245 protein-coding genes, 1 tRNA gene, 1 other RNA gene, 2 riboswitches and 2 other annotated features (2 of these 251 running past the window's edge) are annotated in these 230,686 nt (G+C 46.0%); of the genes, 19 read left to right on the top strand and 228 right to left on the bottom strand.

Going from position 1 to position 230,686, the window contains the following annotated elements:
* From SATMO3_RS17040 to SATMO3_RS16910, 27 genes are all read right to left on the bottom strand, one after another.
* Positions 1-1,141: the 5' portion of a bifunctional 3,4-dihydroxy-2-butanone-4-phosphate synthase/GTP cyclohydrolase II gene (locus tag SATMO3_RS17040; protein WP_371370937.1), read on the bottom strand. The gene continues 74 nt to the left of window position 1, outside the view; 1,141 of the gene's 1,215 nt are visible here — the first part of the coding sequence; its start codon is at positions 1,139-1,141; its stop codon lies off the left edge, out of view.
* Positions 1,142-1,188: 47 nt separating this feature from the next.
* Positions 1,189-1,842, bottom strand: a complete 654-nt coding sequence (locus SATMO3_RS17035; RefSeq protein WP_371370936.1) for a riboflavin synthase — start codon at positions 1,840-1,842, stop codon at positions 1,189-1,191.
* A complete protein-coding gene (gene ribD, locus SATMO3_RS17030) occupies positions 1,805-2,941 on the bottom strand; it encodes a bifunctional diaminohydroxyphosphoribosylaminopyrimidine deaminase/5-amino-6-(5-phosphoribosylamino)uracil reductase RibD (protein WP_371370935.1) in 1,137 nt (378 codons plus the stop codon). The genes SATMO3_RS17035 and ribD overlap by 38 nt, the downstream gene beginning before the upstream one ends.
* Positions 2,942-3,143: 202 nt before the next feature.
* Positions 3,144-3,276: riboswitch (FMN riboswitch) on the bottom strand.
* 66 nt (positions 3,277-3,342) lie between these two features.
* Positions 3,343-3,996, bottom strand: a complete 654-nt coding sequence (gene rpe, locus SATMO3_RS17025; protein WP_371370934.1) for a ribulose-phosphate 3-epimerase — start codon at positions 3,994-3,996, stop codon at positions 3,343-3,345.
* Positions 3,997-4,872, bottom strand: coding sequence for a ribosome small subunit-dependent GTPase A (rsgA, locus tag SATMO3_RS17020; protein WP_371370933.1), 876 nt, complete (start codon positions 4,870-4,872; stop codon positions 3,997-3,999).
* A gap of 25 nt (positions 4,873-4,897) precedes the next feature.
* Positions 4,898-6,784 (bottom strand): Stk1 family PASTA domain-containing Ser/Thr kinase, encoded by a 1,887-nt coding sequence (pknB, locus tag SATMO3_RS17015; protein ID WP_371370932.1) that lies wholly within the window; start codon positions 6,782-6,784, stop codon positions 4,898-4,900.
* Positions 6,785-6,796: 12 nt separating this feature from the next.
* Positions 6,797-8,221 carry a peptidoglycan D,D-transpeptidase FtsI family protein gene (locus tag SATMO3_RS17010; protein WP_371370931.1) on the bottom strand — a complete coding sequence of 475 codons (1,425 nt, stop codon included), beginning with the start codon at positions 8,219-8,221 and terminating at the stop codon, positions 6,797-6,799.
* Entirely contained in the window at positions 8,214-9,476 is a 1,263-nt protein-coding gene (locus SATMO3_RS17005) for an FtsW/RodA/SpoVE family cell cycle protein (RefSeq protein WP_371370930.1), read from the bottom strand. The genes SATMO3_RS17010 and SATMO3_RS17005 overlap by 8 nt, the downstream gene beginning before the upstream one ends.
* A 2-nt stretch (positions 9,477-9,478) precedes the next feature.
* A complete protein-coding gene (locus SATMO3_RS17000) occupies positions 9,479-10,192 on the bottom strand; it encodes a Stp1/IreP family PP2C-type Ser/Thr phosphatase (RefSeq protein WP_371370929.1) in 714 nt (237 codons plus the stop codon).
* Positions 10,193-10,198: 6 nt separating this feature from the next.
* Entirely contained in the window at positions 10,199-10,669 is a 471-nt protein-coding gene (locus tag SATMO3_RS16995; RefSeq protein WP_371370928.1) for an FHA domain-containing protein, read from the bottom strand.
* Between the two features lies 1 nt (position 10,670).
* On the bottom strand, positions 10,671-11,441 hold the full coding sequence (locus SATMO3_RS16990) for an FhaA domain-containing protein (RefSeq protein WP_371370927.1): 771 nt from the start codon (positions 11,439-11,441) through the stop codon (positions 10,671-10,673).
* Between the two features lie 70 nt (positions 11,442-11,511).
* Positions 11,512-12,567, bottom strand: a complete 1,056-nt coding sequence (rlmN, locus tag SATMO3_RS16985) for a 23S rRNA (adenine(2503)-C(2))-methyltransferase RlmN (RefSeq protein WP_371370926.1) — start codon at positions 12,565-12,567, stop codon at positions 11,512-11,514.
* An 11-nt stretch (positions 12,568-12,578) separates the two neighbouring features.
* Positions 12,579-13,922, bottom strand: a complete 1,344-nt coding sequence (gene rsmB, locus SATMO3_RS16980) for a 16S rRNA (cytosine(967)-C(5))-methyltransferase RsmB (protein ID WP_371381734.1) — start codon at positions 13,920-13,922, stop codon at positions 12,579-12,581.
* A gap of 11 nt (positions 13,923-13,933) precedes the next feature.
* Positions 13,934-14,743: a DUF116 domain-containing protein gene (locus SATMO3_RS16975; protein WP_371370925.1), complete on the bottom strand. Its 810-nt coding sequence runs from the start codon at positions 14,741-14,743 to the stop codon at positions 13,934-13,936.
* 11 nt (positions 14,744-14,754) lie between these two features.
* The gene (fmt, locus tag SATMO3_RS16970; protein ID WP_371370924.1) at positions 14,755-15,696 is read right to left on the bottom strand and encodes a methionyl-tRNA formyltransferase; all 942 of its coding nucleotides are present in this window, start codon (positions 15,694-15,696) and stop codon (positions 14,755-14,757) included.
* Between the two features lie 5 nt (positions 15,697-15,701).
* Positions 15,702-16,154: a peptide deformylase gene (gene def, locus SATMO3_RS16965; RefSeq protein WP_371370923.1), complete on the bottom strand. Its 453-nt coding sequence runs from the start codon at positions 16,152-16,154 to the stop codon at positions 15,702-15,704.
* 192 nt (positions 16,155-16,346) lie between these two features.
* Positions 16,347-18,767 (bottom strand): primosomal protein N', encoded by a 2,421-nt coding sequence (gene priA / locus SATMO3_RS16960; protein WP_371370922.1) that lies wholly within the window; start codon positions 18,765-18,767, stop codon positions 16,347-16,349.
* A 222-nt stretch (positions 18,768-18,989) separates the two neighbouring features.
* Positions 18,990-19,217, bottom strand: a complete 228-nt coding sequence (locus SATMO3_RS16955) for a heavy-metal-associated domain-containing protein (protein ID WP_371370921.1) — start codon at positions 19,215-19,217, stop codon at positions 18,990-18,992.
* Between the two features lie 78 nt (positions 19,218-19,295).
* Positions 19,296-20,486 carry a methionine adenosyltransferase gene (metK, locus tag SATMO3_RS16950; RefSeq protein WP_371370920.1) on the bottom strand — a complete coding sequence of 397 codons (1,191 nt, stop codon included), beginning with the start codon at positions 20,484-20,486 and terminating at the stop codon, positions 19,296-19,298.
* 68 nt (positions 20,487-20,554) lie between these two features.
* Positions 20,555-20,658: riboswitch (SAM riboswitch) on the bottom strand.
* Between the two features lie 53 nt (positions 20,659-20,711).
* Entirely contained in the window at positions 20,712-21,914 is a 1,203-nt protein-coding gene (gene coaBC / locus SATMO3_RS16945) for a bifunctional phosphopantothenoylcysteine decarboxylase/phosphopantothenate--cysteine ligase CoaBC (RefSeq protein ID WP_371370919.1), read from the bottom strand.
* 9 nt (positions 21,915-21,923) lie between these two features.
* Positions 21,924-22,130, bottom strand: coding sequence for a DNA-directed RNA polymerase subunit omega (gene rpoZ, locus SATMO3_RS16940; RefSeq protein WP_371369257.1), 207 nt, complete (start codon positions 22,128-22,130; stop codon positions 21,924-21,926).
* A 44-nt stretch (positions 22,131-22,174) separates the two neighbouring features.
* The gene (gmk, locus tag SATMO3_RS16935) at positions 22,175-22,792 is read right to left on the bottom strand and encodes a guanylate kinase (protein ID WP_371370918.1); all 618 of its coding nucleotides are present in this window, start codon (positions 22,790-22,792) and stop codon (positions 22,175-22,177) included.
* Between the two features lie 20 nt (positions 22,793-22,812).
* Positions 22,813-23,079, bottom strand: a complete 267-nt coding sequence (gene remA, locus SATMO3_RS16930) for an extracellular matrix/biofilm regulator RemA (protein WP_371370917.1) — start codon at positions 23,077-23,079, stop codon at positions 22,813-22,815.
* A 50-nt stretch (positions 23,080-23,129) separates the two neighbouring features.
* Positions 23,130-24,014, bottom strand: a complete 885-nt coding sequence (locus tag SATMO3_RS16925) for a YicC/YloC family endoribonuclease (RefSeq protein WP_371370916.1) — start codon at positions 24,012-24,014, stop codon at positions 23,130-23,132.
* Between the two features lie 142 nt (positions 24,015-24,156).
* Complete coding sequence (locus SATMO3_RS16920; protein ID WP_371370915.1) at positions 24,157-24,759, bottom strand: hypothetical protein; 603 nt, start codon at positions 24,757-24,759, stop codon at positions 24,157-24,159.
* Positions 24,760-24,965: 206 nt separating this feature from the next.
* Positions 24,966-25,799, bottom strand: a complete 834-nt coding sequence (dapF, locus tag SATMO3_RS16915; RefSeq protein ID WP_371370914.1) for a diaminopimelate epimerase — start codon at positions 25,797-25,799, stop codon at positions 24,966-24,968.
* Between the two features lie 23 nt (positions 25,800-25,822).
* Positions 25,823-28,579 (bottom strand): calcium-transporting P-type ATPase, PMR1-type, encoded by a 2,757-nt coding sequence (locus SATMO3_RS16910; protein ID WP_371370913.1) that lies wholly within the window; start codon positions 28,577-28,579, stop codon positions 25,823-25,825.
* Positions 28,580-28,727: 148 nt separating this feature from the next.
* Between SATMO3_RS16910 and SATMO3_RS16905 the strand changes: the two genes are divergently transcribed.
* Positions 28,728-30,482, top strand: a complete 1,755-nt coding sequence (locus tag SATMO3_RS16905) for an NFACT family protein (RefSeq protein WP_371370912.1) — start codon at positions 28,728-28,730, stop codon at positions 30,480-30,482.
* Here the strand turns inward: SATMO3_RS16905 and pyrR are convergent.
* The 33 genes from pyrR to SATMO3_RS16740 all read right to left on the bottom strand — a co-directional run bounded on the left by pyrR (position 30,469) and on the right by SATMO3_RS16740 (position 59,098).
* The gene (gene pyrR / locus SATMO3_RS16900; RefSeq protein ID WP_371370911.1) at positions 30,469-31,032 is read right to left on the bottom strand and encodes a bifunctional pyr operon transcriptional regulator/uracil phosphoribosyltransferase PyrR; all 564 of its coding nucleotides are present in this window, start codon (positions 31,030-31,032) and stop codon (positions 30,469-30,471) included. The two genes, SATMO3_RS16905 and pyrR, sit on opposite strands and share 14 nt — an antisense overlap.
* 1 nt (position 31,033) lies before the next feature.
* Positions 31,034-31,978 carry an RluA family pseudouridine synthase gene (locus tag SATMO3_RS16895; RefSeq protein ID WP_371381733.1) on the bottom strand — a complete coding sequence of 315 codons (945 nt, stop codon included), beginning with the start codon at positions 31,976-31,978 and terminating at the stop codon, positions 31,034-31,036.
* 25 nt (positions 31,979-32,003) lie between these two features.
* Positions 32,004-32,468, bottom strand: a complete 465-nt coding sequence (gene lspA / locus SATMO3_RS16890; protein WP_371370910.1) for a signal peptidase II — start codon at positions 32,466-32,468, stop codon at positions 32,004-32,006.
* A 129-nt stretch (positions 32,469-32,597) separates the two neighbouring features.
* Positions 32,598-33,398, bottom strand: a complete 801-nt coding sequence (locus SATMO3_RS16885; RefSeq protein WP_371370909.1) for an IS3 family transposase — start codon at positions 33,396-33,398, stop codon at positions 32,598-32,600.
* Between the two features lie 41 nt (positions 33,399-33,439).
* Positions 33,440-33,763 (bottom strand): hypothetical protein, encoded by a 324-nt coding sequence (locus tag SATMO3_RS16880; RefSeq protein WP_371370908.1) that lies wholly within the window; start codon positions 33,761-33,763, stop codon positions 33,440-33,442.
* A 103-nt stretch (positions 33,764-33,866) separates the two neighbouring features.
* Positions 33,867-34,571, bottom strand: coding sequence for a TVP38/TMEM64 family protein (locus SATMO3_RS16875; RefSeq protein ID WP_371370907.1), 705 nt, complete (start codon positions 34,569-34,571; stop codon positions 33,867-33,869).
* A 158-nt stretch (positions 34,572-34,729) separates the two neighbouring features.
* On the bottom strand, positions 34,730-35,404 hold the full coding sequence (locus SATMO3_RS16870; protein WP_371370906.1) for a TraR/DksA C4-type zinc finger protein: 675 nt from the start codon (positions 35,402-35,404) through the stop codon (positions 34,730-34,732).
* Positions 35,405-35,418: 14 nt separating this feature from the next.
* Positions 35,419-35,946, bottom strand: a complete 528-nt coding sequence (locus SATMO3_RS16865) for a nitroreductase family protein (RefSeq protein ID WP_371370905.1) — start codon at positions 35,944-35,946, stop codon at positions 35,419-35,421.
* 22 nt (positions 35,947-35,968) lie between these two features.
* Entirely contained in the window at positions 35,969-36,295 is a 327-nt protein-coding gene (locus SATMO3_RS16860; RefSeq protein WP_371370904.1) for a DUF5665 domain-containing protein, read from the bottom strand.
* A 76-nt stretch (positions 36,296-36,371) separates the two neighbouring features.
* The gene (gene ileS, locus SATMO3_RS16855; protein ID WP_371370903.1) at positions 36,372-39,164 is read right to left on the bottom strand and encodes an isoleucine--tRNA ligase; all 2,793 of its coding nucleotides are present in this window, start codon (positions 39,162-39,164) and stop codon (positions 36,372-36,374) included.
* A 301-nt stretch (positions 39,165-39,465) separates the two neighbouring features.
* Complete coding sequence (locus tag SATMO3_RS16850; RefSeq protein WP_371370902.1) at positions 39,466-39,789, bottom strand: DUF167 domain-containing protein; 324 nt, start codon at positions 39,787-39,789, stop codon at positions 39,466-39,468.
* Positions 39,779-40,231 carry a DivIVA domain-containing protein gene (locus tag SATMO3_RS16845; RefSeq protein ID WP_371370901.1) on the bottom strand — a complete coding sequence of 151 codons (453 nt, stop codon included), beginning with the start codon at positions 40,229-40,231 and terminating at the stop codon, positions 39,779-39,781. The genes SATMO3_RS16850 and SATMO3_RS16845 overlap by 11 nt, the downstream gene beginning before the upstream one ends.
* 22 nt (positions 40,232-40,253) lie before the next feature.
* Positions 40,254-41,048, bottom strand: a complete 795-nt coding sequence (locus SATMO3_RS16840) for an RNA-binding protein (RefSeq protein ID WP_371370900.1) — start codon at positions 41,046-41,048, stop codon at positions 40,254-40,256.
* Positions 41,048-41,860 carry a pyrroline-5-carboxylate reductase gene (proC, locus tag SATMO3_RS16835; RefSeq protein ID WP_371370899.1) on the bottom strand — a complete coding sequence of 271 codons (813 nt, stop codon included), beginning with the start codon at positions 41,858-41,860 and terminating at the stop codon, positions 41,048-41,050. The genes SATMO3_RS16840 and proC overlap by 1 nt, the downstream gene beginning before the upstream one ends.
* Positions 41,861-41,897: 37 nt before the next feature.
* The gene (locus SATMO3_RS16830; RefSeq protein WP_371370897.1) at positions 41,898-42,347 is read right to left on the bottom strand and encodes a cell division protein SepF; all 450 of its coding nucleotides are present in this window, start codon (positions 42,345-42,347) and stop codon (positions 41,898-41,900) included.
* A 16-nt stretch (positions 42,348-42,363) separates the two neighbouring features.
* On the bottom strand, positions 42,364-43,035 hold the full coding sequence (locus SATMO3_RS16825; RefSeq protein WP_371370896.1) for a YggS family pyridoxal phosphate-dependent enzyme: 672 nt from the start codon (positions 43,033-43,035) through the stop codon (positions 42,364-42,366).
* Positions 43,036-43,194: 159 nt separating this feature from the next.
* Complete coding sequence (locus SATMO3_RS16820) at positions 43,195-44,361, bottom strand: ABC transporter substrate-binding protein (protein ID WP_371370895.1); 1,167 nt, start codon at positions 44,359-44,361, stop codon at positions 43,195-43,197.
* Positions 44,362-44,706: 345 nt separating this feature from the next.
* Complete coding sequence (locus SATMO3_RS16815) at positions 44,707-45,855, bottom strand: NAD(P)/FAD-dependent oxidoreductase (RefSeq protein WP_371370894.1); 1,149 nt, start codon at positions 45,853-45,855, stop codon at positions 44,707-44,709.
* The gene (locus SATMO3_RS16810) at positions 45,848-46,123 is read right to left on the bottom strand and encodes a (2Fe-2S)-binding protein (RefSeq protein ID WP_371370893.1); all 276 of its coding nucleotides are present in this window, start codon (positions 46,121-46,123) and stop codon (positions 45,848-45,850) included. The genes SATMO3_RS16815 and SATMO3_RS16810 overlap by 8 nt, the downstream gene beginning before the upstream one ends.
* The gene (locus SATMO3_RS16805; RefSeq protein WP_371370892.1) at positions 46,116-46,616 is read right to left on the bottom strand and encodes a 4Fe-4S dicluster domain-containing protein; all 501 of its coding nucleotides are present in this window, start codon (positions 46,614-46,616) and stop codon (positions 46,116-46,118) included. Before SATMO3_RS16805 ends, SATMO3_RS16810 begins: the two co-directional genes overlap by 8 nt.
* Positions 46,617-47,726 carry an NAD(P)/FAD-dependent oxidoreductase gene (locus SATMO3_RS16800; protein ID WP_371370891.1) on the bottom strand — a complete coding sequence of 370 codons (1,110 nt, stop codon included), beginning with the start codon at positions 47,724-47,726 and terminating at the stop codon, positions 46,617-46,619.
* A complete protein-coding gene (locus SATMO3_RS16795; protein WP_371370890.1) occupies positions 47,723-48,028 on the bottom strand; it encodes a (2Fe-2S)-binding protein in 306 nt (101 codons plus the stop codon). Before SATMO3_RS16795 ends, SATMO3_RS16800 begins: the two co-directional genes overlap by 4 nt.
* A 219-nt stretch (positions 48,029-48,247) precedes the next feature.
* Entirely contained in the window at positions 48,248-50,011 is a 1,764-nt protein-coding gene (locus SATMO3_RS16790) for a sigma-54 interaction domain-containing protein (RefSeq protein ID WP_371370889.1), read from the bottom strand.
* Positions 50,012-50,180: 169 nt separating this feature from the next.
* The gene (pgeF, locus tag SATMO3_RS16785) at positions 50,181-50,993 is read right to left on the bottom strand and encodes a peptidoglycan editing factor PgeF (RefSeq protein WP_371370888.1); all 813 of its coding nucleotides are present in this window, start codon (positions 50,991-50,993) and stop codon (positions 50,181-50,183) included.
* A gap of 135 nt (positions 50,994-51,128) precedes the next feature.
* Positions 51,129-53,210: an elongation factor G gene (fusA, locus tag SATMO3_RS16780; protein WP_371370887.1), complete on the bottom strand. Its 2,082-nt coding sequence runs from the start codon at positions 53,208-53,210 to the stop codon at positions 51,129-51,131.
* Positions 53,211-53,697: 487 nt separating this feature from the next.
* Positions 53,698-53,907 (bottom strand): zinc ribbon domain-containing protein, encoded by a 210-nt coding sequence (locus SATMO3_RS16775; RefSeq protein ID WP_371370886.1) that lies wholly within the window; start codon positions 53,905-53,907, stop codon positions 53,698-53,700.
* 23 nt (positions 53,908-53,930) lie between these two features.
* Positions 53,931-54,449, bottom strand: coding sequence for a cob(I)yrinic acid a,c-diamide adenosyltransferase (locus SATMO3_RS16770; RefSeq protein ID WP_371370885.1), 519 nt, complete (start codon positions 54,447-54,449; stop codon positions 53,931-53,933).
* Between the two features lie 16 nt (positions 54,450-54,465).
* The gene (gene ndk, locus SATMO3_RS16765) at positions 54,466-54,882 is read right to left on the bottom strand and encodes a nucleoside-diphosphate kinase (RefSeq protein ID WP_371381732.1); all 417 of its coding nucleotides are present in this window, start codon (positions 54,880-54,882) and stop codon (positions 54,466-54,468) included.
* A 31-nt stretch (positions 54,883-54,913) separates the two neighbouring features.
* Complete coding sequence (locus tag SATMO3_RS16760) at positions 54,914-55,423, bottom strand: gamma carbonic anhydrase family protein (protein ID WP_371370884.1); 510 nt, start codon at positions 55,421-55,423, stop codon at positions 54,914-54,916.
* A gap of 20 nt (positions 55,424-55,443) precedes the next feature.
* Complete coding sequence (locus SATMO3_RS16755; RefSeq protein ID WP_371370883.1) at positions 55,444-56,208, bottom strand: fumarylacetoacetate hydrolase family protein; 765 nt, start codon at positions 56,206-56,208, stop codon at positions 55,444-55,446.
* A gap of 134 nt (positions 56,209-56,342) precedes the next feature.
* On the bottom strand, positions 56,343-57,212 hold the full coding sequence (locus SATMO3_RS16750) for a zinc metalloprotease HtpX (RefSeq protein ID WP_371370882.1): 870 nt from the start codon (positions 57,210-57,212) through the stop codon (positions 56,343-56,345).
* 152 nt (positions 57,213-57,364) lie between these two features.
* On the bottom strand, positions 57,365-57,805 hold the full coding sequence (locus SATMO3_RS16745; protein ID WP_371370881.1) for a type II toxin-antitoxin system RatA family toxin: 441 nt from the start codon (positions 57,803-57,805) through the stop codon (positions 57,365-57,367).
* Positions 57,806-57,841: 36 nt separating this feature from the next.
* Positions 57,842-59,098: an aminotransferase class III-fold pyridoxal phosphate-dependent enzyme gene (locus SATMO3_RS16740; protein WP_371370880.1), complete on the bottom strand. Its 1,257-nt coding sequence runs from the start codon at positions 59,096-59,098 to the stop codon at positions 57,842-57,844.
* Positions 59,099-59,286: 188 nt separating this feature from the next.
* Here SATMO3_RS16740 and SATMO3_RS16735 point away from each other — a divergent pair, with 188 nt between their 5' ends.
* Positions 59,287-60,564: a DNA recombination protein RmuC gene (locus tag SATMO3_RS16735; protein ID WP_371370879.1), complete on the top strand. Its 1,278-nt coding sequence runs from the start codon at positions 59,287-59,289 to the stop codon at positions 60,562-60,564.
* Positions 60,565-60,781: 217 nt separating this feature from the next.
* On the opposite strand, the gene SATMO3_RS16730 is transcribed toward SATMO3_RS16735, so the two are convergent.
* Complete coding sequence (locus SATMO3_RS16730) at positions 60,782-61,477, bottom strand: TerC family protein (protein ID WP_371370877.1); 696 nt, start codon at positions 61,475-61,477, stop codon at positions 60,782-60,784.
* A gap of 500 nt (positions 61,478-61,977) precedes the next feature.
* On the opposite strand from SATMO3_RS16730, the gene htpG reads away from it, so the two are divergent.
* Complete coding sequence (gene htpG / locus SATMO3_RS16725; RefSeq protein WP_371370876.1) at positions 61,978-63,936, top strand: molecular chaperone HtpG; 1,959 nt, start codon at positions 61,978-61,980, stop codon at positions 63,934-63,936.
* 179 nt (positions 63,937-64,115) lie between these two features.
* On the opposite strand, the gene SATMO3_RS16720 is transcribed toward htpG, so the two are convergent.
* Positions 64,116-64,256 (bottom strand): hypothetical protein, encoded by a 141-nt coding sequence (locus SATMO3_RS16720; protein ID WP_371370875.1) that lies wholly within the window; start codon positions 64,254-64,256, stop codon positions 64,116-64,118.
* A 337-nt stretch (positions 64,257-64,593) separates the two neighbouring features.
* Positions 64,594-65,577: a P1 family peptidase gene (locus tag SATMO3_RS16715; RefSeq protein WP_371370874.1), complete on the bottom strand. Its 984-nt coding sequence runs from the start codon at positions 65,575-65,577 to the stop codon at positions 64,594-64,596.
* Positions 65,578-65,813: 236 nt separating this feature from the next.
* Between SATMO3_RS16715 and SATMO3_RS16710 the strand changes: the two genes are divergently transcribed.
* On the top strand, positions 65,814-66,350 hold the full coding sequence (locus SATMO3_RS16710; protein ID WP_371370873.1) for a hypothetical protein: 537 nt from the start codon (positions 65,814-65,816) through the stop codon (positions 66,348-66,350).
* A gap of 79 nt (positions 66,351-66,429) precedes the next feature.
* On the opposite strand, the gene SATMO3_RS16705 is transcribed toward SATMO3_RS16710, so the two are convergent.
* Both SATMO3_RS16705 and SATMO3_RS16700 read right to left on the bottom strand, forming a co-directional pair.
* Positions 66,430-66,582, bottom strand: a complete 153-nt coding sequence (locus SATMO3_RS16705) for a hypothetical protein (protein ID WP_371370872.1) — start codon at positions 66,580-66,582, stop codon at positions 66,430-66,432.
* An 85-nt stretch (positions 66,583-66,667) separates the two neighbouring features.
* On the bottom strand, positions 66,668-67,189 hold the full coding sequence (locus SATMO3_RS16700) for a hypothetical protein (protein ID WP_371370871.1): 522 nt from the start codon (positions 67,187-67,189) through the stop codon (positions 66,668-66,670).
* A gap of 205 nt (positions 67,190-67,394) precedes the next feature.
* On the opposite strand from SATMO3_RS16700, the gene SATMO3_RS16695 reads away from it, so the two are divergent.
* Together SATMO3_RS16695 and SATMO3_RS16690 are read left to right on the top strand one after the other, a co-directional pair.
* Positions 67,395-67,604: a hypothetical protein gene (locus SATMO3_RS16695; protein WP_371370870.1), complete on the top strand. Its 210-nt coding sequence runs from the start codon at positions 67,395-67,397 to the stop codon at positions 67,602-67,604.
* Between the two features lie 201 nt (positions 67,605-67,805).
* Positions 67,806-68,618 carry an alpha/beta fold hydrolase gene (locus SATMO3_RS16690; RefSeq protein WP_371370869.1) on the top strand — a complete coding sequence of 271 codons (813 nt, stop codon included), beginning with the start codon at positions 67,806-67,808 and terminating at the stop codon, positions 68,616-68,618.
* A 118-nt stretch (positions 68,619-68,736) separates the two neighbouring features.
* Here the strand turns inward: SATMO3_RS16690 and SATMO3_RS16685 are convergent, their stop codons facing one another.
* The 4 genes from SATMO3_RS16685 to SATMO3_RS16670 all read right to left on the bottom strand — a co-directional run bounded on the left by SATMO3_RS16685 (position 68,737) and on the right by SATMO3_RS16670 (position 72,283).
* Positions 68,737-69,024, bottom strand: a complete 288-nt coding sequence (locus tag SATMO3_RS16685) for a LysM peptidoglycan-binding domain-containing protein (protein ID WP_371370868.1) — start codon at positions 69,022-69,024, stop codon at positions 68,737-68,739.
* A gap of 527 nt (positions 69,025-69,551) precedes the next feature.
* Positions 69,552-70,805, bottom strand: a complete 1,254-nt coding sequence (locus SATMO3_RS16680; RefSeq protein ID WP_371370866.1) for an Nramp family divalent metal transporter — start codon at positions 70,803-70,805, stop codon at positions 69,552-69,554.
* 801 nt (positions 70,806-71,606) lie between these two features.
* Positions 71,607-71,792 carry a Spo0E family sporulation regulatory protein-aspartic acid phosphatase gene (locus SATMO3_RS16675; protein WP_371370865.1) on the bottom strand — a complete coding sequence of 62 codons (186 nt, stop codon included), beginning with the start codon at positions 71,790-71,792 and terminating at the stop codon, positions 71,607-71,609.
* Positions 71,793-72,148: 356 nt separating this feature from the next.
* Entirely contained in the window at positions 72,149-72,283 is a 135-nt protein-coding gene (locus SATMO3_RS16670; RefSeq protein ID WP_371370864.1) for a hypothetical protein, read from the bottom strand.
* A 288-nt stretch (positions 72,284-72,571) separates the two neighbouring features.
* Here SATMO3_RS16670 and SATMO3_RS16665 point away from each other — a divergent pair, with 288 nt between their 5' ends.
* The 4 genes from SATMO3_RS16665 to SATMO3_RS16650 all read left to right on the top strand — a co-directional run bounded on the left by SATMO3_RS16665 (position 72,572) and on the right by SATMO3_RS16650 (position 74,696).
* Positions 72,572-73,054, top strand: a complete 483-nt coding sequence (locus SATMO3_RS16665; protein WP_371370863.1) for a hypothetical protein — start codon at positions 72,572-72,574, stop codon at positions 73,052-73,054.
* A gap of 489 nt (positions 73,055-73,543) precedes the next feature.
* Entirely contained in the window at positions 73,544-73,927 is a 384-nt protein-coding gene (locus SATMO3_RS16660) for a PepSY domain-containing protein (protein ID WP_371370862.1), read from the top strand.
* A 117-nt stretch (positions 73,928-74,044) separates the two neighbouring features.
* Positions 74,045-74,251, top strand: coding sequence for a hypothetical protein (locus SATMO3_RS16655; RefSeq protein ID WP_371370861.1), 207 nt, complete (start codon positions 74,045-74,047; stop codon positions 74,249-74,251).
* Positions 74,252-74,435: 184 nt separating this feature from the next.
* Positions 74,436-74,696: a hypothetical protein gene (locus SATMO3_RS16650; RefSeq protein WP_371370860.1), complete on the top strand. Its 261-nt coding sequence runs from the start codon at positions 74,436-74,438 to the stop codon at positions 74,694-74,696.
* 195 nt (positions 74,697-74,891) lie between these two features.
* Here SATMO3_RS16650 and SATMO3_RS16645 read toward each other — a convergent pair whose 3' ends face one another.
* The 31 genes from SATMO3_RS16645 to SATMO3_RS16495 all read right to left on the bottom strand — a co-directional run bounded on the left by SATMO3_RS16645 (position 74,892) and on the right by SATMO3_RS16495 (position 108,889).
* Positions 74,892-75,440: a hypothetical protein gene (locus SATMO3_RS16645; RefSeq protein ID WP_371370859.1), complete on the bottom strand. Its 549-nt coding sequence runs from the start codon at positions 75,438-75,440 to the stop codon at positions 74,892-74,894.
* Between the two features lie 403 nt (positions 75,441-75,843).
* Positions 75,844-75,920 (bottom strand) — tRNA-Pro (locus tag SATMO3_RS16640).
* Between the two features lie 272 nt (positions 75,921-76,192).
* Positions 76,193-77,470: an FAD-dependent oxidoreductase gene (locus SATMO3_RS16635; protein ID WP_371370858.1), complete on the bottom strand. Its 1,278-nt coding sequence runs from the start codon at positions 77,468-77,470 to the stop codon at positions 76,193-76,195.
* A gap of 556 nt (positions 77,471-78,026) precedes the next feature.
* Entirely contained in the window at positions 78,027-78,488 is a 462-nt protein-coding gene (locus SATMO3_RS16630) for a RidA family protein (protein WP_371370857.1), read from the bottom strand.
* Positions 78,489-78,705: 217 nt separating this feature from the next.
* Positions 78,706-79,611 (bottom strand): homoserine kinase, encoded by a 906-nt coding sequence (thrB, locus tag SATMO3_RS16625; protein WP_371370856.1) that lies wholly within the window; start codon positions 79,609-79,611, stop codon positions 78,706-78,708.
* A gap of 19 nt (positions 79,612-79,630) precedes the next feature.
* The gene (locus SATMO3_RS16620) at positions 79,631-80,923 is read right to left on the bottom strand and encodes a homoserine dehydrogenase (RefSeq protein WP_371370855.1); all 1,293 of its coding nucleotides are present in this window, start codon (positions 80,921-80,923) and stop codon (positions 79,631-79,633) included.
* A gap of 11 nt (positions 80,924-80,934) precedes the next feature.
* Entirely contained in the window at positions 80,935-81,384 is a 450-nt protein-coding gene (locus SATMO3_RS16615) for an ACT domain-containing protein (protein WP_371370854.1), read from the bottom strand.
* 152 nt (positions 81,385-81,536) lie between these two features.
* Complete coding sequence (spoIVA, locus tag SATMO3_RS16610) at positions 81,537-83,015, bottom strand: stage IV sporulation protein A (protein ID WP_371370853.1); 1,479 nt, start codon at positions 83,013-83,015, stop codon at positions 81,537-81,539.
* A gap of 148 nt (positions 83,016-83,163) precedes the next feature.
* Positions 83,164-84,192, bottom strand: a complete 1,029-nt coding sequence (locus tag SATMO3_RS16605; RefSeq protein ID WP_371370852.1) for an NAD(P)H-dependent glycerol-3-phosphate dehydrogenase — start codon at positions 84,190-84,192, stop codon at positions 83,164-83,166.
* Between the two features lie 9 nt (positions 84,193-84,201).
* Positions 84,202-84,822, bottom strand: a complete 621-nt coding sequence (plsY, locus tag SATMO3_RS16600) for a glycerol-3-phosphate 1-O-acyltransferase PlsY (protein ID WP_371370851.1) — start codon at positions 84,820-84,822, stop codon at positions 84,202-84,204.
* 20 nt (positions 84,823-84,842) lie between these two features.
* Complete coding sequence (gene der / locus SATMO3_RS16595) at positions 84,843-86,168, bottom strand: ribosome biogenesis GTPase Der (RefSeq protein WP_371370850.1); 1,326 nt, start codon at positions 86,166-86,168, stop codon at positions 84,843-84,845.
* Between the two features lie 162 nt (positions 86,169-86,330).
* Positions 86,331-87,638 (bottom strand): DUF512 domain-containing protein, encoded by a 1,308-nt coding sequence (locus tag SATMO3_RS16590; RefSeq protein WP_371370849.1) that lies wholly within the window; start codon positions 87,636-87,638, stop codon positions 86,331-86,333.
* Between the two features lie 157 nt (positions 87,639-87,795).
* Entirely contained in the window at positions 87,796-89,004 is a 1,209-nt protein-coding gene (gene spoIIP, locus SATMO3_RS16585) for a stage II sporulation protein P (RefSeq protein WP_371370848.1), read from the bottom strand.
* Complete coding sequence (locus tag SATMO3_RS16580; RefSeq protein WP_371370847.1) at positions 88,994-89,764, bottom strand: DUF1614 domain-containing protein; 771 nt, start codon at positions 89,762-89,764, stop codon at positions 88,994-88,996. The genes spoIIP and SATMO3_RS16580 overlap by 11 nt, the downstream gene beginning before the upstream one ends.
* A gap of 84 nt (positions 89,765-89,848) precedes the next feature.
* The gene (gene fni / locus SATMO3_RS16575) at positions 89,849-90,928 is read right to left on the bottom strand and encodes a type 2 isopentenyl-diphosphate Delta-isomerase (RefSeq protein ID WP_371370846.1); all 1,080 of its coding nucleotides are present in this window, start codon (positions 90,926-90,928) and stop codon (positions 89,849-89,851) included.
* A gap of 8 nt (positions 90,929-90,936) precedes the next feature.
* Positions 90,937-92,898: a bifunctional 4-hydroxy-3-methylbut-2-enyl diphosphate reductase/30S ribosomal protein S1 gene (locus SATMO3_RS16570; RefSeq protein WP_371370845.1), complete on the bottom strand. Its 1,962-nt coding sequence runs from the start codon at positions 92,896-92,898 to the stop codon at positions 90,937-90,939.
* A gap of 160 nt (positions 92,899-93,058) precedes the next feature.
* On the bottom strand, positions 93,059-94,915 hold the full coding sequence (locus SATMO3_RS16565; protein WP_371370844.1) for a carbon starvation protein A: 1,857 nt from the start codon (positions 94,913-94,915) through the stop codon (positions 93,059-93,061).
* A 225-nt stretch (positions 94,916-95,140) separates the two neighbouring features.
* Positions 95,141-95,905 (bottom strand): LytR/AlgR family response regulator transcription factor, encoded by a 765-nt coding sequence (locus tag SATMO3_RS16560; RefSeq protein WP_371370843.1) that lies wholly within the window; start codon positions 95,903-95,905, stop codon positions 95,141-95,143.
* Entirely contained in the window at positions 95,898-97,622 is a 1,725-nt protein-coding gene (locus SATMO3_RS16555; RefSeq protein WP_371370842.1) for a LytS/YhcK type 5TM receptor domain-containing protein, read from the bottom strand. Before SATMO3_RS16555 ends, SATMO3_RS16560 begins: the two co-directional genes overlap by 8 nt.
* Before the next feature lie 7 nt (positions 97,623-97,629).
* On the bottom strand, positions 97,630-98,241 hold the full coding sequence (locus SATMO3_RS16550; protein ID WP_371370841.1) for a lysophospholipid acyltransferase family protein: 612 nt from the start codon (positions 98,239-98,241) through the stop codon (positions 97,630-97,632).
* On the bottom strand, positions 98,234-98,908 hold the full coding sequence (gene cmk / locus SATMO3_RS16545; RefSeq protein ID WP_371370840.1) for a (d)CMP kinase: 675 nt from the start codon (positions 98,906-98,908) through the stop codon (positions 98,234-98,236). The genes SATMO3_RS16550 and cmk overlap by 8 nt, the downstream gene beginning before the upstream one ends.
* 14 nt (positions 98,909-98,922) lie before the next feature.
* On the bottom strand, positions 98,923-100,221 hold the full coding sequence (gene aroA, locus SATMO3_RS16540) for a 3-phosphoshikimate 1-carboxyvinyltransferase (protein ID WP_371370839.1): 1,299 nt from the start codon (positions 100,219-100,221) through the stop codon (positions 98,923-98,925).
* Positions 100,222-100,246: 25 nt separating this feature from the next.
* The gene (aroF, locus tag SATMO3_RS16535; protein WP_371370838.1) at positions 100,247-101,263 is read right to left on the bottom strand and encodes a 3-deoxy-7-phosphoheptulonate synthase; all 1,017 of its coding nucleotides are present in this window, start codon (positions 101,261-101,263) and stop codon (positions 100,247-100,249) included.
* Between the two features lie 128 nt (positions 101,264-101,391).
* On the bottom strand, positions 101,392-101,949 hold the full coding sequence (locus SATMO3_RS16530) for a hypothetical protein (protein WP_371370837.1): 558 nt from the start codon (positions 101,947-101,949) through the stop codon (positions 101,392-101,394).
* Positions 101,950-101,974: 25 nt separating this feature from the next.
* Complete coding sequence (locus tag SATMO3_RS16525) at positions 101,975-103,219, bottom strand: NAD(P)/FAD-dependent oxidoreductase (protein ID WP_371370836.1); 1,245 nt, start codon at positions 103,217-103,219, stop codon at positions 101,975-101,977.
* An 81-nt stretch (positions 103,220-103,300) separates the two neighbouring features.
* Complete coding sequence (locus SATMO3_RS16520) at positions 103,301-104,035, bottom strand: pseudouridine synthase (protein WP_371370835.1); 735 nt, start codon at positions 104,033-104,035, stop codon at positions 103,301-103,303.
* Between the two features lie 29 nt (positions 104,036-104,064).
* The gene (locus SATMO3_RS16515) at positions 104,065-105,048 is read right to left on the bottom strand and encodes a hypothetical protein (RefSeq protein ID WP_371370834.1); all 984 of its coding nucleotides are present in this window, start codon (positions 105,046-105,048) and stop codon (positions 104,065-104,067) included.
* 14 nt (positions 105,049-105,062) lie between these two features.
* Entirely contained in the window at positions 105,063-106,343 is a 1,281-nt protein-coding gene (locus SATMO3_RS16510) for an FAD-dependent oxidoreductase (RefSeq protein ID WP_371370833.1), read from the bottom strand.
* A gap of 108 nt (positions 106,344-106,451) precedes the next feature.
* Complete coding sequence (locus SATMO3_RS16505) at positions 106,452-106,988, bottom strand: spore maturation protein (protein WP_371370832.1); 537 nt, start codon at positions 106,986-106,988, stop codon at positions 106,452-106,454.
* Positions 106,989-107,091: 103 nt separating this feature from the next.
* Positions 107,092-107,670 carry a nucleoside recognition domain-containing protein gene (locus SATMO3_RS16500; protein ID WP_371370831.1) on the bottom strand — a complete coding sequence of 193 codons (579 nt, stop codon included), beginning with the start codon at positions 107,668-107,670 and terminating at the stop codon, positions 107,092-107,094.
* Between the two features lie 73 nt (positions 107,671-107,743).
* Positions 107,744-108,889, bottom strand: coding sequence for a D-alanyl-D-alanine carboxypeptidase family protein (locus SATMO3_RS16495; RefSeq protein WP_371370830.1), 1,146 nt, complete (start codon positions 108,887-108,889; stop codon positions 107,744-107,746).
* A gap of 181 nt (positions 108,890-109,070) precedes the next feature.
* Between SATMO3_RS16495 and SATMO3_RS16490 the strand changes: the two genes are divergently transcribed.
* Complete coding sequence (locus tag SATMO3_RS16490; RefSeq protein WP_371381731.1) at positions 109,071-109,253, top strand: rubrerythrin family protein; 183 nt, start codon at positions 109,071-109,073, stop codon at positions 109,251-109,253.
* 72 nt (positions 109,254-109,325) lie between these two features.
* On the opposite strand, the gene ytfJ is transcribed toward SATMO3_RS16490, so the two are convergent.
* From ytfJ to SATMO3_RS16460, 6 genes are all read right to left on the bottom strand, one after another.
* Positions 109,326-109,766: a GerW family sporulation protein gene (gene ytfJ / locus SATMO3_RS16485; protein ID WP_371370829.1), complete on the bottom strand. Its 441-nt coding sequence runs from the start codon at positions 109,764-109,766 to the stop codon at positions 109,326-109,328.
* Positions 109,739-110,434, bottom strand: a complete 696-nt coding sequence (locus tag SATMO3_RS16480) for a DUF2953 domain-containing protein (RefSeq protein ID WP_371370828.1) — start codon at positions 110,432-110,434, stop codon at positions 109,739-109,741. The genes ytfJ and SATMO3_RS16480 overlap by 28 nt, the downstream gene beginning before the upstream one ends.
* Positions 110,435-110,531: 97 nt before the next feature.
* The gene (gene scpB, locus SATMO3_RS16475; RefSeq protein ID WP_371370827.1) at positions 110,532-111,089 is read right to left on the bottom strand and encodes an SMC-Scp complex subunit ScpB; all 558 of its coding nucleotides are present in this window, start codon (positions 111,087-111,089) and stop codon (positions 110,532-110,534) included.
* Between the two features lie 11 nt (positions 111,090-111,100).
* Positions 111,101-111,808, bottom strand: a complete 708-nt coding sequence (locus SATMO3_RS16470) for a ScpA family protein (protein WP_371370826.1) — start codon at positions 111,806-111,808, stop codon at positions 111,101-111,103.
* Between the two features lie 7 nt (positions 111,809-111,815).
* On the bottom strand, positions 111,816-112,793 hold the full coding sequence (trpS, locus tag SATMO3_RS16465; protein ID WP_371370825.1) for a tryptophan--tRNA ligase: 978 nt from the start codon (positions 112,791-112,793) through the stop codon (positions 111,816-111,818).
* Positions 112,794-112,808: 15 nt separating this feature from the next.
* Entirely contained in the window at positions 112,809-113,429 is a 621-nt protein-coding gene (locus tag SATMO3_RS16460) for a site-2 protease family protein (RefSeq protein WP_371370824.1), read from the bottom strand.
* A gap of 177 nt (positions 113,430-113,606) precedes the next feature.
* On the opposite strand from SATMO3_RS16460, the gene SATMO3_RS16455 reads away from it, so the two are divergent.
* Positions 113,607-114,353 carry a hypothetical protein gene (locus tag SATMO3_RS16455; protein ID WP_371370823.1) on the top strand — a complete coding sequence of 249 codons (747 nt, stop codon included), beginning with the start codon at positions 113,607-113,609 and terminating at the stop codon, positions 114,351-114,353.
* A 43-nt stretch (positions 114,354-114,396) separates the two neighbouring features.
* On the opposite strand, the gene SATMO3_RS16450 is transcribed toward SATMO3_RS16455, so the two are convergent.
* The 70 genes from SATMO3_RS16450 to SATMO3_RS16105 all read right to left on the bottom strand — a co-directional run bounded on the left by SATMO3_RS16450 (position 114,397) and on the right by SATMO3_RS16105 (position 171,820).
* The gene (locus tag SATMO3_RS16450) at positions 114,397-115,911 is read right to left on the bottom strand and encodes a spore germination protein (protein ID WP_371370822.1); all 1,515 of its coding nucleotides are present in this window, start codon (positions 115,909-115,911) and stop codon (positions 114,397-114,399) included.
* Positions 115,901-116,509: a stage V sporulation protein AE gene (locus SATMO3_RS16445; protein WP_371370821.1), complete on the bottom strand. Its 609-nt coding sequence runs from the start codon at positions 116,507-116,509 to the stop codon at positions 115,901-115,903. Before SATMO3_RS16445 ends, SATMO3_RS16450 begins: the two co-directional genes overlap by 11 nt.
* Positions 116,510-116,522: 13 nt before the next feature.
* Entirely contained in the window at positions 116,523-117,200 is a 678-nt protein-coding gene (locus SATMO3_RS16440; protein ID WP_371370820.1) for a hypothetical protein, read from the bottom strand.
* Positions 117,201-117,217: 17 nt separating this feature from the next.
* The gene (locus SATMO3_RS16435; protein ID WP_371370819.1) at positions 117,218-117,604 is read right to left on the bottom strand and encodes a hypothetical protein; all 387 of its coding nucleotides are present in this window, start codon (positions 117,602-117,604) and stop codon (positions 117,218-117,220) included.
* 9 nt (positions 117,605-117,613) lie between these two features.
* The gene (spoVAE, locus tag SATMO3_RS16430) at positions 117,614-117,952 is read right to left on the bottom strand and encodes a stage V sporulation protein AE (RefSeq protein WP_371381730.1); all 339 of its coding nucleotides are present in this window, start codon (positions 117,950-117,952) and stop codon (positions 117,614-117,616) included.
* A 29-nt stretch (positions 117,953-117,981) separates the two neighbouring features.
* Positions 117,982-118,986 carry a stage V sporulation protein AD gene (gene spoVAD / locus SATMO3_RS16425; protein WP_371370818.1) on the bottom strand — a complete coding sequence of 335 codons (1,005 nt, stop codon included), beginning with the start codon at positions 118,984-118,986 and terminating at the stop codon, positions 117,982-117,984.
* 16 nt (positions 118,987-119,002) lie between these two features.
* Positions 119,003-119,458: a stage V sporulation protein AC gene (gene spoVAC, locus SATMO3_RS16420; RefSeq protein WP_371370816.1), complete on the bottom strand. Its 456-nt coding sequence runs from the start codon at positions 119,456-119,458 to the stop codon at positions 119,003-119,005.
* Between the two features lie 237 nt (positions 119,459-119,695).
* Positions 119,696-119,896: a dodecin family protein gene (locus tag SATMO3_RS16415; RefSeq protein WP_371370815.1), complete on the bottom strand. Its 201-nt coding sequence runs from the start codon at positions 119,894-119,896 to the stop codon at positions 119,696-119,698.
* Positions 119,897-119,959: 63 nt separating this feature from the next.
* Positions 119,960-120,190 carry a hypothetical protein gene (locus SATMO3_RS16410; RefSeq protein ID WP_371370814.1) on the bottom strand — a complete coding sequence of 77 codons (231 nt, stop codon included), beginning with the start codon at positions 120,188-120,190 and terminating at the stop codon, positions 119,960-119,962.
* Positions 120,191-120,249: 59 nt separating this feature from the next.
* Positions 120,250-121,002 (bottom strand): SigB/SigF/SigG family RNA polymerase sigma factor, encoded by a 753-nt coding sequence (locus SATMO3_RS16405; RefSeq protein ID WP_371370813.1) that lies wholly within the window; start codon positions 121,000-121,002, stop codon positions 120,250-120,252.
* 8 nt (positions 121,003-121,010) lie between these two features.
* Positions 121,011-121,457, bottom strand: coding sequence for an anti-sigma F factor (gene spoIIAB, locus SATMO3_RS16400; RefSeq protein ID WP_371370812.1), 447 nt, complete (start codon positions 121,455-121,457; stop codon positions 121,011-121,013).
* 13 nt (positions 121,458-121,470) lie between these two features.
* Positions 121,471-121,806, bottom strand: coding sequence for an anti-sigma factor antagonist (locus SATMO3_RS16395; protein WP_371370811.1), 336 nt, complete (start codon positions 121,804-121,806; stop codon positions 121,471-121,473).
* Between the two features lie 118 nt (positions 121,807-121,924).
* A complete protein-coding gene (locus SATMO3_RS16390) occupies positions 121,925-123,091 on the bottom strand; it encodes a D-alanyl-D-alanine carboxypeptidase family protein (RefSeq protein WP_371370810.1) in 1,167 nt (388 codons plus the stop codon).
* Between the two features lie 82 nt (positions 123,092-123,173).
* Positions 123,174-124,505 (bottom strand): pyrimidine-nucleoside phosphorylase, encoded by a 1,332-nt coding sequence (locus tag SATMO3_RS16385; protein ID WP_371370809.1) that lies wholly within the window; start codon positions 124,503-124,505, stop codon positions 123,174-123,176.
* Positions 124,506-124,514: 9 nt separating this feature from the next.
* Entirely contained in the window at positions 124,515-125,702 is a 1,188-nt protein-coding gene (locus SATMO3_RS16380; protein ID WP_371370808.1) for a phosphopentomutase, read from the bottom strand.
* Positions 125,703-125,741: 39 nt separating this feature from the next.
* On the bottom strand, positions 125,742-126,629 hold the full coding sequence (xerD, locus tag SATMO3_RS16375) for a site-specific tyrosine recombinase XerD (RefSeq protein WP_371370807.1): 888 nt from the start codon (positions 126,627-126,629) through the stop codon (positions 125,742-125,744).
* A 106-nt stretch (positions 126,630-126,735) separates the two neighbouring features.
* Positions 126,736-127,002 carry a hypothetical protein gene (locus SATMO3_RS16370; protein ID WP_371370806.1) on the bottom strand — a complete coding sequence of 89 codons (267 nt, stop codon included), beginning with the start codon at positions 127,000-127,002 and terminating at the stop codon, positions 126,736-126,738.
* 176 nt (positions 127,003-127,178) lie between these two features.
* Positions 127,179-127,820 carry a stage II sporulation protein M gene (spoIIM, locus tag SATMO3_RS16365; protein ID WP_371370805.1) on the bottom strand — a complete coding sequence of 214 codons (642 nt, stop codon included), beginning with the start codon at positions 127,818-127,820 and terminating at the stop codon, positions 127,179-127,181.
* A 70-nt stretch (positions 127,821-127,890) separates the two neighbouring features.
* Positions 127,891-129,117: an endonuclease Q family protein gene (locus SATMO3_RS16360; protein WP_371370804.1), complete on the bottom strand. Its 1,227-nt coding sequence runs from the start codon at positions 129,115-129,117 to the stop codon at positions 127,891-127,893.
* Entirely contained in the window at positions 129,077-129,616 is a 540-nt protein-coding gene (locus tag SATMO3_RS16355) for an NUDIX hydrolase (protein ID WP_371370803.1), read from the bottom strand. The genes SATMO3_RS16360 and SATMO3_RS16355 overlap by 41 nt, the downstream gene beginning before the upstream one ends.
* Positions 129,617-129,855: 239 nt before the next feature.
* Positions 129,856-130,518, bottom strand: a complete 663-nt coding sequence (locus SATMO3_RS16350; RefSeq protein WP_371370802.1) for a hypothetical protein — start codon at positions 130,516-130,518, stop codon at positions 129,856-129,858.
* 16 nt (positions 130,519-130,534) lie between these two features.
* Positions 130,535-131,608 (bottom strand): butyrate kinase, encoded by a 1,074-nt coding sequence (gene buk / locus SATMO3_RS16345; RefSeq protein WP_371370801.1) that lies wholly within the window; start codon positions 131,606-131,608, stop codon positions 130,535-130,537.
* A gap of 124 nt (positions 131,609-131,732) precedes the next feature.
* Positions 131,733-132,521, bottom strand: a complete 789-nt coding sequence (gene spo0A, locus SATMO3_RS16340; protein WP_371370800.1) for a sporulation transcription factor Spo0A — start codon at positions 132,519-132,521, stop codon at positions 131,733-131,735.
* Positions 132,522-132,755: 234 nt separating this feature from the next.
* Positions 132,756-134,081: a SpoIVB peptidase gene (gene spoIVB / locus SATMO3_RS16335; protein WP_371370799.1), complete on the bottom strand. Its 1,326-nt coding sequence runs from the start codon at positions 134,079-134,081 to the stop codon at positions 132,756-132,758.
* Positions 134,082-134,325: 244 nt separating this feature from the next.
* Positions 134,326-136,020, bottom strand: a complete 1,695-nt coding sequence (gene recN / locus SATMO3_RS16330) for a DNA repair protein RecN (protein ID WP_371370798.1) — start codon at positions 136,018-136,020, stop codon at positions 134,326-134,328.
* 24 nt (positions 136,021-136,044) lie between these two features.
* Positions 136,045-136,506, bottom strand: coding sequence for an arginine repressor (gene argR, locus SATMO3_RS16325; RefSeq protein ID WP_371370797.1), 462 nt, complete (start codon positions 136,504-136,506; stop codon positions 136,045-136,047).
* Entirely contained in the window at positions 136,478-137,077 is a 600-nt protein-coding gene (locus SATMO3_RS16320) for a class I SAM-dependent methyltransferase (RefSeq protein WP_371370796.1), read from the bottom strand. The genes argR and SATMO3_RS16320 overlap by 29 nt, the downstream gene beginning before the upstream one ends.
* The gene (locus tag SATMO3_RS16315; RefSeq protein ID WP_371370795.1) at positions 137,064-137,933 is read right to left on the bottom strand and encodes an NAD(+)/NADH kinase; all 870 of its coding nucleotides are present in this window, start codon (positions 137,931-137,933) and stop codon (positions 137,064-137,066) included. Before SATMO3_RS16315 ends, SATMO3_RS16320 begins: the two co-directional genes overlap by 14 nt.
* A gap of 14 nt (positions 137,934-137,947) precedes the next feature.
* Entirely contained in the window at positions 137,948-138,766 is an 819-nt protein-coding gene (locus SATMO3_RS16310) for a TlyA family RNA methyltransferase (RefSeq protein ID WP_371370794.1), read from the bottom strand.
* Positions 138,763-140,655 carry a 1-deoxy-D-xylulose-5-phosphate synthase gene (gene dxs, locus SATMO3_RS16305; protein WP_371370793.1) on the bottom strand — a complete coding sequence of 631 codons (1,893 nt, stop codon included), beginning with the start codon at positions 140,653-140,655 and terminating at the stop codon, positions 138,763-138,765. The genes SATMO3_RS16310 and dxs overlap by 4 nt, the downstream gene beginning before the upstream one ends.
* Positions 140,656-140,759: 104 nt before the next feature.
* Positions 140,760-141,218, bottom strand: a complete 459-nt coding sequence (locus tag SATMO3_RS16300) for a divergent PAP2 family protein (RefSeq protein ID WP_371370792.1) — start codon at positions 141,216-141,218, stop codon at positions 140,760-140,762.
* 10 nt (positions 141,219-141,228) lie between these two features.
* Entirely contained in the window at positions 141,229-142,116 is an 888-nt protein-coding gene (locus SATMO3_RS16295) for a polyprenyl synthetase family protein (protein WP_371370791.1), read from the bottom strand.
* On the bottom strand, positions 142,117-142,374 hold the full coding sequence (gene xseB / locus SATMO3_RS16290) for an exodeoxyribonuclease VII small subunit (RefSeq protein WP_371370790.1): 258 nt from the start codon (positions 142,372-142,374) through the stop codon (positions 142,117-142,119). It lies immediately after the preceding gene.
* Positions 142,364-143,578 carry an exodeoxyribonuclease VII large subunit gene (xseA, locus tag SATMO3_RS16285; RefSeq protein ID WP_371370789.1) on the bottom strand — a complete coding sequence of 405 codons (1,215 nt, stop codon included), beginning with the start codon at positions 143,576-143,578 and terminating at the stop codon, positions 142,364-142,366. The genes xseB and xseA overlap by 11 nt, the downstream gene beginning before the upstream one ends.
* Before the next feature lie 151 nt (positions 143,579-143,729).
* Entirely contained in the window at positions 143,730-143,867 is a 138-nt protein-coding gene (locus tag SATMO3_RS16280) for a hypothetical protein (protein ID WP_371370788.1), read from the bottom strand.
* Between the two features lie 74 nt (positions 143,868-143,941).
* A complete protein-coding gene (locus SATMO3_RS16275; RefSeq protein WP_371370787.1) occupies positions 143,942-144,892 on the bottom strand; it encodes an O-sialoglycoprotein endopeptidase in 951 nt (316 codons plus the stop codon).
* On the bottom strand, positions 144,889-145,308 hold the full coding sequence (gene nusB / locus SATMO3_RS16270; protein ID WP_371370786.1) for a transcription antitermination factor NusB: 420 nt from the start codon (positions 145,306-145,308) through the stop codon (positions 144,889-144,891). Before nusB ends, SATMO3_RS16275 begins: the two co-directional genes overlap by 4 nt.
* Positions 145,309-145,402: 94 nt before the next feature.
* Positions 145,403-145,630 carry a DUF2273 domain-containing protein gene (locus SATMO3_RS16265; protein WP_371370785.1) on the bottom strand — a complete coding sequence of 76 codons (228 nt, stop codon included), beginning with the start codon at positions 145,628-145,630 and terminating at the stop codon, positions 145,403-145,405.
* Positions 145,631-145,640: 10 nt separating this feature from the next.
* Positions 145,641-146,180, bottom strand: coding sequence for an alkaline shock response membrane anchor protein AmaP (gene amaP, locus SATMO3_RS16260; protein ID WP_371370784.1), 540 nt, complete (start codon positions 146,178-146,180; stop codon positions 145,641-145,643).
* A gap of 28 nt (positions 146,181-146,208) precedes the next feature.
* Positions 146,209-146,592 carry an Asp23/Gls24 family envelope stress response protein gene (locus SATMO3_RS16255; protein WP_371381729.1) on the bottom strand — a complete coding sequence of 128 codons (384 nt, stop codon included), beginning with the start codon at positions 146,590-146,592 and terminating at the stop codon, positions 146,209-146,211.
* Positions 146,593-146,832: 240 nt separating this feature from the next.
* On the bottom strand, positions 146,833-147,375 hold the full coding sequence (locus SATMO3_RS16250) for a SpoIIIAH-like family protein (protein ID WP_371370783.1): 543 nt from the start codon (positions 147,373-147,375) through the stop codon (positions 146,833-146,835).
* 11 nt (positions 147,376-147,386) lie between these two features.
* Entirely contained in the window at positions 147,387-148,004 is a 618-nt protein-coding gene (locus SATMO3_RS16245) for a hypothetical protein (RefSeq protein ID WP_371370781.1), read from the bottom strand.
* 14 nt (positions 148,005-148,018) lie between these two features.
* Positions 148,019-148,636, bottom strand: coding sequence for a stage III sporulation protein AF (spoIIIAF, locus tag SATMO3_RS16240; protein ID WP_371370780.1), 618 nt, complete (start codon positions 148,634-148,636; stop codon positions 148,019-148,021).
* Positions 148,637-148,656: 20 nt separating this feature from the next.
* Positions 148,657-149,814, bottom strand: a complete 1,158-nt coding sequence (gene spoIIIAE, locus SATMO3_RS16235; protein ID WP_371370778.1) for a stage III sporulation protein AE — start codon at positions 149,812-149,814, stop codon at positions 148,657-148,659.
* Positions 149,815-149,826: 12 nt separating this feature from the next.
* Positions 149,827-150,213 carry a stage III sporulation protein AD gene (gene spoIIIAD, locus SATMO3_RS16230; RefSeq protein WP_371370777.1) on the bottom strand — a complete coding sequence of 129 codons (387 nt, stop codon included), beginning with the start codon at positions 150,211-150,213 and terminating at the stop codon, positions 149,827-149,829.
* 12 nt (positions 150,214-150,225) lie between these two features.
* Positions 150,226-150,423 (bottom strand): stage III sporulation protein AC, encoded by a 198-nt coding sequence (gene spoIIIAC, locus SATMO3_RS16225; protein ID WP_371370776.1) that lies wholly within the window; start codon positions 150,421-150,423, stop codon positions 150,226-150,228.
* Between the two features lie 42 nt (positions 150,424-150,465).
* Entirely contained in the window at positions 150,466-150,984 is a 519-nt protein-coding gene (spoIIIAB, locus tag SATMO3_RS16220) for a stage III sporulation protein SpoIIIAB (protein WP_371370775.1), read from the bottom strand.
* Positions 150,975-151,979 carry a stage III sporulation protein AA gene (spoIIIAA, locus tag SATMO3_RS16215; protein WP_371370774.1) on the bottom strand — a complete coding sequence of 335 codons (1,005 nt, stop codon included), beginning with the start codon at positions 151,977-151,979 and terminating at the stop codon, positions 150,975-150,977. Before spoIIIAA ends, spoIIIAB begins: the two co-directional genes overlap by 10 nt.
* A 162-nt stretch (positions 151,980-152,141) precedes the next feature.
* Entirely contained in the window at positions 152,142-152,618 is a 477-nt protein-coding gene (locus tag SATMO3_RS16210) for a CD1247 N-terminal domain-containing protein (RefSeq protein WP_371370773.1), read from the bottom strand.
* Positions 152,619-152,722: 104 nt separating this feature from the next.
* The gene (gene efp, locus SATMO3_RS16205) at positions 152,723-153,280 is read right to left on the bottom strand and encodes an elongation factor P (protein ID WP_371370772.1); all 558 of its coding nucleotides are present in this window, start codon (positions 153,278-153,280) and stop codon (positions 152,723-152,725) included.
* A gap of 27 nt (positions 153,281-153,307) precedes the next feature.
* The gene (locus tag SATMO3_RS16200) at positions 153,308-154,375 is read right to left on the bottom strand and encodes an aminopeptidase P family protein (RefSeq protein WP_371370771.1); all 1,068 of its coding nucleotides are present in this window, start codon (positions 154,373-154,375) and stop codon (positions 153,308-153,310) included.
* Positions 154,376-154,881: 506 nt separating this feature from the next.
* Positions 154,882-156,552: a peptidoglycan D,D-transpeptidase FtsI family protein gene (locus SATMO3_RS16195; RefSeq protein WP_371370770.1), complete on the bottom strand. Its 1,671-nt coding sequence runs from the start codon at positions 156,550-156,552 to the stop codon at positions 154,882-154,884.
* Between the two features lie 57 nt (positions 156,553-156,609).
* On the bottom strand, positions 156,610-156,834 hold the full coding sequence (locus SATMO3_RS16190) for a DUF4911 domain-containing protein (protein WP_371370769.1): 225 nt from the start codon (positions 156,832-156,834) through the stop codon (positions 156,610-156,612).
* Positions 156,831-158,066, bottom strand: a complete 1,236-nt coding sequence (locus SATMO3_RS16185) for a U32 family peptidase (RefSeq protein WP_371370768.1) — start codon at positions 158,064-158,066, stop codon at positions 156,831-156,833. Before SATMO3_RS16185 ends, SATMO3_RS16190 begins: the two co-directional genes overlap by 4 nt.
* Positions 158,063-158,677 (bottom strand): O-methyltransferase, encoded by a 615-nt coding sequence (locus SATMO3_RS16180; protein WP_371370767.1) that lies wholly within the window; start codon positions 158,675-158,677, stop codon positions 158,063-158,065. The genes SATMO3_RS16185 and SATMO3_RS16180 overlap by 4 nt, the downstream gene beginning before the upstream one ends.
* A gap of 1 nt (position 158,678) precedes the next feature.
* A complete protein-coding gene (gene mltG / locus SATMO3_RS16175; RefSeq protein WP_371370766.1) occupies positions 158,679-159,692 on the bottom strand; it encodes an endolytic transglycosylase MltG in 1,014 nt (337 codons plus the stop codon).
* Between the two features lie 213 nt (positions 159,693-159,905).
* Positions 159,906-160,247 (bottom strand): DUF1292 domain-containing protein, encoded by a 342-nt coding sequence (locus SATMO3_RS16170; protein WP_371370765.1) that lies wholly within the window; start codon positions 160,245-160,247, stop codon positions 159,906-159,908.
* 81 nt (positions 160,248-160,328) lie between these two features.
* Positions 160,329-160,748 carry a Holliday junction resolvase RuvX gene (gene ruvX / locus SATMO3_RS16165; protein WP_371370764.1) on the bottom strand — a complete coding sequence of 140 codons (420 nt, stop codon included), beginning with the start codon at positions 160,746-160,748 and terminating at the stop codon, positions 160,329-160,331.
* 39 nt (positions 160,749-160,787) lie between these two features.
* Entirely contained in the window at positions 160,788-161,735 is a 948-nt protein-coding gene (locus SATMO3_RS16160) for an aldo/keto reductase (protein ID WP_371370763.1), read from the bottom strand.
* On the bottom strand, positions 161,736-161,993 hold the full coding sequence (locus tag SATMO3_RS16155) for an IreB family regulatory phosphoprotein (protein WP_371370762.1): 258 nt from the start codon (positions 161,991-161,993) through the stop codon (positions 161,736-161,738).
* 129 nt (positions 161,994-162,122) lie between these two features.
* Positions 162,123-164,741, bottom strand: coding sequence for an alanine--tRNA ligase (gene alaS, locus SATMO3_RS16150; RefSeq protein ID WP_371370761.1), 2,619 nt, complete (start codon positions 164,739-164,741; stop codon positions 162,123-162,125).
* A gap of 95 nt (positions 164,742-164,836) precedes the next feature.
* Entirely contained in the window at positions 164,837-165,862 is a 1,026-nt protein-coding gene (locus SATMO3_RS16145; RefSeq protein WP_371370760.1) for an AI-2E family transporter, read from the bottom strand.
* Positions 165,863-166,077: 215 nt separating this feature from the next.
* Entirely contained in the window at positions 166,078-166,278 is a 201-nt protein-coding gene (locus tag SATMO3_RS16140; RefSeq protein WP_371370759.1) for a hypothetical protein, read from the bottom strand.
* Position 166,279: 1 nt separating this feature from the next.
* Positions 166,280-166,477, bottom strand: a complete 198-nt coding sequence (locus SATMO3_RS16135; RefSeq protein WP_371370758.1) for a hypothetical protein — start codon at positions 166,475-166,477, stop codon at positions 166,280-166,282.
* A 13-nt stretch (positions 166,478-166,490) separates the two neighbouring features.
* Positions 166,491-167,003, bottom strand: a complete 513-nt coding sequence (locus SATMO3_RS16130) for a PRC-barrel domain-containing protein (protein ID WP_371370757.1) — start codon at positions 167,001-167,003, stop codon at positions 166,491-166,493.
* A 218-nt stretch (positions 167,004-167,221) separates the two neighbouring features.
* Positions 167,222-168,316, bottom strand: a complete 1,095-nt coding sequence (mnmA, locus tag SATMO3_RS16125; RefSeq protein WP_371370756.1) for a tRNA 2-thiouridine(34) synthase MnmA — start codon at positions 168,314-168,316, stop codon at positions 167,222-167,224.
* A gap of 7 nt (positions 168,317-168,323) precedes the next feature.
* Positions 168,324-168,695, bottom strand: a complete 372-nt coding sequence (gene nifU, locus SATMO3_RS16120) for a Fe-S cluster assembly scaffold protein NifU (protein ID WP_371370755.1) — start codon at positions 168,693-168,695, stop codon at positions 168,324-168,326.
* Between the two features lie 25 nt (positions 168,696-168,720).
* Positions 168,721-169,932 (bottom strand): cysteine desulfurase NifS, encoded by a 1,212-nt coding sequence (gene nifS, locus SATMO3_RS16115; protein WP_371370754.1) that lies wholly within the window; start codon positions 169,930-169,932, stop codon positions 168,721-168,723.
* A gap of 1 nt (position 169,933) precedes the next feature.
* Positions 169,934-170,368, bottom strand: a complete 435-nt coding sequence (locus SATMO3_RS16110; RefSeq protein ID WP_371370753.1) for an Rrf2 family transcriptional regulator — start codon at positions 170,366-170,368, stop codon at positions 169,934-169,936.
* Positions 170,369-170,497: 129 nt separating this feature from the next.
* On the bottom strand, positions 170,498-171,820 hold the full coding sequence (locus SATMO3_RS16105; RefSeq protein ID WP_371370752.1) for a replication-associated recombination protein A: 1,323 nt from the start codon (positions 171,818-171,820) through the stop codon (positions 170,498-170,500).
* A 106-nt stretch (positions 171,821-171,926) separates the two neighbouring features.
* Between SATMO3_RS16105 and SATMO3_RS16100 the strand changes: the two genes are divergently transcribed.
* Positions 171,927-172,121, top strand: a complete 195-nt coding sequence (locus tag SATMO3_RS16100) for a hypothetical protein (protein WP_371370751.1) — start codon at positions 171,927-171,929, stop codon at positions 172,119-172,121.
* Positions 172,122-172,130: 9 nt separating this feature from the next.
* Here the strand turns inward: SATMO3_RS16100 and SATMO3_RS16095 are convergent, their stop codons facing one another.
* From SATMO3_RS16095 to tyrS, 34 genes are all read right to left on the bottom strand, one after another.
* Positions 172,131-172,751, bottom strand: coding sequence for an acetate uptake transporter (locus SATMO3_RS16095; RefSeq protein WP_371370750.1), 621 nt, complete (start codon positions 172,749-172,751; stop codon positions 172,131-172,133).
* Positions 172,752-172,909: 158 nt separating this feature from the next.
* A non-coding RNA gene (ssrS, locus tag SATMO3_RS16090) (6S RNA) lies at positions 172,910-173,088 on the bottom strand.
* A 90-nt stretch (positions 173,089-173,178) separates the two neighbouring features.
* Positions 173,179-175,005 carry an aspartate--tRNA ligase gene (gene aspS, locus SATMO3_RS16085; RefSeq protein WP_371370749.1) on the bottom strand — a complete coding sequence of 609 codons (1,827 nt, stop codon included), beginning with the start codon at positions 175,003-175,005 and terminating at the stop codon, positions 173,179-173,181.
* Entirely contained in the window at positions 175,005-176,270 is a 1,266-nt protein-coding gene (gene hisS / locus SATMO3_RS16080; protein ID WP_371370748.1) for a histidine--tRNA ligase, read from the bottom strand. The genes aspS and hisS overlap by 1 nt, the downstream gene beginning before the upstream one ends.
* Position 176,271: 1 nt before the next feature.
* Positions 176,272-177,864, bottom strand: coding sequence for a coproporphyrinogen dehydrogenase HemZ (gene hemZ, locus SATMO3_RS16075; protein ID WP_371370747.1), 1,593 nt, complete (start codon positions 177,862-177,864; stop codon positions 176,272-176,274).
* Complete coding sequence (locus tag SATMO3_RS16070; RefSeq protein WP_371370746.1) at positions 177,854-178,303, bottom strand: Fur family transcriptional regulator; 450 nt, start codon at positions 178,301-178,303, stop codon at positions 177,854-177,856. Before SATMO3_RS16070 ends, hemZ begins: the two co-directional genes overlap by 11 nt.
* Before the next feature lie 8 nt (positions 178,304-178,311).
* A complete protein-coding gene (locus SATMO3_RS16065) occupies positions 178,312-179,364 on the bottom strand; it encodes an AI-2E family transporter (protein WP_371370745.1) in 1,053 nt (350 codons plus the stop codon).
* Between the two features lie 19 nt (positions 179,365-179,383).
* On the bottom strand, positions 179,384-180,004 hold the full coding sequence (locus tag SATMO3_RS16060; protein ID WP_371370744.1) for an MBL fold metallo-hydrolase: 621 nt from the start codon (positions 180,002-180,004) through the stop codon (positions 179,384-179,386).
* Between the two features lie 13 nt (positions 180,005-180,017).
* Complete coding sequence (dtd, locus tag SATMO3_RS16055) at positions 180,018-180,467, bottom strand: D-aminoacyl-tRNA deacylase (RefSeq protein WP_371370743.1); 450 nt, start codon at positions 180,465-180,467, stop codon at positions 180,018-180,020.
* The gene (locus SATMO3_RS16050; protein ID WP_371370742.1) at positions 180,467-182,692 is read right to left on the bottom strand and encodes a bifunctional (p)ppGpp synthetase/guanosine-3',5'-bis(diphosphate) 3'-pyrophosphohydrolase; all 2,226 of its coding nucleotides are present in this window, start codon (positions 182,690-182,692) and stop codon (positions 180,467-180,469) included. The genes dtd and SATMO3_RS16050 overlap by 1 nt, the downstream gene beginning before the upstream one ends.
* 55 nt (positions 182,693-182,747) lie before the next feature.
* The gene (locus SATMO3_RS16045; protein ID WP_371370741.1) at positions 182,748-183,260 is read right to left on the bottom strand and encodes an adenine phosphoribosyltransferase; all 513 of its coding nucleotides are present in this window, start codon (positions 183,258-183,260) and stop codon (positions 182,748-182,750) included.
* 17 nt (positions 183,261-183,277) lie between these two features.
* On the bottom strand, positions 183,278-185,332 hold the full coding sequence (gene recJ / locus SATMO3_RS16040) for a single-stranded-DNA-specific exonuclease RecJ (protein ID WP_371370740.1): 2,055 nt from the start codon (positions 185,330-185,332) through the stop codon (positions 183,278-183,280).
* 264 nt (positions 185,333-185,596) lie between these two features.
* Positions 185,597-186,034, bottom strand: a complete 438-nt coding sequence (locus SATMO3_RS16035; protein WP_371370739.1) for a DUF456 family protein — start codon at positions 186,032-186,034, stop codon at positions 185,597-185,599.
* Between the two features lie 72 nt (positions 186,035-186,106).
* Entirely contained in the window at positions 186,107-187,135 is a 1,029-nt protein-coding gene (locus SATMO3_RS16030; protein ID WP_371370738.1) for a hypothetical protein, read from the bottom strand.
* A gap of 147 nt (positions 187,136-187,282) precedes the next feature.
* Entirely contained in the window at positions 187,283-188,191 is a 909-nt protein-coding gene (gene secF / locus SATMO3_RS16025) for a protein translocase subunit SecF (RefSeq protein ID WP_371370737.1), read from the bottom strand.
* A gap of 12 nt (positions 188,192-188,203) precedes the next feature.
* Positions 188,204-189,409 (bottom strand): protein translocase subunit SecD, encoded by a 1,206-nt coding sequence (secD, locus tag SATMO3_RS16020; protein ID WP_371370736.1) that lies wholly within the window; start codon positions 189,407-189,409, stop codon positions 188,204-188,206.
* Between the two features lie 47 nt (positions 189,410-189,456).
* Positions 189,457-190,140: a phosphohydrolase gene (locus tag SATMO3_RS16015; protein ID WP_371370735.1), complete on the bottom strand. Its 684-nt coding sequence runs from the start codon at positions 190,138-190,140 to the stop codon at positions 189,457-189,459.
* Positions 190,141-190,231: 91 nt separating this feature from the next.
* Entirely contained in the window at positions 190,232-190,822 is a 591-nt protein-coding gene (locus SATMO3_RS16010; RefSeq protein ID WP_371370734.1) for a 5-formyltetrahydrofolate cyclo-ligase, read from the bottom strand.
* A gap of 72 nt (positions 190,823-190,894) precedes the next feature.
* Positions 190,895-191,188 carry a preprotein translocase subunit YajC gene (gene yajC / locus SATMO3_RS16005; RefSeq protein WP_371370732.1) on the bottom strand — a complete coding sequence of 98 codons (294 nt, stop codon included), beginning with the start codon at positions 191,186-191,188 and terminating at the stop codon, positions 190,895-190,897.
* Positions 191,189-191,251: 63 nt separating this feature from the next.
* A complete protein-coding gene (tgt, locus tag SATMO3_RS16000) occupies positions 191,252-192,361 on the bottom strand; it encodes a tRNA guanosine(34) transglycosylase Tgt (RefSeq protein WP_371370731.1) in 1,110 nt (369 codons plus the stop codon).
* A 19-nt stretch (positions 192,362-192,380) separates the two neighbouring features.
* The gene (gene queA / locus SATMO3_RS15995) at positions 192,381-193,400 is read right to left on the bottom strand and encodes a tRNA preQ1(34) S-adenosylmethionine ribosyltransferase-isomerase QueA (protein ID WP_371370730.1); all 1,020 of its coding nucleotides are present in this window, start codon (positions 193,398-193,400) and stop codon (positions 192,381-192,383) included.
* A gap of 22 nt (positions 193,401-193,422) precedes the next feature.
* Positions 193,423-194,778, bottom strand: coding sequence for a SpoIID/LytB domain-containing protein (locus SATMO3_RS15990; protein WP_371370729.1), 1,356 nt, complete (start codon positions 194,776-194,778; stop codon positions 193,423-193,425).
* Between the two features lie 16 nt (positions 194,779-194,794).
* Positions 194,795-195,019: a DUF2905 domain-containing protein gene (locus SATMO3_RS15985; protein WP_371370728.1), complete on the bottom strand. Its 225-nt coding sequence runs from the start codon at positions 195,017-195,019 to the stop codon at positions 194,795-194,797.
* On the bottom strand, positions 195,019-195,573 hold the full coding sequence (locus SATMO3_RS15980; protein WP_371370727.1) for an epoxyqueuosine reductase QueH: 555 nt from the start codon (positions 195,571-195,573) through the stop codon (positions 195,019-195,021). The genes SATMO3_RS15985 and SATMO3_RS15980 overlap by 1 nt, the downstream gene beginning before the upstream one ends.
* A 9-nt stretch (positions 195,574-195,582) precedes the next feature.
* Complete coding sequence (gene ruvB, locus SATMO3_RS15975) at positions 195,583-196,605, bottom strand: Holliday junction branch migration DNA helicase RuvB (RefSeq protein ID WP_371370726.1); 1,023 nt, start codon at positions 196,603-196,605, stop codon at positions 195,583-195,585.
* A gap of 19 nt (positions 196,606-196,624) precedes the next feature.
* Positions 196,625-197,248, bottom strand: coding sequence for a Holliday junction branch migration protein RuvA (gene ruvA / locus SATMO3_RS15970; RefSeq protein ID WP_371370725.1), 624 nt, complete (start codon positions 197,246-197,248; stop codon positions 196,625-196,627).
* On the bottom strand, positions 197,232-197,738 hold the full coding sequence (gene ruvC / locus SATMO3_RS15965; protein WP_371370724.1) for a crossover junction endodeoxyribonuclease RuvC: 507 nt from the start codon (positions 197,736-197,738) through the stop codon (positions 197,232-197,234). Before ruvC ends, ruvA begins: the two co-directional genes overlap by 17 nt.
* A gap of 86 nt (positions 197,739-197,824) precedes the next feature.
* Positions 197,825-198,436 (bottom strand): BofC C-terminal domain-containing protein, encoded by a 612-nt coding sequence (locus SATMO3_RS15960; protein WP_371370723.1) that lies wholly within the window; start codon positions 198,434-198,436, stop codon positions 197,825-197,827.
* Positions 198,437-198,750: 314 nt separating this feature from the next.
* The gene (locus SATMO3_RS15955; RefSeq protein ID WP_371370722.1) at positions 198,751-199,491 is read right to left on the bottom strand and encodes a YebC/PmpR family DNA-binding transcriptional regulator; all 741 of its coding nucleotides are present in this window, start codon (positions 199,489-199,491) and stop codon (positions 198,751-198,753) included.
* Positions 199,492-199,567: 76 nt separating this feature from the next.
* Positions 199,568-200,719: a SpoIIE family protein phosphatase gene (locus tag SATMO3_RS15950; protein ID WP_371370721.1), complete on the bottom strand. Its 1,152-nt coding sequence runs from the start codon at positions 200,717-200,719 to the stop codon at positions 199,568-199,570.
* A complete protein-coding gene (locus SATMO3_RS15945; protein WP_371381728.1) occupies positions 200,719-202,434 on the bottom strand; it encodes a [Fe-Fe] hydrogenase large subunit C-terminal domain-containing protein in 1,716 nt (571 codons plus the stop codon). The genes SATMO3_RS15950 and SATMO3_RS15945 overlap by 1 nt, the downstream gene beginning before the upstream one ends.
* Positions 202,435-202,438: 4 nt before the next feature.
* Positions 202,439-202,690 carry a (2Fe-2S) ferredoxin domain-containing protein gene (locus SATMO3_RS15940; protein WP_371370720.1) on the bottom strand — a complete coding sequence of 84 codons (252 nt, stop codon included), beginning with the start codon at positions 202,688-202,690 and terminating at the stop codon, positions 202,439-202,441.
* A 203-nt stretch (positions 202,691-202,893) separates the two neighbouring features.
* Entirely contained in the window at positions 202,894-203,604 is a 711-nt protein-coding gene (yunB, locus tag SATMO3_RS15935) for a sporulation protein YunB (protein WP_371370719.1), read from the bottom strand.
* 280 nt (positions 203,605-203,884) lie between these two features.
* Positions 203,885-205,102 carry a tyrosine--tRNA ligase gene (tyrS, locus tag SATMO3_RS15930; RefSeq protein ID WP_371370718.1) on the bottom strand — a complete coding sequence of 406 codons (1,218 nt, stop codon included), beginning with the start codon at positions 205,100-205,102 and terminating at the stop codon, positions 203,885-203,887.
* Between the two features lie 196 nt (positions 205,103-205,298).
* Positions 205,299-205,533, bottom strand: a binding site (T-box leader).
* A 268-nt stretch (positions 205,534-205,801) separates the two neighbouring features.
* On the opposite strand from tyrS, the gene SATMO3_RS15925 reads away from it, so the two are divergent.
* On the top strand, positions 205,802-207,997 hold the full coding sequence (locus SATMO3_RS15925; protein ID WP_371370717.1) for a transglycosylase domain-containing protein: 2,196 nt from the start codon (positions 205,802-205,804) through the stop codon (positions 207,995-207,997).
* Between the two features lie 562 nt (positions 207,998-208,559).
* Here SATMO3_RS15925 and SATMO3_RS15920 read toward each other — a convergent pair.
* Positions 208,560-208,958 (bottom strand): hypothetical protein, encoded by a 399-nt coding sequence (locus SATMO3_RS15920; RefSeq protein WP_371370716.1) that lies wholly within the window; start codon positions 208,956-208,958, stop codon positions 208,560-208,562.
* Positions 208,959-209,095: 137 nt separating this feature from the next.
* Between SATMO3_RS15920 and SATMO3_RS15915 the strand changes: the two genes are divergently transcribed.
* From SATMO3_RS15915 to SATMO3_RS15905, 3 genes are all read left to right on the top strand, one after another.
* The gene (locus SATMO3_RS15915) at positions 209,096-209,416 is read left to right on the top strand and encodes a YbaB/EbfC family nucleoid-associated protein (protein ID WP_371370715.1); all 321 of its coding nucleotides are present in this window, start codon (positions 209,096-209,098) and stop codon (positions 209,414-209,416) included.
* 12 nt (positions 209,417-209,428) lie between these two features.
* Positions 209,429-210,028 carry a hypothetical protein gene (locus tag SATMO3_RS15910; protein WP_371370714.1) on the top strand — a complete coding sequence of 200 codons (600 nt, stop codon included), beginning with the start codon at positions 209,429-209,431 and terminating at the stop codon, positions 210,026-210,028.
* A gap of 374 nt (positions 210,029-210,402) precedes the next feature.
* Entirely contained in the window at positions 210,403-210,600 is a 198-nt protein-coding gene (locus SATMO3_RS15905) for a hypothetical protein (RefSeq protein ID WP_371370713.1), read from the top strand.
* Between the two features lie 194 nt (positions 210,601-210,794).
* Here the strand turns inward: SATMO3_RS15905 and SATMO3_RS15900 are convergent, their stop codons facing one another.
* From SATMO3_RS15900 to SATMO3_RS15845, 12 genes are all read right to left on the bottom strand, one after another.
* A complete protein-coding gene (locus SATMO3_RS15900) occupies positions 210,795-211,325 on the bottom strand; it encodes a ferredoxin domain-containing protein (protein ID WP_371370712.1) in 531 nt (176 codons plus the stop codon).
* A 47-nt stretch (positions 211,326-211,372) separates the two neighbouring features.
* Positions 211,373-213,730: an endonuclease MutS2 gene (locus SATMO3_RS15895; RefSeq protein ID WP_371370711.1), complete on the bottom strand. Its 2,358-nt coding sequence runs from the start codon at positions 213,728-213,730 to the stop codon at positions 211,373-211,375.
* 22 nt (positions 213,731-213,752) lie between these two features.
* Positions 213,753-216,257, bottom strand: a complete 2,505-nt coding sequence (locus SATMO3_RS15890; RefSeq protein WP_371370710.1) for a DUF3656 domain-containing protein — start codon at positions 216,255-216,257, stop codon at positions 213,753-213,755.
* A 6-nt stretch (positions 216,258-216,263) separates the two neighbouring features.
* Entirely contained in the window at positions 216,264-217,169 is a 906-nt protein-coding gene (locus tag SATMO3_RS15885) for a metalloenzyme (RefSeq protein WP_371370709.1), read from the bottom strand.
* Between the two features lie 105 nt (positions 217,170-217,274).
* Positions 217,275-217,949: a DUF421 domain-containing protein gene (locus SATMO3_RS15880; RefSeq protein WP_371370708.1), complete on the bottom strand. Its 675-nt coding sequence runs from the start codon at positions 217,947-217,949 to the stop codon at positions 217,275-217,277.
* A gap of 72 nt (positions 217,950-218,021) precedes the next feature.
* Entirely contained in the window at positions 218,022-218,276 is a 255-nt protein-coding gene (locus SATMO3_RS15875; protein ID WP_371370707.1) for a cell division protein ZapA, read from the bottom strand.
* Positions 218,277-218,379: 103 nt separating this feature from the next.
* Positions 218,380-219,774, bottom strand: coding sequence for an amino acid permease (locus SATMO3_RS15870; protein ID WP_371370706.1), 1,395 nt, complete (start codon positions 219,772-219,774; stop codon positions 218,380-218,382).
* Between the two features lie 419 nt (positions 219,775-220,193).
* A complete protein-coding gene (pheT, locus tag SATMO3_RS15865; RefSeq protein ID WP_371370705.1) occupies positions 220,194-222,623 on the bottom strand; it encodes a phenylalanine--tRNA ligase subunit beta in 2,430 nt (809 codons plus the stop codon).
* 21 nt (positions 222,624-222,644) lie between these two features.
* Entirely contained in the window at positions 222,645-223,667 is a 1,023-nt protein-coding gene (pheS, locus tag SATMO3_RS15860; RefSeq protein ID WP_371370704.1) for a phenylalanine--tRNA ligase subunit alpha, read from the bottom strand.
* Between the two features lie 437 nt (positions 223,668-224,104).
* The gene (locus SATMO3_RS15855; RefSeq protein WP_371370703.1) at positions 224,105-224,923 is read right to left on the bottom strand and encodes a TrmH family RNA methyltransferase; all 819 of its coding nucleotides are present in this window, start codon (positions 224,921-224,923) and stop codon (positions 224,105-224,107) included.
* The gene (locus tag SATMO3_RS15850) at positions 224,920-225,582 is read right to left on the bottom strand and encodes a TrkA family potassium uptake protein (RefSeq protein ID WP_371370702.1); all 663 of its coding nucleotides are present in this window, start codon (positions 225,580-225,582) and stop codon (positions 224,920-224,922) included. The genes SATMO3_RS15855 and SATMO3_RS15850 overlap by 4 nt, the downstream gene beginning before the upstream one ends.
* A gap of 13 nt (positions 225,583-225,595) precedes the next feature.
* Complete coding sequence (locus tag SATMO3_RS15845; RefSeq protein ID WP_371370701.1) at positions 225,596-226,966, bottom strand: TrkH family potassium uptake protein; 1,371 nt, start codon at positions 226,964-226,966, stop codon at positions 225,596-225,598.
* A 92-nt stretch (positions 226,967-227,058) separates the two neighbouring features.
* Between SATMO3_RS15845 and SATMO3_RS15840 the strand changes: the two genes are divergently transcribed.
* Positions 227,059-227,235, top strand: a complete 177-nt coding sequence (locus SATMO3_RS15840; protein ID WP_371370700.1) for a hypothetical protein — start codon at positions 227,059-227,061, stop codon at positions 227,233-227,235.
* A 41-nt stretch (positions 227,236-227,276) separates the two neighbouring features.
* The gene (locus tag SATMO3_RS15835; RefSeq protein WP_371370699.1) at positions 227,277-227,666 is read left to right on the top strand and encodes a hypothetical protein; all 390 of its coding nucleotides are present in this window, start codon (positions 227,277-227,279) and stop codon (positions 227,664-227,666) included.
* A 64-nt stretch (positions 227,667-227,730) separates the two neighbouring features.
* Here the strand turns inward: SATMO3_RS15835 and SATMO3_RS15830 are convergent, their stop codons facing one another.
* The 5 genes from SATMO3_RS15830 to thrS form a co-directional block, all read right to left on the bottom strand.
* A complete protein-coding gene (locus tag SATMO3_RS15830; protein WP_371370698.1) occupies positions 227,731-228,579 on the bottom strand; it encodes a ketose-bisphosphate aldolase in 849 nt (282 codons plus the stop codon).
* Positions 228,580-228,820: 241 nt separating this feature from the next.
* Positions 228,821-229,174, bottom strand: coding sequence for a 50S ribosomal protein L20 (gene rplT / locus SATMO3_RS15825; protein ID WP_371370697.1), 354 nt, complete (start codon positions 229,172-229,174; stop codon positions 228,821-228,823).
* A 39-nt stretch (positions 229,175-229,213) separates the two neighbouring features.
* Positions 229,214-229,411 carry a 50S ribosomal protein L35 gene (gene rpmI / locus SATMO3_RS15820; RefSeq protein ID WP_371370696.1) on the bottom strand — a complete coding sequence of 66 codons (198 nt, stop codon included), beginning with the start codon at positions 229,409-229,411 and terminating at the stop codon, positions 229,214-229,216.
* Between the two features lie 20 nt (positions 229,412-229,431).
* A complete protein-coding gene (gene infC, locus SATMO3_RS15815; protein WP_371381727.1) occupies positions 229,432-229,965 on the bottom strand; it encodes a translation initiation factor IF-3 in 534 nt (177 codons plus the stop codon).
* Positions 229,966-229,988: 23 nt separating this feature from the next.
* Positions 229,989-230,122, bottom strand: a sequence feature (ribosomal protein L20 leader region).
* A 57-nt stretch (positions 230,123-230,179) separates the two neighbouring features.
* Positions 230,180-230,686, bottom strand: partial view of a threonine--tRNA ligase gene (gene thrS / locus SATMO3_RS15810; protein WP_371370695.1) — the end only. 1,404 nt of this gene lie beyond the right edge of the window; 507 of the gene's 1,911 nt are visible here — the last part of the coding sequence; its start codon lies off the right edge, out of view; it ends in the stop codon at positions 230,180-230,182.

Genomic DNA, 230,686 nt, shown 5'->3' with positions numbered 1-230,686 from the left:
TGAATTTGTTGGCGATTATCTCCAGTGGAACCCTTTCGGAAATAGTCAGGCCATAGCCTTCCAGTGCCACGCGTTTGCGCGGGTTATTGGTAAGCAGCCGGATACTGGTTAACCCGAGATCGGCCAATATCTGTGCGCCAATGCCGTAATCTCTAAGATCAGGGGCAAAGCCCAAGAGTTCATTGGCTTCAACTGTATCCTTGCCTTTATCCTGGAGGGCATAAGCACGGATTTTATTAGCTAAACCAATACCTCTGCCTTCTTGCCGCATGTACAGCAGGACGCCGCTGCCTTCTTTTTCTATACGCTTTAAAGCTGTTGCCAATTGATCGCCGCAATCGCATCTGAGGGAACCAAGCACATCCCCTGTCAGGCATTCGGAATGCACACGGACTAAGACATCAGGCTTGTTGGCTACATCTCCTTTTACCAATGCGACATGGCATTGGTTGTCAAGCTGGCTTTCATAGGCAATAAGCTTAAACTCGCCATATTTCGTCGGCAGATTGGTTTCAGCAGCTCTGGTAATAAACCGTTCATGCTTCTTGCGATATTTAATCAGATCTGCGATTGTAATGAGTTTAAGGTCATGTTTTTTGACAAATTCCATCAGCTCTGGTGTCCGGGCCATGGTACCATCTTCATTCATAATTTCGCAGATTACACCTGCCGGATAAAGGCCGGACAGTTTGGCCAGGTCGACAGCAGCTTCAGTATGGCCGGCACGTCTTAGCACACCACCTTCGCAGTAGCGTAACGGGAAGATATGCCCTGGGCGCCGAAGGTCACTCGCTACTGTTTTCGGGTCAAGTACCGTTTGAACCGTCGTGGCCCGTTCATGAGCCGATATGCCGGTAGTAGTCTCTTTGGCATCAATGGACACGGTAAATGCCGTACAATGATTATCTGTGTTTTCGCTTACCATCGCGCCGACATTTAGTTCATCCAGCCTGCTGCCGATAACGGGCATGCATATGAGTCCGCGTCCGTAAGTCGCCATAAAATTAATGGCTTCCGGGGTCGCCTTCTCAGCGGCCATTAAAAGATCACCCTCGTTTTCACGATCCTCATCGTCAATGACAACAACAATTTTGCCATTACGATACTCTTCAATAGCTTCTTCAATAGTGTTGAATTTCACGTAAACTCCTCCGTTTGCACTGGCTTGATTTTAGTATTTAAAACACATTACAATGTAAAACCATGTTGTTCGAGAAACCCAAATGTTATTTTCTCAGCCGGTTTGGCAGCATCTCTTAATCCCAGAAGCTTTTCGACATATTTGCCAATAATGTCTGCCTCAAGATTAACCGGTTCGCCGATTGCCTTAAGACCCACAGTGGTTTTGCCTGCCGTATGGGGAATGAGTGATACCGTAAACCAGTCATTCCCGTAATCGACAACAGTGAGACTTGTACCATCTATAGCAATGGAGCCCTTATGGATAATATAGCGCATGACTTCCGGAGCAGCACCAACGCGGACAATAACCGCATTATCATTTTGTTCTTTGGCCAGAATTCTGCCTACACCGTCAATATGGCCGCTCACAATATGGCCGCCCAGCCTGTCACCCACACGAAGTGTACGTTCCAGGTTGACGGTATCGCCTGGCTTGAGCCCGGACAAAGCAGTACGGTCCACAGTTTCCGGCATGACATCGGCCGTAAACCAATCATGGCTAAAGTCCACAACTGTCAGACAGGTGCCATTTACGGCAATACTGTCTCCGAGCTTGACGTCTGCCAGTACCGTTTTGCCGGCAACAGTCAGGCGAACAGATTTAGCGCCGCGGGCTATATTTTTAACCTTTCCCAATTCTTCCACAAGTCCGGTAAACATCTCGTCCCTCCCGTCTGGTGATATACCCGCTGATTAACATATCATTGCCGATATTTTTAGTAGTAACGTCTTCTAAAGAAATGGCCTGATCAACCGAAGGTATGCCCTCGCCCCCCACCGGGCTTGGCGCGGTTTGGCCGCCAATTATCTTTGGGGCAATAAATGCGTATACTTTATCGATTAGGTTGGCATTGAGAACAGCGGCATTAATTCTGGTGCCGCCTTCAATAAATATGCTGGAAATCCGGCGTTCACCCAAAACCGTAAAAAGCTGACGCAAATTAATACCTGATTGCATCGAATCAATTTCGAGAACTTCTACACCCCGGTTTCTCAGCGCAGCAATACGCTCTACAGGCGCCGCCTGACTTACCGCAATAATGGTTGGCGCCTCTTTATCCGCTACAACATTGGCGGTCAGCGGTGTACGGGCCAGGCTATCTATAATGATTCTTACCGGATTCTTGCCGCCTTGCGGTAACCGTGCGGTCAATTGCGGGTTGTCAGCCAGTACGGTACCGATACCTACTAAGATGGCGTCATGCGTATCACGCAGTTTATGAACTTGTTCTCTGGCCGCAGGCCCTGTTATCCATTGAGAGTGACCCGTATAGGCAGCGATTTTTCCATCCAGCGACATCGCCGTTTTTAAAATACCGAACGGCAACCCTGTACTTATCCATTTGATAAAAACTTCATTCTGCTTTGCTGCCTCGGCTGCCAGTACACCTTCCACCACTTCGATTCCGGCTGCCTTCAGCTTTTTGAGGCCATTGCCGGCAACCAGCGGATTAGGATCAGTCATGGCTACAACAGTTTTTTTTATCCCGGCAGCAATCAAAGCGTCGGCGCAGGGACCTGTACGTCCATGATGGGAGCATGGCTCTAACGTTACATAGATCGTCGCGTCTTTAGCCAAATCGCCTGCTTGCGTCAGAGCATGAATTTCAGCATGCGGTGTGCCGGCCTGACGATGCCACCCTTGGCCGACGATGCGTCCGTCTTTGACAATTACCGCTCCTACCAGTGGATTGGGGCTGGTGCGGCCTGTAGCATACTCTGAGATGGCTAATGCCTGACGCATATAATATTCGTCCATGAAACCCCCCCAGTTAGCGATAAAGTGGTAATTTGATCTTCAGGTGGGTTTTAACCCCGCTGAAGGTTCACCCTTTATCCTCTTTCTTAACTCATCGCTGATAAGCGGAATAGTCACAGGAAAATTAAAAAAACTGCTGATAAGCTTTTGGGGCTATCAACAGTTAATATAGGCAGTTTCGAAAATGCCGCACACGGCAGAATTACGCCTTTTACCATCCAGACTATACTGTCGGCTTCGGAATTTCACCGAATCAGCCGTATTACGGCTCGCGGGCTATACCGCCGGTCAGGAATTAAAAGATTGCTCTTTTTCACCTTGCCCCAAAGGCTTACTATGTAATTTTTTTTAACCATAATAACTCTATCTACTGTATATGTTACCATTAAGCGGCATTTTAATCAAGCCCCGCGAATGTCTTTTATTGCCTGAGCGATATCCGGAGCGCCATATACGGCCGAGCCGGCAACCAGGATATTAGCGCCGGCGGCTATTACCTGGCGGGCGGTTGCGGCGTTAATGCCGCCGTCGACCTCTATGTCTACCGTGAGGTTACGTTCATTAAGCATTGTTTTTAAGCGGGAAATCTTGTTAACCGCTCCCGGAATGAACTGTTGACCGCCAAAGCCGGGATTCACACTCATGATCAGGATCATATCAACGTCCGCCAGCACTTCCTCGACTACCGGCAAAGGTGTTGACGGATTGAGAGAAACTCCGGCTTTTTTGCCTTGCTCCTTGATATTTTGAACCAGGCGGTGCAAATGCGGTGCTGTTTCAGCATGTACGGTTATGATGTCGGCACCTGCCTTGGCGAAAGGCTCAATGAAGTCCTGGGGATTAGTTACCATCAAATGAACATCAAACGGTAGTTTAGTTACTTTGCGGATAGCAGCTACGACTGGCGCGCCAAAGGTAAGATTGGGTACAAAATGGCCATCCATGACATCAATGTGTACAAGGTCAGCTCCTGCCTTGTCTATTTTAATAATCTCCTCAGCCAGGCAGGAAAAATCAGACGATAAAATCGAAGGAGCAATCTTAATTGTATTCATTTAATATCCTTTCTTGCTATCTTTTATTTCTGCAAGTATTTCCAGGTAAGACTCATATCTTTCAGGATGGATGAGATTATCGGCAACAGCTTGCTTAACAGCGCATTGCGGTTCTTTAAAATGCAGGCAGGTACTAAATTTGCATTTAGCCGCTATGTGCGAGATTTCAGGAAAGTAATCCATAAGATGGGACTCTGCCAAATCGGTAAAGTCTGTAAAACTAAACCCGGGCGTATCCACCACGAAACCGCCGCCGGCCATGGGCAGAAGCTCAGCAAAACGGGTGGTGTGTTTACCACGGCCGATTTTCTGGCTGACCTCGCCGGTTATAAGTTCCAGCCCAGGTTGAAGAGCATTTAGCAATGTTGATTTGCCGGCCCCGGACGGACCGGCAAAAACCGTTATTTTGTCATGCAGCAGGGTCCGCAATTCCTCGATGCCCAGCCCAAATTTAGCGGCCACAGTAAGCACTTTATAGCCGATTCGTTCATAACGCTCGGTTAGTTTCGCGATTACTCCGGTATCGGCCAGATCGATTTTGTTAATACAGAGAACAATCTCCAGTTCCGAGAATTCGGCTACAACCAGAAACCTGTCCACCAAAGCCGGATTAATATCAGGATTAACTGCGGCAAAAGTTAGAACGACCTGATCAACATTTGCGGCCAAGGGACGCTTAAGCAGGCTTCGGCGCGGCAGTATATCTTCTATCACACCTTTATCCTGACTGGTTAATGTGTAAGTTACCTCATCACCAACCGTAAGTGAAAACCGTTCTTTCTTAAACCGGCCGCGAAGCTTGCAAGTAACAATCTTGCTGCCGGTTTGTATATAGTAGAAACTGTTATACGCTTTTACTACAATACCATTCAGCACATGGCGCCTCCTAATTCAAGCGTATTTAAATAGTTTGCTCTTGCAGCAGCTTGTCGTTGATATATACCTGCACGCGGATTTGACCTATCCCCTCGACCGTCTTTTCAATTCGTTCGCCTGGTTTGTGTGTCCCTTCATAGACAATACGGCGTCCGTTAGTATCTGTTACTACGATTTGCAGCGGTTGACGGGATGGACCGTCAGGCACGGTTACCTGAACTACAGCCCGTTTAACAGCACTTGGCACACCCTTGGCGACAGAAAAGTCAATACTGGTTCCCTCAGCCACTTCGGTAGCTGGAGGCGGATTCTGGCTGACGATGGTGCCGGGAGGATATTTGTCGTTAGCCGTTTCTGTTACTTTTCCCTGTTTTAATTTAAGACTCTCCAACTGGGTAGCTACTGTCGTCATAAGCGATCCTTGAAAATCAGGCAGTACAACTTTTTTCGGACCAGTTCCCTTACTGATGACAATATCGATAGCTGTTCCTTTGGTTACCTGGGCTGGTGGCCGCGGATTCTGGCTGACAACCGTATCCTGCGGTGCATCCTCGGTAAACTGCTCGTCAACCCGGCCCAGTTTAAGTCCTGAATTTTTTATTTGTAGCTCAGCATCACGTCGATTCAGCCCGCGCAGGTCTGGAACAACAGTCACTTCTCCGCCTTTGCTGACAATGACAGTTATCATTCGCTGTTCTTTAACCGTTGTGCCGGCCTCAGGCTGCTGGGAAATAACGTGGCCGGCCGGAACTTTGTCGCTAAACGCATCTGACACTGAAACACGCAGGTTATTACTAATAAGAATGTTACGGGCGGTATCTACCTGTTTGCCGACAACATCGGGGACAGTAATTTCATTTAGGCTCCAAAACTTACCAAAACCAAGAAATGCAGCCAGTGCCGAAGCAATCAACAGAAATAACATACTCCCCAACAGCCAGGGCTTGGTTATCTTTGTGCCGTTGGCTTGCGCGCCGGCAGCTGTGGAGCGCAAAGGTGTATGAGGCGCTTTTTGGTCAGCCGGAGATGTAATCGGTGGAAGTACTTGTGTTGGAAAATCCGTATGCGAGAGTCTGCGGGTGCGGTCATCCTGTAAATAATTCTGAGACATTCTAAGGTCTGTAATCATTTCGCCGATGTCACTAAAACGGGCTGCAGGATCTTTATGCATAGCCTTGAGTACAATGGCCTCAATCAAGGGCGGAATTTCATTATTTACCTCTCGCGGCGGTTTCGGTTCTTCCTGCAGGTGTTTGAGAGCAATACTGATGGGCGATTCACCGGTAAATGGCACCTGGCCTGTCAGCATTTCGTACAAAACAACACCAAGAGAATAAATGTCGGATTTAGCCCCAACTGCTGTTCCCTTGGCCTGTTCAGGAGAAAAATAATGAACAGAACCGATAATTGTACCCGAATTGGTCATGGTAGAAGAGGTAACTGCACGGGCAATACCAAAGTCTGTAACTTTAATGCGTCCGGAGCGGGTAACAAGAATATTATGAGGCTTAATATCGCAGTGCACTAAATTGTTTTGGTGGGCATGCTCCAGCGCCTCGGCAATTTCGATAGCAATACGCACCGCTGTTTCCACAGGCAATGGCGCTTCCCTGTCGATCTTGTCCTTAAGGGTTTCGCCGGAGATATATTCCATGATTATATAATAGGCCTGGTCATCGAGACCAACATCGTAGATATTAACGATATTAGGGTGCGAAAGCTTCGCAGCTGCCTGCGCTTCGCGCCTGAACCGGCTGACAAATTCCTCATCATCGGTGAACTGAGAACGCAGTACCTTAACAGCTACCGAACGATCCAAAAGCTTGTCATGAGCACGGTATACGTCGGCCATACCGCCGCCGCCAATGCGTTCTAATATTGTATAACGATCATCAAGTGTTCGATTGAGCATCGATTCACCCCCTTAACGTAATGCCTGGGCTAATACTTGCCGGGCTACCGGTGCGGCAACACCGCCGCCTGAACCGGCATTTTCAATGATTACTGCTATTGCTATTTGCGGATCGTCAGCAGGTGCAAAGCCTATAAACCAGGCATGTGGCGCACCATGCGGGTTTTCAGCGGTTCCAGTTTTGCCGGCAACCTGGATACCCCGTAAAGCGGCCGCCGAGCCTGTACCCTCGTTGACTACACTGACCATCATCCCGGCTACCAGCTGCGCTAATTTTTCATCTACCGGCGACAGCCAGACTGACGGTGACGTTTCTTTAAGAATACTACCGTCAGGCCCTGTAATTTTTTGCACTACATAAGGTTTCATTATGATTCCCTTGTTGGCGAAGGTTGATGCCAGCATGGCCATTCTGAGCGGTGTCACAAGCAGACTTCCCTGGCCAATGCCGGTCTGAGCCAAATCGCCGTCACTTAGCTTGGCAAAGTCAGGCAAGCGGGATGCATTTTCCTGAATGTCACTGCTAAGTGACTGGTTTAAGCCGTACCTTTCAAAGTTTTTGGCCATTTTACTCCTGCCTAAATCCAGTGCCAGCTGACCGAAAGTAACATTGCAGGAAACGGCCAAAGCCTGCTCTAGATTCAGTTTGCCATGGGCCCTGTTGTTGGCTTCCGGCAATGTATAATCAGGACCGATGGCAAGCTGCCCGGAACATATAAACTGACGGTCGACCGTAGCCTTTTGTTCGGCTAATGCGGTTTCCGCTACCAGAACTTTGATAATGGAACCAGGAGGATATAGACCTTGCGATGCACGATTAAGCAAAGGGCTGCTTGCTGCTTGGGAGACGCTGCTCCAGTCGTCCTCCAAGGTATTGGGGTTAAAACTGGGCTTACTAACCATAGCTAATATGGCTCCGGTTTTGGGCGAAAGAGCGACAATGGCTCCCCGGTTGCTGCCCAGTGCCTGTGCTGCAGTCTGCTGCAGCCGGGCATCGATTGTCAACGTAACTTTATTGCCTGCCTTGTTTGCAAATAACTGGCCGATGGCTCCCAAGCGGTGTTCGGGGTTGATTTGTCCGGAAAGAAAACCGTCAAATGTACTCTCTACACCAGTTTTGCCATATTTCGGATTGTCATAGCCTACGATATGAGCAAACAAGACCCCATATGGATATTCACGCTTATATTCGTTTTGATCCGATAGTTTGCTTTCAGCCAGTACCTTGCCGTTGCTGTCAATGATTTGACCTCGTTCCACCCGCTTCGATGCCTCGGCTGACCGCCTATTGAGCGGGTGAAAAGCAAGGGTATCGCTTTGGAAAATCTGTATATAGGAAACATAACCAAGCAGCACGATTAACAGACTAAGGGAAAAAATTGCTGTTTTGTAAATGTTGCGGCGGATGGAGTTGTTAGGCTTATCATAATTACTCATTGGGCGCTGTCGCCTCCGATACGGCATATAACATACCCAGCAGGATAAAGCTTGAGACCATTGAACTGCCGCCGTAGCTAATAAGCGGCAGGGTTATGCCTGTCAGTGGCAGGAATTTGGTAACTCCGCCGATAATAACGAAGACCTGCAGCGCAGTTAATACTCCTAAGCCGCTGGCCAACAGCATGGTAAAGGGGGTCGGCGCGGACAGAGCCGTGCGGAAGGCGCGATATACCAATAAAATGTAAGCGACAATAACGGCTGCTGTGCCGGCAAGCCCCAATTCTTCCCCAATAGCGGCAAAGATAAAGTCAGTATGAACTTCCGGAATAATTGTAGGATAACCGTACGTCAACCCGGTTCCGAGAAGTCCGCCGGAGCCAAAAGCAAATAATGACTGAACAATTTGATATGCCCTTCCGCTGGGATCAGCCCAGGGATTAAGCCAGATGTCTATTCTTATTTGTACATGAGGAAACACAAAGTAACAAACAGCAGAACCTGCGACAAACAATCCCAGCGCCAAAGCGACATAGCTTAATCTGCCGCTGGCCATATAGGTCATAATTACTGTTGTACCAAAATAAAGTAAAGCTGAGCCTAAATCACGCTGAACAATCAGCATTGCCATGGTTAAACCCCACAGCGCTAAAAGCGGGGCGATAAAACGCGGGTGCGGCAGGGTCAGCGGTCCATACTGTTTGGTAGTGTAACTCAATAACTGCCGTCGTTCGCTTAGGTAAGCCGCCAAAAAAATGATAATCAACAATTTGGCAAACTCGGAAGGCTGGAATCTTACCGGACCCAATATCACCCAGTTTTTGTTACCGCCTATGTCAACACCAAAAACAATCGTGATAATCAGAAGAATTAAGCCGGCAATGCCGCAAAGATACTTATAATTAGCAATCAGCTCGGCTTGACGGAAAACAAATACTGATATGACAAAAGCAATTAAGCCTGCTACTAGCCACATCGCTTGCGGGATAAATAAATCCGGACGCAGTCTCAGGATAAGTGTTAACCCGATAGAGGCTAAAAATACAGCCAGCGGCAAAAAGAACATGTCTCTGGCAGAGGAGAAACGACGTATAACAAGAGGTGTAACGATCCAGGCAAGAATCAGACCCAGAACAATACCAAGGCCCTGGGAGGAAAAATGATGACTGGTCAGGGTAACTGTAAGGTAGCCATTGATCAAAATGAGACCGGCTAATGCGAGTAGGCCAAACTCAGATAGTTTTGTGTTTCGCATGGCTAATCCTTATATTGTACAAGGACGGCAGTAATATTATCATAGCCGCCGGCTTGTCTCGCCTGGTCTACAAGCGTGTTGACAATTGCCTGGGGACTGCTGTATTGAGAACAAATCTTGAGTATGGTATCTTCACTGAGCATATTTGTTAACCCATCTGTGCACAACAACAAACTATCACCGCTCTGCCAGGAGAACTTGCCTGAGTCAACAGTGAGCATTTCACTGGTTCCTACCGCGCGTGTTAGAATATTGCGGTGAGGATGCACTTGCGCTTCCTCAATGGTGATGCTGCCACTTTGCATAAGCTCCCAAACTAGGGAATGGTCGCTAGTTACCTGCTGCAACACATTTTCCTTGATAAGGTAGAGTCTGCTGTCACCAACATGCCCCCAGTATACTTCAGAGTCATCGGCATAGATTGCGGTAACTGTGGTACCCATTCCGGAGCATTCGCTTTTGGACTGAGACATCTGATAAATAATGCTGTTGGCCTTGATAATAGCATCTTTAAGAAGCTCTTCCCAGTCGGAGTGCTGGGCAAATTTTTTTATGTATTCCTCAATTGTGGAGACTCCCATATTACTGGCAATTTCTCCGGCAACATGTCCGCCCATGCCATCGGCAACGACAAATAAGTGCGGTGGTAAAAATACATAACTGTCTTCATTCGTTTTTCGTACCATGCCAATATCTGACTGTGCAAACGCCAGCATGAAAGTTCACCTCTCAAACTTAAAAGTAACTGCCCCGATTTGAATGGTATCCTCGTTTACCAGGGCAGTTTCTTCTTCTATCCGTCGGCCGTTTAACAGCGTGCCGTTGGTACTGTTCAAATCAGCCAGCAGGTAGTTGTGTCTAGATCTTGATATACAGGCATGTTCATGGGAAATAAAGCTATCATTGATAGTTATGTCATTGTGCTCGCTGCGGCCAATTATTAAGCTGTCAACAATGGCAAAAACCGTTTGGGATAATAGCGCCTGCTTATCATCAATGACAACCAGCCTGGCGGGCTTAAGAGCAGCGGGATTTTCTGAAACACATCGCTGTGGTGGCCTGTTAGTAGCCAGAACCGCCAAATCGCGGGTAGCGAGTTTTACTACCCTATATAAAAAGTAATAGAGCAGTAATACCAGACTGTACTGCAAGGCTACTACCACAATATTCAGCACTTGCATTTTTCCGGGCAATCTACTTCACCTCATACAAAATAACGGTATTGCCTACTTTGATTTTATCACCGCTATTTAGCTGTTTATGAGTAATACGGTGGTCGCCGACATAAGTGCCATTAAGGCTTCTGGCATCATGGATGACATGGTTGTTGTCTTCATAGACAATATAGGCATGCAGCCTTGAGGTATTCATATCTGACAAAGGCAATTCATTAGTATTGCGGCGGCCAATATTAACCCGGTTTGTCGAGCATTCTACCTTTAAGCCGGCATCCAGACCATCGATAACAGTCAAAAGAGCATGCAATAATTTTTGCGGCGGATGAATTAATAAGGCCGGTTGATCCAGTTTGTTAAAAATCCGGGTGTCACCGGGATTGGATGCGTCAGTGGCGGTTTGGTCCGGTTCTTCATAAGGCGCTTCGGTAAAACTGGAGATAATGCGAAACGTCTGCCCGGTTAATTTATCATCGGAAAAAAGTTCAATCTTCGGGCTGCCTGCCATAGTATAACCTTTACTGCGGCTCTCTTCACTAAGATATGCCGATAAGTCGCCGCAAACAGCCGCAGCATATGGTTCCAGCCGCTCAAAGTCTTGAGCGTTGATGTAAACGGTATAGTGATTCGGCACATAAACATGTGATACACCAACAGTACGTTCATTCTCCATTTCCCTGGCCAACTGCCTGGCTATTTCAGCCGGTTGCAGGCTGCTGGAAAACTGCCTGTTGAAAAAACCTTCGATATATTTTTCAAAAAAAATTTCAATATTGCGGACAAACTTCAACTTATAACAACTCCCGCTAAATTAAACCAATCTGTTTTAATTATACGCGATAAAGGCAATCTAGTCAAAATTAACCATTGCTCCGACCTACTTTGTGACGCAATTGCCCACAGGCTGCGTCAATATCTGTTCCCATTTCCCGCCTGATCGTGACACTTATGCGCTCCGTCTTTAGATATTGTTCAAATCTGGCGATCTCTTTGGCTTTTGGCCGTAGCAAGCCACGTTCGGGCACCGGATTAATGGGAATTAAATTTATGTTAGCCAAACGTCCTTTAAGCAGAAAAGCAAGTTCGCGGGCATGAGAAGGTTGATCGTTAACACCGGCTATCAGCGTGTATTCATAGGTAATACGCCGGCCTGTTTTGGCGGCATATCTGTCGCCGGCCGCGATGATTTGTTCGATCGGGTACCGTTTATTAATAGGCATCAATCTGGTTCGTAACTGGTTATCAGGTGCATGCAGGGAAATAGAGAGCGTAATGGGTAATCCCTCACCGGCCAAACGGTCTATTTCGGGAACTAAGCCGGAAGTTGACAATGTGATGTTGCGATAACTTAAGTTAAGGCAATAAGGTTCATGTATAAGCCGGAGGAAACGCAGCACATTGTCGTAATTGGCCAGAGGTTCGCCTGAACCCATAATTACAATGGAATCTACCTTCTGCCCGGTCTGTTTTAATAATTCATTAACATATAAAACCTGCGCCAGTATCTCGCCGCCTGTCAGGTTTCGCTCCAGGCCGCCGAGAGTTGAGGCGCAGAATGCGCAGCCCATAGCACAGCCAACCTGGGTGGAGATACAGATACTGTTGCCATAGGGTTGTCGCATTAAGACGGTTTCAACAGCCACTTCATCCGGAAAAGAAAGCAAAAACTTGCTTGTCCGGCCATCTCCCGAGTATTGAGCTGCTTTCTGGCCAAGGTTAAGAACGATACATTTTCCGGCAAGCTCTTCACGTTGGCCTTTACTTAGATTGGTCATGGCATCAAACTGGCGTACGCCGTGTTTATACATCCACTCGGCTATTTGTTTTGCGCGGTATTTTTCCAGGCCGAGCGGTTTTACTACTTCGAAAATTTCGCTGGCAAATAGCCCGAAAAGTTCCGTTCTTAAATTGTTCATAATCTACCGCCTTAAGCCTGTCGTTCCATGCGGGCAATAAAGAAACCGTCAACACCATCGGTGTGCGGCCATAGTTGCAGCATATCATCCGGGCGTTGTTGACCAGGCAGGTATTGACCTGTCTGGGTGAGAGAAAATTCAGGATGGCTATGAAGAAATGCGCTTACTACCTCCTGGTTTTCTTCCGGCTCGGTTGTACAAGTGCTGTATACTAAAATACCACCGGCTTTTACACACTCGGCTGCACTGTTCAAAATGGAGGACTGGAGCTTGGGGAGATCCTTAAGCATGGCGGCCGACTTGCGCCAGCGCGAATCAGGCTTACGTCTGAGTACGCCCAGTCCGGAGCAAGGCGCATCTACCAGTACTCGATCGGCTTTGCGCGGAAACATGCCGCCTAAATTAACGGCATCAAGCGCCTGCGTAGTAATATTGGTCAGACCTAGGCGGGCAGCATTTTCCCGGGTGATAATCAGCTTGTGCTCATAGATGTCGGTTGACAAAACCTGCCCCGTATTGCCCATTAGAGCAGCAATATGCGTCGTTTTACCTCCCGGTGCGCCACAAGCGTCTATAATAAATTCTCCAGGCTGGGGTCCGAGGATATGCGCCACCAGCATCGAACTTTCATCCTGAACCTGGAATAAGCCTTCCTGGAGTGATTTTAGAGTGCCGAGGCCTGGATGCCCGGAGCAGACGATGCCTTCCGGCGTCCAGACGGAAGGTTCGCAGGTAACCCCTTCCTCTGCCAGTTGTTTGAGCAACAGGTTCCGATTGGTTTTTACAGTATTGGTGCGCAGCGCAAGCGGCGGTGTAGAATTATTGCATTGGCATAGAGCCTCACAGGCGGTTAGCCCCAGACGCCCTAGCCACCGCTCAATGAGCCATTCGGGATGGAAATATTTTAAGGCGAGATACTTTACCGGTTCATTATTCCGGTCAGGATAAGCAATTTTTTCCGGGCTACGGGCTGCATTCCTGAGGATACCGTTAACAAACTTGACAGTGCCGGCATGGCCGTATTTTTTTGCTAGTTCGACAGCCTGATTACAGGCCGCAGAAGCCGGGATTCTTTCCAGAAAAAACAGTTGATAGATACCCATGCGCAAGATGTTTCTGATTACTGGCGCCACTTTTGCAAGGGGACGGCTCAAATACTGATTAAGCATCCAGTCGAGCGTATTGCCTGCTTTGACAGTGCCATATACCAATTCAGTAATCAGCCGCCGGTCCTGGTCTGAAAGCTGACCGTGCGACATCCGGCGGTTGATTTCTTTGGCTAGGGCAATGTTAGCGTATGCTCCATTGACTTCAACCTCATTGATTACATTTAGTGCGACTTCTCGGGCATTGATTTTTTTTGCCGTCATTTGCTGCCACCATCTTTATCTTCTTTATCTTGTGTCAAATCTGTATCGACTATAAAGTTTTTGATCGCTTGTTCAACCTTTTTGAGATCAACCCGGGTATTGCAGCAGGGACCAAAAGGCCGATCATTGAGAACCCCGATAACCGGGAGCGGGAAAACGTCTTGTATGCCGCTCGTCAGATCCCGTTCGCAGGCAATGGCCAACACAGCATGCGGGCGAAGGGTCTTTATTACCTTGCGGGCCAAGGTGCCGCCGGTAACGACTGCGAGGTGCACGCCGTACGCGGCAGCCAGCGATGACAGGTCGCCAATCTGGCACTGGCCGCATTGGCGGCAATTAGAGACGTCGCGGGTAATCTTGTACGGGCAGGTATCATTCTGCAGGCAATGCGGCGTCATAATGAGCAGTTTGTCGGGATTTACAGTAACATGCTTTTGTTTAATTAGATGATTACTTACTTCAATAAAAGAACGTTCGACACGTTCTTTATCAACATCGAACAATTTTCCAAGGCAGATAGCCATAGGAAACAGCAGATTAATGGCTGACCAGGCTAATCCCTGAAAAATTCCCAGGGTTCGAAATCCCAGGATGGCCAAGATAATGCCGATTACGCCACTGGCTGCCGCCAACAGGACAGCAGCCAGGAGTACGCCTAAGAGCATCGGCAAATAACTGCTAATGTTGCTTAAACCCGGCAGGCTCACGATCCATAAGCCATAACTGGATAGTGTCGCCACCAGTAAACTGATAAGTATAAGTATTAAAAAGAGACGTTTGCGGGGCCGGTGTACTACTTCAATCATTATTGCACCTTCTATTCAAACAAATTGCCAACTGTCAGGCAATAGCCGCAAACACAGTCACTGGCTTTCATCCGTCGTTTGGATTCGGGCTGGACTTCAAGTATTTCAATTGTTCCCTTGCCTGTCTCCACGACAAGGCCGTCTTTGGTTAATTTTGCAATGCGGCCGGGTTCTGAGCATGGTACAGTCTCATCATACACTTTAGTCTGCCATATTTTTAATGATTTATTTTGATATTTACAGTAGGCTACAGGCCAGGGATTGAGTCCTCGCACCAAATTATGAATGGCAGTTGCCGGCTGACGCCAGTCGATACGTTCGGTATCGCGGCACAGCATCCTGGCATAAGTGGCTTGTGCCTCATTCTGGGGTAAGCGCGGCGCCTTTTCAGCAGCAATTTCCCTGAGCGTGTCCGATAAAACGGTTGCACCTAATTCTTTTAGCCTGTCATGCAGGGTACCGGTTGTATCTGACGCCAAAATTGGCGTCTCCGCTGTTAAAATCATATCCCCGGTATCCATGCCTATATCCATGTACATAGTGGTGATACCTGTTGAGGTTTCACCATTGATAATGGCCCAATGGATAGGCGCAGAGCCGCGATATTTGGGCAGCAGCGACGCGTGGACGTTAATGCAGCCGAAGGACGGCAACTCCAATATTTTTTTAGGCAAAATTTGTCCGAAAGCGACAACAACGATAATATCAGGCTGTAGAGCGGCTAACTGTTCATAACATGCGTCATCTTTAATGCTGGCTGGCTGTAAAACCGGAAGATTATAGGCCAGGGCTGCCTCTTTAACGGGTGAATAGGCTAGTTTCTGCCCGCGGCCTTTTGGCCGGTCCGGTTGAGTCACAACGGCTGCCACCGGATAACCTTCTTTAACAAGGATATCCAGGCAAGGCACCGCAAAATCCGGCGTCCCCATAAATACAGTACGTAAATTTCCCATAAAAACTACCCCTTGTGTATGGTTTTGGCTAATTCAATAAAAAGAATACCATTTAAGTGGTCAATTTCATGCTGAAGAGCCCGGGCCAAAAGTCCTGTACCGGTAATCCGGAACTTTTTGCCGGCGCGGTTCAATGCTTCAACAGTCACTTTAGAGTACCGCTCTACCTCACCGTACATGCCGGGAACACTAAGGCAGCCCTCTGAGCCGCTTTCGCAGCCTTCCCGGGATATAAACTCCGGGTTAATAAGTTCAATAAGGCCTTCGCCGACATCAATAACAACAATACGCACCGAAATGCCCACCTGTGGAGACGCCAAGCCTACTCCGTCGGCAGCATACATAGTTTCAGCCATATCATCAAGTAATTGTTTGATTTTACGGTCAATCTTTTCTACAGGCGCAGCTACTTCTTTGAGTACCTTATCGCCTGCCTTTTTTATCTCCATAACCGGCATTTTTTGTACCTCCTCTTACCGATATATGCTACGTATATCATCAGGCCGAACGCACGCAGTGATATATCAGGCATAAAAAATTTTACCACAACATGTCAGGATATGAAATATATACAGGACAAAAAATCAAACAGTACTCAACCACGTATTAAACTTTGAACAACTACCTGGTAAGCTTTGTTTAGTTGTCGATTAAAGAACATTGATGGGGTCGATATCGATGATAACGTCCTTACGACAGGCTATGTTTAAATTGGCAAGATGCCCGGTAACTTCTGCCATATCCTTGGTTTTAATAAGAATATTGACGCGGAAAATATCTTTTACTTTAGCGACAGATGCAGGAAAAGGTCCAATAACGGTTGTAGCGGCATTGGCAGAAACCGGGGATAATTCAGCGGCAAGCTGATTGGCATTGCGGTGAACCTGTATTTCGTCACCGGCTTGTACAGTTATTTTTATTAAATTGGAATAGGGTGGATAGTTAAGTTGGCGGCGAAAAATAATTTCGTTTTCATAAAATCCCTGATAATTATGCATGCCTCCGTTTACTATGGCATAATGATCCGGATTATAGGTTTGCATGACCACCCTGCCTGCCTTATTTCCTCTTCCGGCCCGTCCGGCTGCCTGCGTAAGCAAGGCAAAAGTTCTTTCCGCAGCTCTAAAATCCGGCAAATTAAGAGCAGTGTCAGCCGAGATAATACCAACGGCTGTTACATTGGGAATATCATGTCCCTTAGCCACCATTTGCGTACCTAACAGGATATCATATGTACCTGCGGCAAAAGCGGCCAATATTTTATCATGTGCCATTTTTTTAGTTGTCGTGTCCTGATCCATACGGATAATTTTGGCGGTTGGAAATAATGCATTGAGAGCCTCTTCCACTTTTTGCGTACCTGCGCCAAAATACCGTATATACCGGCTGCCGCATTCGGGACAGGTGTCAGGTACGGTGTGACGTTCCTGACAATAATGGCAGCGCAGACTGTGGCCGGGCGTATGGTATACCAGTGCGATATCACAGTGGCGGCATTTGAGGACATGGCCGCACTCGCGACAGAGGACGAAAGTGGAATAGCCACGGCGGTTAAGCAGGATGACTGCCTGTTCCTTGCGGAATAAGGCTTCTGCCAGCATTTCTGTGAGTGCCGGCGAGATGACACTCCGCCGGCCTTTTAAAAGTTCTTCCCTCATATCGACAACTGTAACAGGCGGCAGCGGCACGTTGTCCACACGCTTATCCATGGTTATCAGTGTATGTTCTCCGCTGAGCGCCTGGTGATAGGTTTCCACAGACGGTGTGGCGCTGCCCAGTATAACCGCAGCACCCGCTATTCTGGCTCTAAACAAAGCAACTTGCCGGGCATGATAACGGGGAGAATCTTCTTGTTTATAAGTAAACTCATGTTCTTCATCCAGAATGATGACGCCCAGATTATCAACAGGTGCAAACAAAGCCGAGCGAGCACCGATAACTATGCCGGCCTGACCGGAATGCAGCCGTCGCCACGCGTCATGCCGCTCACCGACTGACAATTTACTGTGCATAACTACGACATCCTGGCCAAAAGCTGCTTGAAAACGGGCAACAATTTGGCTTGTCAGTGCAATTTCCGGTACCAGCACAATTGCCTGGCGGTTGAGTCCGCGTGCTTCAGCCACTGCTTTAATATAGACCTGAGTTTTTCCACTGCCTGTGACCCCGTGTATCAGAAAAGATTTGTGAATGCCGGCCTTAAGTACAGGTCCGATTTGTTGCAGGGCTTGCTGCTGGGCTGTTGTTAGCGTTATTTCGTCAACCTTATGTATGATAGTATTATAACTGTTACGAAATATTTGTACTTCGCGGCTGGCGACAAGCCCTTGCGATGTCAGCTTTCGTACAGTATCTGCCGAGATATGAAGGTTTCTTAATTCAGTCGGGGAAAGTTCACCTGTTTGGATTAACGCGTGCAGAAGACGTCGCTGAGCTGACTTGCTTGGCGGCAGCGCTTGTTCAGCCTGTGCGGCTGATTCTTTGCTGACTGTAAGATTAATCAGCCTGATTGTGCTGGCCTTACCACGCTTAAGCACTGTATCGGTATGGATAATTAATTTATGCTGTAAAAGAAATTTTAGAATAGTCTCTATGCTGCCTGGCAGTTTAGCTAAATCGGCTTGCGAAACCGGCCCGTGATCCAAAATGTAGCTGAGTACGGTGCGGTATTCAGCCGGTTTGGCAGCGAGAAGAATACTGGCCTGCTCACAATCAATTGCATGCGCAGCCTGGTAAGCTTTAGTACTTTTTATACCTGACAGTCCAGGGACAAACAGACGCATGGCCTCTGCCGGAGAGCACAGATAATACCGGCTCAGCCATTCGGCTGTCTTGAGCATATTATCATTAAACCAGGGATAGTCATCAAGCACAGCCAGAATCGATTTTAGGCCGTCTGTCGGTTCGTCTTCCAGGCTGATAACAAACCCTTCTACCTTTCTGCTGCCAAACGGTACCAGTACACGCCAGCCAATGTCTATTGCCGGCAACTGCTCCGGGATTAGATAGGAAAATGGTTTATCGATACTGCGGGCAGGAATATTTACAATTACTTGAGCGATATTTGACATTTTTTCACCTAAATATTTCATTATAAAGAGAAGGGGACTTGATAAGTCCCCTTTTATCTAAGAGTTTATATTCGCTTCTAAGTGGTAAATACCTGCTACTGGTTTTTCGGATAATAAGCGGCTAGTTCCCAATCTAGACCTGTGTCCATGGGCAATCGTTTGAAATAACGTTTTATTCGCTTTCTTAGCGGTGAAAAATGGAGCTTCATTACATCTGCTCCTTTAACCCTGGATGGAGTAGCCGAGTGATTGCAAGGTTTCTTCGATATATCCGCTGGAAGTTACCGATTCGTCATGGCTAACGGCAACCTGCTTGGCAGCCAGATCCACTTTAACAGAGGAAACACCATGCAAATGTGAAAGCGTATGTTCAATACGATCGCGGCAATGGTCGCCTTTAAGGCCTCCCACCCGGTAAACGGATTGTTTGGTTTTTGTTTGTGTAGCCAATGGAATACCTCCTTTGTACTGAATAGAGTGTCCAGCAATGTTAGTATTACCATTAGCCATTAATTCATTAATAAATATCTATAGATTGGCTTCTTTGCGTAACAGGTCGGCTTTATCGGTACGCTCCCAGGGCAGGTCGATATCAGTGCGGCCAAAGTGACCATAGGCGGCGGTTTGACGGTAAATAGGGCGTCTGAGGTCAAGGGATTTAATAATGCCTGCTGGCCGGAGATCAAAATGTTTGTTAATAAGCTCAACAATCTGCGTTTCACTGATTTTAGCCGTGCCGAACGTCTCAACCATGACCGAAACAGGACGGGCGATACCGATCGCGTAGGCCAACTGTATTTCGCACTTGTCGGCGAGGCCGGCCGCCACCACATTTTTAGCAACATAGCGGGCGGCGTAAGCGGCAGAACGGTCAACTTTTGTGGGATCTTTACCCGAGAAGGCGCCACCGCCATGACGGGCCATGCCGCCATACGTATCAACGATAATTTTGCGCCCGGTTAAGCCGGCATCACCCTGTGGACCGCCAACTACAAAGCGGCCGGTTGGATTAATATAATATTTTGTTTTTGCATCAAGCAGTTCACCAGGTACAATAGGACTAATAACTTTAGCGATCAGATCTTTTTCGATTGTATCGCGGTCAACATCCGGGCTGTGCTGCGTTGATATTACAATGGTATCGATACGTAGCGGTTTGCCATCTTCATATTCTACGGTTACCTGTGTTTTTCCGTCCGGACGGAGATAAGTCAGGTCGCCGTTTTTACGCACCTCAGACAGCCTGCGAGACAGTTTATGCGCTAAAGCAATTGGCAGCGGCATATATTCAGGTGTTTCATTGGTGGCATAGCCAAACATCATTCCCTGATCACCGGCGCCGATGGCTTCAATTGTGTCCATATCTCCCTGTTTGGCTTCCAGTGCCTTATCAACACCCATGGCAATATCGGCCGATTGTTCGTCAATTGAGGTTAAGACACCGCAGGTTTCGCTGTCAAAGCCGTATTTCGCCCGGGTGTAGCCAATACTTTTGATAGTTTCCCGGACAATTTTAGGGATATCTACATAGCAGTTGGTGGTGATTTCACCTACAACATGCACAATACCTGTTGTAACCAGCGTTTCGCAGGCCACCCTTGCTTCAGGGTCCTGAGCCAGAATAGCGTCAAGAACGCTGTCGGAAATCTGGTCGGCAATTTTGTCAGGATGACCTTCCGTTACCGATTCGGATGTAAAGAGTACACGCTTTTTTTCCATAATGTCCCTCCTAATTTAGCTACTGAAAAAGAAAAGCCTCCGCAAAGGGAGGCGTGATTTTGTTTTCACTCCCATCTTGCGGTTATCCGCCGGAATTGGCACCGTTTTAGACATTGCTAAATGGTTGCCGCGGTTTCATCGGGCCAGTCCCTCCACCAACTCTTGATGAGTATAGCATATGCAATTTTCATAACAAAAAAATTTTAATACAAATAGAGAAAAAAATCAAGTAGATTTTGTCAGCATTGCACAAATTTTGTCTATAACAATAGTGGCAATCTGTTGTTTGCTTAACTGGGGCAGTTCCTCCACATGGCCGCTTTTGTCAATTAGTTTTACTATATTCGTGTCAACATTAAACCCGGCCCCCGGTAAAGTTACATCATTGGCAATAATTAGATCAAGATTCTTTTTAATTAATTTATCACGGGCATGTAGCAAAAGCTCCTGGGTTTCCGCAGCAAAACCGACTAAGATCTGCTGCTTCTTCTTCTGGCCCAGCTCAAGCAGAATATCCGGATTCTTAATCAGACTTACTGTTAATGTTTCGCCGTCTTTTTTTATTTTATGATCAGCCGCTAATTCCGGCCGGTAGTCGGCGACGGCGGCGGCTTTAATAACAGCGTCTACCGTATCGAATTCAGCTAAAACGGCATCTCGCATCTGCAATGCCGTTTCCACTCGTCTGACACTTACTCCCGGCGGAGTTGGCAAGCCGGACGGACCTGATACCAAGATTACTTCGGCGCCTCGTTCGGCTGCTGCCTGGGCGATAGCATAGCCCATCTTGCCACTGGAGCGGTTGCCAATATATCGTACCGGATCTATAGGCTCACGAGTACCCGCTGCTGTAACCAATATCCGTTTACCGGACAGTTGCTTGCTCATTTGTAACAAAGCAACTACTTTTTCAACAATAAAGGCCGGTTCAGGCAACCGGCCTGGTCCTTCCACCCCGCAGGCGAGCAGACCGGCGGCCGGTTCCAGGATGTGATAGCCTATTTCCGCTAACCTGGCCAGATTTTGTCTGGTAACGGGATTTAAGTACATGTTGGTATTCATAGCCGGAGCAAGTAGTACCGGGGCTGTTGTGGCCATAACCGTTGTACTGAGCATATCATCGGCAATGCCGTTTGCGATCTTACCAATGATATTGGCTGTTGCCGGGGCAATTAAAAACAGGTCGGCACTGCTGGCCAATGCAATATGTTGTACATTCCAGGTTTTGGGTTCTTCCCACATATCGGTTACCACCGGGTTACCGCTCATCTCGCGAAAAGTCAGCGGGGTTACAAACTGGGTGGCCGATTTTGTCATAATGACATGGACAGTATAACCTGCCTTTTTTAGGCGACTGACGACTTCTACAGCTTTGTAAGCGGCAATGCCGCCGGTAACACCCATAACAATAGTTTGACCTGCAGACATTATCGACTCCTATTTAATACCTGTTTTTGTGCGCTCATAGGTAATTTTGCCTTGTGCTACTTCTTCCAGGGCAATTGTAACCGGTTTATTGGATTTTGATTCTGCCAGAGGCTGCTGACCGTCCATAATTTCTCTTGCCCTTTTGGCAGCCAATACTACCAGGGTATATTTGCTATCCACTTTTTCCACTAATACATCTAAAGACGGATTAATCATAACGTCTCCCCTTGCCTAAGTTTTTGAAAGTGCCAAATGCCTTGTTATGAACACCTGGTACGATATAGGTTCTGAATAAGATCTGTGTTGCGTTCGGCCCGAAACTTCTCAGCTGTAATGATGATTTCAACTTTTTGCACAGCAGCCGCAACTTGATCATTAACGACAACATAATGATAATTCTGGGCTTGCGCAAGTTCAACACTTGCGCAATTTAAACGGGTTTTGATAGATTCAAGACTATCAGTGCCGCGCTTATATATCCTGTCGGCAAGCTCATCAAGTGAAGGCGGAATTATATAGATAAAAACGCCTTCAGGAAAGGTTTCTTTAACTTTCATGGCACCTTGGGTATCAATTTCTAAAACGACATCGTAGCCGTTTTGGAGTTGCTCCAATACATACTGACGTGGCGTTCCGTAATAATTTCCATAGACCTCAGCCCATTCCAAGAGTTCATTATTATGAATCATGGCCTGGAACTGGTCTCTGGCAACAAATATATAATTCACTCCGTCAACTTCGCCAGTTCTGGGCTTACGGGTAGTAGCCGATATCGAGTATTTCAAGCGGGGATTGCTACGCAGCAACTCGCGGCAAATGGTACCTTTTCCGGTGCCTGAGGGCCCGGAAATAACTATTAAAATTCCTTGCTGCGCCATTAGACTGTCTCCTTCCAATCCTATTCGGCAGTGTCATCACTGGTTTCTTTGCTGGTAAGCCGGTGAGCTACCGTTTCGGGCTGCACGGCTGACAAAATGACATGATCACTGTCAGTAATAATTACGGCACGGGTACGGCGGCCATATGTAGCGTCAATAAGCATGCCGCGGTCACGCGCTTCCTGAATAATCCGCTTAATGGGGGCTGACTCGGGACTGACTATGGAAATGATACGGTTGGCCGATACAATATTGCCAAACCCAATATTTATTAATTTTATGTCCATAAGACACCTCCTATAATTTTATAGGGCTTTTAAGACGCAAACATCCTATATTACTCTATGTTTTGGATTTGCTCTCTGACCTTCTCAATTTCACTTTTAATTTCGACGACAATATTGGCAATTGAAGAATCGTTGGCTTTAGAGGCAATTGTATTGGTTTCCCTGTTGATTTCCTGTACAATAAAATCCAATTTGCGTCCAACGGCGTCCGGCGATTTTACAGCCGACTGGAACTGTGCCAGGTGGCTCTTGAGCCTGACGATTTCTTCTGTGAAATTAGTCCTGTCAGCGAAAATAGCTGTTTCCTGAAGAAGTCTGGTTTCATCAGGCTCTGCGGATACGGCGGTCAGTAATTCCCTCATACGCTGTAAAAGCTTTTCGCGGTATTCGACAAGAATATGCGGTGCTCTTTCTTCAATAGCCCCGATATATGTATGGAGCTTGTCCACTCGCTGTAAGAGGTCTGACTCGATATTATTGCCTTCGGTTTCGCGCATTTTCATAAGATTCTTAATGGCAATTTCAATAGCAGAAGCCAGTTTGGGCCATAACTCTTCCACATCTTCGGCAATCTCTTCCACTTTCAAAACCTCAGGATATTTTGATAGGTGGTAAATGTTATCAGTGGCCGGTATTGCCAGTAAGCCAGCTAGTTCTCTCATTGCATTATGGTAAGCCATCGCTAATTCTTTGTCAACCCTTACCGTTCTTCTCTTTTCACCGTATTCATCCACTGTAATAAAGGCATCCACCCGGCCGCGCAAAATAGTATTCGCGATACAGCGACGGATTTTGTCCTCCAGGCTGCCAAGGTTTTTAGGCATGCGTATCACAATTTCGTTATACCTATGATTGACCGCTTTGATTTCCACAACAATACGGTGATTCGAATCAATGTATTCGCCCCGGCCGAAACCGGTCATACTTTTGAGCACGAAAACTGCACCTTCCTTTGCGTATGTTATTATGGACTGATAATACAATTTTAACCGTAGTTTTTTACTTTTACTTCGCTTTTCTCATCCTAAATCCCTTTTTCTAAAAAATAAAAATGGAGATATCCTCCATTTATCACAATTATTTAAAATTAGCCAGGTTAAAGTTAAACCGGTGTTCATATTTGTCTTTAGTAGTCGCAACGAGGATAATCGGTTTGGTCAAGATTAAATCCTGGTCACGAAAATAAAAGTAGGAATGAGCGGCGTACTGCGGCTGGTCAGGGAACCAGGGCGTTTTTAGTGCTGGATTGATTACTGAGTGATAGGGTTTAATTAATTTTTTATCTTGCTTAATTACTACCTGCATGCCATCAGCAAATTTTTCACTATTACCATTCAGGGTGATACTGAAAACAAGACAACCAGCGTAATCGGACAGAATTTTTTCACTATCGGCAAGTTGTACAGTCTGTTTGCTTCTGGCTTTGTCACGGGCGTCATTTGCCAGGAGCAGGTAAGGCGTATACAGGTAAGCGCGTTCAGTCGTTTCATTCAGAATAGTAGCCTGTTCCTCATAAACAAGCCATGGCTGCAGAAAGTCCGTGAGCGCCATTTGCTTATTCTTGATGCCATACTCTTGTGCATCAAGGATAACCTCTCTTTTTACCAAAGCGATTGCGTAGGTTGACAATGGAACAGCCAGACAGATGATTAAGCTAAGAATACCGGCGACTAGCTTCACTCTAACACCTCCGAAGACAAAATATCCCGGGTATAAATATTATACTTAAGAACAAAGAATTCCTTTTTTTCTGAATTAAAACTGTAAAGAAAACACGGCTTGCGTCGAGCCTTTGGCGAAAGCGGAAGCCGATGTTGCCCTTATCCAGGCGAAAGTTATACTTTCTATCAGGATTAAAAAACCGGCTCAACCGAGCCGGTTAACTGCTACAACAGGTATTTTCCCCGGAACACTTCAACGGCTGGTCCCGATTTATAGATATGATTATTACTGGCCCATTCGATGAATAGGTCACCTCCATCCAGTTTGACGGTAGCCTGCCGGTCGGTATAACCATTTAGAACAGAAGCAACAAGGGCGGCGCTGGCGCCGGTGCCGCAAGCCTTGGTTATGCCGGCGCCACGTTCCCAGACTCGCATTCTTATAGTATGCCTGTCAACAATTTGCAGGAATTCAACATTGGTTTTTTTGGGGAATAGGATATGTGTCTCAATTTTTGGCCCGATAACCGGCAAGTTAACAGTCCTAATGTCGTCAACAAAAATAATGCAATGCGGATTACCCATGGACAAACTGGTTATGTGATAGGTTTCTCCCTCCACCAGGAAGGGGATATTTATCGCCTGTTCCTGAGGATCGCCGGCCAAAGGAATTGCGCCGCGCTTAAGCTTAGGCTCGCCCATGTCGACTTTGACAGTCACCAGCCTGCCATTTTCAAATATAAGTTCTGGTGTAATAATTCCTGCCAGCGTATCCAGAGTGATGACTGTTTTGTCAGTAAGCTGATTTTCATAAAGGTAACGGGCTACACAGCGGGTTGCATTGCCGCACATGTCTGCCTCGCTGCCGTCTGAATTAAAAATGCGCATCTTAAAATCAGCAATTTCAGAGGGTAATAATACGACAAGTCCGTCGGCCCCAATACCGAAATTTCGGTCACAGACCGCCAAGGCCTGTTTGTGGTAATCACCGACCACTTCTTTCATTCCATTTACAATTACAAAGTCATTGCCTAAGCCATGCCATTTAGCAAACTGCATAATAATCCTCCTACGGTAACATGTTACTTATTCTGTGGTAAAGCGGCGCGGCGTACCGGACGACGTCTGAAGATATGTTTGCAGGCATTAAGTATGAGAGTCCAGCCGGAAACTGTCAGAACAAGCGCCCAGTTGCTCAAGGAAAGCGGTACCGTGGCAAAAATGGAGCTTAAAAAGGGAATATACATTACCGACAACTGCATTATTGTTGAGAAAGTTACTGCCGCCAGTAAATATTTGTTAGTCGTGAATTTAAGCTCGAAAATTGTGGTCGTCTCTGAGCGGCAATCAAACACATGAAACATCTGGCAGTATACCAGCGTGGCAAATGCGGCCGTCCGTGCCAGCGCCAAATCATCCTGCAAATAGTATACCACACTGAAAACAAAAAGTGTGCTAAGACCGATCTGAACGCCGCGCCCGATAATTTTCCGGATCAGACCGCGGGAAAAAACGCTTTCCGCCGGATGTCGCGGCGGCCGCCGCATGATATTGGGATCATTGGGGTCAATACCCAGTGCCATAGCAGGCAGACCGTCAGTTACCAGATTGACCCAGAGGATTTGTACCGGCATTAGCGGCATGGGCAATCCCAGCAAAGCGGCAAGAAACATGGTAAGTACTTCGCCAATATTGCAGGACAATAGATACCTGATGAATTTTCTGATATTTTCATATATGCCCCTGCCTTCCTCTACGGCGGCAACTATAGTGGCAAAATTGTCATCGGCCAGAACCATAGCCGATGCTTCTTTGGTGACATCGGTACCAGTAAGGCCCATAGCCACACCGATATCGGCTTCCTTTATTGCCGGCGCATCATTTACGCCATCTCCCGTCATAGCGACAATATGCCCCTGCCGTTTAAGCGCCCGGACAATTCTGAGTTTATGGGCCGGTGATACCCGGGCATATACGGTGACACTGTTGACTATAGCATCTAACTGGTTTTCGCTCATGGCGTCGAGTTCTTTGCCGGTCAGGGCCTTATGGTGGCTCTCCTTAAAAATGTTTAACTCCTGGGCAATAGCAATCGCAGTGTTTTTATGATCACCGGTTATCATAACGGTTTTAATACCTGCTTCCCGGCACAGGACAATGGAAGCTTTGACTTCTTCCCGCGGTGGATCAATCATCCCGATCAGACCGGTGAAAACTAACTCCTTTTCAGCCGATTCATCTAAATTATTAGCCTGGGCAGGGGTCAGCCGGCGATAAGCAACTGCCAGCACCCTAAGTGCCTGGGACGCCATCTGCTCATTCTGGGCGTTAATTTTCCCAATATGGTCGGCCGTAAGCGAGGTTGGCCCTGCTGCCGTATGGTAATACCGGCACAAATCCAGAATTGTGTCCGGTGCGCCTTTGCAATAGAGAATATTATTATTATTGGCATCCCGGTATACAACTGACATACGGCGGCGTTCTGATTCAAACGGATTCTCGCCCACACGTCTGAGTTTTTTCTCGATTTCAGCCTGCCAGATATCTACCTTGGCCGCAGCCACAATAATAGCGCCTTCGGTGGGATCCCCGTCTATTGACCAGCTGGTTTCCGTTTTATCGCGCCAGATGCCTGTAATTGTAATATTATTTTGCTTTAAAGCACTATTATTGCAGAGCGCGCCGACAGTCAGACACTGTTCCAGCGATTTATCCTTACTTATATCTACTTGCTGCTGATTCAGCAGGATATTTCCTTTAATATCATATCCCGTTCCGGTCACTTCATAATGATTATTATCAGCAAAAATCTGCCGGACAGTCATAGCATTTTGCGTAAGAGTACCGGTTTTGTCCGAGCAGATTACCGTGGTGCAGCCCAAAGTTTCCACAGCCGGCAGCTTTCGAATGATAGCACGCTGTTTAATCATACGTTGCACACCTAAGGCCAGGGCAACAGTGACAATAGCCGGCAGGCCTTCCGGAATGGCGGCAACGGCCAGACTGATTCCGGCCATGCACATCAAAAATAGCGACTCACCTTTTGCTACACCGGTAATGACGACAATCAGGCAGATAGCCAGGCAACCCCATACCAGCCATTTTCCCAGGTGCTCTAACCGTTTCTCAAGCGGTGTGGCCTCTTCAACCGATGTCTGAATCATACCGGCAATCTGCCCCACCTCGGTTGCCATACCTGAGGCGCAAACAACTGCCCGCCCACGGCCGCGAACAATGCTGGTACCGGCATACACCATGTTTTTACGATCACCCAGTGACACATCTTCACTGAACCTGCGGTCAGCTACCTTACGGACAGGCAGTGATTCCCCGGTCAAGGCAGCTTCTTCTACCTCCATATTATGTACATCGATTAGTCGCCCGTCTGCCGCCAGTTTATCTCCTGCCTCCAGGATAAGAATATCACCAGGGACCAGTTCCCTGGCCGGTATTTGTTGAACCATACCGTTTCTAACAACCCTGGCTGTCGGTGAAGCTAACTTTTTTAGGGCTGCTAACGATTGTTCCGCCCTGTATTCCTGTACAAACCCCAATAAGGCATTCATCAGGACAATTGTCAGGATGGTTATCGCATCAGCGTATTCGCCTAATAGGGCCGAAATTAAGGTGGCGCCCAAGAGCACCAGCACCATGAAGTCCTGAAACTGAGCTAAAAAACGACGCCACCAGGCAACTTTTTCTTTTTCAGCCAGCTCATTAAATCCAAATTTATCTAACCTGGTTTTTACCTCAGTTGATGTCAAGCCGTCGTTAAAACTTGTTTGCCAGAATTGAACCACTTCATCCGGCGTACGTGCATACCATTTTTCCCTGTCCATGCAGCCACCTCGCTAACATGCGTTTTAAATTTGCCTATTAACCATGTTATTCCGGCACGGGGGGAATTAGACCGGGTTTGACCGATAAATGCCAGGAGTGTTATACTATTGGCACATTATTTCAGTGTTTAGCTTATGGAGGTACACCATGAATATCGATGGACTGTCGCTTGCCCCTTTGGTGCACGAACTTAATAGAGCTTTAACCGGCGGGCGGATTGATAAAGTGTTTCAACCTGATTCGTACTCCCTTTTACTATGGGTACGCCAGCCGGGAGAAAATTTGCGGCTCTACATTTCTGCCAATCCGGAGCGGCCCAAATTGCTGCTGACAATAGATACACCCGAGAATCCGGCCGTGGCGCCAAATTTTTGTATGCTGCTTAGAAAACACCTGGAGGACGGGCGGATTGCCGGTATTGAACAGCATAGTCTGGACCGGATTGTAAATATTAATATCGATGTTCGCGGTGAGCGTGGCATCATTATAACCAAACGGCTGATTATCGAGATTATGGGTAAACACAGCAACATTATCCTCACTCAGGATAACGTAATTACTGACGCCATCCGCCGGGTGGGTTTTCAGTTAAGCCGCCACCGGCAGGTATTGCCTGGCAAAGAATATATCTATCCGCCCGGACAGGACCGCATTAATATTTTATCTGCTAAACCGGCCGCTTTTGCAGAACAACTGCTGGCATCGCCGCCGGATATGCCCCTGCTTAAAGCTATTATTGCCGCCGGCATCGGTCTTGGACCGTTATCGGCAAAAGAAATAATCTGGCGAGCCGGCTTTTCGCCGGATATCCTGCTAGGTAACCTTGACATTACTGATTTTGACGCACTGGCAGAGGCGGTGGCAAGCATCTCCCAGCCGCTAGTAGACGGCCAGGTGGTAGCTACCGTCGTTGTGGAAGGTGCAGATCGCCCGCTGGCTTTGGCTGCATTTAAGCCCGAACATTTAGGACACCATACCTTTCAGTTCTTTCCTACTATGAGCGCTGCCGTAGCCTTTTTTGACAGTTTTAAGGGCCGACCGCCGTTGCCGGAAAAAGAATTACTTACAAAACTGGTGGCTGCCGAATTAAGTAAACTGACTCGTAAAGAGACCGTCCTGACAGAAGAATTAAGCCAGGCGGAAAACGCCGACCTGCTGCGTAAATATGGCGATATTCTGATGGCCAATCTATATAACTTGGCCCCGGGTAGTTCTGAAGAGGTATTAGCCGACATATTTAGTGAGCAACCGGGTGCGCTGGTTGCTATCCGGCTCGAACCGCTGCTGTCACCACTTGAGAATGCGCAGCAGTATTATGCCAAATATAATAAGGCCAAGCGCGCGGCGGAGCATTTGGCCTGTCAACTGGCGGAGTGCCAGCAGGGTATTACTTATCTTGAAAGTATTGCAGTAGCTCTATACCATGCAGAGACTGGCGCGGACGTGAATGAAATCAAACAGGAATTAATTGACGCCGGCTACATAAAGGCAGCAGGCAAACGTCGGTTGCCTGCTGCGCAGTCGGCTCCTCTGTCGTTTAAAACGACGGATGGTTTTATAATAAGTATTGGCAGGAATAACCGCCAGAATGACTGGGTTACTTTCAAACAGGCCGGGCCGGATGACCTATGGCTGCACACCAAGGATATACCGGGTTCGCATGTTATAATCAGACGGGACAACCGGGATATTTCCGAGCAGGCTATACATGAGGCCGCTCAACTGGCGGCTCATTTTAGTAAAGCCCGGCAGTCTGCCAATGTGCCGGTCGATTATACCAGACGCCGTCACGTACGCAAACCTTCCGGCGCAAAACCAGGGTTTGTCATTTATGATCACCAGAACACTGTATATGTAACGCCTGATACCGGTATGGTCGCCAACTTGCTTACTCTCCGGTAAATTCCTTTATTACAACTTGTTCGGATTCGTCGGTCAAAGTCAGCTGAACGCTGACTATTTCTTTGCCTGATGTGGGTACATTTTTGCCTACATAGTCAGCCCGGATTGGCAGTTCTCGATGCCCGCGGTCTATCAAAACAGCCAGCTGGATGGCCGAAGGCCGGCCGATATCCATAATAGCATCAAGGGCTGCCCTGACCGTGCGGCCGGTAAATAATACATCATCTACCAGCACTACTTTTTTATCATTGATAGAAAACGGAATTTGTGTTTCATGGACTATCGGCTGATAGGCCAGTGTCGACAAGTCATCACGATACAAGGTAATATCCAGAACTCCTACAGGCAATTCAACCCCTTCAATACGTTTTATTTCTTCGGCAATGCGTTGTGCCAAAGGAACACCGCGGGTTCTTATGCCGACAAGGACCACATCGCCAACGCCCTTGTTGCGTTCAACGATCTCGTGCGCTACGCGGGTAAGGGCCCTTTTAATTGCCTGGTCATCCATAATTATAGCTTTATCGATCATATTAACATGTCTTGCCATACTATTTCTCCTCTCTTTTTGACGCCGCTAATTGTTCTATAATAGCCGCCATATCAGGCGGCAATGGCGCAATGAACAATAAATCCTCGCCCGTTACCGGATGCTTAAGGGACAGTTCGGCAGAATGCAGCGCCTGGCCTTTTATAGTAAACCTTTTTTTCTCAGGTCCGTACTTTGGGTCGCCTACGACCGGGTGGCCAATATACTGCATGTGGACTCTGATTTGATGAGTACGGCCTGTTTGCAGCCTGCATTCAACCAGAGTATAGTTGACGAAGCGTTCTAAAACCCGGAAGCGGGTGATGGCTTCCTTACTGTTACTAAAAGTAACGGCCATTTTTTTTCGATCGGAAGCATGGCGGCCGATTGGTGCATTAATAATCCCCTGCTCTTCGGCAATAATGCCGTGAACTATCGCCAGATACTTGCGGCTGGCCGTGCGGGCTTTAATTTGCTCAGCCAAATTAAGGTGAGCACGGTCGTTTTTTGCGGCTACCATGACCCCTGAGGTATCTTTGTCCAGCCGGTGAACAATACCGGGGCGAATTTCCCCGTTGATGCCGGACAAATCCCGGCAATGTTCTAAAAGCGCGTTGACCAGTGTGCCGGCGTAATTGCCTGCCGCCGGGTGAACCACCATACCACGAGGTTTATTAATGACAATAATATCGGCGTCTTCGTAAAGTATGTCAAGCGGAATATCTTCAGCACATATTTCCACAGGCTTGGCCTCCGGAAATATGATGTTGATTGTTTCGTTCGCCTGAGCTTTATAGTTGGCCTTTACTTGTCTGCCATTTACTGCAACCAGACCTTCAGCAATGATTTTTTGTAAATGAGAGCGGGAAAGTTCGGGAAAGCGTCCGGTTAACAGCACATCCAGCCTCATACCCTGCTCCTCACCCGTAGTCTCAAAAATTACAGAAGAATTTGGTTTCTTTTTCATTTGTTCCACGATATCATCCTATCATTCATTTTGTTTGATGCTCCTGGGGAAATGGCAGAAATAAAAGACTGTAAACAACACAGCCAACCCCGGTAACAATGGCAATATCGGCTATGTTAAACACCGGCCAGACCCGAAAATCAAAAAAATCCACTACATAGCCGGTCTGAACGCGGTCAATGACATTGCCAATGGCTCCGCCGGCCAAAAGACTGATGCCCAGGCGCAGGAGACGGAAAGTTGCGCTGATGCGGTAAAAAAAGTAACCGCTTAACGCCAGCATAAAGAGAGCAATGACAATAAAAAACATTCGCTGGTTCTCCAATATTCCAAAAGCGGCGCCCGGGTTCAGCACATATGTGATGTGAAACACATTGCTAATTACCGGTAGCGACATGCCAGGCAACATATGAGCCTGAATATACTGTTTTGACCATTGATCAATAACGATTACAGCAATAGTTACGGCTGCTAGTAATAATATCGGCACCAATCTTCTCTCCTATCCGCAAATCCAATATATGAGCTATGATAACATGATACCGGATTTTTTTCCAAACGTAAAGAAGCGCAGCTATTTTAGTCTGAACCCCCAAAGTGGGAATCCTTAAAAGAAGCCTTATGCCGTATGTAGCTGCTCTCGATATTTAATCGGGGGCAGCTTATTTAATTTTAATTGCAGCCGTTCATTGTTATAATAATAGATGTATTCTTCCACTATCTCAATGATTTGTTCGTTGGTCGCGTCGAAATCTTGAGAGTAGAGGGCTTCTGTCTTCAAATGTGAGAAGAATGACTCGATGAGAACATTGTCATAGCATACACCCACTTGGGACATGCTTTGGATAATGTTCTTTTCTTTTACAAACTCCTGAAACCTTGGAGATGTATATAATCCACCTTGATCTGAATGAAGAATAACTTTGTCTATAGTTCGGCCTTGGACAGCCTGATTTACCGTTTCAAAAGCAAGCTCCAAATTAGGTGATGAGCCAATTACGCTACTAATTATCTCATTATTAAGCCCATCAATAATGGCCGAAAGATACAAATTGGTTTCGCCGTCGGTAATTGTTGAAACATCGGTATACCATTTTCTATTTGGCTCATCTGCTTTAAACTGTCGTTGGACTAAGTCCGCTTTCTTAACGATCACAGCCGGCTTGAAGTGAATGAATTTTTTACGACGGATTTTAGCTTGAAGATTGTTTTTTGCCATAATACGTCTTACACGCTTATGGTTAACGTTTAGATGAAACTCAGTTCTTAACACTGCAGTAACTCGCCGATATCCGTAGCGCCTTTTATGCTTACTACAAATTTCTTCAATCCGATCTATCAATTTACACTCATATTCATCATCAGGTTTATTCTTCCAGCGGTAGTAGTTACTTTTGGGGATCTCAAGAAAGGTTAGCACATCTCGAATCGGGTATTTACTTTTGAACGATTCAATAATCTCTACGAGTTGCTTTCTTGTGATTTTCCTAAGATCCCATTCAACTTTCCCAGAAGTTCATTGTGCATTTCAAGCTGCGCAACTCTAAGTTTTAGGCGTTCAACTTCTGATAATTCCTCAATCCCCTTATTGTACGTGTATTGCTTTCCTACAGGTTGGTGAAAACGATGAGTTTCACCATTTCGATACCATCCCATCCACCTTTCTATCTGTGTATCATTCTTAATTCCTAAAACCCTCATAATCTCACATTTACTGCAACCAGCTAGTTTCATGTTAATTGCATTCCATTTTACTTCAGGTGGATAATGGACCTTTTTTGCCATAAATAATACACCTCTCATGTAATATAGTTTTACTATACGACATAAGAGGTGCTTCTTTCTCTTTTGTCCCAACTCATGGGTTCAGACTATTTTGCTGCGCTTCTTACTTTTCTTTCGCCGGAATAAAATAGCGTTCAATATCCTCACGGTAGTAATACACCAATGAGCCGGCGACAATGAGTATGGATGTGATGGCGGCCACCGATTTGAAATTATGAAACAAATTCTGGCCTAATACTGAGTACAGTAAAATAGCCGGTGTTTGACCGATGGCAGTGGCGATGGCAAATTGACAGAGGGTTAGTTTGGTCAGCCCGGCGCCATAGCTAATCACTTTAAAAGGAATAATTGGCGTCAGTCTTGTAATGAAGATGGCCATCACGCCATGCCGTTTAAAAAAAGCATCAGTGAGATTTAAGTATCTTATACTGACAAAACGCTCCACTACCGGCCTGCCGTACCAGCGGGCAATGCCAAAATCCAAAGCGGCGCCTAAAAGAGCTCCGGTCCAGGAATAGAAAGCTCCGTACTTCCAGCCAAAGATCCAGGCATTGGTAATCGTGATGATGACGCCGGGTACCAGCGGCACCAGGGATTGCAGTGTCATAAGGGCAATGCTTGTCAAAGGCGCCCAAAAACCGTAAGCAAGAATGAACTGGCGCAAGCCTTCGAAATCTCGACTTCGCAAATAGGAAAAACCATCGTAAGCAAATTGCTGCACTCCCGGTAAGCAGAAATAAGCGGCGATGATAAAGCCTAAAAAAACAGTTTTGGCCCAAAAAATGTTTTTGGATTCCGAACTGGGCATTGAGCCACCTCCTGCTACCAATTACTCAATACATAGTATTCACCTGTCGTTATGACAGTCAGTGGTTTACAGCAACCTGATTAGTATACCCAGTTTTTGTCTGATTACTAGTTTGACATGATAGAGATAAAATCCTGCAAATAGAACAAACCGGACGATTAACGCCCGGTTTGTTCTGCCTGCTTTCTTCGGTTTTTTGCATGGCGGCTGGTACTGCCAGGCTGGTTGGGAATGGTGTCGGCAAGGTCAACAATACCCTGGTGCTCGTTACTGTTAGGAAACAAGGCTTTATAATCATAAGAGCCTGGAATATCCTGAGGCGAGTCGGAACTGCCGTAGCGCAATGCGTCCTGCAAGGCATCTTCGCCATCATAACCTACAAACTCAAAGCTGGCCGAATCCAAAAAACTTCTGTGAAACGGCGGTTCCAATGTCTCTTCTTCCAGGGGGCGGGGCGTAACATCGGTTTGCTCTGATCCCTGCTGGCATTTGATACATTCAGTAGCCCACGGTAAAGCGTCAAGCCGCTCAAAGGATATTTCGCCGCCGCAGCGGTCACAGCGGCCATAAGACCCATGATGAATTTTCTCCAGGGCGCGCTCGACACTGCTCAAAAGTACGCGTTCGTTATCTTTTAGACCAAGATCTTTACTGCGTTCAAAGGTTTCACTGCCCATGTCAGCAGGATGGTTGTCATAGGTGCTTAATTCGCCTGTGGTATTGGCTACGGCTGAGCGGAGACCATTATCCTCAAGCTGCAGGATTGTTTTCACCAAATCACTTTTTTTGGCTTCAAGCCGGGCTTTAAAATTTCGTATTTGTTTTGCGTGCAAGCTAAGCCCTCCTGTCAGTGAATAAATTTGGTGACTTCACTTAGGCGCAGACGTTCTTTATATTGTTTGGGCTGTTCATCACTGTAGCCAAGGCAGATCATAGCCACTGCCCTAAGACGAGGAGGAGCTTTAACTGCTTCTGCCACTTTTACTTCATCAAAAGCTCCTACCCAGCATGCGCCGATACCCAGGCCTTCCGCTGCCAGCAAAATATTCTGTGTGGCTGCGGCTGTATCCTGGAGGCAATATAGCTGAGCGCCCCGTTCGCCATAACGTTCATTGGAGCGGGCGGGATCGGCTGCAACTACAATCACGGTGGGTGAGTCTGTGATTTGCTCTTGTTCAAAGGCCGCAGCTGCCAATTTTTCTTTCACGGCTGAATCTTGTACCACATAGAAATACCAGGGCTGCAGGTTACCCGCGCTTGGCGCCATGTTACCGGCCTCAAGAATTCGGGTTAAGGTTGGTTCGGGAATTTGTTCGGATTTAAAGTTGCGGATACTATGGCTTTCACGAATACAATCAAAGATGTCTTTAGTCATATACCGGCCTCCCAGATTGTGATTAGAAAGTACCTCTTTTGGTTTCAACAAACCGGACAATATCAGCAATAAAACCGCCTATTCCCGGAATGTTGAGCAGGATTAGCTGTTTGAGAAAAGCAAGTACCAATGCAAATACCAAGCTGGCGCCAATCGCAATACCCAGACCGCGGGCAATTCCTGCGACAAAATTTGTAAAAATCAACCTAGCCGGTCGCTCCAAGAGCTCCATATATTCGGCAACCCGCATGGCCTCTAAACGGTTCACCAGCCTTTCCAACTGCTTGGCAGCAAATTCCGGCTGGTGCTCGTCAGTTTTTGTAGTATTAGCAGGATTTTTATTGTCCATTCAAACAGTCCTCCACCCCTATTATTCTTCCTGAATAATAAAAATAAACCGGGAAATTACTCCCGGTTTATTGTGCTTACATGTTTTTTACTACAGTAGCGCACCGTTGGCACAGAGCAGGATGCTCAGAGTCCTGGTTCACTGTCGGGCTATAAATCCAGCAACGTTCACATTTTACGCCGTGTGCCGGAGCAACCGCAACAGCCAGCTGCATGTTCTCGGCACGGTAGGCATCACCGGGAGCTTGTGCAAATTGATCTGATAGAACTGCGTCAGACACAATGAGTATTGTGGCTAAATCATTTTTGACTGCCGAAAGTGAGGCTAATTCCTCGCCGGCGGCGTACAGGGTAACAGCCGCATCCAGCGAGTGACCGATTACCTTGTTGCGGCGGGCAGTTTCCAATGCTTTTGTGATTTCGCTGCGCAGCGCCAAAATTTTATCCCATTTTGCTTCCAGGGCCGCATCCAGGTATTCCGGTTTGGCTTGCGGCCAGTCCGCTAATTGTACGCTTTCCGGCCGGCCCTCTTCCTGCGGCATGTATTGCCATACTTCTTCAGAGGTAAAGGTCAGTACCGGTGCAACCACCGCAACCAGCGTATTTAAAATTTCAAACATGGCTGTTTGCGCGGCCCGGCGTTCTGTTGAAGCCGGCAGCGCCGTATATACCCGGTCTTTGAGGATATCCAGGTAAATGGCGCTTAGATCGACGGCGCAGAAGTTGTGTACTGTATGGTAAAGCAAATGAAACTCATAGTCTTCATAGGCCTGTGTTACTTTAGCCCGGACTTGCTCCAGCCGCATGAGAGCCCAACGGTCAATTTCCAGCAACTGATCATACGGTACTTTATCGGTCGCCGGGTTAAAATCATGCAGATTACCCAGAATGTAGCGGAATGTATTACGAATTTTTCGGTATACTTCCGCCAGTTGTTTTAGAATATCATTGGAAATGCGGATATCGGCCTTGTAATCGGCTGACGCCACCCACAAGCGCAGGATATCGGCCCCGTATTGTTTTATAACTTCCTGTGGATAAATTGTATTGCCAATGGATTTGGACATTTTACGGCCTTCACCGTCAACTACAAAACCATGGGTTAACACTGCCTTATAAGGGGCCTTGCCGCGCGTGGCGATGGAAGTTAAAAGCGAGGACTGGAACCAGCCGCGATGCTGGTCACTGCCTTCCAGATAGAGTTCAGCCGGCCAGTGGAGTTCCGCGCGCTGTTCAAGCACGGCTGCGTGACTGGACCCACTGTCGAACCAGACATCCATAATGTCAGTTTCCTTGCGGAATTCGCCGTGACCGCAATGCGGGCAACTGAAGCCCTGCGGAAGAATTTCCTCTGCCTTTTTAGCCCACCAGGCATTGGAACCTTCGCGGTGGAAAAGGTCGGCAACCGCGGAAATAGTTGTGTCATTAATTATATGCTCGTTGCATTTGGTGCAGTAGAAAATCGGAATAGGCACGCCCCATACCCGCTGCCTGGAAATGCACCAATCCTGGCGGTCGGCTACCATATTATGAATCCGGTCCTCACCCCAGCTGGGTATCCATTGGACTTCCTCAGCAATAGCTTTCAGAGCTTCGGCCCTAAAGCCGTCGACCGAAGCAAACCACTGTTCGGTGGCACGGTAAATAATAGGGTTTTTGCAGCGCCAGCAGTGAGCATACTGGTGTTTGATCGAACTTTTACCCAGTAAGAGACCGAGAGCCGCTAATTCTTTGATGACCGGTACGTTGCCGTCGGCTACGTTTAGACCTTCAAATTTGCCAGCCTCAGCTGTGAATTTACCACTGGGGTCTACCGGATTAATAACCGGCAAACCGTACTTCATGCCAACCTCAAAGTCCTCCTGGCCATGCCCGGGGGCTGTATGAACGCAACCGGTACCGGCCTCCAGCGTAACATGATCGCCTAGAATAATGGGCGATTCGCGTTCAAAGAACGGGTGGTTAAAGACAATGCCTTCAATGGCGGCGCCTTTCATGGTCGATAATATAGTAAATTCACCTAATTTATTGGCAGTCACGACAGATTCTATCAGTTCGGTAGCCATAAGGTAAATTTCATCACCTATTTCCACCCAGGCGTACTCAATTTCCGGATGCACACAGATAGCAACATTGGCAGGAATCGTCCAGGGTGTAGTCGTCCAAATAACGGCATACACCTTTTCACGGTCAACGCCTACCGGCAGGTTACCTTTGTCGTCGGTTAACGGAAACTTGACAAAAATGGAGTGAGATTTTTTTTCGGCGTATTCAATTTCGGCTTCCGCCAGCGCCGTCTCACAGGAAGTACACCAGTAAACTGATTTTAAACCTTTATAAATATGGCCTTTTTTGGCCATATTGCCAAAAACCTCAATCTGTTTGGCTTCATATTCCGGGTACAGTGTTACATATGGATTTTCCCAGTCGCCGGCAACACCGAGACGTTTAAAATCTTCCCTTTGCATATCTAAACATTTGAGGGCATATTGTTTGCACTCCCGGCGTAAATCCAGGGGATCAAGCTCATGACGGTTAAGGCCAAGAATTTTAATGGCCGCGTGCTCAATCGGCAGGCCGTGGGTATCCCAACCCGGTACATATGGTGCGTCAAAGCCGCGCAGCGACTTGTATTTCACAATGATATCCTTGAGAATCTTATTTAAGGCTGTACCAATATGAATATTGCCGTTGGCATAGGGCGGTCCGTCATGCAATATAAATTTAGTTTTGCCTTTGCTTTGGGCGAGCTTTTTGGCGTAAATCTGTTGTTCTTGCCAGTATTCAAGCATTTTTGGTTCCCTGTCAGGGAGATTAGCGCGCATCGGAAAATCAGTCTGCGGCAAATTAAGTGTTTTACTATAATCCAAAATCAGCACCTCCATAAAAATAAAAAACTCTCATCCCCGCAAGGGACGAGAGACTTGTTTCCCGTGGTACCACCCTATTGACTTTAAAAGTCACTTACAACGCGATAACGGGCGTTAAACGGCGGGGCTTACTCTTTTTTCAGTCCGCAGTTCGGGAGCGATGAATAGCCTTGAGTTTGGTTACCAGGCTTCCACCATATCCTGGTTCGCTGTAAACTGCCGCCAAGGCCAGTCTCCGTCATTACCGATACAATATTCTCATGTATGTACGCAATATATTATACATGATTGCCGACTAAAGTCAAATATAGGCAGATAAATGAGTCAAAAAAATATTTTTGTCCAGGCCTGTGAGCTTGATGACCTTCTGACGGTTGGTTTGACCACTGGTAATACTGACGGCGCTTTTGGGCAAATGCATTAGCCCGGCTATAAAGGCCAGGCAAGCGGCATTTGCTTCACCATCCACCGGTGGAGAAGTCAGATTGATCTTGAGGCAGTTGCCCATGATTCCGGCGACTGCATTTTTGCTTGCGCGCGGCTGAACGCGCACACGGACAGAAATCCCGTCCGGCAAAACTTTAATATCAAGAGTGCTCAGGCGTTCGCCAGGACTAGTTTCCATCTTCTTCGGCAGTATTTAGCATCTCCATCTGTGCTTGCAGTAATGTGCGCAGCCGGGTGCGAAATACTTGGGACTGTTTTTGCAGTTCTTCGTATTCACCAGTTAGTTTGCGCACTTTGGCCAGCGCTTCCTCAATCAGTTTCTGGGCACGGATCTCAGCTTCCTTCATAATTAGCTCAGTTTCTTTTTTTGCGTTGAGCTTGACCTCTTCCGCTGTTTCCTGGGCTATAACCAGTGTGCTGTGCAGCGTGTTTTCCATATGCTGATAATGCTCAAGCTTACTGTTAAGACGTTCAATGGTTTCTTTTAAATCCATGTTTTCCCGGTATAGAGTTTCATAATCTTTAATGACCCTGTCGAGAAACTCATCGACCTCTTCTTCATTGTAGCCGCGAAAGCTGCGTTTAAATTCTTTGTTGTGAATTTCTAACGGTGTAAGCATATAACTCCCCACCCTCATATTTTTATATAAATCGTCTGAGTAGAATACTATAGCGTCCTTTTTTCGTCTGGCCGGGAATTTCAATAATCTCTACCCGGCCGCGGCCGCGCATGGAGATGACATCCCCCGCTTTTACGGCCTGCGAGGAGCTTTTGGCTTCCTGCCAGTTTATCTTAACTTTGGCGGCGGCAATGTCCTCGGCCATTCTGGTGCGGGACATGCCAAAGCCGGAGGCGGCTACGGCATCCAGCCGCAGTGACGCCACAGTTGCACGGATTTCCTTGACTTTTTCTTCTTTTGCCGGTATTGCGTCGAGTTCAGCCTGGGATACTGAAACAGATGCCTGACCGACTTCCGTCATATTTTGAGCAAGATATGACGCTATACTTGCGTCAGCGACAACATAACACTGCTCGCCAGCTATAATAATGTCACCGAGGACTTCACGCTTAATTCCCTGGCCCATAAGGGCGCCCAGCACATCTCGATGCGACAGGCGATAATAACGGCTGTCCCAACTTAAAAGAACCGCCGCCAGACTAAAATCGAGTGAGCCGGCATAGTCGAGAAAGTCCTTGTCAATAAAAGCTGCCTTGCTTCTTTCCGCACCGGTAAAACCACCGTTGGTTTCAAGCGCCAAACTGTCATAATGGGCAACAATGGTTTCTGCTATACTTAATCCGTAAGGATCGAGAAATTCACTTACTTTATACTTGCGGCTCCTGAGAGCCATTTCGGCCAGATCCAGTAGTTTCGCCGCAAGTTCAGCATCGCCTGACGAACGGTAGTAGCGCAGAATTTTTTCCCTTTCGCTCATTATCGTCTCCCCATCTCCCGGGATCGGTTAGTGGCAGCAACAACGGCATCTATCAACGCCGCTCTCACGCCATTTTGCTCCAGGACATGGACACCGGTAATGGCTGTGCCGCCAGGGGAAGTTACCATATCCCGGAGCTGGGCCGGATGCTGGCCTGTTTCCAGTACCATCTTAGCTGCGCCCAGAAGAGTTTGAGCGGCTAACAGAACTGCGGTTTGGCGGGAAAAGCCAACACGAACGCCGGCGTCAGTTAAGGCGTCAATTAAAACAAAGGCATAGGCCGGTCCACTGCCGGACAGGCCGGTAACGGCATCCATAGCCTCTTCACTGACCGTGACTACTTGACCGACTGAGGCAAACACCTGTGCCACCGGTTCACTTACGGCACTGGTAGCATATTTGCCCAGGGCCATAGCCGACATACCCTCACCTACCGCAACAGGTGTGTTGGGCATTACGCGGATGATGGGAACCCCGGGCATTTTTCCCTGAAAAGTCGCAATGGTAACACCGGCGGCTACCGAAACCAGCACCGTTGTTTTACCAACCACCGGTGCAATCGTATCAATAACAGACCCAATAACCTGGGGTTTTACTGTCAGGAATAAAATATCGGATTGCTTGGCTATCTCTTGGCTGTCGGTGGTTGTTGACACACCAAAAGTGCTGTGCAGATAGTCAAGACGCTTTGCAGTAAGATCACTTACGGTTAACTGGGACGGTACAACCAGGCCTGCATTCAGCATGCCCCGCATGAGAGCTTCTGCCATGGCGCCGCCGCCAATAAAGCCAATTTTTTTGTTTGTTAGCATAATTCCTCCGTCAGGTAAGCCACGCTATTTTTTGAAACTATTTATTAATCCAGGGCAGTAATGTCTTGTCACTGACATCTTCGCGCGGACTATAAGCTACATCAACATTGTTGGGTGCGCATAGAAAAATATTGTTGCCAACCTTTTGAATTTGACCGTTCAGGGCATAAGTTGTCCCGCTAATGAAATCAATCATGCGCTTGGCAATCTCAGGTTCCGTACTTTCCAGATTAACGACAACAGGCTTCCGGCTCTTGAGATAATCGGCGACATGCTGGGCGTCATCGAATGAAAAAGGCTCAACCACCATAACTTTTACTTGTTTGGACTGTGATTGTTGGTTATGGGGGGCTGTCGGCAAGGAAACAACGTTATTATTATTTTTAGGTTTGTTTTTAAAATCTTCTTCTATTTTTGGACGCTCGTCCTCTTGTTCAGATGGCTCGAACAAACCTATGCTGCCCCACACTTTGTCCATGAACTTCATACTAATTTCTCCTCCTTTAATATTGACGCGAACCAAATATTCCTGTGCCTATACGAACCATGTTGGCGCCTTCTTCAACGGCAACCAGATAATCATTTGTCATGCCCATGGATAACCAGCGAATATCAGTATTTGCCAGCTGTAGTGACTTAAGTTCTCCAAACAACTGATAAAATTCCCTGAATACTGGGCGAGCAGTCTCGGGATCTTCCGCATAAGGAGCAATTGTCATAAGTCCACATAACCGAACATGCTCAAGCTGGCTGAGCTGTTTTGCCAGCTGCAGGGCTTGTCCCGGTTCTATGCCAAACTTGCTTTCTTCGTCGGCAACATTGACTTGCAGCAATACATCCTGACGCTTACCCAGCTTGCCTGCCGCCTTATTTATTTCGACTGCCAAACGCTCGCTGTCAACCGAGTGAATAAGATCGGCAAGCGGTACGGCCTGGCGAACTTTGTTGGTCTGCAGGTGGCCGATAAGATGCCATTCAACCTGTTTGCCGGCAGCCAGTATTTCCGGATGTTTTAGCAGCATTTCCTGGACCCGGTTTTCGCCAACTGACGTGACTCCGGCGGCAATTGCCTCCAGCATGGCGGTAGCGCTATGATTCTTGGTGACAGCAACCAGCTTCACCTTGTTGATATCTATTTTTTTTTTGATTTCCGCGATATTTTGAACTATAGACATGGCACATCCTCCATTCTAATAGTTTATTCGCCCAGAAACATAATTTTCCTCCAAAAATTCTATATTATTCTATCTTTTTAACATAAAAACTATTAGCGACAGAACGAAAAAAATCGCCGTCTGATTAAAGCAAACGGCGATTTTTCTACTTTAGTGTTTTTATGGTTTTACAGTTTCTTTATAAACTTGCTTACCGTCTTTCATTTCGAGGATAACAGCACCCTTGATAGCGTCATGGGTATTGTTAAGTGTCAGGTCGCCGGATGCGCCTTTAAAGTCTTTGGTAGCTGCCAGGGCTTCGCGGATTTTAGCCGCTTCAGTGCTGTTGGCGCGTTTGATGGCATCAACAAGAACATAAGCTGCATCATAGCCAAGTACGGCCATGGCATCAGGCATTTGACCATATTCTTTTTTGTAGTTCTCAACAAATGACTTGGACAATGGGCTGGTATCTTCTACCGAGTAGTGGTTGGTAAAGAAGGTATTGTTAAGAGCTTGCGGACCACCGATTTCAACTAGCTTAGGGGAATCCCAGCCGTCGCCGCCGACAATCGGCATAGTCATACCCATTTCACGGGCTTGTTTGGCAATTTTACCAACTTCCTCATAATAGCCAGGTACGTAAAGAATTTCGGGATTGGTAGCTTTAATCTTAGTCAGGATAGTTTTAAAATCCTGATCTTTTTGTAAGTAAGCCTCTTCTGCTAAGATTTGGCCGCCGCCTTTTGTGAAGGCTTCTTTAAAGAATTGGGACAACCCTTTACTGTAGTCACTGGAATTGTCAATCATAATAGCTGCTTTTTTTGTCTTAAGGCTGTTTAACGCGAAGTTGGCGCCAACAGTGCCTTGGAACGGGTCAATGAAGCATACCCGGAAAGTGTAATCTTTGGCTTTACCTGTTTTTTCATCCAAAGTTACTTTGGGGTTGGTAGTGGCGGCTGCAACAAACGGAATTTTATTGGCTTCCGCTACGGTCGAGCCGGCAATACCGTTGGAACTGGTGGTAAAACCGGTTACGGCAACAACCTTGTCCTGGGTGATTACTTTGGTCATGGCATTGGAAGATTCGGAAGGCTCGCCTTTGTTATCGGCCACAACGATTTGAATTTGTTTGCCGAGAACGCCGCCTTTAGCGTTGATTTCCTTAAAGGCCATTTTAGCGCCGTTAGCTGCAGAAGTACCGAAGGAAGCCGTGTTGCCGGTAAGTTCGTATACTACACCGATTTTGATGTCTTTGCTGGCTGTGTCACCACAACCGGTTACCAGTCCGGCCAGCATAACAAGTACTGTTACTAAGCTGGCCATTTTTAATCCGAGTTTACTCATAGTCTCCTCCCCTATTCGTGCAAAATTTATCAGAACCCTAAAACTGTAAGCAGCATCACCTCCACAACAAATATTGCTAAAAAGCATATTGGGTTAAAAAATAGCTTTTTGGAAAGGAGAAAATAATGTCTCCTTCCAAAAAGCATCTTTGCTTAGTGTTACGAAATATGCTGATACTTTTGTATCCTATGATTATACATTGTAGTACGAAATAGTTTATTTTGCAAGCAGTATTTTTAATTAAGTGCTGATATTTTACACTTTTTTTCACATCGTCTTGGTTTAATGGCAGCGTGTTAGGTATTTACTGCCCGGGTTTGATGTCAGTTCCCTGGATAATGTTTTTTAGACAACGGAAGGTTCAACGTACAGCTGCCCGCGAGCGAAACGGTCGGCACTGAACATATCAATTGGTATATCTGTCGGGGAGCCGGTAATGGTCTGGGCCATAAGTTTACCCACAATGGGTGAGATCATAAAGCCGTGACCGCTGAAGCCGGCTGCTGTATAAAAGCCCTGCACAGCGGCATCCTGACCTAGAATAGGTGTACGGTCAGGGCACATATCATACAGGCCGGCCCATTGCCGGATGACATTAAGATTGGCTAGCGGCGGCAGAATTTTGGTAATGCGCGCAGCCATTTCAGTTAGAAATTGCCAGCTGGAGTTGATATTGAAAGTTTCCGGCTCGTCCGGATGGCCGATGCCCATGATAAAACTGCCATGAGGTGTCTGTTGACAATACAGATTGTGATAAAAACACATAACCATGGGCGTTTGCATCCGTTCAACCGGCTCGGTAACAAGTATCTCGTGACGCTCAGGGAAAATGGGCAGCTCGATGCCGGCCATTTGACCTACCATTTTGGCATAGCCGCCAGCGGCGTTTACGACGGTATTAGTAGCTATGGTTCCTTTATCAGTGTGAACTGTCGTTATTTTGCCGTCAGTCACGGTTAAACCGGAAACCTCAGTATGTGTATAGAATTTGACACCCAGCCGGGCAGCGGCTTTAGCGTATAAACTGGTTACTTTAAAGGGATTGGCATGACCATCTTTAGGACAGAAGGTCGCTCCCAAGAGCCCGTCTGTATTTAGATGAGGCACGATCTCTTTTGCTTCTGCCGGTGTCGTCCAGCGGGCCGGAATATCCAGCGAATTCTGCAGGATGAGATTTTTCTTGAATTGTTCTACCATTTTGGGAGTATAGGCCAACAGCAGATAACCGCCCTGGTCGAATTCAATATCGTCCTCTACACCCAGAAGTTCCGGCAAGTTCTCCAGCATTTTAACACTTTCACGGGATAGCAGGCAATTGGTTTCGCTGCCCCACTGCATGCGGACACCGGCACCGCAGCGTCCTGTTGCGCCACTGGCCAGGTAATTGCGTTCAATGACAGCCACCTGCCCGGCTCCGGCTTTAGCTAGGTTATAAGCGATAGAACAGCCGACAACTCCCCCGCCGATAACAACAATATCTGCGTGGTTAATCATTTTTAGCACCTCCAGCCAGTGCGCCTAAGGAAATGGGGGCCGTAGGCGGACGGAATGTCGGCAGAGCAATGTCGCCACTGGTCGTTTTTAATGCTTTAGCAAGTTCCTGCGCAATGAGGGGTGTACAGGTCCTGCCCTGACAAGGCCCCATCCCGCACCGGCATTCGCGTTTTAATTCGTCAAGGGTATGTTTTCCCTGCTTGATAAGTTTTTGGATATCTTCCTGCGTGATGTCTTCACAACGGCAGATAATAACCGGTTCAGTCATAGTGAGAGCCCTCCTTTCTTAGCGATATTCCGCGCACATCCATAGCCAATTCTTTGGGAACAGTCACCCAGACCACGGTTGTTTTGTTTTTATTTTGCTGTACTTTCTTTATCTTGGCGTCAGCAACTGTTTCCCCTTTACGGTTTAGGGCGTTCACTGACTGGCCGGCTTCCGGCAGGGGGACATATTCATAAGGAAGTTTAACCAGAGCCTGATTATCCTGAGAAGAACAATCAACAACGAAAATTGATAATCCGGGGCAATGGGCCAGGCAAATACCGCAGCCATTACATTTTGACTCGTCGAGTACCGGTCGCTGATTAATATCTTCACCGATCGTTATGGCTCCTTGGGGACAGGCATCGGCACACGGATTGCAGGGTATATTTTGAAAACACTCAAACAGAGCCACCGGGCCTTGCGCCAAACGTTCCTGGCTGGGCGCGGCCGCAGTAATGTCGTCCGTTGTGGGTATTCCGGTTTGTTCTAACATTTATATCACCTCGCTTAATGAGGACGAAGACTCAATGATAGCCTTGGCAAGTCCACTGCGTATTTTAGCGCTGACATCCCCGGCGCGGAGAGCGGACAGTTGGCCCCGGGCGTCAGCATAATCCTGCTTAAGGCTGTCTAAAGCAAAACCTAGACTGGCTGCAGCCGACAGGCCGGCCAGTTTGCCCTCGACCATGGCAGCCGAAGCTTCTTCTATACCGGCCACATCACCGGCAACATAAATGTCAGGATGTGTGGTTAGTAAATGGGAATCGCGCAGTGGTACATAACCGCCAAGTTCGGGTACCCAGGTCATATTGCAGCCTGCCTGCCACAACAATTCTGTCAGTGGTGTCAGGCCAACTGCCAGACATAGACCATCTACGGCAATATCAAATTGACTGCCGGGAACCGGCTGCCAGTTTGCATCCAGCTTGCAGACCGTTACCCCTGAAAGACTGGGCGAACCATAAGCGGAAGCTATGGTATGCGAGGTATAAATAGGTATGCCGGCCCGCCTGATTTTGGCAGCATGAACCAGATACCCGCCAATTTTGGGAGCTGCTTCAATAATGCCGGCCACTTCTACTCCCGCCTGCAGTAACTGGTAGGCCACAATTAGGCCAATATTGCCAGCGCCTACCATCAGCAAACGTTTTCCCGGCAATACACCATGCACATTCATAAGGGTTTGCACGGCGCCGGCGCCATACACTCCCGGCAGGTCGTTGCCTGGAAAAGCCAGTGTTTTTTCCGAGGCGCCGGTAGCCACAATAACCTTTTTGGCTTTCACGGTAACGAAGGCCCCGTTATGTTTGACTGTCACAACACCGTCTTCCTGATACTGACCAAGTACAGTTGCATTATTCCAGACGGTGACGGAAGGCTGGGCCTGGGCTTCCTTGACAAGCAAATCGGCAATGGCGATACCCCGTTCACCGGCGTGTTCATTTTTGGAACCGAAAAATTTGTGGGTTTGCTTAACTAGCTGACCGCCAAGATATTCGGATCGCTCCAGCAATAGCACCTTGGCTCCTGCTTTGCCGGCAGCTATGGCTGCCGTAAGGCCGGCCGGGCCGGCACCGATAATGGCAATATCTGTTGTGTTCATGGCAGCTTACCTCTTCCTGTTTGCGTTTCGACAATCATTCCCTGTTGTAACGGTTCCACACAGACTCTGATGTTTGGAATGCCGTTAACCGCCATTAAACAGGATGAACAATTGCCTATAGCGCAAAATAGTCCCCGCGGCCGGTTAAGGTTATGGCTGTGCCTGAGTACTGTCACACCGGCAGCATGCAGCGCGGCGGCAATGGGTTCACCTTCATACCCTTCTATTATTTTGCCGTTGAAGCTGAACTGAACTTTAGTTTTTTCAGGGAATTGCAGGATGGGATGATTAATAATGCGCATTGCTACACCTCCGTGTTTTTTAATAATGCAATTACCATGCCAGGATTAACAAAATAAAAGAGATTGTTTCTGTGTATTGATAATAATGATGCTTCAATGCAGTCATTATCAGGCTTTGTACGGAAACAATCTCATAATTTTTTTTATTATAGGTTCTCTTACGGCAACAGTTTCTTGTCGAAATGCTTTTAAGTAGCGGCGGACTGTGTGTTATTAGTGTCAGCTTTTCGACGCTTGCGTCAAATGCCTGACAGTATCTCCTGTCAGCTTAAACTGCTGCATTTTGTAATACAGCGTACTACGGGGAATACCTAGTTTTTTGGCAGTAGCGGCTTTGTTGAAATTGGTCTCTTTGAGCGTTTTTTCAATGAGTGAGCGTTCCAGTGTTGTAAGTTCCGGAAGAGTTGTCAGGTTGCCCTGAGCGTTTGCCGGATTGTTTAGGCGAGTGTGCTGGTAATTGGCTCTAAAGTTGGCAGGCAGGCAGGCTGTTGTCAGCGTGTCGCTGTCGGCCAGAATAACCAGGCGTTCCAAAATATTATTAAGTTCACGGACATTGCCAGGCCAATCATACTCTAGAAAAGCGGCCATAAGCGATGGCTCCGCTTTACTGAGGGTTGCTCCGGGATTATGTATTGCGCCAAAATGCTTTAGTCCGCGATAGACCAGCTCAGGGATGTCTTCCCGACGGGATCTTAATGGCGGCAAAACAATGGTTACCACATTTAACCGGTAGTATAGGTCATCCCGGAAATCACCGCAGGCAATCATGTCTTCCAGGTCGCGATGAGTAGCTGAAATAATGCGGACATCGACCTGCACTGGTTTATTGCCGCCAACACGGTAAAACTTTTTCTCCTGCAGCACACGGAGCAGCTTAACCTGCATATCCCGTGGCATCTCCCCAATTTCATCCAGAAACAGTGTGCCGCCGTCGGCTAATTCAAACAGACCGGCTTTGCCTTTGCGGTCGGCGCCGGTGAATGCACCGGAATGATAGCCGAAGAGCTCGCTTTCAAACAGGCTGGCAGGAATGGCTCCGCAGTTAATCTCAATAAACATGCCTTTGCGTCCGCTAGCTGTATGGACTGCCCGGGCGAATACCTCTTTGCCCGTACCGCTTTCCCCCCTGAGGAGCAAAGGTGCATTCGTGGCGGCTACGCGCCGGGCCATGCTGACAGCGGCAACAACACCGGGACTGTGGCCGCAGACGCTGGCAAAAGCATCATTGCCGGAACTGATTTTATCAATCTGACTTTCTAGCGATTGAACCTGGCGACTGGTGCGTGTCAGCTCCTGATTAAGGTTGACAATCTCGGTAATATCCCGCTCGGCGCTTACGCCGCCGACTACCTGACCATTTGACTGGACGGGGGCGGCATTTATCAGTACATGGGTATTGGAACAGGGCTGATGATATTGATCTTTGACGAACAGGCGCTCAGCAGCGGCCCTTTTAACCAGTAGATTAGAAAAAAAAACATCAATCGGATTTCCCAAAATTTTTTCCGCCGCAATGTCATACAGTTTTTCAGCCCGTTTATTCCAGAAAACAACCTGATTGTTCTGGTCAATTACACAGACTGATTCGCCGACGGTGTCCAGAACGGCATTAAGTTGCGATTGCAGCAACTGATATTTGCTTAGCATTGCGGCAAAAATTTGTTCAGGCGTACTCACTGCATGAATTTTACCATCTGCTGCAAACAAAACAGTTTTGGATAGCAGTTCGGCGGGTAAACTGCTCAGGGGAGACGTTAAAAGTGCGGCAGGTTTTAACACAACGTCCCAGTTTGCAATCTCCCAGGCAAATTTGGCTGCCAGGTTCGTCCGGCCTGCCAAAATACAGCCCCATTTCCCCTCTTTTTGCAGCACAGCGATTGTTGGCAGACCGTTACGGCTAACGGCAATTTCTGCTGCCGGCGCCAAGGGATCGACAATAGTTAATTGGGTGGTAACAATATCTTTAATATACAGTAACTGCATGACAGACAGAAAACCTCCTTTACGGGTAAAAAGACGCCTGTCTCCTGGAGTGGAAACACAGCGTCTTTGCTAGTGTCAGATATTTGACATTTATTTTATTATAGCTGGCTTAAAAAATAATTTCAAGAACAAATATTTTCGTGAAACAGACTGACAATTACATTTTATTCTATAGCATAATAGCTGCTCCTATGCGTCCGGTCCGGCCAGCCTCGGCGCGATGCGAGAAAAAGACCTGAGTATTGTCAGCGGTACAGACGCCGCTAATTGTAATGTTGCTGTCCATTACCCCGATTTCTTTAAGCTGCTGGCGGTTGGCCTCCCAGAGGTTAAGCCGCCAGCGTTCGCCACAGGGCGTAGCCAGGTTTTCCCACTGTTCAAAGCCATCCCGAAGTTTACTCATTACTGCTTCATCCACTTCATAGCAGCACGGGCCGATGGATGGTCCAATACCTACCAGGCAGTCAGCCGGCTTGCTGCCATAATTGTCTTGCATTGCCAGAACAGTCTTTTGGGCAATTTTGGCTACTGTGCCTTTCCAGCCGGCATGGCTGATGCCGACCGCTCTGGCAACCGGGTCAAAAATGAGAACGGGTACACAGTCGGCAAAAAACAGCATAAGAGGCACAGCTTTAGCATTAGTGATCAGTGCATCGGTATTTTTTATAGCCTCCTCATAACGGCGTGCGCCGCGGCCGATATCTTTCTCAGTAACTAACTGAACCAGATCTTGGTGGACTTGTTCGGCAGTAACTGCGTTTTCGGCGGCAAATCCCAGCGCTTGGCAGAAGGCTTGCCGATTATGCCAAACAGCCTGGGCATCATCGCCGGTATGTAACCCTAGATTCAAGCTGGCAAAGGGTTGGTCACTATGGCCGCCCAGCCGGGTAGATATACCGTGAGTTACCCCTTTGTCGGCAAAAGCGGTAAAGATTCCATACCAGACACCGTTTGGATCGTATTTTAAAACAAAGTCGCCCACTGATAAAACCTCCATATAAGAGAGAGTACTTTCCTTATTATATAATAATACTCTTTTCGGCCCGCAAATATCTATAAAAAATTAAAAAAGCCATGGTACACACTGGGGTATACCATGGCTCGCACTTTCCTGTGATTAGGCTTCGTCCAGTTTATCCTTTTTGGCACTGGCAATAATGGTTTCGGCAAGACGGGCCGGCACGTCTTCATAATGAGAGAAGTTCATGTCAAAGGTGCCCCGCCCTTGGGTAATGGAACGCAGATCAATACTATAGCGGAACATTTCCGCAAGCGGTACCTGGGCTTTAATGCGTCCCTGACCGCCGCCAATTGGCTCCATGCCTTGAATGCGGCCGCGCTTAGTATTGAGATCACCAATGACATCGCCCATATAGGTTTCGGGAACAATGACCTCTATGGAATAGATTGGCTCCAAAAGAACTGGTTTGGCTTGCAGTGCTCCTTTGCGCAACGCCATTGTGCTGGCAATTTTAAAAGCCATTTCGGACGAGTCAACTGTATGATAGGAGCCATCTGTTAAAGTTACTTTTACGTCAACCATTGGATAGCCTGCCAGGATACCGGCGGTCAATGCTTCCTTTACCCCTTTTTCTACTGCCGGGATATATTGGCGGGGGACTGCGCCGCCAAAGATGGAATCGACAAATTCAAACTGGGCCCCTGGCGCCAGTGGGTCGAGCTGCAGCCAGACATGACCATATTGTCCATGGCCGCCGCTCTGTTTTTTGTGCTTACCTTCCACTTTGGCGGAACCGCGAATTGTCTCTCTATACGGAACTTTGGGATTAGTGAGCAATGTTTCGACACCAAACTTGCGTTTCATACGTTCTGACATAATGTCCAGGTGCAGTTCGCCCATACCGGAAATGAGGAGCTGATTGGTTTCAACATCTTTCCGAACTTTAAAGGTAGGATCTTCGTCCATCAGCCTTGCCAGTGCCTGGCCGATTTTGTCCTCATCCCCCTTGTTCTTGGCTTCTACAGCACGGACGAACATGGGTCGTGGGTAGGAAATCGGTTCAAAAATAATTGGTTTATCTTTATCGCAAAGGGAATCACCTGTGCCTGTCTCCTGCAGTTTGGCCACAACCACAATATCACCGGCATGTACGGCCGTAATAGGGTCCTGATGCTTACCGCGCAAGGAAAACAGAGTGCCAATTCTTTCGGATTTATCTTTTGTGGCATTGTATAACGTGCTGTCCGGTTTCATAACGCCTGAGAAAAGGCGAATATAATTGAGACGTCCGACAAAGGGATCGGCGGTAGTCTTAAAAACCATAGCGGAAAACGGGTCGCTGCCACTTCTCTCCACCGGTTCTTTAGTGACCGGGTGATAACCGGTCACCGGAGCGGAACCCGGCGCAGGCAGGTATTTAATTATCGAGTCAAGCATCTGCTGGATACCGATGTTTTTGGTGGCCGATCCGCACATAACCGGAAAGACTTTAGACTGGGCAATGCCGGCTAACAGCCCGGAGATGACCTCTTCGTCGCTGAGTTCTTCCCCTTCAAGATATTTAGTCAATAAGTCGTCATTTCCTTCAGCAGCTGCTTCGATAAGGGCCATACGGGCCTCTTCCGCTTTAGGCAACAGGTCGGCGGGGATGGCAGTTTCGTTGTACTCCCTGCCATTTTTCTCCGGCAAGTAGGCTTTCATTTTGATTAAGTCGACAATACCGGAAAAATTATCCTCAGCCCCAATGGGCAATTGAACCGGGACAACGCCGTTGCCGAAGCTTGCTTTCATACTATCGACAACACTATAAAAATCGGCGTTTTCCCGGTCCATCTTATTTATATAACCAATTCGGGGCAAGCCCAGCTCGTTTGCATAATTCCATGTTTTTTCAGTTTCCACTTCAACGCCTGCGGCTGCGCACAGCACAATGAGCGCGCTGTCAACAGCACGCAAAGCGCCTTTTACCTCGGCTACGAAATCGGAATAACCGGGCGTATCGACAAAATTTATCTTATGTTCACGCCATTCGCAAGGTGCCAATGCAGTACTAATTGTTACTTTACGTTTAATTTCTTCCGGTTCAAAGTCAGTTGTTGCCGAACCATCATCAACACGTCCCAAACGGTTCACCGCGCCAGAATTAAATAACATGGCTTCTGTCAAGGATGTCTTGCCGGCACCTCCGTGGGCTACAATTCCAACATTTCTTAACCTGTCGCTCTTGTACTCTTTCATGGCTAGTCCCCTCCTGTTGTGGTATGGTTAATTCCATTACTGACATATTGCTGGTTGTAATTCTCTGTTTACTGTAAATATTCCTGCTTTTCAGTCTATTTTGTTTAAGTTAAATTGAGCATTTTTTGGACTATTTATTCCATACTTATAAAAAATTTCCATAAATATACCGAAAAAATTATTGAGGGGTATTTCCTAGACCTCTTTCTGGTACCTATAGGCGGCAGCCGGAGGCGAAGAAAGCAAAAAACGCGAAAAGAGCTATGCTTTTATAGCTCTTTTCGCATATATAGCCTGGCATTATCCTTTTATGAACATACGCACCAACCTACGCAGTGGTCCTGGCAGCGACATAACATAAAAACGAAAATTCAACCTGCTCGCCCCCTTACTAAACTATTATCTATTCCTACAATCCCTCTTAAGCTATCGATATAGTTTATGCGAGCCAAAAAAAGTTGTGCAGTATTTGATTGTAAAGTCAAATTTATTTGCAGCCGCTGCAAGCGCTGCAGGATTTACCTGAGCATGCACCGCTGTCGCCGCCGGAGCGACCGTGGCTGCTGACTAATGATACAATTTTGGCAATATTGTTGCGGCCGCATCCCGGGCAAACAACACTGCCCTGCCAGTTGAGACGGCACAATTGCTCAAAGGTTTGGCCGCACTCATTGCATTTAAAGTCATAAATTGGCATTATTGATCACCTTTTAAATAATACTATTTTGCATTCTCGGCTTCAAACCGGGATAAGACAAAACATAAGTCAGACAGGCGGTTAAGGGCAATGAACAGGTGCTCATTGATTTTTGTGTCCGGTTCCTGTTCCTTAAGCCGCAGTGTTTGACGCTCGGCGCGTCTGGAAGTAGTGCGGGCCAGGTCCAAGGCAGCGGCTCCCGGAGTTTCCCCGGGCATAATAAAGCTCTTTAACGGCGGTAATTTGGCGTCAAATTCATCAATCATTTGCTCCAGGGCCGTTACATGGTCGCCCGTAACATATAACTGACCGGCATTAACGCTGGCCAGGTCGGCCATAACGAGCATTAATAGTTTTTGCAGTTTAACAATGGCGTCTTTAACTTCGGGTTTTTCGCAATTGGCCCGGGATAGTCCAAGTGCAGAATTTACTTCATCTACTGAACCATAGGCTTCTACCCGTGCGCTTGTCTTTGGGATACGTTCTCCGGTTAAGAGGCCGGTGGTGCCTTTATCACCTGTTTTGGTATAAACTTTACTCATCTGTTCCTCCTAATGATTACTGAACTAGCTCATGTTCAGTAAAATAGATAGCAATTTCACGCTGGGCGCTTATTACGCTGTCTGATCCATGAATAATATTGTTCGACATAACTGTGGCGTAGTCGCCGCGAATGGTACCAGGCGGCGCGTTCTCCGGGTTGGTTGGCCCCATCATGGTTCTAACCGCCTTAATGGCGTTAGGGCCCCTGAGCACTATAGCAACAACCGGACCTGAGGTGATGAAACTTACAAGGGACGGATAAAACGGTTTGTCAAGATGTTCTTCGTAATGGCTGGCCGCTATCGCCGGCGTTAATGTCAATAGTTTTAAGGCAACAAGACTAAGCCCTTTTCGTTCGAAACGGCTGATGATCTCACCGCATAATTTTCTTTGAACAGCATCAGGTTTTAATAACACCAGGGTATTTTCCATCACATTAATCATCATATTCATAACCTCTTCTTTAGCGGTATTCGCGTGCCCGTTCGGCATACTGCAATGCAGACTGGCGGATGACTTCAAGTTCTTCACTGCCGATTTGCCGGATGACTTTTCCGGGAGATCCTACGACCAACGAATTGGGAGGTATCTTCTTGCGCTCAGGGATGAGAGTTCCGGCGCCGATAATACAATTTTCGCCGATTTCAGCATACCCAAGAATGATGGCCCCCATACCCACCAGACAATTATCGCCTATCGTGCAGCCGTGAAGAATTACGTTGTGGCCAACCGTTACGTAGTTGCCGACGATACATGGACAATCATGCATGACATGGATGGTGCTGTTATCCTGGATATTAGTATAACGACCTATTTTAATCAGGTGATCATCGCCACGGATTACCGTATTGTACCAGATACTGGCATTGTCCGCAATAGACACATCGCCGATAATCCGGGCCCCTGCGGCGACAAAAACGCTATCGTCTATCCGGGGCTCTAGCTTTTTATAAGGAAATAATTTACCAGTCAACCTGTGTCCCACTCCTTCATTTAGCCGCGGATAACTGTATTGCTAAGTGCACCAAGGCCATCAATCTCGACGGTGACAGTGTCTCCCGCCTGCATCGGACCAACTCCCGACGGCGTGCCTGTCAGGATAACGTCACCAGGATACAGGGTCATGACCTGGCTGACGAAAGCGATTAACTCAGGGACTTTAAAGATTAAATTTGTTGTGTTGGAGGATTGTTTTAATTCACCGTTGAGCAATAACTTAATATTTACAGTGTGAGGATTTAACTGTGTTTCTATCCAAGGACCTAACGGCAGAAATGTATCAAAAGATTTGCCGCGGGTCCACTGGCCGTCATGCATCTGAATATCGCGTGCTGTGATATCATTGGCGCAGGTATAACCCAGTACATAATCACCTGCGTGCTCTACAGGTATTTTACGGGCCTGGCTTTTGATAACTACTGCCAGTTCCGCTTCAAAGTGAAGGTTATTGGAGATAGGCGGAAACTCAATTTTACCCCCGGGATGGTTTAGCGCCGACGATGGTTTTAGAAAGATTAAAGGCTCTTCAGGCAACTTAAGATTCATTTCCCGGGCGTGGTCATGATAATTAAGGCCAATACAGACTGCTTTGCTTGGCTGACACGGCGCCAGTAAACTGACTTGTTCCAAGGAAACTTTTCTGTCACTTTCTTTATAGTGGCCGCCGAATATATCACCATCTATTATTGTAATCTGATTGTCTGCTGCCAAAACGCCGTAACTTTGCTTGTTTTCAAATGCAAATCTCACTATTTTCATAAGACTACCTCCCACAATGTACTGTAATGGAGTAAGTAGAAACAGCTAGTATATTTTTTCCATACTGACTTGCTCATATCCTGCAAAAAAAATCCTCTGAAAGTAATTTTCAGAGGATTTTGAGTCAAATAGAATTAACGTATACGTTTGGCTTGCTCTTCCAGTTTGGCTACCCGGTCAGCTGTAGCCGGATGGGTGCTGAACAGGCTGACAATCATGCTGCCTGCGCCACTAAATGGATTGACTATGAACAGGTGTGAGGTGGCCGGGGTGGCTTCCGGCATTACCTGGTGTTTTGCATAGTATTCAATTTTTTTGAGTGCGCTGGCAAGGGCCAGCGGGTTACCGGATACGGTGCCGCCAGTTTGGTCGGCCAGATATTCACGGGAACGCGAAACCCCAAACTGAATAAGTGTGGCGGCCAATGGTGCCAGCACTACCAGGAAGACAAATTCGATAATCCCGCCGATGCCGCCACCCTCTTCGTCATCACTGCGGCCGAAGCCTAGGAAGGCCGACCACTGGGCGATATTTGCAATCATGGTGATAACACCGGCAACGCTGGCGACAATGGTACTGATCAAGGTATCGCGGTTTTTGATATGAGCAAGCTCGTGGGCGACAACGCCTTCCAGTTCTTCGTAATTAAGGGCACGCATAATGCCGGTAGTTACCGCCACAACACCGTGCTCGGGATCACGGCCGGTAGCGAAGGCATTAGGTACCTCCGTATTGATAATGTACACTTTGGGCATTGGCATTTTTGCTTTTTGAGCCAGTCCGCTGACCATCCGGATTAGGTCCGGCGCATCCTGCGGGGTAACCTCTTTTGCGCCGTACATGCTCAGGACAATTTTATCACTGAACCAATAGCTGCCAAAATTCATCAAAATCGAGATAACAAACATAAACGTCATGCCTTTGGTGCCGCCGAAAAAAGCACCTACGGCCATTAATAAACCGGTTAAAGCGGCAAGTAAGATCGTCGTTTTCAGGGTATTCAATTAAAGACACCTCCATAGCATATTTGCCTCTATCGTATAGTTACCTTAACGTCTGAGCAACTTCGCTAGCTAAAGATGACATCGCTCCTCCATTCCCTCTTGTAGAATCTATATTAATTATAAGTGATTTACTTATAATTAACAACCGCCATTTAGACCGGTTTTTCCATGCGTTGCTTGATGGCGGTCAGCATATTCATACTGTTGTCCCGTACCTTCTTCTTAAGAATCGGATTTAAGAGTCCCGCTATCATCGGAATGCCAAATTCAAAGTCTACCGTTAATTTGATCTCTGTTCCGTCCGCCAGCGGGGTCAATATCCATTCCCCTTCAAATTTCTTGAGGTCGCCTTCGGTTTGCTTATACCGGATATGCATATTGGTATCGTCAAAGGTATCAAGCTCCGTCCATTTAATAATGCGGCCGTCGACATTGGACACCCATTTGGTCAGCGTAGTGTTGTCATTACGCTCAATGACTTCGACACTAACTAGATCGGCCATGAAGTCAGGATATTTTTCCATGACTTTCAAAATAGGATATATTTCACTTCTGTCAGCCTTAACCGGCAAAGTAACTTCTACATATGGCATATCACATCTTCCTCTCATTAAAATGAAAAATAGTTTTTATAGATCTTCCAGAATATCCTGGGCTTTGGCCAATGCTTCTTCCAGGCAGCCCGTAACATAATTAATCTGCCCGAGTTCAATGGTGAGGGGCGGTTCAATCCGGATGACTTTGGGATTATTCAGGGTATACGCAATAAGGACACCTTTATCAATCATTTCTGACAGAATAAGGCCGCCAATCCCTTCTTTGGTTAGTTCAATGCCAATCATTAAACCTTTGCCGCGTGCTTCCTTGATAACTTCAGGGTATTTGCGGGCCAAATCACTCAGCTTGTCAAGAAAATACCGGCCGCTTTGTTCAGCCCGGGTGATAAGTTCCTCTTCGCGGATTGCAGTGATGGCGGCAATGGCCGCAGCACATGCCAGGGGATTACCGCCGAATGTTGAAGTATGCAAAAAAGGACTGGTTATGTACTTGTCCCAGATAGTGCTCCGGGCGGTAAATGCGCCGATGGGCATGACCCCGCCGCCTAACGCTTTGGCGGTGGTTATAATATCAGGGACTACCCCGTAGTGTTCGACAGCAAACATTTTGCCAGTGCGCCCCAGGCCGGACTGGACCTCATCGCAAATCAGGAGAGCTCCTGTCTGGTCGCAAATCTCCCGGACAGCGGGCAGGTAGGAGTCCGGCGGCACAATGATGCCTCCCTCCCCTTGAATGGGTTCAATCATAACCGCTGCCGTCTCACTATTTACGTTATGGCGCAGGGCATCGATATCCCCGAACGGTACATGGCTAAACCCGGCTAGGAGCGGCTGGAACGGTTCGCGAAACATATCCCGGCCGGTAGCGCTCAAAGCTCCTAAGGTTTTTCCGTGAAAGGAGTTAGTGGTGGCGATGACATTGCTTCGCCCAGTATGGATTTTGGCCAACTTCAGACTGCCTTCGACAGCTTCGGCGCCACTGTTGACAAAAAAACTGTATGTAAGATCACCCGGCGTAATTTCAGCCATCAGTTCGGCCAAATCTGCCATTGGTTTGTCAAATAGGACTTTACTGGACAGCGGCATAAGATCCAATTGCTGTTTGACAGCGGCGACAACTTTAGGGTGCCGGTGCCCCAGGCTGAAAACGCCATAACCTCCCAGGCAGTCAATGTACTCTTTGCCATCAACATCATAGATCACATTACCCTCGGCCTTCCACTCGATGGTTGACAGGCCCATGAATCTAAACAATTTTGCTATGGCCGGATTGATATATTTTTCATACTTTTCAATAGTTTCATCAATCACTTGTTGTTTGTTTGACATTTGGATCCTCCTATGCAAGGTTAATTCATTATATGAAACCCCTTATGGGATTATTTTCTATTATCCATAAAAAAACTCCTGCCTTTATTTCATTATACCCAATAAGTACTGCATTTTTTGCTGTCAGAAAGGAATTTATTCCACTAGTCTGGAATATCAAGCCACAACAGAACTTAAGGAGTGAAGAAATGAATGAAATAATACCTGTACTTACTGTTTTACTACTTATCGTTAATGTGCTCATGCTGCTGATTTTAATGGTAAAGGTAAATAAAAACGGGCAGTTTGACCTGACTCCGCTGAAGCAGCTGGCTTATAACCAGGAGCGTCAAGAGTCTGCTTTGCGGGATGAATTGGCCAAAAGTCGCCAGGAACAGACCTTTAACACGAAGGCCTTGCGTGAGGAACTGGCCATGCAACTGCATAACTTTACCAATACTAATGATCAGAAGTTTACCCGGCTTACGCAGCTTAATGAACATAAGCTTGACAGACTGAGGGAAACCGTGGAAATCAGGCTAAACGCCATCCAGCAGGACAATAGCAGCAAACTGGAAGAAATGCGGGCTACCGTTGATGAAAAACTGCATGCCACGCTGGAAAAGCGGCTGGGAGAATCTTTTCAACTGGTTAGTGAGCGTTTAGAGCAGGTTCATAAAGGATTGGGCGAAATGCAAACCTTAGCCGCCGGAGTCGGCGATCTCAAAAAGGTGCTGTCAAACGTCAAAACTCGCGGTATATGGGGTGAGATGCAACTGGCCTCTCTGCTGGAGCAGGTGCTGACACCTGAGCAGTATGCCGTTAATGTTATTACTAAGCAAGGCAGTCAGGACAGGGTGGAATTTGCTGTAAAACTGCCCGGACGGGATAAGCATGAAGCGACGGTTTGGCTGCCCATTGACGCCAAATTTCCCCAGGAAGACTATCAACGTTTGCTGGATGCCCAGGAAGTGGCCAATGCCGAACAAGCTGCTGCAGCGTCAGCTGCGTTGGAAACGCGGATCCGCCAGGAAGCCAAAACCATAAAAGAAAAATATCTCGATCCGCCCCAAACGACCGATTTTGCCATTCTTTTTCTGCCTGTAGAAGGTCTGTATGCTGAGGTGCTGCGCCGGCCCGGGCTGTGTGACAGTCTGCAGCGTGAATACCGGATTACTGTCACCGGTCCTACTACTCTGGCTGCTTTGCTTAATAGCCTGCAGATGGGATTTCGTACCCTGGCTATTGAAAAGCGATCCAGCGAAGTGTGGAATTTGCTTGGCGCGGTAAAAACGGAGTTCGGCAAATTTGGCGATGTATTGGAAAAAACCAAGGAAAAGCTGGATCAGGCCAGCAGGCAAATTGATACAGCCGCGGTACGTACACGCGCTATCGAGCGCAAGCTCAGATCTGTTGAACAACTGCCGGCCGTTGAGGCCGTTAACGTGTTAGGGCAATATGATGGTGACGAAATAGAAACCGGCTAAAGCCATGGCTTCAGCCGGTTTTACCTGCTGTACCAGCGTCAAGCCGCAAATACAGCAAAAGTAGTCAATCCTGATCAAGGATGATGTCGACGACTGTCTGGAAAAGCTTATTTCTCAGGCGGCTTCCCTTGTCTTCCTGTAATAGCACAAATTATTTATAATTTCAATGGCATGTAACGAACATGCCGAAAGTATCGCCAGGGAGAGATTGCGGATTTTAGTGCAGGCTGGTTTTTTCTGTAGAACGCGATTTAAAAAAATAGCCGGTGATAATGACGCCTAAAGTCAACCCAATTTCCAGCAGCAGCGTATAGTCGCTGATCAGCGGGCCGATGGCTTTGTCGCTGGCTATCATTTCGGCGGCCGCATAGCCTAAAACGCCGGCGCCGAGATAAATAATAACCGGGAAACGGTCCATTAGTTTCATCAATAACTGGGCGCCGAACACAACCAGGGGAATACTTGTTGCTAAACCCACGGTAATCAAACCATACTTACCGGAAGGTACAGTCTGCGAGATAGCGGCCAGAGCCAGAACGTTATCCAGACTCATTATCAAGTCGGCGAACAGGATGACTTTAATAGCTTCCCGATACGATGTAGCCTCGCCATAATCACTTTCTTCATCATTATCTTTTAACAGGCTAACAGCAATATACAACAAGGCCAGACCGCCTAGAAACTGCAGATAAGGTATATCTAAGAGAGAGGCAGCCACAAAGGTCAGAATAATTCTTAGAACCACGGCGCCTACGCTGCCCCACAAAATAGCTTTTTTACGTTGGTGTTCAGGCAAATTCTTACTGGCCAGGGCTATGATAACAGCATTATCACCGCTTAATACCAGATTTACTAACAAAATACTTCCCAGGGCCATAAACCATTCCGGCCCGATAGTGCCAAAAAAATCCATTGTCAGCCTCCTTAAATTCTTTCTGTTTATTTATTATTACACAATGATCTATGGTATAACCGTAACATTAGCGAAATGCCTTGCTTGCCTCCTTTCCTCATAAAAAACAAAAAAGACCTAAGGTACGCAATAATACATACCGAAGGTCTCACTATTGGTAGTTTTACCAACGATAACGCCAGATGCCTCTTGGCACCGTATGTTGACATCATCCAACGAGTTACTCCCCTTACGATGAGAGTGGATATTTATTTATTTGCATTATAGACAACCATGATAAGGTTTGTCAATAATATATTTAATTTTAAAAATTAAGGCGTTATGAGCCAGAAGATGGAGAGATTTAGAAATATTGTTGATTTTATGGCGTTTTGAACCATTTTTATAGTCTGGGACTGTTGATTTTGTTTTCTAATTTGGCTATTATTTTAGATAGAATTAGCACTCGTTGATATTGAGTGCTAACGAGAACTACCTATTATACATTGCGGAGGTTTATAATGGTACAAGAAACAATCGTTAAAGAAACAAGAGAATTTCAGGCGGAAACAAAACAGCTTCTGGAATTGATGGTCCACTCTATTTATACCAACCGGGAGATTTTTTTGCGGGAACTTATTTCTAACGCCTCAGACGCCATCGATAAAATTCGTTTTGAGTCGCTTACCAATCATGCGCTGCTGGAAGGAAACGAAGATTTCGAAATATTTCTGACTCCGGACGAAAATACAAATACCCTGACTATCGCCGATAACGGTATGGGTATGACTGTGGATGAAGTCGTTGAAAACATTGGTACTATCGCCAAATCGGGCACCAAGGTCTTCCTGGAAAAAGCTAAAAATGCCGGTTCTGTTGCTGAAAATGAGCTTATTGGCCAATTTGGCGTCGGTTTTTATTCAGCCTTCATGGTAGCTGAAAAAGTAACATTGATCACGCGCGCACCCGGACAAGCCAAAGGCGTTAAATGGGAATCCACCGGTGATGGCACTTATACTATTGAAGAGTGTAAGAAGGAATTCCGGGGCACCACTATTGTACTTGCGCTTAAACAGGAATTCTATTCCTCAGAGCACCCGGAAGAAAATTTCCTGAGTAATTATACGCTGCAAAGTCTTGTTAAAAAATACTCCGACTATATCCGGTATCCCATTAAAATGAACTTTAACAAAGAGGAAAAACCGGTAGATGCCGAAGGCAAAGTGATTGAAGACGCTGCGCCCAAGCAAACCGTCGAGGTTCGTACTCTTAACTCTATGACACCGCTATGGACACGCGCCAAAAGCGACATCACACAAGAGGAATACCACCAGCTATATAAAAATATGTTCCATGCCTGGGAAGACCCGTTAGATATTATTCACTCCAAAGTGGAAGGCGCTGTGGAATATACTACCTTGCTGTTTATTCCTACCCATGCCCCGTTTGATTTTTATCAGCGGGAAGCTACAACCGGAATCAGGCTGTATTCAAGGAATGTATTCATTATGGATAATTGTCAGGATTTGCTGCCGGAGTATCTCCGCTTTGTTAAAGGTCTTGTCGATTCCCCTGACTTTTCTCTCAATATATCCCGTGAACTTCTCCAACATAGCCAGCAGTTAAAACTGGTTGGCAAGAACCTGGAAAAAAGCATCCTGAAAACATTAGAAACCATGCTGAATAAAGACCGGCCCAAATATGAGACGTTCTGGCAAGAATATGGCCGGGCCATTAAGACAGGGGTTTATGCCGATTACAATAGCCGTGACAAACTCAAAGATTTATTACTCTTCCCCTCCTCTCATTCGGAAGAACTCACGACGATTAAGGATCATGTAGGCCGTATGCCGGAGAATCAAAAAGTAATTTATTATGCTACCGGCAAAGACCGCGTTGCGGTTGAACGTCTGCCCCAAATGGAAATCCTTAAGGATAAAGGCATTGAGGTTCTCTACCTTTTCGACCGGGTGGACGAATTTGCCATTGATGCAATGCATGAGTATAAAGATAAAAAATTCCAGTCGGTTAGCCGGGGAGATCTGGATTTAGAGGATATCGGCGCAGATGACAGCAAAAAAGAAACTGCTGAATTAGCCAAGGAAAATGATGCGCTTATTAAAGCAGTCAAAGAACAGTTAAAAGGTAAAGTGGTTGATGTGAAAATCAGTAACCGTCTTAAGTCCAGCGCCGTATGCCTGGTCAGCGGCGATAGCGGCATCAGCCTTTCCATGGAACAAATTCTTTCCGAAATGCAGAAGACAACCTTTAAAGCCAGCCGTATTCTTGAATTAAATCCTGAGCATGAGTTATTTGCTGCTTTAAAAAATATATACGAGACTTCTCCTGATTCAGAACCTTTTAAAGACTACTGCGAGTTACTCTATGGACAAGCTCTGCTTTTAGAAGGACTGGCTCCGGAAGACCCTGTTGGTTTTGCCAGTAAGGTAGCCGGCTTAATGGCCCGCAGCGCCAGATAGTTTGCAAAAGCGCCTGATATCTAAAATCAGGCGCTTTTGTCTTTTCGCTGGTCAGGTAGTAAATATTGGTGTACACGACGGCCCAATAGGTTTTGCTGTGTCAGTCAATTTTTTCATATAAAAAACGGCGGTAAACAACCGCCGTTTGGAGAAGATGGAGATTGACCTATTCGAGAAGGCTACCGTTTACCGCCGCAGCCGCCGCCACAATCTTTTTCATTGCGGCGTTCCTCTACATTGGTTAACTCGCATGCGAACTCAAGGTTCTTTTTATCCTTCTGGTTACAGCACTGTTCGTTATTGCGGTTTTGCTTTCTCATAGTATCACCCCCAAAAATATTGTCTCCGTTAATCTGCGTAATATAGTTGGGTATTAATGGAATGGAAATGCAAAAGACCGCCAGCATAAATGCTGGCGGTTCAGTGTAATCGGCCGGTTATTTGCTTTCTGCCGGATCTCTCATACAAAACACCTTATTCTCACGTTCCCGATGGAAATTAATACATTCACAGCACTTGCCATGCCGCTCACATTGAGTTTTCGGACAGGTGCAATTTTCTTCATTACAGTTAGCCATGAATATCATCCCCTCCCTACAGCTATTTACACTAAAATATTCATCGTTAAGCAATAATTTCCCTGCTATCGTCAATTAATTAGTATGCCTTCCGCCTGTCAGCCGCACCCGGTACTCCGTGGAGCGTTGCAGCTTGCTGCACACTGCTGACAATTGCTTGCTCCATGGCTCTTATAGCCAGTATCCCTAACAGGGTCATATCGGCGGTTACCTCAGCGGTGGCCAGGGTAAAAACCGTGTCGCCGTCGTGAATGGTGTGTACCGGGCGAATAACGCGCGCATAGGCATTCTGCGTCAACGCTGCAAGTTTATTGGCTTGGGGTTTGGTTAACCGGGCATTGGTAACAATCACGCCAATTGTAGTGTTCTCCAGCGTAACCTTGGGAGTTGCCGGCTTGTCCATTGTCACTGTGAAGCTTTCGGTATTAAGAAACGTTTTTTTATCCGCCTGTAATGCGCCGGCCACAATGGCGCCATTGGCGGGAGAAACTACATCACCGAATGCATTTACCGCCACTATTGCCCCGACATATAAATCTTTCAGCCGGTAGCAACAGGAGCCCAGGCCGCCTTTCATCGCATATGCCATGCCTTTAATCTTGCCTACCGTAGCGCCGGCGCCGGCACCGGTATTACCATCCGTCCAGGGCGTCTGACTATAGGCATTTTGGCAGGCCTGGTAAGCCATCATTTTATCCGGTCTTACCCTATGATCCCCGAAGGTTAGATCAAACAGGATAGCCTGGGGAACAATAGGAACTTTAGTAACGCCGACATCATAGCCGATGCCCTTTTCTTCCAGAAACTGCATTACCCCGCCGGCGGCATCAAGACCAAAAGCACTGCCGCCGGCGAGCAAGACTGCATTAATGCGCTCCACTGTGTTTTCTGACCGGAGCACATCTGTTTCCCGCGTTCCCGGCGCACCGCCGCGTACATCTACTCCACCCACAGCTCCCGTGGGGTTGTCGCAGATGATAACCGTACAGCCCGTCCCGGCGCTTAAATTCTGCATGTGGCCTATCTTGATGGATGGAATTGCGGCAAAATTGACTCTCTCCAATGGACACTTCCCTCCTCTTCGCTTCATTCAAGAATTTCACCAAACGTAGAGAATTCTCCTCTACCATAAAGACGCTCTGTCCATAGTATTATGTATAAATATCTTATCTGATTTGTTCTAACATTGTCACATTTTTGTCATACTTTCATGGTATTCTTTGGATAACTCGATAACCGGTTTTGTTCATCCATACCAGGCTATCGTGATAACAGCAAGTTTGCCGAGGAGGATATATTATGAAAAAGAAAATTATGACTGCCCTTACAGGAGCCATGCTAGTTGCCAGTGTCGGTTTGGCTGCTCCAATTACCGATTTAGACAAAGGCCAAACCGCAATCGGGTACAATCATTATAATCTGGACGACGGGGGCAATATTGACAACGATAGCTTTTACCTGGAAAATGCCGTTTCTGATAAATTTATTCTCGGTTTAGAAAGAAACTCCTATTCGATTCCGGGTTATGACACAAAATCTACTGATGTCTATGCACATTATAAGCTTGACAGAAATGTTCATCTTATAGTCGGCAACAGGGATTATAGTGATGGTCCTAACAAAATGTTTTACGGAATTGGCGCAAATACCAGCCTGGCTCCCAAACTTGACGGCTACGCTTCGGTGACGACAAACAGTATGGAAACCGACTGGCAGGCTGGGGTAGCTTACAATCTAAGCAATCAAACGGCCTTACACTTAGGCTATAAATCTTATAAGCAAGATGGTTTTTCAACCATTGACGGACTTGGATTTGGCGCTAGTTATAAATTCTAAAAAAATCTACCGGGACAGCCTCTGGCTATACCGGTAGTTTTTTTTTACCTGCTAAGCAAATTCACAAGAATAGCTGAATTCATTTACCCACACAACCAAACTGACCGGGTTCTTGAACTACTGAAACGAGTGTATCCGTACAACCGCATTTTTCGCAGGCGTCCGGCTTCTTTCCGTCCGCTGCCTTGTGCATAAAACCACAGTGACTACATTTGTATAGGATGTCAGTCATGTCTCCAGCCTCCTTTGCCGATGTAATTTAATTATATTTATTCGAGCATACCCCGATAGTATGTTTTTGTGAAAAAATTAATCTATTATAGTGTTCTAAAGTCCCTTGGCAATTTAATAGAACCGGTATGTGACGGGTTTTGCCCGGGTTCAGCGGCCAGGCATTGCGCCGGCTGGATATCTCTATATTTTTTTGCGCCATATGTAAAGTCATGGCCAAAATACTTACAGTGATTTACCTGTTTAAACAGGCAGCCGGAACAATTGGCAGCAGGCATTATAACGCCCTTCTTAGCCGACTCAATGAATTGCTGCGCTGCTAAAAGGTCATTAACATATTCATTCAATAACCGGGCTAAAGCGGGAGATTTTACTTTTTTTAACTTTTCTAGGCTCTTAAGGGCTTTAATCAGTTCAATCTCAAACAACGCAGTATCCGGAATCTGAGCCAATAAAGCCGGGTCTTCCGTTAGTGTTTTGAGTTTTTCTTTAGCCTGCAGCGCATTAGAACCAAGATATATGGAGGTATTTTGGGGTTGTTTGGTTTTAGAATTATAGATACTGTCTTTTAAGTAAAACGTTCCGTTCTTGCGATGTTCAATGTACACTTGTTGCATCTCTCCCAATTAAAACACATAATCACATTCACGATATGATTATAATATCCAGCAAAATCAATATAATCACATCGAATATATGAGTATAGTATAACATCTTGGGCATATAATCACAATACTATTATGAGTATGGATTGTGCCCTAACAAGAAAGTTTAACAGTAACTTGGGGAACACTATTGCCGGAGGTGAACGCTTTGAGCAATAATAACACAAATGCTGTCAGTGGTTCCATGACAGATAAGGTGGCACCGAGCGAAGCGGATATGGCGCAAAGAATGCAGGCTTCGGCGCAAACTACCAGTTCCGGTCAGCAGACAACTACTTCCACCGCAACCTCATCCTATGTAGCATCATTGGCAAACGGTATGGCGACTCCTACCGGCGAAAACCAAAGCCAAAAGTAATCCCGGCTTTCAGTTAAAAGAGACCAGACACAGCCGTAAGGGAAAACTAAAAATTCAATCGTCTATTCTGTAAAATCGGCAGGCCTTCTATCCAACAATCATTGGATAGAAGGCCTGTTGTTTCTCTTAGCCGGAAGTAACTATTTTATACCGCAGTGAATAAAATGATTTGGAGATATGTTACGATATGGAGGGCACTGCATGGGCTATTACATCAAAGTCGAGAAAAATGTAAAATTATATGTAGAAGATTTAAATCCGGAGGGTTATGAGACAATCCTCTTTATTCATGGCTGGCCTGCCAATCACAAAATGTTTGAATATCAGTTTAATCAGCTGGCATGCGAAGGATATCGCTGTATTGGTGTTGATACCCGCGGTTTTGGCAATTCTGACAGGCCTTTGAGCGGCTATTCCTATGACAGGTTAGCCGATGATATCCGGTGTATCATTGACGCTATGAACTTGCAGGAGATAACTTTAGCCGGGCATTCTACAGGCGGTGCTATTGCCATTCGCTACATGGCCCGGCATAACGGTCATGGCGTTGCCAAGCTGGCGCTGTTTGCAGCAGCGGCGCCCAGTCTTATTCGACGTCCCAATTTTCCTTTTGGGCTGACCCAAGAAGAGGTTGTTAAACTTATTGAGCAGACCGCTACCGATCGGCCGGCTATGTTAAGAGGTTTCGGTGAGACGTTTTTTTTTCAGAAAATTACTCAGCCCTTTTCTGAGTGGTTCTTCCAATTGGGACTGGAAGCCGCCGGCTGGTCGACAATAGCCATTGCTCAAACCTGGCTGGAGGAAGTGTTGTTCTCTGACCTGGGCGAAATACATGTGCCTACACTGATCCTTCATGGTATTCACGATCAAGTAGTTCATTTTCAACTGGGCGAAGTGCAGCATCAGGCTATTAAGAACTCAGAGTTGATTCCATTTAAGTTTAGCGGTCATGGCGCTTTCTATGATGAACGGGAGAAATTCAACAAAGAGTTAATGCGGTTTTTGGAAGATTAAATTAAATCCTGGAAAAAGAGCTATGCTTAAGCACAGCTCTTTTTAGGTCGCAAATAAGCAATATAACTGTATCTGCGGGCCCTTCTGATGATGAAATAGTTTATTACTAACTTTATCCTTATCTTGTCCAGTAGTTAACTGCCAGCTTGTCCCCGGGGTAAATATCGCCTGGTTGGCGGCCAGAAAATAGTTCCTGGTTATTTTCAAGTATCCCATGATAAAATTCCCGGATATCCCTTGGGCCATATGTGTTTTTTTGAATGAATTGTTCGGATATTTTCCATAATGTATCACCTGTCTTAACAATATAAGTCTCTGATACGAGCCGGCCTTGGGAATGAGAGTTGTGGCTATAACTGGCCATAGCCACACATAGTATTGCTGCAATTAGTATTTTTTTCGTCAACCTGATCTACCTCCAGTGGATGGGTTTCTTGCCCAGAATGGATTGCTTGTACATTCTATGACAGACCAATCTTTTTCATACCACATGGAGTAAGTTTGTTTTATTATTTAAGGTTACAGCTTTGGCAAAATAGGCCGCCAGATAGTAGCCCTCTCCCTCTGCCGGCCTATATTTGCCCAAAACAAGATGATACTGGATTCTAGATGTGAGTAATTGCGATTCCTGTTATCAAAGCCGCAATTTCATGCAAATGTTAGGTAGTAATAAGTATATAAGGCCAATTCAATGTGTTATGTAGAAAATGTAATTTTAAAACCACAGCAGAGAAAGAAATCCTATTTGCTACTGATTTTCTTCTACCTGCCGGTGCTGCTATCTTTTCATTACTCTTGTTAGCAGCGATGCTATTGAACACCGCTTTATTAGGATAATAGTTTTTGATGATAATGTAGCAGCCCGTAAAACTGAGTTTTACGGGCTGTCTATGGCTTACGTTCAATAGTACCGGTACCGCTTTTTCTTCAGGATTAGCTTAGGACATCATATAGCAAGCATACGTTTAAGCCAGTTACAATAGCAGCAATAATCAGCAAAACAGTCTTAAGGAAGCGCGTGTTTGCGTGTTTACCCATTACCTTGGTGGAGGACGTTAAATATATCTGCAAAAATATTGTAAATGGCAGCTGAATACTTAGAATAACCTGTGATATTACTAAGCCGGATAATGGATTCGTAATAAAGAAGATAACCAGAACTGCACAGGCATAAGTGATAAACACGCCCCAGCGGGTATGAACGTCTTTGATATTATAGGGCTCCCGGTAAAGTCCGGCAAATATTGAACCCGCAGCCATTCCGGCCGTACTTGTTGACGAAAATCCGGAAAAAAGTAAAGCTAAAGCAAATATATAAGCGGCTGCATGCCCTAACAAAGGACTTAAGATAGTTTGTGCCTGCTCTAAAGTATCCACGTGTACGCCATATTTAAAGAATGTGGCGGCAGCCAGGATCACCATTGCACTATTAATTGCCCAACCGATTGACATAGAGAACAACGTATCTAAAAACTCATAGTTGAGCTGCCTGTTTATAACCTCATCATTTTCTAAATTCCACTGTCTACTTTGAATAATCTCGGAGTGGAGAAAAAGGTTATGCGGCATGACCACTGCCCCAAGAACGCTCATTACTATCGGCAGTGATCCTGGCGGGATGCTGGGAGTTATCCAGGCCGTAACAGCTTTTGACCACTCTACATTTGCCAATGACAGTTCAATTAAAAAAGAAAATCCAATTATAGAAACCAACCCAATGATCCACTTTTCCATACGGCTGTAGGAATTAGTCCAGAGCAAACAACCTGCTGTTAAAGCGGCTGCTACTGAGCCGATAGGTAAAGGAATGGAGAACAGCATTTGCAAAGCAAGCGCCATTCCCAGAATCTCAGCAACTGCGGTTGCAACAGCTGCCCCCATGGCGGACCCCAAAACAAAACGGGCTGCCCAGCATGGTAAAAACATAGTTGCCGCCTCGGATAAGCAATATCCGGTCGCAATACCTAGATGAGCTACGTTATGTTGCAGGATAATCAACATTATGGTTGATAACGTAACCATCCAGAGTAGTGTGTAGCCATAATCCGAACCAGCCGCGATATTAGCAGCCCAGTTTCCCGGGTCGATGAACCCAACGGTAACAAAGATTCCTGGTCCTAAATATTTTAATAATTCTCTGGCTCTTATATCAGGCCGGTGAATTTTTCGTGGTATTAACCAGTTCAAGATAATACCTCCTTATATATAAGTTAATTATATGCCCTTAGTTTTATTCCAAGTATTAATTCTTCATAATGGCATTGTCTTCCTTCAAGATTAATGCTTAGTTAATATTTAATTTCTCTTATGAAAGTTGTTTTTGGTAACAAGTTAAGCCCCTGGCGTACACAGCCAGAGGCTTAACTCGTTACAGAAACCAATCCATTATCACTCCTATGACCATAATCCAAAACAAAAGTATTCCACACATAGGTAACGGTCGCCCTAAATCCCACATGTAAACCCAATACCGGATAAAATCCATGATACCACCCCTTAAAGGGGATATTATGCAAATTTTTATAGAATCCTGCAAGAAGTAAAATGGTATATTTAGTCAAGGTCTATTATCGATTCTACCTGCTCAGCCGCACCTGAGTTATTTCGTATCTAGTAATTTCGATTTCCTTATTTTTGTAGGCAGATGAATACATACATCTAAAAAATGATGCAAAAAATCTTTTGCCGCTTAGGTTTCATAGGCACGCCTTTCTAGTCAGTTAGTAGAAATATTATATAACTTTTCAGCATTTTAGTCATTGGAATGTACAAGGAGAAATACCAGCTATTGGAGCTAGCGTATTCACAGAAAGTATCTGGATTTAAAGCAAGTACAAAATCACTTATTTTCCACATTGGATACTGCAGCAGCTGCTTTCTGCTAAGTACTACAGAGCATTTCAACCCACTGAATGGTTCCTAGTGAACAATACCAATGTATATCTTTGTGTAAAAAGCCCTGAGGAGTTAACCTTTCAGGAAATGATATTAGTCTTGATTACTATTTTGGTTTATACTGCATCTAGCTACCTGGTAAAATTGATTTATTATATAATCTAATTGTTGGCTTGAGGATAAAGCTTGTGGGCTATCCATACCAAAGATCTCCACTGTTTTATGGAGTTCACAGCGTAATTGCTCAATACGCTGTAATAGTTGCTGCTGTAAAAACAATTCTGAGTACTCCTATATTGTAAATTTATTTTGCCGAATTTGTATTATATCCTACTTTATAAAAATTCGCTATAGGATATATTTAGTTTTATTATGATTTTTTTTGATGTGGATTATTTTATATAACAACTCTTAAATTTTTCTTAATATGCAGTTTAAGAGTAACAAAATCTATTATTGAGGCGCTATCTCCTTTATTGGCTTAAGGTCATAATAATACGGGCCATATGTCTTCCAGGCGCAGGCAAATGTTATGTTAGACGGCTCGATTTGCTTTAGTTTAAATGAGACATGATGCTGATTTTTATTTTTGAAAAGCCGCCCAAAATGGGCGGCTTTATGCTTAAATATATCCCCTAAAAAACGACAGGACTATTATTCACTTTACTATCTTCTTCTGTAAGCTCTAATAAAATTTTTGGAAGCTCATCAAGTAGTTTCTTAAATTCTTCGTCAGTCATAGTGAAATCAATTTTATCAGCGCTTTTCATATTATACACCTCCTAAAATAAAACAAGCGAGATTGCATCAGATGCAACCTCGCATTTATTAATGATATTATACATTATTTCGAAAATTTTGTCTAGAATATTATTCTTCAATAGAACTGTTTCTTAACAAACCCTCAACCACCCAGCAAGAATCAGCTTATTGATTATCGGGTTAGCAAAAATAGGCTTTATAATATAAAATTTACCAGTACTAATTTCGTATTTCCAGCAGGGAAAAAATGTAAATATGTAGTATCAATAATACATAATCTACTTGGAGGTAATATTATGGAACTAAGTATAGAAGAGAAACTAAGAATCTATGAAGAAATAAAATCGAAAAAAGATGGAGAAAAAAAACTAAAGAAGCAAGACAAAACATTGAGGGAGAAGATTTTATCGCTATGGCGCTATCCCCTATTTATAGCAATCATTGCTAATGTAATAGGAATCTATTGGGGAATTCTAATTAGCTTATATGTACCTCCCCAATCCTGGCAGGATTTCTTATATTTTCTTAAACCTAACGCAGAAGTGGAACAGGCTTATAAAAGACCGTCAACCCATACAGTAACTATTGAAAAATATAATCAGATTAAAGAAGGCATGACGTATAAAGAGGTAATCACAATTATGGGAAATCCTGAAACCGAAGTGAATAAAGGAGGAAATCTTAAAGCTTATCAGTGGATGAAGCCTGATTATTCTGGTGTCAGCATAAGTTTTTTAAACGATGTGGTTATATCAAAAAACAACTTGGATTTAAAATAGTCATACCCCGGTAACTCCGTACACCTTAATGGACTTGAACTTTCGCAAGTGAAAAGCGGGAATAAATAAAAAGCCGCTTGGTCAGCGGCTAAAACCAAGTCGGAAAATCATGTATCCACCTTGCTTCAGTTAGAATGTTCTAGCTAGTACAATCATCTCCTATATCCGGGAAGAAGAGAATGAATAGGCTGATGATCAAAACAATAAACCAAAGAAATCTATTTAGTTCCCAAAACATCTCGTATCCTCCTTTGTCGATGTGAATCTATTTTATAGTATTCCTAAGCTGGGAATCGTGTTACCTTACCCAGAAAATGACCGTATGGTGGTGACCTACATTCAAACAAGACCCTTCTTTTTAGCGAAGGGGGTCATGTTACCGCTTGGCGCTGAACCGTATTGTGTATTTAGTCATGTGTATACCTCTCTTCAGCCAGAATAGAACCCTATTCAGTAGTAAATAATAATAAGCCTGGAGGTGTATAAAACATGTATAATACTGTACGGAAAATTCATTTATGGGTGGGCCTCATTTTAGCTATTTTTCTACTTGTTGAAGCTATAACTGGTCTGATATTGTCTGAGCCTTGGCTTGTCGGACAATCTCCTGCAGAAGGGCCACTGCGTATTTCCGATAAAAGTCAAATACCAGGCTCAAAAACATTACCACCAGAGGAAATAGCACAGCGTTCAGATGTCAGACCTGATTCTCGAGGCCCTTTTAGTATTGCAAGAGGTCTTCACGAGGGAAAATATTCGGGCATGAATTTAAAATGGCTAGTTGACCTTGAAGCAATCGGAATAATTTTTCTGACGCTGACAGGAGTTTATCTTTCAATTACGCTTCTTCGCGCCGGCGGCGCCCATAGGTAGTTTTGTTGTGATCTAAGCTACGCTCAAATGATCCTTTTTCCCGCCACCTTACGCTTACTCTACTCAAATAGCATTAAATAAATTTCATGGGAAACACTATATATGGAGGTGACTTTTATGAGCAAATCTACAGAACAGCAAGAACAAAGCACAAATGCCTCAGTAGGTTATGGTCCTAATAATCCGGAACCTTTATCTTTTAAAGAATCAAAAATACCGAAAGATAAAGATGCATTACACTCTGCCGGGGATTATATCTATGGAACAAACTCCACGCCCTCGGTAAATCCAGCAACAGAGTTAGTTAATAGAACTGAACCATAGCGGGAAATGCTTCCCGCTATTTTTTTATTTCTGCTTCCTCTACAACCCCAGTCTCCCCCCTCCGCCTGCGTCTTTATACAATCGTTTTTCGTATTAGAGAAACTCCTGAATTTGTGTCTGTCATATTTTTGACATATTTATCAAGTATGTTAATGTCAATATTTAAAATACGGAGGACATTCCCATGCTTCTTTCCAAACCTGAAAAAAACTATTATTTAAATATCGCATTATTATTATTTGGCTCAGTAAGTGCCTTTACTGGAGTTGCATTGTCGATAAATCTACCATACTTAATGCCATTTTTAATGGCCGTACACATAAAATTTTTGCATGAATTGGCAAGCTATTCCCTAACAGTTTTAGTCATTTTTCATCTTATATTCCATTTTGACTGGTTCAAAGCAATGACGAAAAAAGGATTTGATAGTTCTAATCATCCATAACTTGTGATCGGCATAAGGCTGTTCCACTTCTCTTTCAGCAAGGTTACCGTGTGTTATTGTGAATGCCGGCGCGATGGTCAGCATTGTGATAAGAATGCTGAAGTTTTTACCATTATTTTTGCATAGGGCGACCAAGGTATTAAATTTCTGCAATTAGTACATATAAAAAGCGCCCTCAAAAGGCGCTCAATCATTTTATTCATTATTTTTATTATCTTCTAGCTCTTTAGGCAACGGCTTAGATAATGCTGGCTGTAAATTAGCGGAAAAACCGGTTTGCTCGGAGCGGACAAATACGCTTTCCTGCCACATTTGATAAAGATATACAGAAATTAAATGTATAACAGTTATGTAAAATGCCCCCATTCCCGCAAACATATCTTGGTTAAGCCAAACGAATATTTCCCGGCGATGCAATAATGGTTGTACTATAAGGATCAATAGCAAGCTCCCCATCGTCTGAGCAGCTACATATGACCAAAATCGTCCATAGGTATATTTGAGTATCCACATCGCTCCAACCGGCAATGCACCATAAACATAGCTAATCATTTCGTTTAAGGGAAAGACATTTTCCCTTGTTTCCCATAACTTTAAAGTAACGCCAACATCAATAATCAGAGTATTTGTTGCTATTACGAACAATGCTGCCGGCATCCACCTTTTAATATCGTTCTTAGGCATCAAAAAGAGGGTTAGCCATGGCAATAGCAGCATACCCCATAAAATTGTTTGATTACTCATAGCAGTTCTCCCCTGATATCTACTTCACCTGATTTATTCTTGCATATTCTACAAGTTTTATACTCAAGCAACGACTATAAAAATTCAAGCGTTCAGTCCGGACACTCTTCTACTGTTTATTATAAACAGCATTAACCGAACAGATTCACTCATTTCTACCTGATTCGCATTGTTTAAGTTACTTACCGGGCAGTGAATTGTCTCCGAATTGGCTAAAATCATGTGTTTTTATCAGCCTCTTCATGATACATAATATATTTACATGTTAAATGTTCGTAAAAAGAAACCCAGTTAAAGGCTCGCTGATTACAATATATGTAAAAGCATTAAAGATACATCCAGCAAACAAGAAATAAATAAACATGAAAGCGGGTTCGCATAATCTGCGAACCCGCTAAATTCCTGGTCGGAGCGACACGACTTGAACGTGCGGCCTCTACCACCCCAAGGTAGCGCTCTACCAAACTGAGCTACGCCCCGATATTTTTGCCAGTCAATTATTTGACACTTTCTAACTGACAAAATTTATTTTACCTCAAAATACATCAGGTTGTCAACAGATATCCGAAAATATTTTATGGAAACTTCTTATTTCTGTATTGGTACTGTATCTTTGCTACTGCGACCTGGATAGGCCCCTTTCTACCTGCTGCATACAGGCCCTTGTGGATAGCGGCTGCAAAGTTTTTTTGCGATAATACTAATGGCCGGAGCATGGCAATGCCGATTACCCATGCCGCCGCCTCCTTGGCTTAAGATTTGCAGAACACACCGGTAACGCCGGCTGCTTCTACCCGCTTTCTAATTTCGTTAACATCAGTGGTATATAAGCCTTTCTCTTGCATGCGTTTAAAGTACTGTGCACCTGAGAAAGTATATTTAAGTTTCAAGCCAGCTTCAGTTTGCATTTGTTCCCGAACGTGGGCGATTGCGTCACCTATGGCTAACGTTTCGGGTAGTACCAAAAGCTGTTTGCCGAAAACGTGACGTACTGCGTTGTGGCCGGCAAGCGTACCGGTTACAATAGCTTCTGTATGTCCTACTAAGAGCCCCGCTTTTTCGCCTCCGCAGAACAGGTTGTCGACTCCCTGGACTTTCAGGGCGTTGTCCCGCGGGGATAAAGCCGTAAAGCGCATGGAGTTGCCTATACCGCCGGCATAGGGATCTTCATAGCGGGCGTTTTCAAAGCCCGGAATTTTACGTAATTTGTCCAGCGGATAAAACGGCGACATAAGCTTGGCGTGACCGGTATCCAACAGGATAATGTTGTCGGCGAATTCTTTAAGCGCATACTGTTGGCAGGCCTTAACTGACAGTGATTCGGCTTTTCTGAGTTCTGCGGGAATAGGCACTATTACTACCCCTTTTCGGTTCAGTTCCTGAACAATGCTCTTGGCAAGAGAGTCTTTATGAAGCTTACATGAACCGCTCATGGCTCCCGGACTGCCATCCGCTTTTCGGCCTATCATTTCCTGTATTCCGGCGCGGGAAGCTATGCTAATCCGGGGGCCAAAGGACGGACAGCGGATGATACACATTACGCAGCCGTTGCCATATTTGCTGCATTGCCCTTGCGGGCCGGCTGTACCTGTGGCCTCTACAAAAACATCCCCATAGATTTCATCGTCTTTATCGGTGATTACGGATTTAATTTTTTGGTCTTCCATAGTAATATCGCGTACCCGGGCCATTAAGTCATATTTAACTCCATAGCGTTCCAGAACACGCCGGGCAGCAGGTTCCATACGGGCCACATCGTATAGCGTTGCATGCTTGTGGCCGGGAAATTCAATGTTTCTATGGCGGGCTACTTGATCCACAGCCTCGAATATATCGCCGCCACCCATGGCGATTGCTTCTTCAGTGGCGGTAAAACGGCCATTATTACGCATGATGCCGCCAACCAGGCCTGTTCCAAGTAACATATCCGTACGTTCAAGCAGAATTACTTCATCGATCCCGGCTTTTTTTGCGGACACGGCAGCGCTGCAGCCGGCCCACCCCCCGCCAACAACAATTACTCTTGCCATGAGGAATACCTCCTATTAGTGTTTTAGACATCATAGGCGGGCTGAAGAGGCTGTCAAAGGTTTGACCTGAGACCGGCACATGTTGACACTGTTGCTGCGTCAAATTCATCACCATAGACGGATTTAACCAATTCACGAATGTCATCAACCAGTTCCCGTGGAGCGACTTCTTTAACTCTGTACTCGCTAAATTGCATAATGTCGCTACTCAGGGGCGCCGGACAACCCGAAATTGCTCTTGTCAGGCCGAATTTGCCGTTGAGCTTTTTGGGGACGTTAATTTTATCAGCAGCCTCACGAGCAGCCGCATAGATACTAGGTATTTTTTTGTTGAAGATGACGATAAAGTAGACTTAGCTTCAGGTGGGGTTTTAACCCCGTTGAAGATTGGTCGCCCTTGTCCATGGACTTAGCCGCTCACCTGTGCCCGTAGGGGTATAAATCCCACTTGTAGAAGTTGGAGTCTTAGAGCGGGTTAGTCGTCGGCTACTTCTGGATTTTAAATTTGTGCGTGCTTATATGGTTGGCCTCCTGCTTGTGCAGTACTTTGTTAAGCTTATGGCTTAACTTTAACGATCATTTCAACCTCAACGGCTGAGTTAATCGGCAGTTCCGCCACGCCTACCGCTGAGCGTGCATGCTCGCCGGCTTTGCCAAAAATAGAGCCAATGAGTTCTGAGGCGCCATTGATAACTTTGGGTTGATCAACAAACCCGGGGGCACTATTGACAAAACCGACAATTTTAATAACCTTTTCGATCTTGTCGAGTGATCCGGCTACTCCTTTGATTGCTGCTAAGCAATTAATAGCGCAGGTTTTTGCTGCTTCATAACCCTGTTCCACGGTTAACTCTTTACCAAGCTTGCCCTTGAACTGTAGTTCGCCGGCGACCAAAGGGATTTGCCCTGAAGTATGCACAAAGTTGCCTTCTTTCACAGCCGGAACGTATACGGCTAATGGTTTGGCCGCTTCGGGTATGGTAATGCCTAGTTCTTTTACTCTTGCTTCAAAGCTCAAACAAATCACTCCTATATATATATGGTGCTAGCCAATGACAGGTTGTTTGGCATAATAGGATTAAAAGCGCCAAACACATTGAGGGCGGACATGCTCTTAACCTCCTTTTCCAGTGGAATAAAGGCTGCAATTCTTTTATATTGTGTCGTAAAACACAGCAAATATGTAGCAACAAAAAACCTGTTCGCAATGGTTCGCGAACAGGTTTTGAATGAATTTATATAATGATTGCACCTTGCCGGTCAATCTTCAATACTTGATACTTTGCTTGTACTTTATGAATTTCAAAAGCCTTGGTCATAGCGCGTCCCACTTCATCAGAGTTTTCAGTGGTAAAGGCCAGGAGACAAGGGCCGGCACCACTAAGAGCAGCTCCAAGGGCGCCTGCTTGCCTGGCTGCGGCGAGAACCTGAGCCATACCCGGAATAAGTTGTTCCCGGTACGGCTGATGCAATCGATCTTCCAGTGCATGCAGAAGCAGTTTGAGTTCGCCGGTAGCAAGCGAGCCAATAAGAAGCGCGCTCCGGCTGACGTTGAATACGGCATCAGCAAACGGTATCGAAACCGGCAGTACTTTCCGGGCGGCACGGGTGGAAAGATTGAATTCCGGAATAACCGCTACCATGGAAAAGTCAACTGGCGGCAGAAACCGCAAATAGTGTGCATGGCCGCTGTCCATTATGCTTACCGTAATACCGCCGAAAATGGCCGGTGCTACATTATCAGGATGACCTTCAATGGCGGTAGCCATATCCAGGATAGTTTCCTTGTTCAGGCGGTTTCCTGTTAACTCGTTCGCCGCCACCAGTCCGCCGACAATTGCCGCGGCACTGCTGCCCAGACCTCTTGACAAAGGGATATTATTTTTCATTCGCAATGATATCCCTTTGTAGTGTTGTCCCGTTTTATCCATCACCATCTGGATCGCTTTAACAACAACATTTGAACTATCGGCGGGAATGGCTCCCGCCCCTTCACCCGTGACTTCTAGCGAGATGCCGGCTTCCTGGCTTACAGTCAGTTCCAGGTCATTGTAGATGGTGCAGGCTATGCCGACTGCGTCAAACCCCGGACCGCAGTTGGCCGTTGTTCCCGGCACGCGGACTTTTACGGTGTTTGCCATAATATCGCCACCTTTGTTGCTATGAAATTTGCTCAGCTTCTACTCTGATTACACTACCAATCTTCCGTACAATCGACATGCCGAGTAAAGTATTAATGGCCAACCGGATATTTTCATCCGATACCCGGTAAGTAATGAGTACCAGTTCGGTGGCTCGCTCAACTTTGCGTTTTTGAATAACAGAATGCAGGCTGACCTGCTGGGCGCCAAAGGCACCGGCAATAGCCGCCAGTACACCAGGTTTATCCTCAACGAGGAGGCGTATATAATAGGGTGATTCTGTTTTGCTTACGCCGTAGATAGTTTTATGTTCAAAGCAGGTGCATAATATCCGGCTGCTGACATTGTGCCTGATGTCGCGGGCCACGTCGATGATATCGGCCGTGACTGCGCTCGCCGTTGGCAATTCGCCGGCTCCCCGCCCGTAAAACATAGCTTCACCGACAGCATCGCCTCTGACAAAAATAGCATTAAATACATCATTAACAGCTGCCAGCGGATGCGTTGTCGGCAGGAAAGCCGGATGAACCCGGACATTGATACCACGGTCGTCTTGCTTGGCGACAGCCAGGAGCTTGATAACGAAGCCAAGTTCACGCGCATATTCGATGTCTTCAATACCAATATTGGTAATGCCTTCAATATAGACGTCGTCGAGTGTAACGCGGGCACCAAAGCCAATGGATGCCAGAATGGCTATTTTGCGTGCCGCGTCAAACCCGCCCACATCGGCAGTAGGATCAGACTCAGCATAGCCTTTGGCCTGGGCTTCTGCTAATACATCGCCATAATCCATTTTTTCGGTGGTCATTTTGGTTAGCATGTAGTTGGTGGTGCCGTTGACAATTCCCATAATTTCAGAGATCTGGTTTGCAGCCAGGCATTGTTTAAGCGGCCGTATTATCGGTATTCCGCCTCCTACACTGGCTTCAAACAGAAAATCTACATGACTGGCTTCAGCGGCGGCAAACAATTCACGGCCAAATTTGGCCACTACATCTTTATTAGCGGTAACAACATGCTTACCGGCTTTAAGAGCTGCCAGCATATAGTCTTTAGCCGGCAATTCGCCACCCATAATTTCAACAACAATTTTTATGTCAGGATCGCTTAAAATTTCGTCAATATTTGTTACCATTTCCGCATCGGTAGCCGTGGCTCTTACTTTACCGGGGTTTCGTACCAGAATTTTTTTAATAACTACCGGTGTACCTACCTTATGCTCAATATTAAGAGCGTTGTTGGCCAGTATTTTAACAACACCGGTACCTACCGTCCCCATTCCCAGTAAAGCGATTTGGATTGCATCCATAAAATTTCCTCCTAAGCCTGACCTAGCACTTCCAGCCTTTTAACACCATCCACCATTCTTAATTTGTCAAGCATAGCTTCCAAATCGATTGCCAGATCGGCCGTCTCAATGGATATTGTCGCATTGGCGACTCCCTGCAATGGAATGCCCTGGTTAATCGTTAAAACACTGCCGCGCTCATTAGCCACAGTATTTAACACCCTTGATAAAACACCGGATTTGTGTTCAAGCAATAAGGCAATAGTGACAATCTTCTCTTTGCTGGCCTCATAAAACGGAAATACATAGTCCTTGTATTTATAGTAGGCGCTACGGCTTAATTCCATTTTTTCCACAGCTTCATTAATTGTCCTTGCTTCGCCTCGTTTTAACAACTCTTTTACTTTGATAGTTTTTTTTATGGCTTCGGGTAAAATCTCCTCCCGAACCAGATAAAAAACAGCTTTTTGACCTGTAACCATGTTTCCCCTCCTCGGTACTGCTGCTATGGATGGATATCTGTATATGGTAGACATTATATCATCAAATCAGCGGGGATTACAAGCAAAAATGCGAAAAAAATAGTCAGTCGTTTACAGACTGACCTTAAAATTCTGAAAAAAACTTAATTTTGTTAAAAAATGATACATATTAATCCGCCGCTACCTTCATTAACGATTTTTTGCAGTGTATCTTTTAATTTAATTTGTGCATTTTCCGGCATACTTGTTAATTTGTTTTGAATGCCTTCCCGTACCAGTTCATTTAACGATTTGCCAAATAAATTCGTACGCCAGATTTTTTCCGGCTCGCCTTCAAATTCACGCATCAGATATTGAATAAGTTCTTCGCTTTGCTTCTCGGTGCCGATTATCGGGGAAATTTCGGCTTGTACGTCAGTACGGATAATATGTAATGATGGGGCCGAAGCTTTAAGTTTTACACCAAAACGGTTGCCAGTGCGGATAATTTCAGGTTCCTCTAAAATCATCTCATCCAGTTGAGGCGGAACAATACCATAACCGGTCTGTTCGACATCTTCCAGTGCAGAGGAAATTTTATCATACTGACGCTTGGCTACCGATAAATCCCGCATAAGGCGCAACAAGTGATGCTCGCCCGTAATGGTAAAGCCGGTAAGCTCTTCCAGGACACTGTAAAACAGGTCAGCGCGGGCCGTCATCTCGATTACGGCGATTCCACTGCCTAAATCCATGTCGTGAAGAATTACATCGGCGACAAAGTCATAACCTGACAAATCGTCGATGGCCCGGTCAATATCACGGAGACGGTGGATGTATTGAACAACATCGCTGACAGCTCCTTCAAATTTCTGACGGAGCCAATGATCCTTATCAAGTTCTTCCACCCATTTCGGCAAAGTGATATTGACTTCTTTGACAGGGAATTCATAAAGTACTTCTTGCAAGATGCCGTAAATATCGTCATGAGATAATTGCGCGCAGTCTACCGGAATAACGGGAACATCGTAATTGCCTTCCAACTTGGCAACTAGTTCACGGGTATCCTTGGAATTAGGCTTGCCGGTATTTAAGATTACCAAAAATGGTTTTTGCAGCTCTTTGAGTTCATTAATAACCCGGTCTTCGGCCGGAATATACTTTTCCCTAGGCAGGTCAGTGACTGTTCCGTCAGTGGTAATCACCAAGCCAATGGTGGAATGCTCGGATATTACCTTACGGGTTCCTACTTCCGCGGCTTCCTGGAACGGAATTTCATTTTCGAACCAGGGTGTGAGCACCATCCGGGGGCCTTCTGCTTCTGCATAGCCTAAGGCGCCGTCTACGGTATAGCCAACACAATCCACAACCCGCACTCTGACATTGACATTTTCTTTTACATTGATTTCGACTGCCTCGTTAGGAATGAATTTTGGTTCTGTTGTCATGATGGTTTTACCGCCGGCACTTTGCGGCAGCTCGTCCTTAGCACGTTCCTTGTCATAAGGATCGGTGATATTGGGCAGTACCATGGTTTCCATGAAACGCTTAATAAAAGTCGATTTACCAGTGCGGACCGGGCCGACTACACCAATATAAATATCTCCACCGGTGCGTTCGGCGATATCTCTAAACAGGTCGAATTTTTCCATCTGGCGTCTCCCTCCCTGATTACGATAATTATCATTATAAATATATGACAGGCCGTTCCAAATATTACAAAATATAAAAAAGTATGGTAACTAAAAAGTAACTACACCTTACTTTATTAGCCACCATACTTTTTTATGCCAAGTTTATTTAGTTCCAATGCAAATTATTGCCAACTACTTCTTCCACTTCATGGGTTCGACTACGGGTCATAAGTTCGAGAACGGCATCGCGCGGGGATTTGCGCTCATATAGTACCTGAAAAATCTGTTCGGTTATCGGCATAGCCACCTGGTGCTTGCGTGCCAGCTGGTATGCGGCTTTGGTGGCTTTGATACCCTCCACCACCATGGCCGTTTCGGACTGTATTTCGCTTACGGTCTTGCCGGCGGCCAGTTGCAGACCGGCCCGGCGGTTGCGGCTGTGCACACTGGTGCAGGTTGCAATAAGATCGCCAATGCCGGCAAGTCCGGAAAACGTCAGTGGTGCAGCTCCCATAGCCATGCCCAGACGTGTAATTTCAGCCAAACCGCGCGTCATTAACGCCGACTTTGCATTGTCGCCAAAGCTCAGTCCCTCGGCAATCCCCGCCCCAAGTGCAATAATGTTTTTTAATGCTCCTGCCAGTTCCACGCCGATAATATCGGGGTTTGTATAAACACGGAAAAAAGGCAGCATAAATGCAGCCTGTACAGTTTCGGCTACAAGGCGCGACCGGGCTGCGGCCACCGTGGCTGTCGGGTGACTTAAAGCTACTTCTTCGGCATGATTGGGTCCTGACAACACGGCTACCCGATCGGCTATAAGCGGTATTTCTTCGCTAATGATTTCCGACATACGTTTTACCGTTGTTACCTCAAGACCTTTGGCAGCACTAACCACAATGGTATTTACTCCGATCAGGGGCGCTAATTCTCTGGCCATTTGCCGTATTGCATGAGAGGGTGTGACCAGGACAATCAGCCGGGAACCGATTGTAGCCTTAAGCAGAGAATTAGTAACAGTGACGGTAGATGGTAAAATATAGCCTGGCAAATAGCCGGAATTCTCCCGGCTATTTGCTATATGCTCGGCAAGTTCAGGCGAACGCACCCACAGGGTAACTGACGGATGCTTTTGCCCGAGGATTCCGGCCAGGGCTGTACCCCAGCTGCCGGCACCAATGACTGCAATTGACATTTGTAGGGGTCACTTCTCCTTTGCCGGGTTGGTATCTTTGGCACTGCCGGCTTTGATTTTTGTTTCCTCGCCTTTTAACAACCGCTCTATATTGGGGCGGTGCCTAATAATTACAAATAAAGCGGCCAGTATGCCAAAATAAAAAAACTCCTGCTCAACTTTAAGGAACCACATACTGACAGGTACTAGTGCGGCAGCAATGATAGACGCCAGGGAAACATAACGGGTTATTCCCACAATGACTGCCCATACTGTAAAGACAACGGCTGTAACCAGCGGTGTAATCATGGCTATCACGCCAAGGCCGGTAGCTACACCCCGCCCGCCTTTAAACTTCAAAAAGACTGACCAGTTGTGCCCGGCGATGGCGCCAATGCCGCCAGCCAGTTCGGCCATTGCTGTTGCGCCCAGGTAATGGCCCAGTAAAACCCCGGCAACGCCTTTTAATGCATCGGTCAGAAACACCCAAAAGGCGGGCCAGGGGCCTAAAATCCGGTAGGCATTGGTCGCCCCGATGTTTTTGCTGCCAGACTGTCGTAAATCAATATTATAGATATTCTTACCGATAATCAGCCCATTGGGAATTGAGCCAATAAGGTAGCTGGCGATAATAACCAGCACATATTCCATTCTCCCACTCCCTCAATCATTTACTCATCTTTTTCTTTGCGGCCGCGGACTACGAGCTTGAGAGGCGTTCCTTCAAAACCAAAGGCCTCTCTCAACTTATTTTCCAAAAACCGCAAATAAGAGAAATGCATAATTTCGGGGTCATTAACAAACAAAATAAAAGTTGGCGGCTTTACATCCGGCTGGGTAGCAAAATAAATCTTAAGCCGGCGGCCGCGCTCGGATGGCGGCGGGTTGATGGCGGTAGCATCTTCAATAACCTGGTTAAGTACGCTTGTGGCCACCCGCATGGTATGCTGGTCGGCAACGTATTTAACCAGCTCGGTTACCCGCTGTACCCGTTGTTTGGTAAGAGCAGAAGTAAACAGTACCGGGGAATATTGCATAAAGCCTAATTCTTCGCGAATAGTCTCAGTAAATCGCAAAGAGGTCTTTCCGTCTTTTTCAAGCAGGTCCCATTTGTTTACAACGATAATACTGGCTTTACCCGCTTCGTGTGCGTAACCGGCAATCTTTTTATCCTGTTCGGTTACACCTTCCTCAGCATTAATCACCATGAGGACGACGTCGCAGCGGTCAACTGCCCGCAGTGAACGAATAACGCTGTAGCGTTCCACCGGCATGTCAATTTTAGCTTTGCGCCGCATGCCGGCCGTATCAATTAATACATAAGACTGACCGTCTTTTGTGAAGTGGGTGTCAATGGCATCACGGGTGGTGCCCGGAATGTCACTGACAATAACCCGGTCTTCGCCGATAATGGCGTTTACCAATGAGGATTTGCCAACATTAGGACGGCCAATAACAGCTACCTTAATTTGATCATTGTCTGCTGGTTCGATATGCTCTGCCGGCATATTTTCAATGAGTCTGTCAAGCATGTCGCCGATATTGAGCGCATTAGTGGCAGAAATGGCAATGGGATCCCCCAGCCCCAGATTGTAAAACTCGTAAATATCGGCTTCATTTTTCATGTTGTCTACTTTATTAACCACAAGCAGTACAGATTTCCTGGTATTACGTAAAATTACGGCTACTTCACTGTCGGCCGAGGTAGGGCCGGTTTTGCCATCGACGATGAACATGATGACATCGGCTTCTTCAATAGCCAGTTTGGCTTGATTGCGCATGGCGGTTAAAATTTTGTCATTGGTTTCAAATTCAATACCGCCGGTATCGATCATTGTAAAGCTGCGCCCCAGCCATTCTGCGTCCATATAGATGCGGTCCCGGGTGACACCAGGCATATCTTCCACAATAGATAACCGGTTTTTTCCTATATAGTTAAATAGAGTTGATTTGCCGACATTGGGTCGGCCAACGATTGCAACAATTGGTTTACTCATTTAATACCACCTTGTATCATACTAAACTTATTTTCTTGGACAGCCGGTAAAATATCCGGCAAGGACAGTCAGTCCCGGACTAGCAGTAGTGTTTCCTGGGTCATTGTCTGTATATACCTTGCTTAAACCACTATTGTTAGCATGGGGACCGGCCCTTACTTTTTACCGCCAGGCGGCAAGCAGATGTTTTAAATCCTGAGCAAAATAGGCGCTGCGTACAGGTACGCCCAGTGCAGCTGCAATGGAATCAGGCATTGTATTGTCCAAAAAAACATGCTCACCTTTTCTTAAAGCTACCCCGGGAACAATAACACCGGTACGGGGACCGGAAAGTGTTTGCAGCGCGGTTAAAATGTCATTGCCGGTCAATAATCCGGTCACAGTTACATCGCTGCCAAAAAACTTGTTTTCGACAGCTACCACTCTAACAGTAAGATTGGGAACAGAGAATCCGGTCAAAAGAGGTTCCAGGATTTTTTTTGCAGAGGTGCCGCAAACCACGTCAATGAAGTGCGGTTCCAAATAGCCGGCGTCCGGGATTCTTTCTTCCTCCCACTCGGCGAGAAAGCTGCGGACAATACCAACTCCATTCTCAAGTTGCGGAAAGCCGTCATAGGCTTCATAATCCGGAATCTCTTCCCCGGCCGCTAAATAGAATTCATCAGCCAGATAAACAAATGATTCGCCGGTTTCCTGCCGGCATTTTTCTTGCCATTGCCGGACAAGGCGAATTACTTCCCGGCTTCCGTTCTGCGTGAATCCGGTCAAGGGATGGCAGTCATCCCGATAGCGGGTTAATCCTACCGGAACGATGGCTAAAGATAAAACTGAAGGATGCAGGGCATATAAATCGCGAATTGTCCGCTCAAGTTCCCTGCCGTCATTAAACCCTGGGCACAGAACAACTTGCGTGTGAAGGTCAATTCCCTTTTCCACCAGTTCGGTTAATTGTCCCATTATTTTTCCTGCCCGTTTACCGCCAAGCATCTTTTCCCGTAATGTACCGTTAGTGGTATGTACTGAGACATAAAGCGGCGATAAATGCAGTTTGGCAATCCGTTCAAGGTCGCGTGGTCCTATATTGGTTAATGTAACAAAATTACCGTACAAAAAGGATAAGCGATAGTCATCATCTTTGATATACAGACTGTCGCGCATACCGGGCGGCATTTGATCCACAAAACAAAATACACATTTGTTAGCGCATTGGCGAACATTGTCAAAAACAGCGCTTTCAAATTCCAGCCCTAACTCTTCATCATAGTCTTTTTCAAATGAAATTATTTCTCTTTCACCGGAGACGTGTTCTATCAGTAATTCAATTTCTTCTTCAGCCAGAGCAAAGCTGAGATCAATTATATCCTGAACCGATTCCCCATTAACTGCGAGCAGGCGGTCTCCGGGGACAAGGCCAATTTCTAAGCCAATACTATCCGGTTTTACGTTCGATATAATACCTTTATATGTCAAAGTATTCCCCCCTTCCTTTAATATTCCGTCAGTAGCTATAATTTCCTGCAAAGACGATAACTAAACGGCAATTTTATCTGGAAAACAAGTGTTTATTGTATAAATTGATCTGTTTTTTACAAGAAATAGTAAGAGGCAGGCATGCGCCCACCTCTCGCTATTTCTTATCCTCATCTTTATTTACTGGCGTCGTTTTTGTATCGGCATTACCGCGTTTACGGTTTTTCGGACCTAAAAAGTTAGCAAATTCGGTGGAGGTAAAATTCTTAAGCTTACTACCTGCTTCTTTCAGGCTGCCGGTGCTCAGAAATAAAAAGGCTGCTGCTCCCGCAATAACCAAACCAACAATCCAGCCCATCGATTTGGTTGCGCCGGACAGTCCGCCGGCCGCAGAACCCAGGCCTGTATTACCGGCAGCGTTGCTGGCGCCGGCGGCGTTGGGACCTGTGGGAGCACTGGATTTCCCGAGCACTGCCGGGATAACATCCGAGAATAAGGCTATACCCTTTTCCGCCGAGGCCCTGTCATTGGTATGTGCGCCTACCTCGAGCAGCATGGAACGGGGATGGATATCCTGGTTATAGTCGCCGCCCTTGGCAAAAAATATTCCCTTGACAAGTCCGGGATGTTGCTTGTCGGCGGCAGATTTGATTTGCAGGGCATAATCCTCAATCTGTTTGCCAGTGGGGCCGTATTTTCCCACTACCAGCTGCACTTTGCTGATATCCTGGCCATCAACCGTGGCTGCATACACTTGCGGCGGTACAGCATCACGGTGGATATCAAAGATAGCGTCGGGCTGCTCACCCTTTACTAAATCCATTGCTGTACGGCGTGAACGCTCATAGGCCATATCATCATGCGGATCATGCTTGGCTTGGGAGTGAATGACCGATACTCCTTTTTTCTCCAAAGCGGAGGTAAAGGCGTCGCCTACTTTGTAAATGCCACCTGCTCCTAAAATGCTTTCTTGACCATCTGTGGGAACATAGGATTCGTCAGAGTGGGTATGATAAATGGCTACTTTGCCGCCGCCTTCCGCTTTGACAACTGCCGGTTGGAGAAATGCTTTTAACCGTTCCAGTATGCCTTTGTTCTCGCTATCATACAAAGATAAATCTACTTCGCCGATTAGTTTTGCGTAGGCCGTGTCTCCTTCCACACGGGTGACTTCATAACGGCGGTTGGTCTCGGTCAAAACCTGATCTCCGGGCTGCACCCGCCAGCCGGTCATATATACGGTGTTGCCGCTTTCGTCAACTATTGTAGCGTAGCTGCCGTCATTACGCTCATGGGCGTAACATATTATGCTGTTTGCAATTACTAACAAAGCCAGGATGAGGATTGTAGCAAATCTATTCCTCACTGTTTCCACCCCCGTTCTTCGAGGTTTTGTCAGTCGCTTGCGGTGATTGCTGTGCTTGATGATTATCAGTGGTTTGCCTTTTATTAGGGTGTAATTCTTTGCTAAATTCGTACAGCCCTTCGGGACGATTGGGCCCTAGTACTGGACCACCTTGCATTTTTTCTCTGGTTTCACCTACCAGCTCGGCAATCATAACGGCTACCAGACCGGCAATTATAGTAACATCAAATGCACCAGCCCCGCCAATGGCCGTTGTACCGGGAATTCCCAGGCCGGTGAGTGTTACCATATGTATAATATCACTCAGGATAATCCCCAGGACTCCGCCAACAAAGGCGCTGCGCCGTGAACGCCCGGCAATATAGGCGATCAGGCCTGCCGCTATGCCGTAAATCAGCTTAGGGTCCAAAAACATATTTTCCGGTTCATAGGGTAAATAGCGGGACCCCAAAGATACAGCTCCCGCCACTAAAATGGCGGCCAATACAGCCCGCACTCTTTCGGCGGTTTCATCTGCCTTGACTATTAGATAAACGCTTAATAAAGCAGGCAGTAAAGCTCCGCCGACATTGATAGAAACCTCTGTGGGGGTGCGCATAATCGGTATGTCAATAAAGCTGCCGACTACAATTGCGCCGATAAAGAGTAACGCCTGTTTATCAGTCATGCGCATACGATCAAGAACTCGCTGGGCCAGACCAAAATAAACCAGCACGCTGACAACTAAAAGTAGAATCATTCCGAGCGGCATGTTCATCATGTTGTTTCACCTCATACTGTTTGTGTTTGTTGTGTAACATTCATAGTTTGCTCTGATGCCGCCGGAATAATACAAAAAGCATGGTCAAATGACCATGCTTTCCCTATTTTTTCGTTTTGCATAGCGTTCGGTATCGATTCCTCTTGCCTGAAGCCACTCCCGGCTAAAACCGGTAATTACAATCGGGCTTGAACGCAAGTCAAAAATAGTGCGTGCGCCCAGCAAGAGCATAAACCGCTTGAGGTCTGTTACAAAATCCTCATACCATTGAACAGCTGCTGTGAGGCCGTTACGCTGCAGGTTTTTGAGTATCGGTCCGGCAATTCCTGTTGCCATGCCGCCGAGGGCCAGTGATTTAACAACATCCAGCGGTGTCCGTACCCCGCCGGAAATGACTACATCCAGATTCGGACCGGCCATTGACAACACTTCGACAGCGGATATTGCTGTCGGGATACCCCAGCCGGCCATGTCGGCATCCAGGTTAAATAGGCTGCGGGCCGCTTCTATTGCCAGAAAATTAGTACCGCCTGTACCGCCGACATCAATGGCTTTGACGCCAATGCCCGCTAAGGCTTTTGCCTGTTCAAACGCAATGCCGCAGCCCACTTCCTTGACAATAACCGGAACGTCTACTTTTGAAACAATGGCTGCCACTTTTGTCAGGTAACCGCTAAAATCACGATCCCCCTCATTCATGATGATTTCCTGTCCGGCGTTCAGATGAATCTGGATGGCCTGAGCACCGATCATTTCAACGGCATAGCTTGCGGCGTCCGGTGTGGCGTGAGCGCCTAAATTCGCAAATATAACTCCGTCAGGATTAATCTGACGGACAATTTTATAAGAGGCCATAGCTGCTGGGTTTTCTACAGCAGCATATTGGGAGCCTACCGCCATGGCTGCTCCGGTCTGGCGGGCAAGTTCGGCAAGGTCGCGGTTGACATGGATAACATCGTCGGCTCCGCCTGTTATTGCATTAATAATTACAGGCTGCGGTAATGCAATACCGGCGACTCGGGTACTAATACTAATGTCTTCCCAGGCTAAGTCAGGCAGGCAGTTGTGTACCAGGTGAAAATCCGCAAATCCGGCAGCCGCCGGGCCATCTTCCAGAAGCAGGGAATATTTCAAATGTTCCAGTTTGCGTGACTGCCGCTCCATGCTTGCTCCTAATCCTCCCGTTTAAACAAATGGCCAAATTTATCACCAAGAGTAACACCTGAGGACGGGGCCTGGCTTTCCAGATAGTCACAGTATTCGGCCCGTTCCTTATCCTGCTCGGCTTGCGCTATACTCAGGCTAAGCCGCTTGTTTTCCTTATCAATGCTAATGATCTTGACGGACACTTGCTGGCCGGGGCTTACAACTTCTTCGGCGTTTACCACGCGGCGATCGGCAACTTCGGAAATATGCACCAGGCCTTCAATACCCTGAGGCAATTCTACAAAAACGCCAAATTTGGCAATTTTAGTTACCTTACCGGCTATCACTGAACCAACCGCCAGTGTATCGGCTGCGGTAAACCAGGGATCCTGCTCAATATCTTTAAGACTAAGTGACAGTCTTTTTGCCTCAGGGTCGATTTTAAGAACAACTACTTTAACCTCGTCGCCAACATTGACCACTTCCTGGGGCGTTTTAACCCGTTGCCAGGATAAATCGGATATATGTACAAGTCCATCAATCCCACCGATATCAACAAAGGCGCCGAAATTAGCCAAACGGCTGACCTTGCCGGATAACACCTGCCCCACAGACAGTTTGGCAAATAATTCTTTTTCTTTGGCATCTTTTTCAGCTTGGAGGAGTTGCCGGCGTGAAAGTACGGCTTTTTGCTTTTCTCTGTCGATTTCAATGGGAATGGTTTGGACTGTTTGACCAACAAAAGTTTCCAAGTTCTCTACAAATCTGGTGTCGAGCTGCGAGGCCGGAATAAAGCCGCGTATACCGAATACTGCCGCAACCGTACCGCCTTTGACGACTTCTGTAATTTTAGCTGCGACAGGCTCTTTGGCAGTCATCGCTTGTTCGAGCTTATCCCAGGCAGTAATCCTGTCAGCCTGGACTTTCGATAATTTAACCTGTCCGTCGGCGCTGTCGGCATCAATGACAAACACGTCAATTTGTTGTCCCTCACTTACAGCCTCAGCAGCCGACTGTGGAACAGGGAAAGCTAGCTCTAACAACGGTATAACTCCTTCCGCCTTATAGCCAATATCAACAAATACCTCATCCTGGCGAACACCGACAACAGTACCCTTTACAATATTGCCTGTTTTTACATTCACTACTTCACCTATACTCATTTCTTCCATCTTTTTGTATACCTCCTCAATAATCCAGTCGGGTGTTGAAGCACCAGCCGTAATACCAACGCTGTGGACAGAACTTATCCATTCCGGTTTCAGCTCAATAGCAGATTCAATGTGATAGGCTTTACAGCCTGCCTCATGGCAGACGCTAGCCAAACGGGCGGTATTGGCGCTGTTTTTACCGCCGACTACAAGCATGACATCCACTTTTTTTGCCAGCTCCACTGCTGCTTTCTGCCTAAGATCTGTCGCAGTGCAGATGGTTCGCTCAACTTGTAGTTCATCACATTTGGTTTGTAGGATGGCAATAATTGCGTTAAAATCGTCAGCGGCAAAGGTGGTCTGGGCTACTACGCCCAGGCGGGGGAAGTATGGGATTTCCCGGGCTTCCTCCGGCGTTTCGACCACCTGAGCTGTGCTATCTGACCAGGCGAAAATACTCTTCACTTCAGGGTGACGCCGCTCGCCGATAATGACTACCTGATAGCCTGCCTGCAGCAAAGAATAGGCTGCCTGCTGGGCCTTTTTGACATGCGGGCAGGTTGCATCAACGATTTCCAGTTGTTTAGCTTTAGCTTGGTGATACACTTCGGGTCCCACACCATGGGAGCGGATTATTACTTGCCCTGCCGGAATATCTTCCAGGGTATCAGCTTCACGTATGCCTTGCTCTTTGAGGCGATTGACCATTTGCGGGTTATGAATGATCGGCCCGAGGGTAGCTGCTGGCTGCTGGGTTTCAGCGGCGGCTAAAGCCATATCTACTGCCCGCTTTACCCCATAACAAAAACCCCGGTGCTCGGCCAGATATATTTTCATGAAAGCCTCCTGCTTGGTAGTGTTTGGATTATTCGCCTTATTTATTATAAACCCTTTGGTCAGGTGTTTCAAATAAAAAGACACGAAAACCGCCACTACCCGGTTATCCCTCCGGCAGTGGCGGTTCTTTTAGGCTGTTATATTAAATCAATACAGGCAGCTAGCTGGGAATGTTTGGCTTGGTAGTATTAACCGGGCACGACTGGAATGAAATTTCGGTGTTCATACCAACCGGCTTGTCATTTTTTAAGAGCTGTAACCACAGTCTCACCGAGTCAAGCAAGGTAATCACTACCAGGACGATCAGGATAATACTGACGGTACCGTTAGTGTTGCCTAGTGCATCACCACGCTTAAAGAACATTTGTACATTCATTACCCCGGCGGTAATTACGGTGACAGACAGGAAGATGAGCGGGGCAAAGGTGACCCAGGCATATGATTTTTTCGGAGCAATTTTTAAGATAATGGTTGTGCCCAAAGCGAGTGCAACTACCGACAGAAGCTGATTGGCAACGCCGAACAGCGGCCAAATGCTGGCTACGTCACCGCTATAGAGCAGGTATCCCCAGCAATAGGTAACAATAGCACTGGTGAAAAGCGTGCCAGGCCACCAGTTAGTCTGTTTAAGCGGGGCATACAGGTAAGTGCCCAGTATATCCTGCAGGATATAGCGGGCTACGCGGGTACCGGCATCAATCGTGGTTAGAATAAATAGGGCTTCGAACATAATGGCGAATTGATACCAGTAACTCATGAGGTGCTTCATGCCGCCAATCGTGGAAAAAATATGCGCCATACCAACGGCGAGTGATACGGCGCCGCCCGGACGGTGGGCAACATCCATTTGGACTAACCGTGACAACTCTTGTATTTCCACTGTGGGAATGCCTAGTTTAGCAAATACGGCTGCCGGACTGTTGATGGCAAAATAGTCGCCAGGCATTAACACAACTGCTGAGATTAGGGCCATTACTGCAACAAAACCTTCGGTCAGCATGCCACCATAAGCAATAAGCCGGGCTTGTGATTCAAGCTCGATCATTTTTGGCGTTGTACCGGAACTGATCAGGGAATGGAACCCTGAGATAGCGCCACACGCTATGGTAATAAATACATACGGCCACCAGGGACCAGGGATGATGGGGCCGCCCCCGTCCATAAACCGGGTAGTCATCGGCATATTAACAGCAGGCTGGACGATAAGAATGCCAAGCGCCAGCGCCAGTACGGTGCCTATTTTCATATAGGAACTTAGATAATCGCGCGGCGCTAAGAGCAGCCAAACAGGCAGAACGGCGGCGAAGAATCCGTATAGCGGTAAAGCTACCGATAACTGCTGTTTGGTAAGATCAAAAATACTTGCCAAACCGGCCCAAGGTTGCCCAGGACTTAGCCAGTGACCGGTAAAGACGGCACCCAGTACAAGGAGAAAACCAGCAATGGAACCGGACCGGATTGACCCAGGGGCAATTTTAAACATGTACAGACCAACCGCGATGGCAATCGGTATAGTCATAAACAAAGTGTACACACCCCAGGGATTTTTAAACAGGGCGTTTACAACTACTATAGCCAGACCAGCAAGGGCAACAATAATAATAAATAGTACGGCTAGTGAGGTGGTAACGCCTGTCAACGGGCCAACTTCACGGCGGGCGATAACGGCCAGTGATTGGCCATTGTGACGTACTGAAGCAAAGAGGATAATAAAATCATGAACGGCCCCGGCAAAGACGGAACCCAGCAGGATCCACATAAATCCAGGCCCCCAACCGTATTGGGCGGCTAAAACCGGGCCTACCAGCGGACCGGCGCCGGCAATGGCGGCAAAATGGTGACCGAAAAGCACCCATTTATTAGTTGGTACAAATTCACGGCCATCGTTACAACGATAGGCCGGGGTTACATTTGCATCGTTTAACGCCAGGACTTTGGCAGAAATAAAAGCCGAATAATACCGGTAAGCCAATACATAAACACAAATGGATATTACCAACAGGCTGACTGAATTCATTCAAAAACCCTCCTCCTTTCATATTGAAACAAATAACACTTTATTGGGTGTTTGGCAACGGAGTTTTATATCCTCTCCTCTCTTGTTAGAATTTACTATATATTCTAAATAGTACAGTATACAGTATCAACAAGCAATAAGTATGTTGTGAAATGACAAAAAACCAGGATGAATTACATTATCATCCTGGCCAGTTACATGAATATATTACAAGATTACATATTTTTATAGACCGAACAGTTTTTTCAGTTTAGGGACCTGTTGCCGGCTAACCGGAATCTCTTCGGGAAATCCATCTAATAAAAGATTGTAGGTACCGTTAAACCAGGGAATTATCTCCCGGATTTTTTCAATGTTGACTAAATAAGCGCGATGTGTGCGAAAAAACAAACGTTCATCTAAACGGGACTGCAAATCCTGGAGCGGCATATTGGTATAATAGCATTTATCTGCCGTGCGGATGGACAGCTGCCCTTCTGTGCAATAGGCAGCCACGATGTCCTTTGTATCAATTACCGAAGCTTTGCCATTGTGCTCAATAGCCAGCTTATGCAAGCTGTAAGCTGGCTGGCCTGTCTCGCGCTTCCGGGCGTCGGTCGGTACGGAATCGCTAAGCAGGAGCCGCACTTTCTCGATACATTTGCCGACTCTCTTGGCAGAGAAGGGCTTAAGCAAATAATCGACAGCATTAAGTTCAAAGGCTTTGACGGCAAACTCTTCGTGCGCTGTGGCAAACACCAGCAATGGCAAAACAGGACCGATATTCATTTTCTCAGCAGTCTGAATACCGTTTATTCCCGCCATCTCGATATCCATAAAGATTAAATGCGGCCTAAGTGATGCGAATGCTTTTATTGCTGCTTCGCCACTGGAAAATTCGCCAATAATCTCAATATCCTGCAGTTGTTCCAGCAGGTATCTAAGTTCGCTGCGGGACGGCTCCTCGTCATCGACAATCATCACCCGAAGGATGCGTGCTTGATCAGCCATTAACCACAACCTCCATGTCAATGGGAATACGAAGCAATATTGTCGTACCCTCGCCTTCTACACTATTTATGGTGAGCGCGTGTTTAGAACCATATATAGCCTTCAAACGTTCATTCACATTGGTTAAGCCGATACCGGCCCCTTTGCCGAAACCGTGTTCGAGAACCTGCTGCTGGATTGCAGGCGGTATGCCCTGGCCATTATCCGAAATGGCTATCTGAACCTGGTTTTTTATTGTTTTGGCAAAAATCTGAATTGTACCCCCGGCTGCTTTAGCCAACAGGCCGTGTTTAACGGCGTTTTCTACCAGCGGCTGCAGCGTAAAGGCAGGGATCAATATATCAAGTGTATTGACATCAATATTCTCTTCGATGGTAAGCCGCTGGCCGAAACGGGCCTGTTCCAGTGTTAAGTAGGAATCCACATGTTCAAGCTCTTCCTTCAAGGTCACGAAATCTCTGGTAGAGTTTAAGTTGCGGCGGAAAAAATCGCTCAACTCAATAAGAAGATTACGGGCTTTTTCCGGATTAGTACGGCAAAAGGAGACAATAGTATTTAGGGCATTAAAAAGAAAATGCGGGTTGATTTGCGCCCGGAGTGCTTTAAGTTCGGCTTTGGCTGTTAATTCGGCCTTATGCTGAAGGGCTGACAGCTCCAGTTGCGTGCCGAATACCTGCCCCAGGCCCTGAGCAAATTCAATATCAAGCGCGGTCAATGCCTCTTCCCGTGCGTAATAAATTTTTAACGTTCCTACCAGCTCTTCCTGACAATATAGCGGCACAACAATGGCCGACTTTAGCGGACAGGTTGGCAGCGTACAGCCAATTTCCTGCTGAGTTTGTGCTACAGTAACCTGACCGTGCTGCAGACAGGCTTTTGTTAATTTGGTGAATACCTGCATCCCGGCAGCATGATGATCCTGCCCAAGCCCAATATGAGTCAGCACCCGTTCGCGATCGGTTACGGCCACGGCGGCGGCGGAAGTCATATTTAATATATTGACTGCCACTTTTTCTGCCGATATAGGATTGAGCCCCTGCCGGAAATGCGGTAAGGTAGCATTGGCTATTTTCAGTGCTTTATGGGTTTGCAACGCGGCAATCTTTGTCTGATGCTCTTTGGCGTTATGAATTATTATCATAAAGATGGCTATACCGATTGCATTGGCCAAAGACATGGGGATTGCCACCCGGGAGACCAGCGACCAGGCTGCTTCATAAGGTTTGGCAAAAGCCAGGATAAAACCCATGCTCAGCATGATAACGCTGACGCCGGTAATGATGCCTGTAATCCATTCCGGTGCCTTAGGTTTGGAACGTATGTGAATATAGCCGGCCAATGCGCCGCCGATCATGGTTGCCACACCGCATTGGGCTGCGGTAAAACCGCCGAGATAGATACGGTGTAGTCCGCTGATCAGCCCGGTGACTGTACCCACAAGCGGACCTGCCAGCAGACCGGCGACAATGGAGCCGGTATCCCGTACATTGGCCAGGGCACCTTCGATGGGAATTCCAAAGTAGGTGCCGGCAATCGAAATCAAGGAAAAAATAAATATCAGCGCCAATTTCTCGCGGGCTGTGGTAGTTTCTTTAAAGATCAGGCGGAAAGCCCGGGTATGTGATAATACATAGGCGATAACGGCAATAATGGCAATGCGTTGCACGAGAATGATTGATAAGTTTCCAGCCAGAAGTTCAATAGTACTACATTCCATTGAAACTCTATCCCTGCCTATCAGCCGGATGATTTGCCTCGGACAGCAGCCGGCCTATTTCAGTCATCACCCTTATACTTAATCCCTCCAGAGACTCTTTGGCTGAATCATCCCGGCTAAAATGAAGCGGTTTGCCGAAAATAACCTGAAAACGAGGCAGCCAGTGCCCTTTCTTAAACACCAGGTTGGTGCCGATAATAGCGGCAGGAACAACCGGTACCCCGGCTTTGCGCGCCAATAAGGCCAGGCCGGGTTCCGGCGCACCAAGTTTACCGTCTTTACTGCGCGTCCCTTCCGGAAATATACCGAGAACCGAGCCGTTTTCCAGGAGCGTTAAAGCAGTCCGGATGGCAGTCCGGTCTGCCGAGCCTCTCTTTACCGGAAAGGCTCCCAGCTTGGTAATAATCCAGCTAAATAATGGATGAGCGAAAAGTTCTTCTTTAGCCATATAATGAATTCGCCGCGGAATGGCTGCGCCAACAAGCGGCGGGTCCCACAGGCTTATATGATTGGCTGCAATAATAACACCGCCGGCCGGAATGTTCTCAACTCCCGACACCTTCCAGCGAAACACAAGCGAGAATATTACACTGAGGACCATGCGTAACAAGCTATACACAGGCAAGTTTCCCCTTGGCCAAAGCTAGTATCTTTTCCACCGTATCCGCAATAGATAACTGGGTGGTATCAAGATGAACCGCATCACTGGCGGCGACTAAAGGCGCAATTTCCCGCTCGCAGTCGGCTTTGTCGCGGCTGGCAATTTCTGCTTCCAGTTCGGCCAGATCAACGGCATGCCCCTGGTCAGTCAGTTCCTGCCAACGCCTTCTGGCCCGCTCTTTAATTGAAGCTGTCAAAAAAATTTTAATATCAGCATTCGGTAATACGTGGGTGCCAATATCACGGCCATCCATTACAACCCCGCCCTGGCCGGCCATGTTGCGCTGAAGTGTTAACATAACCTGTCTGAGTTCAGGAACTTGAGCTACTTTGGCCACCAGGCGGCTTACTTCCGGCGTCCGGATGGCTTCGGTAATATCTTGGTCATCGACCTTTACCCTGGTTTTTCCGTCCACATAGGTCAACTTTATGTCAAGTTTGTTTGCCAGACCGGCAATGTCTTTGGCTGTGGTTTCCTTGCCCTGCTGCAGAGCCTGCCAGGCAACCGCCCGGTACATAGCGCCGGTATCGATATAAGTATATTTTAGTTCTTGGGCAGCGAGTTTGGCAACAGTGCTTTTACCTGCGCCAGCTGGTCCGTCAATGGCAATTGTGAGTCGTTTCATACCAGGTCCTCCCCTTAGTCCTGTCTTAAGCCTGCCAAAACATTAAAAAAGTCAGGATAAGAAATTTTAACACAGTCTGATTCTTGAATTTCAACACCTTGTGCAGCTATACCGGCTACCGCCACAGCCATAGCCATACGGTGGTCATGGTGAGAATAACAGGCGGCGTGATTAAGTTTCTGCGGTCCAAGAATACTGAGCCCGTCGGCGGTCTCAGTAATGTTTGCTCCCATTTTTCCCAATTCCAGGGCAATGGCTTTTAACCGGTCGGTTTCTTTTACTCTAAGTTCTTCTGCTCCTTTGACAACGGTCTGGCCTTCGGCGAATAAAGCGGCTACCGCCAGTACCGGAATTTCGTCGATCAGCCGGGGAATCATTTCGACTTCGATGGTGACTCCTCTCAGGCTTGCTGACCGCACTACAATATCTGCTACCGGTTCCTGGCCGCTCCACCGTTCATTGGTAACAGTAATGTCGGCTCCCATTTGGATAAGTATATCAAGAATACCGGTCCGGGTCGGATTAATGCCGACATTAACCAATACCAGCCGGCTGTTTGGCACAATCGAGGCGGCTACCAGCCAGAATGCGGCCGAGCTTATATCGCCGGGGACATTAATTTGTTCGGGTGCGGCAAGGCGCTTTACAGGCTCAAGCCGAATGGCGCTGCCAGCCCGTTGGACAGGTATGCCGAAAGTCTCAAACATCCGCTCGGTATGGTCGCGCGAAGGCACAGGCTCCGTAATTTCAGTAGCGGTTTTGGCAAATAAGGCTGCCAACAGGATAGCTGATTTTACCTGGGCGCTGGCAACAGGCATAGCATACTCTATGCCTTGAATTTGTTCGGCGGCGTTGATAGCTAGCGGCGCATAACGGGATTGTTCGCGGCCTAGTATCCTTACACCCATTTTGGCGAGTGGCGTTACTACCCGGCCCATGGGCCGTTTTCTGAGGGATGCATCCCCGGTCATAACGCTGAAGAACGGCTGAACTCCCAAGAGACCTGTTAACAGCCGTAAAGTCGTACCTGAATTACCGGCGTCAAGCACATCTTGCGGCTCCCTCAGACCATAAAGACCGTTGCCCTTTACTGTGAGCACTCCTTTGTCATCTTGCTCGACAGATACGCCCAAGGCCCGCATACAGCCAATTGTTGACCAGCAGTCGGCTGCATGGAGAAAGTTGGTTATTGTTATCGGTGTATCGGCTAGACCGCCCAACATGATGCTGCGGTGTGATATTGACTTGTCACCGGGAATATGGACAGTTCCAACTAAACCGGCGGTTTTTTTGACCTTCATAATTTCTCCCATAGTACTCCCTCTCATTGTTTATTTGCTATTTATTCAATGACCGGCCGAGTGCGGCGGTAAGCAGTTCCAGTTCGGTCATCAGCTGGGTGAAATTTGCCGGTGTCAAGGACTGCGGTCCGTCAGACAGGGCTTCTTCAGGGCAGGGATGCACCTCTATCAGGAGACCGTCAGCGCCAGCGGCCAATGCGGCCTTTGCCATCGGATTAACCCACCGCCAACTACCTGTCCCATGACTGGGATCCACAATTACAGGCAAATGGCTTACATGTTTGATGACTGGGACTGCACTTAAATCAAGTGTATTACGGGTATAAGACTCATAGGTGCGGATTCCGCGTTCACATAAGACCACCTGATTGTTGCCGCCTGCTAAGATGTATTCCGCCGCCATCAGCCATTCTTCGATGGTAGCCGACAAACCGCGTTTGAGTAAAATAGGCTTTTTGGTTAAAGCCACTTCTTTTAGCAGCACGAAGTTTTGCATATTACGGGTACCGATCTGCAACATATCGACATAATCAGCAATAAGTTCAACTTTGCGTGGGTCGGTTACTTCGGAAATAACGGGCAGCCCTACTTTAAGCCCTACTGCTTGCATTATTTCCAGGCCGTCTTTTTCCAGCCCCTGAAAACTATAAGGCGAGGTACGGGGTTTATAAGCGCCGCCGCGCAGCATGGCTGCGCCGGCCGCTTTGGCGCTGACCGCGGTCTGATAGAGCTGTTCATAACTTTCAATAGCGCAAGGCCCGGCAATAACGGGGATATTTTCGCCGCCAAAACTGGCATTGCCAACCGTAACAACGGTATTTTTGTGTTGAAACTCACGACTTGCGAGTTTGTACGGAGTTTCCACAATAACTACTTTGTCAACACCGGGCATTCTTTCGTATAATTCAGCATTGCAGGCAGATAGATCGCCACTGGCGGTAATAATTGTTTTATCCGAGCTGGTTATCGAATGACCGTCCAAACCCAGTTGACGAAGTTTATCCATTACCCGGTTAACCTGGTCGGTAGTGGGCGCATTCATCATTATAATCATAGCAGGCCTCCACAACTATCCAAAAATGTATTAAATATAATTCCCTGCCCGGTAAAAATTCTCCTCCAAAATCTGCGGCAATTTACCAAGTTTCTGTTAGATATTCATGTTACTGCAGGGTAAACGCCTTAACGTCTAAAAATAACTTTGCCTACAACAATGAGATTATTCTGGCCTTCAAGTAAGATGCCATCCACAGGAAATACCATATCATTCTTATGGGTGTCAATAATGAACTGAGCCGGCTTTTTTATTTTAGTAGCATCGATTTCGATATAGTCACCGTCATACAGTGTGATATCTACTTTTCCCTTTGAAAAATTCCCCATAGCTTTACCGTTTACAGTGACTACGGCATCTATACTGGCCGGAGGGTTTATCATTCGGATAGTAATGTCTTTCCCCGACCGCAGGGAACGCATAGATTTGGCGAAAACTTTATTTACAGTGTTCATGGCTTCGGCGGGATCCGGCAAAGGCACATCGGCGGCGTACATAGTTGCCGGTGAAGTAATCTGCTCTCCTTCCAGCTTGTCAACCAGGGACAGGTATCTGCGGGCATCGCTGTTTAGCAGGAGAACCTGGCACACCAGCAGCAGAATAACCGCTGCTGCAGACAGTTTAATAAGCAGCTGGTCAATACTATTGAAATACCGGCGGCGAAATCTGTCATTCCTGTTTTCCATACTAACCCCCTAGTCATGGTTGGTTTTAACTCCCGGCAGCAGCTGACTGGCCTGCGACATAACCGGTAGAAAAAGCAGCCTGTAAGTTAAAGCCCCCGGTGTAGCCGTCGATATCTATAACTTCGCCGGCAAGAAACAAACCCGGAATTAACTTGGATTCCATAGTCCGGGCCTGAATTTCTTTGGTACTGACTCCCCCGGCGGTAACTATAGCTTCAGCCACCGGTCTGGTCTGCGTGATCGTAAAAGTCAGGTGATTCAGCACGTCTAAGAGGCGAAGGCGCTCTTCTTTCGTAATTTGGTGCACGAACTTGTCTGGATCAATAAAGGATAAATCGATAACAACAGGGATTAGTTTGCCTGGCAGCAGCTCGTGCAAAGAATTTTTCAATTGCTTTCTGGCAAATTTAGCAAAATCCCTTTGGAGACGCTTGTCCAACGTTTCCATATTAAGAGCGGGTTTTAGGTTGATTTCAATTGTCACCTCGCAGTTTGGAAAAGCAGCGAACTGTTCGGAAACTTTCTTGCTTAATGACAGGATAATAGGCCCGGACAAGCCATAGTGAGTAAATAACATTTCCCCAAACTCTTCCGCAATCTTTTTGCCTGCACAAAAAACGGCAGCTGTAACATTTTTAAGGGACAGTCCCTGTAATTCAGTTACCCATTCTTCAGCTACTTCCAGTGGTACCAGCGAGGGTTTGAGCGGAATAATGGTATGGCCGGCGGCTTTAGCCAGCCGGTATCCGTCACCCGATGATCCTGTTCCGGGATATGACGCGCCGCCGGTCGCAATAATTACGGCATCGGCCCGGTATTCTGTCTCGCCAGTCATGGCACCGGCCGCCCGGCCGTTTTCAATTAACAGTTTTTTCACAGTCTGACCTGTAAGTACAGTAACCTGTAAGTTAGATAACTCCCGGGAAAAAGTAGCAATCACATCCTTGGCCTGATCGCTGACAGGAAATACCCGTCCGCCGCGTTCAACTTTGGTAGGCAGTCCGACTTGGTTAAGAAAATCAATTAGATCCTGATTACTGAAGGCATGAAAGGAACTGTAGAGAAAAGATCCGTTTCCTGGCATATTTTTCACCAGTTCGGCAATTTCACAACTATTGGTCAGATTACAGCGCCCCTTGCCTGTTATTCGCAGTTTTCTGCCGATTTCTTTCATTTTCTCGAGAACGGTTACTTTGGCACCCAGCTTAGCGGCACCGACGGCAGCCATAAGTCCTGCTGCTCCGCCGCCGATTATAAGAACTTGACGCATAGTTCACACTCACTTTAAATTTATTATTCTGGTAAACTGATCAAAAAAACCCTTATTTACGTGAAAATAAGGGTAATAATTTCAATTGTTCTTTTTTCGGGACAAACGTTTTAATTCTTCCACCTCACCGGCAAGCAGTTGGCGGTACTGCCCGCGGCGAAGCCCCTCCAAAGTTAAAAAGGCAAACTGAACCCGCTTAAGATTCTTTACCGGAAAGCCAATTGCTTCACACATGCGGCGAATTTGCCGGTTTTTTCCTTCATGAATGATAAGTTCCAGGGTTGTAAGCTCTTTTTCCCGGTCGATAGCAACTACATTTATCTTGGCCGGTGCAGTAATTCCGTCTTCCAGCTTGATGCCGGCCCGCAGGCGGTCAAGTTTCTCCTCAGGCGGGTACCCTTCCACTTTGGCTAAATAGGTTTTGGTAATCTCATGACTCGGATGTGTCAGGGCGTGGGTTAATTCCCCGTCATTGGTCATAAGGAGCAACCCTTCGGTATTATAGTCAAGCCTGCCGACTGGGTAAATTCTTTCGGGAATACCGGCAGTAAGATTGGCTACCGTTTTACGGCCCCGGGGATCTTCCAGTGTGGTAACCACACCCTTTGGCTTGTAAAGTAAAATATAAACATACTTTTCCGATTTTAGCGGTTTACCATCAACAGCTACCCGATCACGTCCGGGTTCAACCTTGGTGCCAAGCTCAGTAATTATTTTCCCATTGACGGTAACCCGGCCTGCTTTGATGAGTTCCTCTGCATCGCGTCGTGACGAGATTCCTGCTTGTGCGATTATTTTCTGCAAACGTTCTAACATTGAGTTTTGATTCCTACTTTCAACTTAGTTTATTCCTGGATAAATTGAGTAAAATCAGTCTGTACTTTACATGTGCGAATCTGCTTGTTGTCGCGGGAGATTCTTGCACAACTGCCACAGATGCCTTCGCCGCAGCACATGGTAGTATTATTGGTTGCAGCCATCGGAATATTGACGCCGGCGGCGTGCATGGCGGCAATAATCCCATAATGCTGGTCATCAGGACCGGCGCTAACGATTAACTCCGGCCGGGAGGCATCATCATTCAGAATTTCGGCCAAGGCCAGCATACCAAACTGGCGCATGGAGGCCACTTCCTGAACAGTAACACCGAGTTCAATAAGCTGGCTGGTTATGAATGTTTTACCTATCTTACCGGGAGCCAGGAGCGCTTGAACGGTATTATTCCTTTTCGCCAGCTGGCTTGCTATTGGCACAGCCGGCGGTTGACCCATACCTCCAACTATTAATAATATTTTACCATTATCTATGTTGTCAATCCAGGGTTGACCAAAAATACCATTATAATACGGTCCGCGTACCAGTACCTGGTTATTGTCGTCTGCCAGCAGCCGCGCCGATTTTGGGCCGACAGCTTCGATAACTACCTGAATGGTATTTTGCACAATTTTCATAACGCCAACGGGAAAGTGATAAAACTGTTGGTCAAAGGGGCGGCGCAGGAAGACGAATGAGCCGCAGCGCTCAAGCGCCGAGGCAAGTTCGGAACTAACCTCAATATCTAATAGGTATGTATTATCAGCAATTTTTAGTTTATTGGCAAATTCCGTTGTGGTCTCGAGCCGCACAGGAGCATCGCTATCTGTCAGCCATTGTTTCTTTTTCGGCTGCCACTGTTTTTCATATAGTATGCACACTCCGCTCCAGTTGCAGTCACATACTGATTCCCCTTTCAAATGACTGCAGAATGTACAATGGTTTGTCTCCGAAAGCAGGCAAGGACAATAGGCTGAGTTGATGTCAATACACTTTGTGATCAGTTTATTAAGCATATGGATACCTCCTTCTATACCAGGCAGGTATTGTAGATATCGTTCAGGCCGGTCTTAATTACCCGGTCATTGATTTCTCCGCGTAAAGCTGAATAGAGCCCCAGTTTTTGCATACGCTCAAAATACACGGAGCCTGAGAAGGTGTATCGTAGTTTAATTCCCTCTTCGGTTAGCATTTGCTCATGAATAAAAGCGATAAAGTCGCCGGAAGCCAGTTCAAAAGGCAGCTCCAAATACTGCATGTCGATGCAGCAGCGAACTGCATTGTGGCCGGCTAAAAGCCCTGTTACCACTGCTTCGGTATGGCCAACCAGAATACCGGATTTTTCTCCTGCGCAAAATAAATTTTCAATTCCCTCGACTTTTAACGAGTTATCACAGGGTGCAATGCCAAGATACCGTATGGAATTACCGACGCCGCCCGAATAGGGATCCTCATAACGGGCGCGCTCCAGCCCCGGTATTGTCCTCAGCATATCAAGAGGGAAAAACGGTGTCATAAGTTTGGCATGGCCGGTATCAATTAGCACTACATTCTCTGCATAGTCTGCGATGGCATATTGAGAACACGCTTTTTTACCGAGCATACCTGATTTTTTTAGGTTTTCCGGCAGCGGGATAACTACCATGCCTTCCGCCTCCAGCCGGTCTTTTAGTTCCGGACTGAGAGAATCTTTGTTAATTTTGCAGGAACCGCTCATTGCACCGTAAGTTCCGTCGGCTTTTTTACCCATAACTTCTTTTACTTCTGCTTTGGCGGTAATACTGACACGAGGTCCAAAAGTGGGACAGCGGAGTATGCACATGGCGCAGCCGTTGCCATATTTTAAACAATTCCCCATGGGACCGGAAGTGCCGGTTGTGTCGACAAAAGCATCCCCTTTGATAATCTGATCATTATCATCGGTTAGATACTGAATTTTTTTGCCGTATTTAACGACACCGGAAACTCTTGTTCTGGTTTTAATATCAATTCCATAGTTTTGCAGTATTTTTTTTACCAACGGTTCCATAGTAGTGACATCATAAAACGAAGCGTGGCTATGGCCGGGAAAATGGATCCCCCGGTGCTTGCTGTTGGCATCCATGGCGACAAATAAATCCCCCCCGCCCATGGCAATAGCTTCTTCGGCGGCGGTATACCTACCGTTATTCCGGAAAATTCCACCGACAAGACCGGTCCCCAGCAATAAATCGGTACGTTCCAGCAAAACTACCTGAGCTCCGGCCTTGGCGGCTGAAAGCGCAGCCGCACAACCTGCCCAGCCACCGCCAACCACTACTACTTTAATCATGGAATTACCTCCATTCCTGCTTTAAAATCACATTACAGTGTATTCGGGCATTGTGGAAGTGCCACCAACGTCCATATAGAAAAAACTGGTAACAATTTTGTTACCAGTTTACGCAAACAGATATTGACATATATACACAGATAACAGAAAGCTTGCTATATCGCCGGATAACCCGACCAGCAGCGCATAGCGGGGATTGCTGATCGATATTGCGCCGAAATATACAGTAAGTACATAGAAGGTGGTGTCAGTACTGGCAAGCACGGTGGAAGCAATTTTACCTACCAGTGAATCAGGACCGTATGTATTAAGAAGTTCAGTAGCCAACCCAAGTGACCCGCTCCCTGACAGCGGTCTCATAATCGCCAGCGGAACCAGCTCTGACGGTATACCCAGTATGTCCAGCGCAGGTGCCAGAAAAGCTACACAAGCATCCATGGCTCCGGAAGCTCGAAACACGCTAATAGCCACAAGCATAGCCACGAGACATGGCAAAATGCGAATTGCAGTCTGAAAACCTTCGCCGGCCCCTTCGATGAATGCCTCGTATACTTTTACTTTCCGCAAATAACCAATGACAGGAATGAGCAGCAGTACAACGGGAATTGCCCAGACCGACAACTGCTCGCACAACGTTAAAAGCACCGCTGTCCCTCCTTTGGTGTTTTACAGTTGAAAAGCTTGCCGAAGCATCATTTCAATCGCTATCGCTTTGTTGCTATAAACACATGGAAACAGTACCCGTTTATTACTTCCAAAAAGCACGGCACGCACGATCAACAATTAATACAAGGAGAGTGGCTATAAGACTGACAATAAGGGTTGATCCGACTATTTCAGTCGGGTTTGTTGATCCGGCCGCCGAACGCAAGGCTATGATTGTGGCGGGGACAAGGGTAAAGCCAGTGGTACATAAGGCCAATAAGGTGCACATGGCCGGCGTGGCAGTATCTTTCCGGGGATTAAGAGTCTGCAGCTGCTGCATGGCTTTGATGCCCAGCGGTGTCACCGCATTGCCCAATCCGAGCATATTGGCACTAATGGTCATAATTATGGCTCCCATGGCGGGATGGTGTTTGGGAACACTCGGAAATAAACATACAACGATTGGACTTAAAACATAAGAAATCAGTTTAATTAGCCCTGATAACTCAGCAATCTTCATAATGCCCAGCCACAGGCACATTACACCGATTAAATTAATGGATAACTCAACCGCATTTCTGGCCGCACTAATTGCGCTAGCCGTTACGACCTCAATTCTGCCATTTATCCCGGCATAAATAATCCCACTGGCCATGAGGAGCAGCCAAATAAGGTTAATCACGTCTTTATCACCCACTATGATGGTATGACAAATTCCATGTATGTAGAACTAAAAGGGATGCCGTACGGCATCCTTAAGCAAAATTACGGATAACATAATTAACAAAACCCCAAACAGACCCCCAAAGCAATCCAAAGAATGATTTGCGCTCAACGCCCTGGTCAGCCACCAGATCAGTCCGGGCCACTTCGACATTATTATGCATAATCTTGACGATACCCAGCTTCTGTCCGGCAACAACCGGTGCATTGATCTTATTAGGAGCATCAATGACTGTTGTAAATGTATCACGTTCATTCTCGGCTATTGGCAGGACAATATCCTGAAGAGCCACTAGGCTGATATCCCCTGATTTACCCTCGTTGACCTTGACAGTCTTTAAAAGGTCGCCTTTGGCTATAAACGAAACCCGGGTAAGCTGAGTGTAGCCGTAATCTAAAAGTTTAATGGAATCGTCCCACATATGCTCACTATCTAATACTACCGTTATGAGTTGGATGCCGTTCTGATTGGCCCCTGCTACCAGACAGCGACCGGCGGCATCGGTATATCCGGTCTTAACACCGTTGGCATTGTCATATAGCCATAACATTTTATTTTCATTATACAAATCCCGGTCATGGTCTTTGCCGGGCCAGGGGATAACTTTGTGCTGGGTAGAAACAATTTGTTTAAACAAATTGTTCTTGTAACCGTAGGCCGTAATTTTTGCAAGATCATGGGCAGTGGAATAATGTTTTTCATCCGGTAAACCGCTGGTATTTGTGAAATTGCTGTTGACAGCGCCAATAGAATGAGCTTTTTCGGTCATTAACTTGGCAAAATTCTCTGTAGAACCGGCTATATGTTCGGCCACGGCCACAGTAGCGTCATTACCGGAAATCAGCATGATGCCGTATAACATATCCAACATTTTAAGCTGTTCGCCTGCGCTCAGCCACAAGGACGAGCCCTCGGTGCTGGCGGCATTGGTACTTGTAGTAACAACATCATCCAGTTTGCCGTACTCCAGTGCGGTAATAAGGGTCATAATCTTGGTAGTACTGGCCGGGTAGCGACGTTCTTCCGCATTTTTGCTATAAAGTACTTTTCCTGTTGCTGCTTCCATAACAATAGCTGCCTTGGCGGTAAGTTCCGGCGGAACAGTTTGTGCCAGTGCGGTAGTTGGCAATACCACACATAGCAACATAAGTATTCCAAGATTAACAAATCGTCGCATAATCTAGTCCTTTCGTATAGGATAAGCCAAACAATATTATATAATTAAATTATCTCAAGGTCAAAGTTAAGAGATTTCCAGGCTTGTCTAAATTTGGCAGGCAGTAAATAATAAACTGGCATTAATTAAGTCAAACACGGAGATAATAGTAGCAAATACAAGGAGGTGATTCATAGTGGAAATGCTTGATATCAAAACATCTCTTCGCACTACACTTACGCAAAAACAAGAGCTTGTAAGAGATTATCAATCTTTTGCCGATCGTGTCAATGATCCGGAAGTATCAAAAATGTTTAAGCATTTTGCTGAAGCAGAGGCTCTTCATGCCACTCAAATAAAGAATAAACTAAATGATTTAACTTAATAATCTAATAGATGTATATGTAAAAACCCACACGGTTATGTGTGGGTTTTTACATAGATTATACATGATTGGTTATTGATGGATACCTTGGGTTTCAGCAGTCTGGGCAAGTTCGTCAAATTCGTCTTCTTCATTCTTGCCGCCTATCATATCCTGAATCTTATTCATTACCTGCGGAACCATATCAATAAGCCGGTCGTATAAAAGATTGCTTTCCACGGACATAAACCGAACGCCATTGCTAGGCGAACATACTAAAAAACCTACTGGTTTTACACTAATGCCAGCACCGCTGGCACCGCCAAAGGGATGATTATTAGCAGCTTCTGCAGTATCCTCCGCTTCGTAATCGCCGCCACCTGCTGCAAAGCCGAAAGCTACCCGTGAAATGGGAACAATGACTGTTCCATCTGGAGTCTCCACTGCATCACCGACAATGGTATTTACATCCACCATGCCTTTGATACTTTCCATAGCCGTTTTCATCAAACCTTGTATCGGATGTTCAGCCACTGCGAGTCGCCTCCCTGTGATGAATTTGTTATCTTCGCCATAGTTGCAGTAATAACATTGCCAAGTCTTATTCTGAATATACACGACAGTTCCATCTCAAAATGGCTATGACCAAACAAGGGTTTGATATTTACTTTTGGTTTTGCATCTAGCAGCGCCTGCGTATGCAGCGAGGAGATTATCCTGGCAATGACCAGGCTTACTACTCCCATCATAACACCCGTTAAAGCGGCATCCTCAAAACCGTATGCTACCCTTAACTCGAATTTTTCGCAGTGCAGTCCGCGCAACAGTTTGCCGATATAGAAGCGGTAGTCACTGAAAAATCTTTTAGCGATATGGAGAATATGCTTGAATTGCTGTGGATTGTATACAAATAATTTAAGCAGTTTTTTGGCAAAGCGCTGCTCCCTGCCGACTTTCGTACCGGTTTTGGCCTGAGAAGTCTTAATTTCTGAAGTAAGCCAGGGAAAATCATTATACTGAATGACTTTAATGACAGGAATTTTCATGGAATAAAGAAACAACTTCTTCAAGGCGTATACCGTTACGGTGACGAAGTCGTCTTCGCCTTTTCTGCAGCAGTGAACATCAATATAAAGATTGACCCGGGTAAGCAGTAGCAGTATAATGCCGACTGCTGTCAGAATGAACAGCCAACTAATCATGTCTCACCTCATAGCCTTCCTGTTTAATTTTTACCCGCAGATAAAAAATATACATTGGCTATAATTCACTGGTTACATGACCGGGTGAACCTTCACTTTAGCTGGGAGTATCTTCAGTAGTTTTTTCTGCAGTACCGATATCAGGCAGTAGACTGGCGATATCGGGAAGATCACTCAGGCTTTTTAGCCCGAAACATTGTAAGAATTCGTTCGTTGTACCGTATAGAATGGGACGGCCTATGGCCTCCTTACGACCTACTTCCTTAATTAGCATACGGTCCAGAAGAGTGGTGACAGCCCTGTCGGCTTTTACACCGCGAATTGCCTCAATTTCTTGTTTGGTTACAGGCTGCTTAAATGCCACAATTGCCAATGTTTCCATTGCAGCCGCCGATAGTTTTGAATCCTGTACCTCGGCCAGTTTGCTGACCACATTAATGAGTGAAGGCTTAGTGCATAATTGATATCCACCGGCCACCTCCACAATAATAAGCCCCCGCTCTTCAGCATTCATAGCGTCAGACATCTCAGCTATTAGTGAATGTACATGATCTATATCAATATTAAGTATTTCCCCTAGTTTGACGGCTGGCAGCGGCTGCCCGCTGGCAAAGAGCAAAGCTTCTATGGAGCTTTGTAAATGCCTGTAAAACATAGCGCCTGTCTTCACTCCTTTAGCCTAATACGAATGGGGTTAAATTGTCCCTCTTGCTGAACTATGATTCGTTTCAGCCGGATCAACTCCAATAATGCTAGAAAAGAGGCAATAAACTCTGACCGGGAGCCTGTCCGGATCATGGTCTGACGAAAATCCATAATCCCTGCGTTGTTACGCAACAGTGTCATAATGTCATGCATTTTGTCTTTGACACTGATCTCCTCGGGAGCTATGACAGCAAACTCAGGGGTAGTGCTTTCCCAGAGGGCCGCAAATGCTGCCAGCAGATCGTCCAGACAGAGTCCTTCCGGTAGCGGAAACTGCTTGGCAAACTCTTGCGGCAGCCTGATGACATACTTGTCCCGGTCATTTGCGAACTGGGTTAAAATCTGGGCCATATGCTTGTATTTGCGGTATTCTATCAAGCGTTCCACAAGTTCCTGGCGAGGATCTATTTCGTCATCCTCGGCAGGGGGGATTTGTGGACGCGGCAATAGCATGCGGGATTTTATTTGGAGCAAGGTAGCCGCCATAACCAAAAAATCACTGGCTATATCAATGTTAAATTCTTCCATGGCTTTTAGATACTCCAAATATTGTTCCGTTATTTTGGCAATCGGGATATTGTAAATATCAATCTCATTTTTGTCGATCAGATGCATCAGTAAGGCTAACGGTCCTTCGAAAACTTCAAGCTTGATTGTATAGCCTGACATAAAAGTGTTATCCCAGATTCATTACTGATCGGACTTCTTCCATAGTCGCAGCCGCAAGTCTCCTGGCCCGCTCGGCGCCATAAGAAAGTATTTCTTTGATCTTAGCAGGGCTGGCTGCCATTTCCTTGCGGCGACCGTGAACATCCGCCAGGGTGGTGACCATTTTGGCGGCCAACCGTTTTTTGCAGTCTACACAACCAATGCCGGCGCTCCTACAGTGTCCGGCAATTTCAGTATGATCCGGACTGAAAATCTTATGGAAGGTGTATACGGTACAAATATCCGGGTTACCTGCATCTGTTTTCTTCACACGCTGCGGATCGGTAATCATCATTCTTACCCGAGCTTGCAATTCATCCGGTTCGGCTGCATACGGAATCTCATTGCCATAGGATTTGCTCATTTTGCGGCCGTCAATGCCAGGCAGCAGCGGACTTAAAATTGCCTGAGGCTCAGGAAATACCGGCTTGTACAGATGTCCAAAGCGACGGATAATTTCCCGTGTCAATTCAAGATGAGGCAATTGATCTTCGGCTACCGGAACAGCATCGGCTTTATACAGAACAATATCGGCGGTCATCAGTTCCGGATAACCGAGGAAGCCATAAGTGTTGATTTCTTTCCCCATCTCGCCTAATTGCTGCAGCTTGTCTTTATAAGTAGGCACGCGTTCCAGCCAGGACAGCGGCGTCATCATAGACAATAACAAATGCAATTCGGCATGTTCTTTAACATGGGACTGAACAAAAATAATATTTTTTTCCGGGTCCAAACCGGCACTGAGCCAATCTAAGGCCATATGTTCAATACGTTCAGAAATCTTGCTGGTATCTTCATATGATGAAGTTAGCGCATGCCAGTCCACTATCGAATAAATGCAGTCATATTCGTCCTGCAACTTAATCCAGTTGTTAAGAACTTGATAATTTCCCATATGAAAGTTTCCTGAAGGTTGCATGCCACTAAAAATACGTTTTTTGGTCAACAGTATCTCCCCCTGTTACAAAATTGTCATAACGATTATGTTAATGATATAGGATAAGCCTCTTTCAAGCGGATAGGTGATTATGCCTATAACGCCAATATAGACTAGCGCCATCAGGATAAACGGACCATATTGCTCCATTTGGTCAAACCATTGTCCCTGCCGTCCGGGCAGTAAACTGGCAAGTACTTTGGAACCATCTAATGGTGGTATGGGCACCAGATTAAAAATGGCCAAAATGATATTATAACTGTAAGTCATCCACAAAACTTTGACCCAGTCACCACTTAGCAGCTGTAATTTGGCTAAAATGCCTATAACCAGTGCTGTCAAAAGCGCCAGGAGCATATTGGATACCGGGCCTGCCAGTGAGACTATGAGCGTGCCCTGCCGGTAATTTTTGAAATAGCTGGGATTGATGGGAACTGGTTTGGCCCAGCCAAATTTAAACAGCCATAACATTAAAAGTCCTAGCGGATCAAGGTGGGCAACGGGATTTAATGTCAGTCTCCCCATAAATTTTGGCGTAGGATCTCCGAGAGTTACCGCAGCTCTGGCATGCGCGTATTCATGAACAGTTAAGGCAATCAATAGCGCTGGAATCCTAAAGATCATATCGGCATCAAAACCAAACAAATAGATGTCCTCCTTATTCGTTCACTTGACGTACTACTAAATTATACTAAAATTGAGCCGAAAAGCAAAATGAAATAGCTATTATTTGTATACTAAAATCATGAAAAGCTGCTCAGAATAAGCTTATATGGGCAATTTCGCAAAGTCCGCCCAAATGAAAGGATGTGCATATTTGCCATGCAGATATCAAACCCGCTGAAATGGTTTACCCTTGGCTGGCTCTGTTTATCAGTTTTCTTATCAGGATGCGGTCTCTTATCACAGCCTGCCCCCAAACCGGATGTCGGGCCGGCTGGCAAACCGGTGGAAGCAAAACCAAATCCGCCGGTTTTGGAAAGATTTTTTGCACCCCCAGTTGAACTTTATGACCTTGAAGCTGTTGCCGGCGTTATGTTCGAAGGTATCAACAAGGAAGACTGGTCTCAGGTTCAGGCCGGGATAAACAATCTTCAGACCTTATGGCAGCAGGGAAAATCGGCGGTTGGTGATAAAAAAGGCGTTAAAGAAGCTGATGAAGCCATTACCAAACTAGCCGAGGCCGTAAATGCGCGCAGAGTAAGCGATGCCTATGAAAATCTTAATAAATTCATGGGAAGTATCGGCGACATCGGTAAATCATATAAGCTTTCTCCCTTAGCCGATATCATTGCCGTAAGTAACGGCATCCGTAATGTTAGTTTTTACGTAGAAGACAAGAATTGGACCAAAGCGGCCAGTAAAGTAAAAGAATTGCAAGGCACCTGGGAAAAAGTAAAACCCAGTATGGAGCAAGTAGGTATTTTGGGCGAAATCACCAAAACACACTCAATTGTTTTACAAATGAAGGATGCCGTTAACGCCGAGAGTAAAGGCGCTTTTGAGGAACATTTAGCCAATATCAATGAAAGCATGGGGCGAATACGGCAATTTTTCAGGGGAAAATAGAAGATACAGGAACGATGCCGCCTAAGATAAGGCGGCATCGTTTCTATTTGTCTTTATCTTGTTTGGTTGGTTTTGTATCGTTTTTGCCCGCATTATTTTCGAGACGATCCTGATCCTGCGGTTTAAGAACAGCCGGCCGTAAAATTTTATTGGGAATGGGCAGGCGAAACAGTACGTCTTTCATGGCGCTGAAATTAAAAGGCAATGCCGGCCAAAGATAAGGAATCCCGAAAGATTTTGTTGTCAGCATTAAGAGGAATACTCCTGCTAAACCGGCAATAAGCCCGGGAAATTTAAATATCATAACCAGCAGGATAATGACTGCCCTAAATAAGCGCATAGCCATAGCAAACTCCATGCTGGGAGTTGCAAAGGCGCCTACGGCGGCCACCGCAGTGTAAAAAATCGTCTCATTGCCGAACAGCCCTACTTTGGTAGCGATGTCTCCCAGCATGAAGGCGCCAATAAAACCAAGTGCCGTGGATTGTGCGGTAGGGACATGGACAGTAGCCATCCTGACAAGCTCAACCCCAAATTCTGCCAGGAGAAATTGAATCCCTATCGGAATTATGCCTGCTTCCTGCGGTCCGAGAAAAGCCAGCGATTCCGGCAAAAGCTGCCTGTTTAATACAATAGCCAGCCAAACGGGCGGCAAAATTAATGATAACATAACCCCGACAAGCCGTATCAGTCGCAAGTAGGAACCGATTACTACATTCTGGCGATATTCTTCCACATGCTGAACATGATGCCAAAATGTTGTCGGCAGGATCATAATATTGGGTGAGGTGTCAACAATGATGCATACATGGCCTTCAAGCAAATGGACAGCGGCAACATCCGGGCGCTCGGTGTAACGGACTTTGGGCAGCGGATTCCATTTACTGCCTGTTACAATATATTCCTCAATCGCCTTTTCGGCCATAGGCACTCCGTCAATATTGATATTGTTGATTCGTTCTTTCACGGTGTGGACTAATTCCGGGTTGGTAATATCTTTTATATAGCAGACGGCAATATCCGCCTGCGAGCGTGTGCCTACCTTGACAATTTCAAAGCGTAGATTGGGATCGCGTAAGCGGCGCCGGATAAGGGCGGTATTAAACACAATGGTTTCCACAAAAGAATCCCGTGAGCCCCTGGTTACTTTCTCAATATTGGATTCTGCAGGCGCACGGACCGGATAGGACCGGGCATCCAGCACTATGACCTGGCTTTCGCCGTCAACGAAAAACAGCAGTTCGCCGGACAGCAGGCTGGTTATTGCGTCATTCATGTTTTCAAGCAGTTTGGCTTGAGAGTGAATGGCGCGCGAATAAAACAGTTTCTGCATTGTGTTGACAGTCAATTCTTCCTGGTTATAGGCCGTTAATTCTTCAAAAACGTTTGATAAGACCACGTCGTTGGTCATTCCGTTAATAGAAAAGGAGGCAGCGCGTTTCCTGCCTACTTTGTATTCACGAAAGATAATATCAAACGTTTCGCCGACTCCCAGCCGGTCTTTTATATAATTGACATTAGCGTCAAGTTCTTTGGCAATTTTCTGTTCATCGGCCATAATTTACGCCACTCCGTTTCAGTATCTCTTCAATCGCTTTGCGTGTTACCGGTGCGCCCCGGCTTAAATCATCATGCTTATCCATTTTACCGATATCGCCAACACCGATAATAACCGGCACTTCAATATCATTAAGAACATCTACAGTATCACCGGTTATCGTTGGCTTACAACTACAACCGGATTTAGGTTTCACCTCGCCTTTTTTATCAACCGACACGTCAGTCAAATGACCCTGGCAGTCAATGCAGGCGTCGGCTTGTACTCCGCTAATTCCCGTTGTGTTTGATGCCACGGCGACTGCTCCCAGGACTTCTATATCAGGATGATTGGCCACATATTCAAGAGCCTGCTCCCCTTCGGCTTTTTCCTGGCGGCCCTTATCATCAAACATGACCAATACCGGATCATAAGGAACCGTTTTTAAAAGCTCTACTATTTGTTTACCGCTAATAGGAGTCGGATTGCCTGCTGAGGCTGAGATACACCTTAATCCTAAAGAAGCACCGATATTTTCAACTGCCTGTTGCGCCACCCTGTCCCCGTCAGTAACCAAAATCACGCGTATTTTTTTCTCCAGTTCTTTGGCCTTGTCCAAATTCATCACCTCATTACTTTTGGCTGTTTTCTTCACCTAATAGATTACTGATCTTGGCGGCAATCTTTTCACTTTCGCTAATGACCTGCTTAAGCTTGTTTAAGCTGGCCTCAAGCTCATTGGAGAGCTCGTATTGCGCCTGGGCCAGTACTTGGGCAGCAGTTTGCACGGCGATATTTTGCTGATTTTTGTTATCGCTATTTGCAGACTGATTCTGTTCCTGATTATTTTGCCCTGTGCCCTGACTTTGCTCTGAGTTAGCCGCGCCATTTTGTTCATTGGTATTATTTTGCAGCATCATGCTGAACAAATTTCTTAATTCCTGCGACATAGCGGATTCGTTTTGCCCGTTTGGGGACGACGGCTGTTTATTTTGGGGCTGAGATGTTTGTTGATTCTGAGCAGACTGGGATGAAGTGTTCTGTTTAGCCTGTCCTTGGTCAGCAGTACCTGTATTGAGAGAATTCTCCAGACTTTCCAGTTTACTATTGATTTTGCTTAACAATTCAACAACTTCCTGGGAATTATTCTGATCTGTCTTATTGTTTACTGTCGCCTGAGCTTGCAAAAAACCTTTGGTCATGTCGGCGATCATGTCCTGCTCGCTTGCTTGCGGCCGTTCCTGACTTTGGGACTGTGATTGATTGGGTTTAGCATAGCCTGCTATCTTGCTGGAAACTCGTTTCTGCACGTTTAATCCCCCTTGCTCTAAAACAACTGAAATATGCTCAAAATCAAGGAAACAGCGGCAAACCTAAGGTTTATCACCGCGAGTGGATGTTTTAACATAGCGGCCGGATTCCATAAAGCAGCTGTACTGACAAACTCTGCTCCGCCGGCTATTTTACTAATAAAAAAATTTGTTATAGGCCCGCTTAGGGTAAAAAGGATTATTTTAAATTCACTAAGATTGGTAACGGTAGCGGAACTAAATGCACCGGCGGAAACTATTTTTTCAATGTTACCTGTCAAAAAGATTGCCATCGCCACCTGTCCCAGCGCATTAGCCAGGGCCGCCGCCAATGCATAGTGCGGATATCTTATGCTCACCAATGCTACCGATAACGTTAAGCCAACAAGATCAATCGCCCACATATAATTCGCCTACCCCTTAGGATTAAAAACTGCCGCCATTAACAGGCCAAAAACGACAGCCGCCGTTATGCCAAAAGCAGTTGCCTTAACGGCGCCGCTAAAAATACCCCAGAATCCTATTTTATTAATTTCCTCAATAGTGCCTGATACCAGCGCATGACCAAATCCCGGCAAGGGAACGGTTGCTCCTGCTCCGGCCATATCTACTAATGGTTGATAAAGTCCCATACCGCTGAATATTCCGCCGAGGACCACGAAAAGTACCAGTACGTGCGCCGGTGTTAATGGCGTAAGATCCATCAGCAATTGTCCAATTACACAAATTAATCCGCCAATGACAAAGGCCATCAGGTATGTCTGCACAGGTTGTGCCTCCTTTACATTTCAACTGCTACGGCGTGGGCAATACAGGGAATAGACTCTTTTTGCTGATAAGATGTTGTGCTATGTAAACTCCCTGTGCCGATAAGTAAAATTCGCCGGAGCTTTTGCGTTGTAAGCAAGCGGTGAATATAGCCTGAAAACACAACCCCCGAACTGGCACAGCCGCTGGCGCCGGCATGAGAATCCTGTTCCTCCTTGAAAATCATGCAGCCGCAATCTTCATAATTACTGGAAAGGTCAATACCCCTTTCCTTAAAAAGCTCTATAACCAGCGCTTTGCCCACAGCGCCTAAATCACCCGTGTAAATCATGTCGTAGTAGGTTGGCGACCGGCCGGTATCCGTCAGATGCTGCCATAATGTATCTGCCGCAGCCGGCGCCATAGCCGGGCCCATTGCATTGGGATCTTTGATACCCATATCCACTATTTTTCCCACAGTGGCGGATGTAATCCGCGGGCCGTTGCCGTTACCGGAAATTACCACAGCGCCGGAACCGGTCACCGTCCATTGTGATACTAACGGACGTTGGACCCCCAGCTCTGTGGGAAAACGGTACTGGCGCTCAGCCGTGTCATGGTGGCTGGATACGGCTGCAACTACTTTATCGGCAAAACCACCATCAATCAAGGTCGAACCGATCAGCATGCTTTCTGCCAGTGTAGAGCAGGCGCCATACATACCTAAAAACGGCCTGCCAATATTGCGCAGGGCAAAGTGTGTGCTCATAAGCTGATTTAGCAAGTCTCCTGCCAATATATAATCAACATTTTCCGGGGTGGAGCCTTCTTTGGCAAGTGCTGTTTTGATCGCCCATTCCATCATGTATGACTCGCATTGTTCCCAACTATCATTATTATTTAGGTTGTCTTGGAGTATCCGGTCATAAAACTCGGTTAGAATACCTTCTCCCTCCATGGGCCCGACAATATTGGCAGTACTTGTCACAACCGGTAGGGTTTCGAAGACAATACTTTGCTGGCCGCGTTTTTTGTTCATGTGGTCCTCCTTCCATTTACATGCGTAGCCAATATATAAAGCCAATTATAACGGCAGTTGAAATACCGTAAACAAGTACCGGGCCGGCAATCACAAACATTTTGGCCCCAATGCCAAAAACGTAACCTTCCCGTTTAAATTCCATGGCAGGCGCTACTATGGAATTGGCAAACCCGGTTATCGGCACAATGGAGCCGGCGCCAGCCTTGCGCCCCAATTCATCGTAGACTCCAAGGCCTGTAAAGAAGGCGCTTAAAAAAATTAATATAGTAGATGTTGGACCAGCAGCATCTTTTTTACTAATGCCGATACCGGTAAAATAATTCTGGATGAACTGGCCCAGCACACAGATCAAACCACCGACTATAAAGGCCCATACGATATTTTTTAAGATTGGCGCCTTAGGTTTTAGCTGCTCATATTTTTCCTGATACGTTTGCTGATCGGCCTGACTGGCTTTGCTCTGAAACATGCATGTCACCTCTCTTAAAATTTCGTATAACAGTCGCTTATATTTTGGCCATAGCGAAACGGATTAATTCATTGGGAACGACTTGACGGTAACAAGTATCTTTGAGACGATGGCAACTGACTTAGACGCGTTTGGTTTTTCGGACAGGAACCCGCTGGATTTTTATCCGGCAAAAATATGGCTGTTACCGCTAAATAACAAAGAGTGCCGCCGGCACTCTTTGATTTCTGTATTGGTTTAACTATGGACCTGAAAAGCAACTTTTACATCGGCTTTATATTCGGCAATATGGCCATTGTCCACATTGGCCGTAAAATTGGTAACTTCGACGCCGAGGATGGAATCAACCGTCTTGGATGCTTCCAATACGGCGTTGTCTACCGCATCTGTCCAATTATGGCGGGATGTTCCTACTAGTTCAATGACTTTTACAACCATATGACTACCCCCTGTTAATATTATGTTTGGTTGACAATTCTAGTTTGTACATTATTGTGATTGTTATGCTAAAGAAAACTTGACTTGCGCCGAACCTTGACGAAAGCTTAAGGCGCGTTCTTTAGCCAGGGGAATGTTATGCTCTCCTACAGGACAGAGAAATACTTGTTTAGCTCGAAGGGGCGCTTTCTTAGGCAACTCCGGGCTGAAATACAACCAGGCAATGGTGCTTCCTGCCATTAAAAAAAATATCAGCAGCAGGTAAATGACTCCTTTGCATTTTACACTGCCCATATCATCACCTCTTAACAATAGTATACCCTCTTTCTATTCTTAAAAATAAGCAGACCTCGTTATGAGGTCTGCAGTAGTTTACGGATTAATTTAAGAGCCTGTTTTTCTATTCGTGATACCTGTACCTGTGAAAGGCCAATGGCCGCGGCAATTTCAGCCTGCGTTTTGTCGGCGAAAAATCTAAGGTAGATTACTGTTCGTTCCTTAACGGGCAGCCGGGATAATACTTCTTTCAGGGCAAGTTTATCAAAGTAGGCACTATCCTGGCCATCTGCAACGGCAATCTGATCCAAGAGATGAATGGATTCTCCGCCGCTTTCGCTGTTTTGAAACGCCTGCTCGTACAAAGATATTTGCGGCTGGACGGCTTCCAGTGCCGCCACAATTTCCTGAGGTGCTAATGAAAGTTCACTGGCAATTTCGGTAATGGTTGGTTCACGCCCCAACGTTCCCTGTAGCCGTTCCTGGACTTTATGTACCCGAAAAGCAAGTTCTTTTAATGGCCGGCTGACTTTAACCGGATTATCATCCCTGATAAAGCGTCGTATTTCACCAATAATCATTGGCACAGCATAGGTAGAAAATTTGACGCTGAAACTCAGATCAAACCGTTCGATGGCTTTTAAGAGACCCATACTGCCGATCTGAAATAAGTCATCCCACTCATAGCCGCGATTGGAAAACCTATGGACAATACTTCTTACCAAATTGAGATTGCACTCCAAAAGGCGCTCTTTCGCGTATGCTTGTATGCTAGGATCAGTTGATTGCGCCTTGCATAACAAATCTCTGAATTCGTCATCTTTAAGCATGCCTGCACCTAGTGTTCAGTACTTGGCACAAGTATTTTGGTCATTTTTACAGTTGTGCCCTGTCCGAGTTTGGAGACAATTTCTAGCTTATCCATAAAAGAGTCCATAAAGGCAAATCCCAATCCCATGCGTTCAGGGTCGGTAGAGTAAGAAGGCTGCCGGGCTTCATCGACATTGGCAATGCCCCGCCCGTAGTCAACTATGATAAATTCAAGCTTGTCCTGATATAACTGCATGCTTAACTCAATATAATTTTGTTCGACATTATCAACACCGTAGCCATGAATAAATGCATTGGATATTGCTTCCGATACAGCCACTTTGATTTCGTCGATTTCGGACAGCGTCAGATCGGCCTGGGCGGCAAATGATGCTGCCGCTGCTCTGGCAAAAGCAACATTTTCACTGCTGCTTAGCATAGACAGCGCTATATGATTTTTCACTTGTGTTTCCACTAATACAGCCTCCTTAAAGTAGATCGAGCGCTTGCTCTTCCGTTGGGTAAATTTTCAGGATACGCGTTAAGCCGGCCAACTCGAATAATCGCTGGATCGACGGTTCAAGATGCGCTACCAGCAGTTTGCCGCCATGCTGGGCAAGTTGCCTGTAACGGCCGAGAATAACCCCTAGTCCGGAGCTATCTATAAAATTTACACCCTGCATATTGAGCAGAATATGTTTAGCACCTGTTTCATCCTGTGCTTGATCTACTATCTTTCGGAATTCATTGGCGCCGCAAACATCAAATTCACCCTCCAGCCTTATCACCAAGATGCCTTGTTTCATAATTGCAACGATTTTCACCAAGATAACCTCCCCATTCACGTATATCTATTTCATTCGATAAAAGGAAAAATTTTCCTGCATAAACACAAAAAACTGTGGAAAAAAATCCCACAGTTTAAAAGCTAAGCCAAATTTGTTAGTTGGAGAAATTAAACATATTGGTAATCATATTCTGGAAAATCTGTAGCAAGCCGGCTTTGGCAACAGTCTTTTCAGCGATTAGATCCACTTTGCCAATTTCTTTGCCATCTTTGCTTACGATGAGCTCACCGCACTTTTGTCCCTCAGCTACCGGTGCATTGACACTGGCATCGGCGACAATTTTCTTTTGTAAATTTTTATTTTGACCTTTGCCGATAATGAGATTTAAATCCTGGGCAGCAACAAGCTGGACTTCTTTATCAACGCCTTTATTGACCTTAAGGCGTTCCACAACCATGCCTTGGGTTACAATTGGCACTGCTGTGTAGTTAGCAAAGCCCCAGTCTAAAAGTTTCATGCTTTCACGCAAATGAGAACGCGGCTCAGGTGTGGCAAATACGGCCGAAATAAGGCGCAGACCGTCCCGTTTGGCACTACCGACAAAACAATATTTTGCTTCTTCTGTCCAGCCGGTTTTAAGTCCGTCGGCTCCTTTATACCACCAAAGCAGCTTATTGGTATTTACAAGCCAGTTTTTTCCGTCTCGCAGCCAGGCTTCTTTAATACTGCACATATCAATGTACAATGGATGAGTGATTGCTTCTTTACCGATTAAAGCGGCATCATAAGCGCTCATATAGTGATCGGTAGTCGGCAAACCATTTACATTGTTAAAATGAGTGTCAGCCAGACCCAACGACTCGGCACGTTTGTTCATAGCATCCACGGCAGCCTGCTCACTGCCGTAGATATGTTCCATCAGAGCTACGGCAGCATCATTGGCGCTGACAACGGCGATTGCTGACAGCATGTCCTTTACAGTCATTTTTTCACCTGGTTCCAGCCAAATCTGAGAACCACCCTGCCGCCAGGCATTTTCACTGGCGTACACTTCGTCAGCCAGGTTTATTCGCCCCTGCTCAACCGCTTCAACAGCCAGCAAAAGCGTCATAATCTTAGTTACACTGGCCGGAGGCAGGCGTTTATGGGCGTCTTTTTCAAACAGTACGGTGCCATTCTCGTCCATGAGAACAGCCGATACAGCACTTGTTTCCAATTGTATGGCGGCTTGTGCTTTTGGCGGCGCTGCCGGTGCGCTGTACCCTAGTGTCACAGTTAAGACAAATAACAGTAATGTTACCAGCGTGGTTTTTCGTAACAAAGATAACACTCCTTTCTTTTAAATTATGGTTTCCCGGATTAAAGCCGCTTAACCATATTAACAAAAAAAAAATCGACTGGCATTATTCCAGTCGATCCTGAAAACCGTGTTTATCTACTAAACCTAATAATAACGGCGGCTTGTTGACAGGCTTGTCTTCAATCCGGATGGCCTGCTGCAAAAGAACAGCTGCCTGTTCAAGCCTGGATTCATCATTAGTGTAAAGATTTGCGAGCGCTTGCTCACGGCCAACCCTTTGACCAACCCGGCAGTGCATGACAATTCCGGCTGCCAAATCAATGTTTTGTCCTTTATATTCCCGGCCAGCACCCAGACGCATAGCCACATAACCAACTTGGGAAGCATTGATTGCTGCGACATAACCCTGAGCGGAAGCGGTAACCTCCTTAACCAAGCATGCAGATAAAAGTTGGCCAGGATTAGCTATAACCGTTATATCACCACTTTGACCGGCTACAAATTCTTTAAACTTTGCCAAGGCTTGTCCGCTGTCAAGCAGTGCTTCCAATTGTGTTCGTCCGGCTGTTGGCGTCTCGGCTTTACCGCCTAACATCAGCATTTGCGAGCCAAGTGTCAAGCATACCTCTTTAAGTGACGGTTCTCCCCGCCCAGACAATAAATCAATGGCTTCCATAATTTCGAGGCTGTTACCAATTGCCATACCGAGAGGTTCTTCCATGCTTGTCAAAACGGCCACGGTGTCCCGGTCAACAAGCTGACCAATACGAACCATGGCTTTTGCCAGTTTAACCGCATCCTCCCGGTTTTTCATAAAGGCACCTTTACCTACCTTGACATCCAGAACAATTTTATCAGCGCCGGAAGCAATTTTTTTGCTCATTATCGAGGAAGCAATCAGGGGGATACTTTCTACAGTTGCCGTAACATCGCGGAGAGCGTAGAGCTTACCGTCCGCAGGGGCAATGGCATTTGATTGTCCGGTTATTGCAATGTTGTATTTTTTTAAATTACGGATAAATTCTTCGCGGCTAAGCGTGGTCCTGAACCCGGGAATTGCCTCCAGCTTATCAATAGTACCACCGGTGAAACCCAGTCCCCGGCCCGACATTTTGGCTACCGGTACGCCGGCGGCTGCCACTAACGGGGCAAGAATAAGTGTCGTAGTGTCAGCAACTCCGCCGGTACTGTGCTTGTCGACCTTAATGCCTGGTACCTGGCTTAAATCCACAGTGTCGCCCGATTGGGCCATAGCCATCGTCAGCGCCGCCGTTTCCTGATCTGTCATACCACGGAAAAAGACTGCCATCAGCCAGGCAGCCATTTGGTAATCAGGTATTTCTTCATTGGTATAAGCGTTAATCAGCCACTCAATTTCTGGTGCCGCCAGTTCCGCACCATCACGTTTTTTAGCAATTATATCTAAAATATGCACTTTGCTATATCACCTCAGCAGGTCTTTTAGAAAGCTTTGCCCATAAGCCAAAGGCGCCAGACCGAAATTATCCGCCACTGTTGCGCCTACATCAGCAAATGTGCTGCGCACACCCAAATGAAGAGGCTGCTTGGCCTTCGCCAGGTGACGGGAGTACGCCAACAGGGGAACATACTCGCGTGTATGGTCAGTTCCCGGCCTGGTGGGGTCGCAGCCATGATCGGCAGTGATGAGTAACAGATCATCGTCCTTGATTTTAGTTAGCAAGCCGGCCAAAGCACTATCGAATTCTTCCAGAGCTTTAGCGTAACCGGTTATATCATTACGGTGTCCGTAAATACTGTCAAAATCCACAAGATTAGTCATAATGATACCTTCAGGCAAATGTTCCTCTGCCAGGCGAAGAACCAGTTCCATACCATGCTGGTTTGATTTAGTGGGGTAGGTTTGTGTTAACCCCCTGTGAGCGTAAATATCGGCAATTTTTCCTACGCCAACAACAGTTAACCCTGCTTTTTTCATCATGTCCAGCACAGTATCCGACTGTGGTTCCAAACTATAGTCATGCCGATTGGGCGTACGGCTAAATTTACCAGGTTCGCCGACAAAGGGCCTGGCTATAATCCGGCCTACGGCATGGTCACCTATACAAACTTTTTCTCTGGTAATTCTACATAGTTCGTATAACCGTTCCAGGGGGATTATTTCTTCATGGGCAGCTATTTGAAAAACACTGTCTGCGGATGTATAGACAATAGGACGACCTGTATGCATATGTTCTTCGCCCAGTTCAGCCATGATTTCGGTTCCCGAAGCGGCTTTGTTGCCTAAGACGTCCAGGCCTGTATAATATTTGAATCTTTCAATAACTTCCGGCGGAAAACCCTGCGGATAAACAGGAAATGAGGTAAATACCGGATAGCCGGCCAGTTCCCAGTGGCCGCTTGTCGTATCTTTGCCAATCGAAAGCTCGGCCATCTTTCCGAAAGCTGCAATCGGGCGGGAGACCGCAGGAACACCGGCGATGGGTTCAATTAAACCTAAGCCCATGCTGGTCAGTACCGGCAATGCTAATCCGCCCTCATGTTCCGCAATATGTACCAGTGTATTGGCTCCGGCATCGCCATACTCGTGGGCGTCAGGCATAGCGCCAATACCTACACTGTCGAGTACAATCACAAATATTCGTTTAAACAAATTATTAGCTCCTCTGTAAGCAGTATATATTATAATATATTATGCGCGGGGATGCGTTTTATCATATACTTCTTTCAGACGATTTTTTGTTACATGGGTATAAATCTGCGTCGTAGAAATATCAGCATGCCCTAGCATTTCTTGTACTGAGCGTAGATCTGCACCATTTTCCAACAAATGGGTAGCAAATGAGTGACGTAAAGTGTGTGGGGTAATTTCTTTGGTAATGCTGGCTTCCAATGCATATTTTTTGATAATTTTCCAGAAGCCCTGCCGGGTAAGACGGTTACCATGATGATTTACAAATAACGACGGTTCCTCGTACGTGCGTACCAGCTTAGGACGGCCTTTGCCGATATATTCCTGAACACATTTGGCTGCAATCGAACCAAGCGGGACAATCCGCTCCTTGGCTCCTTTTCCATAACACTTAATATACCCCATATCCAGATTAACATCAGATATATTAAGCGAGATGAGTTCAGAAACTCTTATTCCGGTAGCATATAACAATTCCAGCATGGCTTTGTCCCTAAGTCCTGTAGGCTGAAAAGCATTGGGTTGTTTTAACAGCTCTTCGACTTCGGTAATGGTAAGAATTTTTGGCAGTTTTTTCTCAAGCTTGGGCGATTCCAAATTAACAGCGGGATCTTTCTCAATGTGGCGCTCGCGGACAAGGTATTGATAAAATGACTTTATCGCGGCAAGATTGCGCGAGATGGTGGAGACAGCCCGGCCTTTGACTTGGAGACTGTTTAAATAACTCAGGATGGTGTCACGGTTCGAATTCCGTATAAAATCTAATTGACTATTTTGCAAAAACGTATTGAACTGCCTTAAATCCCGCCCATAGGATTCCAGCGTATTTTGAGCTAACCCCCGCTCCACTGCAAGATAGTTAATAAATTCATTAACATAGGATTCCATTTTATTTACCACCCTTTTTCCTTCCCAGATTTCCGGACGACAGTTTTACAGTATCTGGTCTAGGTTCATTATTCAACATGAAGTTTACTTTTCCTTTATTTGTCTATCATGTTTTGTAAAGTTTTAGAGTTTTTTTGTCAGAGTTGTTATTCCCTGTCACACTATCAATGGCCGGAAAATTGCAATCCGCCATAACCCGTAAAGGTTTTTCCAGCAAATGCTGATCACGCATTTTTATCCCCGGGTTATTATATTCCCAAAACATGGTCAACAGTTTGGGTAGAATATAGAAGATAATAAGCGTTAATAGGACGATTTTTACATATAAACCAGATCGTTTGATTAAATTTCGCCAAGAGAACGTCACTACCATGCGCTCGTACTCCTCCTCCCCCGAAAAACTATTTATTGGGATCTGGCTTAACTTAATATCATACTTATTCGCTGCCGAGTGAGTTTATTCGTATTTTAATATCAATTGCAATAAGAAAAGACTGCAAATCAATTGCAGTCTTTTCGCGCCTGAGAGAGGGGATGCTTGCACTTTTATTATTTTACTATAATTTGGGCTACTGTTTTCATAAATACCGGAGAAACATAGACTTCTATCAGTGCCGCTCCCACCATGACTACCGCCATAGCCAGGCAAAATACCGAGTATGCAATAGAATTATAAAACAGATTATCTCTATTGTTATTTTTTCGTCGCACCAGCATGAGTGAAAAGGCCGTTGCTGAAACACCTGTTGCCAAAATGGCCGGTACAGCCAGAAAATTATGCGGCAAAACGGCTACAAAGGCGAACAACAAGCCTTTCATGATATATTCGTTTACCAGAAAGCCAACTGTAAAGCCGATGACGAAGCCTCGCAGGCAAACCATAAACAGAACAAAAGGAATACCGACAATAGTAAAACCAAGCAGCCACATGATGCCAATGAGCTTTATATTGTTAAACACCACATCGGCTAACAACAAATGAGTACTAGCTATCCCATCCTGGCGTTCGGCTAGTCCCTGAAAAAAGACCCGCAAGTAAACAATTAACTCGCTTTTCTGTTCGTCAGGAAGTGTTTTTACAGCCATAGCGCCGATGACAATTCCGATAACGAAAATCAGAACCATGAAAAAGTACGCAACAATATGAGCTCGGACATAATCGACAGCATTTCTGCGCAGAAGTTTTAGCATGCATGTACCTCCCTGCCAGTACCTGCTACAATATATGTCCTAGAAAATCTGTTTAGACCTTTGTAATTTACTACATTTTGACCCGGCCATATACACCGCCGCCGCCTGCCGTAATATCAGCCGTCCCTTCACGCGCTCGGATAATGAAATCAGCTATTTTGTTACCGGCAACAGATACGAGCGCATTATACGTGACATAATGCAGGATATTCATTTCGGTGTCAAATTCCGCCAGCAACTTGGCCAGCAGCTTTTTACCCAAACCCGGAATAAACTCTAACGGTATCTGGTAGTAATATTGCGGCCGGTGATCAGGATGGTTCGGCTCAATAAAGTCGCCTATCTCGTTTATCCTGTCAAATACGCCTTTGACTAAAGAATTGGCGCCGCAACGTGGACAGACACTGCTCATAAGAGCGTTATCATCAATAAAGCCGCATATTGTACAAAATGTCCGGTGATATTTTCCTAACCGCGGATCCAGACCATAGTTAGCCTGTACTTTTCTGCCGGCGGTACGGGAAAAAGTTTTGGCAATTTCGCCAAACGACAAGGACTCCATAGTAAAGACATTATATTCACGGGCAATTTTATCCAAAGAATGGGCATCAGAATTGGTTATAAAGGTATAAGACCTTAATTCCTCGATTCTATCGGCCATATCACTGTCGGCGCTCAGTCCAAGCTCAATTGCCGATAACCTGGCCAGCTCTTTTTCAGACAAGATTTGAGTTAATCTAGTGCAGCATACTCCATATAGGCTTTTATGTGGTGTAAAAACATGGGCAGGCACTATAAGAGAGTCAAAACTGCCGGCAATGCCAACAAGCTGTTTGAGAGGCATATGGGCATTTTGCGAGCTTAAGCTTATGTTGCGGATAAACCGGCTCATGTAGGCGGAAAACGCTGTCATAGATTTGATATCAGGCAAAAAAGCCAGCGTATGCGCCAGACCGCCGCTTTCTTCCCGCGTCTCGACCTCGGCTCCTAGGATCAGCAACAGGCTATTGCGGTAGATGTAGCCGCCGCTACTGGCCGGCTCAAGCTCTCCTTCAGCGATAAGCTGGCGGATATCGTCAAGAACCAGTGGTGACAAGGCATCCACAATACCGACAATATCCATGCCTTTACGCTGGGCAGCTTCCTGCAAAATACTACGGACTGTCAAATGCCGGGATGTGGGGATTTTGACCCATCTCCCGCTTTCACTCATGCCCACATGAATATGCAGGTCGGCAAAATAGGAATTCATCATATTATATTCCAGCCAGACACAATGCCACCAGACTCTTGGCATCACAAATTTCGCCACTGGCTATCATTTGGCGTATTTGTTCCGGAGAATAGACCTCCGAGGTGATAAATTCATCTTCATCCGGCTGCTTATCAGATTCCTCAAGATCTTCAGCCAGATAAACATGAATAACTTCATTGGTAAAACCAGGGGTGGTATACATGGAAGTCAGCTTGCGAAGCCTATTGGCGAAAAAACCGGTTTCTTCGGCCAACTCTCTTAAGGCACAGGCCTCCGGCTTCTCATCCGGATCAAGCTTGCCGGCAGGTACCTCAAGAATGATTTTGCCGATGGGGTGGCGAAACTGCCGCACCAGGATTACATTTCCTTCCTTAGTTCGCGGAATGACTGCCACTGCACCGGGATGTTCCACCACTTCCCGCGTAGCAGTTTTACCATTGGGCAATAATACTTCATCCCGTCTAAGATTAATTATTTTTCCTTCAAATAAACGTGTTGATCCTAACTGTTTCTCAATTAAATCTGTTTCTGAAAACGACATGGGTAAAGCCTCCAGTGAATGGTATATTTTACTAAGGTATATCATATATTACCTGCAAAAGGGGGAATGTCCCAATGAAGGTAATCATATATAACGGTTTTTATTTTAGTGGAAAAATTAAAGATTTATTAAAGGAATTACAGAACCTGGGCAGGAACTATAGCACACTGCGTGAGATAATTACGAAACACACACATTAGCCGCTGAAGACACCGTGGTATAACCCACGGTGTCTATTTTCAATCCATCCAGGGATAGTGAGTACAGGGTTTCAAAACAAACAATGGCGGATGATAATCAGCGACCGGCTGCAGCCATTCGGGAATGACAAGCCAGATAACCGGCAGTGATAACTTGGCGGCAGCCTGTTCAACGATCGCTAATCCCTGCTCAACATGTTCCCGGGTTGTTTCCGGGCCAAGATTTGTATTGCTAACCAAACCGCTAATTTTTACCCGGGCAGCTTGTTCAATACGTTGGTAGGCGTTTATAATGCCGTTTATATCACTCGTAAACGGCCGCTTTGTATTAACGACTAAAAATGCCTGGTAACCAAACTGATCGAAAAAACGTTTATACTGCCCCAAGGCAATAGCCGATTCGCCGCCGCCTGCATCTATGACCACATGGATATTGTCACTGGACAATACTTCGATAAGATTTTGGGGCGGAACTGGCAAATCAGCATGAGCCAGCCGGGGATCCGGCGCAATCACTCTGATGTTATGCTGTTCCAGTAATTCGCGATTTTCCCGTGTGCGGAAATATGGTTTCATTAGATCCATATCGACAATGGCCGTTTCTTTTCCCTCCGCTTTTAATTGTAAAGCGTAATTGGCGGCAAGCTCAGTCTTACCGCTGCCAAACTCCCCCACCATTATAGTTATACGATTATTCTTCATAGGGTCTCCCTGCCTGTTATTTATATTCTTTGGGCAGCTCTTCGCCGCGTAATACCCGCAAAGCGCCTTCAACAAGCGCTTTTAACTCATCCTCCCCGGGATATACCAGCACTTGTTTAATAAACTGAACCCTGTCAGTAATCAGTTTTACCAGCATTTTGGAATGCGCCAATCCCCCGGTTAGCACTATAGCATCAAGATTGCCCTGAACCACTGTGGCCATTGCGCCGATTTCTTTGGCTACCTGGTAAGCCATTGCTTCGTAAATCAGAGCCGCTTTGGCATCGCCGTTAGCGATGCGATTTTCTACTTCGCGCCCGTCGCTGGTGCCAAGGTGAGCCATAAGGCCGGCATTGCCTACCAGTTTTCTCTTTATTTCCTCTTCTGTGTAATTACCGGAGAAACACAGTTTAACCAGTGCATGTGACGGCACACTGCCGGCGCGTTCCGGGGAAAACGGCCCTAGATCGTTGGGATTTGTAACATCAATCATCCTGCCGTTTTGTTGCACCCCAACCGAGATTCCGCCACCAAGGTGGACAAGTATTAAGGTAAGCTCACAGTAATCCTTGCCCAGTTCTTTAGTCATCCGGTGTGCTACTGCTTTTAAATTAAGGGCATGGAAGAGGCTGGGACGAGATATTTCCGGCAGGCCGGTAATTCGCGCCAGCGGTTCCAACTCATCCACACTTACGGGATCAACGATAAAGGCCGGAATATTAACTTTGCCGGCAATACCCCTGGCTAACAGTCCACCGAGGTTTGAGGCATGCTGAGTCTGAATACCGATTTTAAGATCCTCAGCCATTAATTCATTTACTGTATAAGTGCCGCTGGCGGCCGGTTTGAGAGGTCCGCCCCGCCCGACAACGGCTGACAGTTCGTTTACACAAATACTGTGATCAATTAGGGCTTTTTCAACCAATGCAAGCCGGTACTCATACTGATCGTAAATTGCCGCAAATGTTTTTAGTTCATCAATGGTATGACGGATAATTTGTTCAAAATTTATTTGCTCATTCGTATATACTGCTATTTTTGTTGACGTCGATCCCGGATTTATTGCAAGAATCTTAAACTGCTGGCGCATAGTCAGCCTCCATAGCAAAAATTTTATAACAATGATTTTATTCATTGCCTGAACAAAAAAATCCTGCTGTTAAGTAGAAAACCCCTCCAGGCTTTAAAATCCCGGAGGGGTTTTGTAGAGCATTTTAGCTGGCGCGCATTTCCATACGCAGTTTGTCGGCAATCATTGCCATGAATTCCGAATTGGTGGGCTTGCCTTTGTCAAGCTTAATGGTATAACCAAATAATTTATTAATCATATCAATATTTCCACGATTCCAGGCAACTTCTATGGCATGCCGGATAGCCCTTTCGACACGGCTGGGCGTAGTTGAATATTTTTCGGCAATCATAGGATAGAGAACCTTGGTCACGGCTCCCAGCAATTCTACTTCGGCAACAATCATCATAATGGCATCGCGCAAATACTGATAACCTTTAATATGCGCCGGGATGCCAATTTCCCTGATAATATTAGTCACTTCCACATCCATAGGGCGGGCTTTGACTACCGGCATGGTTGCCGCGGCAACAGGTCGTGATACTGGTGCAGATCCCGCCAGCTGTCTGATACGGCTAATAAGCACATCCATATTAAAAGGTTTCAGAACATAATAATCAGCGCCTAGCTCAACAACCCGTTGGGTGATGCTTTCCTGGCCAAAGGCAGTAAGCATGATAATTTTCGGACGTTTACTACAGGAGACGTTGATCCGCTCCAAAACGCCTATGCCGTCTAGATGAGGCATAATAATATCCAAGACTATGACATCCGGGGATTTTTCCTCAACAATGGACAGCATCTGTTCTCCGTTGTAGGCAACACCGACTAATTCAATATCAGATTCCCGGCTTAAACATTCCTGCAAAATCTCAGAAAATTCCTTGTTGTCGTCAGCAATAGCGACCTTAATTGTCTCTCTTCCCGTTACCATTGAGCATCCTCCCAGCTAAATCAATTATATGTATTGTAATAAATACTATTCGACAAAGGCGCGCCAGTTCCTTCCTGCATTGGAAAAAAAAACCAATATATTTTATATTAATTCCAAATATTATCTTAATTATATACGATAAGCTGATTATGTGACAACAAGAAGCTGATAGAACTTGTAATATTCTCATTATTTTACAGTATTAGGCAGGACGGTATTGCCAAAGTCTCAGTTCTAATCGAAAAAAAACTGCCGGGAAAATGTGAACAATTTCCTGGCAGAATGACGTTCTTTTTTGGGAATAATGCCACTTTCCATCAGCATCCAATCTACAAAGCAACCATAACCGCTGGTAGGATCATGAACAAATACATGCGTAACGGCACCGACAATTTTACCGTTCTGAATTATGGGGCTGCCACTCATTCCTTGAACGATGCCGCCCGTTTTCTCAATTAGGCGCGGATCGGTCACTTTTATTACCAATCCTTTGCTTTCAGGGGCTTCCTGGAGATTTATCTTCTGGATTTCAATTGCGAATTGATCAATTGTTTGTCCATCTACTACAGTTAGCATTTCGGCCGGGCCGATTTGAACCTGACTCATGGAGGCCACCGGTATTGCCTGGGCATACTTATCGTTAGGTAAAGCAGCATTCAAATGGCCATAGATTCCGAACTGGCTATTCTTGGTGATATTCCCCAATAAGTGATCTTCTTCAATAAAAACACCGATTTTTTCTCCGGGATGCCCTCTTTTTCCATGCTGAATACCAGAAACTGTGGCAAGTACGATTTTACCCTGTTCGCAGTCTATGGGCTGATTGGTGTCACTGTCTGTTATGATATGCCCCAAAGCGCCGTATATTTTAGATTCCGGCTCATAAAAGGACAGTGTTCCTACTCCGGCCGCACTATCTCTTACAAATAGCCCGATCCGGTAACGTTTTGTCTCACTGCATAACACCGGTGTTGCAGTAACATGCTGCTGACCATCAGGACGTTTAAGCAGAATGTCTACATTACGATGATTCTTCCCGCTATCGTCAATAATTTCGGCTACTTGTGTTTCACTTTGCACCGGCGTTCCGTTTATACTGATGATGACGTCACCTACAATAATGCCGGCATCTTTGGCCGGTGTAGCATATTGGCCCTGCATCGTGAGAACCGGGGAATTGCCGACAACAATTACGCCCTGTGAGCGTAAAACTACCCCAATGGAATGACCGCCGGGAATCAACTTGATAGGCGGCAATACATCTACCTGAACCGTGCGGAAAGGAATCACGCCAAAGAGTTTGAACTCCACAGTCGATTGTCCGAGCTTGACAGGCTCAAGAGAAACTGGCCGGGATAGGGCAGTAATGGATAATAAATCATGATTCTGCACGCGAATACTGGCATTGTCATGGTTCACACTAACAGTAAGCGGAAAATTAACTTCGAAGAGTGCTGTCTCACCTTCAATAACTCGGATATGCATGGGAAGACCGTAAATATTCCGGAATTGGGGAGAAAAACAGAATGCGAAGATTGCGCTGATAATCAACATTGCCATGAATAGCCTTTTGTTGAGTAACCGATAAAATCTTAACATGTTTTCTTCCATCACTCCCTATTACATTCTTCCCAAATTTACCGCCAGATCTTCACCTCGGATTTTCTGTTCATGCAATTGCAAAATTAGAGTTTCCCGAATTTGATAGGGATTATTCCGGATTTATTAGTATTTATTGTCTTGGAAGCGCAATTTAAGTGATTATATTAAAAAAATAAGCGCAAGCTTGCGCTTACGCTTATTTTTACCAATTTGCTTTTTTTTTCTTTGCCATTTCCAGCATCTGAGCAGCATTATCGATTGAAAGCTGCGTTATTTCACCGGAAGCCATTCTGGCTAATTCTGTTAATTGAGCCGCTAAATTAAGTGTTGTAACTCGCGTTTGCGTTCGCTCGGCCTCGACAACTTTTTCAATATAAATATGCGAATCAGCCATAGAAGCAATTTGCGGCAAATGAGTTATACATAATACCTGTTTATCAAAAGCTGCTATTCTGGCTATTTTTTCAGCCACTTTTTGTGCGGTTTGACCGCCGATACCGGTATCAACCTCGTCAAATACCATGGTAGCAATATCATCGCGCTCAGAACAAACTGTTTTGATTGCCAAGGCAATTCGCGACAATTCACCGCCAGACGCTATCTTGTGCAGGGGTTTGGGCTCTTCGCCAGGATTGGCTGAAAACAGGAAAAATACCTCATTAGCACCATTGGCTGAATATTGCTCACTGCGTCTAACGTCTACCAGAAATTGCGCCTTGTTCATGCCAAGATCTGCCAGGTGCGCAGATATTTGTTTACCCATTTCCTGGCCGGCTCTTTGACGCAAGTCGCCTAATTCATCGGCTAACTGTGCCACGGCAGCGGCCAGAGCGTTCTCTTCTTTAGTTAATTGAGCAAGATGTTCATCATGGTTGGTTATGGCAGACAGTTCAGAGCAGGCACGTTCATAGTAAGCAAGTATGTCCTCAACAGTTGCGCCATACTTTTTTTTGAGTTTATAAATAGTGTCCAGCCGATCTTCCAGCTTTGCCAATTTTGCCGGGTTATGGTCGATACTTTCCTGGTATGCCCTTAATTCACCCATGGTGTCCTCTAGCTGATATAACGATTCCGTTACTGCCGCCAGCGGCTGCTCAATAGCTTTATCATAACGTGATGCCAACTCCAGTTCATGCTTAATATCGGCCAGGCAGCCTACGATGCCGCTGAAGCCCCTGTTCCCCTGACTTAGCAGCATGTAAGAGCGTGAAACTGCATTAGCAATCTTCTCCGCATTGGCTAACACCTTTATTTGACTTTCGAGCCTTTCTTCTTCTTCCGGTGTTAGCGCGGCGGTGGCAATTTCCTGCGTCTGCCAGGCGAGCATCTCTTCCCGTTGCAGCCGTTCCCGCGAATCCCGGGCTAACGACATCAGATCACTTTTGGTTTTTTGCCATAATTTATATGTTTTGCGGTATTCCTCAAGTATGGAGCGGATTTCCGCGGAGAAAGCATCTGTGAGAGTCAAATGCACTCCCGGCTTCAACAAAGCCTGATTTTCGTGCTGGCCATGCATATCAACAAGTGCTTCGCCAAATCTGCGTAATGTGGCCAAAGGAACCTGGCAGCCATTAATGTGAATGGTATTTTTGCCGTGTCTGGTCATACGCCTGGCGATAAGCAAGGAACCGTCTTCTTCCGGCGGAATACCTTGGTCCTCCAGTATCTCCCGGATAGCAATATCAGAAATGTCAAAAACCGCCTCAACCCGAAAATAATCCGCTCCGCTCCGGATTGAGTCGCTTGAGGCTCTGCTGCCGGTAATGACTGACAAAGCATCGATTAGAATTGACTTACCAGCTCCGGTTTCTCCAGTCAAGATATTGAGGCCGGGGACAAACTCGATATCTACCCGGTCAATTAGTGCGAAATTAACGACAGTCAGTGATTTCAGCATTTCATATCTCTCCTCAAAGAAAGGCTATATGCCGCTGCCCATCAGTGATTGAAATTTTGCGATAACCTGAGGTACTGCCTCCACAGGCTTGACCAAAACAAAAATAGTGTCATCGCCGGCAACAGTACCAATAACCTCAGGCCATTTAACATAGTCAATGGTGTAGGCAACCGCCTGGGCTGTACCAGGCAGGGTTCGCAATACAACTATATTTTGGCTATAGTCGATGGCTACCAGCGAATCATGAAAAGTACGCTCCATCCGGGCCTGAGACAAGACGATGTTCTGCTCAGGCGGGAAAGCGTATCGATAACGGCCATCGCCTGTAGGAACTTTAATAAGCATAAGTTCCTTTATATCCCGTGAGACTGTAGCTTGTGTAACTTCGATACCCTGTTTGCTGAGGGCCTCTGCCAGTTCCTCCTGGGTCTCAATAATGTAGCGCTCGACAATTTCTTTAATCTTTGAGTGACGTAATGCCTTCAAGCGGTTCACTCCTTATTTTTTCAATTACATATAGAAGCGGCGGATTGTTTTTCTGATTAACCATCGACCAACAGGCCACAGAGAAAACTTTTTGATTTAGGATAGCCAAATATTCATATACCGCCTGGCATTCTAAACGACCATGCTCATAGCCTGGATAAACTGCTATTGTCATTACACCGCCGATATTGAGCAGCTGTAATGCCTGGTGAGCGGCCTCAATGGTAGTTGCGGGATTGGTGGATAGTTTATGGTCGCTTCCGGGCAAATAACCCAGATTGAACATAACGGCGTCAAGTTGCTGATGAAGATATTTGTTTAAATGGGAATGACTGTCTAATATTAGTCTGACTTTGTGCCTGAGATTGCGGCCGGTAAGCAACGTCTCCGTTTTCGACAGCCCCTGCTGTTGAATATCAAAAGCAAACACCGTGGTGGCATCCGGCGTATTTTCCGCTAAAAACAGGGTATCATTACCGTTGCCGGCCGTAGCATCGACTACTGTCCGGGCATTTGCCAACCGGGGGAGAATAAATTGATGGGCCATGCGGACCGCGTTAGCAACTACCATCACGGTCGCCTCTTCTCAGTTTTGTACGCAAGGTTTCATAGTAACTTTTTCCTGGGAAACGGATAAACCGGGCGCGAAAAGGAGAACGCCTGACAACAACAGTATCGTCAGGCAGTAAATTGTAGACCGACTGACCGTCGACAGTAAGGACAATATCATCGTGTGTTGCCTGCATGCGTATTTTAATTTCCTCCCGCTCGGAAATCACCAGAGCGCGGGAATGAAGTGTATGCGGGCAAATCGGAGTAATTACGATTACCTTTAGTTTGGGATTAATGATAGGTCCGCCTGAGGACAAAGAGTATCCCGTTGAACCTGTTGAAGTAGCAATAATCAGTCCATCGGCCGGATATTCCGCCGTAAGTTCGTTATCAATAAACAGCTTTAGTTTGATCATGCGGGAAAATCCGCCTTTGGCCACAACTACGTCATTCAGCGCCGGTGAAATATATATGGGGCTGCCGTTCCGGATAACAACGGCGTCCAGCATGAGTCTTTCCTCTATGTAATAATCGCCTTTTATCAGCCTTTCCAGGGCAGTGCTCAAATCAGGCAGTTCGATCTCGGTGAGAAAGCCAAGATTTCCCATATTTACTCCACAGACGGGGATTCCGAAAGGAGCAATTTCCCTGGCCGTATTAAGCAGTGTTCCGTCACCGCCTAATGTGATGCCAAAGGTAATATCGTTTCGAACGCATTCCAGTTTACCGGCCAAGCTGGTACATTTTAATTCCAGTGCCGCATCCTCCGGCATAACCACGTTTACGTTGCGTTCCTTAAAATATTGCACAATCCATCCCAACACAGTACTAATACTCTGTTTTTTAGTGTTGGGGAACAGCCCTACAGTCAACACACCTGAGTCCTCCGTCATCCCGTTAAATTGGCATGAGCATCAGCTACTACAGCAGCAATTACTGCCTCATCCACTGCTGCTTCGGCCGTGGCATTCGCTAAATACAATAGATACTCTATATTGCCTTCAGGTCCTTTCACCGGTGAGAATGTCAGTCCCAAAGGCGTAAGTGCCAGAGACATAGCCATATTTACAACATTGTTAATAACTTCACGATGAATAGCCGGGTCACGGACAACGCCTTTTTTACCTACTTTTTCGCGGCCGGCCTCAAATTGTGGTTTGATAAGTGCAATTACTGTTCCGTTTTGATCAAGCAGTGATTTTACTACAGGCAGAACCTTATCCAGGGAGATAAAGGCTACATCTATCGAGACAAAACCCAGCGGCTGATTTAAATCTTCCGGTTTTATATTGCGTATGTTGGTACGCTCCATATTTACCACTCGTTCATCGGTACGTAACGACCAGGCCAGTTGTCCATAACCGACATCGATAGCATAGACTTTACTGGCTCCGTTTTTTAACGCACAATCAGTAAAGCCGCCTGTAGATGCGCCAATATCAGCCATAATCTTGCCGGTAAGATCCAGGCCAAAAAATTCAAGTGCTTTGGCCAGTTTAAGCCCGCCCCGGCTGACATAGCCGATACTGTCCCCGTGAACTGTGATATTGGCAGTGGTAGGCACTACGGTTCCGGCTTTATCGATTTTCACACTGTCTACTGTCACAAGTCCGGCCATGATATAGGCTTTAGCCCGCTCCCGGCTTTCCGCCAGCCCTTTTTCCACTAATAAAACGTCAAGGCGTTCTTTATTTCGGACTCCTGTCATTTTCCCGCTCCAAACTGGCGGATAAACTGCTCTACGCTGGCCGCAATTCCCTCTGCATCCAATCCATACTGTTCTAAAAGATATCCCCGCTGGCCATGTTCAATAAATTTGTCAGGCAAGCCTAGCCGTAACACCTTGACCCAATTAAGATGCTGAGAATTTATATATTCCAGTACGGCTGAACCAAATCCTCCGGTTAATACATTATCTTCAACAGTAACAATGACTCCGTTGTCGCGGGCTAATTGACGAATAAGCTGGCCGTCAAGCGGTTTTATAAACCGGGTGTTCACTACGCCGGCGGCAATTCCTTTTTCTTTTAGGAAGGCAGCTGCACTCCGGCATGGTTCGACCATGCTGCCTGCTGCCAGGAGAACAAGATCTTTGCCCTCCACAAGTTGTTCGGCTTTGCCAACTTCCAGCCTGGTAAAATCAGTTTTTAACGCCACGCCGACTCCGCTGCCACGCGGATAACGTATCGCAACCGGTGTATTTAGGGAGATGGCGGTGAACAACATATTTTGGAGTTCGTTTTCATCTTTGGGCGCCATAATAACCATATTGGGAATATGCCGCAGGAATGAATAATCAAAAACCCCATGATGGGTAGCGCCGTCCTCGCCAACAATGCCGGCTCTGTCGAGCATAAAGATTACCGGTAGGTTTTGCAGGCATACATCATGCAAAATCTGGTCGTAGGCCCGCTGTAAAAATGTGGAGTAGATAACGACAACCGGTCGTTTGCCCTGTGTAGCCATACCGGCGGCCAACGTTACAGCATGCTGTTCGGCGATACCTACATCAAAAAAACGTTTGGGAAATTTTACGGAAAATTTCTTTAAGCCGGTTCCTTCCGGCATGGCTGCCGTAATGGCGACAAGATCAGGATTTCGTTCGGCCAGTTTGATGATGGCTTCACTAAATACCTGCGTATAAGAAGGTGGTTCGACTGATTTTTTTATTACTTCACCGGTTTCAACGCAGAAGGGACCTACGCCGTGGAATTTATCGGCATTCCGCTCAGCCGGTAGATAGCCTTTGCCTTTTTGCGTCAGCAAATGTATCAGCACCGGGCCTTTGACGCTCTTAGTTTTATCAAGTACCTCTAAAATGGAAGGAATATTGTGGCCGTCAATAGGGCCAAAATAGGTAAAGCCCAGTTCTTCAAACAGCACTCCCGGAACCAACAGGTACTTTAAACTGTCCTTTACCCGCTCTGCCGTATTGGCTACACTATCACCTATCGCTGGAATACGCCGCAATAGATACTCAATGTCATGCTTCACTTTGGAATACGTGGGCGCTGTTCTCATCTTGGCCAGGTATTCCGACATAGCGCCTACATTTTTGGCAATGGACATTTCATTATCATTGAGGATTACCGTGAGATTGGTTCCCAGATGTCCGGCATGATTAAGCGCTTCGTAGGCCTGGCCACCTGTTAGTGAACCGTCGCCGATAATGGCCACCACATTATACTTTGCGCCTGTCATATCCCTGGCAATTGCGATGCCTAATGCGGAAGAAATTGAGGTGCTGGAGTGGCCGGCGCCAAATGCGTCATGTACGCTTTCGCAGCGTTTGGGGAAGCCGCAAATACCGCCAGCGGTACGCAAAGTGCCAAAATTTTCCCGGCGCCCGGTGAGAATTTTATGGACATAGGCCTGATGGCCAACATCCCAGACAAATTTATCGTTAGGACTGTCAAACATTTTATGAAGTGCCAGCGTCAGTTCCACCACCCCCAAATTGGGGGCCAAATGTCCGCCGTTGGCGGCTACCGTATGTATCAGAAGCTCGCGGATTTCACCGGCGAGCTTTTCTAATTGGGCGAAGGAGAGATTTTTAAGATCCTGTGGACTATGAATATTTTGAAGCAGATTGCTCAAATTGGTTCCCCGCTTTCCCTTACTAGCATCAGGATAGCCTGATGGCAACAATTGTTAAAATGTCTTTTTACCAAAAATATTATAGCATATCTACTGCGAAACATTCATCTATAAAATACATAAAAGACATAGGCTATGAGCATACCGTGCACAGCCCCGCCTAATACCTCGAGCGGTGTATGCCCCAGCAGTTCTTTGAGCCTGGTATCGCGTACTTTATGTTCAACCCGCATTTCGCGCACCAGTTTGTTTATGACTTTGGCCTGCTTGCCTGCTGCCCGCCGGACTCCGGCGGCGTCATACATGACAATACCGGCCAATACCACGGCAACGGCGAATAAATCAGACTCCAGCCCTTCGCGCAAGGCTACGCCTGCTGCCAGGCTCACCACCAACGCTGTATGTGAGCTGGGCATACCGCCAGCGCCTACGAGCCGTTCCGCATTAAATGCGCCATGACGCCAGTAAGCAGTTATTGTTTTCAATACTTGCGCCGTAAACCAGGCAGTTATAGCTGTCATTAAAATAACATTTTTGCCCAGTCCGGCCCAAAATTCGGCCATCCATTACACCTCAAGTTTCTCGATTGATTAAGTGTACTACCAGTTCACGCAGTATTTGAGCTTCGGCTCCAAAATCAGCCAGGCTGCTTAACGCCTGGTCTACCGCCTGCTGAGCCAGGCGCCTGGCTCCGTCCAGCGTATGCAGAGTCACATAAGTTACTTTATGATTTCTTATGTCGCTGCCGACCGGCTTGCCGATTTTTTCCTGGGTTCCCACAACATCGAGAATGTCGTCGGTAATTTGGAAGGCTAACCCGAATTGTTCGGCATAATGGGTTAAAGATAGCAGTTGCTCTTGGCTGCCGCCGGCCAGAATAGCACCGGAGCGTAATGCCGCTTTAAACAACGCGCCGGTTTTGGCCTGGTGCATAAATTTAAGAGTTGCGGCATCGATAACCTGACCTTCGGAAACTAAGTCTACGGCCTGACCGCCGATCATGCCGCCAGCACCGGCGGCATCAGCAATCTCGCGGATTACCGATATTAAGTCAAGCGGGTCAACCTTATTCTGCGATAGCATAGTCCCAAAAGCCGCCGTTAAGAGGCCATCACCAGCCAGCACGGCCATACCCTCGCCAAACACCTTATGATTTGTCAGCTTGCCGCGCCGGTAGTCGTCGTTATCCATAGCCGGCAAATCATCATGGATCAGGGAATAGGTATGTATCATTTCCAAGCCGCAGGCTACCGGCAAATAGGCTGCCCCATCGCCGCCAACAGCATCGCTCGCCGCCATCAGCATTATGGGCCGGAGCCGTTTGCCGCCGGCGAAAAGACTATATCGCATAGCCTCAAAAATAACGGGTGGATAGGCTGTAGCAGGGATATATTGAGACAGGGCGGTATCAATTAAGTTTATTTTATCCTGGCAATACTTGCTCAAAGAGTTTGTTGTCATTTAGTTTCCCTCCACTGGCTTTAGCGGCTGCTCAACCAGCTTGCCATGTTCCTGCTGCAGAATTTTATCGACCTGTGCTTCAGCAGCATTTAGGCGCTCAAAACATAACTTAGCATGGGTTATGCCTTGATTGAATTTATCCAACGCTTCTTCCAGCGGCAAATCACCGGATTCCAATTCTTTAACAATTACTTCTAATTTTCCAAGAGCTTCTTCAAAACATACATTATTTTGTTTGTTACCTGCTTTACTGGCCATTTTTACCCTCCCTGGTTCTAACTACTTCTACGTCAAGCCGGCCCTGCCCTAAAATTATTTCTAACTCTTGTCCTGCCGTTACCTGATCAGACCTGTTGATTACTTGTCCTTCAGGAGCACGGACCAGGCTATAGCCTCTGGCCAGTACTGCCAAAGGATTTAATACTGTAAGTTTTTCGGCATTCAGCCGTAAGTTTTGTTGTTTGGCAACAATAATTTTACGCGTTGCCTCCCCTAGTCTATCCACATAGGAATCTATTAATTGACGGTGGGCGGCTAAAAGCTTTTCCGGCTGTGTAAACACATTACTATCCCGCAATTGCAGGACAACTTGCCGGCGATGCTTGATGTAAGTCCGGATATTGGTTGTCAGCATGCTTTGCAGCGTGCCAATATACCTTTTTAACTCGTGAACATCCGGTACAACAAGCTCAGCAGCCTGCGAAGGCGTTGCCGCCCGGCAGTCGGCGGCAAAATCAGCCAGCGTATAGTCGGTTTGATGTCCGACGGCTGAGATGACGGGAATGACTGAAGCCGCTATGGCCCGTACTACCTGCTCGTCATTAAAAGCCCAGAGTTCTTCGATTGAGCCGCCGCCCCGGCCGGCAATGATCACATCGACCGTTTTCAGCCGGTTAAAGGTGCGGATGGCCTCAACAATTTGGCCTGGTGCTTCCACACCTTGAACTTGCACAGGGTACAATATAAGCGGGATGCCCGGATGACGTCGTTTGGCAACTGAAATGATGTCTCTTAATGCGGCTCCGGTCGGTGAAGTAACAACACCTACGGCTTTAGGCAAGAGCGGCAGTTTTTGCTTGCGATTTTCCTCAAACAGGCCTTCTGCCGCCAGTTTTTCTTTCAACTGATTGAATGCAATACTCAATTCACCAATACCGTCGGGTATTAACTGGTCGGCATACAACTGATATTGACCATCACGTTCAAAAACAGTCACCTGTCCGTAAGCCACCACCTTGAGTCCGTCGCGGGGCTCAAATTTCAGAAACTGGGCACGGCTTTTGAACATGACTCCTTTGATTTGTGAACCGGCATCTTTAAGAGTAAAATAGCAATGGCCCGAATAATGGCATTTGAAATTAGACAGCTCACCTTTTATAAACACAGACATTAGCCGGGTATCCCGGTCAAACAAACTTTTAATATATCTGGTTAGGTCACTGACAGTATATATATTGCTCATATTTATTCCACCCGGTATTTCAATTCATTATTATAGGTGTAGCCAAAATATAGAAATTTAACAGTACACTGTTTATAATAATAACCTATATATGCAAAAAAAACCAGACATAAGTCTGGGTAAAAAGGTATAATCACTACTTTTGTCCCTCTTAGAATCTGGTGCCCCAATAGCGTTGCGCCAAGTAGCCGCTTACACTTCCCACCACGAACCAGAAGAAATACCCTGGCGGAATCAGGTGTCCAATAACCGACCCAATGACGGCTCCTCCCAAAATGTAAGGTACCATGGTGCCACCTCCTGGCATATGAGTTTATGTATCATATGCTTTTGGGGCATTGAGTGTGAATAGAGCTTATGACATTACCGGCAAATAAGTGCATAATAAGCGGCGCCGGTGGCATTATCCGGACTATAGTTAATATCCGGATAATATAAATTGGCTTTCTGGGGGGCAACTAGCTGCTCCGTAAGGTAATTTCTAACAAAATTGTTTGCTGTTACACCGCCAACCAGCAAGACATCAGTAAGTCCGGTATGGGTAATAGCATAGAGAATCATTTTGGCTACTGCGTTGGCAACACATAATTGAATCCCGGCTGCAACCGCTGCAGTGTCTGCTCCCTGTTCAATCAGCTTGCGGGCGAATGTCTCAGGACCGGCAAAACTGGCACAGGCATTACGGATACTAAACGGAATCCGGAATGCTTCCACTGATGCATTCGCTGCCAGTAATTCCAGGTGAGGGCCGGCCGGGAAAGGTAACCCAAGGAGTACCCCGATACGGTCAATAAGCTGCCCGGCATGTATGTCCTGACTTTCTCCCAGGATTTCGATGCTGAGCCGCCTGGAATCAGGCGATCCGGATACCCGTACTATTTCCGTGGTACCGCCGGATAAGTGAACAGCTAAAAAATCATTGGACTTTGGGCCCTGAGCAGACCATATTCCCGCTAAAATATGGTTTTCCTGATGACTAATACGAAGAAGCGGTATACCCTGTGCAACAGACAATATTTTGGCATAGCCATCCCCAACCAAAAATGCCGGCATATAGGAATCCGGCAAAGGACGGGGGAAAGCGGATACGCCTATGGCTTTAAACGCCGGCTTGCCCAGCGGCAGGCAAGCCTCAGCAAAAAGTTCCGGAAGGCTGCGCGTATGCTGAAAAACCATTTCAGACTGCTGCAGGCCGCGGCCACCGGTTTTTACCTGCAATATCCTGCGACAATCAGAAATTAACTGTCCCTGCTCATCTAATATAGCTACCGAGGTAGTATAACAGCTGGTATCTATTCCCAATACATAGTTCATGATAATTCTTTATTTTTTACAATTGACCCTAAAATTCCATTAATAAACCGGCTTGAATCCTCGGTTCCAAAAGTCTTGGCCAATTCGACAGCCTCATTTATCGCCACGCCGGGCTGAAGTCGCTCCTGGCTATATTTCATTTCGAAAATAGCCATTCGGGCAATGTTGCGGTCAACGCCGGCCATGCGGTCGAGCTTCCATTCCCGTGATAACTCAGAAATGTATCCATCAATCGCGGCTAAGTTCTGATAGGTTCCGTCTACCAGTGCTTTGGCATAGAGCTTGGTGCTATCATTAATATCCTCGCCGCGCTCACTTAACACGGCGGCAAGTGCCTCCTCACTGGTAACACCTGAATTAAAATCAAGCTGAAATAATGCTTGTACTGCCATTTCACGGGCCTTTCTTCGGCTCATAATTTCCCTCTTTCTTGTCGCTGTATCTGGTGCCCAACAAAGATTTACAAGCAGAGTATGAGTAAATCCTTATGGGGTTTCATCTGTATTGCCGTTACCGGTTATAGCCAGGCGGCAGCAGTTTGTCCAAAATTTCCATGATATCTTCTTTTTGATCAATGCGTTTGCCGATTACATACCCGGCTATAACGCACAAAGCCACAAATAGTGTACGGAAAAAACCAAAAGTTATTACCAGTATGCCAAAGAGGAACCCTAACAGCACTCCCAGGATTTTGCCGCTATGATGCTGCCATATTTCTTCCACTAATTTGGAATTCATTATTGTCCCCCTATTCAACACGCTGTTTGGTCTTAAAGTCATTGCTAATATTGTCAACCTTTACCTGTACATCGGCTAACTCGACACCTACCGTATTTCTAATATATTCATGAACACGGTTTTGAATTTCTGCGGCAACGGTAGGTACGTGGCTCTCGGGGCTTACAACAGCTTTGATCTGAACAGTTATTCCCTCGCGGGCCAGCGCCACCTTAACTTTAATGCCGCGTACTCCCCTGATATGTCTGGCTACCTTCTCCACCAAATTTTCCACGGCGTCAAGAGAAATATGCACGTCTCCCATGTCGTTGTGGTGGACAATAGTGTCCTTGGCTTTTCTGGAACGAAGACCGGCTAAAAGCAGTCGGATACTAACCAGAAAGAATACTGCACCAACCAGTGCGGCCTCCCACTGACCATATATGTATAAAAGGCTTGTCCCCGCCAATTCCAAAGGAATAAGGCGTAAAGACAGGAGAATAACGGCGGCTGACAAAACGGTCAGTAAAAAAGTGTAAATAGATAGAATTATGCGGTCAATAATTCCCATAGTATCTCCTTTCTCCGGCCTCTTCCATTTATCTTACCCGAATATCTTCTTCTTTAGCTTCCTGGGCAAAACCGACGCCTTGAACATGAATGTTGACTTCAACAACATCCAGGCCGGTCATAGATTCAATAGCTCGTTTTACATTCTCCTGCACCCTTAATGCTATGTCTGGAATACGTACCCCATACTCAACAATAATGTATAAATCAACGGCAGCTTCCCGTTCGCCGACTTCAACCTTGACACCCTTGGACAGATTCTTTTTGCCGAGCATCTCGGCAATGCCACCGACCAAGCCGGCGCTCATCCCGGCGACACCGGATACTTCGGTTGCGGCAAGCCCTGCAATAATACCAACTACTTCATCGGCAATCCGAATGGAACCAACATCATTATGTTCTGTCTTTTCCATATGTTCTTTTTTTTCCACTCCTACCCCCCCTAAAAATCCCGGAATACTAAAATCTATTACAATAAAAGATTTCTTATAACTATATTATTATACCAAGCTTTTTCCATTTTTACAATTTCGTCGTAGAAAAACTTGACTTATGTAAAATTATTTAACAGAAGTATTAGATTCTCTTATCCCGGATCAAGCTGCAAAGCTTAAATTTTGATAGGTAAAAAAATAAGCAGAGCACAGCTCTACTTATGGTTTGGCGCTAACTGTTATATCTTCCTGCTTGACTCCGGCAACCCGGCTGATAACCTCTGCCACCTGGATAACCTCTTCTTTAGTTAGCGCAGTTGTCTTAACCACGGCACTCACTGAATTGTCACGAATAAATACCAGGGCGTCGGCAAAACCTTTGGCTTTTATTAAATTTTCCATTTCAGCTTCACGTTGCTTTTCCAGAGTCATTTTCAAAATAGTCTCCTGGGCTTGGTGCTTGGTATCTTCAGATTGAGAATTTTTAATTATTTCTCGCAGCAGATCCGATTTTTCGCTCCTTATTTTATCCCGTTCGAGGCGATACTCAGTAAAAAAATCAGGAGCCATAACCGGGACAACCGGATCAGGGACTAACGCTTTGGTAACCTGCATGGCATTAGACCGGTCGGCTCTGGCTTGCCGAAGATCCTGAACATAATTTAAGGTTCCGCTTACCAGCAGGGAAAGTATGCCTGCCGCCACAATAAAAATGGCAATTATTCCAACCCTGCTTAACGATAAAACAGTGAAAACTCTCATAGCATTTTACCTCACTTTCTTTGGGGTAGCACAGTAATTCTATAGGGGGGAATCCCCAGTCCGTATTCAACCGCTCTGGTAAGGTTGGCTTTGACAGCGGAGTCGTTGGCCCCTTCCGCTACGACCAGGACTCCACGGATTACCGGTTTGTATTCACGAACCATGACAGGTCTGTCGGCTCCATTTTCCTTGCTTAGCAATACTTGCTCAGTTTCCTTTGTCTCGGTCGTGGTACGAACGCCGCCGGATGTATCCTTTTCCTGCACCGTTTTTATCTCTTTAGTAACGTTTTTGGCATGCTCCTGCATAGAACCGGACTCTAACATTATGTTTACTGAAACGGCCCCTGCCCCCTTAACCTGCGCGAGCAGATTAGCAAGCTTGCTTTCCAGAGCCTCTTCGTAACTCCGATTTGTAACAACGGGATTTTTAGCCGTTTCAGCAGAGGCTGCTGTTTGGGGCTTAACAGTAGACTGTTCATAAAAACTGCCTAGCAGCAATAAGCTGATTCCCAGCAGTCCTAGCCATATTAGTCTGGTATTTACCGCACCCTCTTTTAACACCTGACTTGGGACTAGTTTTTTTGCCCCTGAAAGCCATTCCTTCAGCGAAGCTCCTAATGCCGCCATCTTTTACAACCTCCTTAATCTATTGGTTTGACTGTAATTTGACCAGTTCGCAGCTGATATAATTCAGCTACCGATCTTTTAACTTTCTCGACAACTTCCTGTGGGAGCCGCGCTGGCTCTTTCTCTGTCAATCCACCCGGTTTGATTTCTATTCTGGCAACCTGACGCTCTTTGGATGTAGCTGCATATTTTATAAGAATCAGCATATTTTTTATCCTGCCGGCAATTTTGCTTTCTTGCTGGCTACTTTCTTCAAATTCTAGCGACACTCTGGCATCGGCCACTCCATCGATTGCCAAAACTGTGGCTCTGACTTGCCGGGCTAAATCCCTGGAATACATATCGCGAGCCAGTTGTTCACGTTTGCCGGCTGCGATAGTAGCCGAGTTAAGAATAGCTGTATCGGTTAGATTGTTATTGCCAAGTTTAGAAAACACCGGCAGTTGATCCTGAGTCCAAGTCCGTTCCAGAACGCCAATGACAGGCTGCAATATTGCCAGCATAATGAACAATCCCAGAATGACCCGGATAAACTTTTGCATGCTGTTACTCGGCAATAGCAGTTCTACAAAGGAAGCAAACAAGACAACAAAAATTATGCCTTTTACCCAATCAGTAATTGCTTCTATCATTTATTCACCCACCACAGACGCTACCGAAGCATTAAAGCTACGCTTCCGGCGCCGATAATCATAGTAACAAGCAGAAAGAACATTAGAGCAACAGTGAGTACCGCACCAAACAGTAACAATAAGTTATTTCCCATAGCGTCAAGACACTTGGCCATTTTTTCATCACCCATTGGTTGAATAAGCGCTCCGGCAATTTTTAATACAACTACTAAGGAAATTAGTTTTATCAATGGCAAAGCGCAAAGCAAGGCAATGGCCAGCACACCGAAGATACCCACCGCATTTTTTAGTAGCAGCGATGCACCCATAACCAGTTCAACCGTATCGGCAAACATTTTACCAACTACCGGTATAAAAGTAGCTGTTGCATACTTGGCGGTTCGTAAAGTCAAGCCGTCGGCAACACTGCCCGCAACCCCCTGAATACTGACTATACCGATAAACACTACCAATACTAAGCCAAGAATCATCATTCCGGCTTGTTTTATTACACCGGTTAAATTGCTAAGCTTATACCTGCCTGACAGATAGTTGACACATTCCAAAATAGCTGTTAAAAACAGTAAGGGTAATATTATATCTTTAACAACAACACTGGTTACGCCAACAACCAAGAGCATCAGCGGTGTCAGGAGCGCCGCCGAAGTTAAAGCCCCAACGCCTGCTAACAGTGACAATAAAAGGGGCAGCAGCGCTTCCATAAACCCCACCATATTGCCAACAGTATCCCGGGCTAGATTTAAACCCTGATAAAATGCGCTTAAGGCAATAACACAGAGAAAAATAAAGCAGACACTATACGCTAATAGGGAAATGGCAGACTGCTCAAATGAGTTTTGTAAATTTTGTAAAAGAGCGCATAAAACAGCCAGAAATAGTAGTTTTCCCATCAGGTGGATATTGGTTGCCAATTCTTTGAACAGGTAGGAGACAAACTTGCCGCTAAGGGTTTGCCAATTAAAGGATAGCCCTTTCGTTGCAATATCTTTAATTGTTTCCGTCGTTAGCAACGGGATATCTTCATTTAGTTCGCGATTCACAGTCTGGATAAAATGGTTAACGTTATTTACCGAGGTGCTTTCCAGTAAATCCAAGGGTAATTCTGAGTTCATACCGGAACTTGCGAAGCCTGCATTGCTGCATAGAATAAACAGTAGCGACACTATTATTATTCTCACACGCTCTCCACCTTAAGGAATGAGTCTTACGATTGTATCCAGCACTAAAGCAATAATTGGAACTGCCATTACCATAACCAGTATTTTTCCGGCAAATTCAATTTTCCCGGCAACAGCGCTCTCGCCGGCATCGCGACAGACTTGTGCGCCAAACTCAGTGACATAAGCTATACCGATAATCTTGAGGATGGTATTTAGATACATTTGGCTTATATTGGCTTTTTCCGCTAAGTCCCGGAATAAATCGAGAACAACATTCAGCTTACTCAGTACCATCAAAAAAATGATAGCCGACAGTGTCAAGCCAAGCTGTACGGCGAGCTCAGGACGTTGCTGCCTTATAATTAGAATTAGTAAAGTCACTAAAAATCCTAGCCCGATAATTTGGATGATTTCCATTTGCCACACCCCTTAGAACAGCTTAAATACGTCCTGAACGGTGTTAAACAGCCGGCCTAACAATTGCACCACCCATAACAGCACCAAGGCAAAACCGGCCAAAGTGCATAAATGCGCCATATCTTCCTTGCCTGCCTGTTTTAAGGCCGTGTGGAAAACTGAAATCAAGATACCTACCCCGGCAATTTTAAAGAGAACATCCAGCCCCATTTTTATCTCTCCTCCCTTATACTAAAAAGTGGCGATTATCTGTTAAATTAAAATTATAACAACTCCCAGCCCACCGCATATTCCCAAATAGCGATACATTTTCACATTTTGCTCACATAACTTTTCAGCTTCACATTGTATGAGGGATAATTGTTCATGCGCCAGATCCAAGGATTTGTGCTGTTCTTCCCTGTTCATACCGCCCAGGTTTGCACTAAATACGGCAAGTACTTCTTTTTCCGGTTTGCGTAAAACCAATTTAGTAGTTTCAGTTAATGCTTGGTTCATGGCTGCCTGTGGCGTCAGCCAGCCGTTAGTAACCAGTATTCTGCCCATAGCCTGAAACAGGTCGGCAACAGGTCCGCTGACACCGCCGGTACACTTGGAAAGTGCTTCAGGCAGAGGTAGAGCCGCATAATTTATATGCGCTTTCAATGAAGCCAAACAACTGATGAGCTGGCGAATTTGCCTGGGACGCTCTACATAGCGCGCGGCCAGATTAAAACCGATAGTTGCGCCGGCAATGACAACCATAAGACTGCCGACTATTTTTAACCACATATTTTCACCTCATTTGCCTTGGTAAATAGCGCTTTTTCTTGGGAAGCATCATATATTTCCTCTACTGTGCCCGGACCTAAACGATCGCTGAGTAAAACATACCTGTCAAAATAATTATGCTTTACCAGTTCACCGATATAGGGACGCTCTCTTAACTGGCAAATAGTCCGGCTATGAGCTGTGGCAATTACACTAACGCCGGCGTGGATGGCTTCCCGGACGGCCGCTGCGTCTTCCTCACGGCCTAACTCATCGGTTGCAACTACTGCGGGCGACATTGAGCGTATTAGCATGAGCATCCCGCTGGCTTTGGGGCACGCGTCCAGCACGTCGACTCGTGGTCCTAAATCAATACTGGGAATACCGTTTTGACAGGCAGCAATCTCAGAACGCTCGTCAACAACTCCGATTTGTATGCCGGGGTTACCAAGCAGAGGATTGCCGGTACTTAATTGGCGCACTAAATCCCGGAGTATTGTAGTCTTACCGCACCTTGGCGATGAAATCACCAAGGTATTGTATATACTGCGTCCGTTTTCATTCATAATGAACGGCATTATTTGATCCGCACAACCGGAAATTGCCCGGGCCAGACGGATATTTATCGAACTGATGTGTTTAATTGTTTTAACTTTACCGTCAAAGGTAGTGGCCTGTCCGGCCAGGCCAACCCGGTGGCCGCCATTAATAGTCAGATAGCCCTGCCGGACTTCTTCTTCAAAGGCGTATACAGAATTTTTACATATAAGTTGGAACGTCTGTGTCACGTCCTCGGCGGTGCAACGATAGATGGCTTCCCCGCCATTAGCCCGATCCGGCTGACTCACCGCAAGATCCTTGGTAGCAAGCACCAATAAAAACGGCTGGTTGGCCCGGATGCGGATTTCAGCGATTTTATTTAGCGTGCTATCCGGTAATGTATGTAATAAATCAACCAGGTGGGCGGGCAAAACTGGATAAATATACTGACTTAACAGATTGCGCAGGTTTTTCATATGCGTCACTCCAGCTTAACATGTCTGCAAATTTCTTATTTACGTTAAGTAAAGCCTGTTACATTTTTTCTTTACATAGATATGTTTTTAAAAATAAATTATGCCAAATAAATAATCCCGGGAAGTTTCCCGGGATCATAAAAGTAAGTATAAACTTGGAGTTTAAACGCCTGGATGCATAATATGGCTGGAGTCTTTTATGTTATGCGTATGTTCGGCCAAAGTATCCAAGGTGTTGTCATATACAACACCACCGCAATATGGGCAGGTAACTTCGATATCTTCGTCTTCGTCTAAAATTTCTGATTCAAAGGTTACGAGTTCATGGCAATCAGGACAGGCCACTTCCACCATATCATCGTCGAATGTATCAGCGTACATTTCGTCATCATAATCATCATCATCGTCAAATACTTCTTCGTAAACTTCTTCTTCCAGGTCGGTCAGATCTTCATCAATTGATTCTACATAGTCTTCCAATTCCAATTGGGCCAAATTAACATTCTGAACCTCATCAGCAAAAGAATCAAGAACGTCGATAATATTGAGCAAAATTTTGCCCTCAGATGAATTTTCGTTAACATTAAGTCCTTGAGTTAGACCATGCAGATAGGCTACTTTTTCTTTTAAGTTTCTCATGGAAATTAAACCCCCTTTAGCTATGTTCTAAGCATTGGCTACTAGTTGTAGTATGTCCAATGCAAATTAAAACATAACTTCAGGGGGTGTTTAGCTAGCGTTTATTATGCGCGTTCGATATAATCGCCGGTACGAGTATCTACTCTTAAGACTTCACCAATGTTGATAAATAAAGGCACACGCACTACATGACCGGTTTCAAGCTTGGCCGGTTTGGTACCGCCAGTGGCGGTATCGCCGCGGATGCCAGGATCTGTTTCCACAACGGTAAGTTCAACCGACATCGGTAAGTCAATGCCAATGACATTACCTTGAAAGAATAATACGGCAATATTCATATTCTCTTTCAAAAATTTACGGGCGTCACCCAGTTGCTCTGCTGACAATTCGATTTGCTCAAAGGTCTCGTTGTCCATTAAGTTGAACATGCTATCGCTCTCATACAGAAATTGCATTTCACGACGGTCAACATGCGCTTTAGGCAGTTTTTCGCCGGCATTAAAAGTTCGTTCAACTACAGCACCAGTACGGCCGTTTTTTAGTTTAGCGCGAACAAACGCCGCACCTTTACCCGGCTTAACGTGTTGGAAGTCGACAACCTGCCAGACATCGCCATCAATTTCAACTGTTACCCCTGTACGAAAATCATTAACTGAAATCATTGATTTGCCTCCCCATTGTTCGGTCAATTAATCTAATTCTATTAAATCCTTGCTACTGGCGGTAAGAATACTGCAGCCAGTAGCAGAAATAACAACCAGGTCTTCAATCCGGACACCGCCCCAATCGGGAAGATAGATTCCCGGCTCCACCGAAACTACCATGCCTGGTTCCAAACTTATCTCGCCAGTTGGAGACAAGCGCGGTTCCTCATGAATAAAGAGTCCGACTCCGTGACCTAAGCCGTGGCCAAAGAATTCGCCATAGCCGGCATTTATAATTACCTGTCTGGCAACGCTATCCACCTCTTTGCCAGACTTGCCGGCCGCCACCGCGTGTATGCCGGCGAGCTGGGCCGATAACACAATATTATAGATTTCACGTTGCTTCGCAGATGCTTTTCCTACCACAACCGTGCGTGTCATGTCAGAATGATAGCCCTCATACACTGCCCCAAAATCCATAGTTATAAAATCTCCGGTTTCGATAACTTTGTTCGAAGCCCGCCCGTGTGGCAATGCACTTCTGATTCCAGAGGCTACGATAGTATCAAAAGCCGGTTTTTCAGCTCCGAGTTTGCGCATCTGGTATTCCAGCTCAAGGGCAATCGCCCACTCCGAGATTCCTGGCTTGATAATCTTGAGGGTTTGATTAAAGGCAAAATCGGCAATTTCTACGGCTGTGCCAAGTAAGTCAAGCTCTGAGCGATCTTTAATCATCCGCAAAGGATCAAGTCTAACAGGTGTAAGTTCTGCATTAGCAAGATTCTCAGTCAGGTTCTGATAAAAATCCCAGGTGACAAAATCACTTTCAAAGCCAATTCGTTGAAGCCCGGCTGCTTGAACTGTTTCCGCCAGTGTAGTAAAAATTGAAGACCCGTGACGAATTATCTGGTATTGCGGCGCCTGCTGCTTTGCTTGCTCAATATACCGGAAATCGGTAAGTAGCTTGGCAGATTGTCTGCCGAGCACGAGTATGCCGGAAGAGCCGGTAAAACCGCTAAAATAATGCCGGTTTTCCGGTTTAGTTACAATGATGCCGTCAAGGCGGTTGGCCGTCATAAGTTCATATAATCTTGCCATACGCTGTTCGATCATAACAATGCGCTCCTTCTTGCACGGGCTGCTGCCTAAGGCCGCCGCTACTGGCGCCAAAACCTGCTATTTCGCCCACGATAACAGGCGAAGCAATGCAAATGGCGACGAAACCGGTGGGCCTGATTAATGATAATTAATGCAGGCATAACGGTCTGTGCCTGCTGTTTCAATCATGATAGCTTTATACGATACTTCGAATCTGGGCGGCGCTGTTAGCACGGCGATGATATTCAAAGCAAGTTGCCGCAATTCAGGCTAGACCCTAATAACTGTAATTTACCAGTACATATATTGCCCCAAGTTGGCTGAAGAAACAATTATTTTATTGCAGAAAATGGCTCTGTATGTACCAGCTTTTACATTTTAGCATAATTTTTATATTTTGACTACAGAAAACATGACACTTTCTTTAGCCAAAAGAAAAGTAAAAACTATCTCCGGAGAAAGGCGACGGCGTTTGCCGATTTCATCGAATTCCGGGTACGCTGTCTTCTTTAGAGAACTGATTAATTTTTAAGGATTGAGGTTGCAATCTCCCGGAAAATCGGTGCGGCGACATTACTGCCGGACATGCCCTCTTCAACAAAAACCACGATAACGTATTTCGGATGCTCAAGCGGAGTAAAGCCGGCAAACCAGGCGTGGTTAATACCTTTACCTGTTGTGTTAATCCGGCCGGTTTCAGCCGAGCCTGTTTTGCCGGCTGACCCATATTCCTCCACGTACGCTGCCTGTCCGGTACCGTATTGGGTAACTGCCGTCATCATGGTGCGCAGTTTCTCGGCTGTTTGCCGTGACATAACCCGCGCCCCGGGGGCGGCCTGAAAACTCTTTACTGTTGAACCATCCGTGTTTGTAAGCTTATTTACAATATAAGGTTCCACTTTGACGCCGTCATTGACTATGGTGGCTACCGTTTGCGCTATTTGTACCGGCGTTGCTTCACAGAACCCCTGGCCAATTGCTAAGTTGGCCAAATCGCCAGGGTATAATTCATCAGCCTCCGGTACATTGCCTTCACTTTCTCCTGGAAAATCAAGTTTGGTACGGGAGCCATACCCCAGCTTCCGGGCCATTGCGACAAGCTTGTCGGCTCCTAGGTTTAAAGCAACCTGAATGAAAACCGGATTGCTTGAATGGGCCATGGCTTCAGTAATTGTCAGACGCCCTTTTGGACTTTGTTCATAATCCCATCCCTGAAAGCGGACATTGTTTACGTCGATATAACCCGGGTCAAAAAAAACATCATCCATTCGTATCGTTCTGTTTTCAAGTGCAGCGGCAGCTACCACCAGTTTGAACACCGAGCCAGGCTGGTAGGCCGAGATTGCCCGGTTTAAGAGCGGTGCGCTGCCTTGTGCCAGATACTGGCTGAGATTGTTGGCATTAAATGCCGGCCGGGAAGCCAGGGCCAGTATTTCACCAGTGGTAGGGCGCATAATTACTACGGCGCCCTTTACTATAGTACGGTCCATTACTTCTTCTGTTCTTTGCTGAATTTGTTTATCAATGGTCAGAACAACATTATTTTCCTGATTGGCGGCTGTTAGTCTCATCCGTTTATAGCCTAAACCAGGTATTAATGAATGACCGGCGTCCACGATGGCAGCTACATATTCAGGCTGGCTGCCGCGCAACAATTCGTCGTACATGCCTTCAATGCCGCTGACTCCTTTATTATCGGCAGCATTGATATACCCGACTACATGCGCAGCCAATGTTCCATAACCATAACGTACTTTCTCTGCAGCTGCAATGATACCTGGCAGTTGCAGATCATTCACCTGCTGCGCAACTGCACTATTGATGCCTCTGGCCAGCCGAAACGGATATTCACTGGCATGCAAGCGGCGTAAACCCACTTCAATTTGCTCAGTTGATAACGGCAGCAGGGGAATAAGCTTGTCTATGGCCTGGGAAGTCTTATTTCCGATTTGTCCTGGAAAAACAATAACACTATATTCCTGCGTTGTATTGGTCAGAGGTAGACGGTTGCGGTCTAAAATTTCACCTCTGGCGACTTCTACCGGCAGTTCTTGTACCCGTATACTTAGCCCTTCCAGCGCTAATTCCGGTCCATGAACAATTTGGAGATAAAATAGCCTCATTACTAATAAGCCCGCTATGACTAAAAAAAACAACACGAGCCGATAAATGCGTATTCTGGAATAAGCCATACTACCACCTTCTAAGACAAGTTAGACAGGTATAGTATGGCTTATTAACACAAAGAGTTATTCAATGCGGTCGATATACCGGACCGCTATGGGAAGATGCGCCAGTATTTCACGGACCTCTCCGGCAGTATCCGGTGTTGCCCGGATTACCAGCACTCCGGTTGATCTGTCCAGTGTGCTTACTACTCCCAGATATTCATACCCTTCCATAATTCGGTTAATGAAGTTAACATTTCGTGGTTCTACTTGGATGTAGATCGGATTGCCTGCCATGTTTCTCATGAGGAAGTCCGCCGTCTTTCGGGTCTGCGAAGCATTGCGTAAGGAGTTACCGGTTTGGACATGGGCATGGTTATGATCTGTTGCGGATGGGGGGCTACTTCAATAGGAGCGCCTTCGGCGTCATACATTTGCTCAATTTTTTGCATTATGTTTTCGGCACCTGGCTGCATAATCTCAATTTCCTCGCCAACTTTCATATTATTCCGTTGCTCGATAACCGCCAGTCCGGTTTGCGGATTATATTCCTTCACAAGGCCGATAAAATCATGACTTTGGATGTAGCTGGAAGATGTGTAAATCTGGTCTTGTTCTGTTGGTTTATTAAAGTAGAAACCGGTGGTGTACTCGCGATGCGACACTTTTTGGAGTTCATCCAGCCATATTTGCTTTACAGAGAAGTCGGCCGGAGCGCTTAGATAGCTGTCGATTGCCTCACGGTAGACTTTTACAACAGTTGCAACATAATGAACGCTTTTCATTCGACCCTCAATTTTAAAACTGTTTAGACCACTTTCTATTAGTGCAGGAATATAATTGATTAGACATAAGTCTTTGGAATTAAAGAAATATGTACCGCGTTCATCCTCCGCAACCGGAAAATAAACACCCGGACGGCTTTCCTCCACAACATGATATTTCCAGCGACAAGGCTGTGCACATTCGCCCCGGTTAGCATCCCGGCCGGTCAGGTAGTTGCTTATCAAACAGCGTCCGGAATACGACATGCACATAGCGCCATGTATAAAAGCCTCAAGCTCAATGGCAACCTTTTGTCTGATAAGCTTGATATCGGTAAGTGAGAGCTCGCGGGCAAGCACGACCCGGGATGCGCCAAGTTCCTGCCAGAATTGTACGGTTGACCAATTAGTGCTGTTAGCTTGCGTGCTAATATGGATGGGCAATGATGGCGCCACCTGCCTGGCAATTCTAAATACTCCCAGGTCAGAAACGATGATGGCGTCTGCGCCCATTGCCGCAATCGAATCGATATAATCAGGCAATGCAGATAGATCGTCGTTGTGAGGAAAAATATTGATGGTTATATATGCTTTTTTGCCGAGGCTATGAGCAAAATCAATACCCTGCTTCAGCTCATCTTCGGCGAAATTATCGCTAAAGGCTCGCAGACCAAAGGATTTCCCACCCATATATACGGCATCCGCACCATAAATCAGTGCCATTTTTAGTTTTTCAAGATTGCCCGCAGGAGCAAGTAACTCCGGTTTATTCATATATTCGTCTCTCCCTGGTAATGCGATACGGCTATACCATCGCCAATGTGATAAAGGGTTGTTTTAAAATGACCGTCGTTGGTAACAAAATCAAGGTAGGCTCTAAGTCGTTTAATTATCGTACGGTAACGTCTGGGGACAATGCTGCCGTAGTCCAGCACCCAGCCCCGAAAGAGTACATTATCAGCAACAATGACGGCGTCTGGAGACAGTTTGTCCATAATTTTATGCAAATAATCGAGATATTGTCCTTTGGCCGCATCAATAAACACAAAATCAAAACTACCGCTTACTTCAGGCAGTATCAGGCCTGCATCACCGGCTAGAATTGTGACTTGATCAGAAGCGCCTGCCTGCGTTAAATAGGTTCGGGCAAGTTCTATTCGTTCAAGATTTTGTTCTATTGTCGTTATTTGCCCACCTGGCGCCAGTGCGGCTGTTAATAAAAGTGTTGAATAGCCAATGGCTGTGCCGACCTCTAAGACGGAGGTTGGTTTAGCGGCTGCAGCCAGTGAATGTAAGAGCCGTCCGCCTTCACGGCTGATGATAGGTACATGATGAGCGGCAGCATAATCTTCCATCACAGCTAGCACAGTTTGAAACTTGTCCATGTTATATCTGCACCTGATTGATGGCAACCAGATGTTCTTCATAGGTCTTACTGAAATGGTGCCTGCCCTCTTTATCGGCGACAAAGTAGAGATAATCAGTTTGATCTGAGAATAATACTGCTTTGATGGCTGCACTGCCAGGGTTGGCAATAGGACCTGGCGGCAACCCCATTATTTGGTAAGTGTTATAAGGTGATGCTATCTGAGTGTCCTGAATACTGAGCTCTGCCTTGGGGTAACCAAGGATATACTGAATTGTGGCGCAGGATTGCAAAGGCATGGATTGTTTAACCCGATTTGAGAAAACACCGGCAATTAATGGCCGCTCTTCGCTCAGTTTAGCCTCTTTTTCTACCAAAGAGGCCATAATAACGACGTCGCGTAGGGAAAGGCCCAAATCAGCTGCTCGCTGTCTTAAGTCCGGGGTTAATTTAGCGTCAAACTGCTTTACCATCATTGTCAGGAGTTCTTCTTCGCTGCTGCCTTTGGCCAGCCGGTAAGTATCGGGAAAAATAAAGCCTTCTGCACTGTACTTTGTGTTAGGAGCAGCTGCCATATATGGATAGGGAGCAAATGTTTTTGCCAAAGTTTTAAACTTTTCCGGGTTGGCTAATTTTTTTTCTGCCAGCAGCTCGGCAATCTGATCCACGGTATATCCTTCGGGAATGGTAATTTGCTGATACGCAGTTTGCCCCTGGGTCATCATATGCAGAATTTGTTCTACCGGCATATTGGGACTGATGGAATATTCTCCTGCCTGCAGTGAATTTTCCAAACCTCTAAGCTTTGCGGCGATCCGGAAGATAAAAGCATTTTTAATTAGGTTACGCGTTTTAAGGTCTTCGGCAATGACTTTAGTCGGACTGCCTGGTTTAACCGTAATAAGCACCTGCTCTGCCGTGCCGCCTACCGGCTGCGCCAGAGTCCAGCCAAATACTGCCCCGAAACTAATTAAAACAGCTGCCAGAATACTTAATATAATTCGTTTGGTTGTTGATGTAATTAGCAATATCACACCCTACCCCCTTTCGTTTGAATCAAAGCTATTTTATTATAATATAAAATCCAGGGATAGACAAATAGCGGTAATGATATAGGTATTTCCTTTACCACGGAAAAAAAGAAGCCTGCACGGCTTCTTTTCTATACTGAAAGAAAGTGTTTCTTTTAGTATAAGGCAACATCGGCTTTACGCTTTCGCCAGAGGTTCGGCGCAAACCTGTTTTCCTTATTCTTCCTCGTCTTCAAAAACCATTTCTTCGTAAGCTTTGCGAACAGCTTCAAATTCTTCATCAGTGGGATCTACATAAATTTCTTCACCAGTTTCGTCAACATCGATCCGGGCAATAAATACATCAGTTTCATCGCCGCAGCCACAACCGCAGCTATCATCACCGCATTCGCAGCCTTCTTCTTCGACATCGATCGGTACCAGTATAGCGAATTGTTTTTCACCAACAGGAATGATCATATCTTCCCGGTAATAAAATTCGTTGCCTTCTTCATCAGTCATGACGACTACTGGTTCATCGTCAAAATCCATCATATCGTCTTTTTCATTATCAGCCATTTTTTCACCTCATTTTACTCATACGCAATGTAATTGTATCCTAGAAAGCATATCCTGTCAAGGAAACCGATGGAAGAGCTATTAACCGCGCGGTAAACTGTCAAGATAACCCTGCAGAATGAAGACAGCTGCCATTTTGTCAATCACCTGGCGCCGTTTGGTGCGGCTGACATCAGCTGCAATCAGCGATTTCTCGGCAGCTACTGTAGAGAGGCGTTCATCCCAAAATTTAATTTCAATATCCGGGAGGACTTGTCCCATAGCAACGGCAAATTCCTTTACAAGTTCACCCCGTGGTCCTATAGAACCATTCATATTTTTAGGCAAACCGACGACTATTATTTCCACTTGATACTGGGCAATTAGCTCCTCTAGCCTGGCGAAGTCACGGGATACGGTAGTACGTCTAATGACCTCAACCCCCTGGGCCGTCAGCTTCAGTTCATCGCAAACGGCAATACCAATGGTTTTGTCTCCCACGTCAAGTGCTAGTATACGCATATATCCTCCAAAATATTAGTAAAAATATGGATTTTTCTATTAAATGATTTTCAGACAAAATTCCGGGCAATAAGCGCCACAATAGCCGCATAAAACGCACTTGCTATAATCGGCGGCAGCCTTGCCATCAAAGATGCTTATGGCTCCCATCGGACAATGCCGGGCGCATTGTCCACAACCGACACACCAGTCTTCAACCAGCAACTGGCGTGGAACCGCAATTACCCTGTCAAATAGCTCACTGTCCGGAACCATACCGGAAAATAAAGTTGTATTCAGGTTGACTTCATCGATTGTCTTCATCCCGACCGCGACCGAGGCGATGCCCGGCTGATCCAATATCCACCCCAGAGCTTCTGACGCAATTGCGTTTAAATGACCGCCGCCCAATGCCTTCATGGCATAGATGCCTTTACCGCAATCCGCAGCAAACTGAATGGCAGCCAGCATTTCGCCGGCTGTACCGTCGGTAATGCCAATCCCTTTCATGTTGATGAGCGGGTGGATGACATCTACGTCGGCAACTAATGCGGCGGCCCGTACTACATCAATAGTATGGGTGGATACTCCTGTTGCTCGGATAATCCCCTGTTGTTTTGCATCAGCTAAATAAGCCAGTGCTTCGGCGTGACCTTTCAGAGTCATCCGGGAGGATTGTTCATGCATAAGAAATATATCAATATAATCACGGCCTACTTCCCGGCAGGCCGCTTCCACGCTGTCCCGCATTCCCTCATAGGTATAGGCGTAGGATTTGGACGCAATTATGACAGAATGTTTACACCCGCGGAGAGCTTCGCGAATATAGGTATATGTGCCATACAATTCAGCCGTATCAATAAAATTGACCCCTCTGTCAACCGCCGACCGAATAACGGTAGCACCTTCTGCTAATGGAAGGTTTGACTGCAAGGGGCCAATGGTAAGTCCACCAAAACATAGTCTTGATACGTTTAGGCCGGTTTGGCCAAGCGCATGATAATCCATTTACTTGCCTTTTAAATAGGCCCGTACTAGCTCTTCAATGATCTCGTCGCGTTCCAGCTTCCTTATCAGACCGCGGGCATTATTATAGCTGGTAATATACGTAGGATCACCTGATAAGAGGTACCCTACCAATTGGTTGATTGGATTATACCCTTTCTCTTTCAGCGATTGATAAACCGTGGTCAGGATTACTTCAGCGGCATTGGATTCATCATTATTAACTTTAAACATCATTGTTTCCTGGGATGTGTTGGTCATGAAGCCTCCTCCTCCCTAATATTATCTACAAACTATGAACATATATATTCTACCTGGCACTATATTTTTCCTGTTCAATTATTAAATTTTTACAGGCAGGCCTCCCCCAGGCCTGCCTGTAATAGGAGGTTACTGCAATTGGGACTTAATAATTTGCTCGGCAATTTGCAGTGCTTCTGAGAGTTTCTCCGGCTGTTTGCCGCCTGCCTGGGCCATATCGGGACGCCCGCCGCCGCCGCCGCCGGCAGCATTGGCTGTAGCTTTAATAATATTGCCGGCATGAATACCTTTCTTAACACAATCAGGCGTTGCCATAGCAATGAAATTCACTTTTTCTCCGTTTATGGCCCCCAGGACAACTACCCCGGACTGTAAGCGGTCCCGTAGCATGTCACCGGTAGCACGCAGATTTTCCATGTCGGGTGCGGCAACCTGACCAATTACTACCTGAACGCCATTCACTTCCTTTACACCGGTTAACAGGTCCTGAACCTCGTTTTTGGCAAGCTTGGTATGTAATGCGCTAATTTCCTTTTCCAACTCGCGAACTCTGCCATTGAGTCCGTCAATGCGCGCAACAATCTCTTCCGGTCGCGATTTCAGTGCAGCAGCGGCTTCTTTGACCAATTCGTTCTGAGCCTTGAGGTATTCATGGGCGCCATAGCCAGTAACGGCCTCAATCCGGCGCATGCCTGCGCCAATACCGGCTTCACTGACAATTTTGAACAGACCTATTTCAGCGGTGGCGCCAACATGAGTGCCGCCGCACAGTTCCCTGCTAAAGCCGTCTACAAGGACCACCCGTACTCTTTCACCATACTTCTCGCCAAATAGAGCCATAGCCCCCATTTCTTTGGCCAGATCCTGGGTGGTTTCAATAATGCCTACACTGGTATTATTGAGAATAACATCATTGACAATAGTTTCTACCTCGGCCAACTGTTCGGCAGTTACAGGTGCAAAATGCGTAAAGTCGAAGCGCAAACGGTTACTGTCAACAGAGGAGCCGGCCTGATTAACATGACTGCCCAGCACCTCTTTTAAAGCCGCATGCAGTAAATGGGTTGCCGTGTGATTGCGGGCAATATGCCGTCTTCTGGCAACATCGACCTCAAGTTTGACGGTATCGCCGGTTTTCAGCAGACCTTCGGCAATTTGACCAATTTGGTAGGTAGTGCCGTCCGGTAATTTGCGGGTATTGTTAATCGCCATTTTACCAAGCGAAGTGGCTACAAAGCCGGTATCGCCCACTTGACCGCCGCCTTCGGCATGAAAAGGTGTGCTGTCTAAGATAACGGCTACCTCATCACCGTCAAATGCCTCTTCAACAATTTTTCCTTCTTTAAGTATCAACACAATTTTGGCATTTGTGGCATCCGGATTATGGCAGAGCCCCTCTGTAACCAAGCCGGATAAGTCTGGGATTTCGATCTTTTCTTCACTTTCCTGGCGGGCAGACCGAGCCCGTTCACGTTGTTCGGCCATAGCCTGGTCAAAGCCGGCCTTATCAAGTGTCATATTATTTTCGCTTAAAATTTCCTCGGTCAGTTCCCAGGGAAAGCCGAAGGTATCGTAAAGTTTAAAAGCGGTTGCGCCGTCAAGCATACTTTGACCGGTTGGCGCCAGTTCCTGAACATGCTTGTTTAAGAGTTCCATTCCCTGTGCAAGCGTGGTATGAAAGCGTTCTTCCTCTAATTGAATAACTTTTTTGATGTACGATTTCTTCCCAGTAATATCCGGATAAGCCTGAGCAAAAATATTGGCCACTACATCGACAATATCGGTGAGAAACGGTTTCTCAATGCCCATTAAACGACCATGGCGGACAGCCCGGCGCAAAATTCTGCGCAAAACGTAGCCACGCCCTTCATTGGAAGGCAGCACCCCGTCACCGATCATTACCGTCATACTCCGGCCATGGTCGGCGATGACTTTAAGCGAAACATCGGTTCTTGCTGCCTTGCCGTAGGTAACACCGGCCACTTTGGCGGCATATTCAATGATGGGAAATAATAAATCGGTCTCAAAATTGGAGCGTTTACTTTGCAAGACCGATGCAATGCGTTCCAAACCGGCGCCGGTATCAATATTTTTCTTGGCCAACGGAGTGTAATTACCGGCTTCATCGCGATCAAACTGAGTGAATACCAGATTCCAGATTTCCAGATACCGGTCACAGTTACAGCCGACAGCACAATCCGGCTTGCCACAACCCCGTTCTTCACCTAAATCAATATGAATTTCCGAGCAGGGGCCGCAAGGTCCGGGTCCAATTTCCCAAAAGTTTTCTTCCATCCGGATAATCCGGTCAGCCGGGATTTTGATATCATCGTGCCAGATAGCAAAAGCCTCATCATCACCTGTATGGATAGTTATCCAAAGCTTGTCCTTGGGCAGTTCCAGGTATTCTGTAAGGAACTCCCAGGCCCAGGCGATAGCTTCTTTTTTAAAGTAGTCGCCAAAAGAAAAATTACCCAGCATTTCAAAAAAAGTATGATGTCGTGCAGTACGGCCAACATTTTCAATATCACCGGTACGGACACATTTTTGACTGGTGACAATACGCGGATGAGGCGGCTTCACTTTGCCGGTAAAAAAAGGTTTGAACGGAGCCATGCCAGCTCCGATAAGAAGCAGCGAAGGATCGTTTTCTGGAATCAGTGAGTAGCTGGACTGAATTAAATGGTCTTTACTCGCAAAAAAATCCAGAAACAGTTTTCTTAGTTCGTTTCCGGTCAGTTGTTTCAACGCAATCAGCTCCAATATGCTTAAAATTAATCCATTATACTGCTGGAATTATACTACAATTTAAGATTTAGTGTCAACATTTGGTCTGGTTGCGGCTATATCAATAATTTCAGACCGTGTTTAAAAATTACTTTTCCCACAGCGGCTGCAGGCACGCCCAGCAGCATACCGGCAATGCCAAATAATTCGCCGCCGGCGAATAAAAAGAATATTACCGTCAGGGGATGCAGTCCCACGCTTTCACCAAGAATTTTGGGACTGATAATGCTGCCCTCCAGCTGGTGAATGAAAAAAAATAATAAAGTAACCTTTAAGGCTAACAGCGACGACTCCAGGAGAGCCAGTGCGACGGCAGGAGCGGCGCCGATAAACGCCCCAAAGTACGGAACAATATCAAGTATACCGGCGGCAATGCCAATGAGTAATGCAAAGGGAACATGCAATAGGTATAATCCGGAACTTACCAGTACTCCTACTATAATTGCAACGGTAATTTGTCCGCGGATAACACCGCTTAATACTCTATCAATATCTTTTAGAGCTGAAAAAAATTCGTTTTGACAGTGACTGGGAACCAGTTTTCTTATAATATCTTTGATTTGATGCCAGTCATGTAGAAAGTAAAATGCAAGTATCGGCGTAATTGCCAAACCGATAAAATGGGTAATTAAACTCATAACACCTTGAGCGAGATTGCGAGTCAAATTCTGTCCTTCCTGCAAAAGCGAAGCAAGCGAATCATCTATCGCCATACGCATAGAGTATGGCAAAACGGAGTTTTGATAATGATTCTGAATAAGATAAAAAAAATCTTGGCCTTTTTCCAGAATATGCGGCAATTCACTGGAGAAACTCTCCAGATCCCTTACAAACAGTGGAATCAGCCGGCCTCCGCCGACAACAACAACAGTGAATAAAACAACATACAGCAGGATAATGGCCAGGGCTCGTGATAAGCCTTTATCTTCCAGGTAGCTGACAGCAGGGTTAAGCAGGTAGGCCAGGACAAAAGCAATCAGAAATGGATAGAGTCCGCTCCGCACCAGCCATAAGAAATATATAGCTGAAAAAAATAATAAAAAAATGAGAGTAAGCCGGAGATGCTTTCTGGTTATCTGCATATACTCCTCCTTGATCATAGAAAAAAACACTTACGACCTAGGTGCAAGCAAAGCCTGCCTGCAGTCATACTACTTTTTTCAGTGAGGATAAAGAGAACACGGCTTGCGCCGAGCCTTTGGCGAAAGCGGAAGCCGACGTTGCCCTTATCCAGGCGAAAGTTATACTTCTCTCAGGAAAAAAAAAGGAGACCGCACGGCCTCCCTATTGCCGGATGCTAATCCAGCTTTTTCATCAATCGCCGGCGCGCCCGGCGCGCATCCCGCATAAGATCCCGGGTGGTGTCGGCAACTGCGTCAGTACTACGTTCAATGAGCGGTTTTCTTTGTGGTTTGGCCATGGGACCTATGATGGCGCCGAGTGCTGTTCCTACAAGTCCACCAAAAAGCAACCCTTGCCAAAACTTGCTGCGCATCATATCACCCCTTTTGTACCTCTAAATTAACAGTACTTTGCATCAAATCAGGGTATAGAGTTAACGTGCCGTCAGCCTCCACATTGAAAATTTTCAGGTTTTGGTTCCGCACTACAAACTCTACACAACAATCCCAGCAATAGTACTGGTCGGCACCTACCTTACCAATCCCCCGCTGCCCGCAAACAGGACATGTCGTCATAGCAAAAACCACCTCACACCTTTTTTGATTCAGGTATAAGAAGATTGGTCATTGTATCTGGAACGATCAATTTATCCTGCCCAACAACTTGTGCTTGCGGAAGCGGCATTATTTTACGGCCATAGAGCAAATCAGTGATGAGTCCGTCAGAAACTTCGTAAGCTTTTATTTCGCCTGTAATATCATCATAAAGTGCATCCATCAGTATCCCCAAGCTTAAACCGGTATCTGTATAGATCTGCTTATCCATCAAAGTACCCAGATAGTGCACAGTTCCCTGCATCATCGCCGGTGTTAGTTCTCGTAAGGCGTATTCGGCTCTGAGCATGATAGCGTCCCTACCCACTCTAAAAACATCTTCAAACACAATTCCCTGGCTGTTAGCAAACCAATTTGCACCGGCGAGCATAATACCACGGACGGCAGCCTGTTCCAAGTCGACAATTACTTCTTGTACCTCGCCAATCTGCGCTCCGGTTCCGGTAATAAGCACCGGCAGGCCAAATAAGTCGCGTAATTTTTTCATAGTAGGCCCCCAAAACAGATTGTACTCTTAGTATGACCAAAATCCGGGTTATTTCATGCAACGGCTGCCCTATTATAAAATAAACTTATTTATCCGACGATTAACCCGCTTTAAGACTCCCGCCTGTAGAAGCGTGAGTCTTAGAGCGGGTTAAGTCCCTGGATAAGGGCGACTTAGCATCAGTTAGGGTTAAAACCCCACCTGATGCTAAGTCTACTTTATTTGATTACCTTGCTGATGATCCCTCCGCCGACAACAATATCACCATCGTAGAATACTACTGACTGACCAGGGGTGATCGCCCGCTGGGGATCAGTAAATTTAACATGTACTTGTCCATTATTCACTGGTGTTACAGTTGCTTGCGCCGGTTGGGCGCTATAGCGAATTTTGGCGGTCACAGCCAGCGGCTCATCCAACGAATCAATAGTGATAAAATTCAAATCCCCCGCTATAAGTTCGGATGCGAAAACATCCTCGTCTGCGCCGACTATAACCTGATTACGCTCAGCATCCAGCGCAACTACATACAGCGGCCGGCCGACGGCAAGACCGAGGCCTTTGCGTTGGCCTACTGTATAAAGTTGGACACCCTGATGTTTTCCCAATATTTTACCGGATACGTCAACAATGTTGCCTGGCTTAAGTGACGCCGGAATACGCTCTTTTAAAAAAGCCTTATAATCGTCATTGGGGACAAAACAGATTTCCTGACTGTCTGGTTTGTCCGCAACCGAGAGACCTAATTCCCGGGCCATTTTTCTGGTTTCTGTTTTGGCAAAACTGCCCAGCGGCATTAAAAAATGCCGCAGCGTATGTTGATTTAAATGATATAAGGCATAGGACTGATCTTTAGACGGATCTACGCCTTTGCGCAGAATATAACGATGACGGTCGGCGTCAAACATAATTTGCGCATAGTGACCTGTGGCCACATATTGCGCATCAAGGGCCAGCGCCTTAGCCAGCAGCCCTTCGAATTTGACATAGCGATTACAGGCAATACAGGGGTTAGGAGTTCGGCCTGCTGAATATTCGGCCATAAAATAATTAACCACTGTCTCCTGAAACATATCCCTGAAGTTTAATACATAGTACGGAATGCCAAGTTTATTGGCAACACGGCGCGCGTCATCCACAGCAGAAATTGAACAGCAGCCCCTGCTGTCAGGGTTATGATTATCTTGATCCTTCTCCCATATTTGCATTGTGGCACCAATTACATCATAGCCCTGATGAACAAGAAGGGCGGCAGTTAAAGAACTGTCCACCCCTCCGCTCATGGCTACAACCACTCGGGGTTTGTTAGCCATTAATAAATCACTTTCCTTTTTTGGCGATGTAGTCTTTTATTGCTTCATGCAGCGCGTCAGCTGCCAGGTTTGAACAGTGCATTTTCGCCGGTGGCAGACCACCTAGCGCTTCAGCCACAGCCTGATTGGAAATTTCCAACGCTTCGTCAAGTGTTTTTCCTTTCACCATTTCGGTAACCATGCTGCTGGTGGCAATGGCGGCTCCACAACCGAAAGTCTTAAATTTGACGTCGGTAATAATATCATTTTCTACTTGCAGATAAATCCGCATAATATCGCCACATTTGGCGTTACCTACTTCACCAACTCCATCGGCGTCTTTTATTTCGCCAACATTGCGCGGGTTGGAAAAATGGTCCATAACCTTTTCATTATACATAGTGATCCCTCTCCTCTACATTCAATTAGTGATGATGATGACAACTAGAGCAAGGATTAGAAGGCTTAAATTCTGCAGCACTGCCATATAAAGGCGACATACTGCGCAATCGTTCAACTATCTCAGGTACAATCTCCAGGAAATAATCAACATCTTCTTCGGTATTGCCCTTGCCGAGGGTGACTCTAAGAGAGCCGTGCGCTACTTCATGGGTTAACCCCATCGCCAAGAGTACGTGGGAAGGATCTAAAGAACCTGAAGTGCAGGCCGAACCGCTTGAGGCGGCAATGCCTTTCATGTCAAGGTTTAATAGGAGAGATTCCCCTTCAATGAACAAGAAACTAAAGTTAGCATTGCCAGGCATTCTTAATTCCGGATGGCCATTTAGCTTAACATGAGGAATCTTTTCCATTACACCGGCGATTAATTTGTCACGCAGACCTTTAACATAGGCTACTTTCTTGTCCATTTCCTGCTTGGCAATTTCTGCTGCTTTACCTAAGCCGACAATTCCCGGAACGTTCTCCGTGCCTGCCCGCATATTGCGTTCATGGCCGCCGCCATGCTGAATTTCCTCAATTCTAACTCCACGCCGGATGTAAAGAGCGCCAACGCCTTTACTGGCATGAAATTTGTGGCCTGACATAGTCAGTAAATCTATATTTAGCTCTTTTACATCAATGGGATAATTGCCGGCAGCCTGGACAGCATCGGTATGGAAATAGATCCCCTTTTCCCGGGCGATTTGTCCAATTTCTTTAATCGGTTGGATTGTTCCAACTTCATTATTGGCAAACATCGCACTGATAAGTATTGTTTTGTCGGTGATTGCGTTCTTCAAATCCTCGATACGTATCATGGCATTTTCGTCTACCGGCAGATAAGTAACAGTAAAACCTTGTTTTTCAAGGTATTCGCACGTATGAAAAATTGCATGATGTTCAATACCGGTAGTGATTATATGATTGCCTTTTTTACGGTTGGCATAAGCTACCCCTTTGATAGCCAGGTTATCTCCTTCGGTACCGCCGCTGGTAAAGAAAATTTCATTAGGATTGGCGTTAATCAGGGCAGCAACCTTTTCCCGGGCTTCCTCCATCGCTTTGCGCGCCTCACGGCCAAAGGCATGAACACTGGATGCATTGCCGAATTTGTCGGTCATATATTCCAGCATCAGTTCGGCAACTTCCCGGTCAACGGGGGTAGTAGCCGAATGGTCAAAATAAATACGTTTCACGCTACTCATCTCCTTGTCGCTTCTCTTCCTTGCACAAATCGTCAAGCGTAATGGAATCCAACACAGACGTAATACTGTCCCTTACCTTCGCCCATACACCACGGGTAACACATATGTTAACCCGTTCACAGAAGGTTCTGCTTGCGTCATCTGCCAACAGGCAGTCGACCGGGGCAATAGGACCTTCCATAATCCGGATAATATCACCCACCGAAATTTGTGACGGTTCCTTGGTCAAGGCATAGCCGCCTTGGGCGCCCCGCACGCTCTTAACGTAACCGGCTTTTCTTAGTGTACCCATTAACTGTTCCAAATAATGTTCAGATATTCCCTGACGCTGTGCTACACTTTTCAGTGAAATGGCTCCTTGTCCATAATGCATTGCTAAATCATACATAGCAGCCACGCCATAACGGCCTTTTGTTGACAGTTTCACAGCAACCTCTCCCACTCCAGCTTTTCCGAGTATTATGATAGGTTTTCTTGTTTTAAATATAGCAAAATTATGGACGGTTGTCAAAGGAGAAGATAATAATTATTTTTAGTATTTCTTGTCCCGCTTACCTTATTCGTTACCCTTTTTTAACTGCCTGAGCCTTTCAGCAAACTTTGCCTCGTGACCGTAAGCGGTAGGCTGATAATAGGTTCTGTCACTTATCCTGTCAGGCAGGTACTGCTGTTTTACATAGCCTCCCGCGTAATTATGGGGATAAAGATAACCGCTGCCGCTGCCAAGCTTACTGGCTCCAGGATAATGAGAATCCCGGAGGTGCTGTGGCACACCGCCGCAATCTATACGGCGAACATCTTCAATAGCCTGATCTATGGCCGTATACGCGGCATTACTTTTCGGGGCGCAGGCAAGATAGGTTACAGCCTGCGCAAGCGGTATTCTGCCTTCCGGCATGCCAATAAACTGAACAGCCTGGGCCGCTGCCATGGCAACTACAAGCGCCTGAGGATCAGCGTTGCCAATGTCCTCGGCGGCACATATAACAAGCCTTCTGGCAATAAACTTCACATCCTCGCCGGCTTCCAGCATTCTCGCCAGGTAATGTAAGGCGCCATCAGGGTCTGAGCCCCGCATGCTTTTGATGAAGGCGGAAACAACATCGTAGTGGTTGTCCCCTTTTTTGTCATAGGCTTGTAATTTTTCACCCGCCACGGTTTCAATAATTTCCGCAGTAATAGCATTGGCGTTTTCAGGGGTAAGCATAGCTGCTGCCTGTTCCAAAATATTTAGCGCTGTTCGGGCATCGCCGCCGGCAATGGCGGCGATTTTTTGGAGAACCTGCTGATCGCACAAGATACCTTCCTGTCCAAGTCCCCGTTCGCTGTCAGACAATGCTTGCTGAATGATTCGGATTATACCTTGTTCGTCGAGCCGTTTTAAACGTATAACCCGCATACGGGATAATAGCGGCGAATTGACTTCGAAGTAAGGATTCTCGGTTGTGGCGCCGACTAAAATAACAGTGCCATTCTCTACATATGGCAGCAGGACATCCTGCTGTCCTTTATTAAATCTATGAATTTCATCAACAAATAAAATGGTGCGGCGATGATGAAGCCGCAGCCGCTCTTTGGCACTTTCCACAACTTTGCGCAGATCGGCTGTGCCGGCAGCTACGGCATTGAGTTTTTCAAACTGACTCCCTGTCGTTTGAGCAATTATATGCGCCAGCGTTGTTTTTCCTGTTCCCGGCGGACCATAAAGAATCATGGAAGGTATATTGTCGGCTTCAATCATCCGCTTGAGGAAAGTACCCTGACCAATAATTTCTTCCTGCCCGATATATTCTGCCAGTGTTCTGGGACGCATTCTCACTGCAAGCGGCCGCCCGTCCTTTGGCTTGGGATCAAATAAATTCTGGGAAAATAAATCCATGCGAAAAGGTCACTCCAATCAAGGCAAAGTCTTATTTATATTATAATTTAATATTTTGTAAAATTTCATTACACAGGCTGTTGGAACAGGATCAGGCAAAGCTGTCTTGCTCGAAAAATTTCATTTGGATTACTATAGATACTATTCTGGTAAAGAAGCCAAAATCCTTGGCCAGCAAAAAAATATGCAGAGAATACGCCTGGCGATGAAGTCTAAGGCTGCTGCTGCGCTTATTCAGCAGAAAATTTTTCTGCCTGCCATAAAAAAAGAACCACTCCCTTATGGGGATAGTGGTTCTTGAATTTACTGGTTATGCACGTTTTAAGATACCGAGCGGTTTGCCAATTGGTAATACAACCCGACCGGCGAATTTGTTAAGAAAAATAGCGCCACTGGCATAGAAACCAAGGATACTGGTTCCCAATTCAGACCAGGCAGCAATTCCGTGGGCCCAGTGAAATCCCCAGGAATCGAGAGCAAGGCAAATGAGCAGCACATCAATTAATACCATAATACCGATAAATACTTTGTTTGTATCAAGAGAAGCTACTGTGGCGAATACGGAAAAAATGAAATAACCAAAGAACGCAAAACCAAGCTGTTTGACATCGGCTTGGGCGGCGAGTGTGGCGCCGAAAACGCCGCCTTTGATCATCCAGGCCATAGCTACACTAAACCAGAAGAGCCCAAATGCACCAAGAACGGTTGCACCGAAGAGATTGTTGTGTTTAAAATCCCAATAAGAAGCAACAAATTGAGCGCTTGCACCCAGGAAAAAAGCCCAGGGAATAAGAAATGCGGTGCCGGATGTCCAGCCCAGTTTTTGGGATGCCGCGACCAGTGTTACCATGGCCAGACCGAAGACGCCTAGTGGTGTAGGATCAGCTATGACCTCAGAAATTTTTTGTACTTGACCAGATGTGTTGCTCATGATTTCCCCCTATTTATTAAGATGTAAGACAAAGATACCATAAACAGAATAAAAGGTCAATTATTGTCGAATTGTTGCAAGAAAAATATTTTGAAAAATAAAATATCCATCACTCTTTTTGCAAGAGTGATGGATATAATTCTGCCTCAAAAACGCACTCAATCCCCACTATGCCGTATTGCCTGTGTTTTGAACCTGCCCTCAGCAGGTGGGTGCTCGCCTGATTATCTTATGTGTCCCCCAGAATACAGGGCATACATGCCATAATCAGAGCTTAGCTCCCTAAGTTAATGTGTTGGCTCAAAACATAGACATTACACGCACACAGCAGGGTTGAGCGGAGTTCTTTAGTTCGCTTTTATATTATCAAATAAATCAAACAATTGCAAGAGCTTTAGCGACGGAATATTTTACCATCCGTCATGCTTTACTTTTTGCTTACAACTTCTGACCGAATATACAACTCTTTAAGCTGACGCAAGCCCACTTCCGACGGTGCTTGCATCATCATGTCCGAGGCGCTTTGGGTTTTGGGGAAGGCAATTACGTCTCTTATGGAAGCACGTTTGGCCATCAACATAACTAAGCGATCCAAGCCAAAAGCAATACCGCCATGCGGGGGAGTACCATATTCAAAGGCTTCCAGCAAGTAGCCGAACTTATCCTGCGCTTCTTCCTGCGTCAGGCCGATGGCCGTAAATACCTTTTCCTGCAGGCTGCGGTTGTAAATCCGGATGCTGCCGCCGCCTAACTCTATACCGTTCAGCACCATATCATATGCTTTGGCTTTAATTTTTCCAGGTTCGCTGCCAAGATACTTAATATCCTCATCGCGGGGAGAAGTAAACGGATGGTGCATGGCAACCCAGCGCTTATCTTCTTCATCATATTCAAACATGGGGAAATCAACTACCCATAAGAAAGATAGCTTGTCCGGGTCAATAAGATTTAAACGCCGCGCCATTTCAATCCGGAGCGCACCCAAAGCGGTAGCAACTACTTTTGGCTTGTCGGCAACAAATAATAACAAATCGCCGGTCTCAGCCTGAGCTGCGGCTGTCATTTTATTAACGGTTTCTTCACTAAAGAATTTGGTTATCGGCGATTTAAGCCCTTCCTCAGTATAAGATATCCACGCCAGGCCTTTGGCGCCATAGCCGGCAACATAATCAACAAGACCGTCAAGCTCACGGCGGGGAGCGTTGGCATAGCCTTTAACATTGATGATTTTTACCTGGCCGCCATTGGCCAGGACGGTATCAAATACTTTGAAGCCGGAGTTTCTAAATACCTCGGACAGATCAATTAATTCCATACCAAAACGAAGGTCAGGCTTATCAGAACCATAGCGAGCCATGGCTTCCTCATAAGTCAAACGTTTAAACGGTGTAGGTACTTCCGCGCCGGTACCCTCTTTAAAGATATGGGCAATCATTTGTTCCATCAGCGGCAGTATATCGTCCCGTTCGATAAATGACATCTCCAGGTCAAGCTGAGTAAATTCCGGCTGGCGGTCAGCCCTTAGATCTTCGTCCCGGAAGCAGCGGGCGATCTGAAAATACCGCTCCATACCGGCTACCATCAACAGCTGTTTATATATCTGCGGGGATTGCGGCAAAGCATAAAATTTGCCTGGATTTACCCGGCTGGGAACAAGGTAGTCTCTGGCTCCCTCAGGTGAACTTTTGGTAAGTATCGGTGTTTCCACTTCGACAAAGCAGTGTTTATCGAGAAAATCGCGCATGGATTTTGTTACCCGGTGCCTTAGAAGCAGGTCTTTTTGCATTTCAGGGCGACGTAAATCAAGGTAGCGATGCCTTAGCCGCAACAGTTCGTCGACGTCAATATCATCCTGAATGTAGAAAGGCGGTGTTTTGGCGGTATTTAAGATTCGTAACTCGTTGCCATAGACCTCGATTTTGCCGGTGTCCATATTGGGGTTAATCGTGGCTTCAGAACGAACCTTGACAACTCCGCGTACTGCCAGCACATACTCGTTACGAACCATTTCGGCTTTAGTAAACGCCTCTTTATTAACATCCGGCGAAAATACAACCTGTACAATACCGGAACGGTCGCGCAAGTCGACAAAAATTAAGCCGCCATGATCGCGGCGACGGGAGACCCAGCCGCACAATGTAACTTCCCTTCCGGTATGATCCTGATTCAAATCATTACAGGCATGGGAGCGCTTTACCCCCTGCATGGTGTCTACTGTAATAATTGTTTCGCTTGTTGTTTCTATTTGTGACATTACTTCTCCATCCCCTCTGTAATCATGTGAATCAAGCTAGTCTTATCAATTAACTCCTGGTTGCCTGTCTCCATATTTTTCAGCATAACTTTATTTTGTCTGAGTTCGTCTTCACCAATGAGTACCACAAATCTGGCAGGGTATTTATTGGCATATTTCATCTGTGCTTTCAAACTGCGGTTCATGAAATCCATATCGGCGGTAAAGCCTGCTTTGCGAAGTTCTGTTACTATTTCAAAAGCTTTGGCTTGCGTCGCTTCCGCCAACGGTGCAATAAACGCATCGATGCTATTGGTTAATACCGGCAATAAAGCCTGTTTTTCCAAAGCAAGCAGCACCCGTTCAATACCAACGGCAAAACCAATCCCCGGAGTCGGCTGACCGCCGCATTCCGCGACCAGACCGTCATAGCGGCCGCCGCCACATACGGCGCTTTGCGCGCCTAAAGGTGCATACTGGATTTCGAAAGCTGTTTTTGTATAATAATCCAGGCCGCGTACTAAGCGGGGATTAAGTTCAAAGTTGATGCCTGCCGCGGTTAACAGGTCCTTTAAACCGGAAAAATGGCTGTTGCACTCATCACATAAGCATTCTGCCATGTGGGGAGCGCCTTGTGAATGTTCAGCACAGTTTTCATTTTTGCAGTCTAAAATACGCATAGGGTTGCGGTCATACCTGGACTGGCAATCCGGACACAAATGAGGCAGCTTTTCACGGAAAAAATCCTGTAATTTGGTCCTGTAGACCGGGCGACATTCAGGGCAGCCTACCGAGTTGATTAGCAGTCTGAGATCGCTCAAGCCCAGTCGGTTTAGAAAATCCACTGCCAGGCTGATTATTTCAGCGTCAATAGCCGGACCTTTGGCTCCCAACGCTTCTATGCCAAATTGGTGAAACTGACGATAGCGTCCGGCCTGCGGTCGGTCATAGCGAAACATGGGCCCGATATAAAACAGTTTAACCGGTTGCGGGCCGGCATACAGCTTGTGCTCTAAATACGATCGGACCACTGCAGCCGTGTTCTCAGGCCTTAAGGTGATACTGCGCTTACCTCTGTCGTTAAAGGTATACATTTCTTTTTCAACAATATCAGTTGTTTCACCGATACCACGTAAAAAAAGTTCAGTATGCTCAAAAACCGGCGTACGAATCTCCTGATAGGCAAAGTTTCGACAAACCTGTCGAATGACTTGTTCAACATACTGCCAGTAGCCACTGCTGTCAGGCAATATGTCTCTTGTTCCCCTTGGTCCGGTGGTTAGCATGTTAATCCTCCTCACTGTCGCCATACAATCGTGAAAGCAGAGTATTTCTCTCACTCAAGTAAATCTCAAGGTTTTTGATATAGGTTGCAACATCTTTGGCGTTGTAACAACTCTGCAGCCGCCAGTTGTTACTATTTACCGCCTTTGTTCCTGCAGCCGGGCCGATACCGATGATGGTCTGCCGTTCTTCCATAATTTGAATATTATAAAGACAATCTGTTCCCGGCAGCGCATAGCCGACATTTTCAAGATTTCCGGTCATATATTTTTGCCGGTAGAGGTAATAAGGCTGCATGCCCATACGGGTGGTATAGTCAGCGGCAACAGTAAGCATTTCCTGGGTTGTGGTCTCATCAGGCAAAGCCTGGCCGGCAATCAAACCGGCATCAAGCGAATCTTTTAATTGCGATCCCCGCTTTATCGCCAAGGTATGCACCGTGATATTTTCCGGCTTTAGGGCCGCAAGCTGACGCATGGTGTCTTCCATATCCGCGACCGTTTCGCCCGGAAGACCGGCTATTACATCCATGTTTACTACGGGAATGGCTGCCTGGCGGATTTTCCCGAATGTGTCTATTATATCCTGAACAGTATGCCGCCGTCCAATTTGTTTTAACGATTTATCCTGCATAGATTGCGGATTAATACTAACTCTGTTAATTTTATGCTGACGTAACACAGCTATTTTTTCGTCACTGATACTGTCCGGCCGTCCTGCTTCTACAGTCAGTTCTTGGGTTTGAGCTCCCCAAAACAAACTTTTTACTAATTGAAGCAGCTTGGATAAATCATCGGCAGACAGACTGGTCGGAGTGCCGCCGCCAACATAAATGCTTTCGACCGCTAAATTATATTGGGCAACGAGTTGGGCGGCGCTTTCTATATCTTTAGTAATTGCCCGTAAAAAAGCATCAAGCTGTTCCCTCCGCTCAGGCACCACATTGGCCGGAAATGAGCAGTACAAACATCTCGATGGACAATAAGGGACTCCGATATAAACACTAACCTTCCTGCTTTGTGGCGGATTATCCCGACAGGCAATAATGGGCCGCTGATGAACTGCAATATCTGCTATAAGTTTGGCTTTTGACGGTTCCAGAGCGTAGTCGGCTCTCAGCTTTTCCGGAATTTCCGACTGATGACAGCCAAGATCCAGAAGCCGGTGAACAATTTTAGTCGGCCGGACACCGCGGAGAATTCCCCAGGGACCGGGATTGCTGCCGGTAATCTTTCGCATAAGAGTGAGAATAATAAGCCGTGCCAGCCTGCGGCAGAGCCCAGGTATATCTTCGCCTTCATTATTTCTGGCATTGCCAGGTGATAGCCGCCGCGATTCACGGTTCGTAACCGCTGCTGTCAAATCACCGTTTAGCTTATGATAATGTATGGTTATATCAACAGTAACTTCGTTGCTGTCATACCGGGACGCAGTTGTAACCAATATGCAGTTTTCTTTTAGTTCGCTTAAGCGGGCCGCAGCCGGCCAAAGGCCGGCATAGCCAACCTTAAACAGCGCCATGGTATCGCGGACAGCCCCAAGAACATCCAGGCAGTCCGCATCCCCGGCAACATAAAAGAACTCCTCAATCCTCACGTTGTTTACGGCACTCCTGACAATATCCATAAAACTTGACTTGATGATCGACAATTGTAAAATTGCTTTTCTTGGCTATTACATTTTCCAGTTCTTCCAGGAGATCATCCTCAAACTCTCTTACCTCTCCGCAGGACAGGCAGATGAGATGATGATGATGGTGAGGCGTGCTGGTTTCATTAATTTCATAGCGACTGCGGCCATCGCCAAAATCCATTTTTTGCAGAACATCAAGATCACTTAATAATTCCAGCGTGCGGTACACGGTTGCCAGACCAATATCGTTCGACTGCTGGCGTACAATATTGTGAACATCTTCAGCACTTAAATGTTTGTCACGGTTATCCAAAAAAACCTGTAAGATGATCTGGCGTTGCGGTGTAAGCTTATACTCCCGTTCACGAAATTTTTGGCGCAAGTTGGTTAAATCAATAGTCATTATTAACATCACCCGTCTTTTTTAAGATCGTCAAGATTCCAAAGATGCCGTAGCAGTACTTTAAGAATTGCCGCCACCGGTACGGCCAGAATCATGCCGGCAATTCCATATAAATGGCCGCCAATCAGTAAACTAATAATAACCAGGGTAGGATGCAAATCAATCGTGTGTCCCATTACATTAGGTACAATAATGTGGTTTTCGAGCTGGTGGAGAATTATGTAGAAAACGGCAACCTTAGTCGCCAGTACCGGCGAAACCAGATATGCCAGTACAATGGCAGGTATAGCGCCAACAATGGGACCTAATATCGGGATTGTTTCCGTCAAGGTAGACAACAGTCCTAATACAAGCGGATAATCCACCTGTAAAAAATACATGCCGCAAAATACCATTAGACCCATGATAATACTAATTAGTACCTGGCCACGAATGTAATTACTTACAACAACAGCCATTTCCCCCATAACTGTTATTGCTTTCCCCCGTGCTGAGGGAGGGAAAATTGTAACAACCGAGTCTTTGAGGGTTGGCCAGTCTTTTAAAAAGTAATAAGCTAATACCGGGACAACTACCAGTTCAATCACCTGAGTAGCAAACGAAAATGCGGTGTTAATGGCGCCGCGCACCAAGCCTACTGCGTAGGATGCAGCCCCGCCCAGTCCTTCCTCCAGAATGGAACGGATATTATCCGGCAGTTGAGCCAGGTTGGCACGCTGCTCAAGCAAAGTTGTCAGATTTTTAATGCGGCTGCTAAGATGCGGCAGATCAATTACAAAATTATTAAATTCATTAATAAAAGGCAAAAACACAAATGTAATAGCTATGCTCATAACTATGCCGCTAAGCAAAAACACTATTAAAATAGCAGCGCTCTTTGGCAGATGACGGCTGCGTGTCCCTAAGGGGATGGCTGTAAAAAGATTAACAACCGGGTTAAGAACAAAGGCAACAATCATAGCTAAGATAACCGGCAGGTAAACTGAGCTTACCTGACTGAGAATATAAAATCCGCTTACCAAAATAATGATTTTGGACCAGCCGGCAAATGACTTTATCATTTCTTGCTACCCGACCCTTTTACAAAATAAAGGAATTGTGCGTTCGTTCCCAGCCTATTGTAGTTTCTGGTCCATGTCCCGGCAGTACTTTTACGGAGTCGTCCAATACAAGCAGGTTTTCTTTTATACTATTAATTAGCTGTGTATAGGAACCGCCGGGAAAATCTGTCCGACCGATAGATTCAGCAAACAGAGTATCACCTGCAAACAACACCGTATTGGCTAATAAGCAGATACCGCCAGGAGTATGGCCGGGAGTATGCAGAACTTTTAGTTCAATATCGCCAAATTTGACGATGTCGTTATGACTCAATAGCTTGTCTGCCTGACGGCACACCAGGCCGCCACCGATAAAAGCAGACAGGTTACGCTGGGCATTTGTCAGCATACCTGCGTCTTCATGATGTATTAAAACTTTAGCGCCGGTCGCCTGTTGAACAGCGTCATTCTCGGCAATATGGTCGGCATGCCCGTGTGTATTGATAATATACTTAACGTTGAGATTGGCTTTATTGATTTCGGCGGTAATTGCGGCCGCGCTGCCCCCTGGATCTATCACCGCTGCGTCTAATGTTTGTTCATTATAAACAATGTAACAATTAGTACCCAGGTTTCCTACTTCCATCTGAATGATTTTCATGTTACCACTCCTCTTAAAACAAGCGTTTACTGTCCAGTAACATGGTTACCGGTCCATGGTTGGTTAAACGCACAATCATCTCCGCCTGAAACTGTCCGCAGGAAACGCTGACTCCCATCTCCTGGCACAACCGGACAAAGTAATTATACAACGCTAGCGCGACTTTCGGCTCAGCGGCAGTATCGAAGCTCGGCCGGCGGCCTTTACGGCAATCACCATATAAAGTAGATTGAGAGATTACCAAAAGCTCACCATTTATACATTTAAGCGATAAATTCATTTTACCCGCATCATCAGGAAAAATTCGCAAATTAACAATTTTTTCCGCAAGAAATTTTGCATCTTGCTCGGTATCGTCGCCGCCGACACCTAAAAAAACTGTTAAGCCGTTTTTTACCGCGGAAATTTCCTGATTATCCACTGTCACACTGGCTTGATCGGTTAGTTGAACAACAGCCCGCATTAGACTCCTCCTAGACTTTGGGTCATACGGTGCACATTATATACGTCCTGAACCCGGCGCATTTTTGTCATGATATGTTCCAATTGACTAAGGTTACCGATACCAATATCCATGTTAATTATCGCTGTTTTATTTTTCTGCACCCTGGCATTCAGCGAAGATACATTAATTTTGGCATCTGCTGCAATCATCATGATATCTGACAGCAGATTAGGACGATCCATACCAGTTATTTCTATGGATACTTTATATAAGGTATCGCCGGGTATATCCCAGTTAACCTCAATCATCCGCTCATATTCTTCCCGGTTATTGAGAATATTGGGGCAATCGGCACGGTGCACAGACACTCCCCTCCCTCTGGTAATGTACCCGACAATGACATCGCCCGGCAAAGGGTTGCAACAGCGGGCCAGCCTGACCATCAGTCCTGACTCGCCTTTTACCAAAATCCCATGACTTGCTTTGCTTTTTTGCCTTTTGGGTTTAAGATCAGCCAACATGGCCGATACGTCAGGCGGTGTTGTGCTTTTTAGATCTTTTTTGTAGGCTTCAATTAATTTAGTCATTACTCCATGCAGGGTAACGCCGCCATACCCAAGGCCTTCAAAAAGGTCTTCCTCGCTGGAAATATTCAACTTTTTCGCCGCCTCACTCAGACGGTCGCCTTTTATCAGGTCACGCCACTCATAACCAAGCTTCTTGGTTTCCCGTTCAATCATTTCGCGGCCTTTAGCGATATTTTCTTCCCGCTTTTCCTTCTTGAACCATGATCTGATTTTATTCCGGGTTTCTGACGAACCGACCACATTTAACCAGTCGCGGCTGGGACCATTGCTTTGCTTGGCAGTGATAATTTCGGCAATATCGCCGTTATTAAGTTTATATTCAAGCGGAACGATTTTACCGTTAATTTTTGCGCCAACACAACGATGACCAACGTCGGTGTGAATACGGTAGGCAAAATCAATAGGCACTGAACCGGCAGGTAAATCAATAACATCGCCTTTGGGGGTAAATACAAACACCTCATCAGCAAAAACATCCAATTTTACTGTTTCAATGAACTCACGGGGATCCCTTAAGTCACGGTGCCATTCCAGTAACTGTCTAAGCCAGGCCAGTTTCTGATCAGTGTCCTTGTGAGCGATCCCCTTTCCACCCTCCTTGTACCGCCAGTGAGCCGCAATGCCATATTCAGAAATGCGATGCATCTCCAGGGTTCGGATCTGAATCTCAAGCGGCTGGCCAGACTGACCAATTACGGTGGTATGCAACGACTGATAGCCGTTAGACTTTGGCATGGCAATATAGTCTTTAAATCTTCCCGGCAAAGGCTTCCATAATGTATGAACAATACCAAGAGCGCCGTAACAATCTTTAACGGTATCCACAACAATACGAATGGCGGACAGATCATAAATCTCGTTTACGTCCTGTTTGTGGCTTTTTTTCATCTTTTTGTAGATGCTGTAAAAATGCTTGGGCCGCCCTTGAATTTCAGCCGTAATGCCAACACTTTCCAGGCGTTCTGTCATAAGGGCAATGGCGTCATTAATTATGGCTTCCCGCTCTTGCCTTTTTTGCTTGACTTGCTCAACAAGTCTATAATACTTTTCCGGTTCCAAAAACCGGAAAGCCAAATCTTCCAGTTCCCATTTTACATTGGACATACCTAAACGATGGGCTAATGGTGCGAAAATTTCCAGCGTCTCGCGGGAAATTTCCTGTTGTTTATGCGCCGCCATATATTTTAGAGTCCGCATGTTGTGTAATCTGTCTGCGAGTTTAATCAGCACAACCCGGATATCCTTAGCCATAGCTAAAAACATCTTACGATAGTTTTCCAGCTGCTGCTCTTCTTTAGACTTGTATTCAATACGGCTTAATTTGGTAACGCCGTCAACAAGCATGGCAATTTCCTTACCAAAGTCTTTTTCCAGTATTTCCAGAGTAACAGAAGTATCTTCTACAACATCATGCAGGAGACTGGCGCTGATTGTTACAGTATCGATCTGCAGGTCGGCCAGTATATTTGCCACTCCCAAAGGATGGCAAATATACTCATCGCCAGATACCCGCAACTGACCTTCGTGGGCACTATGAGCTAACTGATAAGCTTTCTCAACCATTGTCAGCGGTGCATCAGGCTGATAACTTTTTATTTTGGCCAGTATGCTCTCAATATTCGTGCTTTCTTTTTTTCCCTGTGCATCGCTGCCCATGATTCACCTCATACATTGCTGCTATATAATCCAAGTTCTATTACGGTCATCAAAGTCAGTATTGAACAAGCGAAGTAACGTCATAACCGGCTAAAACTTCGCGGCCGTTCAAAAACGACAGTTCAATCAAAAATGCCAAACCGGTAACTTTTCCACCCAGTTGTTCAATCATTTTAATGGTTGCCATTGTGGTACCACCCGTTGCTAACAGGTCGTCAACAATCAATACCTGGCAGCCAGGCTCAATGGCATCTTTATGTATTTCCAGGGCATCTTTGCCATACTCTAAGGAATATTCGTATTTTAGTGTTTCTGCCGGTAACTTGCCGGGTTTACGGATTGGCACAAAACCGGATCCGAGAATATAGGCAACCGGTGCACCGATGGCGAAGCCACGGGCTTCCGGACCGACAACAACATCAATGTGTTTACCTTTATAAGGTTTTGCCAGCATATCAATTGCCAGGCGGAAAGCCGGTCCGTCTTTTAGCAGTGTAGTGATATCTTTAAATTGAATTCCTTGCTGCGGAAAGTCAGGCACATTTCTTATTTTTTCTTGAAAATTCATCCATGGACCTCCTCAAACTAAATATGCTGAGTCAGATATGTCTCTCTCATTTCACTGCATTTACGAAAAGTCAGCGAATCGGCCAAATCAAGTTTTTGGGGCGGCGCAGGAGCGAGCTGTACGCCAAAACTGCTCTTTTCATTACTGGCTGAAATTGTGAGTAATCCCAGCTCTTCCATAATGGTCAGTGACAGCGCTACTACCTGTTCAGAAATTTTTGCCTGACAGCTGCCGGAAATTTTTTCGGCAATAGTCTGATAGGACAGGTTTGTATGTTGCCCGGTTTTTGTAAATGCCTTTAATGTCAGGTATACCTGACCTACGCAGTTGCGATCCGGCGCGATTGTATTTAACTTGGCTTTCGTCTCTTCGCTAAAAGAATGGCGTATATCCTGCGCGGTGAGCTGCACGCTTTTCTGACCTTGCCATTCATTATATTTAGGGACAAATACTAGATCTATATTTTGCTCACAACTTAAACTATCGGATAATTCTCCCATATTCCAGGCAACTACATCAGTAACCCCGGCATTTCTCAGTTTAAGCTTTAAATGCCGGTTTTGTTGTCCAATACGCCTTTTTTCGCCTAAAACGACATCCCGGCAGGCAAAAACCGGGCTGGGGTTAGCGAAACCATACGGCTCAAGGCAGGCTAATTGTTCCACAAAAGCCGCATTTACTTCTTCAAGCGGCAGAACCGAGTCAATGTTAATGACGGGAACATAATCGCCCTCAGATAAAGTCGCGGCAGCGATTTCATTGAGTCGTTCGCGCAAAGCCGGAATATTGTTGAGCGGAACCGTTAGGCCGGCCGCTTGTCGATGGCCGCCAAACTGAGTTAAAAGATCACTGCACTGCGTTAAAGCTGCGTACATATCGAATGCCGGTATGCTGCGGCAGGAGCCTTTGCCGTAGCCATCGTGCAGGCTGATCATAATCACTGGTTTATAATATTTATCTACCAGCCGGGAAGCTACTATGCCAATTACACCCGAATGCCATTCTTCACCGGCAAGAACCAAAACTTTTTCATTAGTTAAGTCTATTGTTTCAAGCTGTGCTTCCGCTTTTGCCAAGATATCCTTTTCTATAGACTGGCGTTCTGCGTTTTCTGTATCAAGCAAGACAGCCAATTCATGGGCAATGTCATAATTATTTGTAAGCAAGAGTTCCACACCGGCGGCAGCCTGACTAACGCGGCCCACCGCATTAAGTCTTGGCGCAATAACGAAGCCCACAGAGCCGCTGTCAATAACCCTGTTGGTTAAACCGCATACCTCTAATAGCGCCTTTAAGCCGGGATTTTCCGTTTTACACAGTTGTTCCAGACCTAATTTTACTAAAACACGGTTCTCGCCGGTAAGCGGTACGATATCGGCGATTGTGCCAATTGCTACAATATCGAGGTAATCACAGAATTTGCTGTTGTCGTGATAATACTGCCATAAAGCTTGACACAATTTATAAGCAACGCCAACACCGGCCAGATTTTTTTCCGGATATTCGCAGCCCGGCTGTTTGGGATTAATAATGGCCATTGCTGCCGGCAGCTCCGGCGGCGGCTGGTGGTGGTCGGTTACAATGATATCAAGCTGTCCCAGCATGGTTTGAATTTCATGGACAGCACTAATGCCGCAATCCACAGTGACGATTAATTTTGTTCCTGAATTTGCAAGCTTGGTGAGAGCGGCTGTATTGAGTCCGTACCCCTCCTCCTGCCTGTCCGGGATATAAAATTCCACTTTGGCCCCCAGCCTGCAGAGTGTCTTAAATAAAGTAGCGGAGGCGGTAATGCCGTCTACATCATAATCTCCATATACTGTAATTTTTTCATGATTATCAATAGCCTGCACAATTCGGTTAACTGCTGTATCCATATCTTTAAGCAGATACGGATTTGCAATATAGTCCGAACCAGCGTATAAAAATTCGGAGGCTTTTTGTTCAGTGGTAACCCCCCGATTGATAAGTGCCTGCGCTATATAGTGCGATATATGTAGTTTCTGACTGAGTTCTCTGGCCAGTTCACGCTTGACCGGAAACAACTTCCATGATTTTTGCAGCCTAGCCATAGTAAAAAATTCAGACCTCCGTAACCGTGTACTAGATAATTGTAGTATACAGTGTAATATTTTGCAACTTTGCCGTTAGAAAACTCCTAATTGCTCTTAAATTGGATAAAATATATCAGAATAGTATTCTCGCAAAAACCCGATTATTCCTTTAATAATTAGTAATAAGCCGCATTAAACTGTAATTTATGCGCCGCAAGCTCGGGATATGCCGTCCTATAAAGTAAAAACAGGCTAAAAGCCTGTAAGAATGCAATGTCAGAATCAAAAAAATATATAGATGTGAATCATCATGATCATGATAGCGCCGCAAACCATTCTGACGCCGGCAAAGCCAACTAAACGAACCAAGATTTGGGTAGTCGTGTTACCGCGCGGCAATAACGTTTTTCCCGCTATTAATTCCCACACACCAAAGCCGATTACAGGTCCCAGTAAAGCGGCGCTCACCAGGATGCCGGCGATATGACTGACGGTACTGTTAACACTAAAGGCAGACGAAATAGCATATTTTTTTGTTAAATATTTTCGATATGCCAGACCACCTGCTTCTGCGCTGATTGAGATGATAACAAGCAGGGCGATAATCCAGGGAGTAAAAGTTACAAAATCAGTAAATAAACCGTAAAGGACAGCACCCAGCAGTATAATCAGTGTCCCAGGCAGTTTTACCGTCAGCGTACAAAACAATCCTATTACCATAATAAATGTCACAAAACATTGAACCAACAAAAGTTCTTTACCTCGTTTCGCCTTAGAATACTGTTGGTAACGTTATTGTGACTTGTTGGCGTGCTGTTTATGTAGCGAATAGGCAATATAGACAATGAATCCGGTCATTACTAATCCGGTAACGCTCATAAACAAGAGAATTATTTCGATTGGAATCAGGCTGCCGCACCATACGAATAATCCGGCAGCAGCCAAAGCTGTTTTAAAGCCAAAGCCGGTAATGATACTTAGCTGCTTTGTATTAACTAACATAGCCGGAACCATGGTGTTAATCAGAATGCAAAATAAAATGCCTTTGAACACGGTTGCAAACCATAGGCCAAAAACTTTATCGGCTGCAGCCGGTAACGGTAATAAGCCGGTGTTGCCGCTTTGTAAAGCCAGATGGGCAAATAACAAAGTAAAGAAACCTTCGATGAATTTGGCCAGTATTGCCACAAACACTCCGGTATGATTTTTGGCAGGCAAATATGATCCCGCCTCAACTACCAATACTGCCCGCATGCCGCCGGCGTTATAGCCGACAAGCGCCAAAACCAGTGGCCAGCTGATATAATCAAAAGAAACAACGTGGGCTAAAGATATACTCGCGCCGGTATTTAAAACTGCAGCCAGCATGATACCTGTTGCAGGAATAAATAATAAACCAAGGTAATTAGACAGGTGAAGTAATTCACGGCCATAGCCCGCTACCAGACAGGAACAGGCCATGATGCACAACGGCACGGCATACGCATACGGAATACCTGTAAGCTGGTGCAGCAATTGTCCGGCAAAATATCCACCGGTAAGCGCACTGGCCGGCAGTGATACTGCTAGAACTGAGAGCGCCAGCACAACCTTGCCCCGCTGGCCAAAAAGCCTCTTAACCACAGCTGTTAACTCACGGCCGCTTTTGGCTCCGATCCAGGCGGACACCCCTGCGAGTAATGAACCCAAGATCATATAGGCAAAAAAAACGGTAGCATAGATACCATTGCCAATTAATGAAGCCATGGCCGGAACAACAGCAACATTATCACCTGCAATATGTACAATCGCCAGCGATAACGCCGGAAGTATAACTCCCATTTTTTTCGCCTCCCGCCTGCTTATAGGATATTGTGGCGGACGGGAAAAGGTGAAAAAAAACCCTGAGGCAATTGTCTCAGGGTGATAATTTATCCGGACAGAAAATATAGCTTTTGCTGGGTAAGCCCGGAACAAGCTGCATCTTCTTTATTTGGCGCCTTTGGTTTTTATTTCAATCCGGCGTTTTTCGTCATACAATCTCCAGGTAACCCAGATTTGACTGGCATTGAATATCGAAGAATAGGCGCCGGAAGCAAAGCCGATTAGCAGCGCCAGTGAAAAATTCTTGGTGGATTCGCCGCCAAACCAGTAAAGCGCGCCTGTAGCAAATACAACCGTCAGAACGGTATAAATGGAACGGGTCATTGTCTGCCAGATACTCCGGTTGACAAGTTCTTCAAGGCCGTCGCTTTTCTTATAGGTTTTTAGGTTCTCGCGGATCCGGTCAAAAATTACAATGGTATCATTGATGGAGTAACCCACAATGGTCAAAATTGCAGCAACAAAAGTAGCGTCAACTTCCTTGTGTAAAATGGAGAACACACCCATGACAATGAGTATGTCATGAACCAGAGCCGCAATACCTGACACAGCGAATTTGAATTCAAACCGATACGTAATATATGCAATCATCAGCGCCCAGGAAATGAGAAGGGCTAAGCCGGCCTGGAGGGTGAGCTCTGAGCCGATTACCGCTCCCACCTTTTCCATCCTGAGCACTTCAAAGGCGCCCAGCTTGGTTTCAAAACCTTTCATCACATCCCGGCGTTCTTCCTCGCTCAGCACGTGCGAGCGGATAAATACGTTGGGTGAACTGTGTTCCTGACCGGTTAAAGCCAGTTGAATTGTACTGCCTTCCAGCTGATAGTCCTTAAGCACATCCCGTACCTCGGCTACTGTGACAGGACGGGCGAATTTAAGATCCAACAAAGTTCCGCCTGTAAAATCAATACCTAAGTTAAAACCCTGCATTGCCATGGATAAGAGTCCGGGAAGCAGGATGAGCGCCGAGAGCAGAAACCACCAATAACGTTTACCGACAACATCAAATTTCATGTTTTCTCCCCCCTAAGCCCCGAACAACTTGCCGTTCTTAATAACATTGGCGTGAATCAGCATTCTAAGAATTAACCGAGTGGCGGTAATCGCGGTAAACATGCTTAAAACAATCCCGAGACCTAAGGTAACGGCAAAACCCTTAATCGGGCCTGTCCCCAGGAAAAACAGAACCGCTGCCGCAATCAGAGTTGTTATGTTCGAGTCCAAAATTGTGGCAAAAGCGCGGCTGAAACCGGCGTCCATGGCTGCCCGCAATGTTTTCCCGTTGCGGTATTCCTCTTTGAAGCGTTCAAAGATAAGTACATTGGCGTCAACCGCCATACCCATGGAAAGAATGATACCGGCAATACCCGGCAATGTTAGCGTAGCATTGAGCGCTTTTAAACTTGCCAACAATAACATGACGTACAAAATCAGCGCCACGTTGGCGACAAAACCGGATACCCGGTAAAAAAGCAGCATAAAGATCACGATAGCAGTGACGCCAATTACAAAGGCCTGCATGCTTTTGGCCTTGGAATCTTCCCCTAAGGTTGGTCCGACTGTTCTTGTTTCCAAAACATCAACCTTGACAGGCAACGCTCCGGATCTCAGCAGAATGGCCAAACGCTCAGCCTCTTCGATGGTCCTGTTCCCGGAAATGACAGCCTTACCGTTAGGGATGACTTCCTGAACGACCGGATTGGTCAGTACCTGCTTATCAAGCAGTATGGCAATGTGCTTGCCGACACTGCGGGCCGTCAAAGCGGCAAACTTTTGGGCCCCTTCATCAGTAAATTCGATAGCTACCAGTTTTTGATTGCTCTGGTCAATTTGTGCCTTAGCGTCTTTTAAGTCCTTACCGGTAAGAACTACAGCGCCGCTTTCGTCCTGAAATTCCATCAGGGCAGTTCTGCCAAGCATTTCAATGGCTTTTTCCGGATCTTTGACACCTGGCAATTCAACAATAACCCGCCTGTCGCCTTGGCGTTGCACGAGCGGCTCGGTAAGGCCAAGTTCATTAATACGGCGCTCAATGATACTGACAACGCGCTTCATGGCATCATCATTCACCTGGGCTTCCGGAGTATCGGACGCCTCCAGAACCACATGAGTCCCGCCCTGTAAATCAAGACCCTGCTTAATGGAAAGGGCTAAGGGCGACATATAGAACCCGGAAGCAGCGAGAATGGCCAGAACGACAATTAAAAATTTGGTTAAATTCCCCCACCTCAAAAAGTTATCCCCCAATCTTGCTAAAATGTTTTTTGACTTCCCGATGGCTACAGCAAATCATAATCATTAATTACCAGTTTAAAACGGCAATTTAAAAATTCCGCCGCCCGCCGGCACATAACCATACGCTGGAGAAATATCTCAAAATACTCCATGACAGGGCAAATTTCCGTGTCAATTGTAACCGAGAGTGTAACTGTGCGGGATGTCCGGTCAACGAGCAGCTTGCTGCATTCGGCAGCATAATTTACCCTGTCATGAATCTCGAATTTTGCAAAATCACGATTGGTAACACGCGCGCGGTGCACGTCAGATTTATCTGCCAGGATTAGTGCTGCGGCCACATGATTGACAGCATTGCCGCGCTCTTCCTCATGATTGCCGATAGCCGATATCACCAGGGCAACTTCCTCCGGTGGCATTTTCATGCGGGTAAGAATATTGAATGTCATGATGGCCCCGGAGCCGCCGTGGTTATAGCGGTTAATCATATTGGCTATATCATGCAGATAACCGGCTATTGCGGCAAGTTCACAGTCGCGCGCCGGATAGGACAATTCCTGTAAGACCTTATAAGCTAAAGCCGAAACAATGCCGGCATGCCGTAAGCCATGCTCGGTAAAACCCAGATTTCCGAGATACTCGGTACTGCGGGTAAGATAAACGCTTACCTCGTGATCTGCTTTTAAATCTGCTACTGTTAGAGCACGTTCCTTGGTTACTGCTGACATGACTAATCCCCCGCTTTCCAAAATTAGCCCTGTCTGCCAGATAAATCATCACTGTATTGCAGTACGGCAGAGTCAAGGCAAAATGCACTTATTACATTTTGCCTTCTCTGCAAGTAAATATGCCATTTTCGGTAACTAAAAAATTTACAAGCCGGTCATGATCATCTGTGGGTACTTTCTCCATGATCTGCGCTGCCCAAGCTGCACCAATCAGTTCAGTTTTTTGAGCTTTGAGCAGAAACCGGTCATAGAACCCCGCCCCCATTCCCAGGCGACGGCCATCCTTGTCAAAAGCCACCCCCGGGACAATTATCAGGTCAAGCTCACCAGGGTCCAGCAGTTTTAACGTTGCCGGATTTGGTGTAAGTAAATTATACTCTCCCACTACCAAATCATCCATATTGGCAATAATTGCTGCGTCCATTATGCCTCTATCGCGGATATGAGGCACGCAGATCGTTTTTCCGGCAGAGAGCGCAGGGGAGATTACTTTGTCCATGTGCGGCTCATCCGGCATTGCCAGATATAACATAACGTTTTTGGCAGACTGGTACACCGGCCAGGCACATAAATGATCTGCAATTTTATCACTGCCTGCCCGAACTTGTTCGCGGTCCATTGACCGTCTGACAGCTAAAACACTTTTACGCAAATCTTTTTTGGCAATTTTATTAATTTCCATGATCGTACCCCTCCCCCTTAAAAAAAGACTTGGCTATACCAAGTCCTGAGGTCACCCATACGAGTGCATTTATTAGGATTTGGGCTGATTCTGATAGTGGCTGACAGCTGTGCGTGAAATATCTACTTCCACTTTATCTGCAATTTTAATTGTTGCCGTTTTTTCACTTAAGGCTGTGATTGTACCGTATAAACCGCCAATCGTAACAATACGCTCGCCTTTTTTTAGATTGTTCAAGAGTTCCTGACGGCGGCTTTGTTCTTTTTTCTGCGGACGGTATAGTAAAAAATAGAAAATCACACCCATAAGTACAATTGGCCACGAGGCCTGGATGGCTTGCATAATTTCGGGTGAAAACTCTGGCATGCATTTATCACCTCCTGTTGTATATTAGCAGTATATTCCACATAATTGCCTTAAATCCTCTTATTATTTACGATAATGCGCCCAAAACTCTTCCCTAAAGGACAAAAAGCGGTCTTCCAGGATGGATTTGCGCATATCTTTCATAAAGTTCAGCAGGAAATGCAGGTTATGGGTGGTTGTCAACCTTAAGCCAAATATTTCTTCGGTTTTTAGTAAATGTCTGATATAGGCGCGTGAGAAGTTCCGGCAGGTATAACAGCCGCAGTCCGGATCGATCGGGCGGAAGTCACGGGCATATTCCGCATTTTTTACAACCAGTCTGCCCCGGCTGGTCATGACAGTACCATTGCGGGCCACCCTTGTCGGAAACACGCAGTCAAACATGTCGATACCGTACATAACTCCTTCCACAAGACAATCCGGCGTGCCAACGCCCATTAAATAGCGCGGCTTGTTTTCCGGTAAGAGCGGAACCGTATGTTCCAGCATCTCATACATGAGAGGTTTTGGTTCACCAACACTAAGTCCGCCGACAGCGTAACCGGGAAAATCCAGCGAAATCAGATCCCTGGCGCTCATAGCCCTGAGATCCTTATACATCCCTCCCTGGACAATGCCAAATAAGGCCTGGTCCCTACGGGTATGGGCCTGTTTGCAGCGTTCTGCCCAGCGTGTGGTGCGCTCGGTTGACTGGCGGGCGTACTCATGGTCGGCCGGATATGGCACGCACTCGTCAAAAGCCATAATAATATCGGCGCCTAAGGCCATTTGCACTTCGATGGCTTTTTCAGGGGAGAGGAAATGCTTGGAGCCGTCAATGTGCGAACGGAAGGTAACGCCGTCTTCGGTTATTTTGCGGAGCGGTCCTAAACTGAATACCTGAAATCCGCCGCTATCCGTCAAGATCCCGCGGTCCCACTGCATGAATTTATGCAAACCACCTGCCTCGGCCACTAATTCATGGCCGGGGCGTAAGTATAAGTGATAGGTATTGCTTAAGATAATGTCTGCTCCCATAGCTTTAAGCTCATCAGGCGACATGGCTTTTACCGTGGCCTGAGTGCCCACAGGCATGAAAATAGGCGTGTCGAATACGCCGTGCGGCGTGTAAATGCGTCCTACCCTCGCACCTGTTTTGGAGCAGCGCTTAATTAGTTCGTATGTAATGGCCAAACAACTACACCTCCAGCAATCAAATGATAAACATGGCATCGCCAAAGCTAAAGAAACGATAGCGCTGCTCCACCGCTTCACGGTAAGCCTTAAAAATGAGCTCCCGGCCGGCAAGGGCGCTAATTAGCATTAATAGCGTGGATTTCGGCAGATGAAAATTGGTAATAAGCGCCTCAACAATTTTGAATTCATAGCCCGGATAAATAAATATCTCTGTCCAGCCGCTTTTGGCTTCCAACTGACCGGTTGAGCCGGCAGACTCCAGGGTGCGCACTGCCGTAGTGCCAACGGCAATAACCCTTTTACCGGCAGCCAGCGTTTTATTAACAATATCTGCGGTTGCTGCCGGCACCGAGTAATATTCCCGATGCATAACATGTTCGGTAATATCCTCCGCCGTTACCGGCCTGAATGTTCCCAGCCCAACATGCAGTGTGACAAAAGCCAGATTAACTCCCATACTTTTAATTTTTTCCATAAGTTCGCGGGTAAAGTGAAGCCCGGCAGTGGGGGCTGCAGCCGATCCCCGTTCCCGGGCGTATACTGTCTGATAACGTTCTTTGTCTGTCAGTTGCTCTTTTATGTAGGGAGGCAACGGCGTTTCTCCCAATTCGTCAAGTATTTCCTCAAAAACGCCCTGATAGGAAAAACGGACGACACGACCGCCAAAACCGGTGGTATCGATGACCTGACAATGTAAATTATCGCCAAAAGCAATAACAGTTCCCGGACGGGCCCTTTTTCCGGGTTTGACCAGCACTTCCCATTCATCTTTTGTAGTCCGGTTTAGTAAAAAGACTTCCACCTTGCCGCCTGTCTCCGGTTTAACTCCCAGCAGGCGGGCCGGTATTACCCGGGTATCATTAAAAACCAGGGTGTCCCCTGGTTGTAAAAATTGCGGCAGATTATAGAACTCTTTGTGGTCAATTGAACCTGTTTGTCTGTCGAGCACCAGCAGCCTGGAACGGTCACGCGGTTCGATCGGCTGCTGGGCGATAAGTTCTTCGGGTAAATAATAATCAAAATCCGAAACCAGCATGTTACTCCCTCATTATGGCCTCTCAATAGGCTTTTTTAATTTCTACATCTTGGTAATAGTGTTTCAATATATCCTTAAAATATTCGGTATTGCCGGGCGGAGCCTTTTCAGCCATGGCTTTTGCCCCCCATTGCGACAATCCTACTCCATGCCCCCAGCCAAAACCGGATATTACAATGACATCGGTAGGCTGTCCATGTATAGGCCGGATATCTGTGCTGCCTGCACTGGCTGACAAGGTGAGGCTGCTGCGGATTTGTCCCTCTTCTTTGCTGCGATTTGCATGGACCGGCATCGCAAATTCTTGCGGTTCATTGTCAGTAGCAATATCAAACAGGGTGCTCTTTAAATCCAGCATGCGCCTTACTTTTTCGCCGGGAACCTGGATACTGCCGCTACTGCCCAGAAAGCGTATGTTTTTAACACGGCCGGATACGCCACGGTCTGCACTGACTACCGGCGGTTTATCCAGTGGCGATAATTCTATGGCCTGAAGACTGCCTACATTATAGCCAGCCTTCTCGATAGCTTGACTGAGCTCGGCAATAGTCAGCTTCTTTTCCCATTTATAATAGGGACAGTTTTGATCAAAATCAACTACGCCGCGAAGATACGGGTACTGTGTCAGCCAAACATTTTCACTATTTTCGGTATAACCGCCTGAACTGCTGTGAAAAGATGCAGTAATCAGTTTGCCGTTATTCATTAATACCAGTCCTCTGGTTGAATCTACGGCTTCAATGGCACGGGGTGCTTCGCTTTCCCGTCCGCCATATACCTGGCAGTCGGTAGTTGCACATACGTCAAAACCATCGGCTTTATGCTTGTTGTAGCTTGCCATGGCATAAGTACGTGCGGCTACAGCCTGGGATTTTACAGCTTCCATAGCCCAGTCCGGCGAAATTTCGTTTTTGATAATACCATATAGATACTGTTCCACCGGCAATGTATTAACAACCGTCATTCCTGATTTTCCAGCTGTGCGATGAATTCCGATGTCTCCACGGTAACGACGGTTATTTACATAAATATACTGCTCAACATTTACAATTAAATCTTCTTTTTTCTGAACAACATCAATACCTGTAGCCAAAACCCGCACGCCGTTAATGAAAAAATAACCGTCTTTTAGTATAAGGGTTGCCGTATCGTAGGCCCGGAAACTACCTAGAATCTTGGCATCTGCAGTATCGACCAGGTCAAAATTGGCATCCGCCGAAATCTGAGCATTTTGCTGACCGGTCAATATTCCCACACGCAGGCTTGGTTCCGCATTGAACAGACCATCATTAATAGCAGAAATCTTAGCTTGTCCGGCTAAGGGAACCAATACCAGCAGAAAAGCCAGCAATAACCATTTTACCATATGTTTAGGCACTCGCATACCTCCGGTGCTATTTTCTTGCTATCAGGTTCAAAATTATTGTTAAAACGATACTTATAATAATCGAGGTAACGACGGGAAAATGAAAACTGAAATTGCCTCGCTCGATATGTATATCCCCGGATAGTTTTCCTAAACTGAAGAATTTGCCGCCAAAATAAAATAGCGCCCCAGCCACCAGTAAAACAACCCCAAGCAACATCAGCAGCTTGCCAAAGGAATCAAAACCTGGCATTAGCCTGACCCCTTTCGCGGTTTATAATAACGGTCCCGTTCGCTTAATACACAACCGCAATAAGGCTGACGGTACATTTCCAGTTCTCTGCTGATTTGGACTCCTTCCTGCCAGCCGGGTCTAAAGTCGATATAGCAGAACTGAATGTTTTCTGCTTTGGCCGCTGCCTGGGCAGCCTCAATAATCAGTTCATGCTGCTGGTAAGGACTTACCAGCAGGGTGGTGCTAAAGCAGTCAAAGCCATGTTCCTTGGCATACCGCGCAGTTTGCCGCATTCTAAGGTCATAACAATAACGGCAGCGTCCGCCGGAAGTATTTAAGGCTTCCCGCAAAAATTCCTCCAGGGTATAGCTGTCATCAATGATTAAATTGGCAAGGCCTATTCTGGCGGCAAAGGTCTTGAGGGTATCCAGCCGCCTGACAAACTCCTTGTACGGATGGATATTCGGATTGTAAAAATAACCGGTTATTTCGTATCCGGGATATTCTTCCCGCAAATGTTTGAGCGGAAATACGGAGCAAGGTCCACAGCAGACATGGAGCAGCATACGCATTTTAGTCACCTACCACAGTTTTTCTTGGTTCTCGGCTTTATCCTTGCACGGAATATTGAGATGCGTATAGGCCGCAGGTGTGGCTACCCTGCCGCGCGGTGTCCGGGCAATAAATCCCATTTGCAGTAAAAACGGCTCATAGACATCTTCAATGGTTTCTGTTTCTTCGCTGATGGCAGCAGCCAGTGTATCAAGTCCAACCGGTCCGCCGTTAAATTTTTTGATGATAGCAGCCAACATGCTTCGGTCGGTTTTATCCAACCCGCGCTTATCGACTTCTAACAGTTCCAATGCCTTGTCAGCAATACTATCGGTAATTATCCCATCGCCTGTTACCTGGGCAAAATCACGAACCCGCTTTAATAGCCGATTAGCAATACGAGGCGTACCGCGTGAGCGTCTGGCAATTTCCTTAGCCCCCCGCGGTTCGATATCAACTTTTAAAATTTCGGCAGCCCTGTTCACTATACATTCTAAATGCTCTGTCTCATAATATTCCAACCGGCAAATAACCCCGAACCGGTCGCGGAGCGGGGCAGCCAGGGCGCCTGCCTTAGTTGTAGCTCCCACCAGCGTGAACTTTGGCAAATCCAGCCTTATAGAACGGGCGGACGGGCCTTTGCCGATAATAATATCAAGCGCATAGTCTTCCATTGCTGAATATAATACTTCTTCCACTGCCCGGGAAAGACGGTGAATTTCATCAATAAACAGCACATCTTTTTCACCCAGGTTGGTGAGCAGTGATGCCAGGTCACCGGGTCGCTCGATGGCCGGTCCCGAGGTAATCCGGAAATTGACGCCAAGCTCGTTGGCGATAATTCCGGCTAATGTAGTTTTTCCCAAGCCAGGCGGCCCGTATAACAAAACATGGTCAAGCGCTTCCTCCCTGGCCAGTGCAGCCTGAACAAAGATTGAGAGATTGTTTTTTACTTGATCTTGTCCGATATATTCTATCAACCGGCGCGGTCGCAGGCTATATTGCCATGAATCCACATCCTGCTCACCGGGCGCCAAAACGCGTTCTTCCACTTGTTAGCACTCCTCCCGGTTATCTCCGGCCAAATTCTTTTAATGTTAAGCGAATCAACTGCTCTAAAGACAATCCGGCGGGTGTTTTGCCTTCGCGCTCATACACCTTTTTAATAACCGGTGTGATTTCTGCCTGATTGTACCCTAACGCCGCAAGCGCCTGCATAGCCTCCTGCATGACGTCGCCCGGCAGACTGCTGTCTGGTGCGGGCTGACCGGCAATAATCTCGTCACCGCTTACACTGAGGCCTATCTTATCTTTCAACTCCAGAATAATTCTTTCCGCCGTTTTTTTACCAACACCGGGCAGTTTGGTCAATAGGGCGGCATTATTGGTACTGACTGCTGACCGGAAATTCTGTGGCGTAACGGCTCCCAGCACACCGGCGGCGACCTTGGGGCCAATTCCTGAGACCGAAATCAGGCTCAAAAACAATTCATATTCATCCTGAGTATAAAAACCGTGCAATGTTAAAGCATCCTCACGCACATTGAGGTAAGTAAACAATGTCGCCGGCTGCCCAACTGCCAGCTTTTGCCGGGTTGAATGAGGAATAAATATCCGGTAGCCCACTCCCTGTACGTCGATAAAGCAATAATCCGTAAACAAATATGTAACTATACCTTTAACATAACCTATCATTCGTTACCCTCATCTTGTTTATACTTGTGCAGTGCACAGTACAAATGGCCACTGCCAAGGCGTCGGCAGCGTCATCCGGATGCGGCTTGTTAGGTAAATTTAACAGCCTTTGCGTCATATAGATAACCTGTTCTTTTGTTGCTTTGCCGTAACCTGTTACCGCCTGCTTGACTTGTAATGGCGTAAATTCAGCAAGCTTCAGTTCGTTTTGCGCAGCCGCCAGAAGCACTACGCCCCGCGCTTGTCCTACCGCCATTACTGTGCGTACATTTTTATTCATAAACAGTAGCTCAACACCCATAATATCCGGCCTATACTTACTTATAAGGCTGTCAATTTCCTGATGAATTTTTCTGAGCCGCAAGGCTGCTTCCATGTCAGGTGTTGTTTCAACAACGCCATAAGTTATTGCTTTTAACCGGCTTCCTTGTACTTCGACCAAACCAAAACCACAAATAGCTGTGCCGGGGTCGATTCCTAATGCTATCATTTGCTGCCCCCTTTTACAGCTACATTCGACAACAGCAGGATATATTCCTGTTAAATAAAAGCAAAAAGAGAGGGCTTTCCCCTCTCTTAGCGTGCCTGCATACCTTCCAGTGTTCTCAGTAATTCTTCTTTGGAACCTACCACCAAACCTTGCCGCAATTCAAGGACATCCTGCGGCATTAAAGAGTTGATGGGAATTTTGGTTACTTCTTTGACCAGGGCTTTCGGGCCGGGTACACCATAAAAAACGGTTACATGCCCGTCTTTGATACCAATGAACATATTATTGGCGTGTTCACGGCACAAGCTATCCACCTTTAGCGTCATTTCAACTTCCTTGGTGTCAAACTTTTCGATTGTCCAGCCCGAGTAGATTTTTTGCACCTGATTAAAATTAAGGCCAATCAGATTGTCCTGTGGTTTAGTACGGAAAACCTCTGCATCCGAGCATTTGGTATACATTATTTTTTGGACAACGTCCGTATCAGCCGATATTTTAATTTTGCCATCCTGTTTGACAGCCTCGGTTTGCTGGTCTGGGATAAGCAGTTTGGTATCCTTGTCCGCCAGTAAGGCAAAATAGCCCATACAACACAATAATATGATTAGACCACCAACTAGCACAGGCCTTGTTTTGAGTTTGCCAACGACTCGCGAATGACGTAACGTAGTAAGTGCATCAACAAATTTTGATAACATACTGGTAACGCTCCTTTCTTAGACTTACCAGTAGTTTTACCAAATTATACAAAAAAAATACACCAATTGAAAATTACATTTATTGGGGAAAATTCTCGGCTATGCTATTCCGGCCTATAATTATTTCCCAATCTTGCAATAGCGGCCCAAGTAATTCCGTTTATGTCCGATAATATTTCAAGTGTCAACCTAATTATTTCTTACTTCCAGAATAGTTATATGTTAGAAGTCGTTTTAATATAATAAAACCCTCCTGCGGTTATCTGCAGGAAGGTTTAGGCCGGTTTTCGGTTTGTGCGTGATGCCTGATAGCCTTAGTCTTCTTCATCTTCGAAAGGCACGTCAAAATTAGTGTATACTTCCTGGATATCATCATGGTCTTCCAAGGCGTCCAAAAGCTTCACCATTTTTACAGACTCATCCCCGGCCAGGCTGGCAGTGGTTTCCGGTATCATGGTAATCCTGGCAACTGCTGTTTTTATGTTGTTGCTGTCCAGGACTTCCAGTACTTTTTCAAAGTCAGCCGGATCGGTAGTTATTTCAAACTGGTCTTCGGCTGCTTCAAAATCCTCAGCACCGGCGTCCAACGCCAAAAGCATTAGTTCTTCCTCTTCAATACCGCCTTGTTCAATAACAAAAATCCCTTTTTGCTTGAACATCCAGCCCACACAGCCCGATTCACCGAGGTTGCCGCCATACTTTGAAAACAAATGCCTTATGTCGGCAGCCGTACGATTACGGTTGTCAGTCATTGCTTCCACCATTATGGCAACGCCGCCGGGGCCGTAGCCTTCATATTTAATTTCCTCATAGTTGCTGCCTTCAAGAGTGCCGGAGCCTTTCTGAATAGCACGCTGGATATTTTCTTTGGGTATATTATTCTCTCTTGCTTTTTGCAACGCCAGCTTTAAACGCATATTACCGGCTGGGTCCGATCCGCCCATACGTACCGCGACGGTAATCTCACGGCTGATTTTGGTAGTTATTTTGCCGCGTACGGCATCCATCTTGCCTTTTTTGTGTTTAATATTGGCCCATTTTGAATGTCCCGACATTGTATAATACTCCTCTCAGACTATGTGAATCGCCAATATTGTAACATACTAGGAGGTGGTTGGCAAAGTACATTTTCTAAATCCATTCAATAGTGACCTCTTTGCCCTTGGCTTCCAGGCCAGCTTTTAATTTGTTTAATACCTGCGCCTTGATATTCATCTGCATAGGGAAGCTGGGATTTTGGTGGGCCGGATTAACTGCCAGACCGGCAATAATATTAATTTTATCGGCATCAGCCAACAACTTTGCTAAGAGAGTTGCACCATCCTGTTTGTTGGAGCGGCGTAAATTTTTGCTGTCTGCCAGACGGTCAACCGCAGCGTGTAAGGTCAACACACCTTCTGTTACCAGATCAATGCCTTCAAGATAGCCGATCGGCGGTATTTGCGGATCATGACAGGTTAATTCAACTTTAAGCGGACTCTGTATTATCCGGCTGACAATTTGCGCCGTTGTTCCGCCAGCAACCACCTTTTTACCAGCTGCAGCCAGTAAACGGTGGACAAGCGGCTCATCGTAGGCGGCATCATGTGGTGGTCCGGTCAGAATTGTTAATTGCTGGGGATAACGCATTTTTATAACCAAGGCGGTTGAATCGTCGCCAGGCCGTCCAACATAGTAGCCTTCACAGCAATTTATCAGATGTTGACCGATTAATTCAGCACTGTTGCATCCTTGGTATTCGGATTCAATTTGTGCGGCCACCCCCTTCCAACCCCAGCCCAGCTTGAGCAGTCCGCCAATGCCTGCATGGAGAACACCGTCGGTTACGGCGACAAGAATATCCTCCTCCTGCAGTAATAGTTCTCCCTCTCTGATTGTCTTGCCGCTAACTATCTTTTCCTGCGTCGGAAACTGAATAACTTTGCCGCGGCGTACTAAAAAAGTGGCAGGACAGTCAAATTCAACAACGGTTGTCTGACCATCCGGGCTGATTTTTACAATATGCAGGGTCGAATAGGCTATCTTGCGCTGTCGGCAGACTGGCAGGGTTTCAGCGATGGTATTGACGACATCTTCCAACGGTATGCCGCGTTTGAGCATTACACTGGCTATTTTAGTGGTTAAGGTAGCCAGGATGTTAGCTTTGACACCACTGCCAAGCCCGTCTGACATTACTATGATAGTCGCCTCAGGCGTTCTTACAATATCAACATTGTCACCGCACAGTTCTTCTCCGACTTTAGATAATTGAGCCAGACCAAACTCTGCATGAAGTTTTTGCATCAGGGTTCCCCCTTGCCTTTTATCAGCATAATCAATTCCAGCAGTGCTGATTTGGTTTCAGCCGTTGTTTCGCCCAAAAGGCCGGCTATCTCCTGGGCAACATGCATTTGCTTATTAATAATCTCGGTTGCTTTTTCCACCGTGTTTAGTTTCATTTGCTGCAGTTCCCTGTTTCTTTGTTCATGAGCGGTTACATCAGTAATGATTGCAATAACCAATCCATGAGCCGGTACCGGAATAATCATCTGTTCTGTAACAATCCCGTACCCCGGGTATTCAACCCGTTTGCCGACAATTTTATGGCCAAATTTTGCGGCGGCAATGAAATCAGTGCAATCAAACAGTTCGGTAAGGCTAATTCCCTTGTAGATTGGTTGCTTAGCTCCAAACATCCGGGTAACGGCAGGATTAAATTCCTTGATTATCATTTTTTCATTTACAGCTATGATTGCATTTAATGAATTTTCAACAATAATATTAGCGAATGACTCTGCTTTGGAACGCATGTACGGTACACACATATCAAGCTCGGCAAGCCCCTGGAAGACGGCTATCGCTTTAGTACGGCAGGTATCATAACCACATGCGCCGCAATTTTTTTCATCTTTGCGCGCAAATTTTCCTGTTTGCTTGAGAATTTCTTTTATTTCATCTTCTGTTGGGATTACCGCATTAATCGGTTTTGCCTGATAAGCCCGGAATAAAAACAGGTCTGCCGGGACTTCCTTTGAGAGTTTCACATCCTGCGAACTTCTGGCATATGCAAGCACTTTATTGCGTTTTGTCGGTGCCAAATGGCGAATGCCTATGGCCGGACCGCCGATACATCCGCCTGGACAGGCCATGGCTTCAATAAACTTCGGGGAAATCTCCCGATTGATCAATCCTTCCAATACTTCCAGGCATTTTTCTACTCCATCGGCAACTATTACATCATCACTGTTGTCCTGCGTATGAAATGGCATAACTAATCCACCGGCCACCGGAAAACAGCGGCCTGCAAAAGCTGGTGCAACGGCTGATGGAACAGCTTGCTTCACTACCGGACACAATTCTTGTACGGGCTGTTGTGTTAGCCAGAGTCTTAGCTGCTCGAAGGTTATGACAGCATCCAGTTGGGAATCTAGTGAGCTGCCCTCCCGAATTTTAGCGATGCAAGGACCTGCAAACACCACGAAGGCTTCCTGCCCATACTGTTTTTTTAGCAGTTTAGCATGAGCCAGCATCGGTGATATTACAGGGGCAAGGTTAGGAATCAACTGTGGGTAATATCTTTCGATCGTATTAACAATTACCGGACAGCACGATGAAATGACTGGATCATGCGTTAGATCACCCTTTGAACCGGGCAGTATATAGGTGCCGTAAACTTCTGAAATTATGACAGCGGCCTCGGCCGTTTCAGCGACTGAGTAAATGCCGGCGGCAGTCAGTGACTGAAACAGATTTTCCTGGGTATACTCGGGGAATGCAGCTATATATGAGGGCGCCAGGCTAAGGATTACTTGTTTACCATTCTGGATAGCTGTTGTTAGTTTCTCCAACTGGCAGTCGGCTTGTTTGGCTTCTTGCGGACATTCAATGACACAGCGCCCGCACAAAATGCACCTTTCCTCAATGACGCGGGCATGACCTTTGGCAATGCCGATTGCTTTGACAGGACAAGACCGTACGCAGCGGAAACAGTCCCGGCAATTTACTTTGTGTGTTGTTATAGTGTTAATGGCGTTCTCCCCCTAACACTTTTTCCATAAAAATGTCATAAACTTTTTCTCTGGCAACATTAGTAATAATCTCGTCATTGACCTTAATAACCACACCCTCGGTGCATTTGCCCTGACAAAAGTTTCCTTCAACATCAATTTCACTTTGGACCTGATATTTGTCGATCAAAGCCTTAAAGGCGTTTAACACACTGTAGGCGCCTCGCAGATGACAGGCGCTTCCAAAACAGATTGACAGTTTAAACATAACTACACCTCAATATTTACATGTGAAATAAATCACTTTTGATTATATACTATTTCTTAGATTTATACTAGTCTGAAAATGTTCTCAATAATGTTTTAAAAAGTAAACTAAACTTTCATGTGAACTTAGATGCTCTATAAAGGCGGAAACAAAGTAAAAGCCATGAAGACTAGAAGTTCTTCATGGCTTTTTCACATATTACCTTAGGATTGACTGTTAGTTTTGGTTTCGGGAGCATTATTACCGCCATTGCCATTGAACATATCGTTTTCCAGCGGGAACGGGAACTGGACATACGTATTGGGGACTTCACCGACAACAACGTATTCAGCGATGGGCACCTGCGTGTTAACACTGACGCTTTGACTTACCAATGGGACCACAATACGTATTTGCGTAGTGGCAACCAGATAAACCATGTGCCTGGTTTGATTGATACCGGCTTGTTCAAATTTATCAATGACTTTTACCTGGACTGTCCCCATGGGGATAATCGTAACCGTAATCTTGGGGCCCATACTTGCCAGCAATTGACTGCCAAGTACCTGACCGATGGGAATATGTATTTTTTCTTCGGTTATTTCTTTTAAGGCCTCTTGCACTTTTATGGTTGTATCAGCTCCCAAACGGTTAAACTCCATAGTATTAGGTTGTATCAGCACCACTCTTCCCCGCTCATCCAAAGTAACATTTAGTAGTGTTTTGGGATCAACTGTAAGGCTTACCTGACTGTTGATAACCTTATTAATGGATTGGGTCGCGATGAGGGTTGCTCTTGTTTCGGCTATAGCCATCAGTGTTGGTTTTAAGTGGGTTTCAACCTGCCAGAAAAAGAAAATCAGCAAGCCTATGAGCAATATAGATATAAATGGAAAGAGGTGGATTGTACGTCTGCGCCGTACGGAAAAACGCATGTCGTCCCCCTCCTTAAACACTGTTGCGCAGTATGATTATTATATATATGGGGAAAACCGTTTTTTGGTTACAAAATATGCATATCTGGTATGGAAAATTATATAAATGGTGACTAGGTTCAGATGGGGTTTTAATCCCATCTGAACCTTAGTCGGAATTATCCAGGGACTTAGTCGCTCTTACTACCGCCTGCAGAGGCGGGAGTTTTAGAGCGAGTTAGTCATCGGATAAATAAAAACAGACCTGGTGCAGAATTGCAGCCAGGTCTATTATATTATATTACTCAATAATAATTCGGTGATAGTTTTTCTTGCCTTTGCGTATCAAAAGACTATTATTTTCAAAGAGGTCAGCCGAGAGAATAAAATCCGGATCAGATACTTTGGCATCGCCTATATACAGTCCGCCTTGTTGCACCAGGCGCCGTCCTTCACTTTTGGAAGGAATAATCTTCGTACTTGTAAGAACATCCAACAGCTTTGAACCAATCATCTCTGCAGAAAAGGATACCGTCGGTACATTTTCCAGATTGCCGGCGCCACCAAACAGCGCCTCGGCGGCCTGCTTAGCTTTATCGGCTTCATCCGGACCATGGATAAGTTTGGTAACCTCATAGGCCAGGATTTGTTTGGCGATATTGATTTCCTTATCTTTCAGGCCGCCTAGACGCCTAACCTCCTCCATCGGCAAAAAGGTTAGCAGTGCCAGGCACTTTTCAACATCGGCGTCATCAATGTTGCGCCAGTATTGATAAAAATCATAAGGGGACGTTTTCGCTGCATCCAGCCATAAGGCGCCTTTTTCCGTCTTACCCATTTTGCGCCCGTCACTGGTAGTCAGTAAAGTAAAAGTTAAACCGTAGGCCGGTTTACTTTCCTTACGCCTAATAAGATCGGCTCCGGCCAGAATATTCGACCACTGGTCATCACCACCCATTTGCATGATGCAATTACACCGGCGGTTAAGTTCCAGAAAATCGTAGCCCTGCATGAGCATGTAGTTAAACTCCAGAAAAGACAAGCCTTTATCCATGCGCTGCTTAAAGCATTCGGCCGTCAGCATGCGATTAACCGAGAAGTGTACGCCTATATCCCGCAGAAACTCCACATAGTTGAGATCCAATAACCATTCGGCATTATTTAGCATTAACGCTTTTCCATCCGAAAAGTCAATAAAACGCTGCATTTGCTTTTTGAAACGCTCACCATTATGCTGAATATCCTCAATGGTCAGCATTTTGCGCATATCAGCCTTACCGGAGGGGTCCCCCACCATGGCGGTACCGCCGCCAATTAAACAAATAGGGCGATGACCGGCTTGCTGCATATGGGCCATAACCATCATGCCCAGAAAATGTCCAACATGCAAACTATCGGCCGTAGGGTCAAAGCCAATATAAAAAGTAATTTTTTCTTTAGCCAGCAGTTCTGCAATTTCATCTTCATGCGTTAATTGTTGGACAAATCCACGTTCTTTGAGAATATCTAGTACAGACATCGTTATACGATCCTCCTTGATTGTCCGGATTCATCCCGGTAAATAAATACGGTATTGTGACCTTAATATCAGCGGGAAAGCTTTACAGTTTCTGGCGGGATAGGCTGCGCCGGCCTTTGGCGAGGAAAAAAAGCTGCTGTTGCCCTTATCCGGACGAAAGTTAAACTTCCTATCAGGAAAATAAAACCCGTCCCTGGTCAGGGACGGGTTTTTGCCCGCGGTACCACCCTTGTTGCTATAACAGCCACTCAGTGAAGTTGACAACTTCTTTTCCAGCCATGTAACGGCGGCGCACCGGCACAGCTTACTCGCCTTATAGCTTCAGCCTGCTGCTCATAGGTGTATTCAGTCAGTTTTACCTGCCGGGTTTCACCGTCCCCCGGCTCTCTGAAAAGTTTAGCTGCCCTACTTATCCTAATCATTGCATTTAACATATAATATATTATTTAATATACCGTAACCTAGAATTATTGTCAATTTTAGTCATACTATAGATAAGCGAAAACTTAAAATCATGGAAAAAACCATTCTTCAAGCCGCATTATATCATGGAAGCTCTAATATTGCAAACAGTTAGCAAACAAATACCCTATCTATTGTTTTTTTGTGATATAATGATTAGCGAATCTAATCCTTTTTACTTAATTTCGCCAGACCAATCTAATGCTTTTGCAACTGAATCTGTAGAGGGAGGAAATCATGCAAGATAATAATAATGAAACTAAGGAACCCGGTAGACGGCGACCAAAAAAGAATACTCGAACAGTCACGATAATTGCTGTCCTCGTGTTCCTAGTTATGTTGACGGGAGCCGGCTTAGGTTTTTTAACAGCCAGCATCCATACTATGCCCAGCCTGAAAGGTGAGATACGCCCTGCTGTTTCTTCGCAGATTTTTGACACCAGCGGTAAATTAATTACCACGATACATTCTGTTGAAAACCGCTTGCCTGTTTCTATAAACAAGATACCGAAAAATCTTCAGGATGCCTTTGTTGCAGCCGAAGATGTCCGCTTTTATCAGCATAGCGGCATTGACCCGCGCGGTATTTTGCGCGCTATTTGGTCAAACATGACAGATAGGGGAATTTCGGAAGGCGGCAGTACCATTACGCAGCAGTTGGCCAGGAATGCGCTGCTATCTCAGGAGCAGACAATTAAACGTAAAATCCAGGAAGCCTTCCTATCTTTACAAATTGAGCGACAGTACAGTAAAAATGAAATTTTAGAAATGTATATGAATCAGATTTATTTTGGTCAAGGTGCTTACGGGGTGCAAACAGCAGCCCAGGTTTATTTTGGGAAAAATGTAGAGGATTTGAATCTGGCCGAATGCGCTATGATCGCCGGTATACCGAAAAGTCCCAACTACTACTCACCTTCAAGCAATTTGAAAGCCGCTAAGGAACGCCAGTCTACCGTACTTGACCAGATGGTCAAGTACGGCTACATTGATGCGGTAACAGCTGCTAAAGCCCGGAATACAGAAATAAAACTGGCTAACCGTACAGTTACGAACAACACAACCGCTTCCTATTTCACTGACTATGTAATACAGCAACTTATCGAAAAATACGGCGCGGACGCAGTGTATAAAGACGGCTTAAAAGTGTATACAACGTTAGATCTGGAAATGCAAAAAGCTGCTGAAAGCGCAATGGACGAGTTGCCTACCCGCCGCACCGAAAATGGTATTAAGCAGCCTCAGGGAGCTCTGGTGGCTATCGATCCGCATACCGGACATATTAAGGCAATGGTAGGCGGACGCGGCAACGACCAGTTTAATCGCGCTGTTCTGGCCGAACGACAGCCAGGTTCCGCATTTAAACCGTTTGTCTATTTAGCTGCTATTGAAAGCGGGCTCACACCTGCCAGTATCGTCGATGACAGTCCTGTATCTTTTGGCAGCTGGTCTCCTGTCAATTATGACCGGAAATTTCGCGGGCCGGTAACTATGCGATCTGCGCTTGAGCAGTCGCTTAATGTGGTGACTGTTAAACTTGCCCAGCAGGTCGGTATTGATAAAACTTTATATTATGCGCAACAAATGGGCATTTCCACGCTGGTATTGAAAGGGGATACCAACGACCGTAACCTGGCTATGTCGCTCGGCGGTCTAACCCGTGGCGTTACTCCGCTGGAAATTGCCAGTGCCTACGGTGTCTTGGCCAACAGCGGTATACGGGTAGAACCTACTGCAATTGTTAAAGTTGTCGACCGCAATGGCAAAGTCCTGGAAGAGTACATTCCCAAAGAAAAAGTGGTTGTCAATGAGCGCAGCGCCTACCTGCTTACCAATATGCTGAAGGGCGTTATGACCAACGGTACAGGCACCGGAGCTTATTTTGGCCGTCCGGCAGCCGGTAAAACAGGAACTACCAGTGATTACAAAGATGCCTGGTTTGTGGGCTTTACCCCCGATTTAGTTGCTTCTGTCTGGATTGGTCATGATAACTCAGAGTATCTAAGCGGTGTTACCGGCGGTACTATACCGGCCACTATCTGGCGAAATTTTATGAATACCGCCGCGGCAAAATATGTGGCGCGTGATTTTGTTAAACCTTCCGGTATTGTCGCCGCCAGAGTTTCCGCCAAAGATGGATTGCTCCTGAATGATCCTGAGAATCAGGATGGCCGTACCGAAATTTTTGTAGAAGGCACTCAGCCCACCAAAGTTTCTGCTGTAACCGCCAAAGATGGTAAAGACAACAAGGACGGCAAAGATAAGGATAATAAAGACGGTAAACAAGCGGACTCAACCGGACATAACGGTGACAGTTCCGCCGACATAGAAAAAACCTTACCGCCGCCGCCTGGTAAAAATGATAAGAATTCAGCCATGCCTTTACCGCCGCCGCCACCGCCCAAAGCTAATGATATTGATAAGAAAAATTAATATACCGGTTGTACTTTCTTTTAAAAATGTAAAAAACACGCGTAAAAGTACGCGTGTTTTTTTCTGCTCAAGCATATACTCTAGTAAGACCATTAGCAGGTTGTTATGGTATCCTCTCACAAAGCCAGAATAACAGAATAATAATGATAATAATTATTATCCAACTGTTGACAAACCACCGTCGCCGCCAATCCACGTCCCATTTCAAAGAGTGGTTTTCTTCTTTAATGCAATATATGAATTTTTCTTTTTCAGGGTCATCACTCTGGCAGTTTCTACCGAACCGCCCGTGATTTTCAGGCTGGAAACAAGTCTGCTCCTAAATATAAGCAATAAGATTATAGAGTAGTGTCGTCGCCTTCAAAGAAGAACAAAAGCAGGATTATTATGATAATCCAGATAACGCCAAAACCGCGACCGCCGAATCCACAACGAGACATTTAAACTACCTCCTTAATCATATATATCCTTAATGAGGGCGTAGTTTAGTTTAGCCTGCCCTTCTACTTCAATATATACATTTCAATTTGGAAGTGTTACAGGCACTGCCTACTATTGTCTGCTACTCTTTCTCTACATCGAATAGCCTTCTTATCTGTTTGGGAGCCTCTGAAGCTACTTTAACCGATTGCATAGTATTAGTGATTACATCAGTTATACTCCGTATTTTATCTACAGTAGAAGACATAGAATCAATTCGTCTGTCCATAGAAATGTTTTCAGAAGCCAAAGATAAGATGATTACCATTAATTGAATATTGAAATTCGGGTTTGCTGCTATTTGCCGCAGGAAAGCTGCAGGACCGCGTGATTTGGCATTTTTCGGCGATGGCTTAGCTGGCAAAACGGCTGGTGTATTTTCGGGCGGCTGTTCCTTCTTTTCAGGCGGTTCCTTGGTGGCTTTGTCCGGTCTTTCCGCAGGCGGTTCCCCTGTGTTATGGCGAAATTTTCTCACGCGCATATTTCCACCACCTTCAAATGGTTTTTTCTAATCCAATATATGAAGTACGTTGGGAATTGGTTTCTATTTTAAGTTTGGACACTCACAAAAATTCTGTAACTGAATAAATTAGATAGAAATATAGGAGGTGCGTGACAGTGTTTGAACAGTTTGGCAATATTATGGAAATGGTAAAAAAAGTACAGCAAAATGTGGATAATGCTCAGGATCAGCTCAAACAGGAAAGAGTCGAAGTATCGAGCGGTGATGTTATTAAAATAATCGTCAATGGTCAGCAGGAGCTAATTAGCATTCAACTGAACAGCAAATACCTTACGGCGGAGAATACCGCCTTACTGCAGGATTTGCTACTGGCAACAATAAATAATGCCCTAGCCAAATCACGTGATTTAAATCAAGCTGCGATGAGTAAACTCGCCACAGATTTAAATTTGCCTAAAATTCCCGGCATGTTTTGAGGAGGCGGTCTTATGCCGAATGACACCGATAATATCGGGTCTTCGTCACTGTTACATTCTATAACCCGTATGTTGGATGCCAGTGTGAGCGCTGGCACCGGGATTGACAGTCTTATAACCGTTTTATCATTGCTATGCCTGTTTTCCATAACCAGCCGCAATCAGCCGGTCAACGTACCTCAACAAAATCAGCCCGCGGCTAATAGCAATCCTCTACATAAATTACTGGGGGATCTGACAAAAGGCGCCGAAGGTGGCGGTGGTCTTCCACCAGATGCTTTGATGTCACTGTTGCCTTTGTTAAATAGTCCCCAGCTTAAGTCAAAGCTGAATCCCAGTACAATTGGGAGCGTTTTGGGTTTACTCAATAATCTTGGCGGCGGTGGTTCTTCGCAAGAAAAACCGAAGAGTGAACCCAAAGCTGAATCAAAAGTCGAAGCAAAGCAGGAAGCGCCAAGGCAAACCTCGGAAAATGCAGCGCCGCCTGCCGCGGCGCCAGAGCGGTCTGAAGCGCCGCCAAGGCCTCAGCCGGCGTCAACAAGTAGTGATGATGCAGAAGAACTCGAAGGAAAAAATTACGGCAGGTATTTAAACTGGAAGAATAATTTTTAATTTAAGGTGAGGGAGTTATTACTCCCTCATTTCCTGTTTATAATGATGCCGCCCGCTTACGCAGGAGGCTGCTGGCAGTCATATAAGATATTCAATACCAGTTCAGACAGTCAGTAAGTGTTACAGTTATCTCCTGGTGTTAATCGCCAGGTCATGCACGATTCAGAATGATTAACAAACGGGAATATTCCCGCAGAATTCGTAGAATTATAGAATATAGAATAATGAAGTTTCTAAAACTGTCACTATATTTCGAATTTTTTCTATGGAAAATAGTGGAAATGAACATTGCAACCTGCTATAATAAACTATGACTAGAGTCCTAGTTTTTTGGGACTTTAGTCGAAGAAGAGGCAAGGTGGTGTCAATAATTTATGGATTCACGCATAAATTCTCTCATAGAAGAATTAGCCGATATCGGTTATCTACCTCATCAGTTAAATACTATATTAGAGGAAGCTATTGATAAGGGCAATCTGGAAAATATGTCCCAATCCCAGATAGAACATGTTGTAAGTTACTTAAACGAATATATTGCATTCGCCCGGAAATGTAAGTCGAAAAAAATTTAATTACTGCGAAAGAGCAAACTTAACTTTTATATAAAATAATTATCCATATTTTTCATCAGCTTTTTAGCTAGAGAAGTCTTGCCTAATAATACCGCGCTTGCTCTCATTGGGATATTATCCTAAAGATCGGCGTCCCGGCTGGGCGGACAAATAATAAACGGGGGTTCACTCTGAAGTGAACCCCCGTTTATTATTTAGGACCGGTCAAAAAAGGGACTTTTACCGGAAACGCTGAGCGGGATACCGTAAGCGATTTTTACATCATCATCGAATATTGCAAGGTTTAATGCAGCACGGCCTATTGAAAACATGATCCGGTTATCAATATGATGCTCTGCAGCAACGGCCGCAGCAGAGCTGACGGCAATTCCCAAATCACCAATGCTTATAGCGCATAAGCCCGATTTTTCAGTGTTTTCCTTACAGTTATTAAAGCCGCAGTAACCGCATGGATTTACGCCCATCGGCTTAACCTTCTGGCCTAATAAAACAGCCAACTGTGTCTTTTCCAGGCAGTTTGCGTCACGATCGAAAAACTGTGCACCGCTTTCCTTCGCGATTCTTTTCATTTCTTCAACCAGCTGATCTTTTGCCCTGCCTTTTACCACCAATACTACCAGATTGTCAATCCCACGCCCTTTCGGCGCTGTGCGGGCCGCGGCACACATGAGCTCAGCTACCTGCTCGACAGCCCGTTGCTCGAGTTCTTTCCCCTGAATGATCATTTTTCTCTCCCCCAGTCATTTTTTTGTTGAAATAAACAATCTAAATACTAAGCTAATTTAGCTACAGTTGCCCCTGTACCGCCTTCATTAAGCTCGGCTACACGAACAGCCGCAACATGCGGATGATTGGCAAGATACTCTTTTACTCCTTTGCGGAGCGCCCCTGTGCCCTTGCCATGGATAATAAGAACCTCATTCAGCCCTGACAGTAAAGCTTCATCGATATATTTATCAAGCTCCAGTTCCGCTTCTTCTATTGTCAGACCGCGAATATCAATCTGTCTTTTTGCAGCCGCGACCCTACCCACAGTAACCTTTTGGCTTACCGGCAATTTTTGCGGCTTTGAGGCTTCGTCCAGCAACCGGCAGGAACCTAATGGTACCGTGAGCTTTAATATGCCCATTTGCACTGTCACCTCTAGACCATTTACAGCAATTATTTCTCCTTTTTGTTTTAATGTTGAGACATAAACCTGCATTCCCGGCTTAATCATACCGGCCGCAAAATCCAAGTCGGCCGGCTCTTTGAGGTCAAATTCCTGCACTTCGCTGCTGCTGGCCTTTAACCTTCGCCTGGCATCTTCAATTGCGTTTTGCCGATGTCTACTGCTATGCTCAGAGAATTGAGCCTTCAGTTCAGTAATAATCTCCTCTGCATTTCTTCTGGCCTGGCGGATTACAGCTGCCGCTTCCTCTTGCGCTTTTGCCAATACTGCTGTACGTTTTTCAGTAAGTGTACGTTCCTGCTCGGCGACTTTTTCTTTGGTTCTGGTTAATGCCTGTTCGATGCGCGAAATCTCATCAAGCCGGGAAGTAAATGACTTCTTCTGCTCTTCCAAAGCCTGAAGAACAGTTTCAAAATCGGCATGTTCCTTATTAATTAATTCTTTGGCACGGTTAATAATGTTATGTGACAATCCCAGGCGGTGACTTATGGCAAATGCGTTACTGCTCCCGGGAATGCCGATAAGCAGCTTATATGTGGGGCGCAATGTTTGTATATCAAATTCTACGCTCGCATTTTCAATACCATGTCTGGTATAGGCAAATGTCTTTAATTCGCTATAGTGGGTTGTAGCTATTGTTTTCGCACCAATTTTGTGCATGTACTCAAGAATGGACATAGCCAGGGCCGCACCTTCGCTGGGGTCGGTGCCGGCGCCAATTTCATCAATAAGCACTAAATCATTAGCGCCGACTTTTTTTAAAATGCCAACTAAATTGGTCATATGGCCGGAGAATGTGCTGAGACTTTGTTCGATGCTCTGCTCGTCGCCAATATCTGCAAAAATCTGACCGATAACTGTTATTTCCGAATCAACTGCCGCCGGAATGAATAAGCCGGCCTGAGTCATAAGCGCAAACAATCCAACTGTTTTTAAGGTAACAGTTTTACCGCCAGTATTAGGGCCGGTAATGAGCAACGTGGTAAAATGCCGGCCAAGATGGACATCGATGGGAACAACCTGCTCTTCAGGAATAAGCGGGTGCCGGGCTTGTATCAGGTTAATATAGCCGCGGTTATTGAGGATCGGTCTGGTAGCCCTGAGATCAATACTGAGTTTAGCTTTGGCAAAAACAAAATCCAGGTGAGCCAACACAGCTATATTATCCTCGATCATGCCGGCAACTTTGGCGATCTGCCCGGATACTACTGCTAGAATACGCTCAATTTCATTTCTTTCCGCCGACATTAATTGCTTAATATCATTATTCAGGTTGACTATAGCAATTGGCTCGATAAATAAGGTTGCACCACTGGCGGACTGATCGTGGACAATGCCGGGAAAATTATGACGGTGTTCCTGCTTAATCGGGATTACATAGCGGTCGCCGCGCATGGTGACCAAAGCATCCTGAAAGTACTTTTGCTGTTCTCCGGAACGCAAAATACTGTCCAGTTTCTCCTTTACCCGGCTTTGGGCCTGTTTGATTTCCCGGCGCAGCTTTAGAAGCTCACTGCTGGCATCGTCCCTGATTACACCTTGCTCGGTGACGGTAGCTTCGATGGTTGTTTCGATATTTCTTAAGATATTGATTTGGCCTGACAAAGCGGTTAATAGCGTTGTTTCAACAGGCAAATCACTTAGAAAGCTCTTCATGCGTCTGCCCGCATATAGTGTACTGCTGACGGCCAGGAGTTCATGTGGTTCTAAAATTGCGCCGAGAGCAGCCCGTTTTATTGAGGCCCGAATATCCCGAATTCCGCCAAGTGGTACAGTGGGGACCGTATTCATAACCTCACGCGCTTCGGCTGTTTCTGCAAGACGGGTACTTACCTCATTGGCATCGCTTACAGGTTCCAGACTTTCAGCAAGCTCCCGGCCCATAATAGAGCCGGTACGCTCTGCCAGCATATCCCTGATCTTATTAAATTCCAAAGTTGTGAGTACTGATAATTCCATGCAAATTCTCCTCTAAGCTCCTCTATAATACTCCGCGGAAATAATGCCCTCTGGTTACATGGTCATGCTCAATTGTATTAATTTTATCTTTTACGATCAGGGGATGGTTTTCTCCCTGGTCAATCAGCTCCCGGTACAGTTTGGTTATATGCGCTATTTCGCTAACCGAGCTATATTTGGCTTCAAATCTCAAACGGCTGACCCCGGCCCGGATAAATCTGGGGACCTGGGAAAACATGGACAATTCCTTGGCGTTTAATATATGCATCCGGCAATACTGATCGGTAGCGACTGGGAATAACTCATTCTTCCTGTCTTTTAGCAAGAAAGGACCGCGTAAACAAGCGTTGTTACATTTCTTAATATCCTGCCCTCCCAGAAAACTGCCAGGCATGCAGTAATCCGAAATCATCAGAGTCAGATAGCCGTGAACCAGGCACTCTACTGCTGCTAATTTATCGGCAGCCAGTTCCTCAACCTGGACAAAATTTAGTTCAGGTGACAGGGTAAAGCTGGATAACCCAAGTTGGGTTAGGTACCGGGCAGTGACACTGTTATAGATATTCAAGGGGTAATCGCCGTGTAATGGTATGTTGCCAAGCTTTTTTAAAATGTGCAGCGATCCAATATTACCGACACTGATAGCCAGCGGCTGAAGTTCTTTAAATAAAGTAATGATTTTATCCAGTTCACTCATTTGATTTTGCAGCAACAGGCGCGGTGTGTTAAGAATTAATTGACGGCCGTGCTTCTGACAATATGCGGCCGTTTCATGATATTCATCGGCTGATAATGGGCGTTTCCCAAAAGACTCGCCACCGAACATTATAATATCTGCGCCACTGTCGACAGCGGCCATTGCTTTATCTACTGCATCCACATTAACAACAAGCTCTGGTTTTCTGCTGAACTTGAACTTCGCAGTGTCTTTCTGAGGCAGTAAATTCGCAATGGATCTATCTTGAGATAATGGCACTCTGGCGAATCTGGCCAGGCGTTCAGTCTCCAACTGTTCTACTGCCCGGCGTCTGGCATCGTTAATTTCGCTAACCGGCACCATAACTTCGCCCTGAATATGGCATGTCAGCTTATTCAGCGCGAAAACAGTTGTGCCTAACCGCTCAATTTGCTTGCTGACAGTCTCAGGTGTAAGCGGGCGCTTTATAGCCTTTTCGGCCAAAAAAGCAGTTTCTGCTTGGCCGGTGAACCCATCCGCATCGGTAATTGATATCATTAAAGGCTTTCCTGCGGAAACAGTTACTGTTACATCAACCGGTATACGGCGAACTGCTTCGGCTTTGGTAAAATAGGCTCTGGCCCGATCCATTAATTTTGCGTCAAACACTTTAAATACACGGTCATTGTCCCTGACGGGCGAATTTACAGGTATAGTGACGGACGTATTGGCCTTAGCCTCTGTAACAGGTTTACCATCAACCATCATGCTCTGAATGGTAACATTCACCCGGCCGCCTACTTTTACCCAGAACTCAACAATATCACCAATACTGAGCGCTTCATCAAGTTTTATCACGGCAGTTTTACTATTGTGGTGATAACTGAGCACCCGTCCGATACGGACTCCACGGTTGTTGGGCCGCCGGTCGCTCATCATCGCCCGGCCGTTTTTCCCAAAGAGATGCGCAGTTGTAAAGTCCCGGTTAAAAATCTGGGCCAAATCTTTTTTATCCTGTTCGCTGACAGTATATGCATTCTGGCTTGCCTGGCAGCGGTCAATGGCCCGCCGGTAGGAATCTACAACTACAGCTACATATTCCGCGCGTTTCATGCGTCCTTCAATTTTGAAAGAACTTACCCCGGCCCGGATCAACTCAGGCAATACCTCGATGGTGTTAAAATCCTTAGGACTGAGCAAATATTCGCCGGCATCCGCCTGGCCGAGTACGTCATTGCCTTTTGCATCTACCAGTGTATAGGGCAGACGGCAAGGTTGAGCACAACGGCCGCGATTACCGCTGCGACCGCCGATCATGCTGCTCATTAGACATTGTCCCGAGTAGGAAATGCATAACGCGCCATGAATAAATGTTTCTATTTCTAAAGAAGTATTATTGCAGATAAACTCAATATCTTTCAAAGGCAATTCACGGGCAAGTACTACTCTCGAAAACCCCATAGCTGCCAGGAATTCTACACCTGCCAGGTTATGGGCCGTCATTTGGGTACTGGCGTGGAGTGGCAAATCCGGCACAACTTTCCTGGCAATTGCCGCTACCGCTAAATCCTGCACGATAATGGCATCCACACCGATTTTGTATAAATGCTGTAAATAATCAACCAAAACAGGTATTTCACTGTCATCAAGCAGTGTATTGACTGTGACAAATAGCAGTACGCCGCGTAAATGGGCAAAACGTACGGCTTCGGCCAGTTCCACGTCGGTAAAATTTGGAGCATAATGGCGGGCGCCAAACATTTTACCGCCAAGGTAAACAGCGTCGGCACCGCTTTCAACGGCAGCAATCAAGGCCTCTTTGCTGCCGACAGGTGCAAGTAATTCAATCACGTGGTTTCATCCTTTCGTTAAAGCCTCAATTATTGAGGGAGCAATTCCTGTTAAATCAGAAATATTGCTTACAATATTTTGCACTCCGCTACCCAGGGCAATAAGCGGAACCTTATTAAGCGTATGTGTTTTAACACTCATGTCTTCAAAATTTCCATGATCACTTGTTATGAGTAAGAATGTATCCCCCGGCAGCAGTTTATAAGTCCAGCCGATAAACTCATTCAATACGCCTAATATGCTTTGAGCAGCCTGCCAATTTTGTTTATGGCCGGCCCTGTCTGTTTGAAAATACTCAAAGATGGTAAAAGAATATTTCCTGGAAATATTAACCAAATTTTGTGCTGCTTGCTGCGGGCTGATTACCGGGACAGTAGCAACTCCAAATTCCGGTAACAATTCATTGGTAATATCCTGATACACAGCGTATCCATTCTGAATTTCCGCCAATGATCTAAGCGACATGCCGGTACTAAGCGCTGCCAGCGTAATTGCTGAATGCCGGCGTTTACGCATAGCCACCAGTTCAAAATAATTGGGCAGGTATAAATTAGCTGAGGTAGCCGCAAGTCCCAGCATAGCAAGTTTTTTCATGAGATTGTGTTCGGTAATTATCTTTGCCAAGCAAGGACCGGGAAAAGCCTGGATATGACGGCCCATAATACTGGCCGTGTTTACGCCGGTAAGCAAAGCAGCCTGTCCGGTTGCACTTTGCGGCAACCCCTCTATCCCCAGCGTGGCATCAATAGGAATCAAACAACGGTCTGACTTAATAATAATACCGGATTCTTGCGTCAAAGGCAGTCCGAATAATTCTTCCACGCTTGGCAAACCAAACCGTGCCAACGGATTGGTTTCCGGGTTATTAAAGCCTAGGCCAAAGCCGTCAATGAAAATTAATAATACTCGCAATAGTAGAAACCGCCTATCCTTGATGTTAGTACAAATTATGGAGTCGCAGAATTTCTAATGTACTGCATTCAGCATAAGAAAGAAGAAGGGATATCCCTTCCTCTGTTAGTGCAGTTCTGTTTCGGTATTTATTGTTTTTTCTGCGGCGTTTTTTGCTTCGTACTTGTGTTTTTCCCGCAACTCCAGCGCTAAAAACCGGACATCATCCATAAATGTTTCGATTTTTGCCCATTTTTCGCCAGCTAGACTCAGCGGGTTGTCATAGATGCTTTGGATATAGTTCTCAAACTCTTTCCTAGTTAACGGTTCGGTATCCGGCGTACGCACCATGGTGAACTCGCCGCAGCTCTCCAGACGCGCTGATTCAATCATATTCAGGTCAGACATGTCAAGCCCTTTCTTATGTAACTCCTGACGTAAGTCGTCGTAATTAAAGTGGGTTTTTGAAAAGTTCTCTCTGATTATGCGTCCGTCCTGGATTAAAGTAACCGGAGTTCCCTCAAACCATTTGCGTAAAGTCTTATTCTTCAAGGCCAAATACCCTAACAGCTGTTGCAGCAATAATAATACAATCAAGGCTTCAACACCTGCAGCTAACGTTGGATTCTGATCCATAGTACCGGCGACAATAATATCACCAATGCCCACCATTATGACAAAATCAAATGGCGACAATTGGCCCACGGTACGGTTGCCCATCATTCTAACGACAAGCAATGCAACAGCACTTAAAAGCAGCAGGCGCATTAAAAGTGGGCCGATTGAAGCAGTATCAAACACGGTACCCCTCCTTTTCTGTCTGTATTATTAACATGACGTTGAGGTGTTATACCGCATTAGGCTGAATAAGTGTTATTTATCCTTCTCTATCAACTCAATAAGCTCCAGGTAGTCTTGTTCTAAGCGTAAAAACTCGTCAGCGATGTTCAATGCCGTCAATACAGCTATTTTGGTCGGCGACAGTCTGAGATTGGCTTTAGCCGTTTTTTTCATGCGCTCATCCAGCATTGCCGCTAAGCGCATAATTCGTTCCGGCTCCACATCGCCTTTCAACGCATAGCTTTCCCCGTATATTTCAACGGTAATTTTAGTTTTTTTATCTGACATATTTCACCTGAACTCTAATATTTCTTCAGAATATACTTCTACCAGCAAAAAACTAATTCCTGCAAGAAAAAAAGAAAAAGGCGGGACAACCCGCCTAATACTACTATTCAGTGATGGTTTTCCTTTTATTTAGGGCACTGTTGCGGTAACTGTACGCATAGTACACCGCAAAACCGATAGCCGACCATATGCCAAAGCGTATCCAGGTTTCGACAGGCAGGTTAAACATTAAATAACCGCACGACAATACGGCTAGCGGGGCTACCAGCGGTACAGCCGGACATTTGAAGGGCCTGGGAATATCCGGTCGGGTATACCTGAGTACAAACACGCCAATCGCGGCAACTACAAAGGCAAACAAGGTACCAATATTAGTTAATTCAGCAATAATGCCAATAGGGGTAAAACCGGCGATAAGGGCAACGGCTACACCGGCTACCATGGTAATAACATGCGGCGTACCGTATTTTGGGTGTACTTTACAGATGCCGGCGGGAATAAGGCCGTCACGGGACATGGCGAAAAAAATCCGTGTTTGTCCATACATTAATACTAGCAGAACTGTGGTAATACCGGCAATAGCGCCTGTTCCCACCAGAGCCGAGCCAAAGTGGTAGCCAATACTGCGAAGCGCGTAGGCGACAGGTTCGGCGTTATTTAGCTCCTGATAAGGCACGACACCGGTTAAAACGCCTGCTACCACAATATATAAAACAGTACATACAAGCAGCGAGCCGATAATTCCAATTGGCAGGTCCCGGTTGGGATTACGGCACTCCTCTGCAGCGGTTGCCACAGCATCAAATCCAATATAGGCAAAGAAGATAATGGCGGCACCGGCAGCAACTCCGGAGAATCCGAATGGCATAAGCGGCGTCCAGTTGGCAGGATTTACTTTTGGACCAGCCATCGCCAGGAAAATAAATACCGCCACAAGTTTCACCACTACCAAAACCCTATTAAGTGTAGCACTTTCTTTCGTGCCGCGAACCAGTAAAAGACTTAAAATCAGGGCTATAAGCATTGCCGGCAGGTTCACAATTCCGCCGTCGGCCGGAACCGCCGTAAAGGCTTTGGGCAGTTCAATACCGCCCGATTTAAGCAGTCCAACCATGTAGCCGGACCAACCGGCTGCTACCGCGCTGGAACCTACTGAATATTCTAATATCAGATTCCAGCCGACTATCCAGGCTATGATCTCGCCCAACGCCGCATAACTATATGTGTATGCACTGCCAGCGATAGGCACAATAGCCGCCAGTTCTGCATAGGCCAATGCAGCAAAAGCACAGGCAAGACCGGAAATAACAAATGATAGCATGATCCCGGGGCCTGCATACTTAGCAGCAGCGACACCGGTTAGAACAAAAATGCCTGTGCCAATGATACAGCCAATACCCAACAAGATCAAATCAGAAGCTCCCAAGGTCTTTTTTAATCCTTTTTGCCCGGCTCCTTCTTTTATCAGATCGATACTTTTAGTGCGGAAAACATTCATACTTTCACCTCTCCATTGTATTGCTCGATAAAGCAGACTTAGCTTCAGTTGGAGTTTTTACCCCTTCTGAAAGTTAGTCGCCCTTATCCAGGGACTTAGCCGCTCGCCTGTGCCCGTAGGTGTATAACTCCCACTTAATAGAAGTGGGAGTCTTAGAGCGGGTTAGTTGTCGGATAAGAAAACGCGGCTTGCACCATCAGGATAAGAAACACTGTTTGAAATTATGTTCTCCTTATTTCATAGAACGTAATGCCAGGATAAGAAAAGCAAGATCTGTCCATACCAGACAGATCTTGCTTCCAGTAAATATCCATTTAACACAGACACTTACGGCATATGTCCATCCCGGTTAACAGTTTAACACAAGAATGGTTAGAGGTAAAGAATTTTTTGTTTGTATACAAAAGACGAATTCCGGACTATTCACGAAGTTTTGCAGTAAAAGTTTTTTCCAGGAAAACAACTATATTCTTATAATGTTCATCAATTTCAACATCAGTCAGAGTCCTGTCTTTAGCCTGGAAGGTAAGAGAGAACGCCAAACTGCGTGAACCTTTGGCCACTTGCTGACCTGTATAAACGTCGAACAATTGGGCAGATGTCAGTAACGGGCCGGCACTGCCAATAATAGCTTGTGTTATGTCACTAACAGAAATGGTTTCCGGAAGTACTACAGCCAGGTCGCGGTTAATAGCCGGAAACTTCGGCAGTTGTTGATAGTTAGGTTTAATCGCCGCATACTTAACGAGCGCGGCTATATCCAGCTCAAATAAATAAACTTTCTTACTGATCTGATAGGCGTCAAGCACCATTGGATGAATTTCTCCTACTAATCCTAAGCAATCGCCTTCTTTTTTTATTGCAGCGGTTTTACCAGGATGTAACGAGGCAGTTTCAGACGACTCGAAGCTATAGCCACATATGCCTAAGGCTTCCAAAATGGATTCGACGGCCCCCTTCGCATCGTAGAAGTCGACTGTATCGTTCGGCAGATTCCAGGCTACCGGGTGACGCTTGCCTACCAGGGTTCCACACAACATAACCGGTTCCTGGGGTAAATCGGCAAGTGGTAATTTTTCCGGTAAGTAGACGGAGCCAATCTCATAAAGTTTCAAGTCTTCATTTTTGCGGGAAAGATTGCGGACAACCGTGTCCAGCATCCCGCCCAGCAGGGTAGTACGCAAAATAGGGAAATCATCGGTAATTGGATTCATTACTTTAATCGCTTGACGAAGCTGACTGTCTGCCGGCAGGTTTAGTTTATCAAAAGCATCCGGATGAGAGAAGCTGAAGGAAATAATTTCCGCATATCCGCTGCCGGTCAAAACGGATTTTACTCTGTCAATTACAGTCTGGGAGTAGCTTTGCTTCCCTTGAGCCATATTGCCGGCCGGTGTTGTCGACGGCACATTATTGTACCCATACACTCTGGCGATTTCCTCGCAAATATCAGCCGGTATAGTGACATCGCCGCGCCAAGTCGGTACCGTTACGGTAATCTTATCCGGACCGGCATCCACATCAAATTCCAGGCGTTTAAGTATATCAGCCATTGTAGCGGCCGTTATCTCAGTTCCAAGGTATTTGTTGATCTCTTCCGGCGTAAACGTAATTTGTTTAGGCAGCTGCATGTCAGGGTAGACATCGATAATGCCCGGGCATACTTGACAGGCCCCCATGTCCTCCAGCAATTTGGCTGCCCGGTCGAGAGCTTTAATTATATTGACAATATCTACCCCGCGCTCAAACCGGCCGGAGGCTTCCGAACGAAGCCCCAGAGCGCGTGAGGCACGGCGGATACTTGCCCCCTTAAACGCAGCGGCTTCCAACAAGACGTTTTGCGTGCTGGCAGTAACTTCTGTTGCCAGTCCGCCCATTACCCCGGCAATACCAACAGCCTGAACCGCATCGGCGATAACCAGCATATCCGGTTCGAGTTCGCGCTTTATACCGTCCAGTGTTGTTAGTTTTTCGCCAGGATTGGCTTTGCGGACAACCAGGCTGTGACGGGCTAACAGGTTATAGTCGTACGCATGCATCGGCTGGCCTAATTCCAGCATGACAAAGTTGGTAACATCAACGATGTTGTTAATGGGCCTCATGCCGGCGGCTTGGATACGGCGCTGCAGCCAGGCAGGCGACGGGCCTACTTTAACATTGGTTAAAATTCTGGCGGCAAAACGTGAACAGAGACTGGGATCGGTTATCTGGATGTTGGCCATACTACCCGCTTTTTCTGTTCCGGCCTCTTTTAAATTAAGCATCGGTTTTTTTACGGTTGCGCCTGTTAACACGGCAATTTCTCGGGCAATGCCAAGGACACTGAAACAATCAGCTCTATTGGCAGTCAGTTCAAACTCAAGAACAACGTCATCCAAGCCGAGTGCAGTACGGATATCCACACCTACGGCGGTGTCCTGGGGCAATATATAAATACCGTTTCGGGCCTCGGCAGATACTAATTTGCTATCGATATTTAGTTCCTCTGTTGAGCAGAGCATGCCGTTAGAAAGCATCCCGCGCAGTTTTGTCGGCTCGATTTTAGTGCCGTTAGGCAGTTCAGCCCCGACGGTTGCTACCGGCACAATGTTGTTTTTCCGGACATTGGTGGCGCCGGTAATTATCGTAACTACTTCTGTGCCTATATCAACTTTGCAAACCGATAGCTTATCAGCATCGGGATGAGGACCAATTTCAATTATTTTACCTGTCACTACTCCGGAAATATTCTGTCCCAGGTACTCGACGGCTTCGACGGGAATACCAGCCATCGTGAGCATATCAGCAAGTTTCTCGGGTGTTTCATTTATTTCAACATAATCTTTTAGCCATTTAATCGACGCTCTCATAACCTTCCCCCTTTACCTGTTCTAAAACTGACGTAAAAAGCGTATATCGTTATCAAAAAACAGCCTGAGGTCATCAATACCATATGTTAACATGGCAATACGCTCTACACCCATACCAAAGGCAAATCCGCTTACTCTTTTCGGGTCGTAATTGCTCATAGTCAGCACCCGGGGATGTACCATTCCTGAACCTAAAATCTCCAGCCAGCCTGTTCCCGAGCAAACACGACAGCCTTTGCCTTCACACATAACACAGGATATATCTACTTCAGCACTCGGCTCAGTAAACGGGAAAAAACTAGGCCTGAATCTTACTTTTACACGGTTGCCAAAAATCTCCTTTGAGAACAATTCCAAAGTGCCTTTTAAATCGGCAAAACTAATCCCTTTATCAATAACCAAACCTTCTACCTGTTGAAACATGGGTGAATGCGTAGCGTCATAATCCCGCCGGTATACTTTTCCAGGTGCAATAATGCGAATTGGCTGATTAGGTTCTGATGACTGCATAGTCCGAACTTGAACAGGCGAAGTATGTGTTCTGAGAAGAAACTCGCTGGTAATATAAAAAGAGTCTTGCATGTCACGGGCCGGATGGTCTTGTGGCAAATTCAGGGCTTCGAAGTTATAATAATCCTTTTCCACCTCAGGACCTTCGGCAATTTCAAAGCCCATTCGCATAAAGGTATCTTTAATGCGGTTCAAAGTCGAAGTCAGGGGATGTAAATGGCCAAGCTCAGCACGGCGTCCCGGCAGGGTTACGTCAATAGTCTCTGATGCCAGTTTTCGGGCGAGATCGGCTTGTTTCATTACTTCAAGCGTAGCAGCGATGCGCTGCTCAAGTTCATTGCGAATTTCATTTACAATCTGGCCAATGCGTGGCCTGTCTTCCGGACTTAATGCTCCCAGTCCGCGTAACACCCCGGTAAGGAGCCCTTTTTTTCCTAAATATTTAACTCTTAGATCATTGAGTGCCTCTTTTTCGGTCACATCCGCCAACTCTTTAAGAGCGGTTTCCCTTAATGAATTAAGCTCTTGTTCCATACTAACCTCCTAAAATAAATATAAAAGACTTTCGCCCCAAGGGGCGAAAGTCTCGACTTCGCGGTACCACCCTAAATTTCACTCAAGTTCCCGTAACGCGGAAAAAACGCCAGACCTACACAAGAGTAACCTCTTCAGCCCGGGTACTCAGAAGTGAACTTCTGTCAGCTGTTTCGGTGCCACTCTCAATCTACGGCAGCATCCTCCCTGTAGAAACAGTCCTAACGTACTCTCTCCGTCATCGCACTATAATTCAACTCGTATTGAATTATTGCATCATTAGCCGTTTATACCACAGATATGCAGCAATGGAACCGGTAGCTTCAAACATTCTCCAGAAGAATTCGGCGGTCACCATGGAAAGACCACACACCCTCTCTGCCTGTACTGGCAATTTCCGTCATTGCTAAACGTATTATAACATAGCATTTTGCAAATTACAAGGTTGCCCGCTGTCTAATAGCTTCATATAAGATAATACCGGCCGCTACCGAGACATTCAGTGATTCGGCCTGCCCGGCAAGCGGTATGTTTAGACAAGCATCGGCGGCTTCGAGCATCTCCTTGCTGACGCCCTGCCCTTCGTTACCTAAAATTATACAAACTGGACGGTTAAAATTGGCCTGATAGTAAAGAACAGATTTTTTTTGCAAACCAGTAGCCAATAAGTTTATTTGGAATTTATTAAGGATAGTTACCAGTTCTGCTGCAGATACACCTTCGACAATAGGTAAATGAAACAGCGAGCCCATTGCGGCCCGTACAGTTTTACCTGCATAGACATCCGCCGAGCCTTTTAAAGCGATGACACCGGTACAGCCGGCCGCATCAGCCGTACGAATAATTGTGCCGACATTTCCCGGATCTTGAATTCCATCCAATATAACTAATAACGGCAGTTTATTGCCGGCAGCAGACATCATATCCTCGATAGCATACCGGCGTTTTTTTAGTACGGCCATAATCCCTTGCGGCTGCTCGGTATCAGAAATCTTGTTATAGACAGATTCCGGTACGACTATCATTTGACAATCTGCCGCTGCCAGTTTTTTTATTAGCCGCAGCGTCCGATCATGCGAGGCTGCCGATTCCGTATACAGGCAAAACTCAATTGGCCAGCCTGAAATCGCACACTCTTCAACAAGACGTACTCCCTCTGCCAGAAATTTCCCCAGATTATCCCGGTATTTCTTGTTATGAAGCGAGGCGACTTCTTTAATCAATTTATTTGCCGGGCTGGAGATAAATTCTGTCATTCTAACTCCTCCAGCTTTTGAATACCCTTAGTTTGTCCGACAAAAATCAAAACATCCCCGTCTTTAATTTTTTCATTGGGTTGTGGCGGAACAATAACCTCTTCGTCCCGTTTAATGGCAACCACGTTAACTTCGTACTTTGCCCGCAAATTGGCTTCTGCCAAACTTTGGCCGATTAGTGTCCGGGGGGATGTAATCTCGACAATGCTTAAATCGGGTGACAGTTCAATGTATTCCAGCACATTGGTGGATACCAGGTTGTGGGCAACACGCTGTCCCATATCCCGTTCCGGATAAACAACCCGGTCGGCGCCGATTTTGGTAAGCATTTTACCATGCAGTTCATTACGGGCCTTGGCCACAATATGTTTTACTCCAAGGTCTTTTAAAAGTAATGTCGTCAGTACATTAGCCTGGACATCTTCACCAATGGCAACAACAACTACATCAAAATTGCGAATGCCTAAAGCCTTAAGTGAGTTTTCGTCGGTTGTATCCGCCTGAACAACGTGAGTAACCTCCTCGCTGAACTTTTGGACACGTTCTTCGTCAGCATCGACAGCAAGCACTTCATAACCCAGCTTATATAAGGCACTGGCAACACTGGTTCCAAATCGGCCTAACCCAATAACGGCAAATTGTTTATGTTTGTTTTTCATTGTCTACTCCCCTCTATCCTATGATCATTTTCCCTTCAGGATATTGAATATTTCCCTTACGGTGTTTCAACGCTAAAGCCAAGGCCAGTGTCACCGGACCAACCCGTCCGGCGAACATGGTGAAGATCAGCCAAAGCTTACCGGTACTGGTAAGTATTGATGTAATGCCTGTCGATAATCCGACTGTGCCAAACGCGGATGCCGTTTCGAATAATAACTTGAGAAACGGCTGATTTTCACTGATACTCAGCATCATTGTGACAAAAATGACCAGGATGGCTGAAATCAGCATTAAGGAAAAAGCTTTATAAATAATGGAATAGGGAATGCGACGCTCAAATAATTCCGCGTCGTTCCGCCCTCTGATCAGCGCCCAAATGGCGGCGGCCAAGACTGCCGCTGTTGAAGTTTTAATACCGCCGCCTGTTGAGGTCGGTGATGCGCCAATAAACATTAACAGGATCATAAAAAACAGCGTGGCGTCAGTCAACTGTCCGATATTAACAGTATCCCAGCCGGCAGAGCGCGTTGTTACCGACTGAAAATAGCTGGCCAAAAGTTTGCCTTTCCAGGATAGGCCGGCCATTGTATTGACATTGTTATATTCAAGTAAAAAGATGACAACGGTACCCAAAACGGTGAGCACGAAAGTGGTTACAAGCACCGCTTTAGAGTGTAGCGATAGTTTGCTAAAACGCCGGTTTGTCCAGATATCAGCCATAACTGTAAACCCTATGCCGCCCAGAATAATCAGTAACGAGAAAACAAGGTTAACAAGAATATCGTCAACATACCTGGTTGCACTGGAAAATTCGCCGGTTATACTGCCAAACAAATCAAAGCCGGCATTACAGAATAATGAAACAGCATGCCAATAACCAAAATAAATGCCTTGGAGCCCTAAATCCGCATACCAATGAATGGCCAAAATTGTGCCGCCAATAAACTCAATCAGCAAAGTTATTTTGATAAGATGTTGCGTTATCCGGACGACTCCCGAGACCGTCAACTGATTTAATGCTTCCTGCATGACCAGGCGTTCACGGAAATTAATCCTTTTGCCGATTAGGATAGCCATTAAGGTTGCCATAGCCATAAATCCCAGACCGCCTGCCTGAATAAGGCTGATTATCACCAGTTGACCGAATACCGAAAAGTATGTGCCGGTATCAACGACTGCCAAACCGGTCACACAGACAGCCGATGTGGCGGTAAACAAAGCGTCCAGAAAACTCAATGGTTGACCGGTTGCCGAGGCCAAAGGCGTCATCAAAAGCAGCGTTCCTATCAGAATTAAACCTGCAAAGCCAAGCGTCAGAATTTGATACGGAGTCAGTTTCCACTGGCTTATATCGAGCAGATTAGCGATTCTATCCTCCAACATTTACCACCTCTAATCAAGTATACTTAAAAATTATACCCAAAATAAGAAAACTAAACAAGTTTTTGGATAAACTACTTGCAGGGGGTGATACATTGAATTCATCAGGTGATACGGGTGAGACCTTACAGCACATATTTAATAAAGATATTGCTGCTGTAAATATCGATTCGAAAAGGCCGGTGACATCAGGCGGGATTCAAGACAAGCTGAGGGATGGATTAGACGCTTACAGTGAAAATAACCCTGAACCGCCAACAATGAAAAATTAACGCTATACACACCTGTATAATAAAATAGCGGAGGATAATCTATGCAAGAAAAAGAACAGACCGTTATCTCCTATTTTCCCTCCAGCACTAAAGCACAGGCGGCGGCAAAAGCGCTTGCCGCAACAGGTTTAAATGATACCTATATAAAAAGAGCCAGCCGTCATGGTGTAAGTTATGACACTGAGCAAAATGACGCTACGGCCAATCTGGCAGGCACGCAAACCGGCCTAACATTATTCTCTATGAATACTTCCAACGAGACGAATAATTCCGAACGGGTGTTGCTGGGCGCTGATCCTGCCGTAAGCGGGGTTAGTTCACGCGGTTATGGAGTAGCTGGCGGCCATGCCTTTTCTCTTACCGCTTTTGTACCCGAGTCGCGCGTTGAAGAAGCTGTAAAGATCATCAAAGAAAATGACGGTGAAGTTTAATAAAATAGCACAAGATAATACCCCCACGCTTAAGCGCCGGGGTATTATCTTGTTTCTGCAATTCTTATATCGCTTTTGAGATGCAGTCAAATGATAACATATATCTGCGGACTGAATCTTTAACGCCTTTTTTTACCATCGACATGAGGTGAATATAGTTGGCCGACTGATTTTTGGCAAGTTCGGCTCTTATAGTGTCCCCGGCAGCCATTGACATATCGGTGGCAATATTGACTTTAGTGATTCCGGATTTTATGGAGCTTTGATAATCTTCCTTAGTAAGTTTGGAACCACCGTGCATAACTAACGGTACATCAATTGTACTATTCAATTCCGATAATCTGGAAAAATTGAGTTTGGGCCCGCCTCGGTATATTCCGTGACACGTCCCGACTGCAACGGCTAATGCATCCACTTTGGTTCTTTCTACGAAATTATGGGCCATCTCCGGTTTAACTAAATTTTCTTCATTTATATCCTTATTATTGTCATAACAACCAACATAGCCCAATTCACCCTCGACTGAAACACCGAGAGAATGGGCTATGCGTGTAATCTCTTTCGTGCGTTTTAAGTTGTCCTCAAAAGATAGGGCTGAACCGTCAAACATAACAGAAGTGAATCCCCAGCGGATTGCTTTCATCACCCCCTCATAAGTGTAACCGTGGTCAAGATGAAGTGCGATAGGCACAGAAGCTCTTTGGGCGGCTTTGTTCATTGCAGCACTAAGAGTATCAACATCAACAAATTTAAACAAACGCTCGGGAATGCCAAGCACCAGGGGAGTTTTGAGTTCTTCTGCCACCTCAACAACAGCACCTAAGGTCTCAAAGTTAAATACATTAAAACCGCCAACCGCATACTTCCGTCTTCTTGCATCCTGAAGCAATTCTTTCATTGTTACTAAGGCCAAGGTAACTCCTCCTTTTTTTGTTTTATTAAGCCAATATTAAATTTAAGTTAAAATTTGTTATAATATTTTATTCGCTGTGACCCTAAAAAAACCTGCTAATTGCATTAAAATTTTAAAAAATCAAATTTTTCAGCCTTTATGTCAGCTAGCTGGATTTGCTTACTAGTAATTCCAATATTTATAAAAAATATACCATAAAAAAATAAACTTCCGGAAAATATTTCCGGAAGTTATCTCTTTCTTACAGTTGCTCTTTAGCTGTGCTCACCAGTTGGCCGAATGCAGGCATATCATTTACCGCCAGATCGGCCAGCATTTTGCGGTTCACTTCTACCCCGGCTTTTTTGAGGCCGTTGATTAATTGACTGTAGGAAATGCCATTAATGCGGGCAGCAGCATTAATCCGTGTAATCCACAACTTACGGAAATCGCCTTTTTTAGCGCGACGGTCGCGGCGGGCATAGTACAGCGCCTTCATCACAGTTTCGTTAGCTTTTTTAAACAGCTTGCTCTTGGAACCACGGTAACCTTTGGCTAATTTAAGTATTTTCTTATGACGTCTATGTGCAGTAACACCTTTTTTAACTCTTGGCATGTCACATACCTCCTGATTTACTAATAAATTGTTTTAAACTTAGGCGTAAGGAAGCATTTTCACTACGCGCTCATGGTCAGACTTGCTAACCATAGCTGCTTTACGCAGGTTGCGTTTACGGGACGGAGATTTTTTCTCCAGGATGTGGCTTTTAAAAGCTTTGGCGCGTTTAAATTCGCCGCTGCCTGTTACTTTGAAACGTTTAGCAGCACTTCTGCGGGTTTTAATTTTTGGCATAGTTGGTATCCCCTTTCTATTTATGAGCTGGATTGCGTAGTATTGGGCTTAGGAGCTACTATCATAATCATATTTTTACCTTCGAGCTTAGCTTCGCGTTCAACAGTAGCCATATCTTTAAGCAAGCTGGCCATTCTCACCAGGACTTGTTTGCCAAGTTCAGGGTGAGAAAGTTCGCGCCCTCTGAACATGATGGTTACTTTGACCTTGTCGCCGTCTTCAAGAAAACGCTGTGCATTTTTAAGTTTAACGTTAAAATCGTGATCCTCGATATTGGGACGGATTTTAACTTCCTTAAGAGTAATAACCTTTTGTTTCTTTTTGACTTCTTTGTCCCGTTTCTGTTGCTCATACCTGAATTTGCCAAAATCCATAATCCGGCAGACCGGCGGTTTAGCAGTAGGTGCAACTTCCACCAGATCAAGATTTTGTTCTCCTGCTAAACGCAAAGCATCTCTTAGAGACAGAATTCCCAATTGTTCATTGGCACTACTAACCAAGCGGACTTCTTTAGCTCGAATTTCCTCATTAATCTTTAAAGTCTCTTTGCTAATTGCGGTTCACCCCCTGATATATTTGGTAAAATAAAAAGCGGATGGTATATACCACCCGCGTAATAGCAAAATCAAACAAGGATTTGCTTAGCTTAACCCTACTAACTGCACTTCAAGGCGTTGTAAGGTGAGAAGCGGATGGCTTCTACTTCAACAAATTTAATTTACTAAATTATAATAACACTGACTGTGTTAGAAAGTCAAGCTATTTTCATCAACTTTTGGCAACAATTTCACTGAGGGCAGTACTGATAAAAGTATCAACAGCCATTGCACCGATATCGCCCTGCCCGCGTTTACGAACTGCCACCGACCGGGTTTCGGCCTCTTTGTCACCAACCACCAGCATATAAGGAACTTTTTCCAATTGACCTTCGCGAATTTTGTAGCCAATTTTCTCATTGCGGTCATCCACTTCAACACGGATATCCTGATTCCGCATGAGCTGGGCAATTTCCTCGGCATATGCGGCGTGCCGCTCGCTGATAGGCAGAATTTTTGCTTGGACAGGCGCGAGCCACATAGGAAATGCACCGGCATAATGCTCGATTAAAATCCCAATAAAACGTTCGATACTGCCGTAGGCTACCCTATGAATCATTACCGGGCGATGTTTCTGACCGTCTTCCCCCACATAGGTGAGGTCAAATTTCTCCGGCATTAGCATATCGAGCTGAATGGTGCCGCATTGCCAGGTTCGACCAATTGAATCTTTGAGATG

The sequence above is a fragment of the Sporomusa aerivorans genome (genome assembly GCF_041428895.1).
In the GTDB taxonomy this organism is placed as follows: Bacteria; Bacillota; Negativicutes; order Sporomusales; family Sporomusaceae; genus Sporomusa; species Sporomusa aerivorans.
This window is presented reverse-complemented; position numbering and strand designations above follow the sequence as displayed.

What these genes read in the sequence shown, in the direction of transcription:
- SATMO3_RS17035 (WP_371370936.1), bottom strand. Translation starts at nt 1,842, where the DNA reads ATGTTTACCGGACTTGTGGAAGAATTGGGAAAGGTTAAAAATATAGCC.
- ribD (WP_371370935.1), bottom strand. Translation starts at nt 2,941, where the DNA reads ATGGACGAATATTATATGCGTCAGGCATTAGCCATCTCAGAGTATGCT.
- rpe (WP_371370934.1), bottom strand. Translation starts at nt 3,996, where the DNA reads ATGAATACAATTAAGATTGCTCCTTCGATTTTATCGTCTGATTTTTCC.
- pknB (WP_371370932.1), bottom strand. Translation starts at nt 6,784, where the DNA reads ATGCTCAATCGAACACTTGATGATCGTTATACAATATTAGAACGCATT.
- SATMO3_RS17010 (WP_371370931.1), bottom strand. Translation starts at nt 8,221, where the DNA reads ATGAGTAATTATGATAAGCCTAACAACTCCATCCGCCGCAACATTTAC.
- SATMO3_RS17005 (WP_371370930.1), bottom strand. Translation starts at nt 9,476, where the DNA reads ATGCGAAACACAAAACTATCTGAGTTTGGCCTACTCGCATTAGCCGGT.
- SATMO3_RS17000 (WP_371370929.1), bottom strand. Translation starts at nt 10,192, where the DNA reads ATGCTGGCGTTTGCACAGTCAGATATTGGCATGGTACGAAAAACGAAT.
- rlmN (WP_371370926.1), bottom strand. Translation starts at nt 12,567, where the DNA reads ATGAACAATTTAAGAACGGAACTTTTCGGGCTATTTGCCAGCGAAATT.
- SATMO3_RS16975 (WP_371370925.1), bottom strand. Translation starts at nt 14,743, where the DNA reads ATGATTGAAGTAGTACACCGGCCCCGCAAACGTCTCTTTTTAATACTT.
- fmt (WP_371370924.1), bottom strand. Translation starts at nt 15,696, where the DNA reads ATGGGAAATTTACGTACTGTATTTATGGGGACGCCGGATTTTGCGGTG.
- def (WP_371370923.1), bottom strand. Translation starts at nt 16,154, where the DNA reads ATGCCGGTTATGGAGATAAAAAAGGCAGGCGATAAGGTACTCAAAGAA.
- priA (WP_371370922.1), bottom strand. Translation starts at nt 18,767, where the DNA reads ATGTCAAATATCGCTCAAGTAATTGTAAATATTCCTGCCCGCAGTATC.
- metK (WP_371370920.1), bottom strand. Translation starts at nt 20,486, where the DNA reads ATGGAAAAAAAGCGTGTACTCTTTACATCCGAATCGGTAACGGAAGGT.
- coaBC (WP_371370919.1), bottom strand. Translation starts at nt 21,914, where the DNA reads ATGTCTGCAGGTCAAACTATTGTTATGGGTGTTACCGGCGGCATTGCC.
- rpoZ (WP_371369257.1), bottom strand. Translation starts at nt 22,130, where the DNA reads ATGATTAATCCGTCTTTAGATGTATTAGTGGAAAAAGTGGATAGCAAA.
- gmk (WP_371370918.1), bottom strand. Translation starts at nt 22,792, where the DNA reads ATGGCGCAGCAAGGAATTTTAATAGTTATTTCCGGGCCCTCAGGCACC.
- remA (WP_371370917.1), bottom strand. Translation starts at nt 23,079, where the DNA reads ATGGACATAAAATTAATAAATATTGGGTTTGGCAATATTGTATCGGCC.
- dapF (WP_371370914.1), bottom strand. Translation starts at nt 25,799, where the DNA reads ATGCAGTTTGCTAAATGGCATGGCTTAGGCAATGACTTTGTAATTGTA.
- SATMO3_RS16910 (WP_371370913.1), bottom strand. Translation starts at nt 28,579, where the DNA reads ATGGACAGGGAAAAATGGTATGCACGTACGCCGGATGAAGTGGTTCAA.
- SATMO3_RS16905 (WP_371370912.1), top strand. Translation starts at nt 28,728, where the DNA reads ATGAATATCGATGGACTGTCGCTTGCCCCTTTGGTGCACGAACTTAAT.
- pyrR (WP_371370911.1), bottom strand. Translation starts at nt 31,032, where the DNA reads ATGGCAAGACATGTTAATATGATCGATAAAGCTATAATTATGGATGAC.
- SATMO3_RS16895 (WP_371381733.1), bottom strand. Translation starts at nt 31,978, where the DNA reads ATGAAAAAGAAACCAAATTCTTCTGTAATTTTTGAGACTACGGGTGAG.
- SATMO3_RS16880 (WP_371370908.1), bottom strand. Translation starts at nt 33,763, where the DNA reads ATGGCAAAAAAGGTCCATTATCCACCTGAAGTAAAATGGAATGCAATT.
- SATMO3_RS16875 (WP_371370907.1), bottom strand. Translation starts at nt 34,571, where the DNA reads ATGCCCAGTTCGGAATCCAAAAACATTTTTTGGGCCAAAACTGTTTTT.
- SATMO3_RS16865 (WP_371370905.1), bottom strand. Translation starts at nt 35,946, where the DNA reads ATGACTAAAGACATCTTTGATTGTATTCGTGAAAGCCATAGTATCCGC.
- SATMO3_RS16860 (WP_371370904.1), bottom strand. Translation starts at nt 36,295, where the DNA reads ATGGACAATAAAAATCCTGCTAATACTACAAAAACTGACGAGCACCAG.
- SATMO3_RS16850 (WP_371370902.1), bottom strand. Translation starts at nt 39,789, where the DNA reads ATGGAAACTAGTCCTGGCGAACGCCTGAGCACTCTTGATATTAAAGTT.
- SATMO3_RS16845 (WP_371370901.1), bottom strand. Translation starts at nt 40,231, where the DNA reads ATGCTTACACCGTTAGAAATTCACAACAAAGAATTTAAACGCAGCTTT.
- SATMO3_RS16840 (WP_371370900.1), bottom strand. Translation starts at nt 41,048, where the DNA reads ATGAGCGAAAGGGAAAAAATTCTGCGCTACTACCGTTCGTCAGGCGAT.
- proC (WP_371370899.1), bottom strand. Translation starts at nt 41,860, where the DNA reads ATGCTAACAAACAAAAAAATTGGCTTTATTGGCGGCGGCGCCATGGCA.
- SATMO3_RS16830 (WP_371370897.1), bottom strand. Translation starts at nt 42,347, where the DNA reads ATGAAGTTCATGGACAAAGTGTGGGGCAGCATAGGTTTGTTCGAGCCA.
- SATMO3_RS16825 (WP_371370896.1), bottom strand. Translation starts at nt 43,035, where the DNA reads ATGTCTATAGTTCAAAATATCGCGGAAATCAAAAAAAAAATAGATATC.
- SATMO3_RS16820 (WP_371370895.1), bottom strand. Translation starts at nt 44,361, where the DNA reads ATGAGTAAACTCGGATTAAAAATGGCCAGCTTAGTAACAGTACTTGTT.
- SATMO3_RS16815 (WP_371370894.1), bottom strand. Translation starts at nt 45,855, where the DNA reads ATGATTAACCACGCAGATATTGTTGTTATCGGCGGGGGAGTTGTCGGC.
- SATMO3_RS16810 (WP_371370893.1), bottom strand. Translation starts at nt 46,123, where the DNA reads ATGACTGAACCGGTTATTATCTGCCGTTGTGAAGACATCACGCAGGAA.
- SATMO3_RS16805 (WP_371370892.1), bottom strand. Translation starts at nt 46,616, where the DNA reads ATGTTAGAACAAACCGGAATACCCACAACGGACGACATTACTGCGGCC.
- SATMO3_RS16800 (WP_371370891.1), bottom strand. Translation starts at nt 47,726, where the DNA reads ATGAACACAACAGATATTGCCATTATCGGTGCCGGCCCGGCCGGCCTT.
- SATMO3_RS16795 (WP_371370890.1), bottom strand. Translation starts at nt 48,028, where the DNA reads ATGCGCATTATTAATCATCCCATCCTGCAATTCCCTGAAAAAACTAAA.
- SATMO3_RS16790 (WP_371370889.1), bottom strand. Translation starts at nt 50,011, where the DNA reads ATGCAGTTACTGTATATTAAAGATATTGTTACCACCCAATTAACTATT.
- fusA (WP_371370887.1), bottom strand. Translation starts at nt 53,210, where the DNA reads ATGAAAGAGTACAAGAGCGACAGGTTAAGAAATGTTGGAATTGTAGCC.
- SATMO3_RS16775 (WP_371370886.1), bottom strand. Translation starts at nt 53,907, where the DNA reads ATGCCAATTTATGACTTTAAATGCAATGAGTGCGGCCAAACCTTTGAG.
- SATMO3_RS16770 (WP_371370885.1), bottom strand. Translation starts at nt 54,449, where the DNA reads ATGAGTAAAGTTTATACCAAAACAGGTGATAAAGGCACCACCGGCCTC.
- ndk (WP_371381732.1), bottom strand. Translation starts at nt 54,882, where the DNA reads ATGGAAAATACCCTGGTGTTATTAAAACCTGATGCTGTTCAAAGAAAA.
- SATMO3_RS16755 (WP_371370883.1), bottom strand. Translation starts at nt 56,208, where the DNA reads ATGAAAATAGTGAGATTTGCATTTGAAAACAAGCAAAGTTACGGCGTT.
- SATMO3_RS16745 (WP_371370881.1), bottom strand. Translation starts at nt 57,805, where the DNA reads ATGCCATATGTAGAAGTTACTTTGCCGGTTAAGGCTGACAGAAGTGAA.
- SATMO3_RS16740 (WP_371370880.1), bottom strand. Translation starts at nt 59,098, where the DNA reads ATGTCAAACAAACAACAAGTGATTGATGAAACTATTGAAAAGTATGAA.
- SATMO3_RS16735 (WP_371370879.1), top strand. Translation starts at nt 59,287, where the DNA reads ATGAATGAAATAATACCTGTACTTACTGTTTTACTACTTATCGTTAAT.
- SATMO3_RS16730 (WP_371370877.1), bottom strand. Translation starts at nt 61,477, where the DNA reads ATGGATTTTTTTGGCACTATCGGGCCGGAATGGTTTATGGCCCTGGGA.
- htpG (WP_371370876.1), top strand. Translation starts at nt 61,978, where the DNA reads ATGGTACAAGAAACAATCGTTAAAGAAACAAGAGAATTTCAGGCGGAA.
- SATMO3_RS16720 (WP_371370875.1), bottom strand. Translation starts at nt 64,256, where the DNA reads ATGAGAAAGCAAAACCGCAATAACGAACAGTGCTGTAACCAGAAGGAT.
- SATMO3_RS16710 (WP_371370873.1), top strand. Translation starts at nt 65,814, where the DNA reads ATGAAAAAGAAAATTATGACTGCCCTTACAGGAGCCATGCTAGTTGCC.
- SATMO3_RS16705 (WP_371370872.1), bottom strand. Translation starts at nt 66,582, where the DNA reads ATGACTGACATCCTATACAAATGTAGTCACTGTGGTTTTATGCACAAG.
- SATMO3_RS16690 (WP_371370869.1), top strand. Translation starts at nt 67,806, where the DNA reads ATGGGCTATTACATCAAAGTCGAGAAAAATGTAAAATTATATGTAGAA.
- SATMO3_RS16670 (WP_371370864.1), bottom strand. Translation starts at nt 72,283, where the DNA reads ATGAAAAGCGCTGATAAAATTGATTTCACTATGACTGACGAAGAATTT.
- SATMO3_RS16665 (WP_371370863.1), top strand. Translation starts at nt 72,572, where the DNA reads ATGGAACTAAGTATAGAAGAGAAACTAAGAATCTATGAAGAAATAAAA.
- SATMO3_RS16660 (WP_371370862.1), top strand. Translation starts at nt 73,544, where the DNA reads ATGTATAATACTGTACGGAAAATTCATTTATGGGTGGGCCTCATTTTA.
- SATMO3_RS16655 (WP_371370861.1), top strand. Translation starts at nt 74,045, where the DNA reads ATGAGCAAATCTACAGAACAGCAAGAACAAAGCACAAATGCCTCAGTA.
- SATMO3_RS16650 (WP_371370860.1), top strand. Translation starts at nt 74,436, where the DNA reads ATGCTTCTTTCCAAACCTGAAAAAAACTATTATTTAAATATCGCATTA.
- SATMO3_RS16645 (WP_371370859.1), bottom strand. Translation starts at nt 75,440, where the DNA reads ATGAGTAATCAAACAATTTTATGGGGTATGCTGCTATTGCCATGGCTA.
- SATMO3_RS16635 (WP_371370858.1), bottom strand. Translation starts at nt 77,470, where the DNA reads ATGGCAAGAGTAATTGTTGTTGGCGGGGGGTGGGCCGGCTGCAGCGCT.
- thrB (WP_371370856.1), bottom strand. Translation starts at nt 79,611, where the DNA reads ATGGCAAACACCGTAAAAGTCCGCGTGCCGGGAACAACGGCCAACTGC.
- SATMO3_RS16620 (WP_371370855.1), bottom strand. Translation starts at nt 80,923, where the DNA reads ATGGATGCAATCCAAATCGCTTTACTGGGAATGGGGACGGTAGGTACC.
- SATMO3_RS16615 (WP_371370854.1), bottom strand. Translation starts at nt 81,384, where the DNA reads ATGGTTACAGGTCAAAAAGCTGTTTTTTATCTGGTTCGGGAGGAGATT.
- spoIVA (WP_371370853.1), bottom strand. Translation starts at nt 83,015, where the DNA reads ATGGAAAAATTCGACCTGTTTAGAGATATCGCCGAACGCACCGGTGGA.
- SATMO3_RS16605 (WP_371370852.1), bottom strand. Translation starts at nt 84,192, where the DNA reads ATGTCAATTGCAGTCATTGGTGCCGGCAGCTGGGGTACAGCCCTGGCC.
- plsY (WP_371370851.1), bottom strand. Translation starts at nt 84,822, where the DNA reads ATGGAATATGTGCTGGTTATTATCGCCAGCTACCTTATTGGCTCAATT.
- der (WP_371370850.1), bottom strand. Translation starts at nt 86,168, where the DNA reads ATGAGTAAACCAATTGTTGCAATCGTTGGCCGACCCAATGTCGGCAAA.
- SATMO3_RS16580 (WP_371370847.1), bottom strand. Translation starts at nt 89,764, where the DNA reads ATGATGAACATGCCGCTCGGAATGATTCTACTTTTAGTTGTCAGCGTG.
- fni (WP_371370846.1), bottom strand. Translation starts at nt 90,928, where the DNA reads ATGGAGCGGCAGTCACGCAAACTGGAACATTTGAAATATTCCCTGCTT.
- SATMO3_RS16570 (WP_371370845.1), bottom strand. Translation starts at nt 92,898, where the DNA reads ATGAAAATATATCTGGCCGAGCACCGGGGTTTTTGTTATGGGGTAAAG.
- SATMO3_RS16565 (WP_371370844.1), bottom strand. Translation starts at nt 94,915, where the DNA reads ATGAATTCAGTCAGCCTGTTGGTAATATCCATTTGTGTTTATGTATTG.
- SATMO3_RS16560 (WP_371370843.1), bottom strand. Translation starts at nt 95,905, where the DNA reads ATGGCTGATCAAGCACGCATCCTTCGGGTGATGATTGTCGATGACGAG.
- SATMO3_RS16555 (WP_371370842.1), bottom strand. Translation starts at nt 97,622, where the DNA reads ATGGAATGTAGTACTATTGAACTTCTGGCTGGAAACTTATCAATCATT.
- cmk (WP_371370840.1), bottom strand. Translation starts at nt 98,908, where the DNA reads ATGAAACGACTCACAATTGCCATTGACGGACCAGCTGGCGCAGGTAAA.
- aroA (WP_371370839.1), bottom strand. Translation starts at nt 100,221, where the DNA reads ATGGGAGAAATTATGAAGGTCAAAAAAACCGCCGGTTTAGTTGGAACT.
- aroF (WP_371370838.1), bottom strand. Translation starts at nt 101,263, where the DNA reads ATGATTATAATGATGAATGCGCCCACTACCGACCAGGTTAACCGGGTA.
- SATMO3_RS16530 (WP_371370837.1), bottom strand. Translation starts at nt 101,949, where the DNA reads ATGGAAAACAGGAATGACAGATTTCGCCGCCGGTATTTCAATAGTATT.
- SATMO3_RS16525 (WP_371370836.1), bottom strand. Translation starts at nt 103,219, where the DNA reads ATGCGTCAAGTTCTTATAATCGGCGGCGGAGCAGCAGGACTTATGGCT.
- SATMO3_RS16520 (WP_371370835.1), bottom strand. Translation starts at nt 104,035, where the DNA reads ATGTTAGAACGTTTGCAGAAAATAATCGCACAAGCAGGAATCTCGTCA.
- SATMO3_RS16515 (WP_371370834.1), bottom strand. Translation starts at nt 105,048, where the DNA reads ATGCTTAATAAACTGATCACAAAGTGTATTGACATCAACTCAGCCTAT.
- SATMO3_RS16510 (WP_371370833.1), bottom strand. Translation starts at nt 106,343, where the DNA reads ATGATTAAAGTAGTAGTGGTTGGCGGTGGCTGGGCAGGTTGTGCGGCT.
- SATMO3_RS16495 (WP_371370830.1), bottom strand. Translation starts at nt 108,889, where the DNA reads ATGCGACGATTTGTTAATCTTGGAATACTTATGTTGCTATGTGTGGTA.
- SATMO3_RS16490 (WP_371381731.1), top strand. Translation starts at nt 109,071, where the DNA reads ATGCTTGATATCAAAACATCTCTTCGCACTACACTTACGCAAAAACAA.
- SATMO3_RS16480 (WP_371370828.1), bottom strand. Translation starts at nt 110,434, where the DNA reads ATGATTAGTTGGCTGTTCATTCTGACAGCAGTCGGCATTATACTGCTA.
- scpB (WP_371370827.1), bottom strand. Translation starts at nt 111,089, where the DNA reads ATGTTTTACAGGCATTTACAAAGCTCCATAGAAGCTTTGCTCTTTGCC.
- SATMO3_RS16470 (WP_371370826.1), bottom strand. Translation starts at nt 111,808, where the DNA reads ATGTCAGGCTATACAATCAAGCTTGAAGTTTTCGAAGGACCGTTAGCC.
- SATMO3_RS16455 (WP_371370823.1), top strand. Translation starts at nt 113,607, where the DNA reads ATGCAGATATCAAACCCGCTGAAATGGTTTACCCTTGGCTGGCTCTGT.
- SATMO3_RS16450 (WP_371370822.1), bottom strand. Translation starts at nt 115,911, where the DNA reads ATGGCCGATGAACAGAAAATTGCCAAAGAACTTGACGCTAATGTCAAT.
- SATMO3_RS16435 (WP_371370819.1), bottom strand. Translation starts at nt 117,604, where the DNA reads ATGTGGGCGATTGATCTTGTTGGCTTAACGTTATCGGTAGCATTGGTG.
- spoVAE (WP_371381730.1), bottom strand. Translation starts at nt 117,952, where the DNA reads ATGGCCTTTGTCATTGGCGGATTAATTTGTGTAATTGGACAATTGCTG.
- spoVAD (WP_371370818.1), bottom strand. Translation starts at nt 118,986, where the DNA reads ATGAACAAAAAACGCGGCCAGCAAAGTATTGTCTTCGAAACCCTACCG.
- spoVAC (WP_371370816.1), bottom strand. Translation starts at nt 119,458, where the DNA reads ATGTTTCAGAGCAAAGCCAGTCAGGCCGATCAGCAAACGTATCAGGAA.
- SATMO3_RS16415 (WP_371370815.1), bottom strand. Translation starts at nt 119,896, where the DNA reads ATGGTTGTAAAAGTCATTGAACTAGTAGGAACATCCCGCCATAATTGG.
- SATMO3_RS16410 (WP_371370814.1), bottom strand. Translation starts at nt 120,190, where the DNA reads ATGGGCAGTGTAAAATGCAAAGGAGTCATTTACCTGCTGCTGATATTT.
- SATMO3_RS16405 (WP_371370813.1), bottom strand. Translation starts at nt 121,002, where the DNA reads ATGCTTAAAGATGACGAATTCAGAGATTTGTTATGCAAGGCGCAATCA.
- xerD (WP_371370807.1), bottom strand. Translation starts at nt 126,629, where the DNA reads ATGGAATCCTATGTTAATGAATTTATTAACTATCTTGCAGTGGAGCGG.
- SATMO3_RS16370 (WP_371370806.1), bottom strand. Translation starts at nt 127,002, where the DNA reads ATGGTAGTGACGTTCTCTTGGCGAAATTTAATCAAACGATCTGGTTTA.
- spoIIM (WP_371370805.1), bottom strand. Translation starts at nt 127,820, where the DNA reads ATGCTAAAACTTCTGCGCAGAAATGCTGTCGATTATGTCCGAGCTCAT.
- SATMO3_RS16360 (WP_371370804.1), bottom strand. Translation starts at nt 129,117, where the DNA reads ATGCCAAGAGTCTGGTGGCATTGTGTCTGGCTGGAATATAATATGATG.
- SATMO3_RS16355 (WP_371370803.1), bottom strand. Translation starts at nt 129,616, where the DNA reads ATGTCGTTTTCAGAAACAGATTTAATTGAGAAACAGTTAGGATCAACA.
- SATMO3_RS16350 (WP_371370802.1), bottom strand. Translation starts at nt 130,518, where the DNA reads ATGAAGAATAATCGTATAACTATAATGGTGGGGGAGTTTGGCAGCGGT.
- buk (WP_371370801.1), bottom strand. Translation starts at nt 131,608, where the DNA reads ATGCGCCAGCAGTTTAAGATTCTTGCAATAAATCCGGGATCGACGTCA.
- spo0A (WP_371370800.1), bottom strand. Translation starts at nt 132,521, where the DNA reads ATGGTAACGGGAAGAGAGACAATTAAGGTCGCTATTGCTGACGACAAC.
- spoIVB (WP_371370799.1), bottom strand. Translation starts at nt 134,081, where the DNA reads ATGGCAATGTTGATTATCAGCGCAATCTTCGCATTCTGTTTTTCTCCC.
- recN (WP_371370798.1), bottom strand. Translation starts at nt 136,020, where the DNA reads ATGCTGAAATCACTGACTGTCGTTAATTTCGCACTAATTGACCGGGTA.
- SATMO3_RS16320 (WP_371370796.1), bottom strand. Translation starts at nt 137,077, where the DNA reads ATGGTAGTTGCTAACGCGGTCCGCATGGCCCATCAATTTATTCTCCCC.
- SATMO3_RS16310 (WP_371370794.1), bottom strand. Translation starts at nt 138,766, where the DNA reads ATGACAGGAGTCCGAAATAAAGAACGCCTTGACGTTTTATTAGTGGAA.
- SATMO3_RS16300 (WP_371370792.1), bottom strand. Translation starts at nt 141,218, where the DNA reads ATGGCCGAATTTTGGGCCGGACTGGGCAAAAATGTTATTTTAATGACA.
- SATMO3_RS16295 (WP_371370791.1), bottom strand. Translation starts at nt 142,116, where the DNA reads ATGACAACAAACTCTTTGAGCAAGTATTGCCAGGATAAAATAAACTTA.
- xseB (WP_371370790.1), bottom strand. Translation starts at nt 142,374, where the DNA reads ATGGCCAGTAAAGCAGGTAACAAACAAAATAATGTATGTTTTGAAGAA.
- xseA (WP_371370789.1), bottom strand. Translation starts at nt 143,578, where the DNA reads ATGAGCAATATATATACTGTCAGTGACCTAACCAGATATATTAAAAGT.
- SATMO3_RS16280 (WP_371370788.1), bottom strand. Translation starts at nt 143,867, where the DNA reads ATGGTACCTTACATTTTGGGAGGAGCCGTCATTGGGTCGGTTATTGGA.
- SATMO3_RS16275 (WP_371370787.1), bottom strand. Translation starts at nt 144,892, where the DNA reads ATGAACTATGTATTGGGAATAGATACCAGCTGTTATACTACCTCGGTA.
- nusB (WP_371370786.1), bottom strand. Translation starts at nt 145,308, where the DNA reads ATGAGCCGAAGAAAGGCCCGTGAAATGGCAGTACAAGCATTATTTCAG.
- SATMO3_RS16265 (WP_371370785.1), bottom strand. Translation starts at nt 145,630, where the DNA reads ATGAATTCCAAATTAGTGGAAGAAATATGGCAGCATCATAGCGGCAAA.
- amaP (WP_371370784.1), bottom strand. Translation starts at nt 146,180, where the DNA reads ATGGGAATTATTGACCGCATAATTCTATCTATTTACACTTTTTTACTG.
- SATMO3_RS16255 (WP_371381729.1), bottom strand. Translation starts at nt 146,592, where the DNA reads ATGGAAAAGACAGAACATAATGATGTTGGTTCCATTCGGATTGCCGAT.
- SATMO3_RS16250 (WP_371370783.1), bottom strand. Translation starts at nt 147,375, where the DNA reads ATGAGAGTTTTCACTGTTTTATCGTTAAGCAGGGTTGGAATAATTGCC.
- SATMO3_RS16245 (WP_371370781.1), bottom strand. Translation starts at nt 148,004, where the DNA reads ATGGCGGCATTAGGAGCTTCGCTGAAGGAATGGCTTTCAGGGGCAAAA.
- spoIIIAF (WP_371370780.1), bottom strand. Translation starts at nt 148,636, where the DNA reads ATGATAGAAGCAATTACTGATTGGGTAAAAGGCATAATTTTTGTTGTC.
- spoIIIAD (WP_371370777.1), bottom strand. Translation starts at nt 150,213, where the DNA reads ATGGAAATCATCCAAATTATCGGGCTAGGATTTTTAGTGACTTTACTA.
- spoIIIAC (WP_371370776.1), bottom strand. Translation starts at nt 150,423, where the DNA reads ATGGGGCTGGATGTTCTCTTTAAAATTGCCGGGGTAGGTATCTTGATT.
- spoIIIAB (WP_371370775.1), bottom strand. Translation starts at nt 150,984, where the DNA reads ATGTGGTTAAAAATAGTCGGCAGTCTTATGGTTGTCATTGCCGGCGCA.
- spoIIIAA (WP_371370774.1), bottom strand. Translation starts at nt 151,979, where the DNA reads ATGAAAAACCTGCGCAATCTGTTAAGTCAGTATATTTATCCAGTTTTG.
- SATMO3_RS16210 (WP_371370773.1), bottom strand. Translation starts at nt 152,618, where the DNA reads ATGAGAAACTTAAAAGAAAAAGTAGCCTATCTGCATGGTCTAACTCAA.
- efp (WP_371370772.1), bottom strand. Translation starts at nt 153,280, where the DNA reads ATGATTTCAGTTAATGATTTTCGTACAGGGGTAACAGTTGAAATTGAT.
- SATMO3_RS16200 (WP_371370771.1), bottom strand. Translation starts at nt 154,375, where the DNA reads ATGATCGAACAGCGTATGGCAAGATTATATGAACTTATGACGGCCAAC.
- SATMO3_RS16195 (WP_371370770.1), bottom strand. Translation starts at nt 156,552, where the DNA reads ATGGCTTATTCCAGAATACGCATTTATCGGCTCGTGTTGTTTTTTTTA.
- SATMO3_RS16190 (WP_371370769.1), bottom strand. Translation starts at nt 156,834, where the DNA reads ATGAGAAACATGGCAGGCAATCCGATCTACATCCAAGTAGAACCACGA.
- SATMO3_RS16185 (WP_371370768.1), bottom strand. Translation starts at nt 158,066, where the DNA reads ATGAATAAACCGGAGTTACTTGCTCCTGCGGGCAATCTTGAAAAACTA.
- SATMO3_RS16180 (WP_371370767.1), bottom strand. Translation starts at nt 158,677, where the DNA reads ATGGACAAGTTTCAAACTGTGCTAGCTGTGATGGAAGATTATGCTGCC.
- SATMO3_RS16170 (WP_371370765.1), bottom strand. Translation starts at nt 160,247, where the DNA reads ATGGCTGATAATGAAAAAGACGATATGATGGATTTTGACGATGAACCA.
- ruvX (WP_371370764.1), bottom strand. Translation starts at nt 160,748, where the DNA reads ATGCGTATACTAGCACTTGACGTGGGAGACAAAACCATTGGTATTGCC.
- SATMO3_RS16160 (WP_371370763.1), bottom strand. Translation starts at nt 161,735, where the DNA reads ATGGATTATCATGCGCTTGGCCAAACCGGCCTAAACGTATCAAGACTA.
- SATMO3_RS16155 (WP_371370762.1), bottom strand. Translation starts at nt 161,993, where the DNA reads ATGACCAACACATCCCAGGAAACAATGATGTTTAAAGTTAATAATGAT.
- SATMO3_RS16145 (WP_371370760.1), bottom strand. Translation starts at nt 165,862, where the DNA reads ATGCAGATAACCAGAAAGCATCTCCGGCTTACTCTCATTTTTTTATTA.
- SATMO3_RS16140 (WP_371370759.1), bottom strand. Translation starts at nt 166,278, where the DNA reads ATGATGCGCAGCAAGTTTTGGCAAGGGTTGCTTTTTGGTGGACTTGTA.
- SATMO3_RS16135 (WP_371370758.1), bottom strand. Translation starts at nt 166,477, where the DNA reads ATGACGACATGTCCTGTTTGCGGGCAGCGGGGGATTGGTAAGGTAGGT.
- SATMO3_RS16130 (WP_371370757.1), bottom strand. Translation starts at nt 167,003, where the DNA reads ATGAAAAAATTACGCGACTTATTTGGCCTGCCGGTGCTTATTACCGGA.
- mnmA (WP_371370756.1), bottom strand. Translation starts at nt 168,316, where the DNA reads ATGGCTAACAAACCCCGAGTGGTTGTAGCCATGAGCGGAGGGGTGGAC.
- nifU (WP_371370755.1), bottom strand. Translation starts at nt 168,695, where the DNA reads ATGTATAATGAAAAGGTTATGGACCATTTTTCCAACCCGCGCAATGTT.
- SATMO3_RS16105 (WP_371370752.1), bottom strand. Translation starts at nt 171,820, where the DNA reads ATGGATTTATTTTCCCAGAATTTATTTGATCCCAAGCCAAAGGACGGG.
- SATMO3_RS16095 (WP_371370750.1), bottom strand. Translation starts at nt 172,751, where the DNA reads ATGAGCAACACATCTGGTCAAGTACAAAAAATTTCTGAGGTCATAGCT.
- aspS (WP_371370749.1), bottom strand. Translation starts at nt 175,005, where the DNA reads ATGTCACAAATAGAAACAACAAGCGAAACAATTATTACAGTAGACACC.
- hisS (WP_371370748.1), bottom strand. Translation starts at nt 176,270, where the DNA reads ATGCTAACCACCGGACCAAGGGGAACAAGAGACATATTGCCTGACAGC.
- SATMO3_RS16070 (WP_371370746.1), bottom strand. Translation starts at nt 178,303, where the DNA reads ATGACTATTGATTTAACCAACTTGCGCCAAAAATTTCGTGAACGGGAG.
- SATMO3_RS16065 (WP_371370745.1), bottom strand. Translation starts at nt 179,364, where the DNA reads ATGATAAAGTCATTTGCCGGCTGGTCCAAAATCATTATTTTGGTAAGC.
- SATMO3_RS16060 (WP_371370744.1), bottom strand. Translation starts at nt 180,004, where the DNA reads ATGAAAATCATTCAGATGGAAGTAGGAAACCTGGGTACTAATTGTTAC.
- dtd (WP_371370743.1), bottom strand. Translation starts at nt 180,467, where the DNA reads ATGCGGGCTGTTGTTCAACTAACCGATCAAGCCAGTGTGACAGTGGAT.
- SATMO3_RS16050 (WP_371370742.1), bottom strand. Translation starts at nt 182,692, where the DNA reads ATGGGCAGCGATGCACAGGGAAAAAAAGAAAGCACGAATATTGAGAGC.
- SATMO3_RS16045 (WP_371370741.1), bottom strand. Translation starts at nt 183,260, where the DNA reads ATGAATTTTCAAGAAAAAATAAGAAATGTGCCTGACTTTCCGCAGCAA.
- recJ (WP_371370740.1), bottom strand. Translation starts at nt 185,332, where the DNA reads ATGGCTAGGCTGCAAAAATCATGGAAGTTGTTTCCGGTCAAGCGTGAA.
- SATMO3_RS16035 (WP_371370739.1), bottom strand. Translation starts at nt 186,034, where the DNA reads ATGGTAATAGGATTGTTTTGTACGCTGACGGTAAAACTGCCTGGGACA.
- SATMO3_RS16030 (WP_371370738.1), bottom strand. Translation starts at nt 187,135, where the DNA reads ATGGGAGTTATACTTCCGGCGTTATCGCTGGCGATTGTACATATTGCA.
- secF (WP_371370737.1), bottom strand. Translation starts at nt 188,191, where the DNA reads ATGAAATTTGATGTTGTCGGTAAACGTTATTGGTGGTTTCTGCTCTCG.
- SATMO3_RS16015 (WP_371370735.1), bottom strand. Translation starts at nt 190,140, where the DNA reads ATGTCAGCAGTAACCAAGGAACGTGCTCTAACAGTAGCAGATTTAAAA.
- SATMO3_RS16010 (WP_371370734.1), bottom strand. Translation starts at nt 190,822, where the DNA reads ATGGAAATTAATAAAATTGCCAAAAAAGATTTGCGTAAAAGTGTTTTA.
- yajC (WP_371370732.1), bottom strand. Translation starts at nt 191,188, where the DNA reads ATGCCAGAGTTTTCACCCGAAATTATGCAAGCCATCCAGGCCTCGTGG.
- queA (WP_371370730.1), bottom strand. Translation starts at nt 193,400, where the DNA reads ATGCTGGTTTCGGATTTTGATTATTATTTACCCGAAGAACTTATCGCC.
- SATMO3_RS15985 (WP_371370728.1), bottom strand. Translation starts at nt 195,019, where the DNA reads ATGCCAGGTTTTGATTCCTTTGGCAAGCTGCTGATGTTGCTTGGGGTT.
- SATMO3_RS15980 (WP_371370727.1), bottom strand. Translation starts at nt 195,573, where the DNA reads ATGCGTATGCTGCTCCATGTCTGCTGTGGACCTTGCTCCGTATTTCCG.
- ruvA (WP_371370725.1), bottom strand. Translation starts at nt 197,248, where the DNA reads ATGATAGGTTATGTTAAAGGTATAGTTACATATTTGTTTACGGATTAT.
- ruvC (WP_371370724.1), bottom strand. Translation starts at nt 197,738, where the DNA reads ATGATAGCATTAGGAATCGACCCCGGCACAGCTATTTGTGGTTTTGGT.
- SATMO3_RS15960 (WP_371370723.1), bottom strand. Translation starts at nt 198,436, where the DNA reads ATGTTATCAAAATTTGTTGATGCACTTACTACGTTACGTCATTCGCGA.
- SATMO3_RS15955 (WP_371370722.1), bottom strand. Translation starts at nt 199,491, where the DNA reads ATGTCGGGACATTCAAAATGGGCCAATATTAAACACAAAAAAGGCAAG.
- SATMO3_RS15950 (WP_371370721.1), bottom strand. Translation starts at nt 200,719, where the DNA reads ATGCAAAAACTTCATGCAGAGTTTGGTCTGGCTCAATTATCTAAAGTC.
- SATMO3_RS15940 (WP_371370720.1), bottom strand. Translation starts at nt 202,690, where the DNA reads ATGTTTAAACTGTCAATCTGTTTTGGAAGCGCCTGTCATCTGCGAGGC.
- yunB (WP_371370719.1), bottom strand. Translation starts at nt 203,604, where the DNA reads ATGCGTTTTTCCGTACGGCGCAGACGTACAATCCACCTCTTTCCATTT.
- tyrS (WP_371370718.1), bottom strand. Translation starts at nt 205,102, where the DNA reads ATGTCTGTACTAGATATTCTCAAAGAACGTGGATTTGTCCAACAATTA.
- SATMO3_RS15925 (WP_371370717.1), top strand. Translation starts at nt 205,802, where the DNA reads ATGCAAGATAATAATAATGAAACTAAGGAACCCGGTAGACGGCGACCA.
- SATMO3_RS15920 (WP_371370716.1), bottom strand. Translation starts at nt 208,958, where the DNA reads ATGCGCGTGAGAAAATTTCGCCATAACACAGGGGAACCGCCTGCGGAA.
- SATMO3_RS15910 (WP_371370714.1), top strand. Translation starts at nt 209,429, where the DNA reads ATGCCGAATGACACCGATAATATCGGGTCTTCGTCACTGTTACATTCT.
- SATMO3_RS15905 (WP_371370713.1), top strand. Translation starts at nt 210,403, where the DNA reads ATGGATTCACGCATAAATTCTCTCATAGAAGAATTAGCCGATATCGGT.
- SATMO3_RS15900 (WP_371370712.1), bottom strand. Translation starts at nt 211,325, where the DNA reads ATGATCATTCAGGGGAAAGAACTCGAGCAACGGGCTGTCGAGCAGGTA.
- SATMO3_RS15895 (WP_371370711.1), bottom strand. Translation starts at nt 213,730, where the DNA reads ATGGAATTATCAGTACTCACAACTTTGGAATTTAATAAGATCAGGGAT.
- SATMO3_RS15875 (WP_371370707.1), bottom strand. Translation starts at nt 218,276, where the DNA reads ATGTCAGATAAAAAAACTAAAATTACCGTTGAAATATACGGGGAAAGC.
- SATMO3_RS15870 (WP_371370706.1), bottom strand. Translation starts at nt 219,774, where the DNA reads ATGAATGTTTTCCGCACTAAAAGTATCGATCTGATAAAAGAAGGAGCC.
- pheT (WP_371370705.1), bottom strand. Translation starts at nt 222,623, where the DNA reads ATGAGAGCGTCGATTAAATGGCTAAAAGATTATGTTGAAATAAATGAA.
- pheS (WP_371370704.1), bottom strand. Translation starts at nt 223,667, where the DNA reads ATGGAACAAGAGCTTAATTCATTAAGGGAAACCGCTCTTAAAGAGTTG.
- SATMO3_RS15855 (WP_371370703.1), bottom strand. Translation starts at nt 224,923, where the DNA reads ATGACAGAATTTATCTCCAGCCCGGCAAATAAATTGATTAAAGAAGTC.
- SATMO3_RS15850 (WP_371370702.1), bottom strand. Translation starts at nt 225,582, where the DNA reads ATGAAAAACAAACATAAACAATTTGCCGTTATTGGGTTAGGCCGATTT.
- SATMO3_RS15845 (WP_371370701.1), bottom strand. Translation starts at nt 226,966, where the DNA reads ATGTTGGAGGATAGAATCGCTAATCTGCTCGATATAAGCCAGTGGAAA.
- SATMO3_RS15835 (WP_371370699.1), top strand. Translation starts at nt 227,277, where the DNA reads ATGCAAGAAAAAGAACAGACCGTTATCTCCTATTTTCCCTCCAGCACT.
- rplT (WP_371370697.1), bottom strand. Translation starts at nt 229,174, where the DNA reads ATGCCAAGAGTTAAAAAAGGTGTTACTGCACATAGACGTCATAAGAAA.
- rpmI (WP_371370696.1), bottom strand. Translation starts at nt 229,411, where the DNA reads ATGCCAAAAATTAAAACCCGCAGAAGTGCTGCTAAACGTTTCAAAGTA.